The sequence below is a fragment of the Janthinobacterium woesei genome (assembly GCF_051380875.1).
GTDB lineage: Bacteria > Pseudomonadota > Gammaproteobacteria > Burkholderiales > Burkholderiaceae_D > Janthinobacterium.
Map to the genome: position 1 here is coordinate 1 of NZ_JBNYXW010000011.1, position 230,686 is coordinate 230,686.

Consider the following 230,686-nt stretch of genomic DNA (forward strand, 5'->3'; position numbering starts at 1 on the left):
GAAGTCGGCGCAGGCGCCGGCCAGCGGCAAGGCGACAACTCAGAAGGATTAACAACAACTCGCTTCACCGGCCAAGATAATTGACGCCGACCGGCCAAGATAGTTGACGCAAACCAGCCTCACCCTTCGAGGCTTGTAAGTGCCCTAACTGCAATTTCCATTACTCGATCTGGCGGCCGAGCTTCTCGGGCTTGCGGCCGAACTGCATCCGCTACAGCTTGGCGATCATCAACATCAATTGCTCGATCTCGACTTCAATCGTGGCCAGTTGTGCGGCCAGCTTGAATTGTATTTTGGTAATATTTATTTGACATTGGTAGCGACAGCAAGCTGGCCATCACTATTCGCAAGGCGCGATCTGGTCCACGTGTATCGAATGCTTGTGGGTGGCATTAATTAGTATGGGGGGGCTACTGAGTGTACGTCGTGTGCGCTGTCTGGGCGCGCAGGCAGGAGGGATACAGCTTCTTGGACTATGACGCTGTCAAGCAGCGTCATAGTCCAGGATATGGCAGAAATATTTTATAGTGAAACTTCATTTCCCTTGTTAATTTGCATGCGCTTGCGGCCTCGTTCATTCCATATCAAGTCTTCGATGCCACATTGAGGCGTGTATTCTTTGACTGCAGCCAATAATAATTCCCTCACAGTTTCAAAATTGAACTGATTACAGGCTTTGTCGAGGTCAGACAGGAACACTTGAAGCTCTGGCCAAGGAAGCTCGGATTCTTGTGCCCGCATGATCAGTGGGTGTTCTGTGCCTTCGACGTTGTCGCCAATCAATAACTCTTCATAGAGTTTTTCACCTGGACGCAAGCCGACATGCTCTATCTCTATGCCATCCGGAGCCGATTTGCTCTTTATTTCCAGGCCACTCAGGTGAATCATGCGTTCGGCCAAATCCATGATCTTGACAGGTTCGCCCATGTCCAGCACAAAGACATCACCTCCTTCCCCCATGGCGCCCGCTTGCAAGACCAGTTGAGCCGCTTCTGGAATGGTCATGAAATAACGGGTGATTTCGGGATGGGTCAGCGTAATGGGGCCTCCAGCTTCGATTTGCTTGCGGAACAGCGGGACCACCGAGCCTGACGAACCAAGCACATTTCCAAATCGCACCATGCAAAAACGGGTACGCGAGTGTTCTCGCGAGAAGGCCTGCAGAATCAACTCGGCCAGCCTTTTGGTCGTGCCCATCACGTTGGTTGGACGTACGGCCTTGTCGGTGGAGATGAGCACAAAACACTTGACGTCTGCCGCCACGGCTGCTTGTGCAATACTGAGTGTGCCAAATACGTTGTTGCGCACGCCCTCGATGGGATTATGCTCAACCAAAGGCACATGCTTGTAGGCGGCTGCATGATATAACGTTTCCACATTAAACGTGGTCAGAATACGTTTGCATTTTTCAGTATCGAGCACCGTTCCCAGGAATGGCATAAGTTCAACATCGAGATTATGCGTGCTATTGATTCCTTTTAATTCCTGCTTGATGGAGTACAGGGCAAATTCCGACATCTCGAGCAGGATTAAGCGTGACGGTTGCAACTTGATGATCTGGCGACATAATTCAGATCCAATCGAACCGCCTGCACCAGTCACCATCACTGATTTTCCAGTAATGCAACTTGATATCAAGCCCAAGTCTGGTGTCACCTGGTCGCGTCCCAACAAATCCTCGATTTCAATATCACGCACGTCCTGCATGCGCAACTCTCCGTTGACCAAACTTTCTACTGGTGGTGCGACCTTTACCTTGACCTTGTAATTTTCAACAACGTTAAGAATATGGCGTTGCTTGCTTTTGCTGATGGATGGCATAGCGAGAAGGATCTCACTGATCCGATTTTTTTCGATAGCCGGCTGCAAGCCGGCCACAGGATAAACTTTGATGCCCGAAATGGTCGAACCTTGAAGTTCTTTCATGTCATCAATAAAGGCAACAGGTCGATATTCATGGCCGGCGCGCAGCGCACTGGCTAACTGCGTGCCGGATTTTCCCGCACCATAAATAGCCACGCGGATAACTGTATTTTTTTTGCTCGGTTGCAATAGAATTCCGCGCGCAAAGAAACGACTGGCTACAACATAGGTGATTGCACTGACCCAGTAGATGCCAAAGACGCCGCGAGAGTAACCTTCCATGTGCGCAGCGAAAGCGCTCAGCGCAACCAGGAGAGCGACTGATACAGTAACGCCAAGTATCACCATGTAGACAATTTTTTGATCGATGAAGCGGATAACTGCACGGTACAGTCCCAGACGCATAAATATGGGAATTGATACCAGCGGGGTAGCGGCAATCAGCCAAAGATAATGTGAAAATAGTTCCGGAGTAACAGTGTCATATCTTAATAAGATAGATAAGTAAAAAGTAAGTGGTAAAAAAATAAGGTCAACTGATGCGGCAACCAACTTTTTCTGAAAACGGGAAAATCCAAGAAATAATTTCATTTTTATTGTGGTTACTGAGGAAGTCGAATCGACAATAATGCTCTCAAATAGATTTCGATGAATAAATATATTGAAGCGCAGGCCGAGAACTGATAATGCTCATGTTACCGAAAATAATACCCACATCTGCGGTAACTCCTCAAGGCTGCTCTTGCGCAGAAAATTTCCCACGGTGTCAAAGGTGGGCGGGCATCCGCCAACAGATGGTGGCGACTGCAGGCCTACCGGCCAGCATGCTGCGGAAATTCGGCATTTTGAAGATTTTATTGTTACGTCTCACACGGTCGGACCAGTACAGTACTGATCCGGGTGAGGCAAAGCGAACCAGTAACGCCACGATGATGACGGGAGCGACTAAAATGAGCGATGCGATCAATGCCAGTATAAGGTCAAATATTATTTTCATTGGTATTTCCTTTCGCTGCTTTTTGCAAACCTGGATCGAGAGTGCTTGGGGGCGCCATCCCAACAAGCGTTGCTTTTTTCGGAATCTACCTGCAGGGGCCACACAGACGCTGTGCCATGTCTTGCTTGCCAAGTATTGCTGCCACCAATTTCAGCCGCTTGGCTGGAACAGCCACGAGTCGTGCCGAATGACCCATGGCACGCCCCATCCGTTGCAATAGTTCGGTGGGAGACGTGCGGTGCCACCGGTAAGCAAAATCACCTTCGCCTTTAATTAGTTTCTGAAAAGCTATTTTTAAAGCAATGCGGGCAAGACACCTCATACACATATTCCGGCGCCAGCTGCTGTCGCGGCGTAACAACGGCGCGGCAGACGAAGCACTGTACGGTTTCCGTCGGCTCCAGCTTCGGGTTCAGCGCCGTGCGGTAGTCGAAGACGAAGCAGTCGCCCGTGTAGTGCTCGCCGCCGACTTCCTCGAAATATTTCAAAATGCCACCATCGAGCTGGTACACGCTGTCGTAGCCGATTTCCTTCATGTGGATGGCGGCCTTTTCGCAGCGGATGCCGCCCGTGCAAAAGGTGACGACGGTCTTGCCTGCCAGTTCTTCCTTGTGGGCGGCGGCGACGGCCGGGAATTCCGTAAACTTGTCGATACGATAATCGAGCGTGTTGTTGAACGTGCCCACGTCCACTTCGAATGCGTTGCGCGTTTCCATCATGACCACGGGTTTGCCCGCATCATCGACGCCGGCATCGAGCCAGCGCTTGAGCGTGTGCGCGTCGACGGACGGAGCGCGGCCCAGTTCCGGCTGGATCAGCGGCATGCGCATGGTGATGATTTCTTTTTTCAGCTTGACCAGCATGCGCTTGTGAGATTGCTCGTTTGATAAGCTTTCCTTCCATTCCAGATCATCCAGGCGCGCGTCGCTACGCACCCAGGCGAGGAATGTATCGATATGCTCGCGCGTGCCCGACAGAAACATATTGAGGCCTTCCGGTGTCAGCAGGATCGTGCCTTTCAGGCCCAGCGCCAAGCATTGCTCCTGATACAAGGGGCGCATGGCCTCCGTATCGGCTAACGTAATGAATTTATACGCGGCAATATTGACAAAAGTGGCAGCGGGCGTGGCGGCCAGTGGGCTGATGGTGGCGGAAACGGCGGTAGAGGCTTGCATGATGGCGATCGGGTTAGACTGAACAGCCGATATTATAAGCCCGACGGGCCAGGCGGGATACACGACAGGCGACGGCAGGCGAGGTTTTGCCACGTGCACGGCTGGAATTTCTTGCCCGCTGGCTGGAGCCGCATCGCCGGTCCGGGGCCGCGACGCGGTAGAATAGACCCCATTGAATTTTGCAGGAAACGGTACACACAGATGGAAATGGTAATGCAAGAGGCCGGCGCTCCGGCAGGTTCACAGCAAGCGACGCTGCAAGCTGCGCAAGGCCCCGCATTTGTACACTTGCGCGTGCACTCGGAGTACTCGATCGTCGATGGCCTGGTGCGTATCGACGATGTGGTCAAGGCGGCCGCCAAGGACAAGCAGGTTGCGCTGGCCGTTACCGACTTGTCGAACCTGTTTGGCATGGTCAAGTTTTACAAGGAAGCGCGCGGCAAGGGCATCAAGCCCATCGTCGGCGTCGACGTGTGGATCACGAATGACGACAACCGCGAAAAGCCGTCGCGTTTGCTGTTGCTGGCGAAGAACCGCATGGGCTATCTGCAGTTGTGCGAATTGCTGTCGACGGCCTGGCTGACGAACCAGTACAAGGGACGCGCCGAGCTGCGCATCGAGTGGCTGCAGGCGCTGGCGACGAATACCTATGCGCTGTACCCGGATGACAGCGCGGCAAATGGCTTGATTGTGCTGTCCGGCGCGCATTTCGGCGATGTCGGTACAGCTATTGAGAATGGCAATCTGGCCCTGGCCGAACGCAACGCCCAGCGCTGGGCCGAGATTTTCCCCGGGCATTTTTATGTCGAGATCCAGCGTGGCGGCCAGGCCAATCAGGAGGCACAGGTGCGCCATGCGGTGGCGCTGGCAGCCAAGCTGGGCTTGCCGGTCGTCGCCACGCATCCCGTGCAATTTATTTCCCCAGAAGAATTTATTGCCCACGAAGCCCGCACCTGTATCGCCGAAGGCGAAATGCTGGCCAACGCCAAGCGGGTGAAACGCTTCAATGACAGCCAGCGCTTCCTGTCGCAGGCGGACATGGCCGACCTGTTCGCCGACTTGCCGGCCGCGCTGGCCAATTCGGTGGAAATCGCCAGGCGCTGCAATCTGACCTTGACCCTGGGCAAGCCGCAATTGCCGAATTTCCCCACGCCGGACGGCATGACGATCGACCAGTTTCTCGTTGCCGAGTCGCAGGCCGGCCTGGAAAAGCGCTTGATCCAGCTGTATCCGGACCCGGAAAAGCGCGAAAAGGAGCGTGCGCGCTACGAGTCGCGCTTGAAGTTCGAGACGGACACGATTTGCAACATGAAATTTCCCGGCTACTTCCTGATCGTGGCCGAGTTTATCCAGTGGGCCAAGGAAAACGGCGTGCCAGTCGGCCCGGGCCGCGGTTCCGGTGCCGGTTCGCTGGTGGCGTATTCGCTGCTCATTACCGACCTCGATCCGCTGCAATACAACCTGCTGTTCGAGCGCTTCCTGAATCCCGAACGCGTCTCGATGCCCGACTTCGATATCGACTTTTGCCAGGAAGGGCGCGACCGCGTCATCCAGCACGTCAAGGATCTGTATGGCAAGGAGGCGGTCTCGCAGATCGCCACCTTCGGTACCATGGCGGCCAAGGGCGCGATCCGCGACGTGGGCCGCGTGATGGATTTCGGCTACAACTTCTGCGACGGCATTTCCAAGCTGATTCCGTTCAAGCCGGGCAAACCGGTGTCGATTGCCGATGCCATCGAGGAAGAGCCGCTGCTCAAGGAGCGCCTGGAAAACGAGGAAGAGGTCAGGCAGTTGCTGGACCTGGCGCAGCAAGTCGAAGGCATCACGCGCAATATCGGCATGCACGCGGGGGGCGTCCTGATCGCTCCGGGCAAGCTGACCGATTTCTGCCCGCTGTACACGCAGGGCGGCGATTCGGGCGTGGTGTCGCAGTACGACAAGGATGACGTGGAAGCCGTCGGCTTGGTGAAGTTCGACTTTTTGGGTTTGACGACCCTCACCATTCTCGACCGTGCCGTACGCTACATCAAGCAGCTTGATCCGGCGCAAGCCAATTTTGATCTGGCAACCTTGCCGCTGAACGACAAGCCATCGTACGACTTGTTGACCAAGGCCAAGACCGTGGCCGTGTTCCAGCTGGAGTCGCGCGGCATGCAGGGCATGCTGAAAGACGCCCGTCCCGACCGCTTCGAAGACATTATCGCGCTCGTCGCCTTGTATCGCCCGGGCCCGATGGACCTGATTCCCGACTTCTGCAAGCGCAAGCACGGCGAACGCTTCGATTATCCCGATCCGCGCACGGAAGCGATTCTGTCCGAAACCTACGGCATCATGGTGTATCAGGAGCAGGTGATGCAGATGGCGCAGATCGTCGGCGGCTACTCGCTGGGCGGCGCCGACATGCTGCGCCGCGCCATGGGCAAGAAGAAGGCCGAAGAGATGGCCGAGCACCGCGAGATTTTCCGCGCCGGTGCGGCGAAAGATGGCTTGACGGCACAGAAGGCCGACGAGATCTTCGACTTGATGGAAAAGTTCGCCGGCTACGGCTTTAACAAGTCGCACGCCGCCGCCTACGCCTTGCTGTCATACCACACGGCTTATCTGAAAGCGCACCACACGGCCGCCTTTATGGCCGCCAACTTGTCGCTGGCCATGGACGACACGGACAAGATCAAGATCCTGGTGGAGGATGCGCTGGAAATCTGCAAGTTGACCTTGTTGCCGCCAGACATCAACGAATCGGACTACCGCTTCACGCCGAGCGGCGAAGCGCCGTCCGTCAGCGGCAAGAAAGTCACGCAGATCCGTTATGGCCTGGGCGCCGTGAAGGGTTCCGGCCAGAATGCCATCGAAGCCATCATCGCCGCGCGTACGGTGGGCGGGCCATTTACCAGCCTGTTCGATTTCTGCAAGCGGGTGGATAAAAAACAGATCAACCGCCGCACTATCGAGTCCCTGATTCGCAGCGGCGCGTTTGATTGCCTGAAGGTCGACCGCGCCATCCTGCTCGCCTCCGTGGCATTCGCCATGGAATGCGCGGACCAGGCCGCCAAGGCAGCCAACCAGGTGAGCCTGTTTGGTGGCGACGACAGCGACATGGTGGCGCCGCCCGAGTATGTCAAGGTGCCCGTGTGGAGCGACAAGCAGCGCTTGACGGAAGAAAAGATCGCCCTGGGTTTCTACTTGTCGGGCCACTTGTTCGATTCGTATGCGCCCGAGGCGCGCCGTTTTGCGCGCACGAAATTGTCCGAGTTGTCGCCGTCGCGCGAGCCGCGCATGATGGCTGGCGTCATCACGGGCCTGCGCACGCAGATGACGCAGCGCGGCAAGATTCTCATCGTCACGCTCGATGACAAGAGCGGCACGGTGGAAGTGACGGTGTACGGCGAATTGTTCGATGCCAACAGGAAAATCTTCAAGGAAGACGAATTCCTCGCCGTGGTGGGCAAGGTGTCGGAAGACCGCTTCTCGGGTGGCTTGCGTATTACGGCCGAGAGCGCCTTCGACATCATCGCCGCGCGCGTGCAGTATGGCCGCCAGCTGGGCCTGGTATTGCCAGCCACCCTGGACGCCAAGCGCATCCGCGACGTGATCATGCCGCACCGCACCGAGACGGGCTTGCCGATTGCTGCGCGCGTCAGCCCGCAAGGCATCAGTTGCGTATTGCAGTTTGGCGAAGAATGGAAGGTGGCGCCTTCGGATGAGTTGCAGACGGCCCTCGAGCAGCTGTTGGGCGCGCAAGAGGTGGCGGTCGAATACTGACCGGTAGCGGCGCGCTGCATCGAACAAAGCCAAACCAGGGACATTCAGGTTTGGCTTTTTTTACATTTACATATCTTTCAGGCTGGTGATCGCATAGCCCTTGGCGGCGATTTGCTGGTGCGGCTGTGCGATATGGTAGTCGGGCAAGGCCTGGGCATCGTCGGCCACCTCGCTGGCGCGCACATCGAGTTGCCAGTCGGTATTGGTAACTTCTTCAGGAATGATCTTTCCTTCCGGCACGGCGAGGTAGGAAAAAATGCCGTCGTGCTCGGCCCGGCGGTAGATGTCTACGCGCATGACTTGCCTCCTAGTAAGCGTTGGGGGACGGGCGCACCTGAAGTGCAGTCCGATAGTGCTAGCGTAACAGGATTGTGCGGCAGGCGGGTTTTACGCGTGTGCTTTGGGGACAGAGGAGGGCTGTGGAACTGGCTGCAGGCAATGACGCGGGGGCGGGGCGTCGTGCGATGGCCTGGAGATATCAGGCGACGGCAGAAGCGTAGTCGTCGCCTTGGTCGATGGACTGGCGTGTAGCGTTGGCCGCTGGCGTGGTATTGGCCATGGCGGCCTGGGCAGGGTTGCGATGGGCGTCGAAGCCGCTACGCAGGCTGGCGATCATCGCCAATGTCAGTTCGTGGCGCTTGCGCGCTTCCGAACGTTTTTTCGAGGGAATGTCTTCCATGGCGGGAAAGGGCAGGTTGTTGCATGGCAATTCAAAGTCCCCATCCTTGCGCGCTTGTGCGCCCAGTTCTTGCCATAGTGCATTGTAGTCGGCGAACAGACGGCCTTTCTTTGCCGAGTGATGCACGGTGCGGTTCGCATTGCCTACCAGAATCATGTTGCGGCAGCCATGCTCATGCCCCAGTTGGCGCACCAGGCGCACCATCAGGGCCTTGGGGCGCATGCCATGCAGATCGCGCGTTGCCTCGCGCACGCGGCGCAAGCCTTCCGCGCCACGCGGACCCTGGAGGCAGCCGATGCCCACGCCCATGCCCGAGCGCGTGCGGCAACCGAAGAAGGTGAAAGCCACCGAGTAGATCACGTCATCGCCATGCGCCAGTTGCAAGACCATCTCGCCTTCGCGGTCCATCGGCTGCAGCGAACACAGTTGCAGATGGTAAGGCGCGCCCGATTTTCCCGCCACCGTACCGAGCCGCACCGGCGCGCGCGCCGCCTGCGCCATCAGTTTGCCCCAGCCCTGCTGCAGGATGAAGTGATAATGTTCGACCAGCAAGGCCACGCGCTGGCGGCAAGACAGGTTCTTGCTCAGGTAGTGGCGGTACACCTTGTGCACCAGGCGGGGATAAGCTTGCAGCAGGTCAGCGAAAATGGGGTGGGAATTGAGCAATTGCAGCCAGATGCGCGTCTGCCGTTGCTGCAGGCGCGCGCGTAATTGCAGCTTGAGCATCTCGCGCACGCGGGAGAAGCCGGGGGACATGTTGGCGAGGCCAGCATGCAGGGTGATTGCTTGTGTCATCAGGCACTTTCCATGGTGAATGAGGAGAGGGTAGGCGCTGGCAGGCGGTGCCGGCGGTAACAGTTCAGGCCGGCGGCGGTCCGCTCATGCCGTCGGTGTCGGCCAGCAACACGGTGGCGCAGCGCGTGGCGCGCGCCAGCTTGCGCGCCAGGGTGCCGGAAAAGCGGCGCTGCCACGGGCTGTGCCTGAGGGCCGGCAAGACGATTTCATGGCAACCCAGCAGTTCAGCCATGTCGAGTATCGTGAAGAGGAGCTCACCGGCGAAAATATGGGTGCTGAAGGCGATATGCGAACGGCTCAGGTACAGGCCCGCTTCGTGCATCATGTGCTGCGTTGCCAGGTCCAGCGTGTGGCCATCGCCAGCGCTCTGCGGTACGCCATCGGCCTGCTGCAGCGGCGCAGGCGTCACATGCAGCACGCTGACGCTGACCTTGATGCCCCATTCCTGCAGCCGCTTGGCGTAGCGCGCGCCGTAGATGATGTCGCTGGCGCGCTTGACGGGCAAGAGCAGTAGCAAGGTATCCTGGCCCGCCTTGCCGCAGTCGAGCGCAGCACTGTCTGGAGTGCGCTCAAGGCGTTGCGGGGCAAGGGGCGATACATGCATGGCAGAACTGGCAGTGGGAGGAAACCGTCCCATCTTATCTACGCCACCAGCCCGTGTAAATTGGCGAAACAGCGTACGGGTTACCCTTATGCCAGCCGTTGATTCGACGTACTTAGTAGCGGTAGGTAATATATACCGCGCCGATCGGCGACGTCTTGCGTTGCACGATGGGGCTTTTGGCCGCGTCGCCCATGCGGTGCTCGACGCCGAGCAGGGTATTGACGCCCCAGCGCGCATCGATGCGGTGTTCCCAGTTCACGGTGGCCTGCGCTTCATAGAAGCCGCCCTTGGGCGTGTATTGCTTGAAAGAACTATTCGCCGCCTGCGTCGCCGTTACGCCATACATGGTCTGCACGTACTTGCGCTCGCCCCAGCCCAGCTGTCCGCCGACGGTCACGCTGTCTTGCTGCACGCCCTTGGTATCAGCCCTGCCATACACTTGGCCGCTGGCGCCGACATGCACATTCGCGCCATTTTCGCGGTTGGACAGGGGTATGTCGCTCGATAGGCTCAGCGCCAGTCCCGGCAGGGGTGCATAGCCCGCGCTCAGTAGCGCGCTGGCATTGCCCTTGACTTCGCCCATGCCTTTCAGGTAATCGCTGCCGCCCCAGCCGTTGATGCCCTTGCGCTTGTGGTCTTCGCGGTTGCCGCGGTAGCCCAGCGCGGCGCTGTAGCTGAAGGGACCGGCCTGGCTGCCGTAGCCGATGCCGCGCGAGGTGCTGATGAACAGGCCGTTGGCCATGGCATAGTCGAGAATGATCAGCGGCGAAGCGGACATCTTGTCGGCGCCGGAATAGCTGGAAATGGCAGCGACCCCGCCGCCGATGGTGAAGACGTTTTCCGCGGCGGGTTCGGCTGCGGCTGCGGCCAGCGGGTTCAGGGTCAGGCTGCTGGCGAGTGCCAGCGAGGTCAGCAGGGCTGTAGGTGCGTGCATAGGAGGTCCGTCAGGTGGCGAACCGAGTCCGGAATGGCTCGGTTAACAGCGCCTAGTATCGGCTTGCGTCATGAAGGAAAAATGAGCCCTTCATGAAGATTGCATGAAGGTGGCTTCTTTACCCATTCTTCAGCTTGCGGTGGTTTAATAGCGTGCATGAAAATATTGCTGATAGAAGACGACATGGACCTGGGCAACGGCGTGCGGATTGCCTTGCGCGACCAGGGCATGCAAGTGGTCTGGGTGCGCAGCCTGGAAGACGCGGCGCGCAGTATCGAGCACGACAGTTGCGAACTGGTGCTGCTGGACCTTGGCTTGCCCGATGGCGATGGCCTCGACCTCCTGGCCCGCTTGCGTGCGGCGCGCCTGCCGGTGCTGATCCTCAGCGCCCGCGATACACTGGAGCAGCGCCTGCGCGGCCTGGACGGCGGCGCCGATGATTATCTGGTCAAGCCGTTCGTGCTGGCCGAGCTGCTCTCGCGCGTGCGCGCCCTGGCGCGCCGCAGCTACGGCTTCGATGGCGATACCATCGAGCTGCGCGGCTTGCTGCTGCAAGTGCCCACGCGCCGCGTCAGCGTGCACGGCCGGCCGGTCGAGCTGACGGCCAGTGAATATGCGTTGCTGAAAACCCTGCTGATGCGCGCCAACCGCGTCATCACGCGCCGCGTGCTGGAAGAACATATCTTGCCGGGCGGCCTGGCCAATGCCAGCAATACCTTGGACGTGCATATGGGCAACTTGCGCCGCAAGATAGGCGAAGGCTATATCCGCACCGTGCGCGGCGTCGGCTATGTCATCGACCAGCAAAACGATAATATGGCCGCCGCGCCAGGCGCTGGCGCATGATGGGGCGTTTCTGGGCCATGCTGCGCCAGCCCACTCTGGTGCGGCGCTTGATGATGGCGCAGATGCTGATGCTGACCGTGCTATGGAGCCTGGCGGTGGCGTATGTACTGTTCGAGGGCACGGGCGAAGCGAGCAATGTGAACCGTGGGGTGTTGCGCGCCATCATCAGCGTGGCCGATAACCTGGCCGAACAGCCTGAAAGGCAACAAGAAAGCCTGCGCATCATCGATGAAGCCTTGCGCGAAGAGTTTGAAACGGGCGATGTGCCGGAACTGGCGCCGCGCATCCTGCTCTGGCGCGAGGGCAAGCTGGTCTACAAGTCGCCCGATGCGCCCAGCGGCATCCGCAGCGCCGGTCCCGAGCAGATGGAAGTGGTGTACATCAAGGGCCAGGCCTGGCGCAGCCGCAGCCTGGCCAAGGGGAGCACGCGCGTGACCGTACTGGAAGTGGGGGGCGCCTGGCAATTCTTCATCACGATCAATTCACGCGGCTATTACTTGCTGCCGCTGCTGATCAGTCTGCCATTTTTGCTGTTGCCGGCGTGGCTGTCGATCCGCCTGGCCATGCGGCCGTGGCGCAAGGTGGCGCAGGAGGTGGCGTCGCGGGGGCCGCAGGATTTGCGCCCGCTGGCGTTCAAGCCGCCGCACGGCGAACTGGCGGCGCTGGTCGACAATATCAATGCGCTGTTGCAGCGGGTCGATACCAGCGCCGCGCGCGAGCGCAGCTTCATCGCCGATGCCACGCATGAGCTGCGCACGCCGCTGGCGGCCATGCGCGTGAATGTCGAGGCCTTGCAGGGACAGGCCAGCGATCCACGGCAGCAGGAGTTGCTGGACGGCATCTTGAACAGCGGCAATCGTGCCGCGCGGCTGGTGGGGCAGTTGTTGCAACTGACACGCAACGAGGTGCAGGCGGAGGCGGGCGAGCGCCAGCCGCAGGTGCTCGATGTCCTGTTGCAAGACCGGCTGGCCGCCCTGTCCGGCCTGGCGCAGGCGGGCGATATCGAACTGGAGCTGCAGGCCAGCGTGTCGCTGCGCGTGCCGGGCCAGCGCGAGAGCCTGGTATCGCTGATCGATAACCTGGTGGAAAACGCCATCAAGTACAGTCCGCGCGGCAGCAGCGTGACGGTGTCGCTGCATGCCGAACGCAGCCAGGCGGTACTGCACGTGGCCGACCAGGGGCCGGGCATCGCGCCGGCGTTGTATCAGCGTGTCTTCGACCGTTTTTTCCGCGCGCCCCAGCAGGGGCAGCCCGGCAGCGGCCTGGGCTTGTCCATCGTTGCCTCGGTAGTGCGCCAGCATGGCGGCTCGATTCAGTTGCACCGGGGCAATGGTGGCATCGGCTTGCTGGTGGAGGTGCGGTTGCCGCTGGCAGCCGATCACTAGCGCAGGGTGTTGTATGAAAACTATCGGATGTGCCTATGACGCAATACGTCATGGCGTGGTGCGCGCCTGCGATGCATAATGCGGGACAGTCAGAAAACACCGTTCATGCATCCATCCCTGTCCCGCTACCTGCAGTATCCCGCCTTCGTCGGCCTGTATGTCCTGTTCGACTGGGTCACGTATATCGATCCGATGTATGGGCTGAACATCACGCCGTGGAATCCCGATCCTGCGCTGGGACTGGTATTTTGGCTGATCCATGGCCGCAAGGCCGCGTTGCCTTGGTTCATCGCCCTGCTGGCCGGTGAAGTGCTGGTGCGCGGCATGCCGGCGGGTCTGCCGTTGACCTTGCTGTGTTCGGCCTGGCTGGTGCTCGGCTATGGCGGCATCGGCGCGGCCCTGCGGCGCAGTTTCAGCAGCAGCGATATCTTCGATAACCGCCGCCGCCTGAGCACCTGGGTCGCCATCGTGCTGCTTGGCAGCATATTCAATGCGCTTGGCTATGTTTCGCTGCTGTCGCTGACGGGGCGCATCCCGGCCGGCGAGTGGGCGACGGCCGTGTTGCGTTTCGGCATAGGCGATATGGTCGGTATCGTGGTATCGATGCCGCTGATCTGGGTGCTGGTCAGCGAGCGGGGGCGCGAACGCCTGCGCGCTGCCGTCTGGCGCTGGGAAACCTTGGCCTATCTGGCCCTGGCCAGCTTCGTGTTGTGGAGCGTCTTCGGTTCCATCGTGCGCTCCGAATACAAGCATTTCTACTTTCTGTTTCTCCCCGTGATCTGGGCCGCGTCGCGCCAGGGATTGCATGGTGCCGTGCTGGCCGTGTTTGTACTGCAACTATGCATCATTACCCTGGTGAAATGGTCGCATGCGGTCAATATCCAGTTTTATGAATTGCAGATGCTCGACGCCGTGCTGGCGCTGGTGGGCTTTTTTATTGGCATCGTCGTCGATGAAATGCGCCAGGTCGCCGATGAGCTCAAGCATACGATGCGCCTGGCGGCAGCCGGCGAGATGGCAGCTGCCCTGGCGCATGAGCTGAACCAGCCCCTGACGGCCCTGTCGACCTATGGCAAGGCATGCGAATACCTGCTGGAGCGGGGCGAGAACGGTGCCTTGCTGCAAAGCGCCGTCGGCCATATGATCGTTGAATCGGGGCGGGCCGCGGAAGTGGTGCGCCGCTTGCGCGATTTCTTCCGCACGGGGGCGATGCAGCTTGAAGCGGTGGAGGCGAGCTCCTTGATCGAAGGCATGGCACGCCAGTTTACGCCGTTGTTCCATGAGCATGGCATCGAGCTGGTGCTGGCGCCGCCGTCGCCACTGGCCGTCAACGCCGACCGCTTGCAGATCGAATTGGTGCTGCGTAACTTGCTGGCCAATGCGCAGGATGCGGTGCTGGGCCAGCCGCGTGGCCAGCGCCGCATTACGGTGTCTGCCGAGCAACTCGAAGGAGGGCGGCTGCGGCTGTCCGTGGAAGATAGCGGGCCGGGTATTTCGAATAGCCTGGCGGCGCGCCTGTTTGAACCATTCGTGTCGTCCAAGGCCAGCGGCCTGGGACTGGGCCTGGTGCTCAGCCGTGCCATTGTCGAAGCGCATGGCGGCCAGCTATGGGCCGAAGTGGGCAAGCATGGTATTTTTCGTTTTGTCTTGCCCCTGGCGCGCGCCAGTGCGGCCGCTACAGGAGAGTATGGTGACAAGTAATTTGACCGTGTTTATCGTCGACGACGATCCGGCCGTGCGCGATGCGCTGGGTTTGCTGTTGGGCGTGCGCGGCTACCGCACGGCCCTGTTTTCCTGTGGCGAGGATTTCCTGCAGGGCTGGCGCCGCGAGTGGGCCGGCTGCCTGCTGATCGATATCCGCATGTCGGGCATGGATGGGCTGACTCTGCAATCGCGCCTGCTGGAGCTGGAATGCCTGTTGCCAGTGATTATCATCACGGGCCACGGCGACGTGGCGCTGGCGCGTCAGGCGTTCAAGGCGCAGGCCAGCGATTTCCTGGAAAAACCGTTCGACCATGACAAGTTGCTGGCGGCCATCGAAGAAGCGTTTTCGCGCGAGGCGCACGCCCGCAGTCAGTTGTTGCGCCAGGTGGAGGGGCAGGCTTTGCTGCGCGCGTTGACGCCGCGCGAGCGGGAAGTGATGCAATTGGTGGTGACGGGCCAGCACAACCGTGATATCGCGCCAACGCTGGGCATTTCCGTGCGCACCGTCGAAGTGCACAAGGCCCGGCTAATGGACAAGCTGGGCGTCGATAATGTGGCAGATCTGGTGCGCATCAGCATGCTGGGCAGCGCTTAGCCCTTGGGAGGCATGGCTAGGCAATCGCCTTCAATACTTGCTCGACTGAAATTGCCTTGACCCAGTCGCTGCGCCGCGCCACCGTGATGACGGTGCTGTTGTCGCTGTCGAATGGCGCCCATTCCGGGTTCTTTTTGCGCATCAGCGCGACCACGGGTACATGCACGGCATTCGCCAGGTGCATGATCGACGTTTCCACCGAAATGATCAGATCGCATTGCGCCAGCATGGCAGGCAGCTGGAAAAAGTTGTCGACGGCGCTGAAAGCCTGCGTGCGCGGCAACTTGTGTGCCTGCACCACGGCATTGACCTTGGCCAGTTCCTGCGGCATGGCATTGATCAGGAAGCAGGCATTTTCCCATTTCGGCATCTTTTGCATGCGTGCGATCAACTCGGCAATGCGTTCCAGCGGCCAGCCGCGCTTATGCGACTTGGCAAACGGGTTCAACAGGACGAGAGGACCTTGGCGCAGGGCAAAATCCCAGGCGGCCAATTGCTCCTGCGCCTGCTGCAACGCGTGTGCGGGAATATCCACGAACGGGTAGCGTTCGGCGACAGGAATGTCGAGCCCCGTCAATTGATGGAACCAGTCCGCATACACGCTGCTGATATGGTGCTCGCCCGCATCCTGACCCGCATAGGATGCCAGCACGGCGTCAATCTTGCGGTAGGCCAGGTAATGCCAGGGGCGCAGCGGGCTGAAAGGCTTGCGGGTGCCGATCACCAGCCCGGTTGGGCTGATCGCACGGGCAAGGTCCGCATACTGCTGCGGCCGCACGTGGGCCAGCGACACGACGACAGGATAGTGCTCTTCCTTGGCCTCGCGCAGTGATTCTTCGTAGAGCGCCGGGCTGTAGGTCTTGCGGTAAACCTTGGCGAACAGGCCCGACTGCTCGACCCAGTCGTACAGCGAATAGGTGCGCAAGCCTTCCCACTGCTTTGCGTCGGACGTGCGCCGCACTTCATCGACCCACAGGTGGATCTGAATATGGGGGTAGGCCGCGGCAAAGGCGCGAAAGCCATTTTGCAGATAGGTGAAGTCGCCCAGCGCCAGATGGGCGATGAACAGAATTTTGTCCGACTTTTGCAGAAGTTCGGCGGGAATCAAAGGCGTCATGTATCAGTACGATTTCAGGTATTTATTCGAGGGTGTCAAACCACTGGCTGGGAAAATTGCAGGCGATGCAGATTGGCATACGCGCCGTTGGCATCGAGCAATTGCTGGTGACTGCCGGTTTCCATTATTTTCCCATGCGACAATACCACGATACGCTCCGCACGTTCAATTGTTGATAGCCGATGAGCAATAACTAATGTCGTTCTGCCTTGCATCAGGTGCTCCAGCGCCGCTTGCACGGCGCGTTCCGCCTCCGTGTCCAGTGCCGAGGTCGCTTCATCGAGGATCAGGATGGGCGCATCCTTGTAAATGGCGCGGGCGATGGCCACGCGCTGGCGCTGGCCGCCGGACAGGCGCGAGCCGTTGTCGCCCAAACGCGTTTCCAGGCCGTCGGGCAAGCCGTCGATGACACCCGAGAGGAAAGCGGCCGCGGCGGCCGCTTCGATGCGCTGCCGGTCTGGCGCCGCATCGCCATACGCGATATTGGCGGCCAGCGTATCGTCGAACAGCACCACGTTCTGGCTGACCATGGCGATCTGGCTGCGCAGGCTGCTCAGGGCGATGTCATCGATATTTTGTCCATCGAGCAAAATCTGGCCGCTGCTGGCCGAGTAAAAGCCCGGCAACAGGCTGACCAACGTCGATTTTCCGCCGCCGGACATGCCGACAAAGGCCACCGTCTGGCCCGGGGTGATGTTCAGGTTGATGTGTTGCAAAGCCGGTTCCTGCTGGCCAGGATAGGCAAAGCTGACATCCTGGAAGTCGATGCGGCCGCTGCAGCGGCCAGCCAGCGGCTTGCCGCCCGTGCGCTCCGGCGTCTTGTCGATCAGCAGGAAGACTTCTTCCGCGGCGGCCATGCCGCGCTGCAGGGGCCCGTTGACTTCGGCCAGCTGTTTCAAGGGTGTCAGCAGCATCAGCATGGCCGTGATGAAGGAAACGAAGCCGCCCACCGTGATCTGCCCCTGCTCCGACTGGAACAGGGCCATGACGATGACCAGGGCCACGGCCGCAGCCGTGATGACCTGGGTGATGGGCACGGTAGCGGAAAAGGTGGTGGTCATGCGCATGCTGTAGCGGCGCAATTGCTCGGCGCGCTGCTCGAAGCGCGACTTCTCGTAGTCCTGGCCACCGAAGATCTTGATCACTTGCTGGGCGCGCGTGGTTTCCTCGATGACCTGGGTCAGCTCGGCGTTGACGGCCAGCGAGTCGCGGTTGAGTTTTTTCAGGCGCTTGCCCGTGGTGCGCACAACGATGGTCAGCACGGGCAGCAGCACCAGGGTGACCAGGGTCAGTGCCCAGTTCAGGTACAGCAGCCATGCCAGCAGGCCCAGCACGGTCAGCGAGGAGCGCACGATCGAGGTAAATACCTTGGTCACCATCTCGATGATCTGTTGTACCTCGAACATGATGGAGTTGATGACTTTACCCACCGTATGCGTGTTGTAAAAGTCGATGGGCAAGTTCAGCATGCTGGCAAACATCCTGCGCCGCAGTTCGTTGAGGATGTGCGTGGAGACATAGCTCATCAGGTAGCTGCTGGCAAACGTCGAGGCGCCACGGATGGCAAAGATGCCGATCACGATCAAAGGCACCAGCCAGAAGGAGAAATTGACCTTGCCGCCGAAGCCATTGTCGAGCAGTAACTTGAGCGCATACGGCAGCAGCGGCTCCGTGGCTGCCGTGACGACCATCGCCAGCAGGGCCAGGGCCAGGTGTTTCTTATACGGCGCGTGCAGCGCGGTGAGGCGCTTCAGGTCGGGCGTGAGCATCAGTAGATTCCTGGCAGGCAAGGCAAAAACGGTCAGGTGATAAGCGAACTCAGGCTATGCGCTCTTGCTGGCGCAGCATGGCCCACAGGATCACCATCGGGAAGACCAGCATGATGATGCCGATATTTAAGGTGAGTGAGCTCGTCGTCAGGCCGAAAATCATATAGCAGCTGCACAGTATCACGCCGGCCAGCGCATATGGCCGCGCTGGGGCGGCACTGAGGCGCAGGGCGCGGAAAAACAGGGTCAGCGGCACCAGGAATAGCACCAGCAAGGCCAATGCGCCGATGATGCCGCGTTTGACCAGTGCATCGAGGTAATCGTTATGGGCGTTGGTGTAGTCTTTAATGATTTTATCCATTTTTCCTTCGTTTGCCAGTTGTTGCTTCGCAGCTAAATAGCCGCTGCGCCCCATGCCGAGCCAGATATCGTTACTCGACAAGGACCATGCGGTGCGCCACATTTCCATGCGCTGGCCTATAGACGTTGTCACATTTTCTGTGTCCTGAAATTGTTGGATGTCATCAATCGCCACCGCAACGCGTTGAGGTACGCGGGAATTGGGAAGCGTGTAGGCAAGCATGGACACCGCCAAGAGTGCACCCAGACCCAGCAGGACGGCCAGATAGCGTGGGCCGCGGCCGTTCGAAAAATAGTATGAAAAAAGGCAGCCGCCGACGGGTAATACCAGCCAACCGCCACGACTGCCGCTGATGATGGATCCCAGAATGCCGGCCAAGCCACCTGCCAGCAGTAAAATACTCCATGCCATGCGGTGGTTCTGCGCACGCGTCCAGCCTAGGCCACACAGGGATAACATGCCAAGCAGCATGCTGACATTGCCATAGTGAATGGCATTGCTGGTCGCCGCTTGCGGGCGGTACATCTCGAGCGCGAGGAGTTGCCAGGAAGCCAGAGCGGCACCGCTGATGGCACCAATGGCCAAGCCGCTCCACCATGCGGCGGGGCGCGGCGGATAGGCCAGCAGCAGCAGTAACACGGGTACGGCCAGCAACGCGCGCAGGGGCATGTCGAGTTCGCGCGCTGGATCCGCGTGGTACAGCATATTGGCGGTGAAAATGCCGAAATACAGCAGCAAGGTGCCTAGCAGCAGATAATCGCGCCGTTGCAGGTTCAGGCGGGGGCGTTTCCATAACAGATAGGTGCTGGCGAGCAGGAGGGCGACGGCACCGAATGAATATCCGCTGGTGACAGCCAGCGCCAATGCCGAAAAAAGAAACACACAAACTGAAGTCAGACCGAGCATGAATATCCTTGGTAACGCACATCATCGCCACTGTGGCAACGGTAGTAACATATAGTAGGCGTCATTCTAATCGAAGGTTCATGCAAAACTGGCTTTGCGGAATTTACTAATTAACAACCGATTGTGCGCTCCCAGGGGCAAAAACGAAAAAACCATGGTTTTTAATCATGGTTTTTTTGTAAGCAATGGTAACTTGTTGTACATTTGCTAATGTATGCAGATCCTACTTATGCGCATCAGATGGTCACTGGCACGCGCGTCGCCACGCCAGTGGCAATCGCTGCTTGCGACACGGCAGGTGCGACCCAGCTGCGCAGGCGCTCGTCGAATGGTGACGGAATCAGCTGCAACGGCGTCAGGGCGCTGGTGGTGTGGCCTGGCAGAGGTTCTTTCGCCAGTGCGGCGATGGCGCGCACGCAGGCCAGTTTCATCTCTTCATTGATGGTGGTGGCGCCCACGTCGAGCGCGCCGCGGAAAATGTACGGGAAGCACAGCACGTTGTTGATCTGGTTCGGGTAATCCGAGCGACCCGTTGCAACGATAGCGTCGTCGCGCACGGCGTGCACTTTCTCGGGGGCAATTTCTGGATGCGGATTGGCCAGGGCAAAGATCAGTGGCTTGGCGGCCATCGATTCGACCATTTGCGCGCTGACGACGCCGCCCTTGGAGACGCCGATGAAAATGTCGGCGCCGACCATGGCATCGGCCAGGTTGCGGTCGCTGGTGTCATTCGCGTAGCGTGCCTTGTTTTCTTCCATGTTGGCATCGCGGCCCGGGTAGATCACGCCTTGGCTGTCGCATACTTTCAGCAGCGACTTGTTCAGGCCCAGCGAGACCAGCAGGTCCAGGCAGGCGATCGAAGCCGCACCGGCGCCCGAGACGGCCACTTTGACGTTGCCGATATCCTTGCCTACCAGTTCCAGGCCATTCAGGATGCCGGCCGCGACGATGATGGCCGTGCCATGCTGGTCGTCGTGGAAGACGGGAATGTTCATGCGCTTGCGCAATTGCTGTTCGATATAAAAGCAGTCGGGCGCCTTGATGTCTTCCAGGTTGATGCCGCCGAAGGTCGGTTCCATGCGCACCACCGTGTCGATGAACAGGTCGGGATCGTTCTCGGCCAGTTCGATGTCGAACACGTCGACGTCGGCAAATTGCTTGAACAGGCAGGCCTTGCCTTCCATGACGGGCTTGCTGGCCAGCGGGCCGATGTCGCCCAGGCCCAGCACGGCAGTGCCATTGGTGATCACGGCCACCAGGTTGCTGCGCGAGGTGTAGATGCCGGCCGTGCGCGGATCTTCCACGATGGCTTCACAGGCAAACGCCACGCCGGGCGAGTACGCCAGGGTCAGGGCGCGGGCGTCGCCCAGCGGTTTTGTTGGCATCACGGAAATCTTGCCTGCGCGCGGTTCGGCGTGATAGGCGAGGGCGGCTTCTTTCAGGTTGAAGGTTTCGCCGTCTTGTTCGGCGTGCTTGCTGTGGGAAGTAGACATAAGAATTCTGGGAAGGGCATGCAGGCCCGAGTGGTAAGTCCGAGCCATGTTATGCAAGCGTTTGCACGCTGTCAAGGCTCGTTTGATGGGAAGCGTATCAAAACCGCTTTGAACAATGGCATTCTTTCAATGCAAGCGTTTGCTCGGTTTTTGACGAGCAAGGGGATTTCTGCGATAAAATCCGGGTATTGCGATCCGGGAAGCTCATGACAAACAAGAACCCCACCTTAAGCGACGTTGCGCGCGCCAGCGGCGTGCATTTTTCCACGGTCTCGCGCGTGATGAATCCGGAAACGCGGCAAATGGTCAGCGCCGAGGTGGCCGCGCGCGTGCTGGCCGAAGCGGGCCGGCTCGGCTACCGCCCCAACCGCGCCGCCTCCACCCTGGTCACGCGCAAGTCGCGCATCATCGGCGTGGTCTTGCCCGACATTACCAACGCCGTCTTTCCACCCATTTTGCTGGGCATCGAGGAAGGCTTGCGCAAGCACGGCTACCTGGCCATCGTCGCCAATGTCGGCGCCGACGAGGAAGAGCAGCTGTTCGTCATCAACCGCTTGCTGGGGCAGCAGGTGGATGGCCTGATCCTGGCCACGGCGCGGCGCCACGATCCCATCATCAAGATGTGCATCGACCAGAATGTGCCGCTGGTGATGGTCAACCGCAGCGACGATACGGGCGGCGCTTCCTGCGTCGTCAGTGACGATATGGTGGGCATGCGCCTGGCCGTCGAGCATTTGTTGCTGCAGGGCCACCGGCATATCGCGCACATTGCCGGCCCGGAAAATCTGTCCACCGGCCACATGCGCCGCCTGGGTTTCCTGGCCGCCATCCGGGGCAGTGAACTGGACCCGTCGCAAGCCTTCGTCTTCGAGAGCAGCGGTTATTCGCGCGAGTGCGGCAAGGCGGCGCTGCTGGAACTGCTGCGCCAGTCGCCGCAGACGACGGCCGTGGTGGCAGGCAGCGACCTGATGGCCATCGGCTGTTATGACGCCATCAAGGAGCTGGGTTTGAGTTGCCCTGAAGATATTTCAGTCGTCGGGCATAACGACATGCCCTACATGGACATGATGCGTCCGCCTTTGACCACCATCCGCATCCGCCACCATGGCATCGGCACCGAGGCGGCCCGGCTGATCTTGCAAGCCATCGAGTCGCCCGACGCCGCCGTACTCGACGTGCGCCTGAGGCCGGAACTGGTCGAGCGTGAATCGACCGCCCCGCCGCGCACCGAATTATTTACGCCGTAATGCGCACCGTGGAGCGCCAGATGTGGCCGAACCGCCGCAGAGCCGGGATCAAGCGGCCGCAAGGTGGTACACTGGCGCCCCTCATTGTTTCTCTTGCCCTCTATCGCCATGACTAAAACCACCACGCCTAAGACCAAACGCCGCGAAGAGGGCGTCGCCAAGCTGACCACCAATCCCTTCCTCGACGCCGAGTTTTATGCGCGCATGCGCGACTACACTGAACGCGACGCGGCCATCATCAAGGAACTCAAGGCGATTGCCGAGATCCGTGCCGGTAACAAGCAGCCCGATCCCCGTTTGGCGCCATCGCTGGCCGCCCTGCGCAGCACCGTCAAGAAAGGCTTGAATCTTGGCGACATGCTCGACCGCATGGCAGCCGGCAAGGAAAAAGGCTTGTGGGAAGCGTGGATGACGACCTTCGGCATTGAAATCCGCGCCATCAGTTACGCGCCCACCGGCCCGCGCAATGCATGCCTGGTGCTGGACCTGGCCGCCAATGCACCTGCGCATGCCATGTTTGCCAAGGCTGGCATCCAGAACTGGCGCAGCCTGGCCGCCGACGACTGCTCCGTCGTGCGTTCGGAAAAGGCCACGGAAACGTCGCCTTTGAAGGTGTATGCCGTGTTTTACCTCGATCCTGCTGCTGACTGATCTGCCCACACTCCAGCGCTGCTGCAGAACAACTTCAGCAGCAGCGCCCCTGCATTCCCCGCCAGAACTCCTCTTTGCCTCCACGCTACATCGGCCGCTTGCGCAGAAATTTGACGTTGATGAAGCGATTTTAAAATTTCGCAACACTCAATTGTGCGCGCAAAAACAGTGCTAGACTAAATCCAATTGTTAATTTTCCCACATTAATCGCATAACATCATGCGCGATATTGGCATGCGCATGGCTGATCGGTAGCCCGGTTTCACCAGGCCTTGTCATCCGCTTCAACGCTGCAAGAGCATACTTTTCCTTTGGAGAGTGTACCCCATGCCTCATGTCGCAAAATCCCTGGCAGGCGTATTACTGCTTTTTTGTGCGGCGTATGCGGGCGCGCAACCGAAGCAGCCGGTCGATGCCATCCCTGCGTTCAGCAAGCTCGATTCCATCGAGGCCCGCGTCCAGGGCTGCGTGACTTGCCATGGCCAGCAGGGACAGGGCACGGCGAACGGTTATTTCCCGCGGATTGCGGGCAAACCCGCCGGCTACCTGTATAACCAGTTGGTCGGGTTCCGCGACGGCACGCGCAGCTATCCGCCCATGAATTATCTGGTGGCCTATCTGCCCGACGCCTATCTCAAGGAAATGGCGCAGCACTTTGCGGCCCAGCGCCCGGCTTTCCAGCCACCTGAAAAACCGGTGGCGCATGCGGCCATGGCCGAACGGGGGCGCCTGCTGGCCACCGCCGGCGATAGCGCCAAAGGCGTGCCGGCCTGTATCGCCTGTCATGGCAAAAGCCTGACGGGCATGGAGCCGGGCATTCCTGGCCTGGCGGGCCTGCGTTCCACCTACATCGTGGCTCAGCTCACGCGATGGCGGGTGGGGGAACGGCGCGCCGCCGAACCCGACTGCATGAAACGCATCGCCACGCGCCTGTCCGACGCCGACATCTCGGCAGTCGCGGCCTGGCTGGCCCAGCAAACCCCGCCGGCCGATGCCTCCCCGGAACCGTCCAACCTCGTGCGCATGCCAGTTGCTTGCGGCAGCCAACGGTAGGGAAACTCCATGCGTAAAAGTCTCCAAATCCTGTTTGCATTGCTGATCCTGGCGCTCGTCGCGGCTGCCGCGCTATACTTTCTCAGCCCCGGCCAGTTGCCCAATCAGAAAAAATCGGAACAGAGCGCCTCCACGCAACTGATCAACAAGGGCGAGTACCTGGCGCGTGCGGGCGACTGCGTGGCCTGCCACACCGTGCCCAACGGCCCCGTGTTTGCCGGTGGGCGGGCCATGGCCACCCCGTTTGGCAACCTGTACGTGCCCAATATTACCCCCGACGACGACACCGGCATCGGCCTGTGGACGCCGGACGAGTTCTACCGGATGATGCACACGGGCGTGTCGCGCGACGGTACGCTGCTGTACCCGGCCATGCCGTTTGCCTCCTACACGCAAGTGACGCGCGCCGACTCGGACGCCATCTTTTCCTATCTGATGTCGGTGCCGCCCATCAAGCAGAAGAACCGCGAACACGAACTGCGCTTTCCCTTCAATAACCGCGAGTTGCTGATCGGCTGGCGCACCCTGTATTTCAAGCAGGGCGAGTTCCGGCCCGACCCCGCGCAAACGCTGGAGTGGAACAGGGGGGCGTACTTGGTCAAGGGGCTGGGGCATTGCGCCATGTGCCACACGGCGGTCAACGCCCTCGGTGGGTCGAGCGAATCGAAGGCGTTCGAAGGCGGCATGATTCCGAACCAAAATTGGTATGCGCCCTCGCTGACCTCGAACCGTGAAGCTGGCCTTGGGGATTGGGAAATCTCGGAAATTGCCGACCTGCTGCAAGTGGGCGTGTCGCACCGGGGCACCGTGTATGGCCCGATGGCCGAAGTGGTCTACAACAGCCTGCAATACATGACGGATGAAGACGCGAAAGCGATGGCCGTATATCTGAAGGCATTGCCGCAGAAAGACGACACGCCGCCGCCCACCAGCCAGGCGCGGCTGGTCGATCCGGAAGTGATGGAAACGGGCCGCAAGGTGTATGTGGCGCAGTGCTCGATGTGTCACGGCACGGAAGGCCGTGGCCAGCCGCCTTCGTTCCCCATCCTGGCGGGTAATCGTTCCATCACCATGGCCACGCCCGTCAATCCGATCCGCATGGTGCTCAATGGCGGCTACCCGCCGGGCACGCAAAAAAATTCGCGGCCGCACGGCATGCCGCCGTTCTCGCACATCCTGAACGACGATGAAGTCGCCGCCGTCGTCACCTATATCCGTGTCGCTTGGGGTAATAGCGGCACGCCCGTCACATCCACCCAAGTCAATGATTTGCGCAAATTACTGCCCGAGTAGAGGAGCCGCATGCATACGCCTGGTCAAGATGAGCCTGATGAGCTCGATAAACGCATCGATGAGATAGTCAGCCGTGGGCCCTCGGGCACCTTCGCGGTGGCGGGCATTGCGACTTTTATCGTCGTCGCCATCTTTTTCCTGTTTTACTGGCTCGTCTACCTGCCACGAGGGACCGTGCAATGACCGAACCTCATTCCTCCACAGACCTGCACCATGCGTCCGAGGTGGTTGCCGTGGCAGCCGAGCGGCGCTGGGTCTATATCGTGGTCGCCATCATCGCGCTGCTGCTGGCGATGATGATCTTTACGGGCCTGCACTGGGCTGCGATGCCGCCGTCGCGCGTCGAGACCATCGACATCAAGACGTTGCATCTCAAGGGCGAATTCGTCGAGAGCAACCTGGGCACGGCGGTGGAGAAAGACGGCCGCGTGGTGGTGCGGCTGATCGGACAGCAGTATTCGTTTGCGCCGCAATGCATCGTGGTGCCGGCCGGCGTGCCCGTCACGTTTCGCGGCACCAGCACCGACGCCATCCACGGTTTCGTAGTCGGCAGGACCAACGCCAACACCATGCTGATCCCTGGTTTTATCTCGACCTTCACCACCACCTTTCCCAAAGCCGGCGAGCAGCTGATGCCCTGCCATGAATACTGCGGCACCGGGCACGAGGCCATGTGGGCCAAATTCCAGGTGATTCCATCCGAAGAATTTTTCGCCAAAGCGAAAGCGGCAGAAAGGCTCAGCTGTGTACCTGGCTAAAAAACTCGTGCTGGCGCACTTTTGGGTGGCGTTTGTCGCCTTCTTCGCTGCCATCTTGCTGGGCGAATGGCAGATGTTCGTGCGCAGCCCCTTATCTCCATGGGTCAACAACCCTGAACACTATTACCGGTCCGTGACGGCCCATGGCACGGTGATGGCCTATGTGCTGCCGACCCTGGTGGCCATGGGCTTCGGCTACGCCATCACGGAACTGGCCCTGAAACGTCCCCTGATCGGCCTGCGCTGGGCATGGGCCGGTTTCTGGCTGGTGATCGCGGGCACCCTGATGGCCGCGCTGACCACGGCGGCAGGCAAGTCGTCGGTGCTGTATACCTTTTACCCGCCCATGATCGGCAGCACCTTCTATTATCTTGGCATCGTGCTGGTGGTGGTGGGTTCGTGGATCTGGGTGGCGCTGATGTTCATCAATTTGCGAGCGTGGAAAAAAGCCAACCCCGGCGCCGCGATACCGCTGGCCATGTTCGGCAATGTGGCAGGCGCTTATCTATGGGCGTGGACGTCCGTTGGCGCGGCTGTGGAAATCCTGGTGCTGATTCTGCCCGCGTCGACGGGTTTTACCGACACCATCAACGTGGGTCTGGCGCGGGTGCTGTTTTCGTGGACCCTGCACGCCATCGTGTATTTCTGGCTGATGCCGGCCTATATCGCGTTCTACACGCTGTTCCCCCGGGCCATCGGCGGGCGGCTGTACAGCGACACCATGGGCCGCGTGGCATTCGCCCTGTTCCTGGTGTTCTCGATGCCGATCGGCATCCACCACCTGTTTGCGGACCCGCAGGTGGGCGCGGGCTTCAAGTTCGTGCATGCCGTCATGACGGCCATGGTGTCCATCCCGACATTGCTCACCGTGTTTACCATTGTCGCCTCGGCCGAGATCGTGGGCCGGCTGCGCGGGGGGAAAGGGCCTGTGGGCTGGGTAAAAGCATTGCCGTGGAGTAACCCATGGATGCTGGCCGTGACGCTGGCGTTCATCATGCTGGGCTTCGGCGGCGCGGGCGGCCTCATCAACATGAGTTATCAGTTGAATGAATCGATCCACAACACGCAATGGGTTACCGGCCACTTCCACCTGATTTTTGCCGGCGCCATCGTCATCATGTACTTCATGGTGGCGTATGAACTGTGGCCCCAGTTGCGCGCCTGCCGGCCGCTGTCGCCGCGCCTGATGAAAACGCAGTTGTGGACCTGGTTTATCGGCATGATGATACTGACCATGCCGTGGCATCTGGTGGGCCTGTTGGGCGCGCCGCGCCGCATGGCCTATTATGACTACACGCACCCGCTGCTGGCGCCGCAGGCCATCACGGTCACGATGTCGACCTTTGGCGGCCTGATACTGGTGATCTCGGCCGCGCTGTTCATCTACATCCTGGCGACGCCGAAGCGGCAGGATGCGCCAGCGCCGGCATTCTCGTTCAGCCAGGCCGTCCATCCCCACGCCAGGGTGCCGGCCGCCCTGAACGGCTTTACGTTATGGGTCTCCATGATGATCGCCCTGACGGTCGTCAATTACGGCTACCCCATCCTGCAGCTGGCGCTGACGCCGGAGGCCATCGTCCCCATTGTTCCGATTGGAGCGCGATAATGCGAGAGCACGGATTTTTCTCCAAAACCAATCGCGTGGGATGGGTCAGCACTGTGGGCCTGATCCTGCTCACCATTGTGGCGGCCATCGTCGCTTTTGTCTGGCTGCCCTCGGCGCAGGCGGATTTCCGCGCCCAGGGCCTGTGGGACAGCATCTGCCGCGCCGCCGGCGTGCCCAGCAAGTGGATAGCCGGCACTGAGCGCGGTCAAGATGCGCCGACCGTGTCCACCAATGTAGTTTTGCTGCCGGCGATGGCCAAGCCAGCGTCATCGGCGTCGGTCGGGCGCGGCGCCACGCTGGCGCTGAACTGTACCATGTGCCACGGCGCCCTCGGCATGAGCCGCTCCGACGCACCGAACCTGGCCGGACAGTATCCCGAAGTGATCAAGAAGCAGATGCTCGACTACCAGAGCGGCAAGCGGCAAAGTTCGATCATGGCGGCGCTGGCCATGAGTCTCACCGAAGAGAACATCGCGGACCTGGCGGCTTACTACGCCAGCTTGCCCAAGGCACGCACCGCACCGACCACCTACGACGAAGCGTTGCCTGCGCTGGTGCGTGTCGGCGACCCCATGCGCAACATCGCACCCTGTATTTCCTGCCATGGCGGCGTCGACCAGAAACTGGGCGCGCCCTGGCTGGAAGGCATGCCGAAACCCTATCTGGTGCAGCAGTTGGAAGACTTCAAACACGGTCGGCGAAAAAACGACGGGCAACAGCAAATGCGCAATGTGGCGCGGCCGATGACGGACGAGGAAATCGACAGCGTAGCGACCTTTTATGCGAGAAAAGCGCTGCCAGGACACGAGTAGCAGCAGGAAGGGCGGCAAGCATCAATCTGCTTGCACATCGACCACATCGTTCCTCAGGCATCATGCCAAGTCAACTTTTGCCGTGCTCACGCGCTGTTGCTGAGTATCATCTTGGCCAGATTCACCAGCAGCGCCGCCGCCAGCAAGATCAGCATGACGCCGGACAGCCGTTCCAGCGTCGGCAGCGCGCGCGCAAAGCGCTGCCGCAGCGCGGCGTTGCCAATGGCCAGCGCCACCGCCAAATCCCACGCCAGCACGGCACACACCATCCACGCGCCGTACACCAGCACCCAGCCGCTGCTGGTATGCCGGCTGGCGACCACGGATGCCAGGCTGACATAGAACAGCGCATTCTTCGGATTCAGGATGGCGGAGATAAAGCCCATGCCCAGGCCTGTGTGCCAGCTTGCCGCGCCGTGCGTGGTAGCGCCGGGCACATCCTGGCTGCTGCACCCTGCATGGCGCAGGAACAGCCAGCCCAGGTACAGCAGATAGGCGCAGCCGGCTAATTGCACTATTGTAAACAGGGTGCTGCCCGGGCGCAGCACGGCCACGCCAGCAAAGGCCGCCGCGATGAACACGCCATTGGCTAGCGCGATGCCGATACAGGCAGCGCTCGCGTGGCGCCAGCCATGCGCGAGCGCGCTGCGGGCGACGAGGAAAAAGTCGGGGCCTGGAGACAGCAGCGCCAGGAAGTGGGCGGCGGCGATGAAGAGAAAATCCTGCATGAAACACGGCTCCGGCAATGGCGATGCGCGAGTATGCAAGGGGGAGCAGCGGCGTGTATTGAAGAAAATTGCAGGCTCCTAAGCGCGATAGCGCCCAGGCGTGATGCCCGTATGCGCCTTGAAGACGCGCTGCAGGTGGCTTTGATCGGCAAAACCCAGCGCGTAGGCGATATCGGCTACGGCGCTGCTCGTGTGCAAGCCCTCGCGTGCGCGGTTGACGTTCAGGTTGAGTTGATACGCATGCGGTGTCATGCCGGTGGCGGTGCGGAAGGCGCGGATCAGCTGGAAGCGGCTCATGCCGACCAGTTGCGCCAAGTGCTCCAGGCTGGCCAGCGGCTGTGCCTGCAGGGCTGCCAGGGCCGGGCGTAGGTGCGTGGGAATGATGGCCGCTGTGGAAGGAAGGCAAGTCGCCCCGCTGGCGCTGGCGCTGGCGCTGGCGCAAGCATGCAGGAATGCCAGCAGCGCCGCCTGCTTGTCGGCCGCGGGTGCAGGCGAGAACAGCAGCGCATTCATGGCGCAGAACTGGGCGTACAGGGCAGGCGCGTGCAGCACGCTGGCGTTGTTTGCGCACAGCTGCGGCACCTGGGTTTGCAGCCACTGCGCATCGAGATGCAGCATCTGGTAGCTCCAGGGTGCGCCGGGCAATGGATTGCAGGCGTGCACGCAGCCGGCCGGCACCAGCACCAGGCTGCCGTTACTGAGTGGCACCTTGCCGTCCTTGCTGCCCGTAAAGATGCTGCCACCGGCATCGACGGCGCCGATGGAATACGTGGGATGGCTGTGTGGCTTGTAGCAGGCGCGGCTGTGACAGGCGCGTCGGCTCTCCACATGGGGCAGGGCCGGGTCGCGCCAGAAGGCGGTGGTGCCTGGCATGGCTACATCAGGATGACGTCGTATTGTATTTTTAGTGTCTGTCGACATCTATTGATGTCTAATGATTTTGCATAAGTCATTGATTTTACTGATTTAATATCCATATTTGTCTATTGACGTCTATTAATGTTGTCACTATTATGTGTAGCTAATTGTGTAGCTACGTTCGATGGGCAGAAATATGACAACAAAAATCAAGAACAGAGACCGACTTGATGCCATGCAATTACAGCACTGGCTGAGGGCTGTAGAAAATGGCTTCGCACCCACTATACGCGATCCATTAACAGATGAGGTAACTGTGCTTCCGGTGCCGCTGGCAAGGTCTGACGGGGATGGCCTGACGTTTACTATATCCATGAGGGGTACCGCATCCTGGATATTGCGATATCGGTATGGAGGCCGTGTCCGAGAGCTTACCCTTGGAAACTACCCAGACTTAGGCCTGGCTGCTGCAAGAAAGACGGCTCGGGAAAAACGGGTGGAAATAGATCAAGGGGGCGATCCGGCGGCAGAAAAGCGGCGTATGGTCTCCTTGGCATTGAAAGATTGGACGGTCCGCCGGCTGATCGAGGACTACCGCGAGAAGATATTAGTAGACCTTTCTGTGAGTAGTCAAAAGGGGTATGGGCGCAGTCTTGTTCGCATCGAAAATCGGCTAGGCGGATTGACGGTCTCTCAGGTGTCGTCGATGGATATCGTTGAGCTGATCGAGTTTGTCGATGCCCCCTGGAGTGAATCGCGGACACTGCTTTCAACTGCGCGGATGTTGTTCAGGCATGCCGCTGGCAGGAAGCTGGTAGCGGCCAACCCTTGTGTCGGCATCGAGCTTACTGCATTGCTTGGTCGGCGTCCTCCTGTACGTCTCAGGTTGATGCTGTCTGAGGCTGAGTTACGGATCGTTCTTAGAGCGAAAATGAACCGGGAGAATGCCTTGGCTGTTCGTTTGCTACTAGGAACTGCCGTAAGGTCTGACGAACTCCGCAATGCTCGCTGGGAACAGTTTGATTTTGAATCCGCAGTGTGGAGCGTGCCTTCTACGAAAACGGGGCCAGGTATGCAAATCCCATTGTCAGGCCCGGTCTTGGAATGGTTGACGGAGTTGAAGACCCTGAGCGGTGATTCTGCCTTTATCTTGCCTAGCAGAGCAGAGCAACGAAAGAGGAAGTTTGGTGGTGATGCGCCTATCAATCCCAATACCATCGGAGCCGCTATTGAGTTCTGGCTCACGGAATATTCGCCTTCTGTCAGGCGATTTACTCCTCATGACCTGCGCTCCACGGCGAAAAGTCATATGCGTGCATTAGGTATTCCGCGCGATATCACAGAAATGTGCCTGAATCATAAGCTTCCTGGGATTGAAGGCATTTACGATGTTCATACATATTTTCCGGAACGTAGCGAAGCGTTGGCAACCTGGGGAGCCTATCTACAGCGCCTCGAATATGCCGCTAACTAGGACTTGCAAATCCCGCGTTGTACGGCGTTTGGCATCATCGGCGCTGTCAAGTGTCGTGTCACGTGCATTACGAGCTTGTCTGGCCGTTTTATGGCGTTCTCTGGCATTGCGAGCACGTATTGCTTAGTGAGCATGCGCCGACATACAAGGGGAAGCCCTCCTGAATGCTGGAGAAACGCTGAAAATTGCAAAGTTATTTGCTCTTATTGAAACATTGTCGTTATGGTAAAATATTGATATCGAGTTCAAGCTACGCATCGTTCATGGTGCCGAACTCGATTCATCGCGCAGTGCCGCAAGTCTGTTCAGGTCGCCTCCGAGACAAGGACGGTAGATCGATGCTTCAGCAATCCCCGAATGCCATTACAGCCCGATCTTGGTTGCCGCTCGTTCGGCTGGCATTGCTGCGCGCTTCTTTTATCATTTCAAGGAATAAACATGAGCACCTTACCTACACTTCCTAGCGTAGTTACTTCCAACACCGCAGGATTTCAACCGGCATTCAAGCATGTCGGAACCAAGGATCGCCACGCATATGCATTCGCATCGATTGCGATCATTGCCTCTACCACGATCGAAGATGTCTTTAAAAAGGCAGAGGAGCTTGGTATGCCAGCTATCGGCCCGTACAGCCACTGGATCGATGCCGAATTTCTTGCAAGTATCTTTGCCAAATATGGCTGGGTGGCGACCGTGTGGAAGGAATGCACGGGTACGGCCACATTGCCGGACCTCTGCATGGCGCTGGTCGACTACGACACTGACTGGGAAATGGGGCGCTTTGTTGTAATCCATAAGGCTAAGGCGAGTCACGACGCAAAAATCGTGACCTACGCAATTGATCCTGCCGCAGCAGATGTGAAGTTGCAGGTCCGTACTGACCTTGATGTGTTGCAGCCTGCCTGGTACATCGGAGTACATCCGATGGGAAAGATCGCTTCATCGACGAAGAAGTGACAGGGCGTTCGTCTATCTAGCTGGGTAAAGCGTCCGGCTTTAGCTACTCCTGCGGCGGTGGGGGAGACAGCAACTCTGCCATGGACACACCCAGGGCGCGTGCGATGCGCTCGATATTGCAGATTGAAATGTTTCTCTCACCGCGTTCAACGGATGAGATGTAATTCTTGTGGAGTTCGGCATACTCGGCGACCTTCTCTTGAGTCAGAGATTTGGCGAGGCGTATGCGTCTCATATTGGCAGCGAAGAGGAGCTGCGCGTCACATTTTTTTGGTTGGATGCTTGTCACACGGCGAAGCATCCATTTTTTTGATACGCAACTCCACCCACTTTGAGTTTGCTTAAGATAATTTCCGTGAGACAATTATCAAACTCAAAGTGTTATTTCATGATTTGATTATTCTTGTGCTCTTCATTAGGGAGATTCAATTGGCAGCAAAAAAGAAAGACGATAGTGATGCGTATATCGCATTTGGAGTGATCCTCTTCATCCCGTTCCTTATCTTTGCATGGAGACACTACAGTCGGCTAAAAAGGGTTTTCGCCGCAAACGCTTCATCGCAGCGGATTTTCGATACTGCAAGCCTTTGGTATCCGCTGGGTGTTGGGGGCGGTATCACCATTGTGTCGGCATACCTGATCTTTTGGTTTGCACATTGGCAGTGGTACTTCAGCATTGTCTTGGTGCCGTGCATTGGTCTCCTTTGCCTCTACTTAGGGCATCAGGTTGCTCGCTGGCTCGCAGCAACCTATTTCGGCGTTCTTGTAGATCCCTTGCAAGACCGGGTGCTGCTCCCATGCGACATGGCCAGCTACGGCGTTGCTGACTACCTGAGTTTTCGCTTCCTACAGGATATGGGAACCGTAGACAGCATTCCATTGTCCGGGATTACAAAGATCACCCGTGAAGCTGGCAAGAGCCTGTATGTACATGGCGCATTTGGTTCGCGGGCAATGACATTCACAAACAAGCAAAAACGGGACGAATGCATCGCGGCTATCGAATCAGCCTCCCGCAGATCCATCAGGGCGGGCGGGTTTGAATAGGATCGAAGGCCAATTCGCCAGCCGTTTTTTCAACGTTATCTATGAGGAGCATCATGCAACTGAACACGACGAAGGGCCGGATGGACTGTCGAAAACTTCCATTTTTACTTGGAATGAATAAAGTCATGGAGGGAGCGATTATGCTCGGCTCGATCTGCATACTTTCTGCATGTGTCCAGTCGAAGCCGGGTGCATCGGATATAGAGCCGTATGTAATGGCTGAGCTTTCGAACTGCCCATTATGGTCAGTAAGTGATGTCCGCAAGGTGGACGGAATTGCAACTGAGGATTCGTACCAAGTAGATTTTTCAGCTAAATTAACTCTAAGGGCTACGCCAGAGCAAACACTGCGCAGGTATGTGGATCATGGAAAAGAAGCAGCCTATCTCGGCTGCCATTTCGTCATTGCGCAATTATCAGATGCGCGTATTCGTGGCTTACCAACGAAAAAGTATGATATCTCGGGTGCTGGTGAGCTAGTCAAATCAGAAAGCGGCTGGCGGTTAAGGGGAGAGTTGGGGCAGCTAGCATTTATGCGTGATGCCAATGAGTGGGCCTCAATTCGCGAGGAAACCAATCATCAGGAATCTGCATCTTCTACTGTTGCAGTAAGACCGCCAGCAGCAAGTGAAGAGGAAGTCAAAGGTCAAAACGCCTCACCTAACTTGTCACCTTGCGTCGAAACGAAACTGATGGCTTGGGAGAAGCAGCATTCCAATGAAGTTGAACAGGCTGCAGCAAGTGCCCGAGCCGCTGGTGAAGAATTTCGTTCCAGCTCTGGAATGGAGGAGCTGATGCGGCAAGAGGCCTTGGCCACAGCCACCTCTGAGTGCAAGTAATCCCACTTCGCTTACCTATAGTGGATCCACGATTTGAGACAGCAGTTTAAGCTATGGTCCTCAACGGAGGATGGCAGCGAATGACGGAAGCAAAGAAGCGGAAAGTGCACAGCGCGGAGTTCAAGGCGAAGGTCGGACTTGAGGCCGTGCGCGGGGTCAAGACGGTCAATGAGATTGCCCAACTGCACGGCGTTCATCCGGTGATGGTGAGCCAGTGGAAGAAGGAAATTCTTGCCCGCGCCGGGACCTTGTTCGAGGGCAAGCGGGGCCCCAAGGTAGACGCGGCGCACGAGGACGAGGACCGGCTCTACGGCGAGATCGGGCGCCTGAAGATGGAACTGGACTGGCTTAAAAAAAAGTCCGGCCTGTAAGCGGCGCGGTGCGGCTGGGATGGATTGAGCGGGAAGGCAAGCTTTCCCTGCTGCGCCAATGTGAGCTGGTCGGCGTGTCGAGGGCGACGGTGTATCGGCCGCGTCAGGCGCCGGGAAGCGACGAAGGCGACCTGACGCTGTGCGCGTTGATTGACGAAGAGTACACCCGGCATCCGTTCTATGGCAGTCGGCGGATGGTGGTGATCCTGTTGCGGCTGGGGTGGCTGGTCAACCGCAAGCGCGTACAGCGCCTGATGCGCATGATCGGCCTGGCGGGGATGGCGCCGGGTCCGGGCACGACGGTGCGCCATCCAGGGCACAAGGTGTATCCGTACCTGCTGCGCGGAATGGCGGTCGTCCGGCCTAACCACGTCTGGAGTACCGACATCACGTACATCAGGCTGGCGCGCGGCTTTGCATACTTGGTGGCGGTCATCGACTGGTACTCGCGGCGCGTACTGTCCTGGCGCATCAGCAACAGCATGGACGCATCATTCTGCGTGGACTGTCTGGAAGAGGCGCTGATCGGTCACGGCAAGCCCGCTATCTTCAACACCGACCAGGGCGTCCAGTTCACGAGCCTGGCGTTCACCGGAGTCTTGATCCGGGAAGGAGTTGCCATCAGCATGGACGGCCGGGGCCGCGCCTTGGACAACATCTTCGTCGAGCGGCTGTGGCGCAACGTCAAGCACGAAGACGTGTACCTAAACGGATACGCGACGATGGGGGATCTGACTGTCGGGCTGACGCGGTACTTTACCTTCTACAACGAGGAGCGGCCGCACCAGTCGTTGAACTATCAGACGCCGGATGTGGTGTACGCAAGCGGCAAGGGTGGCGGCGCGATGATCGTCGACAAATACGGCGGCGCGTCCGTCAAAACAGCGGCGCAAGCCGCACCAGTGGCAAGTGTAAGCAGTGCTGGGGAGCATGGGGCTCCGCCCCAAAACCCGCCCTGCAGGGAGCCCGCCGCGATCACCGCCACTGTCGTGGGAGTCGAAAATTAAGCAAGACAGGGCAGCGCTGTTCCGCTGCAAGCAGGGTCATGACCATAGCTTAAACTCGGGAAATAATTGTCTTGACGGTTGGATCCACTTTAACCAATTCCTACAATCCCTTTCGCCTAACGGCATCTTTGCTTAAATCGATGCCTGCAACCAAGTTGCAAGCAGGTTGGAAAACACTCTGACCTGCTGTATTTCACACCTCCAAATTCAGCGACCACGTGAACCTCTTTTTCTGTTGAGGTTGGTGTACGCACGTTCGTAACTTCTTACCATTAAAGGATGATATGAAAATTTGTTGCAGTAGACGCCTTCCACCGCACAACACGGAGCAGACAGTCACACATCGCTCTCCTCTCTTTGCTCTGGGTGCGACGGTAGCTACACCTGGGGCATTAGATCTACTTGACCGAGCAGGTGCGAATGCTTCCACTTATTTAGCTCGGCATCAGTCGGGGGATTTTGGATCGATATGTTCGGAGGATGAGCAAGCAAATCGTGTCGCGATTCTTCATGGATTCCGGATATTGTCAGCATACAAAATCTCTGACGAAAAGCTCTGGGTTATCACGGAGGCCGACCGCTCTGTGACAACGTTACTTCTACCCTCAGAGTATTAAAACAATGCCTAGGGCTTGATCCCTCGTGCAGTGCTTAATAGGTAAATTTTGTGGATGCGTACTGTCGCACTCCACATTACGTAACGGCACCCTCTGCGGTGCCGTTTTTTGTTCCTGCAACTATCGCTAACGCGTTACTGTCTCTACCGAAAGCAAACATGAAAACTTTAACGAAGCCCTTTCCAAAACTTCTCACGACAATGAAGGCAGGGAAGTCACTTAAAACGCCGAAGGCGACGCCATCGGCGCTTGTGGTTAGCTATTCAGCGGCGGCACAGTCGAGCGCCACCACGCGGTCATACGACGCGGACATTCGTCATTTCATGCAGCATGGTGGCGCCATACCCGCAAGTGCTGCAATGGTCGCCGAATATCTGGCGAGCTTTGCCGGTATTTTAGCAGTCGCCACTCTGCAACATCGCCTTATCGCTATCCACAGGGCGCATGCCGATCAAGGGCAGGACTCGCCGATGAAGGATCATCTGGTCAAGCGGACCATGCAGGGAATTCGTCGAACATTAGGCACCAAGCAGCGCCGCGTGACAGCCCTAGTTAAGGACGATCTGCTAGAAATGATGGTCCATATCGATCAGCAGGCGCCAATGAAGGCTGCGCGTGACAAGGCGCTTCTGCTTATTGGATTTGCCGGTGCGTTCCGGCGTTCTGAACTTGTTGCTCTGCAATACGAAGAAATGACGCAATTCGAAGAGGGAGTAGAGTTGTTGATTCGACGGTCGAAGACAGACCAAGAGGGCGTAGGACGAACCGTATTCATCCCGTATGCAAGAGGTAGTCGCTGTCCGGTGATGGTGCTGAAGAATTGGCTTGAGCTGGCTGGGATTGTCGCTGGCCCAATGTTCAGGCCAATTAACCGGCACGATCAGATCGTGGGTAGCAAGGCGCTGACGCCGCAGTCTGTTGGTTTGGTAGTTAAGACATCTGTGCGAATGATGGCTGGCGACGGAGCTGCGAAGATGGTTGCGGGACATAGCCTACGGGCTGGCTATTGTACTGAGGCCGCGATGGTCGGACTACAGCCATATCAAATCCGGGAACAAACTGGACATCGGTCGGACGTAACCTTGGCGCGGTATATTAGACCGGTTGCGAAGAGGAAGATTCCGAGCTTGCTGTGAAATGACAGTTACTCTCGTGGGCGGCTTCAGTCCAATCAAATCTCAATTCTCGCGTGCCACGGGGGAGGGTGTTGTAGTGTTTGAAGCCCTGTTTAATAAGCATTCTGTATGCATGAGTTGACTTCGGATAACAGCGTGCGTAGAGACGATGCCCCGCTGTTGTAGATCGAGTATCGTCAACGAGCCTTGTTGCGACAAGTTGACGCTTGTATTGCGCGCAGGTCGCCATCTGATAAAGCTCAATTTCCTTACTTCCGGGTTCACGCTCTGCGTTTAAGAGGAAGCCAGCTGGATTGCCTTCAATTTCAGCAACGCGGATCCACGCTTTAATGGTCTCGTTGTAGGTCTTCCTCTTGCGATCAACCTGCCGACAAATTGTGCCACGGTGGATTACTTGACGAATCATCAGAAAGATAATTTGACTTGGTTGCGGCGCGAAGTGTCCGTTGGCCATGCCATCTTCATACAGCCTGATTATCCATATAGCGTCTAACGCAGAAGCATCTCGGATGCAAAAGGGGGGCGGAAGGGCATTTTCGATTGATGTGGCATGTGATGGCTTTCCATTTATCAGACCAAGTATGCGTATGTTGAGAAGGTGTTTGATCGAGGCTACGACAGTTTTCCACATTCGTTCTAATTCCAGTTAGCTTGAGATTGTTGGTAAGACAAAGAAGAAGATTTAACTCCCTAAGCTGGAGCGTCGCAATGGGCTTTTTCTACAAGACTCAGGCTACCGAGACATGTTCACATGCCGCAAGCAGTTGATCGATCGACTTGCGACACTGACAGTCACGCCGGCTGGGTACGGGCCGAAAGGGAAGTTCTACACATAGCCGGAATGCTAAAGCATTCAGGTAATGGTTAAGACGGAATGGCCGCGACTTGATCTGACACAAACTGTCAGATGAGTTAAAGTCCTCATGGTCCGCCTCCCGGCCAGAAACGGCCATTAAACAACTTAGATGAGCCCCCCGCGTCTCTAATCAAATCATTCGTTCTGCGCCCCGCCCATCTGTTGCTCGAAAGACTGCCGGACCAGTCCCAATACGTATGGCAGTTCGTCTGTATGGCTCAAACCGACTTCAACGTCGCCATTGCCCCATCGGCCAATGTTGGAGATATCGCGGCACAGGCCCTTGGGGTCTTCGATCTCCGTGATGCCGAGGTTGAGCACCAGCAGCAGGCGCTTGGCCTGGGGGACGACGTCAACGAAGTTCGTCTCTGCCTTGTAGGCCACGTAGAGCTTAAGGAACTCTTCATTGATGCATGGATCTAGCGTCAAAATAGACTTTCGCAGCGCCTCGAACAATTCGTGGATGGGGCCTGAAGACAAGAACGGATGGTCAGCCATGCTGTATGACTGGCCAGGTTTGGCTGAGGTCGGCTGGTAGGCGGTGAGCACATCTTCTGCCAGTTGCGGCGATATCCAGACGTGCGCGGCATCACGGGACAGGCGATCGGCGCGGGCCATGATGGCTGCCTCATCCCACGCATGCACTTTGCCGAGCCCAATGTTCAGCTTCAGTGGACTGTACGCAAATCCGACCGGATTGCCATTCTTATCGATGACTTGATCGCGCTTGTAAGCGAAAGAACGATCGCTGTACTCGCTGTTGTAACCCGTAAGGGTCAGGTTGCCCAGGCTATGAACCCATTGCTGCTGAACGCGCTGCCAATCATGACCAAGCTCTGTTTGCCACTCTTTGGACAGGTCCGCGTTCTGGGGCAGGATGTGCTCTATGGTGTAGTCTTCAACCACGACGCGCTCTTTGCGCCCGTAGTTTTCCAGCCGGCGCAGCCAGTAGCTACGGCTGCGGAAATTGTAGAGGTCACGTACCTTGACGTCCCGCTGGAACTCGTCGTCGCCTGGGAAGCGGCGGTACGACGGCAACATCAGGAATGCGGCCTGAACGCTTTCAAGGTAACGGTCTTTTTTCAGCATTCGACTCAGGCCTGCGAACGTTTTGTTCATTGAATTGGTGGGAATGGCGCAGATGGCGCGCCGGAACACATAACTCTCGACCAAGTGAACAATCCGCAGTGCTTCCTCTGTATTCAGACGCCCTTGCTTATAGTCGTGGTACACGTCCAACAGGAAAGGGTACGCCACGTCGACCTTTAGTTCGCGCAGATCGTGAAAAGCTTGCCTGAGCCCGGTATCGGTCTCCGTATCCAAGGCCATGGCGCAGTAATAGGACGCATAAACGTAGATGTCGGCCACGAGATCACAAATGTCGCCCTTGAAGCTACGTGCAAACGCCTTGAACGCGTGGTATACGTCACGGACGTTAGGGATGTCCCCCGTCTTCGCCGTGAGGTAGTGGCGCATGAAGCCGTCAAAGTGCACCACGTAGGCAGCTTGGCCGAAGGCCTTTTCCATTGGCCGCCAGTAAGCTTTGTAGAGATCGGTTTGCAGCTTCGGCTCAAGCCCCATCAGGATGTAGTTGCGGATCAGATCCGCCTGGCTAAGTTCCAACCCTGTAGAGTTCATGCTCTCAAAGATCATCTGCGGATTGTCCTGAGCGCGATCAAGCGCCACATCAACTATCACAAGCTTGGCTAGGCCCTGGCAAATGGCTTCCAGCTCCGACTGGTTTGCCGTAATCAATTCCTGGAACAGGGCGTAGTTCTCTGTGATGCGGCTGCTGGCCTCTGCCGGTAGCGGAGCGCCTTGCAGTAGAGCGAGCAGGGTCTCTTTGTCGGTCTCTGATAGAATCAGCTTAAAATGACGCTCGCCTTCTTCGTCTGGGTTGAGCAGGTAATAGTTGCGAAGCTTCTTGTTCGAAAATGCTTCGAGTACTTCTCCCAGCCCGTGTGTCTCGAAGTGCTTAGCTAAGGCCGCAATGAGTAAGGTACTGGTGGTTAGACGCTGTTGGCCGTCGATGACCAGCAATGCTTCCTGACTGGTGACTGATGACAGACCGCGCTCCACGTAGACGATAGAACCGATGAAATGCGCGCTCACCTCCGGATCGCGGCCAGCGCGCATCAGATCGCCCCACAACTGACGGCACTGCGCAGCTGTCCATGCATAGTTTCGTTGGTAGATCGGGATGATGAACTGGGGAGATTTGCGTAGAAATTTGAGCAGATTTGCTTCGGTGGCTTTCACTTCGGTCCTCGAAAAGTTTTTTGTGATCAATGCGCCGAGACGTTCAATTTTTGTTGTGCATGGTACGGCATGTTCGAACGCGCTGGCGAGTGAATCGTTTTCGTTAGTGGACTCGACCTGACTCACAGAGTCCACAAACTGCAAAATGCGTGCTTAGACAGTAGAGCTTATTCGGGCATATGAACGTCCGGTGCGAATGGTGCCGGTCGTCGGACGTCGTGTGTCAGGCCAAGTCTGAGCTAGTACAGATCAAGGCGTGGCCGCTACACCTATTGCGTCTTTTAGTGCGACATTCATCGCGATTTCAGCTCTCAAGCGTAACGTACGCCCGTAACGGCTCATCCCTTCCCAGTCCACGACTTGTTCCCCGTTGACGTCGGTCGTCACTGGCACCATGATTCGGGTTGCCCTAAGTCGCTCCAAAGATGCTCCGTTGCCCCATTGGAACTTGCTCATCTGCTCGCGAAGAAGCGAGACGAGAATCGGTCCATTGTCCGCAGAAAGTTGACGGTGCCGGAGAACCTGGATCTCTTTGCTTGTATAGAAGGGTACTGGCTGATAGAACACAGTCGAAGTTGAAACTCCGATCGTAACGGCGTTCCCTGCGTTGGGTGGGTCAAATCCTTGATGTGGCAGGAGTGCTCCGATTCCGTTTCCACCGCCTGAACGCGCAACATACGGTACTGATGGATTGCCAGACGAGATCGCTTTACTAAGATCGAACCACTTGCCAGCCGCACGCATTGACTCAAATACATCTGTGATGAGCATCGGCACATACGTCAACTCCGGTTCTGCCATTTTCTCAGTTTGAGTCAGTTGCCGAACAGCCCGCATTCGCAGCTTCGCATCGTTCACCAATTCTTTGCCGAGGCGGGTTAAACTATCCCAGTCTACAACCTGCTCGCCATCGACATTGGACGTCACGGGAGCCATGATCTTCTGGCGACCAAGGCGATGCAACGTTAGCTTGTAGCCAAAACCGAACTTCGGGACACATTGGTGCGTGAGCATGCTCGCGATCAATAGCAAGGCGTGCTCTGTGGCTTGGCTGGACAGCGGTTGGAGGGCGATGACGTCGTCCGACGCGCTGAATGGAGCTGGTTGGTACTTAGCGTGCCCAGTTCCGCCGTCGCCGTTGTAGATCAAGGTCACCCAGCCACCCGGAAACAGCACAGGAGTATCAGCAAAATCAGTAATACTATTGTTCACTCTCGACGCGCCGACAAACGGGGTTGTTCCAAGTTTTCTATGCGCGGAGATCAAACGTCTCCCTTTGTGAGCGCGGAACAGACCAGCCTGACGCCCCTCGATGTCGGTCACATATACTGGGGCGAAGGTCAGCTTATCAAATGTGTTCACGTGCCGTCTCCCACGCATCGCAGTTTTTCCTCTTTAGGTGTAATGAGTCCGCCGTGGCCGTGGGCGTGCATATCCACCTGCCACGTGAGGTAGTCGGCAACTGTCGCCATGAAGTCCTCGACAGTGGGGGGCTGGTCATTGAAGTAGAAGTACGAGTGCTGCCACTCATCCAGCGCCGTGATCTCAGAACGTACGATAAACCGGGTGTCGTCAACCGCATCACCTCGCAGCACTTCAAGCAGGTGTTTGCGTCGCGAAGCTGCAGTGCCATCGTCCGTGAGTCCTCGGTGCATCTGCACCTTGTACCCGTCGTGTTGGAAGTTAACGAACTTCACCTTTGCATCTAGCGGATGCGGCCGCCCTGCGGTAAATAGTACGATCACAGGATGCACTCCTACACCCGAGTCGGCAAAGGTCTCGCCGTTCAAAGTGATAACTGTGTCGAGCGTGTGCTTCTTCAACAGTGACACCTTTCGGTCTTTGTCTTCTTTCGTCTTTCCAACCATTGTGGACTGCGGAACGATCGCTGCAAGACGCCCCCCAGGGTTCAGAAACTCTAGTGCTCTCGCGATGAAGGCCAGCTCGGATAAGTGCCGCGTTGTTTTGTCCTTTGCCTGCGAGTACGGTGGGTTCAGCAGTGCCTTCGTGAAGCCGTGACCTGGGATCCAGCTATCTCCTGTACTGCGCTTATCGCCACGCATCTCATGCAACGGAGCTTCAAAGATCGAGTCGCGGCGGAAGTTCGCCTTGCCATCGCCGCGTAGGATCATATTCGTGGCACCGATGGCGAACAGCTTGTCCTGGAGCTCGATGCCGTGGAGCCGGTTCTTGCGAATATCTTCCTTAACTATCTCGTCATCACCTGCGTCTTTGAACATCCGGTGCATCGCAGCGATGAGGAACGACGCGGTACCCGCCGTAGGGTCGAGGACCCAGTCGCCAGCGCCAACATCGATGAGCTCGGTCATGAGCGCTGTGATGTGCTCTGGAGTAAGCACAATGCCAAGTGTGTTGCCGTCACCGCCGCCGTATGAGATGAACTCGTGGTAGAAGTTCCCTAGCACGTCGAATGAACTCATCGAGGGATCTGTGACGACTTTCTGCACGTCCGACTTTAGAATCTGCGCAAACCACTTAAGCGGTGTCATCCCCAGCTCTTTGTGCACGCGGTTCAGCGCGGGTGATTTTTCGATGAACGCGAACTGGTCGAGCAACGTGCCGATCTTCTGCTGCGGCCCGAAGCCCTTAGATACCATGTAGGCATGGGCTGCCTTGTAGATTTTCGCGCCGTCCCAATCGTCGGGCAGACTCTGGTCGTAAGAGCCTTTCAACTCTTCGATTTCAAAGCCGGGCTTCTCCAGGGCCAGCAGGATCGCCGACACTAGCGGTGCCTTGCGGTCATTCTCGACAGAGCCGAAGTTACGCATCCCCTCATGTAGACGCGAAGCAGCCGCCTTCACGGTGTCTAGCTGAATCTCCGACTGCGGCTTGTTCCCTCGCACTGCGACTGAGTAATACTCTCCGATAGATTCCGCTCCAAAGACATCAAGGTTATCGAGGTCGTCGAGTAATTTGATTTGGCCAGGCCCCACGTACGCCACAGCGATCTCATGGTGGTGCTCTTCACCACCGATGCCGACAGCGAAGATCCCCTTGTCGTGCGGCACTCCATTACGCAGCATCGCGCTCGCATAGTGGACCGCGCCGTTGAACGCATAGTCCTGCCTATACGGAAACGTAGTGTTCACCAGACCATCTTCTAAGAACCGCGTGAAGCGTGCTTCCTTCTTGTCCTCGATAATCACAATGAAGTCATCGACGACAAACACGAATTCGGGTTTGCCTTCGCCCTTTCCTGGCTTTGACTTGGAACCACCCGCGAGTGCGTTACGCTTCCACTTTGGGCCGCCGTCCTGCTCCCATGGTCTTGTGACTCCAATATCCCTAAGGAGGTCGCGTACGAACTGATCGGTGGCCTTCTCATTGCCCATCTAAATTCCATTCTCTGTTAAAGCGCTACGTAGATCTTGTAAAAAACATTTTTAGACGCTAATAGGTTACTCGCTCAATCGCACCGTTTTAACGCTTAATGCAGCCATGCACTGAGCAAAGAATGCAAAGCTGAAAGTGCCGCGATTAATCTTCGCCGCGAGTCCCTGATATGTTTCATGCACACCAATAGCATCCAATCGGCTCACAAGCTCTTCATAGCCGACGCCTGAGCGAGCGAGCTCTGCTTTTAGCAGATTGCATGCGTAGCGGCTCCATTCGTCAGTAGTCATCATTGGCGGTTGTTATTGACATCTAGCAATGCTACACGAGCGTAGGGCATTCTACAAATATATCGATTTTTTTACACATAGGCATGCTTAAAATGAGGTTTGTCAGTATGGGCAAATATTTGTAGGCTTTACTCGACGCGAACACGGTTTGGATGCCAGCTAATGAAGTATTGGCCGGTGAGAGACAAGCAGACCTTGCGAAAACAGGAAGCTCTGCTATCAATAATGCATGAATGCTCGGTTCGTCAGATTCTTGCGCGTGACATTTCGTGAATTTTTCATCTAAGCAAGATGTTATGCTTATATTTTTTCTATGTGCGGCTAGGTGTAGCCGCTCATGACGCTTTGGCCAATATAAGAACTGACAGCGTGCCATATTGGTTTCCGTTGCCCTATGACCGTCGCGACCATTAGAAATCACTGACCTTAGTGGTCATTCCCTAAAAGAAAAGCGAGAATTATGCACATCGAGACAGTCTGGATTCGCAACTTCAGGCGTCTTAAGGACGCCCGCATCGACTTGGCATCAGACATTTCCATTTTCGTGGGAGCCAATAATAGCGGTAAGACTTCAGCGGCACACGCTCTGCAGTTGTTCACCTCAGCGTCTAAGAGCCGATTTTCGCTTCATGATTTTAGTTCTGAATGTTGGGAAGCCATTAACTCCTTTGGGGAGGGCACAGCGGGCGTTGAACTGCCAACTATTTCCATCGACATCTGGTTTGGCGTCAGCCCTGCCGATCTTCATCGAGTTGTAGATCTGTTGCCAAGTTTGGCGTGGCAAGGAGCCCGGGTCGGTATCCGAGTCGAGCTCGTCGCGTCAGACGCGCCAGCGCTTAGAACCAGTTTCCAAGAGACGCGAACCCGCGCTAGGCTCGCTAATGCGCCCCCCGCAGAACAAACTGAAGTGCCAGCCCTGGCGGAGCCAGCACATGCTCAAAACAATGGTGAATACAACCCACAGCCACGTACGCTTTGCGACTTTCTCTCAGATGCCACGGTTGATCGCCTGTGGCGAGATTTCGAGTTACGCTACTACGTTCTTGATCGTGCCCAGTTCGACGATAATCTGCATGCCGGGGACGCTTACACTCCCCTGCGTCTGTTGCCAGACAAAGGTCGCAGCGGCAGGGATGTCTTGGCCAGCCTTGTCATGGTGGACTGCCTGCATGCCCAACGTCACCTGTCGGACTCCAATGGAGGCTCCCGAGCCGAAGATCTTTCCCGTTGTCTGAGTCGCTTCTACGAGAGAAATCTTGAGAAACGCGGCGAAGACCACGAGGCCCAGCGTGCGCTGTACCAATCCGAGACCTTACTGAACGCTCACCTTGAGCGCGTCTTTGGTCCCACGCTCGAACAGTTAGCTCACCTTGGTTATCCCGGCGTCAATAACCCACGACTGCTGATAAAGACCGCCCTGAACCCGGCTACGATTCTCAGCAGCCACGAAGGTGCTCGCGTCCACTATGCCGTGGGTGCGTTGGGCGGGGTGGAGGGCTCAGCCACCCTGCCAGATCGGTATAACGGCCTTGGCTTTAAAAACCTAATCTATATGGTTGTCGAACTGCTCGATGTTCATGCTAGATGGCTTGACATCGAGGAGAATCGCCCGCCTCTGCACTTGATCTTCATTGAGGAGCCGGAAGCACATCTGCATGCTCAGCTACAGCAGGTCTTTATCCGTAAGGTGCTGGACATCCTCTCCGTACCCGAGGAGGATGCACCTTTTTGCACCAGCCAGCTTGTCGTCTCGACCCATTCACCGCACGTGCTCTTCGAGCGCGGCTTTCGACCTATTCGGTATTTTCGCCGCGCTACTGATGTGGGCGTGCAACGGTCTCAGGTCCTTAGCATGGCAGCATTCTACGAGGCAGCGAACGACCCTGCTGATCCAGCCGATAACACCAGGGATTTCCTTGAGCGCTATCTGAGGCTCACGCATTGCGATATATTCTTCGCTGATGCCGCCATTCTTGTGGAAGGCAATGTCGAGCGCATTCTGATGCCTCAGATGATCGCGAAAGTGGCGCCGCAGCTACAGTCGACTTACCTAAGCATTCTGGAGATCGGCGGCGCGTTCGGCCATAGGTTCAAAGGCCTCATCGACTTTCTAGGCCTAACTTCTTTGATCGTGACTGATATCGATAGCGTATTTCCTTCAGATGTCGACGCTCCTCCGCAGCCAGGAGATGCACCTGTCGATGATGATGCCGGCGATGCAGATCCTGACACAACCGAAGAAGCTGAAGAGGCTGAAACGGTTCGACGCGGACGTAAGGCTTGCATGGTTCATGAAGTTGGAGCGCTCACGTCGAATCAGACACTGGTCAAGTGGCTTCCAGGCTGCCGCACTATCACCGAGTTGCTCGCTGCGACTGTCGATCAGCGTACCCAACCAAGGGCTGAAGGTGGGGATGCGCTCGTGCGCGTCTCTTACCAAACGACGGTTGAGGTAACTTGGCAAGAGACAACAGGGAACAGAACTGGCAGGACGCTGGAGGAGGCCTTTGCCTTGCAAAACCTGGCGTGGTGTCAAAATGTCGACCGCAAAGACCTTGGTTTGCGGATCAAAGGTTGCAACAAGCTTGACCTCGATGGCATCGCAGAAAGTTTATATCGAAAGGTTAAGAACGCGAACTTCCATAAGACCGATTTTGCGCTCGCGCTATTGGCCCATGATCCCGCTGCATGGCAAGTACCGAGCTATATCTCAGAAGGCCTGCGATGGCTTGAGGGCCAAGTTGCACCCTCGCTATCTCTCCCCGCAGGGGAACAGGCAGGCGATGTGGAAGCGGCACCATGACTCGGCGCGTCGGACAGCCTGATACGCAGGCAGATCTGGATTTGCGTGCTTGTTTGGACGAACGGCCACAACGCAGCTTCGTGATGGTCGCCGGCGCTGGTTCCGGGAAGACGACATCCCTGGTAAAGGCACTCGACCACTTGGGGCGGACGCGAAGAAAAGAGCTCAAAACGCATGGCCAACGGATTGCCTGCATCACGTATACGGAGGTTGCGGTTAAAGAAATCTGGGGCGATGTCGGAAACGACCCACTATTCCATGTATCAACGATTCACAGCTTTTTGTGGGCGGTGGTGCGGCCATTCCAGAACGACCTGAAAACCTGGGTAATCTCACGCATTCACGAAAAAATTGCCGACGCACAGGAGCATCACGATAAGCCTAGGACACGTGCGGCGACGCGCGAGGCCCTGGTCAGAGATATCGCCCGCTATCGGAACCACCTTGAGGCCGTAGAGTCCCGAACACACTTCAGGTATGGTGCGGGCAGCGACTTTGGTCGGGGCATCCTTGGCCACACTGACGTCATTTCAGCAGCGGTTAAGCTAATCGACCAGAGCCAGCTACTCCGCGACATCATCGCGAGTCGCTATCCCGTTCTGTTCGTCGACGAGAGCCAAGACACACGGCCGGATATCGTAGCTGCCTTTCGCGGCATAGCCGAGACCACCCCGGTCGAGTTCTGTCTAGGTTTCTTCGGTGACCCGATGCAAAAGATTTACACCGACGGTGCGGGTGCGATTGATGTCCCCGACCACTGGCGTCAGATCACTAAGCCGGAAAATTTTAGATGCCCGCAGCGTGTACTCAGCGTCGTTAACGCAGTTCGTCAGCCAGGCGATGGATTAGTTCAGACGCGCGGTCGAATTCAGACGGTCAACGGAGTTCAGCTCCCCATGGAAGGCTCTGCGAGAATATTTTTGCTTTCGGCCGACGAGCATCGCTCGGTGAAGTTGGCAAAAGTTCGGGAGTGGCTTCGACGAGCGAACAACGATGAGCACTGGGTGAGCGAGAATCGAGCCGCAGACGTCCGGGCATTGGTAGTCGTACACCGTATGGCCGCGACTAGGCTCGGCTTCCCCAACCTATATGCAGCGTTGAACGACAATGCACCTTCTAGTATTAAGGAGGGTCTAAAGGATGGCACCACATGGCCGTTGAGACCTTTCCTGACATACTTGTTGCCTTTGGCAATGGCGGTGATCGCGCACCGTGGTTTCGAGGTGATGAACTTGCTGCGTGCTGAGTGCCCGCGACTGAGCTCTGCTGGCCTAGTAGGAGAAAACGCTCCTGATGTTTTGAGGATGCTGCAAACCGCGACAGAGGAAATCGCTCGTCTCATGGTGTCGACTGACGTAGCATTTCGGGAGGTGCTTGTCTTTGCGCAGGATGCCGGGTTATTGCATCTCGACGAGGCGTGGACCAAATATTTCGATGGTGATCCTGCCATCCTCGCAGTTGACGATGACCCTGAAGTGCCGGCCGTGACGGCATTTCTAAACTGCCGTGTCGGCGAATTGACTGCTTACCATCATTACCTTGAGGATCTGTCGCCATTTGCCACCCAGCAAGGCGTAAAAGGAGCCGAGTTTGAGCGGGTGCTTGTGTTGATAGATGACGAGGAGGGACAAACCCAGCGGCAGTTCTCCTACGGGAAATACTTCGGCATGACGGCATTGTCAGATACGGATAATGACAACATCGCTGGTGGTGTCGACAACGTGGTGGACCGCACGAGACGCCTCTTCTATGTGTGCTGCTCACGTGCCACGCGCGATCTCGCCGTAGTTATGTTCATACACAACATCGCATTAGCCCGTGCAAGCGTTGAGGAGGCCAATCTCTTTGCGCCAGAGGATATTGTGGATGAAGTCTCTCTTGAGGCAGCACTGGCTTTAGATTAGCATTCGACCAACCAAAAATTCTTGGACGCTCAGCTGATGCCGCTTCGGGACTCACTGAATTTTAATGTCGGCTGACTATCGATAATGGTGGCTTTTCGATAGTTGGCGCTTAGATCCGTGCAAGCGACCAAGCAATCCCTAATTGTTCATTATGCCCGTGCAAATGCTGTGCGCTCGATTGTCATGGAATAGGCTCTCGTAGTGTCAGTATTATGATTAACTGGCAATCGCTAATTAATTCCGGTGTTACTAAGGCGGGCGGAGAATTCCAAGCCTTATAATAGACTTGGATTTTTTGGCTTGGAATAGAGATATTAAAATGCAAGTACTTTCCGAACTGCTGAAGAAAATGAGTGATCGTGAAAAGATCATTCTCAATGATTATCCGATTAAACATGCACCAACTATCGGGAAAATGTATGAAGGTCTCACCAAGAGGCTTTTGAACGAAAGTATGCTTGACAAGTATGGCGTCAAGGTCGTTTCAGGGTTTATCCAAGTGAGTGACGAACGCTCCGGCCAGATTGACTGCATGGTTGTAATTGGCGATGGAAGTCGTATTCCACATACCGATGACTTTGTTTATCCGATTTGCCAAGTCCTTGCAGTTATAGAAGTTAAAAAAAATCTCTTTGCCACTGAAATTGCAGAGGCCTATCATCATCTCAATGACACACTACGGTTGTCTAAATTGGCGCTTAAGCTCCAAGAAGATGAAAAAACTCTCGAATTCAGTACGGCTCGCCCTGCATTGGAATATCTGTACTTGTTTGGCGAGTTGGCACCACGCTACGAAGAAAACCATGTTCTACCTTTTCATAAACGCGTGATATATCACACGCTAGTCCGTGATAGTCTGACACCATTGAGAATTGCTATCGGATACAATGGTTATAAGAGTGAACTGGGTTTCCGAAGAGGTTTTGGTAGGCTGTATGATAATAAATCCAATGTGCTAGGTTATGGTGTGATCAACATGCCTAATCTAATGATCAGTGATGGCTTTTCCATTGTCAAAACGACTGGTTTGCCGTATCGCGGTTTCTGGGATGAGAAAGCTGGTTGGGGCTGGCTGTCATCCAGCGGTAGCAATCCGCTTCTTTTAATTTTGGAGCTTTTATACGCCAGAATTGAGCTAGTGCTGAAGGTAGCGGTTGATTATGGTTCGGACTTGGAAGATGAAGTTCTTTATCCACTCATGCTCGGCAGGCCCGTCCAAGTGAATAGTCAAGCCGGGTGGAACTATACATTCATAAATGCACCATTGCCAAAAGGTAAACCTCGAAGCCAAGAATGGACTCCGTTAGAAGTTTCTGAATATCAAAAAGAAGTTCTCGATTTATTGCATGCAGAGGGGGAATTATCTGGCGATGATCAAAAACTTGCGAGATTTAAGGATAAATATTCTATCGATGACGTTTATGAACTCGTTCAACCCTTGTTAGATGCTCGTCTGATGATAAATAGCAAGGGAATATTATCGATTGCTCCTGCTAAGGTTTTAATAGCGAAGGTAGCTGAGAAATGGTATTGCGGTAGCGAAGCAGATGGACGGTTTCAGCAATGGTTGGCACGTTAACTCGTCTTGGCAGCTATCCCATGACATCTCGCTCCATTTATTTTTCGGGGAGTCTCAGCATGACTGCTAGCTGGTATGTTTTTCTGAAGTGTTTTGAGCGGGACAAAGTGTTGGCTGCGTATCCGCGCCTTGACGTACATCGACCGTCCTGACCGACATACACATTCGTATTGATATTTGCTCAATACTGATGTATATCTAGTGTTTCTTTCAGGAATGGAGATGAGATGGCGCACGAAGTAACCCTCAGTATTAATAGTAAATTTGTCTTACATAAAGATGTAGAAATCGAGGTAAAGACAGACGGTTCAAAGCTCGGCACCTTACTGGTTAGCAAGGGTAACATTGAGTGGCTGCCGTCTGGAAACTCGGTGAACAAGCATCGGATGACGTGGAAGAAATTTGCGGCGCTGATGGAGAATCAAGGAACGCCTGCCAAGGTGGCGGGGAAGTAGGTGTCTAGAGTTGGGTGATCATGTCCCGACTCGCAGCTTGCCCTACTTCAAAGCCAGGCGCCTGTTGAGTACACTGTTAATTCCTGTCACCCCATCGCCAGCGCCATGACCCAAGCCCTTCACAGCCAAGCCCGCACCACCCACCTGATTCGGGAAGAAATCCGCAACTCGACACTTTCCCAACAGGAACTGGCCGAACGTTATAACGTGAGCCGCCTGACGATCCGCAAATGGCAGAATCGCGACAGCCCGCAAGACCGCTCGCACCGGCCGCACACGATGCACACAACGCTCACGCCCACCCAGGAGCTGATCGTCGTGGCCTTACGCACTACACTGCTCTTGCCCACCGACGACTTGCTGGCAGTCGCGCGCGAGTTCGTCAATCCGGCGCTTTCGCGTGGTGCCCTGGGACGCTGCTTGCGGCGCCATGGTGTCTCCAGTCTGCTCGAACTGGCCGCACGCGAAGGCGACAAGCCGGTCACCAAAAAGTCGTTCAAGGATTACGAGCCCGGCTTTTTACATATGGATATCAAGTACTTGCCGCAGATGCCTGATGAAACCGAACGCCGTTACCTGTTCGTCGCCATCGACCGCGCCACGCGCTGGGTCTTCATGGAAATCTATGCCAACCAGTCCGACAGCAGCAGCACCGACTTTCTGATCAAACTGAAAAATGCTTGCCCAGTCACCATCGTCAAGCTGCTCACCGACAACGGCAGCCAGTTTACCGACCGCTTTACCAGCAAGCAGAAAGACCCCGTGAGCGGCGACCGTATCCCCAGCGGCAAGCATGTCTTTGACGTGCTGTGCAAGCAGCTGGTGATCGAACATCGATTGATTCCGCCTCGCCATCCGCAAACCAATGGCATGGTCGAGCGTTTCAATGGCCGCATCAGCGAGATCGTAAACCAGACCCGTTTTGGCTCTCGGGACGAACTGGAATCGACGTTGCGCAATTACCTGAAAATCTATAACCACAACATTCCTCAGCGCGCCCTGAATAATGAAACACCGATCCAGGCAATGAAAAAATGGCAGCAGACCAAGCCGGAATTATTCGTTAAACGCGTCTATAACCAGGCGGGTCTTGACAAGTAGGTACTCGTCACATTATCCCGAGGCAATGAGCATGGCAGCCGGTGCCTCAATCGCTCCGGCCTCAGGTAACGGCATGACGCCGATGACTACGTCATCATGTAGACCTGCCGCAGCTCGGCCAGCAGTTCAGGCCAGCTTGCCTTGCAAAAGCACGAAGCTGCGTCTTTTTCAGTTTGGCGGAGGTCGCCTGGGTACACGAGCGCCTCCACCAATGCAGGCGGGCGATAGTGCCGGTTGATGCTCCAAGGCCTAATCATGTCGATGCCCGTTGCGCTCAAAATAAATGGACGGAAGCGGCGCCACGCCTTCAACTGGGATGCCTGCATGTTGCCCGCCATCATAGGTAGGGCCGCCGATTGTTTCTCGTCCTTTCCGGCAATATAGTCGCGTATTACCTGTTTCTTCCGTTCTGCCAACAGGTCAAGGGCTGCTCGGCCTGGCTCAGAATGTGTGGGCGGCTTTCCATCTAACTGTAACATGGTGCGCATGGTCATGTTGAAGATCGTCTTGTAGCGGTCTTCGGCGTACGCATTTCGCCAGCTATCGAAGTTTTCCCAGTCGTGAGAGCGCAGGAAGGCTTTGTTCAGCGTGACATCGAATCGGGCAACAGTCGGGTTGGCCCAGAACTCAGCGCTGATCGTCACTCCATCAAGTGTTCGATTCGGGGTGCCCGTCGCACTGGGTGCGTTCGTACGTGCGCCGGGCTGGCACGCTGAATAAGAGGTACGGCTATCGGCAGGATGATGCTGAATGGTGAGGCCCAGCAGACGCGAATATTCGCTCAGTTGCTTCTTTAGTGCGGCGGAAATACTAGGTTTGTCGAGCCGGATCAGATAGGTGATTGCAGTCGTTTGGACGGATATGTGTTCGGTGCTAAGCGCGTCGAGTGCCTGCTTGGGCAGTCCTGCGCGAGCCAGTTCTATGCGCGCCAGCTCTAAGCCTAGGCGACCGACCGCATAGACGCTGGTCCCGTGAGGGAATTGAGGAAGTTTCGTGGCGTTTGAGAGCACTACCTCGACATCGATGGCTGTTGCCAGCCGCGTCCCTTGCTTGTAGCCCCACAGCGTTTTAATCGAGGTCCGTGCCAGCGTGGATATTGGTACCGCATCGTCCGCTTCATTAAAATGAGGGACAGCCTTACGTACATCATCGGGCAGATGCTTGAGGTTTATGCGGATGTGAACGGATTTTGTCATGATGGACTCTGGTATAAATCGTTTATCTAGTTTTTTGCGACATAGAGTTGGTGCGCATGGCGTCACGCTGATCGCCGGGGCGAGGTGTGGCGGCTAGCCATAGCTCTACGCTTATGAATCCAATTTTTCTGCGTTTGCGGTCGGTAGATCATCATCCAGTTTGTAGGGATCGAGGTAGACAGACGAGACACTGGTGATGCCTTGCTGGCGGCAGTAGTTTCGCCATTCTGTCTGCATGTCACGCGCGTAGAACAGCGACTGGTCTGCGCGGATTTCAGCCGGTACGGGCAAAAAATTCTCGGCGCGAAGAACATCGCCAAGCTCCATCGTCACGTCGACTGCGCCCGGATGCGGTAGCAGGATATCGATGCCATATTCCGCTTTGATGATGCGGCGATGGCTCTTAAGCAAACCTTCATCGTTGCCGAAGAATGACGTCATCTCTTCACCCCGCTGCCACAGCGCCACCGTGGTCCGGTATACAGGGCGGATCTTCTGTAATTCCGCCCTTCCAAGGCAGCTACGAAGAGTGCCTCGCAGGTTATACTTTTCCAGCAGCTCCATGAGCATTCGAGCAAGCACCTTGGGCGACAACATTGAAGGCAGCGGAACTTTGCCTTCAAAGCGGCGGGTCAAGCTCTTGAGCCGATAAACTGCCTCAAGCCGAACAGCGTCCTTAGTCAACAGTTGTAGGGATGCGGCGTTCTCGCTGGGCGGGAACTCAAATTTATGCTTGGCCTGTGTCATTTCAGCGGCCTTATCGTAGGCTTTCAACGATTGGAGCTGGGAGTGCTGATCGAAGTACACGGTCTCGCGTGGAAACAGCGTGGTGACAAGCCCAGAACGTATGCCCGCCAATGCGAGGGCGTTGACGACGGCGCCGACAGATACGCCAGCGGGAGTTTTCAACATGAACGGAATGTCGATTCGCGTAACCTCAATGCCATCACCCTTCATAAACTCCCACGGGCGCATCTTATCCTTGAGTTGCAGTGGGTAAGTCTGCCGAACGGCATCAAGCATCGAGTAGGCGGTCATGACAGCATCACCCGACGACACGATATTATGGCCCTGATAGTGGATCGCGTTGCTGCCCTCGACCAGCAGTTGGCTCTTGGATTTGACTGTACTTACCCGGAGCGACTGGCCTTTTTTGCTTGATTCAGACTTCAGGCTACCCTTTGCCCACCCCGTATTGGCAGCAATATCGTCGCCATCACTAATCTGTGAAAACGCCCTCGACAGCTTGGCGTTGGGTACGTTGGGAACGCGCAGTCCCATCGTGTCGATCATAATGCAGTCCATCAGGTGTTGCAGATTCTTGTCGGCTGTGTTCATTTCAATTCCTTTAGTATTGGTTGGTACCATGATTCGTGAAAGCTGCCATGGTTGCCTGGGTATCAATGTGCCCATGGCTGCATCGTGGTGCCTAGGCCGACAATCGATATAAGCAGTGATAGCGGTTACCCAAGGTCACAGTGGGCAATGCGCATCATGTGTCTATCACGTCGATTAGCTGATGATGGTGGTTGTCCTTCACATTGCAAACCGTAGGCCTAACTTGTGCATTTGTTGTCGTGTTGTACGGTATTACGGTGTCACTGCACTGGCGCCCGACCTCAATATTTAAGTAGGGATGTATCCCCCTTACCGAACTGTTGCAGTGTTGCAGGCGTATAGCGCGTGCAACGATGCAACGACATCTCTCTTAAGAATCGACTACTAATGTTCGTTCGCGCAGCTTTTTGAGCGTTCGGCTGACCGTTGATTTCGATATCCCGAGTTCGAGTCCGATTTCGTCCATGGAGAGGCCGTCTTCGTGCATCCTAAGCATAGCGATTTCATGCTGTGATGGATTAAAGCCGGCCGGCGTTACCTCGAAGTCTAGAGATTCATCTTCGGTCCAAATAGAGCACTCATATTTCTGCCGCAGTTCAGGGAGGTGGTCTCGTAGCTTCGTGTGCTCGATACCAAACCGTGTGTCCTGACGCTTCGCGTCACTTTGCAGTGGACTGAGCAAAATCGAATAGTCCAATAAATCTTCGTGCACACTTGATCCACGCTGCTGGCCATTTTTACCGGTGTGGTGGATTAGAAGTACCGCGATCCCAAATAATCGCTTCTTGATGAGCCAGTTTTTTATGACAGCCCAAGAGCCGCTGTCTTCGCGACCGCCGCTCGTCCATGCAGAAAGATTATCTATGATGATTAACCTTACGTTATCAGGGATTAATTCGTCGATCTGTTGCTGTCCTTCCAGCGTATCGATGGAACCGATAGGGTCTCCAACGTAGTCTCTGCTTATGATGTGAATGTTTTCCTTCGCGAGTATCTGAGATTGTTCGTTAGTATTTTTTGCGTGCAGCAGACCAAAGCGTTCTTTAATGCCTGTCGCACGCATCTCCCCATCTAGGTACGCCACAGGCGCGCAACTCCCGACGCCCCATGGGTTCACAGGCTTGCCAGCTGCGATCGCATACGCGAATATCATTGCGCACCAAGATTTTCCGCCACCTCTTGGGCCAGCGATTAGACCAATAGATTTTTCAAGAATCATTGGGCCAAGTAGCTCCCTCTCGGTAGAAAGGGGTGTATCCAGAAACGCCCCCAGTTGAATAGCGCCTCGACGGCGATGTCGCACCAGATTATTCATTTGAATTACCTCATCATGTTGCGGATTCGTTGGATTGCTGACGTGGTCGTACTAACTGCGAAACAAACAGTTCGATTGCAATTGGTTTGTTTGTCCGGCTAGCTAAGGCGCGTGCCTCCAGGATGGCGTCCAGTTCTACAGCCAGCCAGCCAACAGATCGTTTACCCAAGCGGATTGGGGGCGGAGCTATGCCGTTTTTGACGTCTTGCCAAAACGTTGAGTTTGCTCGTCCCATCTTCTTTGCGCTGTCTGGTAGACGTAGAACGCGGAGGTCTTTAGTCTCATGCGCACTTTGAATTAAGGTCAGGTAAGCCGGCGCAAGCGGCTGGTTGGTATATGCTGTCGGGCACCCCTTTGTTGCCGATGCCGGCGAGAGAGGCTTAGCATTTTTTTGATGTTTGTTGTGGTGTTTGGTGTCTTGGGGTTTCAGTCGCATTTCGATCTCCTATTAAGCATTAGATAGATGCCGATAGAAGAATTTTCGTCTTTCAATGAGTTTCTGAGGCGGAAATGTAGGGGGTATCCAGCTGCGGAAATTTGTCGAAATTCCGATAAGAGGTTGTACCTACTTGCGTAAATTTGATACTCTGAGTTACCCTACGTGTAAGCAACTTACTAAGGGGGAAGCATGAATTATCTGCGTCCAGATTGGAAAAATAGCGAGAGCTATAAATTTAATCCTAAAACGCTGTCATATAGGGGGTACGCTTGGGAGTTCTTGCGACGGAATCCAAAATTTCAGGAGGAGGGGACTCGTGCGCTTGCGTCCGGTTCAGGTCGTGAGCGCGAACAGGTAGCGAGCAAGTTTGGTTTGCGCGACTTGGTGTCATATTGCGATGAATATGTGCCAGGAAAGCCGGAACTTGTTTGGCTTGCAGAGGCTCTATGCGAGCCTCCAGTGGTGCATAGAAGAGGCAAGGCAAACCCAATTCAGACTTATCAATTGGGGCAGGTAGCACTTATTTTTGACTTGGATGCGACTGTGACCTCTGGGCCAGCTGCCATTGATGCATATCTTTGGGATGCGCGGCGAACGTTAATGGAGGAGCGCAACCGCTACATTTCGACGTTATCTTCGAGTGATGAGCGGGTTGTGCGTGCCAAGTCACCGAGTATCCGAAAGGCAAAGCTGTTTACTTGGCTAAGAACCTACGATGCTATCGAATGCATGGGTGCCTCTCAGAAAGAGGCGGCAAAGATTTTGTATCCGGAGGATTTCGTGCCGGAGCCATTCACGAAAAAAACAAAAGAGCTTGCAGCGCAAAAAAGGGTCTCTGACGATAGGCGACGAGCAATGAGCCTCGTCGACAACGAATACCTTTCATTGGTTCCACTGGACTACCTACAAGATAAGTCTAAGAGATGATTTTACTCGGCGCTCTTAGGGAGTCAAGTGACATTAAAGCCCTTTAGTTCTGCCTAGTGTAATAAATACTTTTTGTGTAGCTAGTTGTGTAGTCAGGGCACAATTTTTATCTTGATGGGGTATAACATATTGATTATTAATTGAATTTTCTTTACATCAAAATGACGTCGTATTGTTCCTGGTGGTAGGCATTTTCTACCTGCAGCGAGATTTTCTTGCCGATGAAGTCGCCCAGCATGGCCAGGTGCTGCGATTCTTCCTCTAAAAACAGGTCCACCACCTCCTGCGAAGCGAGGATGCGGAATTCGCGCGGGTTAAATTGCTTTGCTTCCCGCAGCAGTTCGCGCAGGATTTCATAGCAGATCGTGCGCGAGGTCTTGACCTGGCCCTTGCCGGCGCAGGCGGGGCATGGTTCGCACAGGATGTGCGCCAGGGACTCGCGCGTGCGCTTGCGTGTCAATTCCACCAGGCCCAGTGGCGAGAAGTTACTCACCGAGACCTTGGTGCGGTCGCGCGACAAGGTGCGTTTCAGCTCGGCCAGCACGGCGTTGCGGTGCTCGGCATTGTCCATGTCGATGAAGTCGAGGATGATGATACCGCCCAGGTTGCGCAGGCGCAACTGGCGCGCGATGGCGTGCGCCGCTTCCAGGTTGGTCTTGAAGATGGTGTCGGCGAAGTTGCGTCCGCCCACGAAACCGCCCGTGTTGACGTCGATGGTGGTCATCGCCTCCGTCTGGTCGACGATCAGGTAACCGCCCGATTTCAGGTCGACGCGGCGGCCCAGCGCGCGCAGGATCTCTTCTTCCACGCCATACAGGTCGAACAGCGGGCGTTCGCCCGTGTAGTGCTGCAAGCGTGTCAGTTCGCTGGGTGTATAGATTTCCGCGAATTCGCGCAATTTTACATAGTTTTCGCGCGAATCGACCTGGATGGTGGCCGTTTCATCGCCGACGAAGTCGCGCAGCACGCGCTGCGCCAGGTTCAAGTCCTGGTGCAGCAGGCTGGTGGCGGGGCGCGTGCGCGCGCCGTGCACGATGGTGCCCCAGGTTTTTCTCAGATAGTCGACGTCCGCCTTCAAGTCCGCGTCGGACGCGTCTTCGGCCATGGTGCGTACGATGTAGCCGCCTTTTTCATCGGATGGCAGCAGGCTTTGCAGGCGTACGCGCAGTTGTTCGCGTTCCGCCTCCTTTTCGATTTTCTGCGAGATGCCGATGTGTTTATCCTGCGGCAGGTAGACCAGCATGCGCCCGGCGATCGAGACCTGCGTCGACAAGCGCGCGCCTTTCGTGCCGATCGGGTCCTTGATCACCTGCACCGTCAGCACCTGGCCGTCGAACAGGATTTTTTCGATTGGCGCCGGCGTGGCGTTCTGGCCATCATGGCCGCGCGCTTCCCAGATGTCGGCCACGTGCAAAAAGGCGGCGCGTTCCAGGCCGATGTCGATGAAAGCGGACTGCATGCCCGGCAATACCCGCACCACTTTGCCGGAGTACACATTGCCGGCCAGGCCGCGCGTGAGCGTGCGCTCGATGTGCAATTCCTGCACGGCGCCCTGCAAGATGAGGGCGACGCGCGTTTCTTGCGGCGTGATATTGATCAGGATGTCTTCGTTCATGTAGGCGCGGGAGTGGAGGCAACGAATGACATCATACCCGGGATCAGGGCAAGGGCAAACCTGCTAGCCTTAGCAACTGTGCAGTTTCGTACAGGGGCAGGCCCATGATGCCGGAATGGCTGCCTTCGATATGCTCGACGAACAGCGCGGCGCTGCCCTGGATGCCGTAGCCGCCGGCCTTGTCGTAGGGTTCCGGCGTGGCGCAATAGGCGGCGATCGAGGCTGGCGAGAGCACGCCGAAACGCACCTGCGAAATCTGCGTGCGCTGTTCGGCGAAATCCTTGCAATGCACGGCGATCGAGGTCAGTACCTGGTGCGTGCGGCCCGACAGCAGCTGCAGCATGGCCACGGCCTCAAAGCGGTCCGCCGGCTTGCCGAGGATGACGCCGTCGATGGTGACGGTGGTGTCGGCCGCCAGCACGGGGCGCGGGGTCAGATGGCGCCGGCGCACCAAGTCCCAGGCAAAGGCGGCTTTTTCATTCGCCACGCGCGCCACATAGTCGAGCGCAGACTCGCCAGCGAGGACTTCCTCGGTAACGTCGGCGCCGCGCGGGCCGTCGCTGCGCAGCAGCAGTAATTCGAAATCGATGCCGATCTGGCGCAGCAGTTCGCGCCGGCGCGGGCTTTTGGAGGCGAGATAGATCTTGTTATCAGCCGGTTTCATGGAGAGGTCAGACGCGGTGATAAGGATGGTTTTGCGTGATCGACCAGGCGCGGTACAGCTGCTCGGCAAGGATCACGCGCACCACGCCGTGCGGCAGGGTCATGCTGGAGATGCGCAGCATGCCTTCGGCACGCGCCTTGAGTTGCGGGTCGAGGCCATCGGCACCGCCGATCAGGAAGGCCGTGTCGCGGCCATCTTGCTGCCACGCCATCAACTGCTGCGACAGGCCGACACTGGTCAGGTCCTTGCCGCGTTCGTCGAGGGCGATGATACGCACGCCCTTGGGCAGGACGGCTTCGATGCGTTCGCGTTCCAGCGCCATCGCCGTGGCGGCGGTTTTGCTGCCGGAACGTTCCACCGGCTTGATTTCTTTCAGCACGATGCGCAATTCCGGCGGCATGCGCTTCGCGTATTCCGCGAAGCCCGTCTCTATCCAGGCCGGCATTTTATGGCCGACTGCAGCGATGATGAGCTGCATCGAGGCTTACTCTTCGACTTTTTTGATACGCTTGATCACGGTTTTCGCCGGTGCTGCATCGGCTGCCGGTTTGGCCGCGCGTGGGGTGCGCACTCTTTTTTCCGGCAGGGCTTTCAAGGCCTTGACGGCGGCCGCTTCGGTCTTGGTCGGCGCGATTTTCACGGTCTTGCCGACGGCTTTCGAGGCGGCTTTTTTCGCCGGGGCTTTCTTGGCGGCGGTCGTGGTGGCTTTCTTGGCCGGCGTCTTTTTCTCGATCACGGGCGAGGCTTCGACCTTGGCCTTGCTTGCTGCCAGATGGCCGCTGACCTTCTTCGGTTCGTCGTCGCCGGCTTTCTTTGGCGCGCGCTTGGCGGCGCCCAGCTTGATTGGCGTGTCGCCCCAGATTTCTTCCAGGCGGTAGTAGGCGCGGATAGGTGCTTGCATGATGTGGACGATCATGTCGCCCAGATCGACCAGCACCCATTCACCGGTGTCCTCGCCTTCCATGCCGATGATGTCGCCGCCGGCTTCCTTGACTTTGTCGCGCACCGAGGCGGCCAGCGCCTTGGTTTGACGGTTCGAGGTACCCGAGACGATCGCGATGCGGTCGAACAGGCTGGTCAGGTGACTCGTTTCGAAGACGGCGATGTCTTGGCCTTTGACGTCTTCAAGGGCGTCAATGACGAGGGTTTGCAGTTTTTTGATGTCCATTTAGCTTTTGTATAAATTATGTTGTTCAATATAGTCTAGCACTAGCGGGGACACAAGCGAGTTCGCCCGATTCCCCCGTTGTAATGCCGCACGTATTTCGGTGGCGGAGATATCCACCGCGAAGTCCTGTGCCAGATAAGTCAGACCGTGCGGCGTGTTGCGGATGCTTTCCAGCGACCCCAGGCGGCGCGAAAACTCGTCGGCGACCACTTGCGGTACTGCTGTGTCATTCAGCGCGAAGCCGGGGCGGGCCGCGACGCAGATATGCGCGTATTCAAATAATTGCTGCCATTCACGCCAGGTCGCGAGCCGCTGCAACTGGTCGGCGCCCATCAGGAAAACGATGGAAGCACGCGGACCCAGTTCGCCGCGTATCTGGCGCAAGGTATCAATGGTGTAGCTGGCCTGGCCATGTTCGCTGCGCTCGATTTCCTGGCGGTCGATCACAACGGGCACGGGCAGACCGGCAAATGCCAGGCTGGCCATCTCGGCGCGCTGCAGGCCGCTGGCGCCAAGATGGCCTTTTTGCCAGGGTGTGCCGGCCGGTATCACGCGCAGTTCATCGGCGTGCAGCAGGCTGGAAAAATGCGTTCCCAGCGCGACATGGCCGATATGCACCGGATCGTAGCTGCCTCCCAGCAGCGCGACGCATGCCATACTGCCCGCCGTGCTACTTGTAGTGCTACTTTCCGTCACGCCTGCAGCCAGTCTCTATGCACAAGGAAGTCAGTATACAACGCCGCTTCGGGACTGCCCGCTTCCGGGTGCCAGTCGTAACGCCACTTGACCACGGGCGGCATCGACATCAGGATCGCTTCCGTGCGGCCACCCGACTGCAGGCCGAACAGGGTGCCGCGGTCGAACACCAGGTTGAACTCGACATAGCGTCCGCGCCGGTAGCACTGGAAATCGCGTTCGCGTTCGCCGTATGGCGTGTCCTTGCGCCGCGCCAGGATCGGCACGTAGGCATCGACAAAGGCGTTGCCGGCGCTGCGCATCATCGCAAAGCTGTCGTCAAAGCCCAGGGCATTGAAATCGTCGAAGAAGATGCCGCCTGCGCCGCGTGCTTCGCGCCGGTGCTTCAGGTAGAAATAATCGTCGCACCACTGCTTGAATTTCGGATGCAGTTCCTCGCCAAATGGCGCCAGCGCATCATGGCACACCTGGTGAAAGTGCCTGACATCGCCCGCGTCGCCATAATACGGCGTCAGATCCATGCCGCCGCCGAACCACCATACGGGTTCGCCTGCAGCATTCACGGTGCTAAAGAAGCGTACATTCATGTGCACCGTGGGTGCATACGGGTTGCGCGGATGCAGCACCAGCGACACGCCCATCGCTTCCCACGCCTTGCCACCCAGTTCAGGGCGCGCGGCCGCTGCCGATGGCGGCAGTGCTGCGCCGGTGACGTGCGAAAAATTCACGCCGCCCCGCTCGAACACATTGCCTTCCTCGATCAGGCGCGAAATGCCACCGCCGCCCTCGGGGCGCTGCCAGGTATCGGTCAGGAACGGCATGCCGTCCTGCGCTTCGAGCGCCTGCACGATACGGCTTTGCAAATCGAGCAAATAGGCCTTGACGGCTGAAGGAGAGGGAATTGACGACATCGCGTGGGCCGACGAGGCCAAAATAAAAAAGTGAGGATGGATTGTACCCTGTTGCGGGTTTTTGTGATAGGGCGGGGCTTGGGCTGTGGCGAAACGAGGATAAGCAAGAGGGGCGTGCCTGGCAGCACACCCCTTGCTGTCTTAATGTTTCAGGCCGCGCCAGCCGATATCGCGGCGGTACTGCGCACCGTCGAAATGGATTTTTTCCACCGTTTCATACGCTTGCTTCTGCGCCATCTTGATGCTGTCGCCCAGACCCACCACGCATAGCACGCGGCCACCGTTGGTGACCAGGCGCTCGCCCTCGATGCGGGTACCCGCATGGAAGGTGATGGCGTCCGGCGTTTCGGCCGGGATGTCGCCGATAGCCGTGCCCTTGACGGGATCGTCCGGGTAGCCTGCGGCTGCCATCACCACGCCGACGGCCGTGCGGCGGTCCCATTCCAGTTCCACCGCGTCCAGGGTGCCATTGACGGCGTGTTCCATCACGCTCACCAGGTCCGTCTTCAGGCGCGCCATGATCGGCTGCGTTTCCGGGTCGCCCATGCGGCAGTTGAATTCCAGCGTCTTCGGCGTGCCCTTGTCGTCGATCATCAGGCCGGCGTACAAAAAGCCCGTAAACGTGATGCCATCCTTGGCCATGCCTTGAATGGTCGGCACGATGATTTCGCGCATGACGCGTGCATGCATGGCCGGCGTGACGATCGGCGCTGGCGAATAGGCGCCCATGCCGCCCGTGTTCGGGCCCTGGTCGTGGTCTTTCAGGCGTTTATGATCCTGGCTGGTGGCCAGCGGCAGGATGTTCTTGCCGTCGCACATGACGATGAAGCTCGCTTCTTCGCCGGCCAGGAATTGCTCGATGACGATACGCGCGCCGGCGTCGCCGAACTGGTTATCGGCCAGCATCATGTCGACTGCCTGATGGGCTTCTTCCAGAGTCATGGCAACGACGACGCCCTTGCCGGCGGCCAGGCCATCGGCCTTGATGACGATGGGCGCGCCCATGGCGTCGATGTACGCATGCGCCGGGGCGAGGTCGGAAAACGTCTGGTAGGCAGCCGTCGGGATGCCGTGGCGCTGCATGAAGGCCTTGGCGAAGTCTTTCGACGATTCCAGTTGCGCCGCCTCTTTGGTCGGGCCAAAGATTTTCAGGCCGCGCGAGCGGAACAGGTTGACGATGCCCGCTGCCAGCGGCACTTCCGGACCGACCACGGTCAGGCTGATGTGTTCCTGCTGAACGAAGTCGGCCAGCAATTGCGGGTCGCTGATGTCGAGATTGACCAGGCGCGCATCGCGCGCGGTGCCGCCATTGCCCGGCGCGACATACACCATCTGTATGCGTTCGGACTGGGCCAGTTTCCAGGCCAGGGCGTGTTCGCGGCCGCCAGAGCCGACTACCAGAATTTTCATAGGGACCGTTCGTTCAGTGTGGGTTGCAGGGCAGGCGTGCTGCCCTTGTGTGCAGAGTGATTAATTCTCTATTAAGGCGTTCGTGAAAACTTCCTGGACATCGTCCAGCAGTTCCAGCGCATCGATCAGCTTTTGCATCTTGATGGCGTCGTCGCCCGTATAAACAGTTTCCGTCGCCGGTTTCATGATGACTTCGGCCACTTCGGCCTTGAATCCGGCCGCTTCCAGCGCTTCCTTGACGGTGGCGAAATCATGCACGGGGGTCAGCACTTCGAAGCCGCCTTCTTCGTCGGCGATGACGTCGTCGGCGCCAGCTTCCAGGGCCGCTTCCATCAGTTTGTCTTCATCGGTGCCCGGTGCGAACAGCAATTGGCCGCAATGCTGGAACATGAAGGCGACCGAGCCTTCGTTGCCCATGTTGCCGCCGTTCTTGTTGAAGGCGTTGCGCACCTCGGCCACGGTGCGTACCTTGTTGTCGGTCATGCATTCGACGACGACGGCCGCGCCGCCCACGCCGTAGCCCTCGTAGCGCACTTCTTCGTAGTTGGCACCGTCGACACCGCCGCTGCCGCGGTTGATCGCGCGCTGGACGTTGTCTTTGGGCATGTTCGCGTCGGCCGCCTTGTCGACCGCCAGGCGCAGGCGTGGATTGGCCGCGATATCGGCGCCGCCCAGGCGGGCCGCAACCGTGATTTCCTTGATCAGGCGAGTCCAGATTTTGCCGCGCTTGGCATCCGTGGCAGCCTTTTTATGCTTGATGTTGGCCCATTTGCTATGTCCTGCCATGTCGAATCTTCCTTAGACGGGTGTTCAATTGTGGCCGACATTTTAGCATATCGGCCCCCTGCAAAGCAGCATGGCCGCGTCATCAAGCTGACACAATCTGTTGCTAAAGTGACGCGCTTTCACCATAGTTGAGGGCGCGACATCATGGCAAATCAAATGGACAGGCGGCAATTTCTGAAATTCGGTGGTTTTATTACCGTCTCGGTTGCCACGGCAGGGCTCACCGCCTGCGGCAGCACCGATTACAGCGATCATGGTGTGCCGCTGGCTACCGGCGGCGACTGGAAATTCCCGCAAAGCGTCGCTGCCGGCGACCCGCGTCCGGACAGCGTCATGCTGTGGACGCGCGTCGTGCCTGCCAGTTTTGACGCCGTCGCGCCCGCCGTGGCCGGCAAGGAAGAGGTCGCCGTGCGCCTGATCGTCAGCGCGCTTGACAATACGGGCGCCCTGGGCAGCAACACGGCTTTGGCCGGCACGCCCATCGTCGATGCGAAGTTGCCATTGAAAGCCGATTTCGACAATACCTTGCGCCACAAGGTGACGGGCTTGCAGCCGGGGCAAGTGTATTTCTATCAGTTCATCGCCGGCGACGTGCGCTCGAACGTGGGCCGCTTCAAGACGGCGCCTGCCGCCACGGCCGACGTGTCTCAGCTGCAATTTGCCTACCTGACGTGCCAGGACTGGAGCATCAACCACTGGGGCGCGCTGGCGCACATCGCGGCCAACGAGGCGCTCGACTTCATCGTCCACCTCGGCGATTACATCTATGAAACGGTGGGTGAAGCGTTCCAGAGCGGCGCCGTGGAAAGCCGCCACGACCAGCTGAAACTGCCGGATGGCACGTTTAAAAGCGGCACTGCGGGCGCCAAATACGCCTCCACGGTGGCCGACTACCGCTACCTGTACAAGAAATACCGCACCGATACGCGCTTGCAAGCCGTGCACGAGCGCTTCGCCTTCATCGCTATCTGGGATGACCACGAATTCACGGATGACGCCTGGCAAGACGCTTCCACCTATGAAGGCATCGTCGCAGCTGATGGCGGCGATTTGCACCAGCCATCGCGCCGCCGCAGCGCCAACCAGGCCTGGTTCGAATACATGCCGGCCGACGTCACGTTCGACGCCGCCGCGACGACCTTCCAGAATATCCAGATCTACCGCGATTTCCAGTTCGGCAAGTTAATGCAACTGGTGATGACGGATGAGCGCCTATACCGCGCCGACCATGCGATTGCCGAATCGACCATCAACCCGGCCACCGGCAAGCCGCTGGGCAGCATCGGCAGCCGCTACCTGGTGCCGCAGCAGCTGTTCGACAGCGTGGAAGGGCAAAAGATGGCTGCCGCCACCAAGGCGGGCGCTGACCCGCTGGCGGCAGTTGGCATGCTGGGCAGCACCCAGCGCGACTGGTGGAAGAGCAAGATGAAGGCGGCAACTTCCACCTGGAAGCTGTGGGGCAATGAAGTGTCCCTGCTGCGCATGGGCTTGAATGGCACGGACGCGATTGCCACCCTGGTGGCTCTCAGTGCCATGTCGACCGTGGGCAAGGCCATCGCCAGCACCCTGCCTTTGGTGGGCGGCAGCGTGCCGCTGGCGTCCGCCATCGTGGCCGCCTCGACGGCTGGCGCTTCGCAGAGCGTTGCGCAAACGGCGGCCATGGCTATCGCAGGGGCGGCGGCCAATGCCAGCGCGCAGGGAGCGGCAGCCGTGGGCGCCGGTTTGAGCGCGGCCCAGGCCGGTCTCACGGTGGCGGCCTACAACAGCGCCACGCCGGCGGCAGCGGCGCAAGTGATCGCCTTTGGCTGGATCAAGCCCGACGTGCTGGCCAACAAGGCGGCGTCCAGCTTTGTCGCAGCTTCGGGGCAGCAGGCGGCGCTGGCGCCGTTCTTCACGCGCTTTTTGCTCAATTGCGACCAGTGGGATGGCTACAACAGCGAGCGCAAGCACTTGATGGCGCACCTGAAAACGAATGCCATCGGCAACGTGGTGGCCATCACGGGCGATATCCATTCCTTCTTCGCCGGCACGGTCAGCGACGATTTTGACGCGGCAGGGGGCGGCACGCCCGTCATGGTGGATCTGGTGTCGGCGGGCGTGAGTTCGGACTCCTTCTTCAGTTATCTGAAGGCAGCGGCCGGCACGATGGGCGATATCGGCACGCTCGTCAGCTATCCGCTGGCCATTCCCGTCACGGGCCTGGGCACGGTGAACATCGACGTCAACTTGCTTGACTACACCATGGGTAAGGCCGCGCCCACCGTGGACAGCCTGCTCGAACAGCTGCGCGTGCAGCTGCGCGGCGCGCTGGCCGCCAAGGGCGTGCCGGAAGTGCAGCTCGACGCTACGGTAGTAGCCGTGCAGGCTGGCTTGAAAGCGAGCACTGACTTCAATACGTCCCTGCTGGGCCTGGCGCAGCAACTGTCCGGCCTGGGCAACAACCCGTGGATCAAGCATCTGAACACGGATGCGCAGGGCTACACGGTGGTGACGTTGACGCCGGGCAAGCTGGTGGCGCAATTCAAGCAAGTCAACAAGCTGGTCGGTGGCAGTGCGCCGGCAACGGTCATCGCACGGGTGACGACGGCGACGGTGACGGCGGGAGCTGCGGCGGTGGTGGTTTCTTAAGGGGAGCAATGCGCCTCACTGAGGCGCATTGCCCCGCAGCACTCAGCTTCCTTTCGCTTTTGCCATTACAATCCTGGGATGAGCTCCAGTTCCCCGCAAGCATCCCCCACTTCGATTCCCCGTTCCGTCTACCTCGGTGGCCTGACCATCGCCGTGGGCGGGGCGGTGCTGTTTTCCACCAAGGCCATCGTTGCCAAGCTGCTGTACCGCTACCAGATCGATGCTGTCACCCTGATCGCCTTCAGGATGATCTTTTCGCTCCCCGTGTTTGCTGTCATCGCCTGGTGGCAGATGCGCACGGAGCCGCCGCTGTCGAATAGCGACCGTTGGCGACTGGTCGGCCTGGGGCTGGTCGGCTATTACCTGTCCAGCTATCTGGACTTCCTGGGGCTGCAATACATTTCCGTGGGGTTGGAACGGCTGATCCTGTTCCTCACGCCCACGTTCGTGCTCTTGATTACCACCGTGTACTTCAAGCAGAGCATCAGCCGCGTGCAGTGGTTGGCTCTGTTGACTTCGTATTGCGGCATCGTGCTGGTCTTCGTGCACGATTTGCAAGCCGGCGCCAGCAATGTGGCGCTCGGTTCCACCCTGGTGCTGGGTTCTGCGTGCGCGTATGCCGTGTATCTACTCGGTTCGGGCGAACTGGTCAAACGTATCGGCTCGATGCGCCTGGTCAGCTACGCCATGTGCGTGGCCAGCTTTGCCTGCATTGCCCAGTTCTTCATCCTGCGCCCCGTCGAACTGCTGATCCAGCCCATGCCCGTGTATGGTTTGTCTTTGTTAAATGGCATTTTTTGCACGGTGATGCCCGTCTTCATGACGATGATCGCCGTCGAACGCATCGGTGCGCCCGTCGCCTCGCAGGCCGGCATGATCGGCCCCGTATCGACCCTGTTTTTGGGCGCCATGATTCTCGATGAACCGATCACCAATTGGCAGTTGGCCGGCACCAGCCTGGTATTGGCCGGTATTTACTTGCTGTCGAAAAAGAAATAATTCCTCCCACCCACTGAAATGACCCCACCATGAAAACACGCATCGCCCTGATTGCCCACGATAAGAAAAAAGATGACATGATTACCCTGGCGGGCGAGTACCTGGATTTTCTCAAGGGCTGCGAATTGTCGGCCACGGGCACCACGGGCGGCCGCCTGATCAATGAGCTGGGCTTGACGGTCGAGCGCAAGCATTCCGGCCCGTTTGGCGGCGACTTGCAGATCGGCGCCCTGCTGGTGGAAGGCTTGATCGATTGCGTGATCTTCCTGCGCGACCCGATGACGCCACAGCCGCACGAGCCGGACATCAACGCCCTGGTGCGCGCGTGCGACGTGCACAACGTGGCGTGCGCGACGAACCTGTCATCGGCGCACCTGGTGCTGTCGCGGCTGCAAGCGCTGGCCACAACGGCCGCCTGACGTTTCCCCCCATTCTTCCCAAGGAGCATATTGTGAGCGCAACGAGTATGGAAAAGATGAGCACCAAGGCCATTCGCGTACAGCGCGTCGGCGGGCCGGAAGTGATGGAATATGTGGATGTGGAACTGCCGCCGCCGGGGCCTGGCGAGGCGCGGGTGAAACATGAGGCCATCGGCCTTAATTTTATCGACGTGTATTTCCGCACGGGCTTGTATCCGCAGCCGTTGCCGGCGGGCCTCGGCGTCGAGGGGGCGGGCATCGTCGAGGCGGTGGGCGAGGGCGTGACAGAAGTCAAGGTGGGCGACAGGGTGGCGTATGCGGCGCGCATCAACGGCGCGTATGCGCAGCAGCGTAATCTTCCAGCGGCCTTGCTGCTGGTGCTGCCCGAGCGTATCGGCTTCGATACGGCGGCCGCCATGATGCTGCAAGGCTTGACGGTGCAGTACCTGTTCCACCGCACGGTGGCCTTGAAGGCGGGCGACACGGTGCTGTTCCATGCAGCCGCAGGCGGCGTTGGCCTCATCGCTTGCCAATGGGCCAAGGTGCTGGGCGTGAATTTGATCGGCACGGCCGGTTCCGATGAAAAAGTGGCCCTGGCCAAGGCCCATGGCGCGGCCCATGTCATCAACTACAACACGGAAAACTTCGTCGAGCGCGTCAGGGAAATCACGGGCGGCAAGGGCGTCTCGGTGGTGTACGATTCGATCGGCAAGGATACCTTTACGGGGTCGTTGGACTGCCTGGCGCCGCTGGGCATGATGGTCAGCTTCGGCAACGCATCCGGCCCCGTGCCGGCATTTACCCTTTCCGAACTGGCGTCGCGCGGCTCGCTGTTCATCACGCGTCCGGCCCTGTTCAGCTATGCCTCCAACCGCACGAACCTGGAAGAGATGGCTACCTCGCTGTTTGGCGTCGTCAGCAGCGGCGAAGTGAAGATCGAGATCAACCAGCGCTACAGCCTGGCCAATATCGCCCAGGCGCACGCCGACCTGGAAGGGCGCAAGACCACTGGCTCGACCATTATCGTGCCATGAGCGGCGACAGCGGGAACGATGGCTCGCCGAAATTTGGCCGGCTGCTGATCGTGCTGCTGTTGGCCGTTTCATTGATCGGCGTCATTACGCTTTCAGCGGAAGCATATTATTCCTGAGTAAAAAAACCGGCTTGCGCATTGCTGCACAAGCCGGTTTTTTGACTATGAGCACCTACGCGACGCCTGATTACTCCACCTTGACTTCAACCTTGCGTGGCACGCCGCTTTGGCCAGGGAAGTCGGCAAAGGCGCTGGCCACCATGGCAGGCATCACTTGCGACGTGGCGCGCTTGTTGCTGGTCGATTGCACGGTCACGTCATACAATTTCTTGCCGCTGCGGTCGTTGATTGTCACGCGCAGTTCGCGTTCGTATTTGTGACGCACGCTTTCTTCCACGTCCATCGGGCCATACCAGTAGGGGTTATAGCCAAAGCGGCCATAGCCTGGCCACGCGCCGTAGCGGTAGCCGTAGCGGCCAGGCCAGTAGCCGGGGCCATACCAGAATGGGTCGCTGGCCTGGATCACGCGCTCAGGATAGTCGACCGTCGAAAAATCCATCGCCACGCGTAAATTGGCTGCCGCAGGGCCGGATGCTTCGCCGAAGCCGTGCTTGGCCAGTTCCTTGCGTACCAGATTCTGGTAGTTGCGGTATTCCAGCGTGTCGCTTTCAGCCACTGGCGCTTCGAAGGCATACGATTTGTCCTGCAATTGTGCGGGCCATTCATGGAAGGCCGTCACATCGCTGCGAATGGTAGTGGCGCATCCGGTGAGCAACACGGTCAATGCGGCCATCATCATGGTGAGATATCGTTTCATTGCATGATCTCCTTGGATTAGACGCAATTCATCGTCTGGTATTATAAGAATAGTTCTAATAGTTTCCATTTATTATTACAGATTGTTACCTGGGATGTCGGCGAGTAAGGGAATGCAACATTCCTGATCTGAATCGGCGTCATTGGCCGGTGAATCGCTACTATCCGGGGCTGGTGTTGGTAAAATAGGCTTTTGCCTCCGCTCCCACCCACATCCCTATGCGCACAGACAGCCCTCAGACGATTTACCGCAAAGATTACACGCCGCCCAGCTTCCTGGTCGACAGCGTCGAACTTGGTTTCGATCTCGATCCCGCCCGCACAGTGGTGGCGAGCCGGATCCGCATGCGCCACAACCCGCAAAGCACCAGCCGCAGCATCGAGTTGCACGGCGAACATATTGAACTGGTGCAAGTACGCCTGAATGGCAAGGTATTAAAGCCGTCGCAGTACAAGCTGACGGCCAGCATGCTGACCATTCCGAAGGCGCCCGACGAGGTGCAACTGGATATCGAAACGCTGCTGGCGCCACAGGACAATACTTCGTTGTCCGGCCTGTACGTGTCGAACCATAATTTTTTCACGCAATGTGAGGCCGAGGGCTTCCGCCGCATCACCTTCTTCCCGGACCGCCCGGACGTGATGGCCAAGTACACGGTCATGCTGCGCGCCGACAAGGACAAGTATCCGGTGCTGCTGTCGAATGGCAACCTGATCGAAGAGGGCGACCTCGGTGATGGCCGTCATTACGCCAAGTGGGAAGACCCGTTCAAGAAGCCATCCTACCTGTTCGCCTTGGTGGCGGCACGCCTGGTGTGCCAGGAAGAACGCTACACCTTGCAGTCGGGCCGCGAAGTGCTGCTGCAAGTGTGGGTGGAAGAAGGCAACCTGGATAAAACCGATTACGCCATGCAGTCGTTGAAAAACTCCATCCGCTGGGACGAGGAGCGCTTCGGACTGGAACTGGACCTGGACCGCTTCATGATCGTGGCCGTGGGTGACTTCAACATGGGCGCCATGGAAAACAAGGGCCTGAACATCTTCAATACCAAGTATGTGCTGGCCAATCCACGCGTGGCAACCGACGTCGATTACGCGGGTATCGAAGCGGTAGTGGGCCACGAATACTTCCATAACTGGACCGGCAACCGCGTCACCTGCCGTGACTGGTTCCAACTATCGCTGAAAGAAGGCTTGACGGTCTTCCGTGACCAGGAATTCTCGGCCGACATGATCGGCACGGACACGGGCCGGGCCGTCACGCGCATCGACCAGGTGCGCACCTTGCGCCAGGCGCAATTCCCCGAAGACGCGGGGCCGATGGCGCACCCGGTGCGTCCTGATTCCTTTGTCGAGATCAATAATTTTTATACGGTCACCATCTACGAAAAGGGCGCCGAAGTAGTGCGCATGGTTCAGACCCTGGTGGGCCGTGATGGCTTTCGCAAGGGCATGGACCTCTACTTTGAACGCCATGATGGCCAGGCCGTGCAGTGCGACGACTTCCGCGCCGCCATGGCGGACGCGAACGGCCGCGACTTTAGCCAGTTCGAGCGCTGGTACAGCCAGGCCGGCACGCCCATCGTCAAGGCCTCCACGCGTTACGATGCCGCCAGCCGGACGTTCGAGCTGACCCTGGCGCAAAGCTGTCCCGCCACGCCAGGCCAGCCGGAAAAACTGCCGTTCCACATTCCCTTCAGCGTGGGTTTGCTGGGCGCTGACGGCCGCGACTTGCCGCTGCATGTCGATGGCGTGGCGTCGAACGGCGCCACCAGCGTCGTGCTGGAATTGACCGAAGCATCGCAGACCTTCCGCTTCACGAATGTGCTTGAGGTGCCCGTGCCGTCGCTGCTGCGCGATTTTTCCGCCCCCGTGGTGCTGGAGTACGGCTACAGCGATGCCGAACTGCTGCATTTGTTCCGGCATGACAGCGACCCCGTGAACCGCTGGGAAGCCGGCCAGCGCCTGGCCATGGAGCGCTTGCTCAGGCTGACCGGCGCCGTCGCCGCTGGCGAGACGCTGGCACTGGACGACACCTTCATCGCAGCGCAGCGTGCCTTGCTGGCCGATGCTACGCTGGATGCGGCCTTCCGCGAACTGGCTCTGATCCTGCCATCGGAAACCATCATCGCCGAACGCATGGCGCAAGTCGATCCGCAAGCGATCCATGCGGCGCGCCAGTTCATGCGCCGCACCATCGCGGCTGCCCTGAAGCCTGAATTGCTGGCGCAATACCACGCCAACCAGACGCCGGGAGACTACAGCCCCGATGCCCTGTCGGCCGGCAAGCGCGCGCTGAAAAACCTGGCCCTGTCCTACCTGCTGATTGCCCCGGGCGCGCAAGAGCTGGCCCTGGCGCAGCAGCAGTTCGACAGCGCCGGCAACATGACGGACCGTGCTAGCGCGCTGGCGGCCCTGATCCATTCCGGTTCGCAGCCGCATGCGCAGGCGGCGCTGGCCAGCTTTTATGCCGATTTTGAAAATGAAGCGTTGGTGGTTGACAAGTGGTTCGCCATGCAGGCCGCCGCGCCCACATGCGCCGTGCAGGCGGTGCGCCAACTGATGATGCATCCGGCTTTTACCTTAAAAAATCCGAACCGCGCACGCAGCCTGATCTTCAACTTCACCAATGGCAATCCATCGCAGTTCCATGCGGCAGACGGCAGCGGCTACGCGTTCTGGGCCGAGCAAGTCATCGCGCTCGACGCCCTGAACCCGCAAGTGGCCGCCCGCCTGGCGCGCTCCATGGACCGCTGGCGCCGTTATGTGCCTGCGCTGCAAAGCCATATGCGTGCAGCACTGGGAAAAGTGGCCGGCCAGGCCGGCCTGTCGAACGATGTGATGGAAGTCATTTCCAAAGCGTTGGCCAATTAAACAATTATTACTAAAACAGAGAGCATTCATGAAACGCATCAGTCTTACGCAATACCTGGTTGAAGAGCAGCGCTCGAACAACAGCATTCCGGCCGAGCTGCGCCTGCTGATTGAAGTCGTCGCGCGTGCCTGCAAGACCATTAGCCACGCCGTCAGCAAGGGCGCCCTGGGCGAAGTGCTGGGGACGGCTGACACGGAAAACGTGCAAGGCGAAGTGCAGAAAAAGCTCGACATCATCTCCAACGAGATCCTGCTCGAAGCGAATGAATGGGGCGGCCATCTGGCAGCGATGGCGTCGGAAGAGATGGAATCGATCCACCCGATCCCAAACCGCTATCCAAAAGGCGAATACATGCTGTTGTTCGACCCATTGGATGGCTCGTCGAACATCGACGTCAACGTCTCGATCGGCACCATCTTCTCCGTGCTGAAGGCGCCGGAAGGCATGGGCGAACCAACCGAGCAGGACTTCATGCAGGCGGGCGTCAAGCAAGTGGCGGCCGGCTACGCCGTGTATGGCCCGCAAACCATGCTGGTGCTGACCTTTGGCAATGGCGTCAATTGCTTCACCCTGGACCGCGAGATGGGTTCTTGGGTACTCACGCAAAGCAATATGCAGATTCCCGCCACTACCCGCGAATTTGCCATCAATATGTCGAATGCGCGCCACTGGCATCCGCCCGTCAAGCGCTATGTCGACGAACTGCTGGCCGGCGACACAGGCCCGCGTGGCACCAATTTCAACATGCGCTGGATCGCTTCGATGGTGGCCGACGTGCACCGCATCCTGAGCCGCGGCGGCGTCTTCATGTACCCTGCTGACCTGCGCGATACATCGATGCCCGGCAAGCTGCGTTTGATGTATGAAGCGAACCCGATGGCGTTCATCGTCGAGCAAGCCGGTGGCGCCGCCACCGACGGCCAGCAGCGCATCATGGACATCGTCCCGCACAAGCTGCACCAGCGCGTGCCCGTCTTCCTCGGCTCGAAAGACGAAGTGGCCCGCGTCACGGCTTATCACGCGGAGTAAAGACGGCACTTTTCAACGTTTTTCAGCGGCCCTGACCAGGGCCGCTGAAAAAAATGAAAAAAGATCGCGTTGACACTAGCAAATTTTGTGCATTGTTTGTAGAATGTGGGTCTTCGCCGTTGTAGCTCAGTTGGTAGAGCAGCACATTCGTAATGTGAAGGTCGCCAGTTCGATTCCGGCCAACGGCACCAAGTATTCGCAGTAAAATCAAAGGGTTACACGCTTCGGCTTGTAGCCCTTTGTCGTTTTCGGCACTCGTTGAAAACTCATGTAACCGCTGTGTAACCCAAATGGACAAATGCGGCGCGGCTTATGGAGTCGCCGTTATCGTATCGCTGGCAAGTGCGGGCTTGCGATTTCAGCCTGGCCGAGCATGTTGCCGAGCCGGTGCAACCAAGAGCGGACGATTGTTCGGCAACCAATGTGTGACCGTGGCCAATGGCTTTTCATAAAAAAACATGGATCAGATACGACTGAAGCAGTGCGCAGAGCAGATTAATATTCTATTAATGAAATATGCGACTGATAATGAAGATGCTGCAAGATTGCAGGCTGCCTTGGTCGCATTAATCAGCGATGTGCGCTCACGAACGATTGCCAAGTACGAAGTCTCCGACCAAAGGTGCCGAAGTGCTCGCCCAGCACTTTGACATTAGCCTTGAGGTCGTAAGAAATGAACTGGAGTATGGAATTCGCCTTGGGCGATATGTGTTCGCCACCGCACATGCGGTTGAGGATGGGCCCCGAGGGAGCAGAAATAGACATGAACATCAGCAAAAAAGCGGCATGCGTATTCTTGGGTTGCACCGGGATAGATTTTGCTGAATGCGATAGGGGGTATCTGGAATGCGGGAAGGTCGTGGCGATGACCACCGATCAGGCCGCCTTAACGAAGTGCGGGGCGCATGTAGGTTTTGGCGTCGGTTCAGCCGAAGTTTAGTGGAGTCCTCCGCTTAGAGGTATATTTTTTTCAAAAGCCGGAGCAATGTCTTACGTTCCGCCACAGTCAGGCGCGAAGACGCGACAAATTCAAGTTCCGATGCCGCGCTCTCGGCGGCGCGCATCAACGCGGCACCCTCAGGCGTTGGATGCAAACCGGAAGCCCGGCCATCATTCGGGTGCGGGCGCCGGGTGATTAGGCGACGCTTTTCAAGCGTATTGACCAAGCTGACCAAGTTCGGCGGGAGCATCCCCAGCGCGCTGCATAACTGGCGCGACGTGATGCCGGGATTATGCAGGATCAGCGATGCCACTGAAAAATCAACTACCCGCAGGTCATACTCGGCCATGCGTTCCATGAAAACTCCGATCACCGCCAATGCCGCGCGGCGGGCATTGTAGCCGACCAGGGTTTCAAGGTAACGCGTGTCGACCTCATCGACACTGGGGGTGGGTTTTGGATTTTCGGTTGGCATGGGTAGACTGGTTCAAGATGCGTTTTCAACCAGGGGCACCTGCTCCACGGCGGCTGCAATTATAGCAAACCGCATCGTCAGTTCCGGCATCACCCAGCGTTCAAGCGCCTGCGCCGGCACGGACCAGCGCGGCATCGCGGGCGCGGCCGCACGGCCGATTTGCGCCCATGCCCAATCGAGCAATACCAATGCCACAGCGCGCAAGTAATCATCGGCGACCCAATGCGCCAGGGTATTGTCGTGCGCGGCAGCGCGCAACAGTTGGCCGGTGTGCACTTCGAGTGCCGCCAGCCGGTCCAATACCCGCGCCTCATTTGGCCGGGCCGCATCGAGGTCTGCGCGTAGCGCGTCGAGCCAGAGTGCCAATGCCTGGCCGCCATCGGGTAGTACTTTGCGCACCAGGAAATCAATCGCCTGGATTTCGTTGGTGCCTTCATAGATCATGGCAACCCGTGCATCGCGCACGTTTTGCTCGATGCCCCACTCACGCACATAACCATGGCCACCAAACACCTGCAGGCACTCGCTCCCGCCATAAAACGCCTGTTGCGTGAACGCCGCCTTGAGCACCGGCGTGACCAGGCTGCACCAGCGCTGCGCGGCATCGCGTCGCGCGGCCTCCGGGTGGTATTTGGCCAGATCCAGTTCCAGGGCCGTACGATAGGCCAGTACCCGGCCGGCGTCGATCCAGGCGCGCTGCGTATCGAGAATGCGGCGCATGGCCGGGTGCTCGCTGATCAGATCGGCTTCCGCGACCGATTTGGCGCGCCCCGGCGCGCGCATCTGGCGCCGCTCACGCGAATAGGCATCGGCCTTCTGCCAGGCAGCGTCGAGCAGACCGATGCCCTGCAGCGCCACATGCAGGCGCGCCGCATTCATCATCACAAACATCGCGTTCAAGCCGCGGCCGGGCTCGCCGATGATCCAAGCGGTCGCCTGATCGAAGCGGATCACGCAGGTCGGGCTGCCGTGCAATCCCATCTTTTCTTCGATGCGCTCGCAATGCACGGCATTCCTGGCGCCATCCGGCATGAATTTGGGAGCGAGAAACAGCGACAAACCTTTCGGTCCGGGTGGCGCGTCGGGCAGGCGCGCCAACACCAGATGCACGATATTGTCGGTCATGTCGTGCTCGCCGCCCGAGATGAAAATCTTGGTGCCGTCGAGCTGATAGCTGCCATCGGCCTGCGGCAATGCCTTGGTGCGCGCCAAGCCCAGATCGCTGCCTGCCTGGGGCTCGGTCAGGCACATCGTGGCCAGCCATTCGCCGGTGGCTAGCTTCTCGAGATAACGTTCCTTCAGCGCATCGGCGGCGTGGTGCTTGATGCACTCGTAGGCGCCATGCAGCAGACCCGGCGCCATCGTCCAGCCATGGTTTGCCGCGCTCAGCATTTCGTACAGCATCGCTTCCAGGACCGCCGGCAAACCTTGTCCGCCGTCTTCCGGTGCAGCTGCCAGCGCTGGCCAGCCAGACTGCCAGAAAGATTGATAGGCGTCGCGAAACCCGGGCGGCATGGTGACCTCGCCCGCGCTGAACCGGGCACCGATTTCATCGCCGCTTCGGTTGAGCGGCGCGACCACGGCCGCGACAAATTTTCCGGCCTCTTCGACCACCTGCCGCATCAGTTCCGCGTCGACCTCGCTGTAGGCAGGCAGCGCCCGTAAATGGTCCTCGGTCTTCAAGACCCGGGACAGCAGGAACAGCATGTCATCGGTGGAAGGTTGGTAATCATTCATGTTGCTGCCTTTCGCGCCGCGCCCAGATACGATTCAATGACCCTCGGATCTTGCGCCAGATCGGCGGCGGGACCCGTCAGGCTGATCGCCCCCATTTCCAATACGTAGCCATGATCGGCCACGGCCAGTGCGGCGCGCGCATTCTGCTCGATCAGCAAAATCGTGACGCCCGTCTGACGCAATTCGGTAATGATGTTGAAAATCTCGCGCACAACCAGCGGCGCCAGGCCAAGGCTCGGTTCATCCAGCATCAGCAGGCTCGGGCGTGACATCATGGCGCGGCCCACTGCCAGCATCTGGCGCTCGCCGCCGGACAAGGTACCGGCCAGTTGCAGCCGCCTTTCCTTAAGGCGGGGAAACAGGTCGTAGACATCGGCAATCCGGTCGCGCCAGGTCGCATTCCCCAAGCGCATTTGCCGGAACCCGCCCAGTATCAGATTGTCTTCCACCGGCATGCTGCCGAACAGTTCGCGCCGCTCGGGTACCAGCGCAATGCCCAGCATGACGCGTTCTTCCAGGGTCAGCTCGGCAATCGATTCACCTTTGAACTCAATACCGCCTTGTCCCGGCAAAATACCCATCAAAGTATTGAGCAGCGTGGATTTTCCGGCCCCGTTAGGACCGAGGACGGTAATCACGTGGCCGGTGTCGGCATGCAGGTCGATGCCATGCAAGACTTCGGCCCGGCCGTAACCGGCGCGCAGATTGTGAACACGCAGAAGAGGATGGGTCATATCAGTAATCCTTAAAAATCGGTACCAAGGTAGGCGGCGCGCACTTTGGGGCTCTGCTGAATCTGCTCAGGCGTGCCATCCGTCAAGCGCGCGCCAAACTCCATGACGACGAGGTGATCGCACACATCCATGACCAGATCCATGTCGTGCTCTACCAGCAAGATGCTCATCCCTTCGGCGCGCAGCTGGCGCAGTACGTCGGCAAGGGCTTGCTTTTCCTTGTGGCGCAGGCCTGCGGCAGGCTCGTCGAGCAGGAGCAATGCAGGATCGCTGCACAGGGCGCGCGCAATTTCCATCAGACGCTGCGGTCCCATCGCCAGATTGCCGGCTTGCTCATGCAGGTAAGCCCCCATGCCGATCCGTTCAAGCTGGCGCTGCGCCTCGCGGAACAGCTGTTTCTCTTCCTCGCGATTGAAGCGCAGCATGGCTGACGCCATGCCTTTGCTACCGCGCAGATGGCTGCCGAGCGCGACGTTTTCCAGGACGGTCATTTCCGGAATCATCTTGACGTGCTGGAAGGTGCGCGACATACCACGCGCAGCGATATCGCGCGAACGCAGCCCGCCTATCTCTTTCCCGCGGAACAGCACGCTCCCGCTGCTGAGGGACAGCACGCCGGTGATCAGATTGAAGGTGGTGGACTTGCCCGCCCCATTCGGCCCGATCAAGCCGACGATTTGACCGGCGCGAATCTGGAAGTCGATGTCATTGACCGCGACCAGGCCGCCGAATTGCTTGCGCAGCTTGCGCACATCGAGAACCAGTTCGTCGCGCGCCGGCTTGACACGCTCGGCCAACGGAGCAGCCACGCTCCAGTCCACTTTGCGGTCCGGCCGCGGCAGGCGCTTTTCAACGAAGGACCAAAGGCCGTCGGGCAGGTACTTCAGCATCAGCACCAGGATGAGGCCAAACACGATAATCTCATAGCTGCCGCTGGTGCCCAGCAGCTGTGGCAACAACACTTGCAGCTGGTCTTCGAGCAACTTGGTCAGCAACGCGCCGGCAAGCGCACCCCAGACATAGCCGACGCCGCCCACGACGCTCATGAACAGGTATTCGATACCCATCTTCAGACCGAATGGCGAGGGATTAACCGAGCGCTGCAAGTGCGCGAACAGCCACCCCGACACCGATGCCAGTATGGCCGCGAGCAGGAAGATCATGATCTTGTAGCGCAGCGTGTTGACGCCCATGGCCTCGGCCATATGCGTGCCATTGCGCAGGGAGCGCATGGCACGCCCCGCGCGCGAATCGAGCAGATGAGTGATGGCCAGTGCCGCCGCCAAGACCACGGCCCAGGTCAGCGCATAAAAGCCGCGCCCCTGGCCAACTTCCCAGCCGAACAGCGTCAGGCCCTCGACGCCGAGCAAACCATCGTATTTGCCGAGCGCATCCAGATTGCCCATCAAGTAATACAAGGACAGGCCCCACGCCATCGTCGCCAGCGGCAGGTAATGACCCGACATCCTCAGCGTCAGCCATGCAAGCAACAGGGCGCACAGCGTCGTCAAGCCGATACCGATGAGCAGCGTGATCCACGGCGACAAGCCCGTATTGAGTGTCAGCCAGGCGGTGCTGTACGCGCCGATGCCGACGAAAGCGGCCTGGCCAAACGATGTCAGCCCCGCGACGCCGGTCAGCAGCACCAGCCCTAGGCAAACAAGGCTGTAAAGACCAATGTAATTAAGCTGGGTAATCCAGAAATCCGGCAGCGGCAATACCGCCACCAGGATCAGCACTACAACCAGTACCCATATGCCATAACGCCGTGCCAGCATGTCAGTGTTCCTCTGTAGAATGGCCATCCCGCAGCGAGCGCCACAGCAGCACCGGCAGGATGATTGTAAATACGATGACTTCCTTGAATGCACTGGCCCAGAAAGCGCCGAATGCTTCGACGATGCCGACGAACAGGGCCCCGAACAATGCACCGGGGTAGCTTGAAAGACCAGCCACGACCGCGGCCACGAAGCCCTTCAGGCCAATCAGGAAACCGGAGTCATAAAACACCGTGGTGGTCGGTCCGATCAGCATCCCGGACAGGGCGCCTATCAATGCCGCCATGGCAAAGGTCAGCTGTCCGGCCGACTGCGAGGAGATCCCCATCAAGCGCGCGCCGAGACGGTTGACGGCCGTCGCGCGCAGCGCCTTGCCATAGATCGAACGCTCGAAAAATAACCACAACATCACGATCAGTGCGACCGAGACGGCAGCGATGATGATGGTCTGTCCGCTGAGATTGACCGGGCCGAGCGCGAGCCGCATATCCCAGAACGACGGATTGCGGTATCCTTCGGCGCCAAAAAACAGCAGACCGAGACCGGTCATGGCGAAATGCACGCCGACTGAAACGATGAGCAGAACCAGCGAGGTGGCATCGGCCAGCGACTGGTACGCCAGGCGGTAGACCAGCGGGCCGAACGCAGCGACGACACCAATGCTGAGCAGCGCTTGCACGAGCAAGGGCAGCTGCAGCGGCGCGGCCCAGACGGTCACGCCGGCGATTACCACCGGGATTGCCAGCGTCCTGAGCGCCGATTTCAGCGCGGCGGCAGGTTTGCGGTAGCGCTGCCAAGCGGCAAAGCCATCCAATGCTGCGGCGATCAGCGCCATGATCAGGAGTAACCAGACGGTTCCCGGAATTTTTCCGGTCTGGAGGATGGCCAATGTCAAAGCGCCATAGGCAACGAACTCACCTTGCGGAATGAAAATGATCCGCGTGACGGTGAATACCAGCACGGTAGCCAAGCCTAGCAACGCATAGATAGCGCCATTGGTCAGGCCGTCCAGCATCAAAATGCTAGCGATCGAAAAGTCCATGAGAATGCCTTGCAGTGAGCAAAAAAGTTTTTTTGTCGCGCGCAGCGGGGCCGACCAGCCTCGCTGCGTGCGCCGGTACTAACTGGGTGTTATTCGACTTTCCAGTCGCCGTTGACGACCTTCAGCATCACGCCGGTTTCAGGCGTATAACCCCAATGATCGGCCGCGGTCCAGTTGACCACGCCATGCGATACGACGGTGCGGCCCATGGTTTGCAGTGCGTCGCGCAGCGCAGCGCGAAATTCCTTGGTGCCAGGCCTGGCCTTTTTGAGGGCGATGGGAATGGCTTTTTCCAGTACCAGCACGGTGTCATAGCTATGGCCGGCAAACTGATTGCGCGAGCCCGGGCCGTACGTTTTTTCGAACTGCTGGACGAAGTCAATCGCTATTTTTTTGGATGGATGGTTGTCAGGCAGCTGTTCCGCGATCACTGCGGGGCCGGACACGACATACGCACCTTCCACGCTCTTGCCGCCGACGCGCATCAGGTCGCGCGAGGCGGCGGCATGCGTCTGGTAAATCTTGCCCTTGTAGCCACGCTCGACGACCGCCATGTGCGGCATCGCCGCACCGCTGCCGGACGCCACGATCAAGATCGCATCGGGATTGGCGGACACCAGTTTCAGTACCTGGCCGGTCACGCTGGTATCGGCGCGCGAGAAGCGCTCTGCCGCCACGACCTTGATGCCATGTTTATTGGCCTCGGCCGTAAAATCCTTCAGCCAGCTTTCGCCATACACGTCGGTGTAGCCAAGGAAGCCGACCGTCTTGACGCCCTGTTTCGTCATCAAGCCGACGATAGCGTGCGACATGACCGCGTTCGATTGCGGCATGCGGAAGGTCCAGCCATCCTTGCCTGGCGGCAGAACGACCGGCGACAGCGACAGTTGCACCGTGCCCGAATCGGCCGCTACCGCGGCAATCGTCGTCGCGGGCGGCGTGGCGACCGAACCGATAATGATGTCGACCTTGTCGTCGGTCACGAAGCGGCTAGCGTTTTTCGCGCCGTTGGTCGGGTCGGTCGCATCATCGAGAATGATGAGCTTGACTTTTTCGCCGCCGATCGTTGCCGGCCACAGCTTCATCTGTTGATTGACCGGTATGCCCAGGCCGGAAGCAGGACCGGTCAATGGCAGGCTCACGCCGATCGTGATGTCGGCCAGTGCGGAACCGGATACGAGCAAAGCGATGGCGACGCAGGCCGCATTTTTTTTCAGTCTCATGAATGTCTCCTTTAATTTTTTTAGTAATGCCCAGGATGAATCACCTACCAACCACAACTGCCAAACTCAACTGCATTTCATCTTGATATCTTCTGGTACGGCGATCGCCTTGATACGCTCCGGGTTGTCCGGCAGGCGGACACAAAAGGCGCGCACTTCGGTCCCTTCGCACAGCACCTCGTCGCCGCGCTTGACGATGTGGCGATGGACGAATACCTTGTCGCGCCATTCCTCGACGCTGGTGTGGATCTGCAGTGTCTCGCCATACGTGGCCGGCCGCATGAACTTGGTATTGATTTCCAGCAGAGGTGTGCCAATGATGTTGCTCGTCTTCACCAGTTCGCGCCAGGGCGGGACCCCGCATTGCACGAAGAAATTGAGCGACGAAGCGTCCATCCATTTCAAAAAGTTTGGGAAGAAGACGATGCCTGCCGGGTCACAATCGCCAAACATGACGTTGACCTCATACACAATGGTTTTGCTCATCTTGTGCTTTCAGCGGGGCGCCATGCGCAATGCGCCGTCAAGGCGGATCACCTCGCCGTTCAGGTGCACGTTGGTGACGATGTGCGCGGCAAGCCGGGCAAACTCTTCCGGTTTGCCCAGGCGCTGCGGAAAGGGAATGCTGGCAGCGAGCGACACTTGCACCGCTTCCGGCAGCGTCTGCATCAGCGGGGTGGAGAACAGGCCAGGCGCGATCGTGCACACGCGGATACCCGATTGCGCCAGGTCGCGCGCCATCGGCAGCGTCATGCTGACCAGCCCACCCTTGGATGCGCTGTAGGCTTGCTGGCCAACCTGCCCGTCGAACGCGGCCACCGAGGCGGTAAACAGGATGACGCCACGTTCCCCGTCTTCCAGCGGTTCGAGGCGCGCGCAGGCAGCGGCAAACAGCCGGCTCGCGTTGTACGTGCCGAGCAGGTTAACGTTGATGACCTTGCTGAAGTCCTCCAGCGGCGCCGGACTGCCATCCCTGCCGACGACCCGTTTGGCACTGCCGATGCCGGCAATGTTCATCAGGATCCGGGCCGGGCCCAGCGCCTGCGCAGCCGCATCCAGGGCCGCTTGCAGACTGTCGGTCTGCGTAATGTCGCATTGCACCGCGAAGGCCGTGCCCGCTCCCTGCGCGGCATTGATGTCGGCCGCCACTTTTTCTGCATGCGCCCCATTCAGGTCCAGCACGGCGACCCTGGCGCCAAGGCGGGCCAGTTCGCGCGCAGTTGCTTCGCCCAGGCCCGAACCGCCGCCCGTGACCAACGCCGATGTTCCTTGAATATTCATGCGGTCTACCCTTTCTGTTCTCGTTTTCAGTATCGGTTCAAGCGATTGCGCTCACAGCGCTTCCGGATTTTCCAGCAACAGCGCGATGCCCTGCCCACCCCCAATGCAAGCACTGGCAATACCCCAGCGCACGCCGGATCGTTTCATTTCCCGCGCCAGCGTGATGGTCAGGCGCACGCCCGTCGCGGCCAGCGGATGGCCCAAGGCGATCGCGCCGCCATTCACGTTCAGCCGGTTCAAGTCGAGTCCAAGCTCGCGCGCCACGGCCAGGGTTTGCGCCCCTTGCGCTTCGTTGATCTCGAACCGGCCAATCTGCTCCAGCGTCAAACCGGCGCGTTCCAGCAGCAGGCGGATCGCCGGGGCCGGGCCGATCCCCATGATTTCGGGCGGCACGCCAACGACGGCGGCAGCGGCCACGCGGGCCAGCGGCTGCTTGCCATTCTCGCTGCCCCAAGCGCGGGCGTAGCTACCCGAAGCGACCACTGCCGCGGCGGCGGCATCGACCAGGGCGGCGCTATTGCCGCCGGTCTGCACACCGTCCGGCAACACCGGCTTGAGCTTGCCCAACACATCGGCTGGAGAAATACGTGCATGGGTATCGTGGGCGACTTCCGTGATCTTTCCTTGCAGGCGGATCGCGCGCGTTTGATAGCCGGGCAGTTCGAATTGCTCGCTGATGACGGCGACGATCTCGCCGGCATGAAAGCCATCCTCCTGGGCCGCGACCGCCTTGGCAAACGATGCCGAGGCAAATGCATCGACCTCTTCACGGGTAATCGCGTATTTTTTCGCCAGGTTTTCCGCCGTTTCGATCATGTTGATCCCGGCCGCCGGATCCTTCAGCGCCTCCCACATGTAATCCTTGAAGGCGACCGGCGCACCCAGTTTGAAACCGGTGCGGTGATCAAACGCGGCAATCGGGTTGCGCGTCATGCTCTCGGTGCCGACCACCAGCGCGGTGTCGCACGCGCCGGCCTGGATCTGCTCACCTGCCTGGCGGAACAATTCAAATCCTGTGCCGCAGATGCGCTGCGCCATCAGCGCCGGCACCTCGACCGGTACGCCGGCGTAGAGACCGATATGGCGCGGCAAGAAAAACTGGTCGAAGTCGCCTGGCGCCATATTGCCGGCGATTACCGAGCCAATCTGTGCGCCTGCGACGCCGCTGCGCTTGAGCGCCTCGCGCGCCGCCTTGATTCCCAGATCGGTCGGCGAAATGTGGCCGAGTGCGCCGCAATAATCGACCATCGGGGTCCGTACGCCGTCGAGCATCCATACATCGTCAAACTTGCTGAATAAACCTTTGGTTGCCATATTTAATATCCTCATGAAGCGTCAATCGTTGACGCGGTTAGCTGGAACGGGGTTGCAGAGGGTTGGGCAAGGCGCCACTATGCAGCGCCTCGACTGTCTCGGCACGTCGCGTCAGTACCGCACGCTGATTGATGGAGCCTTTATCGGTCAGCTCGCCGCTGTCTATCGTTGGCGGATCCGCCAACAGGCAGAGCCGGGCAATCCGGGTAGCGCTGCCGGTGGCGGTAGCGGCCAAACTGTCGAGCACCGCCTGGAAATACGCGAGCACTGGCGCGCTCGACAGCACCTCATTGACAAGAGCATCGGGGGCCAATCCGCTCACTGCACGGCAGGCGCCTATATTCGGGAACACCATCGCGCCCACTTCATGCTTGTCCAGGCCTGTGATGACGACATCCTGGACCAGCGGGGTGCCGGCCACGATGATCGTCGAGCGGAGCGTCCCCACGCTGACAAAGGTGCCGGTGAGCAGCTTGAAGTCTTCGGCAATGCGGCCGTCGAAGCGCAAGCCCTGGTGAACATCCTGTTCGTCGATCCATTTCAGGGCGTCGCCGGTGCAGAAGAAGCCTTCCTCGTCCACATGCCTGGCGGTTTCCTCCGCTGCGCGCCAGTAGCCGGGAGTGATGTTGGGCCCGCGGTAACGCGCCTCGGTCTTGCCGTTGTTCGGCACCAGCTTGAGTTCCATGCCTGGCGTTGGCAGCCCGAGGTCGCCGGCCTTGACGTTGGCGCTGGTGACAAACAGGCCGAATGGACTCGATTCGGTCATACCCAGGCCACTGGCCATCACAATGCGCTGACCCAGTTCGGCTTCCTCGCTTTCGAACAGGCTATCCCAGACCGGCTGGGCCAGTGAGGCGCCGGCATAAAAGCACATGCTGACGCGCGAGAGGAAATTTTTCCGCAACACAAGGTCAGTCTTCATCGCATTCGCGATCGCCTCGAATCCGGTCGGGACATTGAAGTAGAGCGTCGGCGCGATTTCGCGCAGGTTGCGCAGCGTTTCGCCGATCAGCGCCGGTACCGGCTTGCCCTCGTCGATGTACAGCGTGCCGCCGTTATAGAGCACCATGCCGAAGTTATGATTCCCGCCAAACGTATGATTCCAGGGCAACCAATCCACCAGCACCGGCGGCGTTTCAGTCAGCACCGGCATGGACTGGCGCATCTGCTGTTGATTTGCGCACCACATGCGTTGGGTATTGATCACAGCCTTGGGCAGCTTGGTCGAACCGCTGGTAAACAGGAATTTGACGATGGTTTCCGGTCCGGTCGCCGCGATCGCAGCATCGACCGCCGGGGTCGCCGGGGTCGCCAATAGCGCGGCGAAATTGGTGCAAGGTCGGTTCTCCAGGCTTCCTTGGGTAAACACCACTTCGACGTCGGGCGCAATGGTTGCCAGTACCGCCTTGCCGTAGCGACCTGCATTGCTGGCGAACACCAGGCCGGGCGTCAGGGTCGTGACTGCATGACGCAGCTTGGAATAATCGGTGCTGATGGTCGAGTAAGGCGGCGATAGCGCGCACCAGGGAATGCCGGCCAACATGCAAGCCATCGAGAGCAAGGCATGGTTGAGATCGTTTTCGCTCAAGATCAATACCGGGCGCTCCGCACTCAGGCCGCGTTCCAGCAAGGCCTGAGCAATATCGCGCGCAGAGGCGAGCGCCTCCCCATAAGTAATATGGCGCCAATCGCCCGTGCTGCCATCGGCGTTGCGGACGCGTTGAGCCAGCCAGATGCGATCAGGGCAAGTATTGGCCCACTCCACCAGCCGGTCGGTCATGCGCGCGGCGAATGGCGTGAGCGTTTGCTCAGCTTTAAAATAGCTTATGCCATTGGCGCCTTCACTGAGCACGCCACGGGTCACCCCGAAGTGCAAAGTGCGGTATTGTTCGGTCATTTTTTTCATTTTTTGTCTCCTCCATGAGGGTCATGCTTTTTGAACTTTTGCGGCGCGTCCTTCGAGGAAGTCACGTACCCGTTCTTTTGCTTCCGGTGCGCTTTGGGCGATGGCTGCCATCATGGCTTCGGTGAACAAGCCTTGATCCGCCGGCTGCTCGGCAATCCGGGGCAAGGCATGCATCAAGGCGTAATTGGTCAGCGGTGCGTTTTTGGCGATGCGCTCGGCCAGTTCAAATGCTCGGGCAAAGGCACTTCCCGTTGGCACCAGATACTGCGCGAGACCGATACGCTCGCCGTCTTGCGCGTTGTAGACGCGACCGGTAAACATCATGTCGGCCATGCGTGCAGCGCCGATCAGTCGCGGAATGCGCACTGCGCCACCGCCGCCGACAAAGATGCCGCGCGAGCCCTCGGGCAAGGCGTAGAAGGTCGACTCATCGGCGACGCGGATGTGACAAGCGCTGGCCAGCTCCAAGCCGCCGCCCACCACCGCACCATGCAGCGCGGCAATGACTGGCACCGGGCCGAATTGCACGCGCTCGAGCGCGGCGTGCCACATGCGGGAATGCTGCATGCCCTGGCCGGCGTCACGCTCCTGGAGTTCGGAAAGGTCCAGGCCTGCGCAAAAATGCTCGCCCTCGCCTTCGATCACTGCTGCGCGCACCGTGGCAGGGAGGTTGTCAAACAGATTCCGGATCGCCAGTATCAAGCCGTCGTTGAGCGCGTTGCGCTTTTTCTGGCGTGTCAGGCGGATCACGGCTATCTCATTGTGGGCACCACAGATCTCTAGTTGAATATCTTCGGAGGACATAAGGGATTCTTTCATTTTTGGCGACAATTTGATTATATCCAATAACTAAAATTAGTCCATATAAAGTTATTTGAGATAACTAAATAAAAATGGCAAGTCTGGATGTGATGTGGTCGAAGCGGTCGTTGCAATGACAGGAATGGAGGCTGCACGAGTGCCCTCGGCCAGGCGAGATGAAGCCAACATCAAGATGGCGACAATATCTGGAACGCAGTTGAGCGCCTCTCGCGACGCACTGATCTGGCGCGCCCGAGGCGGCATCCCGCTCAATCTGCCCACAGAGCGCGCAGTCCCGGCTGGCCTCGGCTTCTTCGCGGCCGTCGCGGCCGAAGTACTTGCGCAGCAGGTTGACCATCGCTATAAGTGGCGGCCTCCTTCGACGTTAATCTGGAATAGGTTGCGCAGGTCATAGTTGGTTGGCGCGGTGCTCGCCCGGAACTTCGTTGATGCGGTCGGCGCTAAGGGCGATTTCGAGCAGCGTGCCGGCGAAGCAGGAGCCCTCGTCTATCAGCGTGAACGGCGAGCGCGACGACACATCGATCCACGCTCGCGAACGCGAAGATCCGGTCCATCGTCTGACTACTGGCAGCTGACGCTGGCCGCTACCTTTATATTTAGCGACCTTCGGATAGGCGCACGGTGGCCGGGCGCGTGGCTGCATGCGTACATGTGCACGCGGCGCTTTGGGGCTGCGTGCGGTCCTGCTGGCTGGTGGGGTGAAAGGCTGTTCTTGGCGGTCCAGGTGCCGAATGGCTCGGTCATCTGCTGCATCGTCATGCCGGTGCGGAGCATGTACGGGGACTTCGCAGTGATGCCGGTAGTGACCGCGTTCATGACGATCATCGGTATTTTGGCCTGGGTGGCGATCGGTGCAACCGCGAGCGCGCTTGGCGTCAGCGAGAAACCGATCAAAAAGCTCACCTTCTCGCGTGCGATCAGTTCCTGCGCGGCGCGCTTGGACATCTCGGCGTTGATGCCGCCGTCGTCGCGGTAGATGATTTCAATCTTCTTGCCGGCTACCTGGTCGCCGTGCTGCTGCATGAAGGTCTTGATACCGTCCTCGAACGGCTTGCCGATGTTGGTGAACGGACCGCTGAGTGCGGCGATGACGCCGATGCGGATCGTGTCTTGTGCATAGGCGAGCTTAGGCAAGACAGCGGCTACTGCCACGCAGGCGAGGGTCTTCAGTTTCATATCGTCTCCTTTATAGTTATGCTGGTTAGCCCAGTTGTGCTGCGAATATCGGTTGAGCCTCCGTGCCGTCGTACATGCGCTCGACCACCGCAGCGCGCCGCGTCAGCACGGCAGCTTGATTAACGGAGCCTTTGTCGGTCAGCTCGCGCTGGTCGATGCGCATCGCCGGTGCAGTAGTAGCCATCCGCGTCGAACGCTTCAGACGTCAGGGCAGGCGCGCGCCAGTACCAGACGGGGCCGCCGCCGGCTTCGGCGACGCCGCGCGCGACGAATTCGGCGCGATGGCTTTCCATCACGTCCGCCGCCTTCTGCAACAGCGCACGGCGGGCGCCAGGCAACATTGCTGCCCATGCCGGAAACGCCTGTTGCGCGGCCGCGATTGCCTGGTCGACGTCGTCCAGTTGGGCGGCTGCACGGGTGGCGCCGTGCGGGCTGACGGTGGCGCAGTACACGGCGCTGTCGGTGTTCCGCACGTTGGGCTCGCTGTCGAATGCGCAGCTGGCGGTGCGCACGATGATTTCGCCGCAGTCGGCAAATGAGATGGTGAAGGCAATGGAGGCGAGAGGCTGGATCGAGCGCAAGCCAGATCCGTCGCATGGCCGTATCATCCAGATCAGCCTGACCGAAGAGGGGCAGGCGATTTTGCGTGATTGTGACGCCAGGGTGAGGGAGGTGGAGCAGATCATGTTCCCCGACCTGCGCGATGAGGAGCTGGCCCAGTTGCACGCGCAGCTGCGAGCTGCAGTGCGCGCGGTGAGTCTCGAGGGAATTTGAGCCTACCATCGTGGCATGTGGCTTTACGCTTACGGATAGATGTGGCGGCTGGATGCTTACGCTGTAAATATGTCACGTACCCTTTTCTTTGATGGGAACATATCCGTAAATTTTGAAGTCAAATGCCGGAGAGTGAGACGTGAAAAGTTGCTTAAAAAGTTCCTTCAGGAACCGAACTGGCGAAGACGAGCCCGGATGTTGGTGCTTTTGATGGTGTTTTTGGATGTTGCCTGATTTCTCATCGCTGTATTCGATTCCGGCCAACGCACCAAGTATTCGCAGTAAATAAAAGGGTTATATGCTTCGGCTTGTAGCCCTTTTTCGTTTACGTCGCTCGTTGAAAATCCCTGTCGCTGCTGTGCAACCCGAATTGCTCAATACTTGCACCTCTGTTGTAGAGGGGGGGACACACACTATCGGTGTGCAAGCGTCATTTCCCATGATTGGCAGCCCTGCGTGCAGTGCCGAAATCGGGTGCCTGGATTGCTGATTCATGCGCGCCGCCAGCGATCACTTGAAGGCATTGGGCCTGCAGCGGCTAGCCTTTCCGAATCGCCCAACTGCTGCCACTGCGCGGCAGCTTCACGCACCACAGGCCCGCGTTCATGGGGCGAATCAGCTAGTTGACTGAGCTGGCTGTATGGCGCCAAAGCATCAGCTCTTGTATGGCCTCTACTCGGCCCTTCGCATCTGGGGAGACGTCGGATTCCTGTGTAGTTATTGCAATATGGAAACTATCTTGCTTCTGCGGTAAGCTTATCGAAGCGGGTCCAGCAATGCGAATCAAAGAAAGAGGCCACCTTAAACAAGAAAATTCTTTTAAGAATGTTTCTTGCTATTATTTGATGAGTAATTAAAAAACGAACACTTTTCGTCGGGCGACACCCGAATAGCAATTTCGTACTGATAATGTTCCTTGGCTAGGCTTTTTGCATTACCTTCTCTGGACACTACATTGCTTGAATTTCTACATCTTGTCGTTGCGGCCCCCGACAGCAGCCTGCTCTATACAGGCCTGTACGACCCGGTACTCGTCACGCTGTCGCTCGTCGTCGCCATGTTCGCATCCTACGCCGCGCTGCTCGTTTCCCGCCACGTTGTGGCAACAAAGAGTCACCGGCGCTTGTGGCTAGTCGTCGGAGGCCTGTGCCTGGGCCTGGGTATCTGGGCGATGCATTTTGTCGGCATGCTGGCCTTCACATTGCCCTGCACCAGGAGTTATGACTACCGGCTCACCTTCTTCTCCACCATTCCAGCCATGCTGGCCTGCACGCTGGCGTTGAACGTGATCAGCCACCGCCAGATCAGTCCATTGCGCCTGGGCGTGGGCGCCCTCCTGCTAGGTGCAGGCATCGGCGCCATGCACTATTCTGGCATGGCCGCCATGAACCTCGATGGCATCATTCGCTACGATTTGAAGCTATTCCTGCTGTCGATCGTGGTGGCGGTGCTGCTGGCAGCGCTCGCCCTGTGGATGAAATTCCGGCTGCAGGCCTGGCCGGCGCTATGCGCCGGCGTGATGGGATTGGCAGTGGCCGGCATGCACTACACGGCCATGGCGGCCGCCTACTTCGTGCGCGACGGCGACAGCAAGATGGTCGACTCGCAGATCAGTCCGACCTTTCTTGCCGCCATCGTCCTGACCGCTACCAGCGTCATTATCATCGGTACCATTGTCGCGACCTATGTCGGCAAACATAAATTGTTTTCCTTTCAGCGCTCGTACCGGCTGATTGGCCTGCTCATTGTGTTGTGGGCCGTGATTGCAACCATCAGTGTCGATTATTTCCACCGCCGGCTCGCCGACGATATCGTGCAGCAGGAAACACAACTAGCCCGCCAGCAGGCTGAGGGCATCGCAGCAAATATCGAGGATAGCCTGCAATTGCTCAAGGGCATCCCGAAGGTGATGGTGCACGACGGCACGACGCGCCGCATCCTGCGCCGCTTTGGCCCCGACGCCACCGCGTCGGCACTCGCGCCAGCCGAACGCAAGCAGGTGTGGACGCGCGACCGCGAACTCGATGAGCTTAACAGCGCGCTGGCGTTCGCCGCCTCCAGTTTCAATGCAGACGCGATCTGGGTTGTCAATGCCGCTGGGGACAGCATCGCCGCCAGCAATGCTGGCAAGCCCGAGAGTTTCGTCGGCATCAACTATGCTGACCGCGATTACTTTCTGCAGGCGCGCGCTGGTGGGCCTGGCCATCAATATGCGGTAGGGCGCGTCAGCAAGGTCGCCGGCTTGTTCTATGCGTATCCTTTGATCGAACAGGGCCGCTTCCTGGGTGCAGCCGTGGTCAAGCGCAATCTGCAGACCTTGTCGCCCTGGACCCGCCAAACCACGGCCTTCCTGGTGGACGCCAACGGTGTCATCGTGTTTTCGCCGGACAAGCGCTACGCATTTCGCACCCTCCCGGGGGCCACGGTCGCCGCCATGACTATCGAGAGCCGCGTGCGGCACTACTTGCGCAGCAGCTTCGAGCCGCTGGCTATCACCCCCTGGGGCGAACGGGAGCTACCCGGTGCGATGCGGCTGGGAGCCGATGATATGCCAGTCGTTCTGGGCACCAAGGACCTCGCGGGCGACGCCATCAGCGTGTACGTGCCGCGTCCGCTCGACGACCTGACGCGTCTGCACACGCAACGTCTCTGGCTGTTCGTCCTGGTCGCAGTGATGGGAGGCACCTTGATCGTTGCTGCATTCGCGGTCGTGCTGTACTTGCGCGAAACCAAGCGGGTCGAAGCCGATTTGCGCGTGGCTGCGGCTGCCTTTGAATCGCAGGAGGGCATGGTGATCACGGATGCCGCGCACCTGGTCTTGCGCAGCAACCGTGCCTTCACCGACATTACCGGCTTTGCCGCCAGGGATGTGGCCGGCCGCGAGTTGCTGCTGCTCGACCCGTCCCGCCACAACGCGACATTTAGTGCCGCGATCTGGCAGACGATCGAGGAGGAGGGGAGCTGGCACGGCGAAATCTGGAACCGCCGCAAGAATGGCGAGTCTTATCCGGAATCGCTGGTGGTCACAGCCGTCAGAAACGCGAACGGCAACGTCTCGCACTATGTGTGTGCGCTGACCGATATTACCGCGCGCAAGGCAGCGGAAGAGGAAATCCGCAACCTCGCCTTGTATGACTTCCTGACCGGCTTGCCAAACCGGCGTTGCCTGATGGAACGTCTGCAGCATGCGCTTGCCGCATCGATGCGCACGGGCTTGCACGGCGCCTTATTGTTCATCGACCTGGATAACTTCAAGGATCTTAACGATACGCTCGGCCACAATATGGGCGACCTGCTGCTGCAGCAGGCGGCGCAGCGCTTTTGCACCTGCGTACGCGAGAGCGACACGGTAGCCCGCCTGGGTGGTGATGAATTTATCGTCATGCTCGAAGGGATGGACAACGACCCGTTCGCGGCGGCCAAACATGCCCGGCTGGTGGGCGAGAAAATCCTCGAGCAGATGATGCTGCCGTATGTGCTCGATCAGTTCCAGCACGCCTGTACTGCGAGCATCGGCATCACTTTGTTCCTTGGACAAGGCGAAGACGTGGAAGCCCTGCTTAAGCAGACCGACCTTGCCATGTATCAGTCCAAGGCGGCTGGCCGCAATACCCTGTGCTTTTTCGACCCTACCATGCAGGCCGTGGTATCGGCTCGCACCAACCTCGATAATGATCTGCGCATTGCTTTGCAGCAGGGCCAGTTTCAGCTCTATTATCAGCCCCAGGTCGACGGCGCCAGTTGCCTGGTGGGCGCCGAAGCGCTGCTACGTTGGCACCACCCGCAGCGCGGAATGGTGCCGCCGGTCGAATTCATTGCGGCCACGGAAGAGTCTGGCCTGATCCTGCCACTGGGCCACTGGGTGCTGGAAACGGCCTGCGCCCAGCTTGTTGCGTGGGCGGCGCGGCCGGCGACGGCGTCTTTTTGTCTCGCCATCAACGTCAGCCCGCGCCAATTCCGCCAGGTGGACTTTGTCGAGCGCGTGCTCGCCGTGCTGGCAGCGAGCGGTGCTGATCCGCGCAAGCTCAAGCTGGAACTGACCGAGAGCCTGCTGCTCGACGACGTCGTCCAGACCATCGCCAAGATGGAAGCGCTCAAGGCCAAGGGCGTGGGCATCTCGCTCGACGACTTTGGCACCGGCTATTCCTCGTTGACCTATCTCAAGCGCTTGCCCATTTGCGAGTTGAAGATCGACCGCTCCTTCGTGCGCGACATCCTGACCAGCCCGGATGATGCCGCAATCATCAAGACCATCCTCACGCTGGCACGCAATATGGGGATCGAGGCGATCGCCGAAGGCGTCGAATCGGATGCGCAACGCGCCTACCTGTTCAGCCTGGGCTGCAAGGCCTTCCAGGGTTACCTGTTTGGGCATCCTGTGCCACTGGTCGAGTTCGATCTGTTCGCCGAGCTCGCTTATGCTGACGCCAAGTGGGCCCTCGCGCCGCTTAGCGGCGCCTGAATCTGCTGGACTTGCCGATGGCTGCGCTCACTTGCCGTTTGCGCCAACGCCCTTCGTGGCGGCAGTCGCGCCTAGTTCGGCAGAGATATCCATGGCCGCCTGCTTGACGGTCTCAATCAACGATTGCATGCGCTTGAGCGACATGTAGGGTACGGTACTGGAAACGCTGACCGCAGCCACAAGGGTTTGACCGGCATCGTATATTGGCGCCGATACGCAGCGAATCGACGGCTCATTGTCTTCCAGGTCGAATGCATAGCCACCCTGCGCATATTGACGCATCCGGTCGCGAAACTCGGTCCAGCTATGCTTTGGCACCAGCTTGGCAGTGCCAGCGCTCGTTGCCGCATTGGCCTTCTGGTAAAAATACTCCCAATCAGTCTCTGGCATTTCCAGCATCAATGCCTTGCCGACGCCGGTGGTTGCGAGCGGCATCCGATGACCGACTCTTGAACGCATTTCCAGGCCTCTTTTTCCTGGAATCTTGTCCAGGTAAAGCACATCGTCCGTATCGCGCAAGGCCAAATGAATGGTGTCTCCCGACTGCTCTGCCAATTGCTTCAGGTAGGGGCGTGCAGCGACCACCAGCGAGACCTCTTCGCGCGCCTGAAAACCCAGCTCAATCAACTTCGGCCCCAGCACATAGCCGGCATTTGGCGTAAAGCGCAGATAGCGCTCCTGCACCAGGCAACTCGCCAGCCGGTGCGTCGTGCTGCGCGTGGTGCCGACTGCCCGCGAAATATCCATTAGCTCACGCGCACCGCCAGCGACCGCTTGCAGTACCGCCAACCCGCGCGTCAGTGTCTGTGTGCCAGTAGGGGCAGCATTATTTTGATGCGCGGCAGTCGAGTTGGGGGGCTTGGGCATCATGAGAATCCATATGGGGAAATCGGCATAGGATACCCGTTTCAACGCGAATCGGCGAAAAAGTAGCTAATTTATGTTAAAAAATCCCATATATTGGTATTCAATATCATATATTGACAGTCCCTGTAGCTTCACCTAGACTACGTCAAAATCCTTCCTGCGGAAACCTTTCCGAACATGCCCATGAATCAGATGCAGTGTCAAACACAGCTAATCGCACTCGACTGGGGGACCTCGTCGTTGCGGGCTTATCGCCTCGGCGTGGATGGTCAGGTATTGGAATTGCGTTCCTTGCCATGGGGCATAATGCGCCTGCCAGACGTCGCGCCGGCGAAAGAGTCCGGTGCCGATGGTGCCGACGGTGCCGATGACAAGACGGGCTTTGAGCTTGCCTTTGAACAGGCTTGCGGTGATTGGCTGCGTGCCGCGCCGGACGCCCCCGTGATCGCGGCCGGCATGGTCGGCAGCCGAGAGGGCTGGCGTGAAACACCCTATCTGTCGATACCGATTACGCTCGGCCAGATTGGCAGCACGCTCAACACGGTACGCACCCGCACTGGGAAAATCGTGCATATCGTGCCTGGACTGATCCAGAACTCCGCACTGCCCAATGTGATGCGTGGCGAAGAAACGCAAGTGATCGGTGCGCTTAGCATGTTCGATACCGATCAGGACAGCTCGCGCACGGAACTGGACGAGGTCCTGATCGGCCTGCCTGGCACCCATTCAAAATGGGTAGGGATACGCAGGCAGGACAGTGACATGCAGAGCCACATTACGCATTTCAGCACCTTCATGACTGGCGAACTGTATGCCTTGTTATGCGCGCACTCCATTCTTGGGCGCGGCATGCAAGCGGGCGATAGCGGCAGTGATGATCATTTCGCATTCGACCGTGGCGTCCTGGTGGCGCAAACACCGGCCGGACATGCTGGCGTGCTGTCGACCATCTTCAGCACACGCACGCTGGGCTTGACCGGCGTACTCGATGGCGCTGGCCAGCGCGAATATCTGTCAGGGCTGTTGATCGGCCATGAAATTGCAGCTTTGAAAGCCTTGCAGCTGGGGCAAGGCCAACAGTTTCCGCGCGTCATACTGATTGGTGATGCCGCCTTGTGCGAGCGTTACATGCGTGCCCTCAGAGCCTATGGCATTGAACAGATCGAAGTGGCGGCGCAAGCGACCGAACGCGGCTTGTGGCAGCTGGCGCTGGCGGCCGGTCTGCTGACGCGTGTTGCCGATATGAATGCCGAGTAATAGAAGTTAAGCAGAAATCATGCAAAATGGTGCGGCATTGAGCCGACGTCACGACCAAGGAGAACGCAGCAATGAAGATCACCAAGTTGACAACTTACATCGTGCCCCCGCGCTGGTGTTTTTTGAAGATAGAGACCGATGAAGGTGTGGTTGGCTGGGGAGAGCCTGTCGTCGAAGGCCGCGCCCACACCGTCGCTGCAGCCGTTGAAGAGCTGGCCGACTATCTGATCGGCAAGGATCCGCGCAATATCGAAGACCACTGGACGGTGTTGTACCGCGGCGGCTTTTATCGCGGCGGCGCCATCCACATGAGTGCCTTGGCTGGCATCGACCAGGCGCTGTGGGATATCAAGGGCAAGGCACTGGGCGTCTCGGTCAGCCAGTTGCTGGGCGGCCCGGTACGCGACAGTATCCGCATGTATTCCTGGATCGGCGGCGATCGCCCAGCCGATACGGCTGCGGCGGCCAAGGATGCCGTGGCGCGCGGCTTTAGCGCAGTAAAAATGAACGGTACCGAGGAACTGCAGTTCGTCGATTCTTATGCAAAAGTGGAAGCGACATTGGCCAACGTCGCTGCGGTGCGTGAAGCCGTCGGCCCGCATGTCGGCATCGGCGTCGATTTTCACGGCCGGGTGCACAAGCCGATGGCAAAGATCCTGATCAAGGAACTGGAACAGTACAAGCTGATGTTCATCGAAGAACCGGTGCTCAGCGAAAACTATGAAGCGTTGAAGGAGCTGGCCTCGCTGAGCACCACGCCACTCGCACTGGGCGAACGGCTGTATTCGCGCTGGGATTTCAAGCGTATCCTGAGCGAAGGTTATATCGACATCATCCAGCCCGACGTTTCCCACGCCGGCGGCATTACCGAAACCCGCAAGATCGCCACCATGGCAGAAGCCTATGACGTGGCGGTGGCATTGCATTGCCCGCTGGGGCCGATTGCCCTGGCTGCCTGCCTGCAAGTGGACGCGGTGTCGTATAACGCTTTCATCCAGGAGCAAAGCCTGGGTATCCACTACAACGAGAGCAACGACTTGCTCGACTATGTGAAAAATCCGGAGGTATTTGCCTACGACAAGGGCTACGTGACCATCCCGCAGGGACCGGGCCTGGGCATCGAAATCAACGAAGAGTATGTCAAGGAACGCGCCGCTGTCGGCCACCGCTGGCGCAATCCGGTCTGGCGACACAAGGATGGCAGTTTCGCTGAGTGGTAGAAACGCTGGCCTCGGGCCAGCCACGCTGCGCTGGTGGCTGGTTCCATACGCGCCTTGCTGATGTGTGCGGCTTGCCCGAGGTGCGCTTCGGCAGCCACGTTTGACTACTTCAAAGAACGGAAATCCCATGTTGAAACACGCAATTTTTCAAGGTATCCTTGAGCGACGTATGGTGGCGATTGTCCGCGCCGGCACGGCTGACGCGGCATTGCAAATGGCCGAAGCGTGTATTGCCGGCGGCATCACGGCGCTGGAGGTGGCATTCACCACGCCCGATACGCTCGACGTGATCAGGACGCTGCGCCAACGGCATGGTGCCGAAGTGATGCTCGGTGCCGGCACCGTGCTCGACCCCGAAACGGCGCGCCAGGCGATCCTGGCAGGTGCCCAGTTCATTATTTCGCCCAGTGTCAATGTGGACACCATTCGCCTGTGCCAGCGCTACCAGGTATTGTCGATGCCCGGCGTGATGACGCCGACCGAGATCGTCACGGCGCTAGAAGCGGGGGCGGACATCATCAAGGTCTTCCCGGCAGAAGTGTTCGGGCCTGCGTATATCAAGGCGCTGCGTGCGCCGCTGCCGCAGGCGCCATTGATGCCGACTGGGGGCGTCAGCGTGGATAACCTGGCCGCCTGGTTCGAAAATGGCGCGCTGGCGGTCGGCATCGGCAGTAGTCTGACCGGTCCGGCGGCAAACGGCGACTACCAGGCAGTGACGCAGCGTGCAAGGGCCTTCGTCGAGCAGATGGCGTTGATCAAACAGCGCTGGCCAGGAAATTAACTGTGCCTGCTGGCGCACCATCATGTATCGATTGGCAGAGAGAAAATGATGCGTGCAGCCAGCCCTGCTTTGCGGCGATCTTCGGCGCCCTCAGATGAGCATGGTCGTGTGTTAATTCACTGCAAAACGCAGGCAGAATCGAGTCGTATCAATTTTTGAAATAATGCGTTGACCTTCATTTTTTTGTACGGTATATTTATAAAACCATGTGAGCAGGCTTTAAGCTGCCGATTTGCTAGCGCTCCACGCAGGCAGTGTTGTGGAGAAAACCACTCCTTGCCGGCATGATTTCGGTGACGTTAGGCCTTGCAGTCACACTGTTGTGTGGTCAGGATATGAAAGATGCCGTATCGAGATGGTATTTTTTAGCGGTACAGATTGTACGTTAAATATAATAATCAATATAAAAACCGTGGTAGGAGACAGCTAATGATGAAAAGTGTCGTATGTGATACGCCCGGCACGCTGCGCATGGAGCAGCGGCCGATTCCCGTGCCGGAGGCTGGCGAGGTGCTGGTACGCATCCGCCGCATCGGCATTTGCGGCACCGACATGCACATCTTTCGCGGCACCCAGCCTTTTCTCAGCTATCCACGCGTGATGGGTCATGAACTGTCTGGCCAGGTGGTATCGGCCCCGGATGGATCGGCGCTGGCCGCCGGTGACCAGGTGTACGTGATGCCCTATCTGTCCTGCGGCACCTGCATCGCCTGCCGCAAGGGCAAGACCAATTGCTGTACCCGAATCGAGGTGCTGGGCGTGCACCGCGACGGCGGCATGTGCGAGTACCTGGCGCTGCCGGAGCGTTTCGTGTTCAAGACCGAGGGCATTTCGCTGGACGACGCGGCGATGATCGAATTTCTCGCCATCGGCGCCCATGCGGTCACGCGTGGCTCAGTTCAAGCCGGAGACAATGTGCTGGTGGTGGGAGCCGGTCCGATCGGCATGGCGGTCATGCTGTTTGCCAAACTGAAAGGCGCCAGGGTGACGGTGCTCGATGCCCGCCAGGATCGGCTGCAATTCTGCCGCGACGCCTTCGGCATCGAGCGCACGGTGCAAACCGGCCCGCAGGACAAGGACCAGCTGGCCGCCTACAGCGACGACGAGTTCTTCGACATCGTGTTCGACGCTACCGGCAATATCAAGGCCATGGAGCGCGGCCTGGAATTTGTCGCCCACGGCGGCACCTACGTGCTGGTGTCGATCGTGCGCGATACCCTGTCGTTCTCCGACCCTGAATTCCACAAGCGCGAAACCAGCCTGCTCGGCAGCCGCAACGCCACTGCAGCCGATTTCGAGGAAGTGGTGGCGGCAATGAAGGCCGGCCTGGTGCCGACCGCGCTACTCAATACCCACCGCACCACGCTGGATGAATTCACGACGGTGCTGCCGCTGTGGATGGAGCCGTCGGCCGGCGTGATCAAGGCGATTGTCGAGCTCTGACGCATGCTCAATCCCGTGCTCAACCCCATCCTCCAATTTGGCACCAGCCGCTTCCTGCAAGCGCATGCCGACCTGTTTATCAGCGAGGCGCTGGAAAGCGGTACCGCCCTGGGTACGGTCACGATCGTGCAAAACACGGACAACCCTCAGAGCGCGCGCCGGATCGATGCTTTCAGGCAGCCGGGTGGTTTTCCTGTACGTATCCGGGGATGGCAGGACGGCGCCGCGGTTGACCAGGAGCGGCGCGTGGTGTCGGTGACGCAGGCCTTGCAAACGAACCGCGACTGGCCGCGCATCCGGGCCGAGGTCGCCAGCGGCGTACAGGTGATCTTGTCGAACACCGGTGACGCCGGCTATGCCTTGTCGCCAGAAGACCATGCGGGGCTGCTCGATGGCGACGTCGCGCCGCAAAGCTTCCCGGCCAAGCTGCTGGTGCTGCTGCATGGCCGCTTCCTGTGCGGTGCTGCGCCGATCTCGATCTTCCCGTGCGAGCTGGTGGCCAACAATGGCACGGTGCTGCGCGAACTGGTACTGCAACTGGCGCGCGCCTGGAAACTGGCGTCCGCGTTCGTGGCATGGCTGGCCGAGGGCTGCGTGTGGGTCAATTCGCTGGTCGACCGCATCGTTTCCGAACCACTCGATCCGATCGGTGCGGTCGCCGAACCCTATGCCTTGTGGGCCATCGAGGCGCAGCCGGGCATGCTGCTGCCATGCCGCCATCCGCAACTGGTGGTGACCGACAGCCTCGAACTTTACGAGCGGCGCAAGCTGTTCTTGCTCAACCTCGGCCATACCTTCCTGGCCGAGCAATGGCTGGCAGCAGGTGGACCCGATGACCTGACGGTGCTGCAGGCGATGGCCGATCCCTCCATGCGGGAACCGCTGGAATCGGTGTGGGCGGAAGAGGTGCTGCCGCTGTTCGCCGCCCTGGGCGAGGCACAGGCCAGCTGCGACTATCTGCAGCAGGTGCGCGACCGTTTCAACAATCCCTTCCTGGCGCATCGCCTGGCTGATATTGCGCAGAATCACGGGCAGAAGAAGCAACGCCGTTTTGGCCCGCTGCTCGCTCTCGCCGAACAACTGGGACTGGGCCTGCCACAACGCCGTCTGCGGGCCGCCATGGAAGGAGTGGCTGCATGAACCACGATATGCAATTCTGGTCGATCGGTGAATGCATGCTGGAGCTGCGCCAGGGCGGCGAGAACGTCCTTCACACGAGCGCCGCCGGCGACACCTATAACACGGCCGTCTACCTGAAACGCCTGCTACCGGCGCTGACGGTGGCCTATGTCAGCGCGCTTGGCGACGACGCCATGAGCGGCAGTATCCGTGCCCAGATGCGCGGCCACGGCATCGACGATCGCTTGCTTGATACCTTGCCCGGCCAGTTGCCCGGCCTGTACCTGATCGAGACCGATGAGGGCGGCGAGCGCCGTTTTCGCTACTGGCGCGAGCAGTCTGCGGCGCGCTCGATGCTGGGCGCGGTGCACCTGGAGCGCTTGTACGCAGCACTGCCCACCTGCGGCGCGCTGCTGCTGACCGGAATTACGCTGGCGATCCTTGATGACCCGCGCCGCGCCGCCCTGCTGGAACTGGCCGCCAGGGTGCGGGCGCAGGGCGGCTGGGTGGTACTGGACAGCAATTACCGCCCGGCGTTGTGGCAGGCCGATGTCGCCCGCCATTGGCTGGCGCAAGCTCTGAAGATTAGCAGCCATGCCCTGCTCAGCGCCGACGACGAGGCGCTGCTGCACGGCGATGCCGACCCGGCGGCCACGCTGGCCAGGGTGCTGCGCGCTGGTGAGGCTGAAGTGGTGATCAAGATGGGCGCGCAGGGCTGCCTGCTGGGCGGGGCTGGCTTGCCGGTGCTGGAGGTGGCGGCGACGCCGGTGACGGCGGTCGACACGACGGCGGCAGGTGACAGTTTCAACGCCGGCTACCTGGCCGCACGCTGGGTTGGTCACGCGCCAGAGGCGGCGGCAAAGCTCGGCGGGGGGCTGGCGGCGGCGGTGGTGGCCCATGCCGGCGCCATCGTCCCGCAATCGGCCATGGCACAAACTCTGATGGATATTCAGCTTTGATATCGACTAAAATGACAACTCGACTAACACTCCCTTGCGCTTCTTTTACAGCGGCTGCCGAACCCCATGTCCAAACCAGCGACCGTATTCAAGCGGTGCACCAATCTGCTGCTGCAATTCCTGGCCGAGAATGTGGCGGTGGGAGAGATGCTGCCCACGGAGCAGTATCTGACCACGATCTGCCAGGGCAGCCGCACCGCCGTCCGCAGCGCGATCGCCTACCTGAACACGCGGCGCCTGATCGCCAGCCTGGCCGAGCGGCGCCTGCTCAGGAAGCCGATTCCCGGCGACTACTTCGACATAGCCGAACTGCAGTCCGGTGCGGAACGGATCCAGCAGGTGCTGATGGAGCGCGTGTACCAGCGCGACATGCCACCCGGGGCCGAGTTCTCGGAGGCGGAACTGGCGCGCGAGGCCGGTGCCAGTACCGTCAGCGTGCGCGAGTTCCTGATCGGCTTTTCGCGCTTCGGCCTGATCGAAAAGAAGCCGCGCGGCGGCTGGCGGCTGTGCGCCTTCGACCGCTCGTTCGCGACCGAGCTGGCCGATATGCGGCGCATGTTCGAACTGGCTGCGGTGGAGCAGTTTGCGACGCTGCCGCACAACGATCCGGCCTACAAGGAACTGGCCCGGCTGATCGTCCAGCACGAGAAGCTGGAAGCGAAGATCGATACCCGCCACAGCGCATTTCCTGCGCTGGACCGCGAATTTCATACCTTCCTGATCGGCCTGTTGAACAACCGCTTCGCGCAGGGCTTCTACGACATCGTTTCTTTCGTCTTCCACTATCACTACCAGTGGGACAAGGGCGAGGAAATGGGGCGCAACAAGTATGCGCTGCAGGAGCATCTGGCGATTTTGCGCGCACTCGCCGCGCACGATGTGCCCAAGGCGCTGGCTTGCATGCAGGAGCATCTCACTTCATCGCGCCGCACCATGCTGCAATCGATCGGCGTGCGCGAAAAGGCGCAGGCCCAGGGCTGAAGCCCTCTGCCGCCTTCCATCGGGAGGGGGCGCCATGCTGAACATCCAGGTTTCAGACGTGTTGCTGATGTCCGCCGAGGACAATTGCGTGATCGCCCGCACCGCCCTGAAAAAAGGCGAACGGGTGCTGATCGACGAGGTTCCCATCTTGCTGTTGCAGGACATCGCCATCGGCCACAAGCTGGCGCGCTATCGGCTGGCCGTGGGCGACAAGGTGCTGCGCTATGGCGCCATTATCGGCAGCGTCACGCAGCCAATCGCCATCGGCGAACATATCCACACCCACAACCTCGAAAGCGACTACATCCCGACTTTCACCCTGGGCCAGGACGGCCAGCATTTCCTGGAAAAGGACGGCGCCAAATGAACGCTCCCGATACATTCCCGCAGCTTTCCGGCTACCTGCGCGCCGATGGCCGCAAGGGCATCCGCAACATCGTGGTGGTGGCCTATATGGTCGAATGCGCGCACCACGTGGCGCGCCAGATGGTCAACGCCTTCCCTGGGCAGGCCGTGCACCTGATCGGCTTTACGGGCTGCTTCCCGAATGAATATGCGGACCAGGTGATGCGCCGCCTGCTGACGCATCCGAACGTCGGTGCCGTGCTACTGGTGTCGCTGGGTTGCGAAGGTTTCAATAAATACGGCTTGAGCACGGCGGTGGCCGATAGCGACCGCCCCGTGCATACCATCACGATCCAGGAAAACAGCGGCACGCGCCCCAGTGTGAAGAGCGGCGTCGAATGGATAGGCTGGGCGCTGGAGCACCTGGCGCAGCAGGTGCGCGTGCCGATGGCGCTGGGCGAACTGGTGATTGCCACCATCTGCGGCGGCTCCGACAGCACCAGCGGGATTACCGCCAATCCGGCCGTCGGCGTGGCCTTCGACACCTTGATCGACGCCGGCTGCCCCTGCATCTTCGAAGAGACCGGGGAACTCGTGGGCTGTGAGTACCACATGCAGCGGCGCGCCATCAGCCCCGGCCTGGGCGACGCCATCGTCGAAACCGTGGCCAAGGCCGCCAGGTATTACACCATCATGGGACACGGCAGCTTCTCGCCGGGGAACGCCGACGGCGGCCTGACCACGCAGGAAGAAAAGTCGCTTGGCGCCTACGCCAAGAGCGGATCGTCGCCGATCGTCGGCATTCTGAAGCCGGGCGACCAGCCGGCTGGCGGCGGCCTGTATCTGCTCGACGTGGTGCCAGATGGCGAGCCGCGCTTCGGCTTTCCAAACGTATCGGACAATGCGGAAATTGTCGAACTCATTTCCTGCGGTGCCCATATCACCTTGTTTACCACCGGCCGCGGCTCGGTGGTCGGCTCTGCCATCTCGCCGGTGATCAAGGTGTGCGCCAATCCGCAAACCTTTGAACGCCTGGCTGACGACATGGACATCAACGCCGGCAAGATACTCACCGGCGAGGCCAGCCTGGAAGAGGTGGGCGCCGAGATTGTCGACGCCGTGCTGCGCGTGGCAAACGGTGAATTGAGCCGCTCGGAAGACCTGGGACACCAGGAATTCGTGCTGACGTATAAACAATTTGACGCGCTCGGGCCGGGCTGTTTCCCACTGCGCGCAGCCTGAGCGGAGAAGATGCGATGAACGTGACCGACACCGCGCCGCTGCCGCGCAGCGGCCTGCCGCTGACCCGGCTGGGCATGGGCTGCGCGCCGATCGGCGGCCTGTATCAAGCCTGCAGCGCGGCAGACGCGCGGGCCGCTATCGATGGCGCATGGGAGCTTGGCCTGCGCTATTTTGACACCGCGCCGTTCTATGGCTACAGCCTGTCCGAGCACCGGCTTGGGGAGGCGCTGCGCGACCGGCCGCGCGCGCAGTTCGTCATCAGCAGCAAGGTCGGACGCCTGATGCAAGCCGACGCCAGCGTGCAGCCCGACGATGATGGATGGGCTGCGCCGCTGCCGTTCCGGCCGCATTTCGACTACAGCTTTGACGCCATCATGCGTTCGCACCAGGATAGTCTGCAGCGTCTCGGCCTGGCGTATATCGACATCCTGCTCGTACACGATATCGGCCGCGCCACGCACGGCAATCTGCATGAGCACTACTGGCAGCAATTGACCAAGGGTGGCGGCTTTCGCGCGCTGGACGAGTTGCGCCGCAGCGGCCAGGTGAAAGCCATTGGATTAGGCGTCAACGAGGCACAGGTGGTGTACGAAGCGATGCAGGAATGCGACCTCGACTGCACCCTGCTGGCCGGGCGCTACACCTTGCTTGAGCAGGCATCGTTATCGCCGTTGCTGGAGGCCTGCGAGCGGCAGGGCCATGCGATTGTAATCGGCGGACCCTTTAATTCCGGCGTCCTGGCCGGCAATGGCAAGTTCAATTATGCCGATGCACCACAGGAAATCATGCAGCGCGTTGGCCAGTTGCAGCAGGCCTGCGCAGAATTTGGCGTGCCGCTGCAGGCGGCGGCCCTGCAGTTCCCGATGGCGCATCCGGCCGTGGTGTCGTGCATACCCGGTGGCCAGGACCTGGCGCAGCTGCGCCAGAACGCGGCGTGGTTTGAGCAGCCGATTCCGGCCGAATTGTGGCAGGCGCTCAAGCTGCGCGGCCTGGTCGATGAACGCGCTCCGGTGCCGTCTCCATGAAGCGCATCGACGCCCATCAGCATTTCTGGCGTCTGGCCGAACGCGCCGGCAGCTGGCCGCCTGCGGAATTGACAGCGATATACCGTGATTTCCTGCCGCAAGACCTGGTGCCGCAGTTGGCCGCGCATGGCATCGACGGCACGGTTCTGGTGCAGTCAATGCCCAGTGTGGCCGATACCGAATTTCTGCTTCATGCAGCGAAGGCATCGCCGTTTGTGCTGGGCGTGGTTGGCTGGGTGGATCTGAAGGCGGCCGACGCCGCGTGGCAGATCGCATCGTTGGCGGAAGATTCGAAGTTGAAGGGATTGCGGCCGATGCTGCAGGATCTCGACGACGAGCGCTGGATCGACGATCCGGCACTGAAGCCGGCAATTGAGGCGATGCTGCTCTGCGGCCTTTCTTTTGATGCACTGGTGTTGCCGCGCCATTTGCCGGCTTTGCTGGCTTTTGCGCAGCGCTATCCTGCGCTGCGGATCGTGATTGATCACGCCGCAAAACCGCCGATCGCGAGCGGAGAGCATGCGTCCTGGGCGGCGGATCTGCGGCAACTGGCGGCGCTGCCGCAGGTGTATTGCAAGCTGTCGGGCATGGTCACCGAGGCAGGGCTGGGATGGACGCTGGCCGATTTGCAGCCGTATGCCAGTGTCGTGCTGGAGGCGTTTGGACCAGGGCGGGTGATCTGGGGCAGTGACTGGCCGGTGGTCAATCTGGCGAGTGATTATGCCGGCTGGATCGAGGCGAGCGCGCGCCTGATCGGTGGCTTGAGCGAGCAGGAACGGGCGCAGGTCCTTGGCTTGAATGCGATACGTTTTTACCATCTCGACTGAATCAAAACGGAGCGGCAATGCAAAGAATGGGCATGGTGATCGGTATCGAACCTACGCATATCGAAGAATACAAGGCGCTGCACGCCGCGGTCTGGCCGCAGGTGCTGGAACGGCTGCATCAGGCGCAGGTGCGCAACTATACGATTTTCCTGCGCGAGCCGGAAAACCTGCTATTTGGCTATTGGGAGTATCACGGCCAGGACTTCGCCGCCGACATGGCACTGATCGCGGCCGATCCCGAGACGCAGCGCTGGTGGCGTGTTTGCGTGCCGTGCCAACGGCCATTCGAATCGCGCCAGGCCGGCGAGCACTGGGCAATGATGGAAAACGTGTTTCATATGGATTGAACTGTCATTCGGCAGCGCAAAAAATAAGCGGCGCGCCCACACTGGAGGAGGCGAATATGACGGACAGATTAAAAGGCAAGACAGCGCTGGTGACGGCGGCCGGGCAGGGCATAGGCCGCGCTACCGTGGAGGCCTTCCTGCGCGAAGGCGCGCGCGTGATCGCCACCGATATCAACGGGGCCCAGCTGGCGCAATTGGCCGCGCTGGAAAACTGCCGCACCAGCCGGCTCGATGTCACCGATGCCGCAGCGATCCTGGCCCTGGCCGGCAGCATCGGCCCGATCGACGTGCTGTTCAACTGCGCCGGTTATGTCGATGGCGGCACCATCCTCGAATGCGACGAGGCTGCATGGGAATCGTCCTTCAACTTGAACGCCCGCTCGATGTACCGCATGATGCGCGCCTTCCTGCCCGGCATGCTGGGCAAGGGCGGCGGCTCGATCATCAACATGTCCTCGGTCGCCTCCAGCATCAAGGGCGCACCGAACCGCTTTGTCTACGGTGCCTCGAAAGCAGCGGTGATTGGCATGACGAAGTCGGTCGCGGCCGATTTTGTCACGCGTGGCATTCGCTGCAACGCGATCTGTCCCGGCACCATCGAGTCGCCCTCTCTCAAGCAGCGCATCGAGGCACAGGCGCGCGACAGCGGCAGCAGCGTAGCTGCCGTCGAAGCAGCCTTCGTGGCCCGCCAGCCGATGGGCCGCGTCGGCCGCGCCGAAGAAATCGCCGCACTGGCTGTGTACCTGGCCTCGGACGAATCCGGTTTTACTACCGGGATGGCGCATGTGATCGACGGCGGCTGGACCACCTGAAGCGCTCAACTCAATTCAACCTCACAACAAGAAAGAGACAACATGAAACTGATGCGCCATGGAGCCAAAGGCTCGGAAAAACCTGCCCTGATCGACGCTGACGGCCAATTGCGCGACCTGTCTGGCGTGCTGCCTGATATCAGCGCCGCCACGCTGGGCCGCGATGGCCTGGCGACGCTGGCCGCGCTCGACATCAACAGCCTGCCGGTCGTGGCGCGGCCGGGGCGCATCGCGCCACCGTATGCCGGCATCGGAAAATTCATTTGCGTCGGCCTCAATTACGCCGACCACGCGGCCGAATCGGGCATGCCGGTGCCACCGGAGCCGGTGCTGTTCATGAAGGCCATCAGCGCCGTGATCGGCGCCGAGGACGCAGTGGTGCTGCCGAAGGATTCGCGCAAGAGCGACTGGGAAGTCGAACTGGGCGTGGTGATCGGTACCCGGGCGCGTTATGTGCCGGAAGCCGAGGCGCTCGATTACGTGGCTGGCTATTGCGTGGTAAACGACCTGTCCGAGCGCGAGTACCAGCTTGAGCGCGGCGGCACGTGGGACAAGGGCAAGGGCTGCGATACGTTCGGGCCGATCGGCCCATGGCTGGTGACGGCTGACGAGGTGCCGGACCCGCAGAACCTGAAGCTGTGGCTGGAGGTGAATGGCCGCCGGGTACAGGATGGCAGCACCAGCACCATGGTGTTCGGCGTGGCGAACCTGGTCAGCTATATCAGCCGCTTCATGACGCTGAACCCGGGCGACATCATCAGCACCGGCACGCCGCCGGGCGTCGGCATGGGGCAGAAGCCGGGGCCGGTTTACTTGAAGCCGGGCGACACCATGCGGCTGGGCATCAGTGGCCTGGGCGAACAGCGCCAGACGGTGCACGCCTGGAGCGCGGAGTTGATTGATGGTTGAATCAGCGGCCTCACTGGCTGTACTTTATTTATCTTAAGCTGATTGTCACACGCCGGTGACATCACGATGCACAGACATCGCCGCCGGCAGATCAGTTACCCAGTTCTTGGAGGAGACATATGCAGAGCGTTAGCGTTCTCGACACCGGCGGCCGCCTTGCAAATGGCCCGCCGCCGGAAATACTCACATTGAACAATGTAAGCAAACGCTTTCCGGGCGTGCTGGCACTGGACCGCGTCAGCTTCAGCTTGCGCCGCGGCGAGGCCCACGCGCTGTGCGGCGAAAACGGCGCGGGGAAATCGACGCTGATGAAGGTGATGAGCGGCGTCTACCAGGCCGACGAGGGCGAGGTCATCTACAAGGGCAAGCCTTGCCGCTTCATCAGCAGTGTCGATGCGGAGGCGGCCGGCATCGCCATCATCCACCAGGAACTGAACCTGGTGCCGCACCTGACGGTGGCGGAGAATATTTTCCTGGCGCGCGAGCCCAAGCGCGGTATCTTCGTGCATCGCACGAAAATGCGCGCCGACGCGCAGGCACTGCTGGACAGGCTGAAGCTGCGCATCGATCCGAACCAGCTGGTCAAGTCCCTGTCGTGCGCCCAGCAGCAGATGGTGGAAATCGCCAAGGCCCTGTCGCTGAACACCGAAGTGCTGATCATGGACGAGCCGACGTCATCGCTGACCGAGAGCGAAACCTCGCAGCTGTTCGAGATCATCAATGACCTCAAGCGCAATGGCGTCAGCGTGGTGTACATCTCGCACCGGCTCGACGAATTGAAGCACATCATCGATCGCGTGACCGTCATGCGCGACGGGAAGTTCGTCTGTACCGACGACTTTGCCAATATTTCGCTCGATACCATCGTGGCGAAAATGGTGGGCCGCACGCTCGATGAAAAATTCCCGGAGCGCACCTCGGTGCCGACCACGGAGGCGTTGCTGACGGTGAAGGAGCTGGTGCGTCCGGGCGTCTTCGGGCCAGTCAGCTTCGACCTGCGGCGCGGCGAGATCCTCGGCTTTTCGGGCTTGATGGGGGCCGGCCGCACCGAGGTGGCACGCGCCATTTTCGGCGCCGATCCGGTTGCCGGTGGTGCCATTTTCCTGGGCCGCGAGGAGGTCAGCATCAAGTCGCCCATCGACGCCATCGGCCACGGCATCGCCTACCTGTCGGAGGACCGCAAGCAGCACGGGCTGGCGATCCGCATGTCGGTTGCGGCCAACCTGACCCTGACCAATATGGCGGCGGTGTCGAACCGCTTCGGCTTCATCGACTTCGCGCGTGAAGAAGCGGTATCGAAGCGCTACATCGAGGCGCTCGGCATCAAGACGCCATCGTCGAAGCAGGTCGCCAAGAACCTCTCGGGCGGCAACCAGCAAAAGATCGTCATCAGCAAATGGCTGTTCCGCGATTCGAAGATCATCTTTTTCGACGAACCCACGCGGGGCATCGACGTCGGCGCCAAGTTCGCCATTTACCAGTTGATGGACAAGCTGGCCTCGGAAGGCATCGGGGTGGTGCTGATCACCTCCGAGCTGCCCGAGATCATGGGCATGACCGACCGCGTCGCCGTGTTCCACGGCGGGAAAATCACCGGCATCGTCAATACGCGCGATACCACTCAAGAACAAATCATGCACCTGGCCTCTGGCAGCGGTGCGGGGAGCATAGTATGAACGGACCACTCGATATGACCGCCGGCAGCCAGAGCGTGGCGAACAGCCAGTCGCCGCTGCCGCCGGCCGGCGCCGCCACTGCCGGCAAGCCACGCTTGCGCATGAACAAGGACATGATCCAGAAGTTCGCGGCGCTGGGCAGCCTGTCGATCCTGCTGCTGGTGTTTTCGCTCACCAGCAGCGCCTTCTTCTCTGTCAGCAACGGCATGAGCGTGGCGCTGCAGGTGACTTCGATCGGCATCCTCGGTATCGCCGCCACCTGCGTCATCATCACCGGCGGCATCGACCTCAGCTCCGGCTCGGTGCTGGCCCTGTCCGGCGTGGCCGCAGCGCTGCTGGTGAAGGCCGGCGTGCCAGTGGCGCCGGCAATGCTGGGCGGGGTATTGACCGGCGCCATCTGCGGCGCCATCAATGGCTTTTGCATCACCCATTTACGGCTGCCACCGTTCATCGCCACGCTGGGCATGATGCTGATTGCGCGTGGGGTGGCGCTGCAGATCACCGGCGCGCGCGCCATCTCTGGCCTGGGCGAAGACTTCGGCGTGTTGGGCAACGGTGTGCTGTTCCGCATCGAGGCCGACAACGGCGGCACTTTCCCCGAAGTGATCTTCCCCGGTATTCCGTATCCGGTGGTGCTGATGTTCGTGCTGGCGATCGTGGTCTCGGTGATGCTGAGCCGGACCACCTTTGGCCGCCACATCTACGCAGTCGGCTCGAACGCCGAGGCGGCGCGCCTGTCCGGCGTGAAGGTGAATCGCGTGACGCTGATGGTGTATGTGATCTCGGGTGCGCTGTCTGGCCTGACGGGCTGCGTGCTGATGTCGCGCCTGGTGACGGCGCAGCCGAACGAAGGCGTGATGTACGAGCTCGATGCGATCGCCAGCGCGGTGATCGGCGGCACCTCGCTGATCGGCGGCATCGGCAGTATTTCCGGCACGGTGATCGGCTCGTTCGTGATCGGCATCTTGCGCAATGGCCTGAACATGAACGGTGTATCGAGCTTCATCCAGCAAATTATTATCGGACTGGTCATCCTGATGACCGTCTGGATCGATCAGAAGCGCAACCGCAACTGAAGTAGCAAGGCAAAAGTAGTCCAGGCAGCTCCCGTTTTATCCAACCCTATAATTAATAAAAGAGGATGACAATGAAAACCATCAAAACCATGTCGCTCGGCCTGCTGGCAACGGCGCTTGCCCTGTCGACGGGCGCTGCGCTGGCTGCGCCCGAGATCGCGGTGATCGTCAAGACTACCAATTCGAATTACTGGCAAAACGTGCAGAAAGGCGCCGCCGCCAGCGCCGCCGACGCCAAGGGCTATAGCATGACTTTCCAGGGCCCGGCCTCGGAGTCGGCCATTGCCGACCAGGTCAGCATGGTGGAGAACGCAGTCACCCGCAAGGTGGCCGGCATCGTGCTGGCGGCCTCCGACCCGGACGCACTGGTGCCGGCGCTGAAGAAGGCATGGGAAGCCAAGATCCCCGTGGTGCTGATCGATTCGATGGTGTCGGACAGCGGCAAGAAGTACTACCAGTCCTTCCTGTCGACCGATAACGAGGCTGCGGGCGAGGCAAGCGCCAAGGCGCTGATCGGCAAGATTGGCACCACTGGCAAGATCGCCGTGATGTCCTACGTGGCTGGCGCCGGTTCAGAGACCGGGCGCGTGGGCGGCTTCAAGAAATACATCGCCAAGAATTCGCAGTTGCAGATCGTCGGCACCTATTATTCGCAGTCGCAGATGGCCACGGCACTGAACCAGACCACCGACGTGCTGGCCTCCAACCCCGACCTGAAGGGCATCTTCGGCGCCAACGAGCCGACGGCCGTGGGCATGGGCCGCGCGCTGGCGCAGTCCGGCAAGTCGGGCAAGGTGGTCGGCGTCGGTTTTGATGGCAACGAGGATCTGAAGAACTTCGTCAAGGACGGCACCCTGTACGCGACTGCGGTGCAGGGTTCCTATTCGATGGGCGCACTGGGCGTGAAGACGCTGATCAGCGTCATCGAGGGCAAGAAGGTGGCACCGTTCGTCAACACCGGCGTGGTCCTGGTGACCAAGGCCAACGTCGATTTGCCGGAGGCAAAGAACGTTTTGTATTGAGGCTGGAATCGATACGCAGGAGGTGTCTTGTTCCTTGAGCCGACAAGCGGCGATCGCGTCCAGCGCGCCGCTCGCCCATTGACGTGACATGCCGCACCAGGTGAGCTTGCACGGCCTGGACGGTATCGTGCTCCGTCGCCTGCTGGAGAAGCAAGGCGCTTGATGCCAGGCTGCCGTTGCGTAGTGAACCCTATCCCCGCCCGCCCCATCAGGCCGGCGGGGATTGTTATTTCCGACAGGAATTTAAGTCTGCTTTTCAAGGTGCGGCAGCGCACGGTGGCGCGTGGCCTACGGGGTTAAGGTGGTGACAACAGCTTGCTGCTGATCCAACGTTTGATATGGCTCAGTCCGGCAGCGTTTAGCCGCTTCTTTTTCCCGGAAGCGAGGAGAGTCATGATTCGGTCACGCTATCGAACATGCTTGGATTTTATTCACTATTAAAGGAAACCATCATGAACGCTTTTGAAAAAGCCAGCTCCGACGTGAACGGCACGGCTCAGGATACCCGCACAGATTTTCACAGCTCCATCGACAGGGTCGCTGACCAGGCACAGCCGATGGTCGACAAGGTGGCAATGCGCGCCCACGATGGCGTGGACCAGGTGGGCGATCGCGTCGACCAGGTCAGCGATACCGTGGCGAAAGCGTCCGAACGCCTGATGGTGCGCGGCAAGCAATTGGGCGCCGCCTGCCAGCGCGCCGGCGAAACGGGCCGTGGCTATGTGCGGGAACGCCCGGCCGTATCTTTGCTGGTGGCAGTGGCGGCTGGTTATGGCTTGTCGAAACTGCTGGGCTCGCGCAAATAAGTTTGACGCATTCCTGTCGCGGTGTTGTCTTGGGCGCTGGCCCGGCTCGTCATTGTGGCGGGCTGGCGCAGTGCCCACGCGCACAAGCTAGCAAGGCGCGGCGGTGATGCGCTCGATTTTGTCGTGCTTGACCGGTGTACCTATCCCAGCATTATTTTGATTGCCCTGTTCGTGCGCTGAACGCGGCTGTGTAGCGTTACGCCCCTCCCCGCGGCAAACTACTCACAGGAGATGTCATGGCTAGTAACAAGAAAACGCCGTCTACGGATGGTGCGGGTTCGGTATTGAGCAGCATGTCAAGCCCATCCGAGACAGACCCGCCGCACAGCCTGGGCAGCAGCAACCCCAGTGCAGCGGCTTTGCTGAGCAAGGCGGCCGCCGGCCAGGCGCTATCGGCTGCCATGCCCGATAATCCCAAGGAGGCCGGCCAGTACGGCGAAGCAGCGCGCGCAGCGGCGCCGGCAGAGGGCGTGCATGTGGCATCCGCCGAGCCGCTCGCCACGGCCAGCACGGCTGGCGAAACAATTCCTTCGCCAAAAGTGGGTGAAGGAGCTCCGGCCCTAGGTGACAACGCCGCGAATGCATCGCTGGACCGCGCCCGCAGCGATGACAGCGCCTGCATGCTGACGACGAATCAGGGCGTGCCCGTAGGCGACAACCAGAATTCCCTGAAGGCGGGCTTGCGTGGTGCCACCCTGATGGAAGATTTTATTTTGCGTGAAAAAATCACGCACTTCGACCATGAGCGCATCACCGAGCGCGTCGTGCATGCGCGCGGTTCGGCCGCCCACGGCTACTTTGAATGCTACAAGGAGCAGAGCAAGCTGACGCGCGCCACGCCATTCGCCAAGGCGGGCAAGCGTACGCCCGTCTTCGTGCGCTTTTCTACGGTGGCCGGCGAACGCGGTTCGACCGACACGGCACGCGATGCGCGCGGTTTTGCCGTGAAGTTTTATACGGATGAAGGCAACTGGGACCTGGTCGGTAATAACATCCCCGTCTTCTTCATCCAGGATGCGATGAAGTTCCCCGACCTGGTGCACGCCGTCAAGCCCGAGCCGCACAACGGCATGCCGCAGGCGGCCAGCGCACACGACACGTTCTGGGATTTCGCTTCGCTGTCGCCGGAAATCACGCACATGCTGATGTGGGTCATGTCGGACCGGGCCATCCCCCGCAGCTACCGCATGATGCAGGGCTTTGGCGTGCACACGTTTCGGCTGGTGAACGCGAAGGGCCAGTCCGTTTTCTGTAAGTTCCACTGGTCGCCCATGGCCGGCACGCATTCGCTGGTGTGGGATGAGGCCGTCAAGATCAGCGGTGCCGACTCTGACTTCCACCGGCGCGACTTGTGGGAGGCCATTGAATGCGGCGAGTATCCCGAGTACGAATTGTCTTTCCAGGTCTTCACGGAAGAACAGGCAGAAGGCTTCCCCTTCGACGTGCTCGACGCGACAAAATTAGTGCCAGAAGAGCTCGTGCCGCTGATTCCGGTTGGAAAAATAGTGCTGAACCGCAACCCGGATAATTTCTTTGCCGAGACGGAACAGGTGGCCTTTTGCACGGCGCATATCGTGCCCGGCATCGATTTCTCCAACGATCCCCTGCTGCAGGGCCGCATCCACTCGTATGTGGACACGCAGATTACGCGCCTGGGCGGCGCCAATTTCCATGAAATCCCTATCAATTCGCCGCTGGCACCCCTGCACAACAACCAGCGCGACGGCATCCACCGCCAGGCCATCAACCGGGGCCGGGTGGCGTATGAACCCAATTCGCTGGCGGGCGGCTGCCCTTTCCAGGCGGGCAGCAAGGGTTTCAACAGTTTTCCCGCTCCCGTCGATGGCGACAAGGTACGCGGCAAGCCCGAGAAATTCGCCGAGCATTACGCGCAGGGGCGGCTGTTCTGGATCAGCCAGACGGCCGTCGAGCAAGACCATATCGTGCATGCGTTTCGCTTCGAATTGAGCAAGGTGCAGACAGTGGCCATCCGCCAGCGCATCGTTTCCATGCTGCGCAATGTCGATGAAGCCCTGGCGCAGCGCCTGGCCGATGGCCTTGGCCTGGCCTTGCCGCCCGCCATGCCGCGCGCTTCCATGCTGCCTATGCCCAGCTATCCGCCGTCGCCGGAGTTATCGCTCACTTTCCGTCCCGGCAAGACGGGTATCCACACCCTGCGCGTGGCGATCCTGGTGGGGCCGGGCAGCGATGGCGCGCAAGTGCGCAGCATTTACGCGTCGCTACTGGCCGATGGCGCCGTGCCGCGCCTGGTGGGCAGCCAGCTGGGCCGTGTCGACACGAGCGGCGGTGCGCCGCTGGCTGTTGAAATTTCGCTGGAAGCGGGGCCGTCCGTGCTATTTGACGCCGTCGTGATTCCGGATGGACAGGGCGGCGTGCAGCAACTGGGTGGCGATGCCAACGCGCTCGATTTCCTGCGCCTGCAATACCGCCACTGCAAGCCGATGCTCGCCATCGGCGCGGGCAAGGGCTTGCCGGACAAGGCCGGCGTGCCGCTGACCCTGCCCGATGGCAAGCCTGATCCCGCCATCATCGTCGTGCCGTCTGGCGAAGTGGTCAAGGGCGTGGCTGCCTTCAATAAGGCGTTGGCAGCGCACCGGGCATTTGCGCGCGAGACGGACCCGCCGCGGGTGTGAGAGCCGCAAAAGCCCAGCGAAGGCTCACCTCCGCTGGCGCAGTGGCAAGCTTGTTTGTCCTGCGCCGGCAACAGCTGCCAACAATGAACACAATGAAAACGTCCTGCGATGATATGCTGCGCACCAGAACTGCTTATTTGCAACTGTTTTCATAACAGCAGCAAACAGTCACAACTGGCAGTTGATGCAAACCTGATCGCGATTGCCGCATGGACAAGTACACACCACGAACCTGGGGGCCGGGCGAGCGCCCGACCTTGCCCGGGTCGCCATCGATGCCGGAACACTCGACGCCCAAGCGCGTCGCGTATTTTATCGTCGGCCTGATCGTCGCACTGACGGGGGGGCTAGGCAACGGCCTGGTGACGGCCAACCTGCTGAACCTGCAAGGTGCGCTGGGCGCCTACGCGGCCCAGATGCAGTGGTTGCCGGCTGCCTACGTGATGACCATCGTTTCCATGAATCTGCTGCTGGTGAAGTTCCGCCAGCAGTTCGGCCTGCGTCTGTTTACTGAGGCATTCCTGGTGCTGTACGCCTTGGTGACGTTCGCCCATCTGTATGCCAACAGCCTGTCGTCGGCGATCGCCGTGCGCGCCGCGCATGGCATGGTGGGCGGCGCGCTGGGGGTGCTGGGCCTGTATTACGTCTTGCAAGCCTTCCCCGCGCGGCACCGCCTGAAGGGCGTGGTGCTGGGCTTAGGCTTTGCCCAATTGGCGTTGCCGCTGGCGCGCATCTTCACCTCCGAATTGCTGCAGCTTGGCGAGTGGCATGGCCTGTACCTGTTCGAGCTGGGGCTGGCCTTGCTGGCGCTCGGTTGCGTGCTGGCCTTGAAGCTGCCGCCCGGCGACCGCATGCAAACCTTCGAGCCGCTCGACTTCCTTACCTTCATTCTGTTCGCGCCCGGCGTGGCCCTGCTATGCGCCGTGCTGGCGCAGGGGCGCACGGCATGGTGGCTGGAAGCGGAGTGGGTGGGGGTGTGCCTGGCCTGCTCGATCGTGCTGATCATGGCGGCACTGGCCATTGAGCATAACCGTGCGCGCCCGCTGCTCAATACGCGCTGGCTCACCACGGGCAAGATCGCCAAGCTGTTTTTATCGGTGCTGCTGTTCCGCATCGTGCTGTCCGAGTCGACCGGCGCGGTGGGCTTCTTGCAGGCGCTGGGCTTGAATACGGACCAGATGCAGAACCTGTTCATCGTCGTCTTGCTGGGCAGCGTGGCAGGCCTGGTGGTCAGTGCGCTGACGATCAACCCGGCCACCATCCACCGCTCGCTGATGTTCGCGCTGCTGCTGATCGCCTTTGGTGCCCTGATCGACGCGCATGCCACCAGCCAGACGCGCCCCGTCAACATGTATGTCAGCCAGTTCCTGCTGGCCTTTGGCGGCACGTATTTCCTCGGCCCCACCATGGTCGCCGGCATGGGGGCGGTGATTGCCGAACCGCGCAACCTGATCAGCTTTTCCGTGATGTTTACCATGACGCAGAACCTGGGCGGCTTGCTTGGCTCGGCCATCGTCGGCACCATCCAGACGGCGCGCGAAAAGTACCATTCCAGCTACCTGGTCGAACACTTGAGCATGCTCGACCCGCAGGTGGCCGCGCGCGTGCAGTCGGGCGCAGCAAGCTACAGTGGCGTGTTGACGGATCCGACCTTGCGCAGTGCCGAGGGCGTGGCGCGCCTCGGTGCCATCGCCACGCGCGAAGCCAATGTGCTGGCCTATAACGATGTTTTTTTGATGATCGCCGGCGTTGCCATCGCGACCCTGGCGTGGATGCTGGTCGGCCAGTCCTGGACCCGCATCACCACTGGCGCGCGGCGCCTGGTCGGCCCCGTGGGCGACGCGCAAACCGCGATGGCCATCGTCCCCATTACCAATTCGGAACCGAACAATGACAGAAAATAAGAATCCACCGCCTGCACCGACACCTGCACCCGCGCCTGCATCAGCACCCGTCACCCAGACGCCGCCGCAGCCGGACCGGCGCCACCAGTGGATTTCGGCACTGGCCTTTGCCGCCGTGGCGCTGGTGGGCGTGCTGATTGTGCTGTATGCGTGGCGGCTGCCACCGTTCACCAGCCCCATCGTGACGACGGAAAACGCCACCGTGCGGGGGCAGGTGACGATCATCGGCACGCAGTTGTCCGGCTATGTAGTGGAAGTGACGGTGCAGGACTTCATGGACGTGAAGGAAGGCCAGCTGCTGGTGCGCATCGATGACCGCATCTATCAGCAGCGCTACGAGCAGGCGCAGGCCCAGCTGGCCGCGCAGCAGGCGGCGCTGTCGAACTGGGCGCAGCAAAAGGCCAGTGCGGAGGCGGGCATCGCCGTCAGCCAGGCGGCGCTGGCGAATGCGCAAGCGCAGGCGCGCAAGGCCAGCGCCGATTTGAACAGGGTGGAGCAATTGGTGGCCGATGGCTCGCTGTCGCAGCGCGAACACGACCAGTCGCGCGCCACGCAGGTGCAGATGGCGGCGGCGCTGGCGCAGGCGCGGGCCAATCTCGACATCGCCCAGCAAGGCGTGCATTCCGTGGTGGTCAACAGGCTGGCGCTGGAAGCTGCCGTGGCAAATGCACAGGCGGCAGTCAAGGCGGCAAAGATCGACCTCGATAACACGCGCATCGTGGCGCCATCCGATGGCCAGCTGGGCCAGGTCACGGTGCGCCAGGGCGCATACGTCAATTCCGGTGCGCAGCTGATGGCGCTGGTGCCGCGCCAGATGTGGGTGATCGCCAATTTCAAGGAAACGCAGATGAACGGCGTGCAGGAAGGACAGAGCGCCACCTTCCACGTCGATGCCCTCGACGGCGCCGTGCTGACGGGGCAGGTGGAGCGGATATCGCCGGCCACGGGTTCCGAATTTTCCGTGCTGCCGGCCGATAACGCGACGGGTAACTACCTGAAGATCGCCCAGCGCATCCCCGTGCGCATCCGCATCGATCCGGGCCAGGCGAATGCGCGCCGGCTGGTGCCGGGCATGTCGGTAGTCGTCAGCGTCGACACCTCCGCTGTGCTGAACGACTCGGCGGACAATCCCGCGCCGCCGCCAGCGCCGCCGAAAAAGGCGCCCGCGAAGGCCAAGCCATGAAACGCCGCCTGCTCATCGCCGGCGCGCTGGCGCTGGCCGGCTGCGCCGCCACGGCGCCGCCGCAGCCGCCATCGAGCTTGCAACTGCCGTCCGGCTGGCGCGCGCAGGCCGCTGGCGCACCTGTTGCGAATGCCGCCCATGTCGAGCAGCTGTGGTGGCAGGCTTTTGGCGACCCCGTTTTGAGCGACCTGGTGGGTGAGGCACTGGCACGCAACGGCGACTTGCGCGTAGCGCGCGCCCGGGTACTGGAATACCGTGCGCGCCTGGCGCAGGCCGATGCCAATCGTGCGCCGAACCTGGCCTTCGACGGCTCGCCCACGCGCACGCGCACCCTGGCTTATAACGGCGTGCCGTACGTGACGAATGTCTTCCAGGCCGAACTGCAGGCCAGCTATGAAATCGATGTATGGGGGCGTTTGGCCAAGCTGAGCGACGCGGCCGGCGAAAGCTACCGCGCCGAGCAGGCCAGCCTCGATGCGGTGGCCCTGTCGATCGCCGCCAGCGTGGCGACCGCTTACCTGAATTTGTGCGGGCTCGATGCGCAGCTGGCGCTGACACAATCGACCTTGCAGCTGCGCGAACAATCGCGCGAGCTGGCACGCAAGCAATTCGAGGTGGGCTACAGTTCGCGCCTGGAATGGCTGCAGGCGCAATCGGAATACCATGCGGCGGCCGAGCAGGTACCGCAGTTGCAGCGCCAGATCTTTGAACAGGAAAATGCGCTGGCCGTGCTCGTCGGCGGCAATCCCGGCCCCATCGCACGCGGCTTGCCGCTGGCCGAGCTGGCGGCGCCTGGCGTGCCGGCTGGCCTGCCATCCGAATTGCTGCGGCGCCGGCCCGACATCGCGCGTGCGGAACATAACCTGGCGGCGGCCAACGCCAGCCTTGCGGCGACGCGCGACCAGTTGCTGCCCTCGTTCAAGCTGACGGCGGTGGGCGGCGGCCAGGCGACGACGCTTACCGATTTTCTGCATGCGCCCACGGCCCTGTGGCGCTTGACGGCGCTGGCGGCCGGTCCGCTGTTCGATGGCGGACGGGTACAGGCGCAGACCGATGCCGCTGGCGCGCAGCGCGACCAGCTGGTGTACACATATGAAAACGTGGTGAGGACTGCCTTCGCCGAAACGGAAAACAGCCTGGGCGCGATCTACCGGCTGCAGCAGCAGGCCGTGGAAAACGACGCGCGGCGCGCCACGGCAGCCAATACGCTGCGCATCGCGCACAACCGCTACCGCAACGGCTACGCCTCCTACCTGGAAGAACTCGATGCCCAGCGCACCCTGTACAGCGCCGACGTGGGGCTGCTGCAGCTGAAAACGCGCATCCTCGTCGCCTCGGTCGACCTGTACCGCGCCATGGGCGGCGGCTGGTCGGCAAGTGAGCAATAGCGCAGGCCTATCCCGCGCTGAGCATTCCACTTGCCGGTGTAAGATTGTGCCCGGGAAGGCGGCGGCACGGTGCCAGCTGCTCCCATCACGAACGAGGTAGTAGCATGGAGTTTTTTGGCATAGGCATCCACATATTGATCGCATTGTTTTTTGCTATCCATGTGGTGCGCAACGGGCAGCAGCTGTACTGGCTGCTGATACTGTTCATGTTCCCGCTGCTTGGCAGCGTGGTGTATTTCTTCGCCATCTACCTGCCCAATTCGCGCCTGCCGCAAGGCGCGCGCAAGGTGGCGTCGGTGGCCGTGCAGGTGCTCGACCCGAACCGGGAATTGCGCGAAGCGCGCGCCGCCTTCGAGTACACGCCGACGGCGCAAAACCAGATGCGCCTTGCCAGCGCGCTGCTCGAAGCGGGCAATCCGCAAGAGGCGGCATCGACCTATGAAGCCTGCCTGCAGGGCGCATTTTCATCGGACCTGGAAATACGCCTGGGCGCGGCGCGTGCCTACCTGGAATGCGAACGGGGCGCCGAGGCATTGACGCACCTGGAATTCATCCGCCGCAGCGACATCCACTTCCGTCCCGAAATGGTGGCCTTGCTGACGGCGCGCGCGCTGGCGCAGGCCGGACGCCAGCCAGAGGCGAAGGCGGAATTTGACGATGCGCTAACCCGCTACGGCAGCTTCGAGTGCCGCGCCGAATACGCGGTCTGGGCGCTGCAGCAGGGCGACAAGGTCCTGGCCGAGCGCCTGTGCGCGGATATCGACAGCGCCATGGCCCGCTGGAGCAGCCATACACGTTCGATGTATGCGCCGCTGCTGGCGCGCCTGGAGGCGGCGCGTCGCTAGCGGCACCACGGTACGAGGCTTACACGCCAGGTACCATGTTTTTTCCATCAACTAATTTATAACCCTTGCCATCGAAGGCATAGCGCGCGTGGCCGTTCAACGGTGTGGCAATGCGCGGCGGATCCTGGTCCGGCTTGAGCGTGACGCCCGCCTTGATTTTCTCGGATGCGCCCGTAAAATCGATCAGCAAGTCATCATAGGCACTGCCATCGCGCGCGGTCGCGAAGCGCCAGCGTCCTTCGACCATCCAGCATTCATCCATCTCCGGCGTGCAGGCGCCCATATTGTCCGAGTACAGGTCGATAGCGCCATCGAGCGCGGTGACTTTGCCGTCACCGATTTCAAACAGGGCCAGCTGCGTGATCGTGTATCCCTGGCCGGTATAGCCGTGGCGGATCGCCAGCCCCGGCTTGTTCGCGCCCAGCGTAACCCAGTGGACTTCACCGAGCTGCCCTGACGAACCGAGGGCGGCGATGTTTTCCAGCCGTTTCACGACTCGCCACTGGCCGTCTTGCGGCTGGCCCTTGGGCGCCAGGAAAAAGACATTCAACAGTCCCGACGAGGCGTGCGCCGATTCGGCCGTGCCTTCCGTGTTGGCCGTTTCTGCATTTGCCACCAGGATGGCGCGGCCATCGGGCAACAGCTTGTGGCTGACGGCACTGACCACATAACTGAGTTTGTCGACGTGATTGTCTGGATCGGGCAGGTCGGCTAGCGCATCGTCGCTGTCGTCGCGGTACTCCTTGCCGAACACGGCGCGCATCATGCCCGCTTCGCGTTCGCGTGCCTGGGACGTGTTCATTTCTTCCGTCTTGGGTGCGGTGGCGGCCGGCGGCGCGATAGTGGCCGGTGCAGTATCGGCAGTATCGGTAGCAGCGGCAGCAGTGCCGGCTGGCGCGTCGGCCACGTCGACCACGTCAGCACTGGCGGGAGCGGTTTTGTCCGAACAGGCGCCGAGCAGCGAACATGCCAGTAGCAGGGCTAGCGGGGTGGGGTAATTCATAGGCAGGGCAGATTGCGTTCATTGAGAATGGGCGCAGTATGCCAGATAGAAGGAAGCGAGGGAGCGCGGCCTGCCGGCCGGTCCTTCGCTTCCTTGCCCGCGGGGGGCGATTTTACAATCAGCTACAACGCTTATTTTTCCAGCGCCACCTTGTCATCGCGCCGCGGCGGCGCCTTGTGGCGGCGCAGTTTCGCCATGCCGCGCTTGAGCAGGTGCTCCAGGTCATCGATGTAAGTGAACACGGCCGGCACCACCAGCAGGCTCAATAAAGTCGACGTGATCAGGCCGCCGATGACGGTGATGGCCATCGGCGAACGGAAGCTGGGATCGGCGCCCCAGCCCAGCGCCAGCGGCATCATGCCGGCGCCCATGGCAATCGTCGTCATCAGGATGGGCCGGCTGCGCTTATGGCAGGCGTCGACCAGCGCATCGAAGCGGTTCATGCCCGCCTGGCGCGCCAGGATCGCATAGTCGACCAGCAGGATCGAGTTCTTGGTAACGATCCCCATCAGCATGATCAGGCCGATCATTGACGGCATCGACAGCGCGCTGCCAGTGATCAGCAAGGCTACGAAAGCGCCGCCGATCGACAGGGGTAGCGCCGCCAGGATGGTGATCGGCTGCATGAAGTCCTTGAACAGCAGTACCAGCACGCAGTAGATGCACAGCACGCCGATCAGCATGGCCAGGCCGAAGCTGGCGAACAGCGACGCCATCTCCTGTGCGTCGCCCAGTTCGGCGATTTTCACGGCAGGCGGCAGGTTCTTCATCGATGGCAGGGCGCGCGCTTCCGTGTTCAATTCGCCCAGGGTACGCGAACCGAGTTCCACGTCGAGCGTGACGTTGCGGCTGCGGTTCAGGCGGTCGATCTGCGCCGGGCCGCTCTCCATGGTCACGGTGGCGACATTGGCCAGGCGTACCGGGCCATTTTTTCCGGGCACGGTCAGGCGCTCGATGGCGGCCAGGTCGGCGCGCACGCTGTCTGGCAGCTTGACGCGGATCGGCACTTGCCGCTCCGGCAGGTTCATTTTCGTCAGGTCCGTATCGTAGTCGCCGGCCGTGGCCACGCGCACTGTTTCGCCGATGGCCGCCGCCGTCACGCCCAGATCTGCCGCCTTGGCAAAATCGGGCCGCACGATGATTTCCGGGCGTACCAGCGAGGCGCTGGAATTGACGTTGCCGATGCCTTTCAAGCCGCGCAGTTCGCGCTCGACCTTTTGTGCCGCCGCCATGAGCGCTACCGGGTCTTCCGAGCGCAGCACCAACTGCATCTTGACGCCGGTATCGGGCGGGCCGACCGTGAAGCGGGCGCCAGGAATACTATCGAGCTTGTGGCGCAGCTGCGTTTCCAGCCCGGCCATCGACTCCTTGCGCTCGGTGCGGTGCACCGTGGTCAGGGTCAGCACGGCGCGGCGCGCTTCGGCCGCTGCACCGGGGGCGAACGCGTCGCCGCTGGAGCCACCGCCTACCGAACTGAAGACGCCTTTGATGCCGGGGATCTGCATGGCGGCGTCGCGCGCCATGGCTGCCACGGCCTGCGTTTCCGCCAGCGTGGAGCCGGGCGGCAGTTCCAGGTTGATCTGCGTCTGCGCGCGGTCGGCGGCTGGCACGAAGCCCGTCGGCAGCAGTGGCACGAGCGCGATGGAGCCGGCAAAGAACAGGGCCGAGGCGATGGCCGTGATGCCGCGGTGGTTCAGGCACCAGCGCATCACGCGCAGGTAGCGCATCATCAGCCAGCCATCCTGTTCTTCCCCGTGTGGCAGCGGTTTTAACAGGTAGGCGGCCATCATCGGCGTCAGCAGCCGTGCCACTACCAGCGACGCCAGTACGGCCAGCACGGCGGTCCAGCCGAATTGCTTGAAGAACAGGCCGGGAATGCCGCTCATGAAGGCCGTCGGCAGGAACACGGCGACCAGCGCAAAGGTGGTGGCGATGACCGCCATGCCGATTTCGTCGGCCGCTTCCATGGCCGCCTCCATGGGCGACTTGCCCATGCGCAGATGGCGCGAGATATTTTCGATTTCCACGATGGCGTCATCGACCAGCACGCCGACCACCAGCGCCAGGGACAGCAGGGTGACGGTGTTGAGCGTGTAGCCGAACCAGTAGATGCCGAGGAAAGCGGGCATCACGGACAGGGGCAGGGCGGCGGCGGCCACCAGGGTGGCGCGCCAGTCGCGCAAGAACCACCACACCACCAGCACGGCCAGCAGCGCGCCTTCGTACAGCAGCTCCATCGAGCCTTCGAAGTTTTCCTCGACGGGGAAGGCATTGTCGATCGACTGCTGCAGCACGACGCTGGGGTTTTCCTTCTGCAGTTCGTCGATGGCGGCCCGCGCGCCCTTGGCCACGGCCACTTCGCTGGCGCCCTTGGTGCGGAACACCTCAAAGGCGACGACCGTCTTGCCATCCTGCTCGGCCAGCGCGCGCGGCTCGGCGATGGTGTCGCGCACCGTGGCGACTTGCTCCAGGCGCACGTGGCGCCCGTCTGGAAGGGGAATGTCCACCTTCGACAGTTCATCGGCCGTCTTCACGGTGGCGATGGTGCGCACCGATTGCTCGGCGCCGCTGACATCGCCCCGGCCACCGGGCGCTTCGCGCTGCACCAGGCGCAGCTGGCGCGATACGTCGAGGGCCGACACTTTCAGTGCCGCCATGCGCGCTTCATCGAGCTCCACCTGGATCTCGCGGTAGACGCCGCCCACGCGGGTCACGGCGCCCACGCCGGGCACTGTCAACAGGCGCTTGGCCACCGTATTGTCGACAAACCAGGACAAGTCCGGCGCATCGAGCGGATTGTCGACACCCGGTTTCGCCGTGGCGATGAAGGTCAGCACCACCCGCCCGGCAGTGGAAGCCTTGGTGACGGTAGGGTCGCGCAGCTCGGCCGGCATGTCCGCCTTGACGCGGGCAACGGCATCGCGTACATCGTTGACGGCTTCGGCGATCTGCTTTTCCAGGATGAATTCGACGGTCACCGTGACCACGCCATCGAGCACCTTGGTATAGATGTTCTTGACGCCTTGCAAGGTGGCGACGGAATCCTCGATCTTGCGCGCCACTTCCGTTTCCAGCTGGGCCGGCGCGGCGCCTGGCAGCACCGCGCTGACGGTGACGATGGGCAGTTCGATGTCGGGAAAATCCTGCACCGGGTTGGCCTTGTAGGCCAGCAAGCCGGCCAGCGTCAGCAGTACGAACAGCATGATGGCCGGGATCGGGTTTTTGATCGAGAGGGAGGAAAAATTCATGGCCTCTCCTTATTTTTTCACTGCCACAGGAACTGGTGCCGCTACATTGCGCACCAGATCGCCGTCATTGAGGAAGCCGGCGCCGCTGATGACGATGGTGGTATCGGCCGTGATGCCAGCCAGGATTTCAATGCGATCCGTCAGGCGCCGGCCCGGTTGTACCTTGATCTGGCTGACGCGCTGGTCGGGATTGAGGCGGAAGACATAGCTGAAGCCATCGCGCACGGCGATTGCCTGCTGCGGCACCGTCAGTGCGCTCGAGGTACCCAGTTCAAATTCGCCGCTGGCGTACATGCCGGCCTTGAACGGCGCGTTCGTGCCGGTGCTTGCCGGCAGGTCGACATACACGAGGGCAGAGCGGGTTTGTGGATCGACGGTGGGGGCGATCATGCGCACCTTGCCTGTCAGGATGCTGCCATTGGCCGCCTTTACCTGCGCCAGGGTGCCCTGTTTCAGATTCAGCAGTTCGGTGGCCGTCACTTCGGCGCGCCATTCAAGGCGGCCCTGGCGGATCATGCGGAACAATTCCGTGCCGGCGCCCACCACCGAACCGACGGTGGCCGAACGCGACGAAATGATGCCGCTGTCGGGCGCTGCCACCTGCGTGTATTTCAGGCGCAGCTGCTGCGCTGCCAGCTGCGCCTTGGCCGATGCGATGCGAGCATTGGCCGTCTGTTCGGCCGTCAGGTATTGGCTGATCTGCTGCGCGCTGATGGCGCCTGTGCTTTGCAGCGAGCGGGCGCGCTGCGCATTGGCGGCTGCTTCGGCAGCATTCGCTTGCGCTTCCAGCACGGCCGCTTTCGCCTGCGCTACATCGGCGTTCACCGTGTCGTTGGAGAACACAGCCAGCACCTGGCCGGCGCGCACGACATCGCCCACGTTGACCCTCACTTCTGTCAGGCGTAAGCCGTTCGACTCGCTGCCGATAATGGCTTCCTGCCAGGCGGCCACGTTGCCGTTGGCGCTCAGCTTGATGGGCAGGCTGGCGGTCTGCGGCTTGGCCGTGGTGACGGTCAGGGCGGGTTTTTGTACGGCGTTCCTGTCTTTGGCGTCGCCGGCGGCGGTGGAGGTGGGCGAATACAGGGCAACGCCGGCGCCTAGCGCCACGAAGAGGGTGGCGAGCGCGAATCCGATGGGTTTCAAGGTCATTTTTTTCATGTTGTTGTATCCGTCAGGGGGCGTTGTTGGCGATGGAGGCGCTGCTGTTCCAGCCGCCACCGGCGGCGCGGTACAGCGCCACCCAGGCGGCGCTGCGTTCACGCTCCAGGTTGACCAGCGTGTTTTCGGCGGCCAGGCGCGTGCGGCGTGCGTCTTCCAGTTCTATCAGGCTGGCCAGGCCATTCTTGTAGCGGTCTTCGGTAGCGACAAACGCGATGCGGTAGCCTTCCAACGCCGTTTTCGCGTGGCCGCTGCGTTCGTCCGTGCTGGCCAGGTTGACCAGTGCCTCTTCCACTTCGCGCACGGCCTGGCGTACGCCGGCACGGTATTTCAGCACTGCCTCGTCGTAGCGCGCCGTGGCCGCATCGATCTGGGCGCGGCGGGTGCCGCCGTCGAAGATGGGCAGGCTGACGGCCAGCGGGCCGATGCTCCAGGTGCTGGCTGTCATGCTGCTGCCACCGCTGCGAATATTGCCCTTGCCGATGGCGCCGGCAAGGCTCAGGCGCGGATAGCGCTGCGCTTGCGCGCCGCGCACTTCAAAGCTGGCTGCTGCCACTTCGCGTTCGGCGCTGTAGATGTCGGGCCGCTGGGCCAGGGTTTGCGCCGGCAGTGCTGCAATTGCCACGGGCGAGGGCAGGACGGCAGGGCTGGCGGCCAGCTTCTGGCGCAGGGCGTCTTCGGGCATGGCCGACAGGGCCACCATGGCCTTGATATCCACGTCGCAGGCGGCGCGCTGTTCGATGGCGCGGCTGGCGCCTTCGGCGGCGCTGGCGCGCGCCAGTGCCGCATTGGCGGGCGGCTGGAAACCGGCGCCGGCGCTCAGCTGCGTCAGGCGCGCCGAATCGCGGCGCGAGACGGCATCCTGCTCGGCCACCGCCTGCAATTGCTGGCATGTGCGCAAGGCGTAATATTGGTTCGCCACTTCGGCCGCCACGGATACGCGCGCGTCGTGCCACTGCGCCCGCGCACTGTCGTAGCGCTCCTGCGCCGCGTCGCGCGTGGCACGGTTGGCGCCGAAGACGTCGATTTCCCACGACGCCTGCAGCGCCGCCTGCGACGTGGTGCCGCTCGGTTGCAGCGATTGCTGGCTGGTGCGCACCACGCTGCCCGTGGCGTCCAGGGTGGGCGCCAGCGCGGCGCCGCTGGCCACGCGGTCCGCGCGCGACTGCACGATGCGCGTGCGTGCGGCAGCGATGGTCGGACTCACTTGCTGGGCGTCGGTGATCAGTGTCACCAGCAGGGCGTCGCCCTGATGCTGCCACCAGCTGGCCAGGTCCGTCAGGCTGCCGTTGTGCGGCAGGGGCGCTTGCCATTGCGCTGGCGTGCTGGCGGCCACCGCGATGGGCGGCCCCTGCAAGGCGCAGCCGCCCAGTGCCAGCAGCATGCTGGCGGCCAGGGTGTGTTGAACGGCACATCGAATAGTCGTCATGCTTGTCCTTGTCATTATGCTTGTCGTTAAGCGGTATCGGTTGATGAAGGGCGGGCGAGGCGCTGGCGTTCCACCTCGGCCATGGCCAGCGCGTAATCGGTCATGCGCGCCAGCCAGGTATTGATGGCGTGCGGCGTTTCCAGCAATTGGGGACGCAGTGTCTGCAGCACCTCGGCGCCGACCATGTGCTGCAAGGCCAGCGAGGCGATGGAGAACGCCAGGCGGTGCATGTCGTCGCTATTGTCGGGCGCCCCCAAGTGGCGCGCCAGCACACGCGTGAGCGCTTCGTGCTCTGGGCGGCTGTTCTGGTCGATCTCGCGTGCCCACAGTCCCGTCGGTTCGAGCATTTCGCGGCACCACAGGCGCATGCAGTCGCGTGCGATCTCTCCCTGCTGTATGGGGGCGAGCAGTTGCGCATAAAAACCGTCCAGGCTTTGGCGCAGACTGAAATGGGGCTGGTCGTACAGGGCGATATTGTCTTGCGGGTTCGACGATTGCTGGGCGAAGGCGGCGCGGTACAGGCCCGCCTTGTCGCCAAAATAATAGCGGATGGCAGCCGCATTCGTGCCGGCCGCCTGCGCCAATTCGCGCGTGGACGTCTTGGCGTAGCCTTGTTCGGCAAACAGGCGGATGGCGCTATGGAGCAGGCGCTCGCGCGACTGCTCGCCATCCGAGCGGGGCTTGCGCCCATCGTCGGCCGGGGCGGTTGGGGGAGATGTTTTTTCAATCATGCCGGAGATTTAAACACATATCTCAAGCGTTTGATATAACTCAATCGTTTGATTTAGTTATTGAAGGGGAGATATTTTGGTGCAAGTTTGCTCAGGCGCCACCAGACAAAAAAAAGCCCGCATACCTTGCGGCGCGGGCTGAATCCAATGTTCGGAGAACGAATTGGAGGAGACAGTTCTACTATAGCGCGAAAAATGGTGCAGTGCAATACAGTAGAACTACGGTGTCGATTTATTCGGGATGTGAAAATGACATGCTGCGCTGCATAGCGGCTCAGGATTTGCTGCGCAGGGCTAGCGTAAACGTGCTGCCGGAGCCGTAGTCGCTGTTGAAGTACAAGGTGCCGCCGATGGCGTTGGCCAGGTTTTGGCACAGGTACAGGCCCAGTCCCGCGCCCTCCACGTGGCGCGTGGAAGTGGAATCGAGCTGCGAGAAGGCCTGGAACAGCTTGGCCTGGTCTTCTTCCTTGATGCCTGCGCCGCTGTCGGCGATGCTCATTTCCGTCACCTGCACGTTGCCTTCGCCGCGCTGGGCCAGGCCGATGCGCACCGTGCCCTGTTCCGTGAACTTGATGGCATTGTTGAGCAGGTTGATCAGGATTTGCGTGAGCGCACGGCGGTCCGTGTTGATCACCACGGGCGCCTGGCCCGGTTTTCCCAGTTCGCCCAGTTCTATTTCCAGTGCCAGGCCTTTTTGCTGGGCCAGGGGACGCAGGGTATCGGCCACTTCCGCCATCAGCTCCTGGCAGTGCACGGCTTCGATCGACAGGGTCAGCTTGCCCGCCTCGATCTTGGCCACGTCGAGGATGTCGTTGATCAATGAGAGCAGATGGCGCGCGCTGGCGCGGATGGTATTGAGTTGCTTGTCCTGCTCGGCCGTCAGCGGGCCGGGCAGTTTCATCAGCAGCGCGCCGGTAAACCCGATGATGGCGTTCAGCGGCGTGCGCAGTTCATGCGACATGTTGGCGATGAAGGCCGACTTCATGCGGCTCGCCTCGGCCAGTTCCAGGTTTTTCAGGGCGATTTCGCGGTTGATGGTTTCCAGTTCGGCCGCGTGGTGCGCCAGGCGCATGTTCAGCTCGATCACCTGGCGTTCGCGCGCCTGCAGTTCGCCGTTGACCTGTACCGCCTGTTCATAGGTGGAGATCAGCAAATCGAGGATTTGCTGGCGTTCCGCATTGATGAAATGCTTCTGGTCGCCCAGGTACAGCGCGATGCCGATTTCCACATTCTGGTTCTTGCGCAGCTTCTGGTTCATCAGCATGTGGCTGATGCGGTTGAGCAGATAGTCTTCCGCATACGGCTTGCGGATGAAATTATCGGCGCCGCATTCGATGCCGCGGATGATGTCCTTCGGGTCGTTGAGCGAGGTGACCAGGATCACGGGAATGTCGCGCAGCGTCGGGTCGGACTTGATGGCGCGGCACAGGTCGTAACCATTCATTTCCGGCATGACGATATCGGATAGCACCAGGTGCGGCTTGCGTTCGCGGATGGCAGCCAGGGCCAGTTGGCCATTCGCTGCCACGCGCGCGTTGTAGTGCAGGGACTGGATCAGGCGCCGCAAGCGTTCCGCCTGGGTCGGGCTATCCTCGACGATCAGGATCTCGATTTCGTCAGGCTTGATTTGATTGATGGAGTCCACAGACCTCTCCTAGAATTTCATTGTGGTGATGCTGGGCACAGCGGGCGCGCAATATCGACATCCTATGACTATATCGGATTTAGGTCTGTAAAAGTAACTTCCAAGTAACTATTTTGGCCACAGGGAATGCTGTGGCCGCCTGTTAATTTTCGCCCTGGAATTGACCGGCACGGTAGGTCAGCACCAGCGTGTCGCGGTGCCCATGCGCGCCGACGGGCTGGATCGGCGTCGACTCGTGGATCACGGTCGCATCGTCGAGCAGCAGCAGCGACCACGGCTCGGTCAGCGTAAAACGCTTGCCGTTGGGACCGTCTGCCTCGAAGATGCGCGTCTCGCCGCCCTTGATCTGCTCGCGCCCTATCAGCAGCACGGCGACGAAATCGACGCCATCGCGGTGCGCGCCTTCCGGCGTGGGGCGGCCGATGCCATCGGTGGTGTCGATGCGGAACTGGTGCGCCTCGATGAACCATGGCTGTTGTCCCTTCACCGCAGAACAGGCGTCGCCCAGCGCGCGAATCAACTGCTGCCAGGCCGCTTGCGCCACGATGGCCGGCTCGATCGGCTCGAACAGGCGATGCATGCCGCCGTGCAGGGCGTTGTATTCGACCGGCTGCCAATGGGGGCGGTGCGCCGTCTGCGTCAGGCTGGTGCCATCCTGTACGAAGCAGGAGTGGCGCCGGCGGCGATAGCGGCCGCCATCCTTCAGGTAATTGTCGAGCGCCAGCGTGTTCCAGCTGCCTTCGAGCGCGCGCAACGCCGCCAAAGGGCAGCCGGCCAGCGTGGCCACGTCCTGCGGGCGCAAGACGGCATAGCCGTCGTCGCGCAAGGCGTGCTTGACGCGGGACGGGTCGGTAAAGATCGGTGCGGAAGTGCTCATGGCGGTCCGGCCGGTATGCGGCCTGTATCAGTTTATCCAGCCTGGCATTCTACGACTTCGCGGCGATTCCTGTGTTGTGTCTGATAGGAATTCTTCTTGTCGGGTCCAAATCCTTGCTTTACCTGATCGGCAGTTCCGCATTCCTGCTGTCAAAAAACAGCGTCTGGATCTTGCCGCCGTCCTGCACGTTGAGGGTATTTCTCTGGCTGGGCAGGAAGTCGATCAGCAACTGGTTGTGGATGCGCGTGGCGGGAGCCAGGCGCGTGCGTTCGATCTCCTGGAAGATCACCACGTTATCGGCGTTGACCTTCATGCCGACCCAGTTCAGGCGCAAGCGCTTGCCGGCTGGCCCCACGATGTAAAACTGTTTGTCGACGTAGCGGCGCAAGGCCGCTTCGCTGCTTTCCTGGCCCAGGTCGAACTGGCGCTGGTACAGCTGCGTCAGCAGCGCCTCGACGTCGTGGCCCGTGTAGGTGTGCACCACTTCCGTGCTGCCGCTGGCAGCGTTATAGCTGATGTCGGCGATGCCCATGTGGAAATTGTGCGCACTGGCCGCCATGCTGGCGCATGTCAGCAGGCTTGCCGCGAGCGAGCGCCAGGGCGTCACGCTTGCTCATCCCTGGCTGGCGTGCCGCCCTTGCCCTTCAGGGGCGTATTGAAATCGTGCATCAGGTTATCCTTGGTCGACTTCTCGCTCTTGAACAGTTCCAGGCGCGACGGCGTGATCTTGCGCGGCCAGGCGTTGTTGCTGGTGTCGATGTCGGCCGTCTCCCAGTACGGGTCCTGCACCAGGCCCACCATCGGTTCATCCGTAATGACGACCTTGGTGATTTTCTTCGGCGAGTAGCGCCATACTTCGGCCGGCACGCGCTCGACGTATTTCTTGCCGCTCTTGAGTTCGATTTCGAGGATCAGGGGCATCACCATGCCGCCCACATTCGACAGGTCGACCAGGTACAGATGCTTGCCCTGTTTCAGCAAGTCTTTCTCCCACGGCTCCAGGCCGGCCAGTGCTTCGGCGTAGCTGTTGCGATCCTTGTTGGTCACCGTGAAATCGTCGTGCTGGTTGTAGAAATCCTTCAGCTCCGGGTGCGCATCGACACGGCGCGGCATGCCCTTGTTGGCGCGGTCCGTGACGGACTCCGGCTGGGCGCTTTTCTGGGCTTTTTTCCAGGATTTTTCCGTTTCCGGGTTCTTGCTGCTCACGCCATATTCGGTGATGCCGTCGATGCTGATGTCAACCGGGTCGGTGGTATAAAACCAGCCGCGCCAGAACCAGTCCAGGTCCGTGCCGGAAGCGTCTTCCATGGTGCGGAAAAAGTCCGCCGGCGTGGGGCGCTTGAACTTCCAGCGCTGCGCATATTGCTTGAAGGCGTAGTCGAACAGCTCGCGCCCGAGGATGGTCTCGCGCAGGATGTTCAGGCCCGCCGCCGGCTTGGCGTAGGCGTTGTTACCGAACTGCAGCAAGGACTCGGAATTGGTCATGATGGGTACCTGGTCGCCGCTACGCATGTAGTCGACGATGTCGCGTGGTTCGCCGCGCGAGGCCGGGTAGTTTTCTTCCCACGCCTGCTGCGCCAGGTATTGCACGAAGGTGTTCAGGCCTTCGTCCATCCAGGTCCACTGGCGCTCGTCCGAGTTGATGATCATCGGGTAGTAGTTATGTCCCACCTCGTGGATGATGACGCCGATCAAGCCATACTTGGTGCGCTTGGAATAGGTCAGCGCGCCCGTCTTCTTGTCTTTTACCGGGCGCGGGCCATTGAAGGAGATCATCGGATACTCCATGCCGCCCACGGGGCCGTTGACGGAAATGGCCGTCGGATACGGGTAGTCGATGCTGTACTTGTTGTACTGCTCGATGGTGTGCACGATGGCTTGCGTGCTGTATTTTTCCCACAGCGGATTGCCTTCCTTCGGGTAGTAGGACATGGCCATCAGCTTGCTGCCGCCCTTGCTGTAGCCCTGCGCATCCCAGATGAATTTGCGGCTCGAAGCCCAGGCAAAGTCGCGCACATTGGTGGCCTTGAAGTGCCAGGTCTTTTGCGCGCGGCTGACCGATTTTTCGGCCGCTTCGGCCTCTTTTTGCGTGACGATGATGACTGGCTTGTCGCTGCTGCGGGCTTTTTCCAGGCGCTCGCGCTGTGCGGCCGTCAGCACGTCTTGCGGGTTTTGCAGTTCGCCCGTGGCGGCGATGATATGGTCGGCCGGCACCGTCAGCTGCACGTCGTAGTCGCCGAACTCTAGCGTGAATTCGCCCGAGCCGAGGAACTGCTTGTGCTGCCAGCCGGCGGCGTCGTAATAGGCGGCCATGCGCGGGAACCACTGCGCCACTTCGAACAGGGCGTTCTTGTCCTCTTCGAAATACTCGTAGCCGGCGCGCCCGCCCAGTACCTTCTGTTCGTTGATGCGGTAATCCCAGTCGATCTGGAAAACAAAGTCCTGGCCAGGTTTCAATGGCTGCGGCAGGTCGATGCGCATCATGGTGCGGTTGATAACGTATTTCAGGGGCTGGCCATCCGCACTTTTCAATGCGCGAATATTGAAGCCGCCTTGGAAGTCGCCGCGCGCCAGCATGCCGCGCAAGCCTTCGAACTTCATGCTGTCTTCGCCCGTCTTGGCCCAGGCCTGGCGCGACGGCGCCGTGGTCATGCGGCGCGCGTCGGAATCGGGCTTGTAGATGTTCTGGTCCAGCTGCACCCACAGGTAGCCCAGGGTGTCGGGCGACTGGTTATGGTAGGTGATGGTGCCGCTGCCATCGATCTCGCGTCTGGCTTCGTCCAGCGTGGCGCGGATCGTGTAGTCGGCACGCTGCTGCCAGTAGGCGTGGCCCGGCGCGCCGGAAGCGGTGCGGTAGGTATTCGGGGTGGGCAGCAATTCTTCGAGCTGGCGGAACTTGTCGTCGAATGGTTCGGCGGCGAAGGCCGACACGGTAAAGCAGAGAGCCAACGAGGCTACGGAGCCGAAAGATATGCGCATGGTCACCCAAATATTGTTGTAAGGAAATAGTGGCAACTATTCTATACGCAGGGTGGCAGCGTCTATGTATCGATTTGTAATAAAGAAAGGCGGATTTTGTACCTGCATTTGCCAGCGGTAGCTGAAGCGCTGATCTGCCTTATTTTGCTCGGCAAAACGAAGGTTTTACTCACTTTTCATCAGGCTGTCGCGCAACTGGTTCAGCTGTTGTTTCATGTCCACAACCTGTTCCACGCTGCAGTGGCTGGCCCTCAGTATGGCCTCCGGCAACAGGGCTGCTTCATGGCGCAACTGGTCGCCCTGTTGCGTGAGGGAAATGATTACCTGGCGCTCGTCGCTGGCGGAGCGCGTGCGCGTCAACAAGCCCGATTGCTCCATGCGCTTGAGCAAGGGGGTCAGCGTGGCCGAGTCGAGGAACAGGCGCTCGCCCACTTCCGACACCGTCAGGCCGTCGCGCTCCCACAGCACCATCATCACCAGGTATTGCGAATACGTCAGGGCCAGCTTGCGCAGGAGCTTGCGGTACAGCTTGTTCATGGCGAGCGAGGTCGAGTACAGGGCAAAGCATAGCTGGCTGTCCAGGCGCGGCACCTGGTGCAGCGGGTTGGGAGAGGTGGTGGTATCCATGGTGAGAGTATATATAGCGCGCTACTCAATTACAACTCAATTACAAGTGCTGGCGCCGGCTTGCCAGACCGGCGCTGCCCGGTCAGTCCTGGTAGCGCGCGCGCAGCAGCTGCAGCATGGCGACGTTCTGCTCCCACGCATCGCTCACGGGCTGCTGCGTGTAGGGCAGGGTTTGCGTGTAGGGCGCGGGGCCGAATTCCGGCGTAAATGTCATGCGTTCGGCACCCGCGGCTCGGCGCAGTTCGACGATGGCATCCCACCACGCCAGGTGGGCATCGAGCGCGGCCTTCGCTTCCGGCGCGCGGAAGTCGGCCACCTGCGGCCCTTGCGCATGGCCGACGCGGGCGTGCACATGACGCACCAGCGGCAGCACTTGCGCCAGCGTGTGCGGCTGGTCATCGAGCAAGGATTCGCAGGCGCAGCACCAGTGCGACAGGTCGGCCGTCAGCGGCAGTTGCGGATGCTGCGCCAGGTAGGGCAAGAGCAGCATCGGGTGGCCGCTGAAGCGGCTGCGGTGGATTTCATGCACGATGGGTACGCCGTGCCTGGCCGAGATGGCGGCGGCCAGGGCGATCAGCTCGCCGTTTTGCGCCTGGGTATAGTAATCCTTGCCCGTGTGCGTGTTGACCAGCACGGGGCGCGCCAGGCAGGCGTTTTCCAGCAGTTCGGCCAGGGCGGCGCGGTGCAGGTCGAAATCGCTGTGGAAGACGGTTTCCCACTGCGCGGCGATCAGCGCCAGGCCCGCCTTGGCGATGCGCTCCGTCCATTCCTGGCGCAGGGCAGCGTCCAGCGGCAGCGACATCTCGATACCGTCAAAGCCGGCCGCCAGCACCTTGTCGATGAAGACGTCGGGCGCCAGCGCGTTATTGCCCCAATGGGCGGCGAAAACCTGGATGCGCATCAGACGAAGCCCCGCACCGGCAAGGTGGCGTCGCGCTGGATCCAGTTGTGCGCTGCATACTCGGTCTGGCCGTCGGTGGCGTGCAGGGTGTAGGCATGGCGCGAGACGGGCGAGCGGTTCGGCGCGCTGTAGTGGGGCAGCAAGCCGTGGAAGCAGACCAGGGCGCCGGCCTTGACTTCCAAAGGCACGGCCGTGCTGTCGTCAGGCCACGGCATGGCGTCGAGTTTTTCCACGCGCACGGCGTCGCCGTTGCGGATGAAGCGTTCGCGCAGGGGGCCGCGGTGGCCGCCCGGTTCCGCCCACAGGCAGCCGTTGTCCAGGGTGGCGTCTTCCAGCGCGAACCAGAAGGTGGTCACGCTGATGGGCGTGGTTTCAAAATACGTGGCGTCCTGGTGCCAGCGTACTTCGCCGCCGATGCCGGGCTGCTTGAAAATGTACATCGATTGCCACACCTGTGCGTCTGCCAGGCCCAAGTCGCGCGCCACTTCGGCCAGTTTCGGATCGGCCGAAAAAGCACGGAAGACGGGGTCCAGGTCATGCATGGCGTGGCCGATCTTGTTGATCGACAGGGACTTGGCCTGTTTCAGCTGGCCATCCGCGCCAAATGCTTCTTCTTCAAAAAAGCAGCGGATGGTGTTGTCGGAGGCAAGGAAATAATCGTTGGTGTTCTTCGCCTGGTCGCGCGTGGTGAAGATGGATTGACTCTGGCTGGGATCGAATTCGTTGACAATCTGCTCGGCGCGCGCGCGCAGGACAGCGATTTCGTCCGCACCCTTGAAGCCGGGCAGGATGATGTAGCCGTCGCGTTGGTACTGTTCTTGTTGTGATTTATTTAGCATGGCGGCGGCTCCAGAGTAAGGTAGAAGGTGCCATTGTAGGACGGGGGCGGCGGGCAAACAATCGCCCGGCGGTTGACAGATTGTCGTCAAAACGAAGACAATCTTTGACATGGATCAATTGAAAGCGATGGAAATTTTTGTCGAGGTGGCCCGCCAGCGCAGTTTTACTGCCGCTGGCCAGCGCCTGGGCCTGACGCGCGCCATGGTCAGCAAGACCATCATGCAGCTCGAAGAGCGCTTGAACGCGCGCCTGCTGCACCGCTCCACGCGCGAAGTGAGCCTGACGGACGCGGGCCGTGCCTACCTGGCGCCGTGCATGGCCACCGTCAGCCAGGCGCAGGAAGCTGCGCGCATGGTGGCGCACGTGGCGCAGGCCGGTAGCGGATTGGCCGGGCCGCTGCGCATCCAGGCGCCATCGAGTTTTGGCAGCGCCTGGCTGGCCGATGCCGTCGCCCGTTTCAGCTTGCTGCACCGCGAGGTGCAGGCCGAACTGTTTGTCGACGATGCCTTGCTCGACCCGATACGCCACGGTTTTGACTTGACCATCCGCGTGGGCGGCATTCCGGACAGCAGCGCGCTGGCCATGCGCCCGCTGGCGCCGTGCCGCGCCGTGCTATGCGCCAGTCCCGCCTATCTGGCGCAATGGGGCATGCCGCAGACGCCGCAGGAGTTATTGCAGCACCAGTGTCTGCATTTCAGCCACCTGACCGATGGCACGAACTGGCATTTCCAGCGGGGCGAAGGAGAAGGGCGGGAAGAAATGAGCGTGCGCGTGCAGGCGGGTTTTACGGCGAATAATGGCCTGGTGCTGCACCAGGCGGCGCAGCGGGGGCTGGGCATCGTCTACAGCACCACGTTTCTCGCCTGGCGCAATCTGCTCGATGGCAGCTTGCTGCCGGTGCTGTCCGACTGGGACCTGCCGCTCAATCATTTGAGCGCCCTGTATCCGGCCAGCCGCCAGCCATCGCCCAAGGTGCGCGCGCTGATCGATTTCCTGGTGGCCGAATACCAGCCCGTGCCGCCGTGGGACCGCGAGCTGGCGGCGGCGGGCTTTTTTAGTTGAAGGCGACCGGTTCCACTGTCCACGCGCCATCCGCATACACGCGCTCGTCGTCCAGGTAGACGGCTTCGGTGACGGCAAAGATATCGACGTGGTAGCGCGCATCCTTGCGCTTGAACTGGGGCTTGGTGTAGACGCCGTGCTTGGCGCCCAGCGACAGATGGATGCCGCACATGCGTTCATACGTGCCGATGTCGTTGACCAGCTGTTCGCGCGAAAAGGCGCGGTTCATGCCGAAGCCCAGTTCGCGCACCCACACTTCGCCTTCGTGGGCGCGGATGATCTCCAGCATGGCTGAAAATTCCGGCGTGGCGTGCTCGGTGCCCGTCACGCGTCCCTTTTCGATGATCAGGGTGATCGGCGTGTCGGGACGGTTGACCATGAAGTGCGTATCGCCGAAAACAAAGATGCGCACGCGGCCATTCACCGCTTCGAGATCCTGCGCTTCCGTAAACACTTCGCCCAGCGGAAACTGGCCGCCGATATTGTTCATGCCGCTGTAGTCGCCGATATTCAGCTTGGCCGCCTCAAACGGCGAGGCGAACACCAGTTGCTCGCCGCCGCTGTCGACCATGCCGTGGCGGGCGCCGTCGATGCGCGCCTTCAGCGCATGGCCGACGCCCCGGTAGTAGGCCGGGTCGTAGGCCAGCGAGGCGATGTAGTGTAGCCCTTGCACGCCCGGCATGCGCGACAAATGCACGTGTTCGATCACTTTCAGGCCCCGCTTGAACAGCTCGATGCGGATGCGGAATGCTTCCAGGCGGAAGCTGGTGGATTGGATCAGCACGACCAGGCTGCCGGTCGGCATCTCGGCAAACGCGGCCAGCACGGCGTCCGGCGTGACCTCGTCGAAATCGATGAAGGTGGCGTCCGGCAAGGCATGGCGATAGGCTTGCGTCAGCACGACATTGAGCCAGCTGCGCTTGTCGCAAACGATCAGCGACGGTTCGTCGGGCCGGTGGCAGATGGCCATGGCCAGCAGGTCAGCCACGTTTTGCGCGGCCACTTCGGTGGCGGCGGCGCTGATGGCGTCGAGACGGCTGGTGTCATTTTCGGGAAGCGTCATGGTGCGAAGGTGTTGGGCGTGTAGTAAACGCAGCATTATAAAGCGCTTGCCACAGGTGCCACCATTTCCCTGCTGTTCCCCTGCTGGCGTAGGGCCGGCTGCCCTGATTATCTTGTGTAGTGCTGTACGGCAATGTATTATTTGATAAACAGCTTGAAAGCGAGGCTGGAAGCGGCCATGCGGTTCCGGTCGCTCCGGTCGCATAGATAACTCGCATATATAACAACAGCAGGCCAACAGCCGATGACAAAGAGCGTGACGCGATGAGCATAATTGGACAAGATATTCCCATGGAACGGCCTGATACGGATGGGCGTGCCGCCGTGTTCGTTCCCGCTACGGACATCAAGGACGATGTCTTGCTCGCCATACGCAAAGGCGCAGCCGTCGTCGGCTTTGCCAACCACGACCGCAGCATCACCGTGTATTTTGAAAGCAACCGTTTCGAGGACCCCGTGCTGGCCAAGTGGGAGCACAAGGCGCGCAAGGCGTATGACCGCCTGGTCGACAATGCGCCCACGGTATCGAAATTGACCACCAGCCCTGCCAATTTCGAGCAGATCGGCTACATCAATGGCAAGGGCATCACCATTCGTCGCATGGACAGCCTGCAGCGCTGGCTGGCGTATTCGGATGCAATGGGCTCGTGCCCGGAAACGGACATCGTGCCGCGCACTGTGATCGCCAAGGTTGACGCTGTCAAGGTTTAAGAGCGGCTGATAGCTTCCCGTGGCGTTGTTGCCAAGCCCGCCGTTACCTCAGCAGGGGGCAGACCCGCCGGGTCTGACCCCATACCATCACACGACAAGAATATTCGCCTGCGCCTTGAGCGGGCAAGGCAGGCTGTCGTCGAAGGTGATCTCAATGGCGCTGGCGACGAACATGCCGCCGATGTGCTGGGCGGCGATTTCCGGCGGCGTGCCTGGCTTGGTCAGGTTGACGTCTTGCGCGAAGACAAACACGCGCCAGGTGCCGTAGACCTTCTGTCCGTATTGCAGCAGCGTGCGGTAAGCCCGTTTCAAGTCCAGGCTGCCTGCATAGATGCCGTCATTTGCGCCCGGATCGAAGCCCAGGCCGTCGTCGGTCAGCGATTCCACGAAATACAGGCCCTGCGGCGCCTGGAACAGCACGAAGGCATACAGTTCCGTGCCGCGAAACACATTGCCATTGTCGCGCTTGAAGCTGGCGCGCAGCCACAGTGGCTCGTAAGCCTGCACGATGGCCGGCGTATCTGTTTCCACCGGCCCCGCCACATGGATGTTGACCTGCGTTTCGCTCACGGCGTGCTGGTAGGTGGCGCCCGTGGTAAAACGCTCATACTGCCAGCTGATGTCGGCCGTGTAGGGCAAGCCAGCATTGGGTGCTTCGGGCAAGACCCATCGTGCCACCACGCGCTCGGCCAGGGTCAGTTCGCCGGCAGCCGGTGGTGTTGCTTCCTGGCCACGCCAGAATGGGTCGGCCACGTCGGAACAGGCGACGGCGATGGCGCCCGATGCGATGGCCGAAGCCACGCCCGCCACCGTGAATTCGGGTTGGCCCGAGCCTGCCCCTTCCAGCGAGCAGCAGTCGACGCTGGGATCGGTTTCCTCGAAGCTGCCGCCTGCGCTGAAACTGGCCTTGCCGGAACCGAGCGCGGCGGCAATGATGGCCACCAGCGCGGCGATGATGGCGATGATGATGGCGAGAATTTTCCACCACGGATCGGAAAATGGCAGTTCGCCATGCGTTCCTGCATAGGCAGGATTCGGCGTCCACACCAAGGTCATGCCGGTCGGCACGATCGGCCCCAGGCCAGGCGGGCAGCGGCACGCATTGTCCCCACCTTGACTGCCACCGCCCGTGCTGCCCCAGCGTTTGCCGGGCAGGTGGCCCTGCGGCTTGGACAGCGCCAAAGTGCCTTCCTCCACCGTGCAGGTGTACGTATTGGTGGCGCTGTCAAAGCGCGTCTGTGAAACGAAGATTTGCTGGATCGAGCGGCGCGGCGTGTGGCCGTCGGCCTTGGCAACGAAGCTGACCAGGCGCTTGCCGGGCGCCGCATGCTGGAAGTCGGCGTCCCACATCACCAGCATGGCCGCGCCGGCAGGGACGCTGGCAAAGAAGAAGGTGCGGGCCACGGGCACGATGCCGGGGTCGCCCACGCTTTCCAGGTACACCGTGACATTCGTCAGCGCGCTGCTCGACATGTTCGTGACGTGGGCGGCGATGCGCAAACCATAGATGGCATTGTCGAAGATGCCGTCTGGCAGCATGATATTGGTGACGGGTTCGATCGCGAATGGCCGCGTCAACACTTGCATGGGCGTGTCGCTCATGATGCTTGCTCCTCGGGGCTATGCTGCTTCTGTTCTCTATCTTTCTCTTGATCCTGATCAATGACGACATACGTGACGCCGCCCAGTACCTTGCCATCGCACGTTTCCAGCACGCGCAGCAGCGCATAGTGGCGTGCTGGCAAGGCATCGGCGCGCAGGCTCAGGTACACGGCCTGCGCCTGGCCACGCGGCACGTCCAGTGCCAGCTTTTGCTCACCGGGAGCATCGCCGTCACAATGGGACGTACGCGCCAGGCCCGCTTGCAGCCGCACCTCTTTTGCCGGCTGCCATTTGTCCAGACCCAATGTGGCCAGCAAGCGGGCCGGCAGCTCGCCGCCGTAATCGAGTTGTACTTCAACCTTGCTTGCTGTGCGAGGCAGGGCCGCGACCGTGATGGCCAGCAATTGCGCGCGCCGTGCCGCCAGTACCACGGTGACATTGCGCTGGGCAATCTGCTCGTGCTGCAGGGGCTGGAAGGGGAAACCGTTCGGCAGGGGATCGGGTAGCGGGTTGATATCGCCAGCACCGTGGGCCACTGCCAGCAGGCATTCATGGCCGCCATTGACGATGACGGGCACCCAGGGAACCAGGCATAGCACTTCCTGCGTGGCGCCCGGCGCCAGGTCGGCAAATGCGGAGCCGATGGCCGTAGCGGCGCCGACGGCGATCTGGCCCGAGGGATCGGCCCAGTAGAAATCCACGCGCACGCCGTTCGCTGCGCTGCGCCCTGTATTGTGCACGCGGCCCCACAGATAGTTGCTGGTGCCGGCGATGGGCGCACCCGGCGCGCCGTTCGGATCGTTGCCTGGCACGATCCAGATATCGGCGCTGTCCCACCACCAGGGCTGGCCGTCTTCGATGATGAGATGGGCTGACATGGCACTCTCCTTGTCTGTTGCCTGTGTCTCCAGCTTAGGCCGTGATGGCGGATGCCTTTTGATCGGTATCAAGGGGGCCGATGACAGCGCGGGCGCGCCGTGGCTGCTGCGGCGTAGGGTAATATTGCGGCAGAATGCAGCAGAGTGAATCCAGGAAAAGGTTGGAACGTGCTTGAAACAGTGAATGAAGTTTGTCTCAACGCCGCTTGCGGCCGGTTCTTGCCGCTGCGCGTGGCGCATTGCCCGTTTTGCGGCGCGCGCCAGGTGGCTGAATCAATTGTTTTGCAGAAAGTAGTGCCGCCACAGGTCGTTACGCCACAGCCTGCGCCGGTGCCGCGCATGCCGCCACCCACACCTGCTCCCGCAGCCAAGCCAGCGCCAGTCCTCCAGCCAGCACTTGTAGCACCTGTAGCACCTGCTCCTCCACCGCCACCAGCGAAGGCGCCGCCGGCCAAGCCCGTGGCCAGGGGCTCGGTGCCGCCGCCGCGTCCGCCCGTGCGCCTGCGCACCTGGATCGCGGCGGTAGTCGTGTTGACCGGCATCTGGTTCTTCAACAAGCCCCACGACAAGCCGGCCAGCGTGGCCGAACAGGTCGAGGCCGCCACTGCGCTGGCGGCCCAGTGCGACCTCGATGCGGCGCGCAGCGCGCTGGCGGTGTTGAAAAGTGCCAAGGCACCGGCGGCGCAACTCAAGCGCTTGCAGGCGAGCATTAGCAAGTCAGCGGCGGCCTGCGACAAGCAACAACAGCGGGAGCAAGCCTGGGGCGCAGCGCAGGCAGGCGTCAATCAGGCGCTCGATGCGCGCACGCCCGATGTGGCCGCCACGCGCCTTGCCGCGTATGTGAAGCGCTGGGGCGATGATGCCGATAGCCTGGAACTCGATGCCAGGGTGAAAGTGGCGCAGGCCAGTGCCCAGCTCGACATGGCCGACGCCTGCCTGGCCAGGTCGGAGCGGGTCTGCCTGGAAAGCAGTCTGATCGCCGCCGAGCGCTACAAGCGGCCGGAACTGGCGGCGCGCACGCAGGTGCTGCGCGCGTCGCTGTCGCAATTGCTCGAGCGTTCGCTGCTGGACGCTGCCCCGGTCCCGGTCCCGGTGCCAAACCAGTAGCGCAGATAAAAACGCCCGCTGCGGCCAAGCCGGGCGGGCGTCGTGTTGCCATCTTAATCGACGGCTACTCTTGCGGCACCAGCGCCAGCGCCGCGCTGAAGTCGCCCATGGCCTTGCCGCCATTGGCCACCAGTGCCTTGTCGCGCAGCGTCAAGCCGTCCAGCACGGGCAGCGAGAAGCGGTGCGTGATGGCGCGCAGGATCGAGGCCGAATCGTATTGCGTATGATCAACCAAGCCCTTTTTCACGTAGGGCGAGACGAGGATCGCCGGCACGCGCGTGCCAGGACCCCAGCGGTCGCCCTTGGGCGGCGCGGCATGATCGTAAAAGCCGCCGTTCTCATCGTAGGTGACGATGACCAGCATGTTCTTCCATTGCGGGCTCTTTTTCAGCTGGGCGATGACGCTGGCGATATGCGCGTCGCCATCGGCCACGCTGGCATAGCCCGCGTGCTGGTTCAAATTACCCTGCGGCTTGTAGAAGGTCACTGCGGGCAGCTTGCCGGCGCTGGCGTCGCTCATGAACTGGCTGTCGAAGTCGCGCAGGTGGGCGGCGCGGTAGGCGGGCGACTTCACCGGGTCCATGCTGGCAAAGTAATTGAACGGCTGGTGGTGGAACTGGAAGTTCGGCGGGCTGGGGAAACTGCTGGCGCGCGCGCTGGCCGTGGCCAGGGCCGTCGTATCTTTCCAGGCGCCCGCATACCATGCCCAGTCGATGTTCTTGCTTGAGAGTAAGTCGCCGATATTCGTTTGCGTTTGCTGCGGCAAGGTGGAGGCCTTGCTGGTGTCGGCATACTGCTTGCTGGCGTCGCTGGCGGCCGGGGCATTGCTGCTAGGCTGGAATGGCGGCTGCATGGTGTTGACGGCGTAGAACATGCCCGTGCTGTCGGCTGGCGTCAGCGCGCCATCATTGGCGTAGGCGGGCGCGCCATTCAATACCGTGTTTGGTGCCGTGGCGGACGGCGTCAGGCGCACGAAGTTGCCCTTGGCATCGACGTCGATCTTGGCGATGGAAGCCTTGGCTACCGAGGTGTCGGCGTTCGGGTAGGTGGGTGCGCAGGCGCAGATCAGGTACTGGTGCGTCAGGAAGGAGCCGCCGAAGGCGCCGATGAACAGGTTGTCGGCCAGCGCATATTGCTTGGCGATGTCCCACAACTGCATCTTGCTGCCGTCGTAATAGCCCATGGCCAGGCCGCCGGCATCGGAATAGGCCGCGAACCTGTCGTTGGCGCCGCCATTGATCTGCATCTGGTTGTTATAGAAACGGTGCACCAGGTCGCGCGTGATGACCGATTGCGGCATGTACAGAGGGCTGTTAGCGTCGTCGATCTGGAACGGCTTGTTCGGCAGATTGGCCGATTGCGCCTGGGTGATGACGGTGCTCTGGCCGGCCGCCGCCATGCCGCCCCAGGTGGGTGGCAAGACGGGCAGGGTGCTGCCGTCGAAGTCTTTTTGCGGCACGTAGGCCGCGCTGGAGGTGGGATTGACGCCCGGCACGCCGTTGGCGCCCGGGAACAGGCCGTACAGATTGTCGAAGCCGCGGTTTTCCGCGTAGATGACGACGATGGTCTGGATGTTGTTCAGCGCCAGGGCGTTGTTCAGGGCGGCCAGGGCATCGTTTGGTGCCGCCTGTGCGCTGGCGCTGGCGATCAGCGCCGTGACGCTGGCATTTTCCGCCTTCAGTTTCGCCAGCTCATCGCCGCTGGACTTGTTGAAGTCGGACGCCAGGCTCGCTTCGGACACGCCGATGCGCGCGGCCAGCTTGCTGCTGGCGGCGGCAAAGTCGCCGCCATTGCTCTCCATGACCTGCACTAATTCTGTCGACAGGGCGCTGACAAAGGCGCTGTGTCCGCTTGGTGCGCGCAGCAGCAGTTTTTGCGTGACTTTGCTGCCTGCGTCGCCGATGGCTTCGTGGCCGATGGCGTCCGTGCCCACCGTCACCAGCACGGCGCCCTGGCCGTCCAGGCTGTAGCTGCCATCGGCAGCCGTGCGCACGGGGCTTGAAGCGCTGTCGCACGTCAGCTTGGCGGTGCTGCTTTCCAGGCAGACCTGGGCATTTTCATAGTAGCTGCCGATCACCTGGCCGGTGGTGCTGGGCGTGATGGCGTAGTTGCTGCCGCAGGCTGCCAGGCCCAGCGACAATAACAACGGTAAGGGACGTAAAGCGGTTCTGGCTTGCGGTTTCATTTTCATGCCTTCTGGGTGGAAAACGTCGCATGCTAGGCATCGAATATGTCAGCTGTGTGACATCTCAGGCCCTGTTACATGACGTAATGTACGGATTTGATACATGAGTTTTCACAGGGTTTTGTCACGCAGCGGTCATATGGTGTTGCTACGCTGCCACCCCATGATGAAATTGACGCTCTCCTTGCCGCTCGCGGCCATAACAGCTGCCTGCTTGCTGGCCGCCTGCCAACCTGCACCGTCGAAAGAAGCCGTTGCCGGGCCGGCCTATCTGGCAGGCGCCTATGCGCCGACCCTGAAACGCCAGCCTTCGGTGGCCCAGATGACGGCGATGGGGCGCGCCATGTTTTTTGAACCCAGCCTGTCCGTGTCGGGGAAAATGTCGTGTGCCAGCTGCCACAGCCCCGAGCACGCGTACGGCCCGCCGAACGCGCTGGCGGTACAGCTGGGCGGCCCGGAGCTGAAGGATGCGGGCACGCGCGCTGCACCATCGCTGCGCTATATCCAGAATGCGCCCGCCTTTAGCGAGCATTATCACGATGACGATGGCGACGATAGCGTCGACGCAGGGCCGACGGGCGGGCGCAATTGGGATGGCCGCGCTCAGTCCGGCCACGAACAGGCGCTGGCGCCGCTGTTGGCAGCGCGCGAGATGGGCAATCGCGATGCAGCTGCGGTGGTCGCCAAATTGCAGGCTGGACCGCTGGCGGCGCAGTTTCGCCAGACGTATGGCGAAGACATCTTCGAGCAGCCCGGCCAGGCGCTGCGCTGGGCGCTGATGTCGCTGGAAGTGTTCCAGGAAAGCCCGGCCGATTTCTATCCCTACACGAGCAAATACGACGCCGTCTTGCGCAAGCAGGCCATCTTGAGTCAGCAGGAAGCGCGCGGCCTGGCCCTGTTCAACGATGAAAACAAGGGCAATTGCGCTTCCTGCCATATCAGCCAGGTGACGTCCGGCGGCGCCTTTCCGCAATTTACCGACTACGGTTTGATCAATATCGGCGTGCCGCGCAACGGCAAGCTGCCGGCCAATGCCGATCCGGCGTTTTTCGACCTGGGGCTGTGCGGCCCGGAGCGGACCGATTTGACGCAGCACAGGCAATACTGCGGCAGCTTCAAGACGCCGTCCTTGCGCAACGTCGCGCTGCGCAAGGTGTTTTTCCATAACGGCAGCTTTACCAGCCTGGAGCAGGTGCTGCGTTTTTACGTGCAGCGCGACACGGCACCGCAAAAATGGTATCCGAAAGACAAGAATGGCAAGGTGAAAAAATACGACGATCTGCCGCCCGGCCTGCAGGCGAACGTGAATGTGGCGGCGCCGTTCGACCGCCGGCCGGGCCAGGCGCCTGCGCTGAACGAAGGGGAAATCGCCGATGTGATCGTCTTCCTGCACACGTTGACGGATGGCTACCAGCTGCCTGCCACCCGGGCGGCGCATTAAAACATATCAAGATATTATTGCTTGCAAATGCGCTACGGAGCGTGTTTTTATGTGCGTTAGCGAACACTAGAAATTTTTATCCAGGTGTATATTGCGAACTGATCTGTGTCTTTTGATAATAATGAAAGGGAATATCATGAAAGTAAGCAAAAATCTGATGACATTGTGCGCCGCCGGAATGATCGTTGTGGCGCTGGCCGCTTGCCAGAAGAAGGAAGATGTTGCTGCCGGTCCTGCCGAGCAAGCGGGCCAGCAAATCGATGCCGCCGCCGCCAAGGCAGAAGCCGACATCAAGGCCGCCGCTGGGAAAGCCGATGCTGCTGTCAGCCAAGCCGCTTCCGAAACGGGTGCCAAGATCGATCAGATTGCTGCCGACGCCGACAAGAAGATGACCGAAGCGGCCGATGCCGTCGGCCAGAAAGTGGAAAAAGCCGGCGAAAAGATCCAGGACGCCGCACACAAATAATCACATGACAGGCCGGTGCTACCGGCCTGGCCCCGGCAGCGGCGGTCAGCTGGTGGCCGCTGTCCCGAAGTCGTTGCTGGCGCCAGCATGACTGCCACGCGCCGCCATCCCTGTTCCAGCACTGTCCGTCTCGTCCGCTCCCCCCAATACCACGCTCAAATCGACAAAGCCGTCGCGCCACGCGCGTTCCAGGTCCTGTTCCACCGCTTCCAGCGTCGTGCGTTCCACGTTCTGAAAACCGCGCAAGCCATACGCCCGGTTGCGTCCGTGCGCCTTGGCCAGGTACAGCGCCATGTCGATCAGGTTGACGCTGCGTTCCCAGTTCAACGGTTGGCCCAGCGGCGCCAGCGGATACGGCGCGAAGCCTACGGACACCTGCACCTTGATGGTTTTTCCCTGGTAGTCGATGGCCTGCGCGGCGACGCCATGCAGGATGCGCCGCGCGATATCGTCGAGACTATCGCGTGTGACGGCGGGCAGGAAGGCGAGGAATTCTTCACCGCCCCAGCGCACGATCATGTCCGTTTCGCGCAGCACCTCGTGCAGGGTTTCGGCGATACAGGTGAGTACCAGGTCGCCCGCCGCATGGCCATGGCGGTCGTTGATGTGCTTGAAATGGTCGACATCGAGCAGGAACAGCGCGCCGACCACCTCGGCGCCGGCGTATGCCTGCAGTGGCTTGCCGGCATGGCTGCGCATGAATTCCTGGAAGTGGCGGCGGTTGTACAGGGCCGTCAGCGGGTCGCGCGAGCTCTGGCGCTTGAGTTCCTGGTTCTTCACTTTCAGCTGCACGTTCGCATGGTGCGCCTTGCGGTACAGCAAGCCGACGATGACGGAAGCCATGGCCAGCACCAGCGCCAGCAGCCACCACACGCGCTGTTGCAGGCGGCGGTTGTCGATTTCCGCGCTCTTGATCTGGTTTTCGCGGCTGAGCAGCTCGATCTGGCGCTGTTTCTTTTCCGCCGCATATTTTTCTTGCAATTCGTACACGGCTTTTTGCCGCTGTTTCTCGAACAGCTGGTTGGAAATGCTCCGCTCGCGGTGATACGCCGTCACGGCGCCGCGCATGTCGCCCGCCTTTTCCAGCGCCATGCCGTATTCCAGCCAGAACGCCTGCATGTCCGGCTGGTTGGCCGTGCGCTCGTAGTAGGCCAGCCCCGTCGCCACGCTTTGCTTGCCTTCCAGCAGGCGCCCCTGGCCGATCAGCGCCTGGCCGATGTTCAGGCGTGCCGTTGCCTCCACCTGTTCGTTGTTGAGCAGGCGCGCCGCCGTGATGGCTTCATTGGCGTAGCGCAAGGTGCGCGCGTAGTCGTTTTCCTTCAGATAACTGTCCGACAGGTTGACGAGGGTGACGGCCAGCATGCCTTTCGCGCCCAGCTGGCGTTCCAGCGCCAGGGCCGCCAGCAGCGCGCGCTGGCCCCGCTGCGGCTGCTGCGCGTCGAGCGCCAGCCCGTATTCCGTATTCTTCGCCTGTGCCATGCGCCCCGGTGACGCCATGGTGCTTGATACGGCCAGCAATTCATCGAGCACCTGGAACCCTTTGTCGTACTCGCGCATCTGTGTGTACAGCAAGGTGAGGGCATTCAGGGCGGCGGCCAGGCTGGAAGGGGAATCGCTCTGGCGCGCCAGGTCGACGGCGGCCTGCAATTTGGCCAGCGCGAACGGGAAGTTGCCTTCCTCGGCCCACGACTGGCCCGCGCTGATGGTCGCCTGCACGCGCACGGGCAAGTTCTGCGTGCGGTTGGCGATGCGTTCCGCTTCAAAGGCCAGCAGGTGCGAGGCGCGGCGCTCGTTCAGGGCAAACGTGATGTAGGCCTTGCTGAGCATGCCATTGGCCAGCGCCACGTCGTTGCTGTGCTGGCGCGCGTCGGCGATCAGTTCTTCGGCCAGCTGCATGGCGATGTCGTGTTGTCCCAGGCGCATGCGGGCGTTGCTCAGCTGGGTGAGGAATTCGGCGCGCACGGGCAAGGGCGCGCTGCGCGCCTGCGCCTCCACCTCTTGCAGGCGCAGCAGGGCGCGCTCGGGCATGAAACGGCCATCTTCGCGCACGGCGTCGATGTGCTGCTGCACAGACACCTCTTGCGCGCTGGCGGCGGGCGGCAGCGCGCAGGCCAGTGCCAGCAGCCAGTGCGCCTTTCGCCATGATGTCCGTTTCTCTCTGCCTGCCAACTTCCCGCCCCCGCCATGACCTACTATCTGAAAAGATTATATTCTGTTGCAATCAAGAAATATCACGCGGGACGCAGAAATTTGCGGAAATGCACACATCATTGCGCCAGTTGCTGCAGCAGATACAGCCGCTGATACAAGCCGCCGTCGATCTGCATCAGTGCATCGTGCGGACCGGCTTCCGTGATGCGGCCATGGTTGAGCACGATGATCTGGTCGGCGTCGCGGATGGTCGACAAGCGGTGCGCGATGGCGATGATGGTGACCTTGCCGCGCAATTCCTTGAGCGCCATCTGCACGATCTGCTCCGTCTGGCTATCGATGCGCGAGGTCGCTTCGTCGAGCAGCAAGATGCGCGGCTGGCCGGCCAGCGCGCGGGCGATGGCGATCAGCTGCTTCTGCCCCGACGACAAACGCGAGCCGCCTTCGCCCAGCGGCGTGTCGTAGCCGTATTCCAGCGCGGCAATGAAGTCGTGCGCATGCGCGGCGCGCGCGGCCGTCTCAATCTGCGCCTGCGTGTAGCCGCGGCCCATGTCGATGTTTTCGCGTGCCGAAGCGGCCAGCAGGAACGGGTCTTGCGGCACCAGGCCCACGTCGGCGCGGAAGTGCTCATTGTCGATGCTGTCGAGGGCGATGCCATTGATGGCGATGCTGCCCTGCGAGACGGGATAAAAGCGCAGCAGCAGGGACAGCAAGGTCGATTTGCCGCTGCCCGTATGGCCGACGATGCCGAAGAAGGCGCCCTGGGGAATGGTCAGAGACAGGTCGTGCAGCACGGGCTGGTTTTCCACGTAAGCGAAGGTCAGGTGCGCAATGTCCACGGCGGGCGTGGCGCCATCATCAACACCATGGCGCTTTGCCGACGCGGCCTTGCCTGGCGCGTGCTCCAGCGCCTGGGCTTCGTCCAGCAGGGCCGAGACGCGGGCCGTCGCCACCACCGATTGCTGCAGCTGGCTGAACTGCATGGTGATCTGGATCAACGGTTCGATCACGCGCGCGATGTAGCTGATGAAGGCGTACAGCACGCCTACTTCCAAGGCGCCCATGTCGCGCCGGCCAAAACTGAAGATGACCACGGCCAGCAGCACGATATTGAGCATATCGAGCGCGGGGCGCAGCAGCCAGGCGTTGGCGCGCAACTCGTGCATGCGCGCCGTGTAGTGGTCCTGGTTGATGCCTGCGAAGCGCGCGCCGAAGCGCTTTTCCGCGTTATTCGCCTGCAGCACGCTCATGCCGCCGATCGATTCGGCGATCTGGCCATTGATCTCGCTGCGCAGCGCGCGTGCGCGCGTGACGGCCGGTGCGCTCCAGCGCTGGTACAGGAAGACGATCACCAGCACGGCCGGCAGCAGGGCCAGCACGATCAGCATCAATCGCCAGTCGAGGAAGGCCATGGCGGCCATGGTGCCGATCAGGACGATGGAGCTGTCGAGGATGACGAACAGCACCTGCACGTACAGCGACTTGACGGCTTCCGTGTCGTTGGTGACGCGGCTGACCAGTTGCCCGGTGATGGCGCGGTCGAAGAATGCCATCGGCAGGCGCAGCACGTGCTGGTAGACGGTTTCGCGCAGGCGCTGCACCGAGCGCATGGCCAGGCCGGACAGGCGCACCAGCTGCAGGTAGCGCAGGCCGGAAGCGACCCAGCCCGTCAGCAGGCAGCCGCCCAGTAGCAGCGACATGCGCGTCCAGTCCAGGTTGCGCGGCAGCAAATGCTGGTCGATCAGGGCCTTGCCCAGGATCGGCCCCGTTACTTCCAGCGCGGCAGCGAGGATCAGCCAGAAGGTGGCCCAGTGCAGGTGGCGCAGGTCGGGCGCGGCGGCGCGGCGCAGCAGGCCGATGGCTTGCATGGCCTGGCTGCGCACGCTCGCTGGCGTGGTTTGCTTGGTATCAGATGGCATCGAGGCTGGCCTCCAGTTGTTGATAGCGCCACGCGCTGGCATACCAGCCATCGCGCTGCATCAGCGCGTCGTGGTTGCCCGTTTCCGTCACGTGGCCATCGCGCAGCACCAGAATCAGGTCGGCGTTGACGACGGCGCTCAGGCGGTGGCTGGCAATGATGGCGCTGCGCTCGGGGCGCCGCAAGCGCAGTTCTTCCAGATGCTGCAGGATGCGCGTTTCCGTGCCCGTGTCGACAGCCGACAGGGCATCATCGAGCAGCAGCAAGCCGTTGTCGGCCAAGAGAGCCCGGGCGATGGCCACGCGCTGGCGCTGGCCGCCCGACAGGGTGATGCCTTTTTCGCCCACGTGGGTGGCATAGCCTTCGGGGAATTGCAGGATATCGGCATGGATGTCGGCCAGCTGCGCCGCCCGTTCCACTTCCTCGCGCGTGGCGCCGGGGCGGGCCAGCGCGATATTGTCGGCGATGGTGGCCGAGAACAGGAACGACTCTTGCGGCACCCAGCTGATGGCCGCGCGCAGCGCATGCAAGGTGTAGGCATCGAGCGGCTGGCCGTGCCACGTGGCCGTACCCGATTGCGGCGTGACCTGGCGCAGCAGCACGCGCAGCAGGGTCGATTTGCCGCTGCCCGTCGGGCCCACCAGGCCCAGGGTCTGGCCCGGTTCCAATCGCAACGAGATATGCGCCAGGGCCGGCGCCGTCTGGCCCGCGTAGGCAAAGCCTATGTCCTGCAATTGCAAAGGACCGGGCGTTAAGGATGCAATCGTGCCATGGTCATCGATGGCCAGCGGCGCGTCGAGCATGGGCTGCAAACGCTGCCAGGCGGCGCGGCCCCGTTCGATCAATGACAATACCCAGCCGGCGGCGAACATCGGCCAGATCAGCTGCCCCAAATACATGGAAAAACTGGTCAGCGCGCCGATGGTCAGTTGATCCTGCCACACCAGGTAGCCGCCCAGGCCCAGGGTCAGCGCGGTGGCGGCCGTCAGGGTCAGGCCGACAGCCGGTTCATATGCCGCTTCCCAGCGCTGCGCCGTCAGGCTGGCGTTGGCCGCGTGGCCGGCCAGGGTGGAAAACTGCGCGCTGCTGCGCTGTTCCAGGCCCAGCGCGCGCAGGGTGCGCACGCCCGACAGCGATTCCTGCACATGGTCGTTCAGCGCGGAAAAACGCTTGAGCGAATCGGTGGACGCCGTATGGATATGGCTGGAAATGCGCCAGAAGGCCAGTCCCATCAAGGGAAACGGCAAGAGGGCGATGCAGGCCAGGCGCCAGTCCACGCCCAGTAGCATGATGCCCAGCACCATCAGCAAGGTCAATGTGCCGTCGAAACCGGCCAGCATGGCTTCGCCGGCAGCCATTTCGATGGCGTCGATATCATTCGTTGCCAGCGCCATCAGGTCGCCCGTGCGCTGGTTCTGGTAAAACGCCGCGCCCTGTTGCGACATGCGCGTGTAGAAGCGCGTGCGCAGCATCACGCCCAGCTGGTAGGCGGCCTTGAACAGAGTGATGCGCCAGCCCACACGCAGGAAATAGATGACCACGCCCACGGCGAGCAGGGTCAGCAGCTCCAGCCAGAGTTCGGATGCGCTCATGCGGTGTGCGGCCAGCGCGTCGATGATGGCGCCCACGCGGCGCGGGATCCAGACGGTCAGTGTTGCCACGCCTGTCAGCATGACGGCAGCGGCGGCATACGCTGGCCAATGCTGACGCACGAAGCCGGCGATAAGCCTCGATAAACTCATGGTTACCTTTTTGGTTGGGGTGTCGCGGGGCAGAAGGAGGGCACGCGGACGGAAAGTACGCGTAGGATACAACAAGGCGGAAAAATTCGCTGCGGAAAGGGACGCAAAAAACGGGCCGTAGCCCGTTGTATTGCTGTGCGACTGGACTACGCGCTGCTTACTTGCGGCCGCTGCCTTTGCTGCCTCGCAGCATGTCGAGCTGTTTCGATGGCACACCCTTGGCGGCAGGCTTGAGCGCAACTTTGGCCACGGGTTTGCTCGATGGGAATGGTTGAGCGGCCGGTTTTACTGGTGCGGGCGCCGGTGTGGCGGCCTTTGCCGGTGCTGCCGTTGGCGCCAGTGTCAGCTTCGTGGCTTCAGGCTTGGCCGCTGGCCGGCTTTCCACGACGGCGGCTTTAACGGGCGGCTTTTCGGCGGCCTTGGCGGCAGCGGCCGGAGCAAGCTTGGCTACTGGCGTTGCCACAGGCGCGGGCGTTGCCTTGACGACGGGCTGGGCCGCTTCGACCACCTTCGCTGGCGCGGGCTTGGCCACGACAGGAGCTGGCGCTGGCGCTGGCGCGGCGGCTGGCGCCGGCGCTGCGGCCGGCTTGGGCTGGGGCGCGATGAAGGCCAGCGCGGGCTTGGCCGCTGCAGGGGCAGGTGCGGCAGCAGCTGGGGCTGGAGCAGGAGCGGCGGCATCGAGGCGGGCCTTGGCCGAAGCCAGCAATTGCGCCTGGGTGCTCGAGGCGATGCCGAACAGTTGGCGGCTGTAGGCCAGCAAGCTCTCGATATTCGGCTGCGCCTGGCTGGTACTGTAGCTGAAGAAGTCGCGCGGATCTTGCGTTTCCAGCAAATGCTGCGCCGTTTCCGCCGTGTGCGACAAGGCGGCCTTGCCCGCATTCAGGTTCAAGACGACGATTTTTTCGGCGCTTTCAAACACTTTGCTGGTCAGGGTGCTGAAAATTTGCAGCTGGCTTTCCAGTTGCGATTTCGCGGCGCTGGAAAATTGTTCAGGAATTGGAAACATATTTACTCCTTTATACGGATTAAAATGCTGGCAAAACGCTCTGCAAAATCCCGAAAACCAGAGTTGGCCGCGTTTTGTAAAGTGGATAGCGTGCAGGTACAGGCACTTAATAGCTGATCATAAGCCAATTTGATGCAACGCAATATGAATATTCTAGCGGTGATTCGAGTTGGTTGAAAGATATTTTTCTTAATCGCATGCGCGATGTTGGCTGTATTCATCAGCCTGGCAGCGATTGCACGAAGTTTGCGCGTGCGCAAGGTGGCCAATGCGAATTGATGGCTATGCTTTTGCTAGTCATCATATTCTTGCACTGCAACATTTGCAATAAAATGATTAAAGTGGCAATTAAATAAGGCGCCACGCCACATAATCCACTGGAGGAGTTCCCGCATGGACCTTGTCATCCGCAATGCCAGCCTGCCCGACGGGCGCCGCGCCATCGATATCGCCATCGCGGGCGGGCGCATCGCCGCCGTCGGCCCAGTCTTGCCCGTGACGGGCGCGCAGGAGATCGACGCCGCCGGCGACCTGGTCACGCCGCCGTTTGTCGATGCCCACTTCCACATGGACGCCACGCTCAGCTACGGCTTGCCGCGCGTGAACGCCTCCGGCACCTTGCTGGAAGGCATCGCGCTGTGGGGCGAGCTGAAACCGCAACTGACGCAAGACGCGCTGGTTGAACGGGCCTTGCAGTATTGCGACTGGGCCGTGGCGCGCGGCTTGCTGGCCATCCGCTCGCACGTGGATATCTGCGACCCGCGCCTGCTGGCCGTGGAAGCGCTGCTCGACGTCAAGCGGCAAGTGGCGCCGTATCTCGACTTGCAGCTGGTGGCCTTCCCGCAGGATGGCATCCTGCGCAGCGCGAACGCCTTCGATAATCTGAAGCGCGCCATCGCCATGGGCGTCGACGTAGTGGGCGGCATTCCGCATTTCGAGCGCAGCATGGCCGACGGTGCCGAATCGGTGCGCCTGCTGTGCGAATTTGCCTGCGAGCGCGGCCTGATGGTGGACATGCATTGCGACGAGTCGGACGACCCGCTGTCGCGCCACATCGAGACGCTGGCCTTCCACAGCCAGCGCCTTGGCATGCAGGGCAGGGTGACGGGGTCGCACCTGACGTCCATGCATTCGATGGACAATTATTATGTGAGCAAATTGCTGCCCCTGATCCGCGAGGCGGGCGTGGCGGCGATTGCCAACCCCCTCATCAACATCACCTTGCAGGGCCGCCACGATACGTATCCGAAGCGGCGCGGCATGACGCGCGTGCCCGAGATGCTGGCCGCCGGCATCCCCGTCGCCTTCGGCCACGACTGCGTGATGGATCCGTGGTACAGCCTGGGCTCGGGCGACATGCTGGAAGTGGCGCACATGGGACTGCACGTGGCGCAGATGACGGGCCAGCAAGCCATGCACGACTGCTTCCTGGCCGTCACCGAGACGCCAGCGGCCATCCTGGGCCTGGACGGCTACGGCATTGCGCCGGGCTGCCACGCCGACCTGGTGATCCTCGATTGCAGTTCCACGGTGGAAGCGCTGCGCCTGCGCGCCGCGCGGCGCCTGGTGCTGCGGCGTGGGAAGGTGCTCAGCGAAGCGCCCCGCGCGGCGTCGCGCCTGCACCTGCCGGGGCGGCCGGACAGCGTGAATTTCCGCCTGAGGCGCTGATACAATCACGGTAACTTGTCTTTGGGAGCAGCACCTTGAAAGAAATTGACATCCGTCCCGCCCAGGAATCCGACTTCGACGCCATGTGGCCGATCTTCCATACGCTGGTCGCCGGCGGCGACACCTTCCCCTTTCCCTTTGACGCCACCCGCGAAGAGTGCCACAGCTACTGGTTCGGCCCTGGCGTGCAAAGCTTTGTCGCCGTGATGGGCAGCGAGCGCCTGCTGGGCATGTACAAGCTGGTGGCCAACCAGGTAGGCCATGGATCGCACGTGGCCAATGCCTCGTTCATGGTCGATCCGGCCGCGCAGGGCGTGGGCGTGGGCCGCATGCTGGGCGTGCACTGCATGGAGCAGGCGCGCCGCGCGGGCTACCTGGCGATGCAGTTCAACTTCGTCGTCAGTACCAACCTGGCCGCCGTCACCTTGTGGAAAAAGCTGGGTTTTTCCATCATCGGCACCCTGCCGCTGGCCTACCGCCACGCGCACCTGGGCTATGTCGACGCCTACGTGATGTACCAGTTGCTCAGCGATCCGATGCAGTGGCCGGCATGAGCGCCACCGTCACCGTCATCGAGACGCCCCGTCTGCGCCTGCGCACCGTCACGCCCGACGACGCGGCGTTCTACATGGAGTTGGTCAACGACCCCTCGTGGATCGTCAACATAGGCCAACGCAACATCCACACGCTGGAGGCGGCCCGCGCCGCGCTGGAGGCCGGACCCATGGCGCAATTTCAGGCGCATGGCTATTGCCTTTACATCATCGAACGCCACAGCGACGGCGCTGCCATCGGCATGGGTGGCCTGATCCTGCGCGACAGCCTGCCCGGCCCTGACATCGGCTATGCCATACGCCCCGCTTACTGGGGCCAGGGCTATGCCTACGAGGCGATGGCCGCAGTGGTAAAGCATGCGCGCCAGGTGCTGCGCCTTCCGACGCTGTACGGTATCACGTCGCTGCAGAACCAGGCATCGATCAACCTACTCAACAAACTGGGGCTGCGCTTCGAGCGTTTTACGCGCCTGCCGCCTGCGGCCAGGGATACGAATGTCTACCGCAAGGATTTTCGCCAGGATTAGTGGACAATGCGTATCGGAAAACTGAAAAATAGTATTTGAAAACTGGCCGCTTTTGCAGTGGTGGCGCGCAGTCTTTGTTTTTATAGTTGGCATACCGGTGGAAAACCGCCGGACTATAAAAATGGAGACTCGTTATGAAAATCGTTACTGCTATTGCATGGGGCGCCGTCACGTCCGCCGCGTGCATGTCGATGTCGGCCGCATCGGCGCAAAGCTGCTCGGTGCCCGTGCTCAAGGTGCTGGCGCAAAAAAGTCTGGGCCTGACGGTGATGGAAAAGACCCTGGCCGAGTATGAGAAGAAAAACGGCACCAAGGTGCAAATTAGCTATTTCGGCGAAAACGACCGCCGCTCCAAGGCCCGCCTCGATGCCTCCACCAAGGCCGGTTCCTATCAGATCTACTACATCGACGAAGCCAACGTGGCCGAATTTGCCACCGCCGGCTGGGTCGTGCCGCTGCTCAAATACCTGCCCAAGGATGCCGACTACGACGACTTCCTGCCCGGCCGCCGCGCTGTCGCTTCGTACAAGGGCGTGGCCTACTTTGCCCCCCTGATCGGCGGCAGCGACTTCCTGTTCTACCGCCGCGACTTGCTGGAAAAGGCCGGCATCGCTGTGCCCAGGACGCTCGATGAACTGGTCGCCGCCGTGAAGAAGCTGAATAGCCCGCCGAACGTCTATGGCTGGGCGGCGCGCGGCCAGCGCGGCTCGGGCATGAATGTCTGGCGCTGGGCGCCGTTCATGCTGGCTTCCGGCGGCAAGTGGGAAAAGGATGGCATGCCGACCTTCAATTCGCCGCAGGCCGTCAAGGCCACCACCCTGTACCGCGACCTGTTCAAGTATTCGCCGCCGGGCGGCGCCACCTACGACTGGAGCAATGCGCTCGAAGCGTTCAGGTCGGGCAAAGTGGCTTTCATGATCGAGTCGACGCCATTTGCCGACTGGATGGAAGACCCGAAAAAATCCTCGGTGGTCGACAAGGTGGGCTATGTGCGCCCACCCGCACCGCTGGCGTCGGCCGCGTATGGCCACGGCCTGGCCATTTCCGCCACTGGCGCGAAGGATGAATGCACGCGCCAGGCAGCCGGCAAGTTCATCGCCTGGGCCACGGGCAAGGAGCAGGAACAGGCGCGCCTGAAGGACAACGTCTTCAGCGACTACAACCGCAGCAGCACCATCGCCAGCGATTACTTCCGCAAGCACGTCAAGCCGCAGATCCAGGCTGGCCTGACGGACACCACGCCCGTCAGCCGCGTCACCATCTGGCCTAGCCCCGAGTGGCCGGACATCGGCGACAACCTTGGCGTGGTGCTCGAAGAAGTGTTTACTGGCACGCGCGGCGACGTGCAGAGCGCCCTCGACGAAGCCAACGAGTACGCCACGGAAGTGGTGCAGCGTGCGCTAAAGCGAAAGTAAGCTGACCATTCGCATGCCGTTTTGCTGCCGCCCGTGCGGGCGGCAGCCTGCTTCCCTGTGCTTGAAAGCTGATCCTTATGTCGCACTCCATCCGTAAAAAACGCCATACCTGGCTACCGGCGGTGTTCCTCACCTTGCCGCTGCTGGTCCTGCTGATACTGGGCCTGGTGCCCAGCATCGCCGCCATCAACCTGGCCCTGCAAAACCGCGTGCTGCGCTACAGCGACAGCGAGTACGTGGGTTTCGCCAATTTCCTGCGCCTGTTTGGCGACCGCCGCTTCGTCAATGCCGTGCAGGTATCTGCGATATGGGAAGTGGTCACCGTGGCCGGTTCGCTGATCGTCGGCGTGCTGCTGGCCGTGTTCCTGTTCGAGAAGGTCAAGGGCCGTACGCGCGATCTTCTCGCGCTGCTGCTGATCGTGCCGGTGTTGCTGCCGCGCGTTTCGGCCGCCTTCATCTGGAAGTTCATGTATTCGCCGCTGATGGGCATCCTCAACTGGCTGCTCGAATGCGTGGGGCTGGGCGGCAGCGCCTTGCTGTCCGACCCTGCCACGGCCCTGTACGCGGTAGCGCTGGTCGACATCTGGCAGTGGGGCCTGTTCTTCGGCGCCGTCATCCTGAAACTGCTGGAAACCCTGCCGACCGAACCGCTGGAAGCGGCGCGCCTCGATTACGCCAGCACGCTGCAGGTGTATGCGTATATCGCGCTGCCCATGCTCAAGGTGCCCATCATGAGCCTGGTGTTCATCAAGATGGTCGAGTCGCTGCGCTCGTTCGACCTGATTTACGTGATGACCAAGGGCGGCCCCGGCATCGCCACCGAAACGCTGGACATGTACGCCTATGCGCAAGGCATCGGCCTGATGGGCAAGGTGTCGTATGCGTCCAGCATGGCCGTGCTGATGATGCTGGCCACTACCGTGATCTTTACTCTGCTCTGGAAGCGAGTCGCCAAATGGGAAAACTAAGCAAGAACACCTTAACCAAACCTGCTGCGCAGCGCGATTTGCGGCCTCCGACGCTCACCGTGCATTTGCACAGCTCCGCTTCTCAGCCACAACGCACATCCGCTCGCTACGGTTTTGTTCGGTGTCTCAAGGCGCTGAGCGCCCTGCGCGGTGCCATCACCACCACCGCCATCACTACCGCCATCGTGCTGGTGGCGCTGTTTCCCATCCTGTGGGCCGTACTCAATTCCTTCAAGGAGCTGATGGATATCGTCACGCCCGTGCCGCGCTTTTTCTTCAGCCCGACACTGGCCAACTACAAGCAGGTGCTGGCCAGCCCGGAAGTGCTGACGGGCCTGGGCAACAGTGTGGCCATCGTCGGCTTGGCTGTGCTGCTGGGCGCCGTGCTGGGCGTGCCGGCTGCGTATGCGATCGCCCGCTATCCCATCCCGGCCAAGAAAGACATCCAGTTTTTCCTGCTGTCGCTGCGCTTTCTGCCGCCGGTGGCCGTTGCCATTCCGCTGATCTCGATCTGGATCGACCTGGGCCTGTACGACTCGCGCCTGTCGATGGTAGTGACGTATCTGCTGGTGACCTTGTCAACCATCATCTGGCTGTCGATTCCCGCCTTTGCCCGCATCCCGAAGGAGATCGAGGAGGCGGCTGCGCTGGACGGCTACGGCCCCTATCAGGTGTTCTGGTACGTAGCCCTGCCGGTGGCATCGAAGACCCTGATGGGCGGCATCGTCTTCAGCTTCGTGCTGGTCTGGAATGAACTGATGATCGCGCTGGCGCTGACCTCGTCGAAGAGCATGACCCTGCCCGTGGTGGCGTCGGCGTTTACCTCGATGGGCCAGGAAGTGCCGTGGGGCGTGGTGAACGCCTCCACCGTGCTGCTGGCGCTGCCGCCGCTGCTGTTCGTCGGCATCCTGGGACGCCTGCTCAACTCCATGCTCAAACATAAATAAATATAAATAAATAAGGAAACCATCATGCAAGCACTCGTTTTGGAACAGGCGGAAAAAATCACCTTGCGCGACATCGACATGCCGCTCGTCGTCGGCCCGCGCGACGTGAAAATCAAGATCCACACGGTGGGCATCTGTGGCAGCGACGTGCACTACTTCAAGCACGGCAAGATCGGCCCCTTCGCAGTCGAGCAGCCGATGGTGCTGGGCCACGAGGCCTCCGGCGTGGTGGCCGAGGTGGGCGAGGAAGTCACGCACCTGAAAGTGGGCGACCGCGTCTGCATGGAGCCGGGCGTGCCGCAGTTCGATTCGCCGGCCACCATGCGCGGCCTGTACAACCTGGACCCGGCCGTGCGCTTTTGGGCCACGCCGCCCATCCACGGTTGCCTCACCCCGTACGTGGTGCACCCGGCCTCGTTTACCTTCAAGCTGCCCGATAATGTCAGTTTCGGTGAAGGCGCCATCGTCGAACCGCTGGCCATCGGCTTGCAGGCGGCAAAAAAGGCCGCTATCAAGCCGGGCGACGTGGCAGTGGTGATCGGCGCCGGCACCATCGGCGCGATGAACGCGCTGGCCGCGCTGGCGGGCGGCTGCTCGCGCGTGATCCTGGCCGACCTGGTGCCAGAAAAACTGGCCCTGTTCGCCGAGAATCGCGCCGTGGTGACGGTCGACGTGCGCCAGGTCAATCTGGCTGACACCGTGCGCGAACTGACGCAGGGCTGGGGTGCCGACATCGTCTTCGAGGCCAGCGGCAGCATGCGCGCCTACGACAACATCGTCGACCTGTTGTGCCCCAACGGCTGCCTGGTGCTGGTCGGCATGCCGCCCGAGAACGTGCCCTTCGATATCGTCGCCATCCAGGCCAAGGAGGTGCGCATCGAGTCGGTGTTCCGCTACGCGAACATCTTTCCGCGCGCCATTGCGCTGCTGGCCTCGGGCAAGATCGACGTGAAACCCTTCATTTCGCGCACCTTCGGCTTTGCCGACGGCGTGCAGGCGTTCGAGGAAGCGGCCAAGGGCCATCCGCGCGACGTCAAGATTCAGATCGAGCTGGCTTGAGCCGGCCATTACGGACACTGGAGACAAGACCATGGCAAATATCGCATGCAGGCAGCTGCACAAGACCTATGACCAGAAGACGGCCGTGCTGCAGCCGTTCGACCTGGAGATCGACGACGGCGAATTCATTGTCCTGCTGGGGCCATCGGGCTGCGGCAAATCGACCCTGCTGCGCATGATCGCGGGCCTGGAAGATATCAGCGGCGGCGAGCTGCACATCGGCGGCGCCGTCGTCAACGACCTGCCGCCGCGCGCGCGCAATGTGGCGATGGTGTTCCAGAACTATGCGCTGTATCCGCACATGACGGTGTACGACAATATCGCCTTCGGCCTGCGCCGCCTGAAGGTGCCGACCGACGAGATCGAGCGCCGCGTGCGCGAAGTGGCAGCCATCCTCAGCCTGGATGGCTTGCTGGAGCGCAAGCCGCGCGCCATGTCGGGCGGCCAGCAGCAGCGCACGGCCATCGCCCGCGCCATGATCAAGACGCCGCAGGTATTCCTGTTCGACGAGCCGCTGTCGAACCTGGACGCCAAGCTGCGCGCGCAGCTGCGCGCCGACATCAAGCGCTTGCATCGCCGCCTGCGCACCACCACCCTGTACGTCACCCACGACCAGCTCGAAGCGATGACACTGGCCGACCGGGTGGTGCTGATGAAGGGCGGGCATATCGAGCAGATCGGCACGCCGGCGGAACTCTACAACCATCCGCGCACCTTGTTTGCGGCCGGCTTCATCGGCACGCCGGCCATGAATTTCATCGATGGCGTCATCGAGAAAGAGGGCGGACAAACCTTGCTCGTGTGCGCTGGCTACCGCTGGCCCTTGCTGTCGCCCCGCTTCACGCCACTGCACGCTGGCACGTGCGTGGTGTTCGGCCTGCGCCCGAATCACTTGCGCGCGGCGCTGCAGCAAGAGCGGGCCGGCAGCCATGGCCTGGCATGCGTGATCGACCTGGTGGAGCTGCTGGGGGCGGAGGCGCTGATCAGCGTCCAGTGTGGCGCCTTGAACCTGTCTGCCCTGCTGCCGGCAAATGCCGCCAACAGTGCGGCGCAGGTGGGGCAGACCCTGGCGTTGGCCTTCGACGAGGAACACATGCACCTGTTCGACGCCGATACGGGGCTGGCGCTGGCGGTAAGTGGGTAGAATAAGCAGCACCGAGACCGTGCAAGGGAACTGCCGTGACGCCTGACCTGGAACTGATCCACAAACCGATCCACGAATCGTTTCGCGCGTGGGCGCACGGCTATCCGCACGTGGTGGCGAAATGGCATTTTCATCCCGAGTACGAGCTGCACATCATCACCACCTCGACGGGCAAGTTTTTTGTCGGCGACCATATAGGCAGTTACGCGCCGGGCAACCTGGTGCTGACGGGCCCCAATTTGCCGCACAACTGGGTCAGCGAACTGGCCGAAGGCGTGCAGCTGCCCGCGCGCGACCTGGTGCTGCAGTTTTCCAGCGAGTTCATCGACCGCTGCGCGCTGCTGTTCCCGGAGATGGCGCCCCTGAAAACCCTGCTGGGCGAGGCGGGCAGGGGCTTGCAATTTCCCGATGCGCTGGGCCTGCGCCTGGCGCCGTTGATGTTTGAGCTGACGACGGCGCAGGGGCCGCGCCGGGTGGAACTGTTTGCCCGCCTGTTCGGCGACCTGTGCGACTGCCGCGAGCGGCGTGCCCTGGCCAGCGTCACCTACCTGGCGCAGGCGGGGCGCTATATGTCCTCGACCATCAACCTGGTGCTGGCGTATATCAAGCAGAACATCACGCTCGATTTTTGCGAGCAGGACGTGGCCGACGTGGCGGAAATGAATACGCTCAAGTTCACGCGCTTCTTTCGCAAGCATACGGGAACGTCTTTCATCCATTACGTCAACCAGGAGCGCCTTGCGCTGGCCTGCGAGCTGCTGATGAACACCGACATGAAGGTCACCGATATCTGCTACCGCACGGGTTTTAACAATCTGTCCAATTTCAACCGCCAGTTCCTGGCCCACAAGCAGATGTCGCCGTCGAAATTTCGCTCCTGCCTGCACATGAACATGCCCGAGTCGTTTTCCTGACGACCGGCTCTTAACTTTTTTATGGAATCATTGTGACTTATCTCGGTATCGATATCGGCACTTCCGAAGTCAAGGCCATCCTCACCGATGACGCGCAAACCATCCTCGCCAGCAGTGGCGTGACCCTGCGCGTCTCCAGCCCCCATCCCGGCTGGTCGGAGCAGAATCCCGAGGATTGGTGGCACGCCACCCTGGACGTGATCGCGGCCATCCGCCAGGCGCAGCCGGTGGCGTTTTCCGGCTTGCGCGGCATCGCCCTGTCCGGCCAGATGCATGGCGCCACCCTGCTCGACAAGCAGCAGCACGTGCTGCGCGCCGCTATTTTGTGGAACGACACGCGCGCCTTCGCCGAATGTGTGGAACTGGAAGCGCTGGTGCCCGAGTCGCGCGCCATCACGGGCAACCAGGCCATGCCTGGCTTCACGGCGCCCAAGCTGCTGTGGCTGCAAAAATACGAACCTTCGCTGTTCCGCGCCACAGCCACCGTGCTGCTGCCCAAGGATTACGTGGCGCTGCGCCTGACGGGCGAGTGCGTCTCCGACATGTCCGACGCTTCCGGCACGCTGTGGCTAGACGTGGCCAAACGCGACTGGTCCGAGCGCATGCTGGCGGCCACTGGCCTGGGCCGCGAGCACATGCCGCGCCTGGTCGAAGGCAGCGCCGCCGCCGCGCAGGTGCGCCCATCCCTGTGCCAGGAGTGGGGCATCGCGCATGCGGTCATACTGGCCGGTGGCGCGGGCGATAATGCGGCCGCCGCCGTGGGCCTGGGCGTGGTGGAGCCGGGCGCCGGCCTGCTGTCGCTGGGCACTTCGGGCGTGCTGTTTGCGGGCAGCGATGGCTTTGCGCCCAATCCGGGCCAGGGCGTGCATGCCTTCTGCCATTGCCTGCCAGAGCGCTGGCACCAGATGAGCGTGATCCTCAGCGCCGCATCTAGTCTGAGCTGGGTGGCGCAGCTGACCCAGTCGCCCGATATTGGCGCATTGGTGAAGCTGGCCGAAGGCGTCGATGCACGCAGCGCACCGTTGTTCCTGCCCTACCTGAGCGGCGAACGCACGCCGCACAACGACGCTTCTGCGCGCGGCGTGTTTTTCGGCCTGGCGACGGAACACGGGCGCGCCGAACTGGCCTACAGCGTGATGGAAGGCGTGGCCTTTGCCATGGCCGACGGCAATGAAGCCCTGCGCAGCGCCGGTACGCAGCTGGCGCAGGCTTCGTTCGTGGGCGGCGGCTCGCGCAGCCGCTTCTGGGCGCAGCTGTGCGCGAATGCTTCGGGCTTGCAGGTGCTGCGCCACGACCATGGCGTGGCCGGCGGCACCATGGGGGCAGCGCGCTTGGCGCAGATGGCGGTGACGGGCTTGTTGCCCGCGCAAGTGTGTACGCGTCCGCCCGTGCAGGAAACGGTCGCGCCGCAGGCCAGCGCCATGCTCGAAGAGCGGCTGGCACGCTACCGGCGCTTGTATCGGCTGTTGCGCGAGGAGTTTGCCGGCGCGGCGCGTGACGGCCTTGCTAGTTAGTCAATATCACAGTGTAATTCGTTGTTTCTTTGTTGAAAAGTGTTTCTCTGGAGTAGCGCCGCTTGGTTTTTGACGGGGGGCGCGGCATGATTCCGCCATCTGGTGAGAATCGGATAGTTTTGGCCACTCTTTTTGTTGCCATCCTGTTCTTGCCGCCTGGAGAAACACATGCAACTCGCGAATCTGAAAATCTCCGTCCGCCTGGGTCTGATGGGCGCCTTCTTTTTTCTTGCCCTGGTGCTCGTCGGCGTGCGCGGCTGGAGTGCGCTCGACGCGGCCAGTGCGCGCAGCAGCGAGGCCATACAGCGCTCCGTCGCGCTGACGGAAGCAGTCGATGCGGCGCGTAGCGCGCAGGTGGAATTCAAGATCCAGGTGCAGGAATGGAAAAATATCCTGCTGCGCGGCGGCGATGCGGCCGCCTTCCAGCGCTACCGCGAGGCGTTCGTCGCCAGCGGCGCGCAGACGCGCAAGGAGTTGGCCGGCTTGCAAGGCATGATGGCCGCCCTCAAGCTGGAGACGGCGCCTGTGGCGCAAGCCATGCAGGCGCATGATGCGCTGGGCGTGCGCTACCTGGCGGCGCTGCAGCAGTATGATGGCGCGCAAGCTGGCAGCGCGCAGGCCGTCGATGCGCTGGTCAAGGGCATGGACCGCGAACCGACGCGCCAGATTGACGCCATCGTCGCCACCATCGGCCAGCAGTCGCACAATTTGATGGCGCAGATAAAGGAGCAGGACGCGGCCGCGCACCGCAGCGCCAGCATTGCCATGCTGGCCACCGTGCTGCTGACGCTGGTCGTCGGCAGCGTCACCGTGTGGTGGCTGGTCCGCAGCATCACGCGCCCATTGAGCGCGGCCGTCGGCATCGCCCAGCAGGTGGCGGCGGGCGACTTGCGCGCCGTGGTGGCCGACAGCAGCCGCGATGAAATTGGCGACTTGCTGCGCGCCTTGAAGGCCATGAGCGGTAACCTGGCCGCTATCGTGGGACGGGTGCGCGCCGGCACGGATGCTATCGCCACGGCGTCCGGCGAAATCGCCAGCGGGAATATGGATCTGTCTTCGCGCACGGAGGAGCAAGCCAGTTCGCTGGAAGAGACGGCCGCCTCGATGATCGAGCTGACCTCCACGGTGCGGCAAAATAACGATAATGCGGAGCAGGCGCGCCAACTGGCTGGTGGCGCGTCCGAGGTGGCGCAGCGCGGTGGAGAAGCCGTGGCGCAGGTGGTGCAGACCATGCGCCATATCAATGCCTCGTCAAAGCGCATCGTCGACATCATCGGCGTCATCGACAGCATCGCCTTCCAGACGAATATCCTGGCGCTGAATGCGGCCGTGGAAGCGGCGCGCGCGGGCGAGCAGGGGCGCGGCTTCGCCGTGGTGGCCACCGAAGTGCGCAACCTGGCGCACAGGTCCAGCGAGGCGGCGCGCGAAATCAAGCAGTTGATCGGCGAATCCGTGCGCACGGTGGAAGAAGGCAGTGCGCTGGCCGGCCAGGCGGGGCGCACGATGGATGAAGTGGTGGGCAGCGTACAGAGGGTCAACGCCATCATCGGCGAAATCGCCGTGGCCAGCGTCGAGCAGCGTGAGGGCATCGAGCAAATCAGCATCGCCATCAGCCAGATGGATGGCGTGACGCAGCAGAATGCGGCCCTGGTGGAACAGGCCGCCGCTGCCGCCGACGCCCTGCAACAGCAGGCAGCCAGCCTGGCCGACGCCGTCAGCATCTTCAAACTGCACGCTGTTCCTGTTCCTGTGCCTGTACCTGTGTTTGCGCGGTCGTTGTCGCTGGGCTGAGCCATTCCGGCTGCGCGCCGCTTAATGCCAGTCAAGTGGCGCCCGATCTGGCAAAAAATCCGCCGCAATTCTTATATTATTTCCTTTCAGCCGGTACCTGCGCCTCGCCGCATGGCGCGCGTTGCAAAGGAAAACCATGTTCTTCACTTTCCGCCTGCCAGGTGATGCATGACGGCGCTGCTGCTGGCGCTGTGCCTGGCCGTGCTGCTCGGCGTGCTGCTGGCTTGCCAGTGGCATGCGGCGCGCGCCTGGCGCATGCGCCACCTCGATGGCAAGCGCATCGACGTGCAATACAGCTGCGCACCGCTGGCGCAGGGCGGTGCAGTGCTGCTGCTGCACGACGTGTCGGCCCGCCGGCGCGCCGAGCATCAGCTTGAATTCATCGCCCACCACGACGGCTTGACGGGCTTGCCGAACCGCCTGCACTTCCAGATCTGCTTCGAGCACGGCATCGCCTATGCGCGCCGGCACCAGAGCTTGCTGGCGGTGCTGTTCGTCGACATCGACCGCTTCAAATCCATCAACGACAGCCTGGGACACGACGTGGGTGACCAGGTGCTGACGCAGTTCGCGCGCCGCGTGCAGCAGTGCGTGCGCAAGGTCGACACGGTGGCGCGCCAGGGCGGCGACGCATTCATCATCTTGCTGGCGCAAGACGCCGAGCGGGTGGCCGGGAAAATCCTCAGCGCCATCGCCGCGCCCTTCGTCATCGGAAAATACTGCCTGAGCGTGGCGGCCAGCGTGGGCGTGGCCCTGTACCCGGACGACGACGGCGACGTTAATGCGCTGATTGAAAAGGCCGACCTGGCCATGTATGCGGCCAAGCGCCACGCTCCTGGCACCTGCCTGCGCTATGCGGCGCGCATGCAGACGCAATCGTATTCGCGCACCATCGTCGGGACGGCGCTGCGCCATGCGCTCGAACGCAATGAATTCGTGCTGTACTACCAGCCGTGCATGGATTTGAAGAAGCGCAGCATCACCGGCGTAAAGGCGCTGCTGCGCTGGAAGCACCCGGAACTGGGCTTGATGATGCCGCTCGATTTTTTACACGTGCTGGAGGAAATCGCGCTGATCCTGCCGGTGGGGGCCTGGGTGCTGGCCACGGCCGTGGAGCAGGCGCGCAGCTGGATGGCCCCGCGCGACATCGTGCGCAACTTTGCCGCCGCGCTGGAGGCGGCCGGCGTACCGGGCCACTGCATCGAGCTGGACATCGCGGCCGCCATCCTGATCGACCGCAACCAGAACTGTGAACTGATCTTGCGCCAGTTCCGCCAGTTGGGCATTGCCATTGCCATCAGCGATTGCGGTACGGGCGACGCTTCGCTCAATTACCTGCAGCGTTTCCCCACGGATGCCGTGAAGATCGCAAAGTGCTTCGTCGACGATTTGGGCAAACCGGGGGGCGACGGTGCCATGGTGCGCGCCATCGTGGCCATGGCGCACACGCTCAAGTTGCGCACCATCGCCGGCGGGGTGGAAAATAGCGAGCAGCTCGAACTGCTGGCCGAGATGGGTTGTGACGAGGTGTTTGGCTACCTTATTGGCCGCGCCATGGCGCCCGATGGCATCGAAACGCTGCTCAAGCCAGCTACCTTGGTGTAGCTCACAACGTGGCCAGCAGCACGGCGGCCAGCGCGGCCGCGCCGCCGATGAGGCGTGCCAGGCGCATGGCCTGGTGGGGCGCGTAGGGCAGCAGCCAGATCAGCAGCAAGGCGCAGCCCGTAAGGCTGCCGACCCAGTAGACCAGGCCGTAGCCTCCGCCGGCGATGTGCATGGCCCAGGCCAGGCTGGCTGCCAGTGCCAGCGAGCCCGTCCACTGCAGGCGGCGGCGTAGCGGCACGGGCGGTTCGGCGCCGCGCCCGTGCAGGTCGGCGTAATGGCGGTCCATGGCCAGGCACAGCGAGGACAGGCCTGCATAGCACAGCGCAAAGACGAGGAAATTGGCTAACAGGTCCATCATGCGGTCTCCATCGTCGTCGGCGCCGGCTTGGCTGCAGGCGTTGGCTTGGGCGCCTTCACGGGCAGCGGTTTCAATTTGAATGCCGCATATGCCAGGCCCAGCCCCAGCACCAGCACCACCAGGTCGAAGGCGGCCACCGCCACGGGGCCGTGCCCCAGGAACAGGGTCACGCCCAGGTGCGACTCGGTGGTGAAGACGTTCAGCACCGGCAGGGCGCACAGCAGGAAGGCGCCGATGGCCAGCTGTATGCGCCACATGGCGCGCGAGGGACGCAGCTGGGCGATGATGGCGGCCAGCGCCCAGGCGCCGAAGAAGCAGGCGATTTCCTCTTTCGGGCGCTCTTCCATGGCGACCGGCAGCAGGCGGTTAGCCCAGAAATAGGCGCCGAAGGCAATCGGGATGCCGGCGATGGCGCCGATGTTGAGCGCCTCCACCAGACGCAGGCCGACGCTGGCGCGCTTGCCGGCAGCGAGCGCCTTGGCCTGTTTCTGGCGCGTCTTGACGGCCCACAGCAAGGCGCCGGTGGCGACCATGGCGCAGCCGGCCAGGCCGGACAGGAAGAACAGCGCACGCAGCAGCGGTCCGCCGAAATGGGCGATGTGCAAGCCAACCATCACGCCGTGCGTGGCGGCAGCGCTGGGCAGTGCGTCGCCGTCCGTCGACAGCAGCTTGCCGCTGACGCCATCGAATTCCATCGACGGCTGTTTCGACGACATGCTGCGTCCGGCTGCGCGCGACAGCGAAATGGTGGCGTTGGCGTCGCCTGGATGATTGACGGAGATGCGCCCGACCTTGCCGCCCCACTGCTGCTCGGCCTGGCGTACCAGGGGCGCCAGCGCAGTCAGGGGCGCGGCCACGCCGGCTGGCTTGCTATCGCCCGAGCGGCCCGGGAAGGCTTCGGCGAAGAAGGCGTCCTGGTCGCCCTTGTAGGCGGCCGTGGCACCGGATGGCATGTACAGGAACATCAGGCTGACCAGGCCCGTGTAGGTGATCATCAGGTGGTAGGGCAAGGCCAGCACGGCCGTCACGTTGTGCGCGTCGAGCCACGAGCGCTGGCCCTTCTTCGGCCGGAAGGTAAACAAATCCTTGAAGATGCGCTTGTGCGTGACGATGCCGCTGATGATGGAGACGAACATGAACATGGCGCAAAAGCCCACGATCCAGCGGCCCCAGATGGCTGGCATGTAGTGCAGGTCGAAGTGCAGGCGGTAGAGGAATTCGCCGCCCCGCGTCTCGCGCGGCTTGGACAGCACCTCTCCCGTGGCCGGGTCGGCCGCTTCGCTATGGAAGTTGCCGCGCCGTCCGCGTTTCTTTTCGCCCGGTTTCGCGGGCTTGCTCCAGCCCAGCTGCGTGGCGGGGCTGCGCTCGCCGGGCAGGCTGATGAACCAGCGCGTGGCGCCGCCGGCCCGTTCTTGCATCGCCTGCTGGGCCACGCTGGCCGCGATTTCGCTCGTTACCTTGCTGGCGGCGGCGCCGTGCAGCTCGGGCTGCATCCACAGGGTGATTTCTTCGCGGTAATAGCTGGCCGTGCCGGCGCAAAACACCAGCAATAAAATCCAGCAGACGAGCAGGCCGGACCAGGTGTGCAGCCATGCCATCGACTGGCGGAAACCTTCTTTCATGCGAGACTCCAGGATAAGGCGCCCATCGACTGCAGGATGGCGGCGATGAGGGCAGCCGGCAGCAACAGGCCCAGCCAGGCGCGCAGGGCGCTGCCGGTGGCGAAGACCCATAGGACGGCGCAGGTGTAGATGGCAAACGACAGCAGGGTGGCCGTCATGACGGCTTCGGCGCGGGCCATGGGCAGGCTCACCGACAGCAGCATGGTGATCAGCGCCGCCAGCAGGTAGCCGCCAAGGATGGCCGCCACGCTGCGCGAGGCGACGCCGAGGCGGTACACGGCCCCGGCGGACAGCCGCAGGCGCGCGATTTTGGGGGGGATGGCAGGCGCTTGCATGGTGAGCATCAGTATTGGTAGCGCAGGTTCAGCGCCACGCTGCGCGGCTCGCCGTAATAACCGCCGTTATAGAAGCCGACACGGCGGAAATACGTCTTGTCGAATAGATTGTTGAGATTCAGGCTGGCGGCCAGCCTGGGGCTGATCTGGTAGCGCGCCATCAGGTTGGCCAGCGCGTAGCTGCCCTGGCTGACCCGGGTTTTCGTCTTGTTCGGCAAGGTGGCCGTCGTGTAGATCTCATTTTGCCAGTTCAAGCCGCCGCCGATGGTGAGGTTTTGCAGCGCGCCCGGCAGGCGGTAGGTGGTCGAGACGCGCAGCATGTTGCTTGGCTGGATGGTGTTGGTCAGCACGCCCTTGCCCGTTCTCGAGGTGCCGTGGGTGAAGCCGGCAAACAGCTGCCAGCCCGTCGATGGGCTGCCCGACACTTCCACTTCGTAGCCGCGGCTTTTCGTGCCCTTGCCCGTCGATACATACGGACGGCTGCCGTCGGGCAGCAAGAAGGTCAGCGGCACGGACGCATCTTCCTCGCCCAGGTTGTCCTGCTCGGCCTGGTACACGGCGAACGAGGCATTCACGGCGCCGTTGAAGAATTCGCTTTTTACCCCCGCCTCCAGGTTGCTGCCCGTGATCGGGTCGAGGAAGGCATTGTTCTTGTCCTTCAGGTTTTGCGGCTTGAACAGGTCCGTGTAGCTGGCGTACAGCGAGGTGCTCTTGCTGACATCGAACACCACGCCCGCGTATGGCGTGACGACATCGTCCGTCTTGTAGGCCGCGCTGCGCTTGACAAACGTGTTGCCGGCATCGTAACGGTCGTTATACGTTTCCCATTTGGAGATGCGCGCGCCGGCCAGCACCTTGAAGCTGTCCGCGACATGGATGCGCGTGGCGATGAAGGCGCCCGACTGCTTGGTGGTGGTGACATCGCGCGCACCGCTGCGCGCGAGGTCTGGTTCAGGAACGTCGCCGGTCCAGTTGCGGAAGTCGGGAATGCTGGTCGAGAACGGCAGCGGTTCCTTGAACGCGGTTTCATTCGTCGTGCCCACGCGCTTCCAGCCGTTTGCGCCCAGCACCAGGTCGTGCTGGCGGCCGAACAGGGGGAAGGTGCCGTTGGCCGACAGGTCAAAGTTGTCCTGTTTCTCATCATAGGGGAAGGCGCTGCTCCACACGGACAGGCCCGAGCCGTCGCGGTTAGGATAGCCGCTGCCGCCGTAGAACAGCTTGCCATTCGACGAGCTGTCCAGGCGGCCATAGGCAGCCTTGATCTTCCAGTCGTTGGCGAAGCGGTGCTCGAGGTAGACGTATTTGTTTTCAAATGCGCGCTCCCAGCTGCTCCACTTGGCCGCCATGTTGAACGAGCGGGGCAGGTTGGCCAGCGTGCCATCCGAGAAGAACAGGGGCGTGGTACCCCAGCTCGTGCCTTTCGGCGTGTTTTTCTGATAGTCGATGCCGGCCGTCAGCAACGTTGCAGGCGTCAGGTCCGCTTCGACGATGACGGCGCCCACCAGCTTGCGTTCCTTGTACAGGTCGAGGTGGGAATGGCGGTTCTGGCCGGCCACCACGATGCGCCCGCGGATGTTGCCGTCGGCATTCAGTGGCGAGCTGATGTCGCCTTCCAGCCGGTATTTGCTCCAGGAGCCCAGCGTCAGGCCGGCCGAGGCGGCGAACTCCTTGCCGGGACGCTTGTGCAGCATATTGATGGTGGCAGACGGGTCGCCATTGCCGCTGACCAGGCCCGTGGCGCCGCGCACGATTTCGATACGGTCATAGATGGCCGTATCGAACAGCGCATTGGCCCCTGAATTGACGGCCACGCCATCGATCTGGTAATTGCCGATGGAAAAGCCGCGCGCCGAGAAACTGGTGCGTTCGCTATCGTTTTCCTGCACCGTCACGCCCGTCGACTGCACCAGTACCTCGGCCAGGCTGTTCAGGCCCATGTCGTCCATGCGCTGGCGCGTCACCACCGAGATCGATTGCGGCGTTTCGCGGATCGACAGGCCCATGCGCGTGGCCGTGCCCATCTGTTTTGTCGTGTACGAGCCGGTGTTCTCGGTCGATGCCTTGTCTTGCTGGCTCAGCACCTTGATCTCGCTCAAGGTGGCTACCTCGGGCTTGGCCGGATCTTCCGCGGCCAGGGCCATGCCTGCGCCCAGCGCTGCCGCTAATAAGGCCGAACGCACGGCGGTGGCCAGCGGGCGTGCAGGCAATGGTGGAATTGTGGCGGCCAAAGTGCCGGCCAGCGAACGTGTTCGCGCCATGAAAAATTCCTTTTTCTCGATGCCCGCCGTCTTGCGGCAAGCCGTGTATTGGTATGGGGGGCTTGCTTGGCGGTGGTGCCTGGCTGGCGCAGCGTGTCATCCAGCGCGTGCCAGCCAGGCGGCGCATCGTCGATGGGCGGCAGGCGGCAGAGGCGAGGTGCGGACCTCTTCGAGGCCTAAATGTGAATGAGAACTATTCTTATTATAATGCGAGGTTGTGAGACATGCAAGAGTGCGATGTTGCAAAGATGTATGACCGCCGCGTGGGTGCCTTCCGTGGTCAAGCACACCATGGTGGGGATACAACGCTTTCAAGGTTGCTGCGCATGCGTTAACATGGCTCGTTAATATGGAGGCAACATGACTATTCAAGTAATTAATACGGCGCCGATTGCCGGCCAGCAGCCGGGTACCTCAGGCTTGCGCAAGAAGGTGGCCGTATTCAGCCAGCCGCAGTACCTGGAAAATTTCGTGCAAAGCGTGTTCGACACCGTCGGCGATTGCCGCGGCCAGACCCTGGTGCTGGGCGGCGATGGGCGCTATTACAACCGCCCTGCGATCCAGACGGTGCTGCGCATGGCGGCCGCGCACGGTTACGCGCGCGTGCTGCTGGGCCAGGGTGGCATCCTGTCGACACCGGCCGTCAGCTGCGTGATCCGCAAGCATGGTGCCAGCGGCGGCATTATTCTGTCGGCCAGCCACAACCCGGGCGGTCCCGACGGCGATTTCGGCATCAAGTACAACATCGCCAATGGCGGTCCGGCGCCCGAGAAGGTTACCGAAGCCATGTTTGCGCGCACGCAAGGCATCGCCGAATACCGCATCAGCGACGCGGCCGACATCGACCTCGATGCGCTGGGATTGGCGCGCATCGAGCAGATGACCGTTGAGGTGATTGACTCGGTCGCCGATTACGCGCAGCTGATGCAGCAGCTGTTTGATTTCGACGCCATTCGCGCCCTGTTCGCGGGCGGCCTGCGCATCTGCTTTGACGGCATGCATGCCGTCTCCGGCCCGTACGCCACGGCCATCCTGGAAGGCATGCTGGGTGCTGCCACGGGCAGCGTCATCAACGGCGTGCCCCTGGAAGACTTCGGCGGCGGCCATCCCGATCCGAATCCCGTCAACGCGCATGAGCTGATCGCCATCATGGCGGCCCAGGATGCGCCGGACTTCGGCGCCGCATCGGACGGCGACGGCGACCGCAACATGATCGTCGGGCGCCGCTTCGACGTCACGCCGTCGGACAGCCTGGCGATCCTGGCCGCCAACGCCACGCTGGCGCCCGGCTACCGCGCCGGCTTGAAGGGCATCGCCCGCTCCATGCCCACCTCGGGCGCGGCCGACCGCGTCGCCGCCGCGCTGGGCATCCCGTGTTTCGAGACGCCGACAGGCTGGAAGTTCTTCGGCAACCTGCTCGACGCCGGCATGGCCACCCTGTGCGGCGAAGAAAGCTACGGCACGGGCTCGGACCATGTGCGCGAAAAGGATGGCCTGTGGGCCGTCTTGTTCTGGCTCAACTTGCTGGCGGCGAAAAAACAGCCGGTGGAAGACATCGTGCGCGCCCACTGGGCCACGTACGGCCGCAACTACTATTCGCGCCACGATTACGAAGAGATCGACGGCGCCGTCGCGGCGCAGCTGATGGAAGCCGTGCGCGCCCAGCTGGCCAGCTTGCCGGGACAGGTATTCGATGGCTACACGGTGGCGCTGGCCGACGATTTCAGCTATACCGATCCCGTCGATGGCTCGGTGGCGAGCCAGCAGGGCGTGCGCATCATCATGACGGACGGCGCGCGCATCGTGCTGCGCCTGTCTGGCACGGGCACGCAGGGTGCCACCCTGCGCCTGTACCTTGAGCGATATGAAGCCGATATCGCCCAGCATAATATTCCGACGCAGGAAGCGCTTGCCGGACTGATCGCCATCGCGGAAACGCTGGCACAGATACGCACGCGCACGGGGCGCGATGCGCCGACGGTGACCACATAAAAAAAGGGCGCACACTGTGCGCCCTTCGTCATTGCGGCAGATTAAGCCGGCATCAAGCCTTGGCCGGTATCGCCTGGCGGTAGTTGTCGACCATCTTGTAGCGTTTCGCATACAGGCCGAAGGCCATCATGGCAACGGCGGCAAAGGCGGCAAAGAAGAACATCTGGAAGGCCGTCACGCTGATGCCGCTCTCGGCAATCTTGCCGATCACGCCCTCGTTCATGACGCTGCGGTTGACGATCAGTACCCACAGGTTGCCCACCGTGGTCGACAGGTTCCAGAAGCTCATGATGGCGCCCTTCATCGAGACGGGCGCCTGGCTGTACGCAAACTCCAGGCCGGTGGCCGAAACCAGCACTTCGCCAAACGTCAGCAGCGCATATGGCAGGATCTGCCACATGATGGAGACGGCATTGCCGCTGTCGAGGGCCAGTTGCAAGAGGCCGATGACGATCCACGCCAGCGAGGAAAAGCCGATACCGGCCGTCATGCGGCGCAGCGCCGTCGCTTCCAGGCCGAAGCGGTTCAGCATCGGGTACAGCACCAGGTTGTTGAACGGGATCAGGAGCATCACCAGCATCGGGTTCAGCGCCTGCATCTGCGCCGGCAGGAACCAGCTTGGTTTTTCCATGGTATTGGCCTGCACGATCCAGGTCGAGGCTTTCTGGTCGAACAGCGAGAAGAAGGGGGTGACCAGGGCGAAGATGACGAGGATGCGCAAGACGGCGCGCACGCCTTCGACGGCATCGTCAGGGTGGATGCCGCGTGCGCGTTCGAGCTGCATGGCCGTGCCGATGCTGCCGAAGGCCAGCAGCAATACCAGCGCGGTACACGCCGAAATCACGAAGCCCCATTCGGGAATGCTGTAGAACGCGTACAGGGCACCGATCACGCCAACGTAGGCAATATACAGGCCAGGGCGCGAACCGCCGTCGACACGCGCCAGCAGGGCGGTGCGGGCCACGCGGGTGAACGAATCAGGGTTAGGCGGTGCTGGCGGCACGTGCACGTATTTCTTGGCGCCCATCCAGAAGACGATGGTGGCGGCCAGCATCATGATGCCGGGAATGCCGAAGGCGACCGATGGGCCGTAGTCGCGCAGGAAGACCGGCATCAGCAGCGAAGCGAAGAAGGAGCCGAAGTTGATGATCCAGTAAAACAGGTCGAATACCAGCTTGGCCTTGTGCTTGTTGGTCTGGTCGAACTGGTCGCCGACAAACGAGGCCACCAGCGGCTTGATGCCCCCGGAGCCGAAGGCGATCAGGAACAGGCCGAAATAGAAGCCGTTGATACTGTCTTCAAAGATGGCAAGGCAGGCATGGCCGGCGCAATACACGAGGCTGAGCCAGAAGATAGTGTTGTACTTGCCAAAGAAGCGGTCGGCCAGCCAGCCGCCCAGCAGCGGGAAGAAATACACGCCGATGACGAAGGTGTGGAAGACGTGCTTGGCTTCCCCCGTACGCTGGTCGATCGGTACCATCAGCAGCAAGGTGCTGATGAGGAATGGCGTCAGGATGTTGCGCATGCCATAAAAGCTGAAGCGTTCGCAGCCTTCGTTGGCAATGATGTACGGTATTTGCCGCGGCATTTTTCCCGTGGCGGTTTGTGTCTCGGCCGATGACATTGGCTCTCCCCAAGTATTTTTTGTAAGCCGCGATGCTAAGGCCTGTTGCGTTTGCTTGCAACAGAAAAAACGGCCCCTTGGCTATTTCGCAAGGATTTGTAAGGTATTGATGTTCATAAAGACATCACCTTTTGACCCCGCGATAGCCGGGCGTGGCAGGGTTAATTGCATTGGCAGCATGTCGCCCGATGCCGCCTCGTCTGCCAGGACAAAACCGCAGCCCAGGTACAGGGCCAGCGCCGCGTGGTTGTCGTGCGCCACGGCCAGCCGCACGCGGGCCAGCTGGGGGACGCCGCAGGCATGCGCGATGGCAGCGCGTACCAGTTGCCGTCCCGCCCCCGTGCCACGCGCCAGCGGCGCCACATAGACGCCCCACAGGCTGGCCTTGTCGTGCACGACGGCGATCGGTTCGCGGCGCAGGCCGGCAATGGCGATCAGTTGTGTAGCATCAAAAGTGCCAAATATTATTTGGTGCGGGGTGGCGCGCAGGCGCTGGGCGATCTGTGCCAGCGGCAAGGCGCTTTCCGCCGCATGCGTGGTGCAGAAAGCCATGGGCAGTTCGGCGATGCCGGCCAGGCGCAGCGCGCGGTAGGCGGGGGCATCATCTTGCGTGAGGGAGCGGACAGTGTAGGCAGGCATGCTGGCGAGTATCGGGCTTCGATGCCAGAAAGTAAACCTTGTGCTGCAGTGTTTTCAATCATAAGATATATCTTATTGCGATATATCTTAAGGATTGCCATGCTTCATTTTCTTCGCCACCATCGCCAGTTGCGGGCCGCCAGTCGCGGTTTGGGCGACACGTCGGGCACCGTTGCCAGCAATGCCAGCAATGCCAGCCATGCTCCCGCCCCGCGCGGGCCGAAAATGTTTGATGCGGGCACCTTGCGCTACCTGGTGCTGCAATTGATCGCCGACAAGCCGCGCCATGGCTACGACATCATCAAGGCCATCGAGCAACGCGCCGGCGGCGCGTATGCGCCGAGTCCCGGCGCCATCTATCCGCTGATGCATGGCCTGGTGGGGCACGGCTATGTGGCAGTTAGCCTGGATGGCAACAAAAAACTGCACAGCATCACGCCCGAAGGGCTGGCCTTCCTGGCTGCCAACCGCGCGTATGTCGACGCCATCGCTGCCCGCGTGGGTGCGCCGGCAGGCGCGCAGGATGATCTGCGCCATTTGATGCATGAGTTGAAGGCGGCTGTGCTGGCGCGTGCGCATGCGGGCGAAGCCGATGCCGTGCGCCTGGACGCCATCCGCGCCATCCTGCGCCAGGCGCGCGCCGACATCGAGGCGCTCGCATGATGGCCGCCTCGAAGCCCGCGCCTGTGTCCAACCCCGTGCTGACGCCCCCGCGCGAACGCGCGATGCTGTGGCTGCTGGCGCTGACGCAATTTACCGTCATCATGGATTTCATGGTGATGATGCCGTTGGCGCCCCAATTGATGCAGGCGTTTTCCATCGGCCCGGCGGCCGTCTCCGGCGCCGTCTCGGCCTATGCCTGGTGCGCGGGCCTGTCCGGCTTGCTGGCAGCGACGTATATCGACCGTTTCGACCGCAAGAAGCTGCTGTTGACGATGTTTTGTCTGTTTACCGTGTCGAACCTGGCTTGCGCGCTGGCGCCGAACTTCCATGTGCTGCTATGGTCGCGCGCCTTTGCGGGGCTGACGGGCGGCGTGCTGGGCGCCATTGTCATGGCCATCATCGGCGACGTGATTCCTGCCGAGCGGCGCGGCGCGGCCACCGGCGTCGTCATGACCTCGTTTGCCATGGCGGCCGTGGGCGGCGTGCCGATCGGCGTGGTGCTGGCCGCGCACTTTGGCTGGGCTTCGCCGTTTTACCTGCTGGTTGTGCTGTCGCTGCTGATCTGGCTGGCTGCGGCGCGCGTGCTGCCATCGCTGACGGCGCACATGGGCGCGGCACCCACGCCGCTGCGCCAGGTAATGCCGAACCTGCTGGCGCTGTTCAAGGAACGGCGCCACCTGGAAGCGTTTGCCTTGTCCATTGTCAACATGACGGCGGGCATGCTGGTGATTCCCTTCGTTTCGCCGGTGCTGGTGGGCAATCTTGGGCTGGCGCCGGCCGACGTCACCTGGGTCTACCTGGCAGGCGGCTGCGCCACCCTGTTTTCGGCGCGCCTGATTGGCCGCTGGGCGGACCGGGCCGGCAAGCAGCAGGTGTACCGCTGGGTCTCCTTGCTGTCGATCGCGCCGCTGCTGTTCGTGACGCATTTGCCCCAATTGCCGCTGCTGGCGCTGATGCTGGTGTTTCCTTTCTTCATGGCCCTTGTATCGGGCCGCACGATTCCGCTGCAGGCGCTGTTGACGACCATTCCGGAAGGGCAGAAGCGGGGCGCCTTCCTCAGCGCCAATTCGGCACTGCAAAGCTTTGGCAGCGGCCTGGGCGCCTGGCTGGGCGGACTGAGCCTGCAGACGGATGCTGCTGGCCACATCAGCGGCTATGGCTGGAATGGCTGGCTGGCGGCGCTCTTGTCGCTGTGGACGGTGTGGTGGGTGGCGCGCGTGCGCGGCGCCGCGCCGCAAGGGGCGCGGGCGTAAGGGGCGTTACTGGGTGGTGATGCGCTGCATGGGGGCGCTGTCCTTGCGCCATTGCTCCAAGCTCAGCAGTTCGCCGCTGACGACATCGTCGACGAGGATGCGCTTGCCGTCTGCCGAGACGACGAAACTTTCCCAGCGGTGGGCCGCGTCCGGCGTGCTTTCAAAAAAGCTCAACTGGTAGTAGAGCTGGCCCTCGACGAGGCGCGTTTCCGGCGTCGTTTCCATCACGGCGCCATGCGCCCGTCCGCCTGAAGCCTTTTCAATATGCGCCGACCAGGCTTTGACTTCGGGCAATGCCATCAGCGCATCGACGGCGCGCGCGTTTTGCTCTTCGCCAGCCGTGCGGCTGCTCGCGGCCGGGGCCTTGCTGCCGTGCGGCGAGGGCTGCTGGTGGAGGTAAAAGGCGGCCAGGGCGGCGGCCAGCAAACCGGCCAGGATGCCGGCAACGATGGCCGTTTTGGAGGAGGAAGCGCGTGGCGGCATGGTGGCGTGGGGGTAATAAAGAGGAATGATGGCGGCCATGCTAAAGCAAAACGCAGGCGGGGGCAATTGCCGGGATGGCCAAAGCGACAGGCGAAAAAAAAGCTACCTTCCGTAGAAGATAGCTTTTCGGGGCTGCCGGGGAAGCGCAAGCAGCTTTTGGACTGCCTGTCCTACCCCGGCGTACGCGTCGCCGCATGCCGTCGCCTGCGCGCGGCGACGCAGGACATTACATCATGCCGTCCATGCCGCCCATGCCGCCCATACCACCCATGCCGCCGCCCATGCCGCCTGCTTTGTCGTCAGCGATTTCGCAGACCATGCAGTCGGTTGTCAGCATCAGGGATGCGATCGAAGCGGCGTTTTGCAGCGCCGAACGGGTCACTTTGGCTGGGTCCAGGACGCCCATTTCAACCATGTCGCCATACGTGCCGTTGGCAGCGTTGTAGCCGTAGTTGCCCGTGCCAGCCAGTACGGCTGCCACGACGACCGAAGCTTCTTCGCCAGCGTTTTGCACGATCATGCGCAGTGGCTCTTCCATTGCGCGCAGGACGATCTTGATACCAGCATCTTGATCAGGATTGTCGCCCTTGACCTTGATGTTGGCGCGTGCGCGCAGCAGGGCTACGCCGCCGCCAGGAACGATGCCTTCTTCCACGGCAGCGCGGGTAGCGTGCAGTGCATCTTCAACGCGGGCTTTCTTTTCTTTCATTTCGACTTCGGTGGCTGCGCCAACCTTGATCACGGCAACGCCGCCAGCCAGTTTGGCTACGCGCTCTTGCAGTTTTTCACGGTCGTAGTCCGAGGTCGCTTCTTCGATCTGTACACGCACTTGTTTCACGCGTGCTTCGATCGAGGCAGCTTCGCCGGCGCCATCGATGACGATGGTGTTTTCTTTGCCGATTTCGATGCGCTTGGCTTGGCCCAGCTCTTCGAGCGTGACTTTTTCCAGCGTCAGGCCGACTTCTTCAGCGATGACCTGGCCGCCCGTCAAGACAGCGATGTCTTCCAGCATGGCTTTGCGGCGGTCGCCGAAGCCAGGAGCTTTCACTGCGCAGGTTTTCAGGATGCCGCGGATGTTGTTCACAACCAGGGTAGCCAGCGCTTCGCCTTCGATGTCTTCTGCGATGATCAGCAGTGGACGGCCAGCTTTTGCAACTTGTTCCAGTACCGGCAGCAGGTCACGGATGTTCGAGATTTTTTTGTCGCACAGCAGGACGAATGGGTTGTCCAGTACGGCAACTTGCTTCTCTGGGTTGTTGATGAAGTATGGCGACAGGTAGCCGCGGTCGAACTGCATACCTTCAACGATGTCCAGCTCGTCGTTCAGCGATTTGCCGTCTTCAACGGTGATCACGCCTTCTTTGCCGACTTTTTCCATCGCTTCAGCGATACGCTCGCCGATCGAGTAGTCCGAGTTCGCCGAGATCGCGCCAACTTGGGCGATTTCTTTGGTCGTGGTGCAAGGACGGGCGATTTTCGCCAGTTCTTCGACGGTCGCTGCAACAGCTTTGTCGATACCGCGCTTCAGGTCCATCGGGTTCATGCCGGCGGCAACGAACTTCATGCCTTCGCGCACGATGGCTTGTGCCAGCACGGTGGCGGTGGTGGTGCCGTCGCCGGCGTTGTCGCTGGTGCGGGAAGCAACTTCCTTGACCATTTGCGCGCCCATGTTCATGAGCTTGTCTTTGAGTTCAATTTCTTTCGCAACCGACACACCATCCTTGGTGACGGTTGGGGCGCCGAACGAGCGCTCCAAGACCACGTTGCGGCCTTTTGGGCCCAGGGTCACTTTAACTGCGTTGGCGAGGATGTTGACGCCTTCGACCATTTTGGCGCGCGCTGCGTCGCCGAATACTACTTCTTTAGCTGCCATGTTCAATTCTCCAGAAATTTCGAGATGTATTTATCTAAAACGTGGAAACACTTACTTGACGACGATCGCCATGATGTCTTCTTCGCGCATGACCATCAGCTCTTCGCCGTCAACTTTGACGGTTTGGCCGGCGTACTTGCCGAACAGGACGCGGTCGCCCACTTTGACATCCAGAGGACGGACTTTGCCGTCGTCGAGAATCTTGCCATTGCCTACGGCAAGGACTTCGCCTTGATCCGGTTTTTCAGCAGCTGCATCAGGAATGATGAGGCCGGACGCAGTTTTGGTTTCCTGGTCGAGGCGTTTGACGATGACGCGATCGTTCAATGGGCGCAGATTCATACAAAACTCCTTAAAGTTCAATGGATAAGTGTTGCTTAATGAATACATGTCCGGCACAGCGCCAGACCGGCTTTCACTGGCCGCCGTTGAAAGCAGCCCGCAACGGTCAAGCAAACCCCCTGTCATCGTGTGCCTGCTGGCTGTGGCAATCGTGCATCGCGGTGTCGCCCACCGCGTAGCATCGCCTGCTGTTGCCTGACAAGCACCATCATTTCCTGAGGATTGCTACGAAAGAGTTTGTTAGCACTCTCTACTAACGAGTGCTAATTATAGGGACGGTAGGGGGCATATTCAAGAGCTTATTCGCGGGAAAGATAAGCTTAGATGATCTGCGCAGCCTGCATTTGCACAGGGGTTGCGCTGGGACAAGCCCTGTCCCCGGGCGTCAGCAGCAAACCTGACTCTAGCATGCATGCCGTCACGGGGCTGTTCCTGTACGTGTAGGAAACAGAGTTTGACTATGAAATTTGATAAGATGATTGCAATTGCATATCAAACATCGCCCTAGCCGCTAGAAAGAACACTATGTCATTGACCATTTCCCGTCCCGCGCTGCACCTGTTCGCCGCCAGCGTCATCGGTCTCGGCTGCCTGGGCACTGCCGCCGCGCAAACATCGACCATTCTTGACGAGATCACCGTGTCGACCCTGACGCCGCTGGAAAAGGAAATGCTGCTGAATGACTTGTTCAACGATTTGAACAAGGACGACGACGACCAGCAAGCGCATGTGTGGGATAACGGCAGCGACAATGGCGTGCTGGTCAAGGTAACGTACAACTTCAGCAACTCCGGCATGACCGAACAAAGCTTCAAGGCGCACATCTGCCGCGACCTGAAATTCGTCGTTACGGCGGCCGGCAAGTCGCAAGACCTGAGCCGCCGTACTTGTTCGCAGAACAGCGGCCGCTGGGATGTCCAGGGCAAGGACCCGGCACCCGTCGTGTATCGACCGTTCCTGTCGGACATTACTGTCGCCAAACTGAATGCCAAGGAGACGCAATCGCTGCTGAAAGCGGCCGAGAACACCTTGCGCGACAATGAAGAAAACGTGGCCAGCGCCTGGAGCAACAAGGGCCTGGGCAATCCCGTGCCCCTGAAAGCGACGCTGGCGCCATCGGAAACGGGCACCAAGCCCGGCGGCTACAATGTCTGCCGCGACTTGACGATGGTGCTGGAGGGCAAGGGCGGCACGCAGACCCTGAAGCGCCGTTCATGCGAAGGGCGCACCTTGACCTTCGACATTGTTCCAGGTCATGAAAACGGCGAATAACATGGCGCATCAGAAGTAAGCGGTGGCTTACCGACAGCGAAAGCGTGGCGGCGGCCATCGTGCCAGCGCCAGCGTTTGAAAGTTGTCTTTTCGTACAACTGCGCTGCATTGATGTAAATATGTGTGACAGCGGCGTGATTCGATTGACGCCCATGGAGCGTCCGCCCTATAGTGGCGGGATGATTTCCGAATTCAACGAATTATCCGAAAAAATAGGCCTGCTGGCCGAAATGACCCATGCGCTGCGTCGTGAAAACGCGCAACTGCGCAAGGACAATGCCGCCCTGTCCGCCGAAAACGCCATGTATGTACAACGCATGCGCGAGGCGCAGGAGCGCGTGGAAGCCTTGCTGGAAAAAATACCGGAACTGGTGCAGGCTGGCCTGGAGCAAGCTGTCTCGGAAGCGGCCTCTGTCACCGATGATCAACTTGCCGAGAACGAGAAGGAAGCGTAATGCCGCGTGTCGATGTCAATATCATGGGCCAGGCCTACAGCATGGTGTGCCGCGACGGCGAAGATCGCGCGCTGCGCGAGGCGGCGATCTACCTGGACAGCAAGATGAAAGCCATCCGCGACGCGGGCAAGGTCAAGGGCAATGACCGCATCGCCGTGCTGGCCGCCTTGGGCGTGGCCGCCGAATTTCTTTCCGTCAAGTCGCCGCAAGGCCCCTTGTCGGAACTGACAATACTGGAAGTGAAGCAAAAGATCTCCGCCATGCACAGCGTCCTCGATAGTGCGCTGACGCCCCAGGAAAACCTTTTTTAAGCCGACTCGCTACGAATTGTCTTTGCGATGCGCGGGCAAAGGAGTAAACTTCGATCTACCCTGCAGTGTTCGCGATTGCCATATATTCCTTGAACCATTTATGCGCATCGGTTGCGAATTTTGTTTGATGGGAGTGAGCGTCGCTCGTTCGACGAACCCGAAATTGAACTAACGTGACCACCTTGAACCGTTTGGTTCGGGATGCCGGCATAGCGGCACAGGCGGGGCCCAATTTGAAATAAAACTGAAAACGGTTGCAGCATATTGATGCGCAACCGTTTTTTTACGTCTGATGCTTTCCACGGGAGTCTTGATGCAACAATATTGGCTGATGAAATCGGAACCAAATGAAGTGAGCATCGACGACCTGATGGCGGCGCCGAAACACACTTTGCCGTGGTTTGGCGTGCGCAACTACCAGGCGCGCAACTTCATGCGCGATGGCATGCAAGTAGGCGATGGCGTGCTGTTCTATCATTCCAGCTGTCCGCAGCCGGGCGTGGCGGGCGTGGCCGAAGTAGCCAGTACGGCGTATCCCGATCACAGCCAGTTTGAAGAAGGTGGAAAATATTTCGATCCGAAGGCCACGCTCGAACAGCCGCGCTGGATCAGCGTCGATGTGCGGGGCTTGAAGAAGACGGCGCTGCTGCCCTTGTCCGAGATGCGCCAGATGCCGGAGCTGGAAGACATGCTGTTATTGAAGAAGGGCAGCCGCCTGTCCATCACGCCGGTGACGCCGGCGCAATGGAAGGTGATTACGGGTAAGTTGAAGGGCTGATACCGCCGCTCAGGCTGCCGCGCGCGCCTTGGTGGGCGGCGTGCCCATTACCTGGCTTTTGTAGGCCCACACCAGCAGGCCGATAGCAACGACGATCATCGGCAGTGACAGCATCTGGCCCGAGGTGATCGGCACGCCCAGCCACACGACTTCCCAGTCTGGCGTGCGGAAGTATTCCGTAAAGAAGCGCGCGCAGCCGTACAGCAGGGTGAACATGGCGCCAACAGCCATGCGCGGCCGCTGCTTGCGTGCATACAGCCACAGGATGATGAACACTAAAATGCCGTCGACCAGCATCTGGTAGAGCGGCGACGGGTGCACCGGGTAGGGGATGCCCGGCCATTGCATGGCCCACGGCAAGGTTTCTGGCGCGATGCGGCCAGGCAGCTCGGCATTGATGAAGTTGCCTAGGCGGCCGGCGGCGTAACCGAGCGGCACCAGCGGGGCGATGAAATCGAGCACGTCGAACAGGTTGCGGCCCGCCTTGCGGCTCCACAGGTACATGGCGGCGATCACGCCCAGAAATCCCCCGTGGAAGGACATGCCGCCATGCCAGACCATAAAGATCTCCAACGGGTTGTGCAGGAAGTATTCGGGGCGGTAGAACAGCACTTCGCCCAGGCGCCCGCCGATCACCACGCCCAGCATGCCGTAGAACAACATGTCGTCGAGATCTTCCTTCTTCCAGCCCAGCGCGGCGATATGCGGCTGCTTGATGCGCACCCGGCCTAGGATAATGAACAGGGCAAAGGCCAGCACATACATCAGGCCGTACCAGTGCACGGCGAGCGGGCCGATCTGGATGGCAATCGGGTCGGGCATCGGGTGTGTCAGCATGGGGTTTCTTTCTTTATTTAAAGCCAAGGTTGCGTAGTATGGCCGCGCTAGCGGTTTTTTGCCTTAGCGGCCACTTAACGTGCTTACTTTTAAGTTGCTTACTCGTTAGGAATCAGTATTTAATAGTTGCCGGCGCAATAACGCCAGGAAACCTTGCAGCACGGCAGAAGGATTGTCGCGGCGCCAGGCCAGGCCCGTTTCCACCTGCGGCGTGGCATCTTGCAGCGGCCTGTATTCTACGCCGGGGCGCATCAAATTCGATACCGATTGTGGCACAAGCGCGATGCCCATGCCAGCCGAGACGAGGCTGACGATGGTTTGCATCTGGATCGCTTCCTGGCCGATCTGCGGCGTGATGCCGGCGGCGCGGAAGACGCCCAGGATGGCGTCGTGCAGGGCTGGCGAGATGGTGCGCGGAAAGATGATCAGCGGCAACGGTGGCACGTCCTGCAGGCGCACGGGACCTGGCATGCTCAATATGTCGAGGCCGGACGGCGCCGCCAGCACCAGCGGCTCGGCCAGCACGGGCAGGTAATCGAGCGCCCCTTTCGCCTTGTCGGGCAAGGGCGGAATCAACAGGCCCGCGTCCGTGCGGCCAGCCAGCAGTTCCTCCAGTTGCAGGTCGGAGGTCGCTTCCTGCAACTGGATCTGTACCTGCGGATAGGCGGCGCGGTAGGCGCGCAGCAAGGGTGGTAGCACGCTATAGTCGGCCGACGAGACGAATGCCAGATTCAAACGGCCCGCTGCGCCCTGCGCGGCCCGTTGCACCAGCGCTGGCAAGTCCTGCGCCTGGGCCAGCAGCCGGCGCGCCTCGGGCAGCAGGGCCGTGCCGGCTGGCGTCAGCCGCACCTCGCGGCGCGTGCGCACGAACAGGGGCGCGCCCAGCAATTGCTCCAGGGCCATGATGGTTTGCGACAGGGGCGGCTGCGTCATGTGCAGGCGCAGCGCGGCGCGGCCGAAGTGCAACTCTTCGGCCACGGTGACAAAATAGCGCAGCTGGCGTAGCTCCAGGTTCATGATTGATATGTATTTCCATGTGGAATAAATCCTGTGATATTAAATGCGACTCACAGACACGTGCATCATATATTTGACAGGGGCGCGCGCGCAAGGCAATCTGGCGTACCCACTGTGCGCTTTGGTCTTGCTACCCAGGCCCGCGCAGTCAGGCAATACCACTTTAGGAAGGTCCATCATGCCGCAATACCGCTCCCGCACCACCACCCACGGCCGCAACATGGCTGGCGCCCGCGCCCTGTGGCGCGCCACAGGCATGAAGGATGGCGATTTCGACAAACCGATCATCGCCGTCGTCAACTCGTTTACCCAGTTCGTGCCCGGTCACGTGCATTTGAAAGACCTGGGGCAAATGGTGGCGCGCGAGATCGAAGCGGCTGGCGGCGTGGCCAAGGAATTCAACACCATCGCCGTCGATGACGGCATCGCCATGGGCCACGGCGGCATGCTGTATTCGCTGCCCTCGCGCGACCTGATCGCCGATTCCGTCGAATACATGGTCAACGCCCACTGCGCCGACGCCATGGTGTGCATCTCGAATTGCGACAAGATCACGCCAGGCATGCTGATGGCCGCCATGCGCATCAATATCCCCGTGGTCTTCATTTCCGGCGGCCCGATGGAAGCGGGCAAGGTCATCAAGGTGGTCAATGGCACGCAGAAGATCATCAAGCTCGACCTGGTCGACGCCATGATCAAGGCGGGCGACAGCAGCGTGTCCGACGCCGACGTGGCCGAAATCGAGCGTGCGGCCTGTCCCACTTGCGGTTCGTGCTCCGGCATGTTTACCGCCAACTCGATGAATTGCCTGACCGAGGCGCTGGGCCTGGCTCTGCCCGGCAATGGCACGATTTTGGCCACGCACTCGGACCGCCAGCAACTGTTCCTGCGCGCCGGCCGGCTGATCGTGGAACTGGCCAAGCGCCATTACGAGCAGGACGATTACTCGGTGCTGCCCCGTTCCATCGCCACCAAGGCCGCGTTCGAGAACGCCATGGCGCTCGACGTCTCCATGGGCGGCTCGACCAACACCGTGCTGCACTTGCTGGCCGCCGCGCACGAGGCGGAAGTGGAGTTCACCATGGCCGACATCGACCGCATCTCGCGCAAGGTGCCTTGCCTGTGCAAGGTGGCGCCGATGACGGACAAATACCATATCGAAGACGTGCACCGCGCCGGCGGCATCGTGGGCATCCTGGGCGAACTGGCGCGCGCCGGCCTGCTCAACACCACCTTGCCGACCATCCACGCGCCGACCCTGGCCGACGCCATCGCGCAAAACGACATCATGTGCACCGATGACCCTGCCGTGCATGCGCTGTTCCGCGCCGCGCCCGGTGGCGTGCCGACGCAGACGGCGTTCTCGCAGTCCGAGCGCTTCGCTGCCGTCGACATGGACCGCAGCACGGGTTGCATCCGCGACAAGGCCCACGCGTATTCGCAGGATGGCGGCCTGGCCGTGCTGTACGGTAACCTGGCCGAAAAGGGCTGCATCGTCAAGACGGCCGGCGTCGATGAAAGCATCTTGAAATTCTCGGGCAAGGCGCGCGTGTTTGAAAGCCAGGATGCCGCCGTGGCGGCGATCCTCGAAGATACGGTGCATGAAGGCGATGTCGTCATCATCCGCTATGAAGGCCCGAAAGGCGGCCCCGGCATGCAGGAAATGCTGTATCCGACCTCGTACATCAAGTCCAAGGGCCTGGGCAAGGCTTGCGCGCTGTTCACGGATGGGCGCTTCTCGGGCGGTTCCTCGGGCCTGGTGATCGGCCACGCGTCGCCGGAAGCGGCCGAAGGGGGCGCCATCGGCCTGGTGGAAGAGGGCGACTTCATCGACATCGACATTCCCGAGCGCAGCATCAACCTGCGCGTGACGGATGTGCAACTGGCTGCGCGCCGCGCCGCCATGGAAGCGAAGGGCGACGCGGCCTGGCTGCCCGTCAACCGCGAGCGTTACGTGTCGCAGGCGCTGCAGGCGTACGCGGCGCTGACGACGTCGGCCGACCGCGGCGCCGTGCGCGACCTGTCGCAGCTGAAAAAGCGCTGATCTGTTGCGTAACTGCGACTGCCGGCCCCCGATCGACTGCACGGGGCCGGTTGTCGTTACATCACCTTACAAACAACATGGTCATGCGCGCGCAGATGGGGCAGAATATGAATGCCCAATCGTTACTACATAGAAACGCTTGATCTGGGCTCGTGGTGCATCTGCGGAAACACAGTAAAATGCCGCAGGAAGTAACTTTGGAGAAAAGACAATGAAACGTTTTATGTTGGTGAGTGTATTGGCCGTTTCGGCTCTGGCATCGCAAGCAGCGTTGGCCAATCCGGACCTGGCGAAAGCAAAGAATTGCATGGCTTGCCACGCAGTGAGCACGAAACTGGTGGGCCCGGCGTTCAAAGACGTGGCTGCCAAGTACGCCGGTCAAAAAGACGCGGAAGCCAAGCTCGTGGCGAAAGTCATGAAGGGCGGTTCCGGCACCTGGGGCGCGATCCCGATGCCAGCGAACCCGCAAGTGAGCGATGCGGAAGCCCACACCCTGATCAAATGGGTGCTGGCACAGAAATAATCTGTGCCCTCAGACCCCGCAGTACAGCAATCAGCGCGCCGGCAATCCCGGCGCGTTTTTTTCGCCTGCTGAAAAGTGAAACAAGGCCTGGCCACGGCGCAGTGCAGCGCCCGGGCCAGGCGTTCAGTTTTAGTAGGGCAATTACTTGATCACTTCCAGCTTGGTTTTCTTGCCATCGCGATAGGTGAACAAGGTCAGCGCACCATCCTTGATGTCGCCGTTGGCGTCAAACGAGATCGGCCCCGTCACGCCCTGGTAGTGCACCTTGGCCAGGAAGGGCAGATACACGGATGGCTTCGACGATTTGGCGTCGGCCATGGCGGTGGCCATGGTCATCACGGCGTCGTACACATACGGCGCGTACAGCTGCACTTCCATATTGTATTTCTGCTTGTAGCGGGCGCGGAATTCGTCCATGCCTTTTTGCTGGGCGCCCGTGACGCCGCCCGCTTCCGCGCACGTGACCATGTTTTCGCCGACGGCGTCGCCCGCCAGCTTGCCCAGCGGTTCCGTGCAGACGCCGTCGCCGCCCATGAACTTGGCCTTGATGCCCAGCGCCTTCATCTGGCGCAGCATTGGGCCACCCACGGAATCCATGCCACCGAAGAAGATCAGGTCAGGGCTTTTCGATTTGATGCTGGTGAGAATGGCGTTGAAGTCGGTCGCGTTGGCATTGGTAAATTCCTTGCCGACGATTTGCACGCCCGGCAGGGCTTTCTTGGCGCCCTTGACGAACTGTTCCGCCACGCCCTGGCCGTACGCCGTGCGGTCATCGATGACGGCGATTTTCTTCGCCTGCAGCTTGACCACGGCATACGCGCCCAGGGTGCCGCCCAGTTTGTTGTCATTGGCCACCACGCGGAATGCCGTATTGAACTTTTGCTGGGTGTAGGTGGGGTTGGTGGCGGCTGGCGAAATCTGCGGAATGCCGGCATTGAAGTAAATGCGCGAGGCGGGAATCGTCGTGCCCGAATTCAAGTGACCCACCACGCCGTTGACCTTGGCGTCGACCAGCTTTTGCGCCACAGCCGTACCCTGCTTGGGATCGGCCGCGTCATCTTCGGGCACCAGCACGAATTTAACGGCTTTGCCGTCGATCTTGAAGCCTTTGGCGTTTAAATCCTCGATGGCCATCTTGGCTGCGTTTTCATTATCCTTGCCCAGGTGGGAGCTGGCGCCAGAGACCGGGGCGACGTGGCCTATCTTGATGATTTCCTGCGCACCGGCATGGCCGGCAAAGGCGAGGGCGAGGGCGAGCGGAAGGACTTTGGTCTTGAGCAACATAAACATTCTCCAATGGATAAAGATACGGCGGCGTCTCGTGAAACCCGCTTCAAGGGGCGGTACGTGTGAAGAAAGGTACAACAAAAAACAGGCGGCGCAAAGCCGCATTTCGGGCTTTTTGCATTTTGTCGCAACAATCACCAAAGTGAGGCGCGATGCACCGATTGCATGGGCGTGAGTGCACCAAAGTATGGCGTTTTGAGTGGGAAGGGTGTAGGTGAAATATTGATTCCGCTTGGTCATTTACCAATGATATGGAGGGACGCCAAATGGCATTGGCGCTCAATTCGTCAACCCGGCCTACTTCCGCTCTTGGGGCCGGAATTGACAAAGCCTCTCAGTAATTCGTTGAATGTTAACGATTTTCCAGTCGGCGCGGGACCCTGCTCACGAGTTGTGAAAAATTCATCTTAACGTGATTATTGTCAACCTCCTTATTTCATGCCGGAGCATACTAAGTCCATGTTCGATTGCACAGATTGAGCGTAGGGTAATTTCTTAACATAACTTTGGAGCTAAAAAATGGAAATTTTGTCCGCATCTGAGATTGATCAGGTATCTGGCTCTGGTTTGGCTCAGATAATTTCTACTGCCGGTACTACGGCTGGCTTTGCTGCAATTGGATTTTCGGTAGGGGGACCAATTGGTGGCGTTGCTGGTGCAATGTTTGGTGCCGGTGTCAGTTACGGTTATTTCAAATTTATGATGCGATAGATTTTCAAAAAAAAGCATGACACCAGAGTTGCGGTGTCATGCCATTTAAAATGTCAATTGCGGAGCATAACATGAATAAATTTCAAGAATCTAGAATGGAAAAAATAAGGAGTAGTGTTACTGATATTTTTTTCCCCCTAGAAAAATGGCGTTACTTTGTTCTTTTTCAATCAAAATCCCAAGCGTTGTCTTGGATTGTTACATTGCTTGCATGTATGGTTATAATAAGTTATCTGGTTTCTTTAGATGGGGATGCTAATATCCCTCTTGATGGGATATTGTTTGGAGCAGCAATAGGTTCTTCTTTTTCCTTAGTGGCTGTATTGCCTGCAAAATTCATAGTTGCAGATAATGGTTTAGGTATGCTGAGTGAAATTGAAGTTCGTCTTTTAAAAATGAATTATGTTGATGAGAAAAGGATTAATGGAATATATATATATAGACAAAATTTGCCGAGATTACTTCGATGGGATGAGGGAAATATAAAGATAAGTGACGATGGAGACACTTTATCTGTAAGTGGTGGATATTTTTCATTGAGAAAACTGCGCAGCAGTCTTTTAAAGGATTTTTTTTAGATAAAATTTCTCCGATGCTCACCCACGCCGACTAAAATGGATTTTTGGTGTGCGGGGGGTAAGAATTGAAATTGGTTTTGGAAAACGTCGGATTGTTAATATTTTTAATTGCATTTATTTTTTAAATTTTATTTTAATATTAATGCAGTATGAATTGATGCTAACTGCCAAAAAAAATAGATAAGAATTTTTATATTGTTTAGATTTATTTTATTGGCGTAAAATTTATTAAAATTAAATTTTGTAAAAAATAACCATTTCACTTTTTTATTGCTGCCATTGTAATGGCATGCAATATGTGGAATATTTTTATTTTTTAAAGAAAAATTGAGAAGAAAAGTTCTGATGTTTTTTGTTGGATGTTGTTGATGTGCTAATGTAATTATTATTTTTCATTTCTTTTAATTGTGATTTATAGAATTGGATTTTTCATTGGCCAGGATTGGTGCATGTGTTTTGTGAAATTTCGTGCTGTGAAAAATAATTCTTTGCGTGGTGTCACTGGTATTTGAGGTAATCCATAAGGAATTTATCGTGGATTATTTGTCTTGTGAGTTTCTTGAAAAAGTGAATTATCTTGGATAATCAATTCTATATCCCTGGCATCGCAGCGAACTCGACTGCACGCGTCAAACCACTATTCCGCCAGCAGGCCGTGGACTTTCTTAGCATCAAACAATACGGTACCGTCATTCTTGCGCATCCGGTGAGTCATGTATTCCTTACTTGGGTGTGCTTGGGCATCGCACTGATCATCGTCGCTTTCTTCATCTTCTTCAGCACCACCCGCAAGGCGCAGTCGCAGGGCGTGCTGCTGCCGACCAGCGGCGTGATCCGCGTCATGCCGGGTCAGGCCGGCGTCATCGCCGGGGTGCGCGTCAAGGAGGGGCAGGCGGTACGCGCGGGCGAGGTGCTGTTCGTGCTGTCGGGCGAACGTAGCAGCGCCAATGCGGGTGCGCCCCAGCAAGTCGTATCAAGCCTGCTGAAAAGCCGGCGCGACAGCTATGACGCGGAATTGCAGCAGTCGCGCCTGCAATCGCGCCAGCGCGTGGCGGCGGGACAGCGCCGCACCAGCGATCTGGTGGCGGAAATCGGCCGCATGGACGGCCAGATCGCGCTGCAGCAGCGCCGCATTACCCTGGCCGAGCAGTCCTACAAGCGCTACAGCGATCTGCACGCCACCAATTACATCTCTTCTGCCCAGCTGCAGGACAAGCAGGCCGAGTTGCTGGACCAGCACCAGCGGCTGGCCGAGCTGCAGCGCATCAAGTCGGCCAGCCAGCGCGACCTGGCAACTGCCGAGGCCGACGTGCGCGACTTGCAGGTGCAGGCGCAGCGCGATACGGAAGGCTTGCAGCGCAATGTCTCCGCCATCGAGCAGGACCTGACGGAAAACGAGGCACGCCGCGAAATCCTGGTGCGCACGGCGCAGGACGGCATGGTCACGGCCATCACCACCGAGCTGGGTCAGACCGTGGCGGCCAACAGCGTGCTCGCCTCCGTGCTGCCGCAAGGTGCCCAGCTGGAGGCGGAAATCTATGCGCCGTCGCGCTCGGTCGGTTTCATCAAGCCGGGCATGCAGGTGCTGCTGCGCTACCAGGCATACCCTTACCAGAAATTCGGCCAGTATCCGGCGCAGGTGCGCGAAGTGGCCAGCACCTCGCTGCGCCCGGAAGACCTTGCCGTGCCAGGTGCCGTCAGCGGCACCAATGGCGAGCCTTTGTACCGCATCCGCCTGACCTTGCAGCGCCAGAGCGTACAGGCCTATGGCGAAACGCTCCCTTTGAAGTCGGGCATGCTGGTCGATGCCAGCGTGCTGCTGGAGCAACGTCGCCTGTATGAGTGGGTGCTGGAACCCCTGTTCAGCATTTCCGGGCGCCTGTAACGCTTCCCTTTTTCCCTCTTTTTTGGCTGCGCCTGATGCAATTTCCTGCTCTAACCCACTTGTCCTTCTGGCGCCGCAAGCGCCTGCCCGTGCTGCTGCAAACGGAAGCGGCCGAATGCGGCCTGGCCAGCCTGTGCATGGTGGCCAGTTACTGGGGCCACCAGTTCGATATTTCCAGCATGCGCCGGCGCTTTTCGGTGTCGTTGAAAGGCGTGACCCTGAAAGGCCTGATGGCGATGGCGCAGGGCCTGGCGCTGCACACGCGGCCACTGAAACTCGACATGCAGCATTTGCCGGAACTGAAGCTGCCAGCCATCTTGCACTGGGACCTGAACCATTTCGTGGTGCTTCAATCGGTGTCCGGCAGCCATGTGGTGATCCACGATCCGGCCGTCGGCGAACGGCGCCTGCCACTGGCCGAAGTGGCAAAGCATTTTACGGGCGTGGCGCTGGAACTGACGCCGACCGCCGAATTCAAGAAGGTCGAGGAAAAGCAGCAGTTTTCGCTGCTGTCGCTGATGGGCCGGGTGGTGGGCCTGAAGCGCGGGCTGTTGCAATTGCTGGTGCTGGGCCTGGCATTACAGGTATGCGCATTGGTGGCGCCGTTTTACATGCAATGGTTGGTCGATGAAGCGCTGCTGGCTGCCGACCGCGACTTGATCACTGTGCTGGGCTGTGGCTTTTTGCTGCTGGTGCTGATACAGACGGCGATTGGCGCCGTGCGCTCCTGGATCACCACCGTGCTGGCCACCAGTTTGAACCTGCAATGGCTGGGCAATGCGTTTGCACATTTGCTGAAGCTGCCACTGCCGTATTTCGAAAAGCGCCATACGGGCGACATCGTTTCTCGCTTCAATTCGATCCAGACCATGCAGCATAGCCTGACGACGCAATTTGTCGAAGGCGCGATCGACGGCGTGCTGGTGCTGGCCACCTTGGGCATGATGCTCATTTACAGTCCGTTGCTGGCCGGCGTGGCCTGCATCGCGGTGCTGCTGTATGTGCTGCTGCGCTGGGCCATCTTCAAGGCCATGCGAGAAGCGACCGCCGAGCAGATCATTCACGCCGCCAGGCAACAGACGCACTTCCTGGAATCGGTGCGCGGCATCCAGAGCATCCGCCTGTTCGGCCGCAATGAAGAGCGTCGCGCCAGCTGGATGAATGCGCTGGCCGATCAGTTCAATGCCGACCTGCGCATCGCCAGATTATCCGTGTCCTACCAGTCCGCCAATACCCTGCTGTTCAGCGTCGAGCGCGTGATCGTCATCTGGATGGCCGCGCTGGCGGTGCTGGATAACCGTTTTTCGGTGGGCATGCTGTTTGCGTTTATCAGCTACAAGGACCAGTTCAGCCAGCGCATGGCCAGCCTGGTCGACAAATTATTTGAGCTGCGCATGTTGCGCCTGCATGGCGAACGGGTGGCTGACATCGTCTTGACCAAGGCAGAAGAGGATAGCAATGATGTGGAAATCGACGTCGAACATATTACGCCGTCGATTGAAATCCGCAAGCTGACATTCCGCTATGCCGACAGCGAACCGAATGTGTTGAGCGGATTGAACCTGAGCATTCCAGCTGGCCAGTGCATCGCCGTGACTGGTCCTTCCGGCTGTGGCAAGACGACGCTGATGAAATTACTATTGGGCTTGTTGGAGCCGACCGAGGGCGAGATCCTGATCGGCGGCGTGACGCTGGCGAACCTGGGCATGCGCAATTACCGGCAACTGCTGGGCACGGTAATGCAGGAAGACAGCCTGTTTGCCGGCTCAATCGCCGACAACATCAGCTTCTTTGCGCCTTCACCGAACCAGCAGCAAGTGCAGGCCTGTGCCCATCTGGCGGCCGTGCACGCCGAAATCGCCGCCATGCCGATGGGGTTCAATACCCTGGTGGGCGATATCGGCAGCGGCCTGTCCGGCGGGCAGAAGCAGCGTATCTTGCTGGCGCGCGCCCTGTACTGCAATCCGAAACTGCTGGTGCTGGACGAGGCGACCAGCCACCTGGATGTGTGGAATGAACAAGCCGTGAATGCGGCGATTCAAAAGATCCAGCTGACGCGCGTGATCGTCGCGCATCGCCCGGAAACCATCGCCATGGCGCAACGGGTAGTGGTCCTGCATCAGGGCAAGGTGATGCAGGATGTGATGCAGGAGGTAGAAGAGGCTGCGTAGGCTGGTCAGTGCTGCTGCGGATGCAAATGCCCCAGCTCATGGCTGACGGCGTGCGCCACGATCTGTTCCAGCGACTGCTGCAAATCTTCGCGCAGCGCGCCGCGCATGCCGATCAGGGCATTTTGCAGGGCAGTTTGCAAGACGTGGGCGATGCGCTCTTCCAGCAGATGGTCGATCTTGCCTTGGACTTGGTGCAGGATACGCTGCGTTAGCCGCTGTTCGATGGCGTCCCAGTCCGGCTGCATCACGCTGGGCGGCAGGGCTGGCGTTTCCTCGGCAGCATGCGCAGCCGTGGCTGGCGCCGGTGTTGCCTGTGCCTGCTGCGGCACATCCGGCCCCAGCAGCACTTCCGTCAGCAGGGGAATGCCCTGGTCAAACGGCGCCTGGCTCATGGTTTGCCCACTGAGTTGCCGGCCACAAAGTGCGTCGGCTGCACGTTTTCTTTCCGGTAGTGCAAAAAGCGCTGGCGGCCCGCCTGCGCATCCTGTTCATCCATGGAAACGATTTCAAAGACGCGCTGGAATTGCGCGTAATTGGCGGGCGGCAACTGCGACAGGTTGACCAGGATGTCGTGGTGCGGCAACTCTGCCGCCTCATCATCGGTCAGGATGATGGGCGTTTGCGCCGCCAGCGGATCGCCGGCCAGCACATGCGGCAGGAAATCCGTGGCGGAAAACGTCCACATGGCCGTATTCAGGGCATCGAGCTGGGCGCTATCTGCCGCCAGCACGACGACCTTGTTGCCTGCCATGTAAGCCTTGCGCGCCAGACGGCAGGCATAGGCCAGCTTGTCTGGCACGTTGCTGTGAAAATCGACTCGGCTCATGGTACGGCTCAGGCAGCCATGCCGCTGTGGCGCAGCAGGGCATCGATGGAGGGTGCGCGGCCCCGGAAGGCGGTGAACGATTCCAGCGCGGGGCGCGAGCCGCCGACAGCCAGGATTTCTTGCTGGAAACGCTTGCCCGTTTCTGCGGAGATGACGCCGCCCGTCAGCGCCGCCGCTTCCTCGAAGGCGGCATAGGCGTCGGCGGACAATACTTCTGCCCACTTGTAGCTGTAGTAGCCGGCCGCGTAGCCACCGGCAAAGATGTGGCCGAAGGCATTCTGGAAGCGGTTGTAGGCAGGCGGTATCAGCACGGCAAACTTGCTGCGCACCGTGTCGATCACGTCCTGCACCGTCTGCGTGCCGAACGGCGCGTAGTCGTAATGCAAATGCATGTCGTGCAGCGAGAATTCCACGTGGCGCAGGGTTTGCATGCCGGACTGGAAATTCTTTGCCGCCAGCATCTTGTCATATAGGGCACGCGGCAAGGGTTCGCCCGTCGTCACGTGGGCCGTCATGTGCTGCAGCACATCCCATTCCCAGCAGAAATTTTCCATGAATTGCGATGGCAGTTCCACGGCATCCCATTCCACGCCGGAAATGCCGGACACGCTGATCTCGTCCACTTGCGTGAGCATGTGGTGCAAGCCGTGGCCAAATTCGTGGAACAAGGTGATGACTTCATCGTGCGTGAACAGTGAGGGCTGAAGCACGCCGTCGACCAGAGCCGGTTCCGTGAAGTTGCAGGTCAGGTAGGCGACCGGTGTTTGCAGCTTGCCGTTGTGCAAGCGGCGGCCACGCGCGTCATCCATCCAGGCGCCGCCACCCTTGCCGGCGCGCGCATACAGGTCCAGGTAGAACTGGCCCACCAGTTCGCCGTCGCGCTCGATGCGGTAAAAGCGCACGGATGGATGCCAGGCGCTGGCCGTGTCGGCCACGATATTGACGGAAAACAAGGTCTGGACGAGGCGGAACAGGCCGTCGACGACTTTGTGTTCAGGGAAATATTGTTTGACTTCCTGCGCCGAGAACGCATAGCGGCGCTCTTGCAGCTTTTCCGAGGCGTACGGCACGTCCCAGGCGTTCAATTCATCCAGGCCCAGCTCTTCCTTGCCGAAGCTGCGCAGTTCTGCCAGGTCTTGCTGCGCATAGGGACGCGCACGGCGGGCCAGGTCTTCCAGGAAGGAAATGACCTGTTCCGGGCTTTGCGCCATCTTCGGCACCAGCGACACTTCGGCGAAATTTTTATAACCGAGCATCTTGGCTTCTTCGTCGCGCAGTTTCAGCAAGGTGACGATATTCGGGCCATTATCCCACTCTTCCTTCTTGCTGAAGTCATCGCCCAGCTCGGACGCCTTGGTGACGTTGGCTTGGTAAATCGTCTCGCGCAGGCTGCGCTTGTCGGCAAATTGCAAGATCGGGTAGAACGAAGGGAAGTGCAGGGTGAACTGGTAGCCGCTCTTGTCCTCCTTCTCGGCAGCCGTACGGGCCGCCTGTTTGACGTCGTCGGGCAGCCCGACAAGCTCAAGCTCGTCGGCGACATGCAACTTGTAGTCATTGGTGGCGTCGAGCACGTTTTCGGAAAAGCGCGTGGAAACGGCCGCGTGCTCTTCCTGGATGTCGCCGAAGCGCTCTTTCTTGTCTTGCGGCAACTCAGCGCCGCCCAAGCGGAAGCCGCGAATCGCGTGCTCGACGATGGTCTTGCGTGCCGGCGACAGGGCCGCGAACTCGGCGCTGGCTTGCAATTGCTTGAATTTGCCGAACAGCGCTTCGTTCTGGCCCAGTTCGGTCCAGAATTCCGTCACTTTTGGCTGGCTGGCATTGAAGGCGGCGCGCAGTTCGGGCGTATCGACGACATTGCTCAGGTGGCTGACGATGCCCCAGGCACGGCCCAGGGTTTCACTGATGTCGTCTTGCGGTGCAACAAAACTGTCCCAGCTGACGGCCGTCCCGGCGGACGCCAGCTGCGCCACGGTGGCGCGCGCCTGGGCCAGCAAGGTATCGATGGCCGGTTCGACGTGCTCGGCGGTAATCGCATCGAAGCGGGGCAGTCCGGAAAAGTCCAGCAAGGGGTTGTCGGTTGTCATCAGCTATTCCTGTATATATATGTTCAGGCGGCCTGGCCGCCCCGGGTGATTCTTAGATTCTTTCCGCCGCTTCCACCGTGTTCATCAAGAGCATGGTAATGGTCATCGGACCCACGCCACCCGGTACCGGGGTGATGTGCGAGGCGATTTCCTGCACGCCGGCAAAATCCACGTCGCCGCACAGCTTGCCGTTGTCGTCGCGGTTCATGCCCACGTCAATCACGATGGCGCCCGGCTTGACCATGTCGGCCGTCAGGGTGTTGCGGCGGCCGACGGCAGCTACGACCACGTCCGCCTGGCGCGTGTACAGGCCCAGGTCCGGCGTCGCACTATGGCAGATGGTGACGGTAGCATTCGCTTGCAAGAGCAGCAGGGCCATCGGTTTGCCGACGGTGTTGCTGCGGCCGATGACGACGGCGTGCTTGCCGCGCAGGTCCACGCCCGTGCTTTCGATCAGTTTCATGCAGCCATACGGCGTGCATGGGCGAAAGCCCGGCAAACCCGTCATCAGTTCGCCGGCGCTCAGGACGGAATAACCATCGACGTCTTTCGTCGTGGCGATCGCCTCGATGACCTTGTGCGGGTTGATGTGCTTGGGCAAAGGCATTTGCACGAGGATGCCGTGGATGGCCGGGTCGGCATTCAGGCTGGCGATGCGCGCGAGCAAGTCCGCTTCGGGCAGGTCCGCTTCATATTTTTCCAGCACCGAGTGAAAACCCACGTCGCCGCACGCCTTGACCTTGTTGCGGACATACACCTGGCTGGCGGGGTCTTCGCCGACGAGAATCACGGCCAGGCCGGGTTGGGTGCCCTTGGCGGTGAGGGCGGCGGCGCGCGTGGCGATCTCGCTGCGCAGTTTTTGGGAAAGGGCGATTCCGTCGATCAGTTGTGCTGGCATAGTAGGGGGCTGAGAGCTGGTGGGAGGGAAAAGACAGATTATAAAGCCGCTGGCTGCCTGCCGGCGCTTTTGCCGCCGCTTTACTGCTTTGTTGACTGCTTTCATCACACTAATTACCGCCTGGAATTTGCGGCAGTGCAGCATAAATTCCACAGGATGATTTCATAATGCGAAATGCCATATCGTAATTTGAAAAATACTAAATACGCTGTTAGAATCCCCACACTAATCCAACTTAATAGTAAATAATCAGCGAAATACCGTCCGACAGCGATCCGGAAAATCGGGGTGGGGCGATCACAAAGGAGACTCAACAGATGTCAGCTCAACTGAACCAGGTAACGACACAGATCGGCACCGACCCGGATATGCAGGAAACCAAGGAGTGGCTGGACGCGCTCGAAGCCGTGCTGGAAAACGAAGGTCCAGAACGCGCGCATTACCTGATGGAACGCCTGGTTGACCTGGCCCGCCGCCGTGGCGCCCAGATCCCGTTCTCCAGCACCACCGCTTACGTCAATACCATTCCCACCAAGCAAGAAGCACACTGCCCAGGCAACCTGGAATACGAAGAGCGCCTGCGCTCGTGGATGCGCTGGAACGCCATGGCCATGGTGGTCAAGGCCAACCGCGCCGATGGCGACCTGGGTGGCCACTTGTCCTCGTTCGCCTCGCTGGCGAACATGCTGGGGATTGGGTTTAATCACTTCTGGCACGCGCCAACGGCCGACCACGGCGGCGACTTGCTGTACATCCAGGGCCACTCCTCGCCTGGCGTCTACGCGCGCGCTTTCCTGGAAGGCCGCCTGACGGAAGAGCAAATGCTGAACTTCCGCAAGGAAGTCGACGGCAAGGGCCTGTCGTCGTACCCGCATCCTAAACTGATGCCTGACTTCTGGCAGTTCCCGACCGTGTCGATGGGCCTGGGCCCGCACATGGCCATCTATCAGGCGCGTTTCCTGAAATACCTGCACGCACGCGGCATCGCCAAGACCGACAACCGTAAAGTATGGGCCTTCTGCGGCGATGGCGAGATGGACGAGCCAGAGTCCTTGGGCGCGATCGGCCTGGCCGCACGCGACATGCTCGACAACCTGGTCATCGTGGTCAACTGCAACCTGCAGCGCCTCGATGGCCCGGTACGCGGCAACACCAAGATCATCCAGGAACTGGAAGGCGAATTCCGTGGCGCCGGCTGGAACGTCGTCAAGGTCATCTGGGGCCCGGGCTGGGACGCCCTGCTGGCACAAGACAAGGAAGGCATCCTGCAGCGCGTGATGATGGAAACCGTCGACGGCGAATACCAGAACTACAAGGCAAAAGATGGCGCCTACGTGCGCAAGCACTTCTTCGGCAAGCATCCGAAGCTGCTGGAAATGGTTGCCAACATGACCGACGACGATATCTGGCGCCTGACCCGTGGCGGCCACGATCCGCACAAGATCTACGCTGCATTCAAGATCGCCCAGGAACACAAGGGCCAGCCTACCGTCCTGCTGGTAAAAACCGTCAAGGGCTACGGCATGGGCAAGTCCGGCGAAGCGCGCAACACGGCGCACCAGACGAAAAAACTCGACGACGAAGCCATCCGCGAAATGCGCGACCGCTTCTCGCTGCCGATTCCTGACGATCAACTGGCCGACATTCCCTTCTTCAAGCCAGCCGACGACGCGCCGGAAATGGTCTACCTGCACGAGCGCCGCAAGGCTCTGGGTGGCTATTTGCCGCAGCGCCGCCAGAAAGCGGAAGAAACCCTGCCAGTACCTGGCCTCGACGCATTCAAGAACGTGCTGGACGCTACGCCTGAAGGCCGCGAAATCTCGACCACGCAAGCCTTCGTGCGCGTCATTTCGACCCTGCTGAAAGACCCGAACCTGGGCCAGCGCGTGGTGCCTATCCTGGTCGATGAATCGCGTACCTTCGGCATGGAAGGGCTGTTCCGCCAGATCGGCATCTACAACCCGAAAGGCCAGTTGTACGAGCCAGTCGACAAAGACCAGGTCATGTACTACCGCGAAGACAAGGCTGGCCAGATCCTGCAAGAGGGCATCAACGAAGCGGGCGGCATGAGCTCGTGGATCGCCGCGGCGACGTCGTATTCGACCAACGACCGCATCATGATCCCGTTCTACACCTTCTACTCGATGTTCGGCTTCCAGCGCATCGGCGACCAGGTATGGGCTTCGGCCGACATGCGCGCCCGTGGCTTCCTGATGGGCGGCACGGCCGGCCGTACGACCCTGAACGGCGAAGGCTTGCAGCACGAAGATGGCCACAGCCATATCTTCGCCGCGACCATCCCGACCTGCATGCCGTACGATCCGACCTTCAGCCATGAAGTCGCCGTCATCATCCAGGACGGCCTGCGCCGCATGATCGCCAACCAGGAAGATGTGTTTTACTACATCACGATCATGAACGAGAACTACGCCCAGCCAGGCATCAAGCCAGGCCAGGAAGAAGGCATCCTGAAAGGCATGTACAAGCTGCAGGAAGGCAATGCGGACGCCAAGCTGCGCGTACAACTGATCGGTTGCGGCACCATCCTGCGCGAATCGATCTTCGCCGCCGAATTGCTGGCCAACGACTGGGGCGTCGCTGCAGACGTCTGGTCGGCACCGTCGCTGACCCTGGTGGCCCGCGATGGACAGGATGCCGAGCGCTGGAACATGGTCAACCCGTCGAAAGAGCAGCGCGTGCCATACGTGACGTCGCTGTTGCAAGGCACCGACGGCCCGATCGTCGCCACGACCGACTACATGCGTGCCTTTGCAGAGCAGATCCGCGCCTTCATGCCGAAGGGCCGCACCTACAAGGTGCTGGGTACCGATGGCTTTGGCCGCTCGGACAGCCGCGCCAAACTGCGCGAGTTCTTCGAAGTGAACCGTTATTATGTCACCGTGGCCGCGCTCAAATCGCTGGCTGACGAAGGCAAGATCGACGTGTCGGTGGTGGAGCAGGCGATCGCCAAGTACGGCATCGACGCCAACAAACCGAATCCGGTGACCCAGTAATCGTTGAGCGGACCTGCTAACGCCAAGGCGGTGCGAAAGTACCGCCTTGGCGTGTCTGCGAGTCCATCTGACAAATAAAATAACGGAGCAAGCTATGAGCATTGTGGAAGTCAAAGTCCCGGATATCGGCGATTTCAAGGAAGTCGAAATCATTGAACTGATGGTCAAGCCAGGCGATACGGTCAAGGTGGACCAGTCCCTGATCACGGTCGAATCGGACAAGGCCAGCATGGAAATTCCATCGAGCCACGCCGGTGTCGTCAAGGAATTGAAAGTCAACGTGGGCGAAAAGATCGCCGAAGGTTCGCTGGTCCTGCTGCTGGAAGTGGCGGACGACGTGGCCGCTACGGCCCCGGCCGCTGCAGCACCTGCTGCTGCAGCCACTGCGCCGGCGGCTGCACCTGCCGCCGCGCCCGCGCCTGCCGCTTCCGGCGCGCCGGCCCTGTTGGAAGTGAACGTGCCCGATATCGGCGACTTCAAGGAAGTCGAAGTCATCGAGTTGATGGTCAAGGTAGGCGACACGATCAAGGTTGACCAGTCGCTGCTGACGGTCGAATCGGACAAGGCCAGCATGGAAATTCCATCGAGCCATGCAGGCATCGTCAAGGAATTGAAAGTCAAGGTTGGCGACAAAGTTGCCAAGGGCAGCCTGGTGCTGGTCGTCGAGACCACGGCCGCCGCCGCTCCTGCCGCCGCCGTTGCTCCAGCGACGGCTGCTCCTGCACCCGTCGCGCAAGCTGCCGCCGCACCAGCGGCCGCCGTCGCTTCGGCGCCGGTCGCAGCCGAAGCCGCGCCTGCAGCTACGCCCGTCATCAATGGCAAGCTGGCGCATGCATCACCATCGATCCGCAAGTTCGCACGCGAACTGGGCGTGGACCTGGCCCGCGTGGGCGGTTCCGGTCCGAAAGGCCGCATCACCCAGGAAGACGTGCAGAACTTCGTCAAGGGTGTGATGTCGGGCGCTGTGGCCGCGCCGAACGCCGCTCCTGCCGCTGCAGGCAAAGGCGTGGGCATGGACTTGCTGCCATGGCCGTCGCTCGATTTTGCCAAATTCGGCGCCATCGAATTGCTGCCGCTGTCGCGCATCAAGAAAATCTCGGGTCCGAACCTGCACCGCAACTGGGTCATGATCCCGCACGTCACGCAGTTCGACGAAGCGGACGTGACGGACCTGGAAGCGTTCCGCGTCGACACCAACGCCGCCAATGCGAAAAACAAGGATGCGGCCAAGCTGACCATGCTGGCTTTCGTTATCAAGGCCTGCGTCGCCGCGCTGAAGAAATTCCCTGCGTTTAACGCTTCGCTGGACGCCAAGGGCGAGAACCTGATCCTCAAGCAGTACTACAACATCGGTTTTGCTGCCGATACGCCGAATGGCCTGGTGGTGCCTGTTATCAAGGGCGCGGACCAGAAATCGGTCTCGCAAATCGCCCGCGAAATGACGGAACTCTCCTTGCAGGCGCGCGAAGGCAAGCTCAAACCTGCCGACATGCAGGGCGCCAGCTTCACGATTTCGTCCCTGGGCGGCATCGGCGGCACGCACTTCACGCCTATCGTCAATGCGCCGGAAGTGGCCATCCTGGGCCTGTCGAAAGCCTCGATCAAGCCGGTATGGGATGGCAAGGCCTTTCAGCCACGCCTGATGATGGGCACCTCGCTGTCCTACGACCACCGCGTGGTCGATGGCGCGATGGGCGCGCGATTCTCCGTGTACCTCGGCGAAGTCCTGGCCGACATGCGCAAAATTCTGCTGTAAGGAGCGATTGATGAGCACAGTAGAGGTAAAAGTACCGAATATCGGCGACTTCAAGGAAGTCGAAGTCATCGAATTGATGGTCAAGGTAGGCGACACCATCAAGGTGGACCAGTCGCTGATCACGGTCGAATCGGACAAGGCCAGCATGGAGATTCCATCGACCCACGCCGGCGTCGTCAAGGAAATCAAGGTCAAGGTAGGCGACAAGATCGCTGAAGGCAGCGCGCTGCTGGTGGTGGAAGCATCTGAAGGTGCGGCCGCTCCTGCCGCCGTCGTGGCCGCTCCGGCGCCTGCGGCAGCAGCTCCAGCGGCACCAGCTGCTGCGGCCATCCCGGCCGGCAATTACAGCGGCCAGGTTGACATCGATGTCGACATGATGGTGCTGGGCGGTGGTCCTGGTGGCTATTCTGCGGCCTTTCGCGCGGCCGACCTGGGGCTGAGCACCGTCATCGTCGAGCGCTATGCCACCCTGGGCGGCGTGTGCCTGAACGTGGGCTGCATCCCGTCGAAGGCGCTGCTGCATGTCGCTTCCGTGATCGACGAGACGGCGCACATGTCCAACACGGGCGTGACGTTTGCCAAGCCGACGATCGATATCGACCAGGTACGCAAGTACAAGGAAGGCGTGATCTCGAACATGACCGGCGGCCTGGCTGGCATGGCCCGCGCACGCAAGACGCAAGTGGTGACGGGCGTGGGCCAGTTCTTGAGCGCCAATCACATCGAAGTGACGGCAGCCGACGGTTCGACGAAAGTCGTGCAGTTCAAGCAAGCCATCATCGCCGCCGGTTCGTCCGTGGTGAAACTGCCATTCGTGCCGGAAGACCCGCGCATCGTCGATTCGACGGGCGCTTTGGAACTGCGCCAGATCCCGAAACGTATGCTGGTCATCGGCGGCGGCATCATCGGCCTGGAAATGGCCACCGTGTATTCGACCTTCGGTGCGCGCATCGACGTGGTGGAAATGCTCGATGGCCTGATGCAGGGCGCTGACCGCGATGCGGTCAAGGTGTGGCAGAAGTTCAATGAAAAACGCTTCGACAACATCATGACCAAGACCAAGACGGTTGCCGTTGAGGCGTTGCCGGAAGGCATCAAGGTCACGTTCGAAGCAGCAGAAGCGGGTGCCACGGCGCCGGCACCGCAAGTCTACGACCTGGTGCTGGTCGCCGTGGGCCGCAGCCCTAACGGCAAGAAGCTGGCCGCCGACAAGGCTGGCGTCACGGTCACCGACCGTGGCTTCATCACCGTCGACAGCCAGATGCGCACCAACGTGCCGAACATCTTCGCCATCGGCGATTTGGTCGGCCAGCCGATGCTGGCGCACAAGGCCGTGCATGAAGCCCACGTGGCAGCAGAAGCGGCTGCCGGCCAGAAGTCGCACTTCGACGTCAAGGTGATTCCATCGGTCGCCTACACGGATCCGGAAGTGGCATGGGCCGGCATCACGGAAGACGAAGCGAAAGCCAAGGGCATCAAGGTCGAGAAGGGCCACTTCCCTTGGGCAGCAAGCGGGCGCGCCGTGGCCAATGGCCGCGCCGAAGGCTTCACCAAGCTGCTGTTTGATGCGGAAACGCACCGCATCATCGGCGGTACCATCGTCGGCACGCATGCGGGCGACATGATCGGTGAAATCGCGCTGGCCATCGAAATGGGCTGCGACGGCACGGACATCGGCAAGACCATCCACCCGCATCCAACCCTGGGCGAGTCGATTGGTATGGCTGCCGAAGTGTATGAAGGCGTGTGCACGGACTTGCCGCCGCCGCGCAAGCGCTGATTGTCTGGCGTTGTACTAGTAAACTAAAAACCCCGCAAGCGATTGCGGGGTTTTTTATTGTTTGAACATGGTAAAACGTGACATATAGCCGTTATGTGAAAATAGGTGAGTATTGCCGTATGGAAAAAGTGGCACAATGGCGGACTATCACTGTGTTTCGCCCGCGCTTATCCAGGGGCGTGTGATTTTTCCCTGAACGTTGCCAGTGTCCGGTCAAGTTTGGCTGTGCTGAGAAAGTTTTGCAACAATGAAAAAATTTACCGCCCTGCATATTTCCGATGTCCACCTGCGCCGAGCTGATGAGCAAGAGCAGGCAGTGATGCTGCATGCCCTGTATCAGGACGTGGCTGCCATTCTGGCGGCGGGAAAGCAGATCGATGCCATTTTTTTCACAGGCCAGCTGGTGGCGCCTGACGCCAGTGCCGACACGACGCCTGTGTATGTCTACGAATACTTCCTGCGCCCGCTGCTGCAGGCGGCCAGCTTGCCCGGTGCGCGTTACTACCTGGTGCCGGGCAGCCGCGTGCAGGGCGTCGCGGCTGCGGCGCTGGGTAATGCCGGTTTCAGTTTTTTTGCCGCCGATGAACACGCCAGTGCCGAACAGCGTGCGCGCTACAAGAATATCCATGCCGTCTTCCATGGCCACCAGCATATGGGCGACGCCAGTTCGTTGATGAAATCGCTAGAAATCTTGTTCAAGAGTAATCCTGGCAGCCTGTACGGTGCACACGGCCAGATGGCGGCGTTCGCCGTGCTGGAGTTCGGTGGCGGGACGGCCGGGAGTGGCGTTGCGCCGGCCTCGCAATGGACGGTAGCGCTGCGCGAGTTCGATGAAGTGAGCAAGCGCTTCGCCCTGTCGGTGCTGTACACGCCGAATGGCCAGGAAACGGGGCAGATGGATGCCGAATATGTATTTGCCACCTTGCTGCCGCAACTGGCGGATGAACGCAGCTATGTCGATGGCTTGCTGGGCCGGGCCGGCATGCCGCAGCGCGTGCTGTCGGACGATGCGCTGGCCGCGCGCGAATTTCTGATCGAGCTGGCGTTCGTGATGTTCGAGGCCAAGAGCCTGTTCCTGGGGCAGGCTGAGCTGGAACGCTTTGCCAGCGATTATTGTGGCGTGAAGGGCTGGAGCATGGCCGCCGGGGATTGGCTGGCACCGCTGTATGCACATGGCCTGCTGTTGCGCGCCGATGGCCAGGTGGCGTTTGCCTTTGATTACTTCCGCACCTATTTCCTGGCGCAGCGCTTTGAAACGTCGTTCGACCTGATGCGCTACGGTCCAGAGCGTTACGATGGCAGTGAGTCCTCACTCAGTGTTGATGGCGCATCGGCGGCCCAGCCCTTCCTGCACGCGCTGGGCCTGGGCGGCGAACGCATCGAGGCCGCCCCTGCGCAGGCCTGCATGCAGGAAGACTGCAGCCGCCCTGGCTGAATCCGGCCTCAGGCCGCTGGCGGCTGGCGCAAGGTGCCGTGCAGGAACAGGTCGAGACTGAGCGCCACCTTGGCGCGCAATTGCGCCACGTCCGGTTGCGTCTGCGGTGGAAACAGCAGGCGCGACATCTGGTCGCCCAGCAGGCAATTAAGCAGGTGCAAGGCCAGCGTGGATGCCGTCAGTTCCTCGCGAAACAGCGGCGCCATATCGGCGCGGCTGAAAAACCTGGTCAGCATCTCGCGTGACTGCCCCGGGCCTACCTTGTAAAACGTTTCCGCCAATTCCGGGTGCGTGGCCGCTTCAGCCACCACCATGCGATTGAGGCGGATGGCCGCCGGCATCGTCACCAGTTGCACAAATAGCAAGCTGAACTCGCCCAGGATGGTAAGCAGGGGGCGCATGTCCGTTTCCAGCGCCGGCATGGTGGAAAAATAGGCGGCGCGGCGACGTTCCACCACGGCATTGAACAGGCCCGACTTGCCACCAAATTTCACATAAATCGTGCGCACGGCCACATGGGCTTCGCGCGCGATCATTTCCAGACTGACTTTTCCATAGCCTTTTTCCAGGAACAGGCAGCCAGCCGTGTGCAGCAGGTTTTCCATGCGCGCCTCCATGTCGGCGGCGCGTGGGCGCCCGGCTGCATTGCCGTAGCAGGATAAATGCTGGGCGGCGCTGTCGGATTCTTTGTCGGTAGGCATGGTATCGCTGAGGCCGGGATCAGGCATGGTCGGGGTCTCTTGGAAGGTGGGTGATGGCTCACACTGTAGTGCAAATTAAAATGAAATGCAATCGTTTCATTTCTTGACATTGGCTTTTCTTTGTCCAATAATGAATAGATATCATTTCATTTTCGGAGCGCAGTATGTCCAACCAGCCTGGTCAAGCAGAACAAAAAGTGCTTAGTGCCGTCCCACCCGCGGCGCCGGCCGCACCGTCCACGCCCGCCGCACCTGCCAGCTCCGCCGCACCCAATCATCGCGTGAAAATCATCGCCGGCCTGATCGTCCTGGTCGCACTGGGCGCCGGTGCGCGCATGTGGTACCGCAGCCATTATTTCGTCGAAACGGAAAACGCCTATGTTTCCGGCCACGTGCACCCTGTCTCGGCGCGCATTTCCGGTGTCGTCACCAAGGTCTTCATTGACGATAATCAATTCGTGAAAGAGGGCGACGTGATCGCCGAACTCGATCCCTTCGACCAGCATGTGAAAGCCGAACAGATCGCCGCGCAAATCGGCAGCGCCGAGCAGCAAGTGCTGCAGGCGGACGCGCAGGTCGCGCAAGTGCAGGCGCAAGCGAGCGCGGCCCAGGCGCAGGTGGCCCAGGCTGACGCGCAGCTGCTGCGCGCCAAACAGGATGCCGAGCGCTATGGCCAGCTGTACACGAGCCAGATGAAAGCCGTCTCGAAAGCGGAACTGGACGCAGCCAACGCGGCCCGCTCCAGCGCCGTGGCCGACCTGGCCGCCCGCCGCGACAGCGCCGTGGCCGCCAAGGCGCAGATCGGCGCCGCCCAGGCCGCGCGCGACGTCGCCAAGGCTCAGGTGGCCGTGCTGCGCGTGCAACTGAAGGACGCGCAGCAGCAACTGCAATACAACCGCATCCTGGCGCCTGTTGCCGGCCGCATCGGCAAGCGCAACGTGGAAACGGGCATGCGCGTGCAGCCTGGCCAGCAATTGACGGCCATCGTGCAAGACAACGTCTGGGTCACCGCCAACTTCAAGGAAACCCAACTGGCCGATTTGCACCGCGGCCAGAGCGTGCACGTGGCCATCGACGCCATGCCGGGCAAGAAACTGGTAGGCACGGTCGACAGCTTCGCACCGGCCTCGGGCGCGCAATTCGCCCTGCTGCCAGCCGATAACGCCACCGGCAACTTCACCAAGATCGTGCAGCGCGTGCCCGTAAAAATTGTCTTCCAGCCGGCAGATATCAAGGCCATGAATGGCCGCCTAGTGCCGGGCATGTCGGTGATTGCCGAAGTGGAAATCAACCAGCCCAATTCGGCCCAGGACCAGGCCCCGCGCCACGCCGCCGCGCCAGCTGCTCCAGCCGCGCAGACCATCGCCCGCTAAGCTTTCATGAGCAGCCCTTCCACCACACCGGCGACATCGCCGGCGTTTCCCGTGATCAGCGAGAAAGTCTCCGGGCGCACCTGGCTGGCGGTCGCCGCCGGCATGCTGGGCGCCTTCATGGCGGTGCTCGACATCCAGATCACCAATTCCTCGCTCAAGGATATCCTTGGCTCACTGTCGGCCACCCAGGAAGAAGGCTCGTGGATTTCCACGGCCTACCTGGTGGCGGAAATTATCGTCATTCCCCTCACCGCGCTGCTGGCGCGCGTGTTTGGACTGCGTACCTACATGATCGGCACCACCGCTCTCTTCCTGCTGTTCTCCACCCTGTGCGGTACGGCCTGGAACCTGGAAAGCATGATCGTCTTCCGCATGCTGCAAGGGTTTACCGGCGGCGCGCTGATCCCCATGGCGTTCACCCTCGTCATGCTCAAGCTGCCGCCCTCGAAGCGCGCCGTCGGCATGGCCATCTTCGGTTTGACGGCCACCCTGGCGCCAGCCATGGGCCCGACCCTGGGCGGCTACCTTTCCGAGCTGTATGGCTGGCCCTCGATCTTTTACATCAACTGGGTGCCCGGCGTGCTGCTGATCGCCGGCATGGTCTATGGCCTGGACCGCGAACCGATGAAGCTGGAAATGTTCTGGAAGGCGGACTGGCTGGGCATCTTCTTCATGGCCATGGGCCTCGGTTGCCTGACCATCTTCCTGGAAGAGGGTAATTCGAAGGACTGGTTCGATTCGGGCTTCATCATCGCCTTCGCCGCGCTGGCCCTGACGGGCATCCTGGGCTGGGTCGTCACCAGCGCCACGCGCGCCGAGCCCTTCGTCAACCTGTCCCTGTACGGCCAGCGCAACTTCCTGGTCGCCACCGTGCTGTCGGCCGTGACGGGCATGGGCTTGTATGGCTCGGCCTTTTTGCTGCCGCTGTTCCTGGGCCAGATCGCCGGCTATTCGCCGATGCAGATCGGTGAAGTCATCATGTGGGTGGGCTTGCCGCAGCTGTTCATCATGCCGTTTGTTGCCAAGCTGTCGTCGACGGTGGACAACCGCATCCTGTGCTCGATCGGCCTGTTGCTGTTCGGCGGCTCGTGCATGATGAATGCGTACATGGACGCTTCCACCGGCTACGACCAGCTGCTGTGGTCGCAAGTGGTGCGCGCGCTGGGCCAGCCCTTCGTCATGCTGACCCTGTCGAACTTCGCCATGAAGGGCATCGCGCCGAAGGACATGCCGTCGGCCTCGAGCCTGTTCAACATGACGCGCAACCTGGGGGGCTCGATCGGCATCGCCCTGCTGGCAACGGCGCTGAGCACCCGCGAGCACTTCCATTCGCAGCGCCTGGGCGAGGCGATCACCGCGTTTTCCAGCGCCACGCAGCTGCGCATCGACCAGTTGACGTCCGCGTTCATGGCCAAGGGTGTTGACTCCGTCACGGCCGGCAACCAGGCCTTGCAGGCGATCGACGGCATCGTGCGCCGCGAAGCGTATGTGATGGCCTACAACGATGGCTTCTTCCTGATTGGCGCCATCCTGCTGGCCTGCATCGTGCCCCTGTGGCTGGCCGACAAACTCAAAGCCCCCGGTGGCGGTGGCGGCGGTCATTGACCGCCCATTCAAGAATAACAAGGTAATCACCATGCAAACTGCATCTATGAACATCACGAAAATCGCGCTGGCCGCGTCCCTTGCCGTGGCACTTTCCGCCTGCGGTACCGTGGGCCAGGATTTCAAGGCCCCAGGCAATGTGGCCGGCATCGACAACGGCGCTTTCCGCCACGGCGCCAGCATAGCGGACGCTGCGCAGCTGCCGACAGACTGGTGGAGTATTTATGGCGACAGCACCCTGAACCGCCTTGAGCAAAGCGCGCTGCAGGATAACCCCAGCGTCAAGGCGGCCGGCCAGCGCCTGTTGCAGGCGCTGGCGCAAAGCGGCACGGCACGTGCCAACCAGGGCCCTGGCGTCAACCTCAGCACGGGCATCTCGAACTCGCGCACCTCGGCTAACACTTCGCAGGGCCTGGCGCTGGGCAACCGCTCTATCAGCGGCAATAACTTCTCCGTCGGCGGCTCGCTGTCGTATGAAGTCGACCTGCTGGGCCGCGTGAAACGCATGCTCGAAGCGGCTGACTCGCAGGCGCTGGCGGCGCATGCCGACCGCGACGGCGTGCTGCTGATGCTGTCGGCGCAAGTGGCCAGCAACTACTGGCAGCTGCGCGGGCTGGACGCGGAAATGGCCATCTTGAATGGCGCGTTGGGCACGCGCCGTGAATCGGCCGAACTGGTCGAGGCGCGCTTCAATGCGGGCCTGACCAATGAGCTGGACCTGGCGCGCGCGAAAGTGGAACTGTCGAACGCGCAGGCGGACCTGCATGAAGTCAAGCGCCAGCGCAACCAGCTGGAAAACAGCCTGGCCACCCTGACGGGCAAGCCGCCGTCGGCGCTGCAATTGCCGGTGGCGGCCGATCCGTCCATCTTGCCGCTGCCGCCCGCCATTCCCGTCGGCTTGCCCGCCAGCCTGCTGGCGCACCGCCCGGACCTCGTTTCCAGTGTCGCCAATTTGCGCGCTTTTAACGCCCAGGTGGGCGTGGCCGAAGCTGCGTTTTATCCGTCGCTGCAACTGACGGGCAATTTCGGCTACGCCTCGGAAAAGCTGCGTGAACTGGCGCAGGGCGGTTCGCGCCAGTTCAGCGTCGGCCCGCTGGCCCTGTCGCTGCCGATCTTTGACGGTGGCCGCAACCAGGCCAACCTCGACCTCTCGAAGGCGCGTTATGCGGAGGCCCTGGCGAACCATGAAACGAAGCTCTTGACGGCCTTGCGTGAAGTGGAAGACGCCTTGTCCGACGTGGAGCAGCGCCAGTTGCAGGGCGACGCGCAAGCCTTGTCGCAAGCGGCGGCCGCGCGTGCCTATCTGGTGGCGCGTACGCGCTACGAGCGCGGCATCTCGACCTATCTGGATGTGACCGATGCCCAGCGCAGCTCGCTGGCCGCCGACCGCGCCGCCGCGCAGATCAAGACCCAGCGTTTGCTGGCAAGCGTGGCCGTAGCCCGGTCGCTGGGCGCCGGCTGGCAGCGGCAAGGCGAGCTGGCCAGGCTGGCGGCAGCTCGGGCGAACGTGAAAGCCCACTAGACATCATGTATTGACCTGCAGGACCTCAAACAACGCGGACTAAGCTAAGGTAAGGCGGTCACCGACCGCCTGCCGTGCCGCCATGTCGGGTTAATTGCCTTTCAACGTAAAAGACATTTCCGCGTAACCGCGATCAAACTGCAGCACCTCATTATGGGCCTGCATCGAGTTCAGATAGGTCTGCCAGTAGCTCGATGTTGCAAACCACAGCGACACAGAGCCAGACACGTCCAAAGACAAGTCGACCTGGGTAAATTTGCGGGTACGGCGCAGGCGTCCCATGCACGCCAGGTCATTGCTATCGCACATGGCCACTGCAGGCAACTGGTCGAGACTCACCTTGACAGGCACCAGCCGCAACCCGTCAATCACCGACAGCAACTTGTCGGTTGTAAATTTTGGCAGGCGCACATCAAACCTGCGGACCAAGAACTGCCCGGTCAGCTCGATACTGGAACCGTTGACCTTGTAGCCAACCTGGCTGACATCTGGCACGGCAATACTGGCGTCGCGTTCGGGATTTTCAAGCTGCCATCGATTCACAACGTAGCCTTGTGCTTCGGCAATCGTGAAGGACGTGAGCGCGACAAAGTACTTGTCGAAGTGCTGCTCGTATTCATCCATGTAGAACTGCGCGAGTTCACTCCCCAGATTGGCCAGCGTGACATCGGCCTGCTCTTCCTTGGCAGCCGTCTGCTCCGGCGTCAGGCTGCCCGCCCAGTTTGCGACCTCTGCGCGAAACTGCTCCGGCGTGTACATCGCGGCACGGCATTCTTGCGAATTATTCCCGTAGCCGAAACATAAACGATTGCTTTCGATTAACCTCCCAACCGCCGAGCCATTATTAAGGAAATCTAATGGGGGAAAATCGTAATACGCCCCGATCATAAAAATAGGGGAAAAAAGAAAGTTCAACACCTCCGTGTTTGTCATGCGTTCAGCCACCGGGTATTTCAGCCAGGCAGTAAGCCCGTCCTCCAAGTCCACAAGCAGGGGCGTGAGCGCCGGACGATATGGAGCGGGTTGATAGGCGGCCACCAGCTCACGCAGGCGACTGGCGTTCTTCTCGACGATAGGGCAGGAATTGGTCCGGCTGCCGTCCTCGAACGACCGGGGCAGGATGCGGTTGACGGCGGTACTCTTGATGGAGCTGCCCGAAAACGACAAGAACGATGCCGCATCTTCGGTAGGCGTCGCTACCCCGGGTTTCATGCTCAGCTTGAGCTCTTGATAGGAATACGTCAGATCGGACAGATCGGCGACATTGATGCTGCTGCAAATCTTGGTGTTCAAATTGTGCCAGGTGTTATCATCCCATGTTCGTAGGATCGCGATTACCTGCGTCGCAGGCCCGCTCAGGCTGGTGGTGGCATCCATCCCTTTCAGGGCTGCCAGCAATTTACCCTGTACGCGCGCCCGGCGCTCGGGCGGCGGCAAACGTTCCGACTGGTACTTCCAGCCACCGCCTGGACCGCCAACCCCGGCCAGTTCATCGGCGCGCGTTTCAATATCCAGGCTGCGTGCCGATTCCAGCCCGATGAACGAAGTCAACAGCCACGACTGGGCGACATTGGCGCCGGCCAGGCAGGATGGACGGCTCAGGCCGTCGTCGAGCATGATGCCATAACCCTCGCCCGAGCAGCCGAAATTGATCTGGTTGTCGACAATCGCATTGAGCAGCGTCCCGATAGCGGAAAGGATGTCTCCGCTGACCAGTTTTTGATAGGTGGAGCTGAGATCCACCGGCACCAGACTTGGTGAAGTTGGATCGTCAAGCAACGCGGCTGGCAGGCCTGCCTGGGCCAGCGTTTGCTTGACCGCTGCCTGCGCCGCACTCACCAGACCGGGCGCCAACGCATCGCCAATGGTGGTGCCCGCTTTGCCCAAGTTGACATACGCCGCCTCGGCGCGTTGTGCCGTCAGGCGATTGACCACCAGTGTCGTGGCGGGCGTAACGTGGGCAACGCCCGCAGTATTGCTCACTGCATATAGCAGCACGGGCGTATCCAACCCTTTGGCCGGGTCGATCTTTACGGGAACGATAGCGGGCGACAATACGCCCGTCTGCACGGTCTCCGTACCGAGCGTGGCGCCATTGCCGATTTCCCAGCGGCGGCCGACACCCTCCGCACGCACCAGCAACGGCGGCTTGATCTTGGTATCGGTCGGGAGTTCAATCCGGTACTTCCCTTCAGCGTCGGTCTCGGCGCTCCAGCTCTGCCCTTCGGCATCGCGCACGCTGACTTTGGCCTTCGCCACGGGCGCATCGTAAATGACTTGTCCCGACAAGACCGTGCCACTGGACTGGACAACTGGCGCTACCTCACTGCCACCACCCCCACCGCAAGCCTGCAGCAGCGATACAAGTATGGCCAGCGCATGACGGCACGGGCGCCATTCCACAATATGATGCGTTTCCATGATCGAATCCCTTGCAGGTGGATAATTTTTGCATCCAGGATGTTCTGACCATGGAAATGGTAGTTTTTTTAATTTTATCTGTCCATGATGCATTTGCATCATGGCAAAGTGAAACGATGATCTAAACCAAAGCGCATCCAGCCAATGGTATGATCAAGCTGACGCAGGCATCGTATAATTCAAAAATTATATATTAAGCAATTTTCATCCAGTTTCCCTGAAGACGTTCATTACGATTGCATCGAGGAACGCATGGACCTGTATTGCACTTTGCTGCTGGAGATATATCATGCTGCGCGGACCTTGCCTGCGGATGCTTTCCCGGATAGCGCCATGAAACTGTTGCGCGCGGTGGTGAACTTCGATTCCGCCCGGCTGCTGAGTGTGGACTTCGCCAGCGGCACTGCGCTCATCCAAGGCAGCATCATGTACAACATCCCGGAAAACAATGTGCTTGACTGGGAGAATATCCATCGTAATGACCTGGTGCTGCAACAAGTCATGGCACACCCAAACCGGCCCCTTTCCTTCCATTCCCCAACCCTGTTCGCAGCGCCTCAACATGCGATCATGCGCGACTATGCTAATCGCTACGACCATCAGAACGGCCTGGTTATGGTGCTCCACGACCGCGACACTGGTTTTTCCGACGGCCTGTCGTTTTACCGTGCATGCGACGAAGCGCATTTTGGTCGATACGAACAGCGTCTGATTCGCGCCGTTATGCCGCACCTGCAGGAAGCTCTCAAACTGAACCGCCAACTCGCGATCCCGTCTGCTTCCGTACCGGCACAAGGCGCCTTGCTGATTGCCCAGATCGACGGCAATATCCAACACTGCGAGCAGCAAGCTAGTGGCTTGATGCAAACCGAATGGAGTGACTGGCGCGGCGCTCGCCTGCCTGCGGCGCTGATAACAGCGTTGAGCGCGCCAGGCTCAACCGGCTACGCAGGCAAGCGCATCGTGGTGACATGCAGTCGAATCAACACCCTGCTATTCCTGCGCATCATGCCACGCTCGCCGCTCACGCGTCTGACCCAGCGTGAGCTCGAGGTAGCCTGCCTGTACGGCAAAGGGCACCCGACGAAAGCGATCGCCGCGCAACTCGGGATTTCTCCAGTCACTGTGCGCAACCTGCTGCAAAATAGCTACCTGAAACTCGACGTCCATGATAAAGCCACCCTTGCCAACTTGATCGGCGGTCGGCTTTCCTGACAACAGCGAGCATCAGGGCTTATCAGTGCTGGGTGCTCTCAAAGACCAAGTGCAACACTCTTTACTGTGTTTTAAGATAATTCACATTTTATTATTTTATACAAAATTCAGGCGGTTACGTGAGTGTGGCCGGTAGCCACCGTACTGCCGGCCCGTAGCGTTCCGGCAGAAAGTAGGTGAAGGTCATCAGCTTTTGCGTGAGCTGGCGATCGCGCGAATACACCAGATACATGGGGTGGGCAGGTCATCGCGCACGGCGCAGCTTCTACAAACTGTGGCTTAATAATCCTGCAACTCTGGCGTATGCATTCCTTTCCTAATGCGGCGCATACTGGCTGCATCGCTACTTCACCAGACAGGGATGCATCATGAAAATCGTCATCATCGGCGCCAGCGGCACCATCGGCAAGGCCGTCTCGGTGCAACTGGCGCAGCGCCATGAAATCATCGAAGTGGGCAGCCGCACGGGCGCGCACCAGGCCGACATGGGTGACATCGTGCAAGTGCGCGCCTTGTTCAAGCGCATCGGCAAGATCGACGCCGTCATCGTGACGGCCGGCAAGCTGCATTTCGGCCCCCTGGCCGACTTTACTCCCGAGCAATTCCAGCTGGGCCTGGACAGCAAATTGATGGGCCAGGTCAACGTGGCGCTGGTGGCGCAGGAATACCTGAACGATGGCGGCTCGATCACGCTCACCAGCGGCATCGTGGCCGAGCAGCCGATCCGCTTCGGCACGGCCGCCAGCATGACGAATGCGGCCGTGGAAGGCTTCGTGCGGGGCGCTGCCATCGAACTGGCGCGCGGCGTGCGCATCAATGTCGTCAGCCCCACGGTGCTGGAAGAGTCGCTGGACGCGTACGGCCCGTTCTTCCACGGCTTCGAGCCGGCCGCCGCCAGCCGCGTGGCGCTGGCCTACAGCCGCAGCGTGGAGGGCGCGCAGACGGGGCAGGTGTACAAGGTCTGGTAAGTTCGCTTGCCATGCCTGTGGGGCAGGTCGATTACAATCGCAGTCCGAGCACGGAAGCGGCCGCGCCGTGATGGCGCGGGGCGCTTTCTTGCTGCGAACTATCTCACCGAGGCCCCATGAAAAACATCCTGATTCCCCTGCTGATGGCCGCCGCCGTTGGCAGCGCCTGCGCCGCAACGCCAACCGCAGCCACCACCCCCGCCACGGCCGTGCAACTGACGGCCATGAGTGCGCGTTACGCGCCCGTCGCGCTGACAGCCGATACCGCGCATCTGTCTTCTGGTGACCGCCTGGCGATTGCCAGGCTGGTCGAGGCGGCCAAGCTGGTTGACGTGCTGCAACTGCGCCAGCGCTGGTCTGGCAATGAAGCCCTGTGGGCGGCATTAAAGAAAGACAAGTCAGTCCTGGGCCAGGCCCGCCTGAATTATTTCTGGATCAATAAAGGTCCATGGTCGGTGCTCGACGCGCATGCTTCCTTCATGCCGGCCAACTATGCCGGCATCGCCATTCCCGCGCACAAGCCGGAAGCGGGCAATTTCTATCCGCAGGGCGCCACCAAGGCCAGCCTGGAGGCGTGGATGAATGGCTTGTCGCTTGACGACAAGCAGCAGGCGCAATGGTTCTTCACGACGATACGCGCGGGCAAGGATGGGGCATATCAGACCGTCAAGTATTCGGATGAATACAAGGTGGAGCTGAAGCAACTGGCGAAACTGCTCGATGAAGCGGCGGCGGCCACGGACAATGCTTCCCTGAAGAAATTTTTGACCCTGCGTGCCAAGGCTTTCCTCGACAACGATTACCTGCCGTCCGACTTCGCCTGGATGGACCTCGATTCGCCCGTCGATATCACCATCGGCCCCTACGAAACGTATAACGACGAGTTGTTTGGCTACAAGGCCGCCTTCGAAGCGTATGTGAATATTCGCGACCAGGCCGAAACGCAGAAGCTGAGTTTCTTCGCCAGCCACATGCAGGAACTGGAAGACAACTTGCCGCTCGACGCCCAGTACCGCAACCCGAAAGTGGGCGCGCTGGCGCCCATGGTCGTGGTCAACCAGGTGTATGGCGCCGGTGACGGCAACATGGCCGTGCAGACGGCTGCCTATAACTTGCCCAATGACGAGCGCATCATCAGCGCGCGCGGCTCCAAGCGCGTGATGCTGAAAAACGTGCAGGAAGCCAAGTTCAAGGCCACCCTGACGCCGATTTCCAAGCTGGTGCTCACCTCCGAAGCGCAGCAGGATGTGGACTTCAATTCTTTCTTCACGCACATCCTTGCGCATGAAATCATGCACGGCCTGGGCCCGCACGCAACCGTCGTCGACGGCAAGGCTTCCACGCCGCGCCAGGACTTGAAGGAAACCTATTCCACCATCGAAGAAGCCAAGGCCGATATCACGGGATTGTTTGCGCTGCGCTACATGATGGACAAGGGGCAGCTGAATGACACCCTGGGCCAGGGCGATGTGGCCGAGCGTAAGCTGTACAACACCTTCCTCGCCTCGGGTTTCCGCACCCTGCATTTCGGCCTCACCGATTCGCACGCGCGCGGCATGGCCATCCAGATGAATTACATCCTCGACAAGGGCGGCTTTGTCTCGCTGGGCGACGGCAAGTTCGGCGTCGATTTTGGCAAGATCAAGCAGGCAGTGATCGACCTGGACCGCGAATTTCTGACCATCGAGGCGACGGGCGATTATGCGCGTGCGAAAGCGCTGATGAGCAAGTACGTGGTGATCCGCCCTGAAGTGCAGGTGGCGCTCGACAAGATGAAGGCCGTGCCGAACGATATCCGTCCGGAATTTGTCACGGCGCGCGCCCTCGATAAAGCGCAGGTAGTCAAAAAATAAACATTGCGGCGGGCAACTATTGCCGCTTCAGGAAGCCGGTGCCACGCACCGGTTTTTTTTCGGTTTTTTTCAAAAAAGTTGCCAGTTTTTCCTTGTGGAAATATTTTCACCGCTTACTCTGCAGTAGTTGCTTCCATCCCTGCCTGTTGCGTCCATGTTGAAACTGTTCTCGCTGTTGAGTTTGCTCATCGTTTTGTCCCCTGTGCCCGCCGTGGTTGCCGCCAACCTTACCGATCTGGAAACACGCTGGCTGCAGGCGGGCCAGCCCGTCATTGTGTTTGCGCGCGCGCAAGGTTTGCCCATCGATATCATTGTCCAGCCACAGGATGCGCCCGGTGCCGCGCCGCTGGCGCTGGGTTTTGAAGCAGGGCGCTGCAAGCTGGTGCTGTCGCTGCGCGGCAATGCACAAGCGGAGAGCGCCTTGCGCGGCGTGCCGACTGCGCGCCAGGGTGCGATGATTGAAGCGATGACGGCGCATGAGATCGGCCATTGCCAGCGCTACGCACAGGGCGACTGGCATGCCTTGCCGCGCGGCTTTGTCGAAACGCAAGGTTCACAGCGCCAGTTGGCGCAGGAAGTGCGCGAGACGCGCCGCGAAGAAGGCTATGCGGATCTGGTGGCGCTGGCGTGGATGCACGCGCGCCACCCTGAGCAATTCCCAGCTGTGCTGGCCTGGATGCGCGGCGTGCGCGCCAGCGGCGAGGCGGCCGGTGGTACGCATGCCACGCAGGCATGGCTGGCGCTGGCGGACGGTGAGAGCGCATTTGATGCGTCTGCTTCACCATTTGCACAGGCGCAAGTATTGTGGCAGAAGGGCTTGGGCGGCGACAAATGAGGGCGTTTTTTTGCGCCGATAGGCTGTCAACGTGTGCTGTCGCACGGAGCCTGGCGCGCAGCAGGAGTCTAATCTGTGCATCAACCAACCAGAGAGGACCCATCATGAACAAAATGATCGCACTCGTACTGGCCGCCAGCGCCAGTGCCCTGCTTGCCGCCGCGCCGGCCTATGCGCAGGACAGCTCGTACAAGAGTCTGACGGACAAGGCAACAAATGACTACAAGCAAGCCAAGGATGCGTGCTCCAGCCAGAGCGGCAACGCGAAAAAAGTCTGCGTGGAAGAAGCCAAGGTGGTGCGTGCCAAGGCCGACTCGGATGCCGTGGCGCAACACCGCAATACCCCACGCGAACTGGGCAAGGCACGCAAGGACGTCGCCAATGCCGAGTATGACCTGGCCAAGACCAAGTGCGGCGAGCGCACGGGCGCCAATAAAACGTCGTGCATGAACGATGCCAAGGCAAGCAAGACTGCCGCCTTGGCCGACGCGAACACGGGCGCCAGGGATGGCGCCAACATGGCGCAAAATCCACCGGCCGTGACGAAGGAAAATTGCGACGCCATGGATGCAACGGCCAAGGCTGCCTGCATGACGCGCAACGCGGCCGGCAGCACCAAGATGGCGGTGACAGACTCCGTCATCACCACCAAGATCAAGGCGGACCTCGTCAAGGATAACGACTTGAAAGCGCTCGAGGTGCACGTGGAAACGGTCAATGGCGTCGTCATGCTCAGCGGTTTCGTGCCTTCCCAGGCACAAGTGCAAAAAGCTGCCGACCTGGCCCGTGGCGTGGAAGGCGTGACGGATGTGAAGAATGGCTTGAAGGTGAAGTAAGCTGCACTTTGCAGCAAGTCTTGAGGCAAGGACTGGCGCCGCGCACATGGTGCGGCTTCAGTTTTTTTTGATTGTATAAATTACGATCGTAATATAACATGGGAAAAAGCGCGTCAGTAGGCGGTGCCGTTTTACTTTCTCATGAGGACAGCATGCTTTCCCTTCCTTTTTCGCAGTGGCTGGAGCGGGGCGGCATGCATTTCGCCTGGGTCATCGTCGCCATTACTTTCCTAACGGCACTGACTTCGTCCGCTGCGCTGGGGCTGCCCGGGGCACTGATGCAGCCTTTGAGCGGCGAGTTTGGCTGGGATGCCGAACAGATTTCCTCGGCGCTGGCCGTGCGCTTCGTGCTGTTTGGCCTGATGGGGCCGTTTGCCGCCATCCTGATGGAGCGCTTCGGCTTGCGCAATGTCATCTGCGTCGCGCTGGGCCTGATCGCTTGCGCCATGTTGCTGGCCACGCGCATGACGCAGTTCTGGCAACTGGTGGCCATGTGGGGCGTCTTGCTGGGGCTGGGCTCGGGCATGACGGCGCTGGTCTCGAGCGCCGTGGTGGCCAACCGCTGGTTCGAGACGCACCGGGGCCTGGTGGTGGGCGTGCTGACGGCCAGCTCGGCCACGGGCCAGCTGTTGTTCCTGCCCGTGGGCGCCTGGCTGATCGAGCACTTCGGCTGGCACACGGCCGTCATGCCCGGGTTTGCCAGCTGCGCCATCGTTGTCGTGCTGGCCTTCTTCTGCATGCGCAACCGGCCGCAAGACCTGGCCTTGCGGCCGTATGGCGCCGACCCTGCCACGCCATTGATGGCATCGCCAGCGGCAAGACTGACGTTTGCCACGCCCTTTTTGATCTTGCGCAGTGTTGCCGCCAATCGTACCTTCTGGATACTCTTTGGCACCTTTTTCATCTGCGGCCTGAGCACGAATGGCTTGATCCAGACCCACTTCATCTCGCTGTGCGGCGACTCGGGCCTGTCCGCCGTGCCGGCCGCGTCCGTGCTGGCCATGATGGGCGCCTTTGACCTGTTCGGCACGATATTGTCGGGCTGGCTGTCGGACCGCTATGACAACCGCAAATTGCTGTTCTGGTACTACGGCTTGCGCGGTTTGTCGCTGTTCTGGTTGCCGTATTCGGAATTTACCCTGTACGGCCTGTCGCTGTTCGCGATGTTCTACGGCCTGGACTGGATCGCCACCGTGCCGCCGACGGTGAAACTGGTGGGCGCCACCTTCGGCAAGGAGCGGGCGGGCATGGTGTTTGGCTGGATCTTCGCCGGCCACCAGCTGGGCGCGGCCGTGGCCGCGTATGGCGCGGGCCGCATCCGTACCTTGATGCTGACCTACAACCCGGCCTTGTTTGCGGCCGGCGCCGCCTGCCTGGTGGCGGCATTGCTGGTGCTGGCCATCGAGCGCCAGAAGGCGGCCGCGCCCGTTGCCCAGCCAGCATGAAAAAAGCCAGGCCCGCGTGCGCGGTGCCTGGCTTTTCAAGAAGAGCGCAGCGGGATTACTGCAAATACTTCGCCAGCCAGCCCTCAACTTCACTATAGAAGAAGCGGCTGTTCTCGCCCTTCAAGATCCAGTGGTTTTCGTCCGGGAAAACCAGCAGCTTGGCCGGCACGTTCAGGCGTTGCTGGACGGCAAAGTTCATCAGGGCATTGTTGGCGGGCACGCGATAGTCGAGCTCGCCCACGGTGATCAGGATCGGCGTCGTAAAGCCCGCCCCTTTTTCGTGGTTGCCCGCTTGCATGATGGGGCTTTGATCGCGCCACACGGGCAGGTTCGACCAGACGGGGCCGCCCGCATTGGTTTCACGGCCGAAGCCGCCATCGCTGGTGCCCCACTGCATGATCAAGTCCATCTCGCCCGCATGCGAGACGATGGCCTTGTAGCGCGTAGTGGTCGCCTGCAGCCAGTTGGCCAGGTGGCCGCCATAGCTGGCGCCGCCGGCGGCCAGTTTCGTGCTGTCGATGAATGGATATTTCTTGATGGCTTCATCGACGCCCTGGTTGACTTCGTCGCCCGGGCCCTTCAATGGGTCGAATTGAATCGAGCGCGAGAATTCCTCGCCATAGCCGGTGGAACCCTTGTAGTCCGTCAGCAGCACGACATAGCCCGGCTTGGCCAGCAAGTGGTAGTTCCAGCGCAGCACGAACTGGTCGCGCCACATGCTGGCAGCGCCGCCGTGGATGACGGTAAACAGCGGGTATTTCTTGTTCGGGTCAAAGTTCGCCGGTTTGACGAGCATATTGTGGATCTGGCGGCCGTCGGCCGTGGTGAACCAGAAGTGCTCGGGCGCCTGCCAGTCGATCTTGGCGGCCTTGTCCATGTTGAACGCCGTCAGCCGCTTCGGCTGCTTGCCGTTGAAGGCATAGATTTCCGGCGGATTGATGGCCGACTCCCACACGCCGACGAGGGCCTTGCCGCCGCTGCTCAGCGAATTGATGGTGCCGGTCGGCAAGGACGCTTCCTCGCGCACCTCGCCGCCCTTGGCGTCGATCGAGTACAGCTTTTCCAGGCCCGCATGTTCATAGCTGAAGATCACGCGCTTGCCGCCGTCGGGCAGCACGTAACGGGAAATCGAACGATCCAGCTTGGCCGTCAACATCGTCGGTTCCGGTTTGACCAGCGGCCAGGCGAAGCTGGCCAGGCGTTTTACGTCATACACCTTGCCCGGCGTTTGCGCGTCGCTGAGCGCAAACAGGGTCTTGCCGTCGGCCGCGAATTTCAAGGAACCGTAGCTGTGGTTGTCCTGCGTCAAACGCTGCGCTTCACCGCCAGCCACGGGCAGCAGGTACAGTTGCGAAACCACGGCTTCGCGCTGGGCCGCGTCGCGGTTGGTGGCCGCGTTGAAGACGACGCCCTTGCCGTCCGGCGTCCAGACGGCGTCCAAGGATTGCCCTTCATCGCCCTGGCCGCCGCCAAAGCCTGGCAGCGTGGCCAGTTGCGTGCCTGACAGGATGTCGCGCGGCGTCGCTTCCGCTTGGGCGTCGATGATGAACAAACGCACCTGCTTGTCGGTCAGCCATTTGTCGAAATAGCGGGGCGCCGTCGTTTCATATGAGCGGGCGCTGTATTTGCGTTCCTTGCGCTCTTTCGCGCTTTGCTTGACGTCGCTTTCCGTCTTGTTGCCTGGATAGATGTCGCTGATGAACAGCAGTTGCTTGCCGTCCGGGCTCCATTTCGGCATGCGCGCACCCAGTGTCAGCGAGGTCAGGCGCTGGGCCTCACCACCGTTGGCCACGTCGAGGCGGTAAATCTGGCCCGCGTCATCGCCGTCGCGCTTGGTAATAAACACCAGCTGGCGGCTGTCCGGCGACCAGGCCACGGCGCCTTCGCCGCCCTTGGAAAAGGTCAGGCGGCGCGCGGCGCTGTCGTCAAGCAGCGACTTGATCCACAGATCCGACCATTGATCCTTGTTGTCGTAGGCGCTGTCGACCACGGAAAACACGGCCCAGCGCCCATCGGGGCTGGCGACAGGCGCGCCGACGCGTTTCATCAGCCACACGTCTTCATGCGTGATGGCGTGTTTGGCATTCGTTTGCGTGGCGGCAACTGGCATGGCAGCCGTGGTATCGGCGGCGTGGGCAAGCGAGGCGCAGGCCGCTGCGATCAGCAGGGAGCCGATGGAACGGCGAAGACGGGGTAAGGTCATGGGCGTGGTCCGGTGAGTTGAAAAAAGTACAGTGGGCAACATTATTGCCCATCGATTCCTTCGCTGCCAAGGCTGTGTACCGTTACTTACCAGGCGAGCGGCCGCGTAGTGGGTGGGCGCTGCCTGGACGATCAGTTAAACTTGCCGTTTTACTGATGCTGGCGCTGTTTGATCATGAAAATTTGTCTACCCTTATTGAAAACGGTATTGCTGGGAGCTAGCTGCGTGCTTGCCGGGTCCGGCATTGCCGCCGCGGCCGCACCGTACCCGAATACCAGCGCCATGGGCGTGGGCCACGCGGAAAGCACGGCCTGGTATGCCGGCTGCCTGAAGGTGAAGGATGCCGCTCCGCCGCCGGCCCACTTGCCGGCGCCGTCCGCCGTTGCATCCTTGCAGCAATGCCAGGCAAGCGACCTGTATTACGATACCAAGAGTATGTCCTCGCCCAAGCCCGCCGATTGGCGTCCCGTGCGCCATTGCGCGCTGGCAACCCAAAACAGTGGCGTATTGATGATGTTGTACCAGAACGGGCAAGGCGTGCAGAAAGAGCCGTTGCTGGCGCTCAAGTATGCGTGCAGCATCGATGCGGCACCGGCAGAGATGCTGGGCCGCATCGAGCACTTGCAGCAGATCAATGCCAGCGGTCGCGGCATGATCGACCTGTGCGACGACATCACCAGTGGCTACATGATGGGCGTGTGCGGCGCCATCGATGCGCGGCAAAAGCAGCGCGTGCGCGTGCAAACGGCAGGCAAGTTCAGCGACGGCTGGCCTGCCGTGGCGCAAGCCTCGCTGCAAAAACTGCAGGCGGCGGCGGGCAAGTTTGCCGATGCCCGTGCGGCCAATGAAACGGACTTGAGCGGCACGGCGCGCGCCGCCATGAGCATCGCTGCCCGCACGGCCGAGCTCGATCTGCTGGCGCAGGACTTGCGCGAGTATGAGGCGGGGAAATTGCCTGTGAGTATATCGAATGCGCAGGCGGCGGCGCTCGACAAGGAACTCAATGCCATCTACGCCAGGCTGATGAAAAAGCCCGTGGAAACCTATGCGGGCGCCGTGGGCAAGGATGGCATCCGCGCCACGCAGCGCCTGTGGCTGGCGTACCGCGATGCCTGGATGAATTTTGGCGCCGTACGCTTTCCCGCAGTGAGCAGCGAAACCTGGGTAGCCAGGCTGACGGCGCGGCGCAATGCGCAACTGCAAGAATTGCTGGGGCATTAAAACATGCGGAACGCGTCATCACGAAGACGACTATTGCCAGAGTGAGCTGTGCACCGCAGCGCCTGCCTACGGCCACGCGCAGGCGCTGTTCGGCATGGGCTTTGATGTCAAAGCTGGTGAAGTGGTGACTCTGCTTGGCCGCAATGGCATGGGACGCTCTACCAGGATCAAATGCCTGTTTGGGATGCTGCCGGTGAAATCGGGCGCCATTACCTTCGGCGGCAAATCGCTGACGTCGATGTCAGCGCACGGCATTGCGCGGCTCGGTCTCGGGCTGGTGCCGGAGGGGCGGCAAATTTTTCCCAGCTTGTCGGTCGAAGAGAACCTGATCGCCACCGCGCGCGTGCCACGCCATGGCCAGGTCAGCCTGAAGCCGTGGGACGTGGACCGGGTGTATCGATTCTTCACACGCCTGAAGGAAAGGCGCGGCAACCATGGCTGGCAGCTATCGGGCGCCGATCATCCGTGCCGAGATCTGGGCCGCGCTGGCCGTGTTGAAACAGGAAGGATTGGCGCAGATCGTGATCAACAAGAATGTCGGGGGCATTGCTCAAGCTGGCGACCGTCACTTCGTCATGGAAAAGGGCAGGGTGGTGTGGCAGGGAGACTCTGCCCAGCTTCATCGCGAGCCCGCAATTGTTCAACAATACACGGGGGTTTCATGAGCCATTCACAATTGGTGCTGCACAATTATTTTCGCAGTTCCTCAGCATACCGCGTGCGCATCACACTGCATCTCAAATCCGCTCAATAATTTCCGCGTCCTGAAGTATTTGAGCGGACCGCTTGCGGTAGACGAGGCTGCGAAGGTTGCGTGGATCAATCATTGGCACGTGACCGGCCTGACCGCGCTGGAGCTCGAGCTGGCGCGCGATCAGCGGTGCGGCCGTTTCTGCGTTGGCGATACGCCGACCATGGCGGACTGTTGCCTTGTACCGCAATTGTTCTCCGTCAGCCGCTTTGGCCTGGACCTGGCGCCATTCCCCACCTTGCGCGCCATCGACACCGCATGCCAGGAGCTGCCAGCCTTCCAGCGCGCGCACCCGGCGCGACAGCCTGACAGCGAACAAGCCCGCGTTCCTGAAGCAGGATCTGGGTATGTTCAATCTTGAAAATGGTCGTGTGCAAAGCCTCGAAACAGCTTCAAAGGGGGAGGCTCGCTGCGTCCCGCCATGCTGACCAGCGCATACCGCCCCAGGCGCGCAACGTTGGGCTGGACCTCGATGACCTGCAGCTTGCCTGCGGCGATCCTTGCCTTGGCGGTCGCGAACATGCCGAAAAAAATAGCGTCGGTGGCTTCGACGACGTCCAGCATGCCGTTGATATCTTCGCTGTTAATCGTCATCATCCGATTCGGATGCGCCTCGGCGCCCAGTTCGGTGGCCAGATTGCGCGAAATTTCATCGCTCAAAGGCGTCGACATCACGGGATATTGACGCAACATGGTGAGATCAATCTGCTGCTGGAGCCGCAGCGGATGGCCGGCGCGACCAATAAAGCCGCCCGCCAGCGGAGTCAGTGGCTCGATGCGTAAATCGTCGAAGGCGGTCAATGCTCTCAGGTCAATTGCAATGATATCAACCGTCTCATTGCGCAATGCCTGGGTGAGCAGGCTGACCGATCCCCGCGAAATATGCACCTGCACTTTTGGATTATGTGTTGCCATCTGAATCAGAAACGGCGCCATCAGAATTGCGGCCGGCGTGGGGCCGAAACCGATGCTGATGCTGCCCAGCGCCCCTTCTTTCAACAACATGACGCCGCGTTGCAATTCATTGGCCTCGAAAATAATTCGCCGTGCGCTCGCCACGACTTGCTCGCCGTAGACGGTCAGCGTATTGCGTTTCGCGTCCCTGTCGATCAGTTTTACATTCAATGATTCTTCGAGCGCCTGAAGGCTACGGCTGAGCGCAGGCTGCGTCAGGCACAGCGCAGCTGCAGCTTTACGGAAGGACTGATGTTCGGCCAAGGCAAGCAGATGACGCAGATGGTTTAGATTCATCGATTACATTTCGTTATTGAATACGACAAACAAATGCATTGGACGTATGCATTTCCGGATTGTACATTAGCTAACCGACGCGGAAAGCATGACTGACCAGCGCGGCCAAAAAATATAACGGAGACGAGCAATGATGTTAAAGAAGCAGGCAGTTGTACTGGGATGCATGTTGGCGGGTGCCGCGTCAGTCGCCCGCGCGGTTGAGCCGGCGACATTGGCGGCCATCGACCTGCACGTAAGCGCCATCGAAAGCAAGATGATCGGTTGGCGACGTGACATCCATCAGCACCCGGAACTTTCGAACCAGGAATATCGCACGGCCGCTTTGGTGGCCGCGCACTTGCGCAAGCTCGGCCTGGAAGTTACGACAGGAGTCGGCGGCACCGGCGTGGTCGGCGTCCTCAAAGGTAAAACACCGGGCAAGGTGGTCGCCTTGCGTGCCGACATGGATGCCTTGCCGGTGAAGGAAATGGTCGACTTGCCATTCGCCTCCAAGGCAAAAGGCAAACATATGGGCAAGGAAATCGACGTGATGCACGCGTGTGGCCACGACGGGCACACTGCTATCCTGATGGCCACCGCCGAAGTGCTGGCCGGCATGCGAGACCAGATCCACGGCACCGTCAAATTTATTTTCCAGCCGGCGGAAGAGGGCCGATCCGAGGTGCCACACAGCGAAGATGAACACATCGGCGCGCGCGCCATGATAGACGCAGGGGTGTTGGACAATCCAAAAGTGGACGCGGTGTTCGGCTTGCATCTCATTCCGGGGTATTCCGTGGGCACGATCGGCTACCGGCCAGGCGCGATCCTCGCGTCGGGCGACACCTTTGCGATCAAGGTGAGCGGCAAGCAGACGCATGGCGGCTTCCCATGGAATGGCATCGATCCGATCGTCAGTGCCGCACAGATCGTGATGGGCCTGCAGACCGTGGTTAGCCGTCAATTGAACTTGACGAAGGAGGCCGCTGTTATTTCCATCGGTTCGATCCACGGCGGAAATCGCGAGAATATCATTCCCGAGAACGTCGAATTGCTTGGAACGGTGCGCACCTTTGATAATCAGATGCGCGACGACACGCTCAGACGGATGCGCATCACGGCCGAATCCATTGCGCAAGCAAGCGGCGCGAAGGCGGAGGTCCATTTCTTGAAACCGTCTTACCTGGCCACGGTCAATGATGCGAACTTGAGCGACCAGATGCTGCCGACGATGAAGCAAATTGCCGGGCAAAAAGCCATCCTGGTGCCGAAATCGAGTGCCTCGGAAGACTTTTCCGAGTTCCAGCAAAAAGTGCCGGGCCTGTTCTTTTTCCTCGGCGCGACCGATCCTAAAAAGGATGCGGCAACAGCTGCGCCCAACCATTCGCCCAAGTTTGAAATCGATGAGGCGTCGCTGGCCATCGGCACCCGGGCGATGACCGCACTGGCGCTCGACTTCCTGTCGCTGCCGTAATTCCGGCCGGTTCTACGTGCGCGATCGGGCGTATGCCAAGCCGCTGTAAGCGGCGTTCGACTTCTCAATGCAACTGGATCGGGGCGCCGCAGGCCTCCCCGGCGAGCCGGGCCGCGCGCAGTCGGTTCGCCGGGGCAGCGGTCCGGCATCGGATGCATGTTCATTATCGGCAGAATTTATAGAGGAGGAAATTCCAGCGCACCGCATAAGAAAAAATGCAATAGACAATTCCTTGACAATAGAGTGGACACATAAAAAAATGAAAAGAACTACGATTAGCATTGCCTGTGCACTGTGCAGCACATTCTGCGCAAGCTCGGCCATCGCGCAGAGCCAGGTCACCATCTACGGCCTCGTCGATACGGGTCTGGTGTGGACCAACAACGCCAATAGCAATGGCGACTCGGTGATCAAAATGCCTAGCCTGACGGGCACCTTCCCGTCGCGTCTCGGGTTTCGCGGCGCGGAAGATCTCGGTGGCGGCACCCAGGCGATCTTCGCGCTCGAGACCGGGTTTGCCCCCGATACTGGTGTCATGGGCACCGGCAATCGCCTGTTTGGTCGTCAATCTTACGTCGGCCTGAAAAACGCTACTTATGGCACATTGACCCTGGGCCGCCAAGTCAACATGACCCTCGTGGCCATGCTCAAGTCCGATGTGCTGGGGCCGAACCTGTTCAGTATCTCCGGCCTCGACCTGTACATCCCGAATGCGCGTAGCGACAATTCGATCGCCTACCTCGGCAGCTTCAACAATTTCAGCGTTGGCGCCACCTACAGTTTCGGGCGCGACACCTCGGCAGCCGGTGGCCCGGCCGCCACCGGCTGCGCAGGCGAGGTTGCCGGCAATGCCAAGGCATGCCGCCAGTGGACCGCCTTGCTCGGCTACGACAACAAGTCATTCGGCGTGACGGCGTCATACGACATCATGTACGGCAACGTGGGTGCGGCTGGCGGCTTGACTACCAGCGACAGCTCTGACCGCCGCGCAACCCTGAATGGCTACGCATTGGTCGGCCCAGTCAAGATCGGCGGTGGCGTGCTCGATCGCAAGAAGCAGGCAGCGACCGCGGCCAACAGCGTCGAATCGGACCTGTACTACCTCGGCGCGAGCTATCCAATCGCGCCGACACTGGATATTGATGCCCAGGTTGCGCGCCTGGACATCAAGAACAGCCGCGACGATACGACCTTCGCGGCCGTTCGTCTCACCCACTACCTGTCGAAACGTACCGCTGTGTACGGCATGCTCGGCTATATGAAAAATTCGGGTAACGCCGCAGTGGCCCTCGACGCCGGCGGCACCGTTGGGGTCGGCAAGAACCAGTCCGGCGTCATGACCGGCCTGCGCCACACGTTCTGATGTATCACGGGACCGAGGCGCCCCACGGCGCACACGGTCCCCGCTGGCCGCTGGCTCGTTCGCGGCCGTCATTGTCGTTGGCAGCAAACGCTCAGTACATCGCCATGGCTGTGTCCGGGTCCGGACCAGTCCATGACGAAAAAAATTCAATCTGATCAATTGACGGTGTTCACAACATTGCTGCTGGCCGCACCGTACACGCTCGCGGGCGCTGCCGCCTAGGTGGCAGCGTTCATCAAGGTCGGCCTGATGCTAGCGATAATCGGACCGTTGATGCGCAGGGCCTGTTTTCTTCGATCGGCAGCGCCTCCATATCGGCCCGGATGCCATCGCCGCGCCGCATTTGGCCCACCAGGCCTGCGCCGTCCGAGCAGCTTCAGTAAAAAACTTGCGAAGATTAGGCGTGCAGGAGCCGGATCGGTTAGACGTTACTGCCCAGGTAAGCCCTACACAGTCTTGTCGCGCCCCTCAGGCAGCGCGATCATTGCCAGGACCGTAATGGCGCTGGTGAATGCCACATACCATGCCGGCGATGCCGCGTTGCCGGTCGCGTCAATCAGCCACGTGATGACGAACTGGGTCGTGCCACCGAACAGCGCCACCCCGACGGCGTAGGCAAGCGACATGCCTGTGGCGCGTATGCTGCGCGGCAGCAGTTCCGGGATCGCCACCAGCGACGCTGCACCACTGACTGCTGTCAACGCCGCCAGCAATGCAGTAACCCCGAACAGGGCGATGATGGTCTTTTGCTCGACCAGCAACATGAAGGCCGGGTAAGTGAGCAACGTGGCCAATATGCGTGGGATCAGCATCACAGGCTTACGACCGAAGCGATCGCAGAGCCAACCGCCCAACAGCGCAAAAATCAATGTGGTGAAGCCGGATACCACTGTGGCAGCCATGGCAACCGTCGGCGCAAACTTCAGTGTCATGATGGCATAAGTGGTCATGTACATGCCCACATAAGTCGATACGGTGCCACCGAGCACGACCAGTGCCGCGAGCATGATCAGGCGGCTGTGCTGGCGCAGT

At 60.5% G+C, this 230,686-nt stretch carries 189 protein-coding genes, 1 tRNA gene, 1 other RNA gene and 3 pseudogenes (1 of these 194 cut by a window edge); 107 read left to right on the plus strand and 87 right to left on the minus strand.

All coding sequences use genetic code 11. From position 1 onward, the window contains the following. Positions 1 to 522: 522 nt before the first annotated feature. From ACQ4W6_RS14035 to ACQ4W6_RS14045, 3 genes are all read right to left on the minus strand, one after another. Positions 523 to 2,454 carry a polysaccharide biosynthesis protein gene (locus ACQ4W6_RS14035; protein ID WP_436567794.1) on the minus strand — a complete coding sequence of 644 codons (1,932 nt, stop codon included), beginning with the start codon at positions 2,452 to 2,454 and terminating at the stop codon, positions 523 to 525. A 175-nt stretch (positions 2,455 to 2,629) separates the two neighbouring features. After that, the gene (locus ACQ4W6_RS14040; protein ID WP_436567795.1) at positions 2,630 to 2,860 is read right to left on the minus strand and encodes a sugar transferase; all 231 of its coding nucleotides are present in this window, start codon (positions 2,858 to 2,860) and stop codon (positions 2,630 to 2,632) included. 269 nt (positions 2,861 to 3,129) lie between these two features. Further along, the gene (locus tag ACQ4W6_RS14045; RefSeq protein ID WP_436567796.1) at positions 3,130 to 4,035 is read right to left on the minus strand and encodes a sulfurtransferase; all 906 of its coding nucleotides are present in this window, start codon (positions 4,033 to 4,035) and stop codon (positions 3,130 to 3,132) included. Between the two features lie 213 nt (positions 4,036 to 4,248). Between ACQ4W6_RS14045 and dnaE the strand changes: the two genes are divergently transcribed. Next, positions 4,249 to 7,797 (plus strand): DNA polymerase III subunit alpha, encoded by a 3,549-nt coding sequence (gene dnaE, locus ACQ4W6_RS14050; protein ID WP_436567797.1) that lies wholly within the window; start codon positions 4,249 to 4,251, stop codon positions 7,795 to 7,797. Positions 7,798 to 7,863: 66 nt separating this feature from the next. Here dnaE and ACQ4W6_RS14055 read toward each other — a convergent pair whose 3' ends face one another. The 4 genes from ACQ4W6_RS14055 to ACQ4W6_RS14070 form a co-directional block, all read right to left on the minus strand. Continuing rightward, entirely contained in the window at positions 7,864 to 8,094 is a 231-nt protein-coding gene (locus ACQ4W6_RS14055) for a DUF6139 family protein (protein WP_436567798.1), read from the minus strand. A 181-nt stretch (positions 8,095 to 8,275) separates the two neighbouring features. Further along, positions 8,276 to 9,271 carry a VirK/YbjX family protein gene (locus ACQ4W6_RS14060; RefSeq protein ID WP_436567799.1) on the minus strand — a complete coding sequence of 332 codons (996 nt, stop codon included), beginning with the start codon at positions 9,269 to 9,271 and terminating at the stop codon, positions 8,276 to 8,278. A gap of 64 nt (positions 9,272 to 9,335) precedes the next feature. After that, positions 9,336 to 9,875, minus strand: coding sequence for a universal stress protein (locus ACQ4W6_RS14065; RefSeq protein ID WP_436567800.1), 540 nt, complete (start codon positions 9,873 to 9,875; stop codon positions 9,336 to 9,338). 112 nt (positions 9,876 to 9,987) lie between these two features. After that, the gene (locus ACQ4W6_RS14070) at positions 9,988 to 10,809 is read right to left on the minus strand and encodes a MipA/OmpV family protein (protein ID WP_436567801.1); all 822 of its coding nucleotides are present in this window, start codon (positions 10,807 to 10,809) and stop codon (positions 9,988 to 9,990) included. A 156-nt stretch (positions 10,810 to 10,965) separates the two neighbouring features. Here ACQ4W6_RS14070 and ACQ4W6_RS14075 point away from each other — a divergent pair, with 156 nt between their 5' ends. The 4 genes from ACQ4W6_RS14075 to ACQ4W6_RS14090 all read left to right on the plus strand — a co-directional run bounded on the left by ACQ4W6_RS14075 (position 10,966) and on the right by ACQ4W6_RS14090 (position 15,339). Next, positions 10,966 to 11,655, plus strand: coding sequence for a response regulator (locus ACQ4W6_RS14075; RefSeq protein ID WP_436567802.1), 690 nt, complete (start codon positions 10,966 to 10,968; stop codon positions 11,653 to 11,655). Beyond that, the gene (locus ACQ4W6_RS14080; protein WP_436567803.1) at positions 11,652 to 13,040 is read left to right on the plus strand and encodes an ATP-binding protein; all 1,389 of its coding nucleotides are present in this window, start codon (positions 11,652 to 11,654) and stop codon (positions 13,038 to 13,040) included. Before ACQ4W6_RS14075 ends, ACQ4W6_RS14080 begins: the two co-directional genes overlap by 4 nt. A 105-nt stretch (positions 13,041 to 13,145) precedes the next feature. Beyond that, positions 13,146 to 14,741, plus strand: a complete 1,596-nt coding sequence (locus ACQ4W6_RS14085) for an ATP-binding protein (protein ID WP_436567804.1) — start codon at positions 13,146 to 13,148, stop codon at positions 14,739 to 14,741. Further along, positions 14,728 to 15,339 carry a response regulator transcription factor gene (locus ACQ4W6_RS14090; RefSeq protein WP_436567805.1) on the plus strand — a complete coding sequence of 204 codons (612 nt, stop codon included), beginning with the start codon at positions 14,728 to 14,730 and terminating at the stop codon, positions 15,337 to 15,339. Before ACQ4W6_RS14085 ends, ACQ4W6_RS14090 begins: the two co-directional genes overlap by 14 nt. Before the next feature lie 16 nt (positions 15,340 to 15,355). Here ACQ4W6_RS14090 and ACQ4W6_RS14095 read toward each other — a convergent pair whose 3' ends face one another. From ACQ4W6_RS14095 to ACQ4W6_RS14110, 4 genes and pseudogenes are all read right to left on the minus strand, one after another. Further along, on the minus strand, positions 15,356 to 16,456 hold the full coding sequence (locus tag ACQ4W6_RS14095) for a glycosyltransferase family 9 protein (RefSeq protein ID WP_436567806.1): 1,101 nt from the start codon (positions 16,454 to 16,456) through the stop codon (positions 15,356 to 15,358). Between the two features lie 35 nt (positions 16,457 to 16,491). Continuing rightward, positions 16,492 to 18,225, minus strand: coding sequence for a lipid A export permease/ATP-binding protein MsbA (gene msbA / locus ACQ4W6_RS14100; RefSeq protein WP_436567807.1), 1,734 nt, complete (start codon positions 18,223 to 18,225; stop codon positions 16,492 to 16,494). A 49-nt stretch (positions 18,226 to 18,274) separates the two neighbouring features. Further along, positions 18,275 to 19,492: an O-antigen ligase family protein gene (locus ACQ4W6_RS14105; protein WP_436567808.1), complete on the minus strand. Its 1,218-nt coding sequence runs from the start codon at positions 19,490 to 19,492 to the stop codon at positions 18,275 to 18,277. Between the two features lie 254 nt (positions 19,493 to 19,746). Further along, positions 19,747 to 20,985: pseudogene (locus ACQ4W6_RS14110) on the minus strand (malic enzyme-like NAD(P)-binding protein); the annotation flags it as partial. A gap of 206 nt (positions 20,986 to 21,191) precedes the next feature. Here ACQ4W6_RS14110 and ACQ4W6_RS14115 point away from each other — a divergent pair. The 8 genes from ACQ4W6_RS14115 to ACQ4W6_RS14150 all read left to right on the plus strand — a co-directional run bounded on the left by ACQ4W6_RS14115 (position 21,192) and on the right by ACQ4W6_RS14150 (position 28,405). Further along, a complete protein-coding gene (locus ACQ4W6_RS14115) occupies positions 21,192 to 22,232 on the plus strand; it encodes a LacI family DNA-binding transcriptional regulator (protein WP_436567809.1) in 1,041 nt (346 codons plus the stop codon). A 108-nt stretch (positions 22,233 to 22,340) separates the two neighbouring features. Next, positions 22,341 to 22,883, plus strand: a complete 543-nt coding sequence (locus ACQ4W6_RS14120; RefSeq protein ID WP_436567810.1) for a hypothetical protein — start codon at positions 22,341 to 22,343, stop codon at positions 22,881 to 22,883. 327 nt (positions 22,884 to 23,210) lie between these two features. Next, on the plus strand, positions 23,211 to 23,936 hold the full coding sequence (locus tag ACQ4W6_RS14125) for a c-type cytochrome (protein ID WP_436567811.1): 726 nt from the start codon (positions 23,211 to 23,213) through the stop codon (positions 23,934 to 23,936). 9 nt (positions 23,937 to 23,945) lie between these two features. Then, a complete protein-coding gene (locus tag ACQ4W6_RS14130) occupies positions 23,946 to 25,229 on the plus strand; it encodes a c-type cytochrome (protein WP_436567812.1) in 1,284 nt (427 codons plus the stop codon). 9 nt (positions 25,230 to 25,238) lie between these two features. Beyond that, positions 25,239 to 25,412 carry a hypothetical protein gene (locus ACQ4W6_RS14135; protein ID WP_436567813.1) on the plus strand — a complete coding sequence of 58 codons (174 nt, stop codon included), beginning with the start codon at positions 25,239 to 25,241 and terminating at the stop codon, positions 25,410 to 25,412. Next, the gene (locus ACQ4W6_RS14140) at positions 25,409 to 25,987 is read left to right on the plus strand and encodes a cupredoxin domain-containing protein (RefSeq protein WP_436567814.1); all 579 of its coding nucleotides are present in this window, start codon (positions 25,409 to 25,411) and stop codon (positions 25,985 to 25,987) included. Before ACQ4W6_RS14135 ends, ACQ4W6_RS14140 begins: the two co-directional genes overlap by 4 nt. Continuing rightward, the gene (locus ACQ4W6_RS14145) at positions 25,974 to 27,593 is read left to right on the plus strand and encodes a b(o/a)3-type cytochrome-c oxidase subunit 1 (protein ID WP_436567815.1); all 1,620 of its coding nucleotides are present in this window, start codon (positions 25,974 to 25,976) and stop codon (positions 27,591 to 27,593) included. The genes ACQ4W6_RS14140 and ACQ4W6_RS14145 overlap by 14 nt, the downstream gene beginning before the upstream one ends. After that, positions 27,593 to 28,405 (plus strand): c-type cytochrome, encoded by an 813-nt coding sequence (locus ACQ4W6_RS14150; protein ID WP_436567816.1) that lies wholly within the window; start codon positions 27,593 to 27,595, stop codon positions 28,403 to 28,405. The genes ACQ4W6_RS14145 and ACQ4W6_RS14150 overlap by 1 nt, the downstream gene beginning before the upstream one ends. 86 nt (positions 28,406 to 28,491) lie before the next feature. On the opposite strand, the gene ACQ4W6_RS14155 is transcribed toward ACQ4W6_RS14150, so the two are convergent. Both ACQ4W6_RS14155 and ACQ4W6_RS14160 read right to left on the minus strand, forming a co-directional pair. After that, positions 28,492 to 29,133, minus strand: a complete 642-nt coding sequence (locus ACQ4W6_RS14155; RefSeq protein WP_436567817.1) for a LysE family translocator — start codon at positions 29,131 to 29,133, stop codon at positions 28,492 to 28,494. Between the two features lie 78 nt (positions 29,134 to 29,211). Beyond that, the gene (locus ACQ4W6_RS14160; protein ID WP_436567818.1) at positions 29,212 to 30,006 is read right to left on the minus strand and encodes a helix-turn-helix transcriptional regulator; all 795 of its coding nucleotides are present in this window, start codon (positions 30,004 to 30,006) and stop codon (positions 29,212 to 29,214) included. Between the two features lie 181 nt (positions 30,007 to 30,187). Here ACQ4W6_RS14160 and ACQ4W6_RS14165 point away from each other — a divergent pair, with 181 nt between their 5' ends. Together ACQ4W6_RS14165 and ACQ4W6_RS14170 are read left to right on the plus strand one after the other, a co-directional pair. Further along, a complete protein-coding gene (locus ACQ4W6_RS14165; RefSeq protein WP_436567819.1) occupies positions 30,188 to 31,465 on the plus strand; it encodes a tyrosine-type recombinase/integrase in 1,278 nt (425 codons plus the stop codon). 438 nt (positions 31,466 to 31,903) lie between these two features. Further along, the gene (locus tag ACQ4W6_RS14170; RefSeq protein ID WP_436567820.1) at positions 31,904 to 32,422 is read left to right on the plus strand and encodes a hypothetical protein; all 519 of its coding nucleotides are present in this window, start codon (positions 31,904 to 31,906) and stop codon (positions 32,420 to 32,422) included. A gap of 43 nt (positions 32,423 to 32,465) precedes the next feature. Here ACQ4W6_RS14170 and ACQ4W6_RS14175 read toward each other — a convergent pair whose 3' ends face one another. Continuing rightward, positions 32,466 to 32,723 carry a helix-turn-helix domain-containing protein gene (locus ACQ4W6_RS14175; protein ID WP_436567821.1) on the minus strand — a complete coding sequence of 86 codons (258 nt, stop codon included), beginning with the start codon at positions 32,721 to 32,723 and terminating at the stop codon, positions 32,466 to 32,468. Between the two features lie 128 nt (positions 32,724 to 32,851). On the opposite strand from ACQ4W6_RS14175, the gene ACQ4W6_RS14180 reads away from it, so the two are divergent. The 4 genes and pseudogenes from ACQ4W6_RS14180 to ACQ4W6_RS14195 all read left to right on the plus strand — a co-directional run bounded on the left by ACQ4W6_RS14180 (position 32,852) and on the right by ACQ4W6_RS14195 (position 37,439). Beyond that, a complete protein-coding gene (locus ACQ4W6_RS14180; protein ID WP_436567822.1) occupies positions 32,852 to 33,469 on the plus strand; it encodes a hypothetical protein in 618 nt (205 codons plus the stop codon). 53 nt (positions 33,470 to 33,522) lie between these two features. Continuing rightward, positions 33,523 to 34,308 carry a hypothetical protein gene (locus ACQ4W6_RS14185; RefSeq protein WP_436567823.1) on the plus strand — a complete coding sequence of 262 codons (786 nt, stop codon included), beginning with the start codon at positions 33,523 to 33,525 and terminating at the stop codon, positions 34,306 to 34,308. Between the two features lie 80 nt (positions 34,309 to 34,388). After that, positions 34,389 to 35,551, plus strand: a pseudogene (locus tag ACQ4W6_RS14190) (IS3 family transposase); the annotation flags it as partial. A 910-nt stretch (positions 35,552 to 36,461) separates the two neighbouring features. Beyond that, positions 36,462 to 37,439, plus strand: coding sequence for a site-specific integrase (locus tag ACQ4W6_RS14195; protein ID WP_436567824.1), 978 nt, complete (start codon positions 36,462 to 36,464; stop codon positions 37,437 to 37,439). Here the strand turns inward: ACQ4W6_RS14195 and ACQ4W6_RS14200 are convergent. The 5 genes from ACQ4W6_RS14200 to ACQ4W6_RS14220 all read right to left on the minus strand — a co-directional run bounded on the left by ACQ4W6_RS14200 (position 37,399) and on the right by ACQ4W6_RS14220 (position 44,201). Then, positions 37,399 to 37,893, minus strand: a complete 495-nt coding sequence (locus ACQ4W6_RS14200) for a hypothetical protein (protein ID WP_436567825.1) — start codon at positions 37,891 to 37,893, stop codon at positions 37,399 to 37,401. The genes ACQ4W6_RS14195 and ACQ4W6_RS14200 overlap by 41 nt on opposite strands. Before the next feature lie 537 nt (positions 37,894 to 38,430). After that, positions 38,431 to 40,554, minus strand: coding sequence for a GmrSD restriction endonuclease domain-containing protein (locus tag ACQ4W6_RS14205; protein ID WP_436567826.1), 2,124 nt, complete (start codon positions 40,552 to 40,554; stop codon positions 38,431 to 38,433). A gap of 249 nt (positions 40,555 to 40,803) precedes the next feature. After that, a complete protein-coding gene (locus ACQ4W6_RS14210) occupies positions 40,804 to 41,916 on the minus strand; it encodes a restriction endonuclease subunit S (RefSeq protein WP_436567827.1) in 1,113 nt (370 codons plus the stop codon). Next, positions 41,913 to 43,907 (minus strand): HsdM family class I SAM-dependent methyltransferase, encoded by a 1,995-nt coding sequence (locus ACQ4W6_RS14215; protein WP_436567828.1) that lies wholly within the window; start codon positions 43,905 to 43,907, stop codon positions 41,913 to 41,915. The genes ACQ4W6_RS14210 and ACQ4W6_RS14215 overlap by 4 nt, the downstream gene beginning before the upstream one ends. Before the next feature lie 66 nt (positions 43,908 to 43,973). Next, complete coding sequence (locus tag ACQ4W6_RS14220; RefSeq protein ID WP_436567829.1) at positions 43,974 to 44,201, minus strand: DUF6471 domain-containing protein; 228 nt, start codon at positions 44,199 to 44,201, stop codon at positions 43,974 to 43,976. Positions 44,202 to 44,658: 457 nt separating this feature from the next. On the opposite strand from ACQ4W6_RS14220, the gene ACQ4W6_RS14225 reads away from it, so the two are divergent. From ACQ4W6_RS14225 to ACQ4W6_RS14245, 5 genes are all read left to right on the plus strand, one after another. Beyond that, complete coding sequence (locus ACQ4W6_RS14225; RefSeq protein WP_436567830.1) at positions 44,659 to 47,001, plus strand: ATP-dependent nuclease; 2,343 nt, start codon at positions 44,659 to 44,661, stop codon at positions 46,999 to 47,001. Continuing rightward, on the plus strand, positions 46,998 to 48,905 hold the full coding sequence (locus ACQ4W6_RS14230) for a UvrD-helicase domain-containing protein (protein WP_436567831.1): 1,908 nt from the start codon (positions 46,998 to 47,000) through the stop codon (positions 48,903 to 48,905). Before ACQ4W6_RS14225 ends, ACQ4W6_RS14230 begins: the two co-directional genes overlap by 4 nt. Before the next feature lie 319 nt (positions 48,906 to 49,224). Further along, positions 49,225 to 50,484 (plus strand): DUF6602 domain-containing protein, encoded by a 1,260-nt coding sequence (locus ACQ4W6_RS14235; protein WP_436567832.1) that lies wholly within the window; start codon positions 49,225 to 49,227, stop codon positions 50,482 to 50,484. A 227-nt stretch (positions 50,485 to 50,711) separates the two neighbouring features. Then, positions 50,712 to 50,939: a hypothetical protein gene (locus ACQ4W6_RS14240; protein WP_307779013.1), complete on the plus strand. Its 228-nt coding sequence runs from the start codon at positions 50,712 to 50,714 to the stop codon at positions 50,937 to 50,939. Between the two features lie 105 nt (positions 50,940 to 51,044). After that, positions 51,045 to 52,040 (plus strand): IS481 family transposase, encoded by a 996-nt coding sequence (locus ACQ4W6_RS14245; protein WP_436567833.1) that lies wholly within the window; start codon positions 51,045 to 51,047, stop codon positions 52,038 to 52,040. A gap of 86 nt (positions 52,041 to 52,126) precedes the next feature. Here ACQ4W6_RS14245 and ACQ4W6_RS14250 read toward each other — a convergent pair whose 3' ends face one another. From ACQ4W6_RS14250 to ACQ4W6_RS14265, 4 genes are all read right to left on the minus strand, one after another. Continuing rightward, positions 52,127 to 53,236 carry a hypothetical protein gene (locus ACQ4W6_RS14250; RefSeq protein ID WP_436567834.1) on the minus strand — a complete coding sequence of 370 codons (1,110 nt, stop codon included), beginning with the start codon at positions 53,234 to 53,236 and terminating at the stop codon, positions 52,127 to 52,129. Positions 53,237 to 53,347: 111 nt separating this feature from the next. After that, a complete protein-coding gene (locus ACQ4W6_RS14255; protein ID WP_436567835.1) occupies positions 53,348 to 54,574 on the minus strand; it encodes a phage/plasmid replication protein, II/X family in 1,227 nt (408 codons plus the stop codon). A gap of 370 nt (positions 54,575 to 54,944) precedes the next feature. Continuing rightward, positions 54,945 to 55,889 (minus strand): AAA family ATPase, encoded by a 945-nt coding sequence (locus tag ACQ4W6_RS14260; protein ID WP_436567836.1) that lies wholly within the window; start codon positions 55,887 to 55,889, stop codon positions 54,945 to 54,947. Between the two features lie 13 nt (positions 55,890 to 55,902). After that, on the minus strand, positions 55,903 to 56,325 hold the full coding sequence (locus ACQ4W6_RS14265; protein ID WP_436567837.1) for a helix-turn-helix transcriptional regulator: 423 nt from the start codon (positions 56,323 to 56,325) through the stop codon (positions 55,903 to 55,905). 192 nt (positions 56,326 to 56,517) lie between these two features. Here ACQ4W6_RS14265 and ACQ4W6_RS14270 point away from each other — a divergent pair, with 192 nt between their 5' ends. Beyond that, positions 56,518 to 57,255 (plus strand): transcriptional regulator domain-containing protein, encoded by a 738-nt coding sequence (locus tag ACQ4W6_RS14270; RefSeq protein WP_436567838.1) that lies wholly within the window; start codon positions 56,518 to 56,520, stop codon positions 57,253 to 57,255. 151 nt (positions 57,256 to 57,406) lie between these two features. On the opposite strand, the gene rng is transcribed toward ACQ4W6_RS14270, so the two are convergent. The 8 genes from rng to ACQ4W6_RS14310 form a co-directional block, all read right to left on the minus strand. Next, the gene (gene rng / locus ACQ4W6_RS14275) at positions 57,407 to 58,870 is read right to left on the minus strand and encodes a ribonuclease G (protein WP_436567839.1); all 1,464 of its coding nucleotides are present in this window, start codon (positions 58,868 to 58,870) and stop codon (positions 57,407 to 57,409) included. Positions 58,871 to 58,913: 43 nt separating this feature from the next. Next, positions 58,914 to 59,534 carry a Maf family protein gene (locus ACQ4W6_RS14280; RefSeq protein WP_436567840.1) on the minus strand — a complete coding sequence of 207 codons (621 nt, stop codon included), beginning with the start codon at positions 59,532 to 59,534 and terminating at the stop codon, positions 58,914 to 58,916. Between the two features lie 7 nt (positions 59,535 to 59,541). After that, positions 59,542 to 60,012: a 23S rRNA (pseudouridine(1915)-N(3))-methyltransferase RlmH gene (gene rlmH / locus ACQ4W6_RS14285; protein ID WP_034747108.1), complete on the minus strand. Its 471-nt coding sequence runs from the start codon at positions 60,010 to 60,012 to the stop codon at positions 59,542 to 59,544. 6 nt (positions 60,013 to 60,018) lie between these two features. Then, positions 60,019 to 60,702, minus strand: coding sequence for a ribosome silencing factor (rsfS, locus tag ACQ4W6_RS14290; protein WP_436567841.1), 684 nt, complete (start codon positions 60,700 to 60,702; stop codon positions 60,019 to 60,021). Further along, the gene (locus tag ACQ4W6_RS14295; protein ID WP_436567842.1) at positions 60,703 to 61,398 is read right to left on the minus strand and encodes a nicotinate-nucleotide adenylyltransferase; all 696 of its coding nucleotides are present in this window, start codon (positions 61,396 to 61,398) and stop codon (positions 60,703 to 60,705) included. Beyond that, entirely contained in the window at positions 61,395 to 62,309 is a 915-nt protein-coding gene (gene hemF, locus ACQ4W6_RS14300) for an oxygen-dependent coproporphyrinogen oxidase (protein ID WP_436567843.1), read from the minus strand. The genes ACQ4W6_RS14295 and hemF overlap by 4 nt, the downstream gene beginning before the upstream one ends. A gap of 141 nt (positions 62,310 to 62,450) precedes the next feature. Continuing rightward, positions 62,451 to 63,719 (minus strand): phosphoribosylamine--glycine ligase, encoded by a 1,269-nt coding sequence (purD, locus tag ACQ4W6_RS14305; RefSeq protein ID WP_436567844.1) that lies wholly within the window; start codon positions 63,717 to 63,719, stop codon positions 62,451 to 62,453. Between the two features lie 60 nt (positions 63,720 to 63,779). Continuing rightward, a complete protein-coding gene (locus ACQ4W6_RS14310) occupies positions 63,780 to 64,505 on the minus strand; it encodes a YebC/PmpR family DNA-binding transcriptional regulator (RefSeq protein ID WP_436567845.1) in 726 nt (241 codons plus the stop codon). A 144-nt stretch (positions 64,506 to 64,649) separates the two neighbouring features. Here ACQ4W6_RS14310 and ACQ4W6_RS14315 point away from each other — a divergent pair, with 144 nt between their 5' ends. The 4 genes from ACQ4W6_RS14315 to ACQ4W6_RS14330 all read left to right on the plus strand — a co-directional run bounded on the left by ACQ4W6_RS14315 (position 64,650) and on the right by ACQ4W6_RS14330 (position 69,585). After that, positions 64,650 to 67,133, plus strand: coding sequence for an alkaline phosphatase D family protein (locus ACQ4W6_RS14315; RefSeq protein ID WP_436567846.1), 2,484 nt, complete (start codon positions 64,650 to 64,652; stop codon positions 67,131 to 67,133). Positions 67,134 to 67,211: 78 nt separating this feature from the next. Beyond that, positions 67,212 to 68,132, plus strand: coding sequence for a DMT family transporter (locus ACQ4W6_RS14320; RefSeq protein WP_436567847.1), 921 nt, complete (start codon positions 67,212 to 67,214; stop codon positions 68,130 to 68,132). A gap of 29 nt (positions 68,133 to 68,161) precedes the next feature. Beyond that, a complete protein-coding gene (locus ACQ4W6_RS14325) occupies positions 68,162 to 68,551 on the plus strand; it encodes a methylglyoxal synthase (RefSeq protein ID WP_436567848.1) in 390 nt (129 codons plus the stop codon). Between the two features lie 56 nt (positions 68,552 to 68,607). Continuing rightward, entirely contained in the window at positions 68,608 to 69,585 is a 978-nt protein-coding gene (locus tag ACQ4W6_RS14330) for a quinone oxidoreductase family protein (RefSeq protein WP_436567990.1), read from the plus strand. A gap of 186 nt (positions 69,586 to 69,771) precedes the next feature. On the opposite strand, the gene ACQ4W6_RS14335 is transcribed toward ACQ4W6_RS14330, so the two are convergent. Continuing rightward, entirely contained in the window at positions 69,772 to 70,401 is a 630-nt protein-coding gene (locus ACQ4W6_RS14335; RefSeq protein WP_436567849.1) for a DUF4136 domain-containing protein, read from the minus strand. A 218-nt stretch (positions 70,402 to 70,619) separates the two neighbouring features. On the opposite strand from ACQ4W6_RS14335, the gene pepN reads away from it, so the two are divergent. The 4 genes from pepN to ACQ4W6_RS14355 all read left to right on the plus strand — a co-directional run bounded on the left by pepN (position 70,620) and on the right by ACQ4W6_RS14355 (position 75,244). Beyond that, entirely contained in the window at positions 70,620 to 73,274 is a 2,655-nt protein-coding gene (pepN, locus tag ACQ4W6_RS14340) for an aminopeptidase N (RefSeq protein WP_436567850.1), read from the plus strand. 28 nt (positions 73,275 to 73,302) lie between these two features. Beyond that, entirely contained in the window at positions 73,303 to 74,304 is a 1,002-nt protein-coding gene (locus tag ACQ4W6_RS14345; protein ID WP_436567851.1) for a class 1 fructose-bisphosphatase, read from the plus strand. 115 nt (positions 74,305 to 74,419) lie between these two features. Further along, positions 74,420 to 74,495: transfer RNA gene (locus ACQ4W6_RS14350), tRNA-Thr, on the plus strand. A gap of 572 nt (positions 74,496 to 75,067) precedes the next feature. Then, positions 75,068 to 75,244, plus strand: coding sequence for a hypothetical protein (locus tag ACQ4W6_RS14355; protein ID WP_436567852.1), 177 nt, complete (start codon positions 75,068 to 75,070; stop codon positions 75,242 to 75,244). Between the two features lie 13 nt (positions 75,245 to 75,257). Here the strand turns inward: ACQ4W6_RS14355 and ACQ4W6_RS14360 are convergent, their stop codons facing one another. The 13 genes from ACQ4W6_RS14360 to ACQ4W6_RS14420 all read right to left on the minus strand — a co-directional run bounded on the left by ACQ4W6_RS14360 (position 75,258) and on the right by ACQ4W6_RS14420 (position 89,205). Beyond that, complete coding sequence (locus ACQ4W6_RS14360; RefSeq protein WP_436567853.1) at positions 75,258 to 75,719, minus strand: MarR family winged helix-turn-helix transcriptional regulator; 462 nt, start codon at positions 75,717 to 75,719, stop codon at positions 75,258 to 75,260. A gap of 12 nt (positions 75,720 to 75,731) precedes the next feature. After that, entirely contained in the window at positions 75,732 to 77,456 is a 1,725-nt protein-coding gene (locus ACQ4W6_RS14365; RefSeq protein WP_436567854.1) for an acyl-CoA dehydrogenase family protein, read from the minus strand. Then, positions 77,453 to 78,190: an ABC transporter ATP-binding protein gene (locus ACQ4W6_RS14370; RefSeq protein ID WP_436567855.1), complete on the minus strand. Its 738-nt coding sequence runs from the start codon at positions 78,188 to 78,190 to the stop codon at positions 77,453 to 77,455. Before ACQ4W6_RS14370 ends, ACQ4W6_RS14365 begins: the two co-directional genes overlap by 4 nt. Before the next feature lie 11 nt (positions 78,191 to 78,201). Further along, positions 78,202 to 79,968, minus strand: coding sequence for a branched-chain amino acid ABC transporter ATP-binding protein/permease (locus ACQ4W6_RS14375; RefSeq protein ID WP_436567856.1), 1,767 nt, complete (start codon positions 79,966 to 79,968; stop codon positions 78,202 to 78,204). A 1-nt stretch (position 79,969) separates the two neighbouring features. Beyond that, positions 79,970 to 81,010, minus strand: coding sequence for a branched-chain amino acid ABC transporter permease (locus ACQ4W6_RS14380; RefSeq protein WP_436567857.1), 1,041 nt, complete (start codon positions 81,008 to 81,010; stop codon positions 79,970 to 79,972). Positions 81,011 to 81,099: 89 nt separating this feature from the next. Further along, a complete protein-coding gene (locus tag ACQ4W6_RS14385) occupies positions 81,100 to 82,233 on the minus strand; it encodes an ABC transporter substrate-binding protein (protein ID WP_436567858.1) in 1,134 nt (377 codons plus the stop codon). Between the two features lie 66 nt (positions 82,234 to 82,299). After that, positions 82,300 to 82,719: an acyl-CoA thioesterase gene (locus tag ACQ4W6_RS14390; protein WP_436567859.1), complete on the minus strand. Its 420-nt coding sequence runs from the start codon at positions 82,717 to 82,719 to the stop codon at positions 82,300 to 82,302. A gap of 9 nt (positions 82,720 to 82,728) precedes the next feature. Further along, the gene (locus ACQ4W6_RS14395) at positions 82,729 to 83,514 is read right to left on the minus strand and encodes an SDR family NAD(P)-dependent oxidoreductase (protein ID WP_436567860.1); all 786 of its coding nucleotides are present in this window, start codon (positions 83,512 to 83,514) and stop codon (positions 82,729 to 82,731) included. 51 nt (positions 83,515 to 83,565) lie between these two features. Then, entirely contained in the window at positions 83,566 to 84,828 is a 1,263-nt protein-coding gene (locus ACQ4W6_RS14400; protein ID WP_436567861.1) for a thiolase family protein, read from the minus strand. A gap of 37 nt (positions 84,829 to 84,865) precedes the next feature. Continuing rightward, a complete protein-coding gene (locus ACQ4W6_RS14405; RefSeq protein ID WP_436567862.1) occupies positions 84,866 to 86,734 on the minus strand; it encodes a feruloyl-CoA synthase in 1,869 nt (622 codons plus the stop codon). Positions 86,735 to 86,755: 21 nt separating this feature from the next. After that, positions 86,756 to 87,538: a crotonase/enoyl-CoA hydratase family protein gene (locus ACQ4W6_RS14410; RefSeq protein WP_436567863.1), complete on the minus strand. Its 783-nt coding sequence runs from the start codon at positions 87,536 to 87,538 to the stop codon at positions 86,756 to 86,758. Positions 87,539 to 88,117: 579 nt separating this feature from the next. Further along, a complete protein-coding gene (locus ACQ4W6_RS14415) occupies positions 88,118 to 88,732 on the minus strand; it encodes an ABC transporter substrate-binding protein (RefSeq protein WP_436567864.1) in 615 nt (204 codons plus the stop codon). A 119-nt stretch (positions 88,733 to 88,851) separates the two neighbouring features. After that, the gene (locus tag ACQ4W6_RS14420) at positions 88,852 to 89,205 is read right to left on the minus strand and encodes an aldehyde dehydrogenase family protein (protein WP_436567865.1); all 354 of its coding nucleotides are present in this window, start codon (positions 89,203 to 89,205) and stop codon (positions 88,852 to 88,854) included. Here ACQ4W6_RS14420 and ACQ4W6_RS14425 point away from each other — a divergent pair. Further along, positions 89,195 to 89,506, plus strand: a complete 312-nt coding sequence (locus tag ACQ4W6_RS14425; protein WP_436567866.1) for a MarR family winged helix-turn-helix transcriptional regulator — start codon at positions 89,195 to 89,197, stop codon at positions 89,504 to 89,506. The two genes, ACQ4W6_RS14420 and ACQ4W6_RS14425, sit on opposite strands and share 11 nt — an antisense overlap. A gap of 955 nt (positions 89,507 to 90,461) precedes the next feature. Continuing rightward, positions 90,462 to 93,968: a bifunctional diguanylate cyclase/phosphodiesterase gene (locus ACQ4W6_RS14430; protein WP_436567867.1), complete on the plus strand. Its 3,507-nt coding sequence runs from the start codon at positions 90,462 to 90,464 to the stop codon at positions 93,966 to 93,968. A 27-nt stretch (positions 93,969 to 93,995) separates the two neighbouring features. Here ACQ4W6_RS14430 and ACQ4W6_RS14435 read toward each other — a convergent pair whose 3' ends face one another. Beyond that, complete coding sequence (locus ACQ4W6_RS14435; RefSeq protein ID WP_436567868.1) at positions 93,996 to 94,838, minus strand: IclR family transcriptional regulator; 843 nt, start codon at positions 94,836 to 94,838, stop codon at positions 93,996 to 93,998. 180 nt (positions 94,839 to 95,018) lie between these two features. On the opposite strand from ACQ4W6_RS14435, the gene ACQ4W6_RS14440 reads away from it, so the two are divergent. From ACQ4W6_RS14440 to ACQ4W6_RS14550, 23 genes are all read left to right on the plus strand, one after another. Continuing rightward, positions 95,019 to 96,092, plus strand: a complete 1,074-nt coding sequence (locus ACQ4W6_RS14440) for a 2-dehydro-3-deoxygalactonokinase (RefSeq protein ID WP_436567869.1) — start codon at positions 95,019 to 95,021, stop codon at positions 96,090 to 96,092. A 71-nt stretch (positions 96,093 to 96,163) separates the two neighbouring features. After that, positions 96,164 to 97,312 carry a galactonate dehydratase gene (dgoD, locus tag ACQ4W6_RS14445; protein WP_436567870.1) on the plus strand — a complete coding sequence of 383 codons (1,149 nt, stop codon included), beginning with the start codon at positions 96,164 to 96,166 and terminating at the stop codon, positions 97,310 to 97,312. A gap of 127 nt (positions 97,313 to 97,439) precedes the next feature. Further along, the gene (locus tag ACQ4W6_RS14450) at positions 97,440 to 98,093 is read left to right on the plus strand and encodes a bifunctional 2-keto-4-hydroxyglutarate aldolase/2-keto-3-deoxy-6-phosphogluconate aldolase (RefSeq protein WP_436567871.1); all 654 of its coding nucleotides are present in this window, start codon (positions 97,440 to 97,442) and stop codon (positions 98,091 to 98,093) included. A 432-nt stretch (positions 98,094 to 98,525) separates the two neighbouring features. Next, positions 98,526 to 99,536, plus strand: a complete 1,011-nt coding sequence (locus ACQ4W6_RS14455) for a zinc-binding alcohol dehydrogenase family protein (protein ID WP_436567991.1) — start codon at positions 98,526 to 98,528, stop codon at positions 99,534 to 99,536. Positions 99,537 to 99,539: 3 nt separating this feature from the next. Further along, the gene (locus ACQ4W6_RS14460; RefSeq protein WP_436567872.1) at positions 99,540 to 100,676 is read left to right on the plus strand and encodes a mannitol dehydrogenase family protein; all 1,137 of its coding nucleotides are present in this window, start codon (positions 99,540 to 99,542) and stop codon (positions 100,674 to 100,676) included. Beyond that, on the plus strand, positions 100,673 to 101,614 hold the full coding sequence (locus ACQ4W6_RS14465) for a sugar kinase (RefSeq protein WP_436567873.1): 942 nt from the start codon (positions 100,673 to 100,675) through the stop codon (positions 101,612 to 101,614). Before ACQ4W6_RS14460 ends, ACQ4W6_RS14465 begins: the two co-directional genes overlap by 4 nt. Before the next feature lie 66 nt (positions 101,615 to 101,680). Next, positions 101,681 to 102,595 (plus strand): GntR family transcriptional regulator, encoded by a 915-nt coding sequence (locus ACQ4W6_RS14470; RefSeq protein ID WP_436567874.1) that lies wholly within the window; start codon positions 101,681 to 101,683, stop codon positions 102,593 to 102,595. A gap of 34 nt (positions 102,596 to 102,629) precedes the next feature. Further along, positions 102,630 to 102,962 carry a UxaA family hydrolase gene (locus ACQ4W6_RS14475; protein WP_436567875.1) on the plus strand — a complete coding sequence of 111 codons (333 nt, stop codon included), beginning with the start codon at positions 102,630 to 102,632 and terminating at the stop codon, positions 102,960 to 102,962. Then, positions 102,959 to 104,182, plus strand: coding sequence for a UxaA family hydrolase (locus ACQ4W6_RS14480; RefSeq protein WP_436567876.1), 1,224 nt, complete (start codon positions 102,959 to 102,961; stop codon positions 104,180 to 104,182). The genes ACQ4W6_RS14475 and ACQ4W6_RS14480 overlap by 4 nt, the downstream gene beginning before the upstream one ends. A gap of 14 nt (positions 104,183 to 104,196) precedes the next feature. Continuing rightward, a complete protein-coding gene (locus tag ACQ4W6_RS14485; protein WP_436567877.1) occupies positions 104,197 to 105,207 on the plus strand; it encodes an aldo/keto reductase in 1,011 nt (336 codons plus the stop codon). Then, on the plus strand, positions 105,204 to 106,034 hold the full coding sequence (locus ACQ4W6_RS14490) for an amidohydrolase family protein (RefSeq protein WP_436567878.1): 831 nt from the start codon (positions 105,204 to 105,206) through the stop codon (positions 106,032 to 106,034). The genes ACQ4W6_RS14485 and ACQ4W6_RS14490 overlap by 4 nt, the downstream gene beginning before the upstream one ends. A 17-nt stretch (positions 106,035 to 106,051) precedes the next feature. Continuing rightward, entirely contained in the window at positions 106,052 to 106,381 is a 330-nt protein-coding gene (locus ACQ4W6_RS14495) for an L-rhamnose mutarotase (protein WP_436567879.1), read from the plus strand. A 56-nt stretch (positions 106,382 to 106,437) separates the two neighbouring features. Continuing rightward, positions 106,438 to 107,193, plus strand: a complete 756-nt coding sequence (locus tag ACQ4W6_RS14500; protein WP_436567880.1) for an SDR family oxidoreductase — start codon at positions 106,438 to 106,440, stop codon at positions 107,191 to 107,193. A gap of 42 nt (positions 107,194 to 107,235) precedes the next feature. Then, positions 107,236 to 108,102: a fumarylacetoacetate hydrolase family protein gene (locus tag ACQ4W6_RS14505; RefSeq protein ID WP_436567881.1), complete on the plus strand. Its 867-nt coding sequence runs from the start codon at positions 107,236 to 107,238 to the stop codon at positions 108,100 to 108,102. A gap of 119 nt (positions 108,103 to 108,221) precedes the next feature. Next, on the plus strand, positions 108,222 to 109,778 hold the full coding sequence (locus ACQ4W6_RS14510) for a sugar ABC transporter ATP-binding protein (protein ID WP_436567882.1): 1,557 nt from the start codon (positions 108,222 to 108,224) through the stop codon (positions 109,776 to 109,778). A 101-nt stretch (positions 109,779 to 109,879) separates the two neighbouring features. After that, entirely contained in the window at positions 109,880 to 110,854 is a 975-nt protein-coding gene (locus tag ACQ4W6_RS14515) for an ABC transporter permease (RefSeq protein WP_436567992.1), read from the plus strand. Between the two features lie 89 nt (positions 110,855 to 110,943). After that, the gene (locus ACQ4W6_RS14520) at positions 110,944 to 111,876 is read left to right on the plus strand and encodes an ABC transporter substrate-binding protein (protein WP_436567993.1); all 933 of its coding nucleotides are present in this window, start codon (positions 110,944 to 110,946) and stop codon (positions 111,874 to 111,876) included. A 452-nt stretch (positions 111,877 to 112,328) separates the two neighbouring features. Further along, positions 112,329 to 112,682, plus strand: a complete 354-nt coding sequence (locus ACQ4W6_RS14525; protein ID WP_436567883.1) for a hypothetical protein — start codon at positions 112,329 to 112,331, stop codon at positions 112,680 to 112,682. A 236-nt stretch (positions 112,683 to 112,918) separates the two neighbouring features. Next, positions 112,919 to 115,336, plus strand: coding sequence for a catalase (locus ACQ4W6_RS14530; protein ID WP_436567884.1), 2,418 nt, complete (start codon positions 112,919 to 112,921; stop codon positions 115,334 to 115,336). A gap of 209 nt (positions 115,337 to 115,545) precedes the next feature. Beyond that, complete coding sequence (locus ACQ4W6_RS14535; protein ID WP_436567885.1) at positions 115,546 to 117,240, plus strand: MFS transporter; 1,695 nt, start codon at positions 115,546 to 115,548, stop codon at positions 117,238 to 117,240. Then, positions 117,227 to 118,423, plus strand: a complete 1,197-nt coding sequence (locus ACQ4W6_RS14540) for an HlyD family secretion protein (RefSeq protein WP_436567886.1) — start codon at positions 117,227 to 117,229, stop codon at positions 118,421 to 118,423. Before ACQ4W6_RS14535 ends, ACQ4W6_RS14540 begins: the two co-directional genes overlap by 14 nt. Then, entirely contained in the window at positions 118,420 to 119,811 is a 1,392-nt protein-coding gene (locus tag ACQ4W6_RS14545; RefSeq protein ID WP_436567887.1) for an efflux transporter outer membrane subunit, read from the plus strand. The genes ACQ4W6_RS14540 and ACQ4W6_RS14545 overlap by 4 nt, the downstream gene beginning before the upstream one ends. Positions 119,812 to 119,954: 143 nt before the next feature. Further along, a complete protein-coding gene (locus ACQ4W6_RS14550; protein ID WP_436567888.1) occupies positions 119,955 to 120,656 on the plus strand; it encodes a tetratricopeptide repeat protein in 702 nt (233 codons plus the stop codon). A gap of 19 nt (positions 120,657 to 120,675) precedes the next feature. On the opposite strand, the gene ACQ4W6_RS14555 is transcribed toward ACQ4W6_RS14550, so the two are convergent. The 12 genes from ACQ4W6_RS14555 to ACQ4W6_RS14610 all read right to left on the minus strand — a co-directional run bounded on the left by ACQ4W6_RS14555 (position 120,676) and on the right by ACQ4W6_RS14610 (position 136,093). After that, the gene (locus ACQ4W6_RS14555) at positions 120,676 to 121,659 is read right to left on the minus strand and encodes a hypothetical protein (RefSeq protein WP_436567889.1); all 984 of its coding nucleotides are present in this window, start codon (positions 121,657 to 121,659) and stop codon (positions 120,676 to 120,678) included. Between the two features lie 131 nt (positions 121,660 to 121,790). Then, positions 121,791 to 124,907 carry an efflux RND transporter permease subunit gene (locus tag ACQ4W6_RS14560; protein WP_436567890.1) on the minus strand — a complete coding sequence of 1,039 codons (3,117 nt, stop codon included), beginning with the start codon at positions 124,905 to 124,907 and terminating at the stop codon, positions 121,791 to 121,793. Positions 124,908 to 124,916: 9 nt separating this feature from the next. Then, positions 124,917 to 126,065, minus strand: coding sequence for an efflux RND transporter periplasmic adaptor subunit (locus ACQ4W6_RS14565; protein ID WP_436567891.1), 1,149 nt, complete (start codon positions 126,063 to 126,065; stop codon positions 124,917 to 124,919). A gap of 13 nt (positions 126,066 to 126,078) precedes the next feature. Then, on the minus strand, positions 126,079 to 127,494 hold the full coding sequence (locus ACQ4W6_RS14570) for an efflux transporter outer membrane subunit (RefSeq protein ID WP_436567892.1): 1,416 nt from the start codon (positions 127,492 to 127,494) through the stop codon (positions 126,079 to 126,081). Positions 127,495 to 127,520: 26 nt separating this feature from the next. Beyond that, positions 127,521 to 128,225: a CerR family C-terminal domain-containing protein gene (locus ACQ4W6_RS14575; RefSeq protein WP_436567893.1), complete on the minus strand. Its 705-nt coding sequence runs from the start codon at positions 128,223 to 128,225 to the stop codon at positions 127,521 to 127,523. Positions 128,226 to 128,499: 274 nt separating this feature from the next. After that, positions 128,500 to 129,870, minus strand: a complete 1,371-nt coding sequence (locus tag ACQ4W6_RS14580; RefSeq protein WP_436567894.1) for a hybrid sensor histidine kinase/response regulator — start codon at positions 129,868 to 129,870, stop codon at positions 128,500 to 128,502. Positions 129,871 to 130,012: 142 nt separating this feature from the next. Further along, entirely contained in the window at positions 130,013 to 130,747 is a 735-nt protein-coding gene (locus tag ACQ4W6_RS14585; protein ID WP_436567895.1) for a 2OG-Fe dioxygenase family protein, read from the minus strand. Between the two features lie 118 nt (positions 130,748 to 130,865). Further along, positions 130,866 to 131,354 carry a DUF6702 family protein gene (locus tag ACQ4W6_RS14590; protein ID WP_436567896.1) on the minus strand — a complete coding sequence of 163 codons (489 nt, stop codon included), beginning with the start codon at positions 131,352 to 131,354 and terminating at the stop codon, positions 130,866 to 130,868. Beyond that, positions 131,351 to 133,726 (minus strand): M1 family metallopeptidase, encoded by a 2,376-nt coding sequence (locus tag ACQ4W6_RS14595; protein WP_436567897.1) that lies wholly within the window; start codon positions 133,724 to 133,726, stop codon positions 131,351 to 131,353. Before ACQ4W6_RS14595 ends, ACQ4W6_RS14590 begins: the two co-directional genes overlap by 4 nt. 165 nt (positions 133,727 to 133,891) lie before the next feature. Beyond that, complete coding sequence (locus tag ACQ4W6_RS14600; protein WP_436567898.1) at positions 133,892 to 134,353, minus strand: MarR family winged helix-turn-helix transcriptional regulator; 462 nt, start codon at positions 134,351 to 134,353, stop codon at positions 133,892 to 133,894. Between the two features lie 82 nt (positions 134,354 to 134,435). After that, a complete protein-coding gene (locus tag ACQ4W6_RS14605) occupies positions 134,436 to 135,254 on the minus strand; it encodes a sugar phosphate isomerase/epimerase family protein (protein WP_436567899.1) in 819 nt (272 codons plus the stop codon). After that, complete coding sequence (locus ACQ4W6_RS14610; protein ID WP_436567900.1) at positions 135,254 to 136,093, minus strand: phytanoyl-CoA dioxygenase family protein; 840 nt, start codon at positions 136,091 to 136,093, stop codon at positions 135,254 to 135,256. The genes ACQ4W6_RS14605 and ACQ4W6_RS14610 overlap by 1 nt, the downstream gene beginning before the upstream one ends. A gap of 109 nt (positions 136,094 to 136,202) precedes the next feature. Here ACQ4W6_RS14610 and ACQ4W6_RS14615 point away from each other — a divergent pair, with 109 nt between their 5' ends. Next, entirely contained in the window at positions 136,203 to 137,156 is a 954-nt protein-coding gene (locus tag ACQ4W6_RS14615) for a LysR family transcriptional regulator (RefSeq protein ID WP_436567901.1), read from the plus strand. Here the strand turns inward: ACQ4W6_RS14615 and ACQ4W6_RS14620 are convergent. Then, entirely contained in the window at positions 137,149 to 138,219 is a 1,071-nt protein-coding gene (locus ACQ4W6_RS14620) for a M29 family metallopeptidase (RefSeq protein ID WP_436567902.1), read from the minus strand. The genes ACQ4W6_RS14615 and ACQ4W6_RS14620 overlap by 8 nt on opposite strands. 290 nt (positions 138,220 to 138,509) lie before the next feature. On the opposite strand from ACQ4W6_RS14620, the gene ACQ4W6_RS14625 reads away from it, so the two are divergent. Then, positions 138,510 to 138,929, plus strand: a complete 420-nt coding sequence (locus ACQ4W6_RS14625) for a hypothetical protein (protein ID WP_436567903.1) — start codon at positions 138,510 to 138,512, stop codon at positions 138,927 to 138,929. An 87-nt stretch (positions 138,930 to 139,016) separates the two neighbouring features. Here the strand turns inward: ACQ4W6_RS14625 and ACQ4W6_RS14630 are convergent, their stop codons facing one another. Together ACQ4W6_RS14630 and ACQ4W6_RS14635 are read right to left on the minus strand one after the other, a co-directional pair. Further along, positions 139,017 to 140,531 (minus strand): hypothetical protein, encoded by a 1,515-nt coding sequence (locus ACQ4W6_RS14630; protein WP_436567904.1) that lies wholly within the window; start codon positions 140,529 to 140,531, stop codon positions 139,017 to 139,019. Then, entirely contained in the window at positions 140,528 to 141,409 is an 882-nt protein-coding gene (locus ACQ4W6_RS14635; RefSeq protein ID WP_436567905.1) for a hypothetical protein, read from the minus strand. Before ACQ4W6_RS14635 ends, ACQ4W6_RS14630 begins: the two co-directional genes overlap by 4 nt. Before the next feature lie 339 nt (positions 141,410 to 141,748). On the opposite strand from ACQ4W6_RS14635, the gene ACQ4W6_RS14640 reads away from it, so the two are divergent. Then, a complete protein-coding gene (locus ACQ4W6_RS14640) occupies positions 141,749 to 142,516 on the plus strand; it encodes a hypothetical protein (protein ID WP_436567906.1) in 768 nt (255 codons plus the stop codon). A 64-nt stretch (positions 142,517 to 142,580) separates the two neighbouring features. On the opposite strand, the gene acpA is transcribed toward ACQ4W6_RS14640, so the two are convergent. Further along, positions 142,581 to 144,701, minus strand: a complete 2,121-nt coding sequence (gene acpA / locus ACQ4W6_RS14645) for an acid phosphatase (RefSeq protein WP_436567907.1) — start codon at positions 144,699 to 144,701, stop codon at positions 142,581 to 142,583. Positions 144,702 to 144,864: 163 nt separating this feature from the next. Here acpA and ACQ4W6_RS14650 point away from each other — a divergent pair, with 163 nt between their 5' ends. Both ACQ4W6_RS14650 and ACQ4W6_RS14655 read left to right on the plus strand, forming a co-directional pair. After that, a complete protein-coding gene (locus ACQ4W6_RS14650; RefSeq protein WP_436567908.1) occupies positions 144,865 to 146,142 on the plus strand; it encodes a cytochrome-c peroxidase in 1,278 nt (425 codons plus the stop codon). 136 nt (positions 146,143 to 146,278) lie between these two features. Next, complete coding sequence (locus ACQ4W6_RS14655) at positions 146,279 to 146,608, plus strand: hypothetical protein (protein ID WP_436567909.1); 330 nt, start codon at positions 146,279 to 146,281, stop codon at positions 146,606 to 146,608. A 45-nt stretch (positions 146,609 to 146,653) separates the two neighbouring features. Here ACQ4W6_RS14655 and ACQ4W6_RS14660 read toward each other — a convergent pair whose 3' ends face one another. From ACQ4W6_RS14660 to ACQ4W6_RS14675, 4 genes are all read right to left on the minus strand, one after another. Then, positions 146,654 to 148,678, minus strand: a complete 2,025-nt coding sequence (locus ACQ4W6_RS14660; protein ID WP_436567910.1) for a GGDEF domain-containing protein — start codon at positions 148,676 to 148,678, stop codon at positions 146,654 to 146,656. 197 nt (positions 148,679 to 148,875) lie between these two features. After that, a complete protein-coding gene (locus ACQ4W6_RS14665) occupies positions 148,876 to 150,678 on the minus strand; it encodes an ABC transporter ATP-binding protein (RefSeq protein ID WP_436567911.1) in 1,803 nt (600 codons plus the stop codon). Further along, positions 150,668 to 152,419: an ATP-binding cassette domain-containing protein gene (locus ACQ4W6_RS14670; protein ID WP_436567912.1), complete on the minus strand. Its 1,752-nt coding sequence runs from the start codon at positions 152,417 to 152,419 to the stop codon at positions 150,668 to 150,670. The genes ACQ4W6_RS14665 and ACQ4W6_RS14670 overlap by 11 nt, the downstream gene beginning before the upstream one ends. Before the next feature lie 157 nt (positions 152,420 to 152,576). Next, a complete protein-coding gene (locus tag ACQ4W6_RS14675) occupies positions 152,577 to 153,425 on the minus strand; it encodes a phasin family protein (RefSeq protein ID WP_436567913.1) in 849 nt (282 codons plus the stop codon). A gap of 393 nt (positions 153,426 to 153,818) precedes the next feature. Here ACQ4W6_RS14675 and ACQ4W6_RS14680 point away from each other — a divergent pair, with 393 nt between their 5' ends. The 12 genes and pseudogenes from ACQ4W6_RS14680 to ACQ4W6_RS14735 all read left to right on the plus strand — a co-directional run bounded on the left by ACQ4W6_RS14680 (position 153,819) and on the right by ACQ4W6_RS14735 (position 167,531). Next, on the plus strand, positions 153,819 to 155,093 hold the full coding sequence (locus ACQ4W6_RS14680; RefSeq protein ID WP_436567914.1) for an amidohydrolase family protein: 1,275 nt from the start codon (positions 153,819 to 153,821) through the stop codon (positions 155,091 to 155,093). A 35-nt stretch (positions 155,094 to 155,128) separates the two neighbouring features. Further along, positions 155,129 to 155,647: a GNAT family N-acetyltransferase gene (locus ACQ4W6_RS14685; protein WP_436567915.1), complete on the plus strand. Its 519-nt coding sequence runs from the start codon at positions 155,129 to 155,131 to the stop codon at positions 155,645 to 155,647. Next, positions 155,644 to 156,174, plus strand: coding sequence for a GNAT family N-acetyltransferase (locus ACQ4W6_RS14690; protein WP_436567916.1), 531 nt, complete (start codon positions 155,644 to 155,646; stop codon positions 156,172 to 156,174). The genes ACQ4W6_RS14685 and ACQ4W6_RS14690 overlap by 4 nt, the downstream gene beginning before the upstream one ends. A 185-nt stretch (positions 156,175 to 156,359) precedes the next feature. Next, complete coding sequence (locus tag ACQ4W6_RS14695) at positions 156,360 to 157,589, plus strand: ABC transporter substrate-binding protein (protein ID WP_436567994.1); 1,230 nt, start codon at positions 156,360 to 156,362, stop codon at positions 157,587 to 157,589. A 77-nt stretch (positions 157,590 to 157,666) separates the two neighbouring features. Continuing rightward, positions 157,667 to 158,557 (plus strand): carbohydrate ABC transporter permease, encoded by an 891-nt coding sequence (locus tag ACQ4W6_RS14700; protein ID WP_436567917.1) that lies wholly within the window; start codon positions 157,667 to 157,669, stop codon positions 158,555 to 158,557. Positions 158,558 to 158,691: 134 nt separating this feature from the next. Next, positions 158,692 to 159,504, plus strand: coding sequence for a carbohydrate ABC transporter permease (locus ACQ4W6_RS14705; RefSeq protein WP_436567995.1), 813 nt, complete (start codon positions 158,692 to 158,694; stop codon positions 159,502 to 159,504). A gap of 24 nt (positions 159,505 to 159,528) precedes the next feature. Next, entirely contained in the window at positions 159,529 to 160,563 is a 1,035-nt protein-coding gene (locus ACQ4W6_RS14710) for an NAD(P)-dependent alcohol dehydrogenase (protein ID WP_436567918.1), read from the plus strand. Between the two features lie 31 nt (positions 160,564 to 160,594). Beyond that, a pseudogene (locus ACQ4W6_RS14715) lies at positions 160,595 to 161,683 on the plus strand (ABC transporter ATP-binding protein); the annotation flags it as partial. Between the two features lie 59 nt (positions 161,684 to 161,742). Beyond that, on the plus strand, positions 161,743 to 162,621 hold the full coding sequence (locus ACQ4W6_RS14720; protein ID WP_436567919.1) for an AraC family transcriptional regulator: 879 nt from the start codon (positions 161,743 to 161,745) through the stop codon (positions 162,619 to 162,621). A gap of 32 nt (positions 162,622 to 162,653) precedes the next feature. After that, positions 162,654 to 164,135 carry a xylulokinase gene (gene xylB, locus ACQ4W6_RS14725; RefSeq protein WP_436567920.1) on the plus strand — a complete coding sequence of 494 codons (1,482 nt, stop codon included), beginning with the start codon at positions 162,654 to 162,656 and terminating at the stop codon, positions 164,133 to 164,135. A gap of 168 nt (positions 164,136 to 164,303) precedes the next feature. Further along, entirely contained in the window at positions 164,304 to 165,926 is a 1,623-nt protein-coding gene (locus ACQ4W6_RS14730; RefSeq protein WP_436567921.1) for a methyl-accepting chemotaxis protein, read from the plus strand. Positions 165,927 to 166,094: 168 nt separating this feature from the next. After that, entirely contained in the window at positions 166,095 to 167,531 is a 1,437-nt protein-coding gene (locus tag ACQ4W6_RS14735; RefSeq protein ID WP_436567922.1) for a putative bifunctional diguanylate cyclase/phosphodiesterase, read from the plus strand. 1 nt (position 167,532) lies between these two features. On the opposite strand, the gene ACQ4W6_RS14740 is transcribed toward ACQ4W6_RS14735, so the two are convergent. Genes ACQ4W6_RS14740 through ACQ4W6_RS14755 form a run of 4 tightly spaced genes read right to left on the minus strand, consistent with a single transcriptional unit; the run spans position 167,533 to position 172,104 of the window. Then, entirely contained in the window at positions 167,533 to 167,889 is a 357-nt protein-coding gene (locus tag ACQ4W6_RS14740) for a DUF3325 domain-containing protein (RefSeq protein ID WP_436567923.1), read from the minus strand. Further along, positions 167,886 to 169,511: a PepSY-associated TM helix domain-containing protein gene (locus tag ACQ4W6_RS14745; protein ID WP_436567924.1), complete on the minus strand. Its 1,626-nt coding sequence runs from the start codon at positions 169,509 to 169,511 to the stop codon at positions 167,886 to 167,888. The genes ACQ4W6_RS14740 and ACQ4W6_RS14745 overlap by 4 nt, the downstream gene beginning before the upstream one ends. Then, positions 169,508 to 169,846, minus strand: coding sequence for a DUF3649 domain-containing protein (locus ACQ4W6_RS14750; protein ID WP_436567996.1), 339 nt, complete (start codon positions 169,844 to 169,846; stop codon positions 169,508 to 169,510). Before ACQ4W6_RS14750 ends, ACQ4W6_RS14745 begins: the two co-directional genes overlap by 4 nt. An 8-nt stretch (positions 169,847 to 169,854) precedes the next feature. Then, positions 169,855 to 172,104, minus strand: a complete 2,250-nt coding sequence (locus tag ACQ4W6_RS14755; protein WP_436567925.1) for a TonB-dependent siderophore receptor — start codon at positions 172,102 to 172,104, stop codon at positions 169,855 to 169,857. A 360-nt stretch (positions 172,105 to 172,464) separates the two neighbouring features. On the opposite strand from ACQ4W6_RS14755, the gene ACQ4W6_RS14760 reads away from it, so the two are divergent. Continuing rightward, positions 172,465 to 174,096 carry an alpha-D-glucose phosphate-specific phosphoglucomutase gene (locus ACQ4W6_RS14760; protein WP_436567926.1) on the plus strand — a complete coding sequence of 544 codons (1,632 nt, stop codon included), beginning with the start codon at positions 172,465 to 172,467 and terminating at the stop codon, positions 174,094 to 174,096. 52 nt (positions 174,097 to 174,148) lie between these two features. Here the strand turns inward: ACQ4W6_RS14760 and ACQ4W6_RS14765 are convergent, their stop codons facing one another. Both ACQ4W6_RS14765 and ACQ4W6_RS14770 read right to left on the minus strand, forming a co-directional pair. After that, a complete protein-coding gene (locus tag ACQ4W6_RS14765) occupies positions 174,149 to 175,684 on the minus strand; it encodes a POT-type proton-dependent oligopeptide transporter (RefSeq protein WP_436567927.1) in 1,536 nt (511 codons plus the stop codon). 117 nt (positions 175,685 to 175,801) lie between these two features. Next, positions 175,802 to 176,359, minus strand: a complete 558-nt coding sequence (locus tag ACQ4W6_RS14770; protein WP_436567928.1) for a GNAT family N-acetyltransferase — start codon at positions 176,357 to 176,359, stop codon at positions 175,802 to 175,804. Between the two features lie 99 nt (positions 176,360 to 176,458). Here ACQ4W6_RS14770 and ACQ4W6_RS14775 point away from each other — a divergent pair, with 99 nt between their 5' ends. Further along, positions 176,459 to 177,022 carry a PadR family transcriptional regulator gene (locus ACQ4W6_RS14775; RefSeq protein WP_436567929.1) on the plus strand — a complete coding sequence of 188 codons (564 nt, stop codon included), beginning with the start codon at positions 176,459 to 176,461 and terminating at the stop codon, positions 177,020 to 177,022. Beyond that, positions 177,019 to 178,275: an MFS transporter gene (locus ACQ4W6_RS14780; protein WP_436567930.1), complete on the plus strand. Its 1,257-nt coding sequence runs from the start codon at positions 177,019 to 177,021 to the stop codon at positions 178,273 to 178,275. Before ACQ4W6_RS14775 ends, ACQ4W6_RS14780 begins: the two co-directional genes overlap by 4 nt. Positions 178,276 to 178,281: 6 nt before the next feature. Here the strand turns inward: ACQ4W6_RS14780 and ACQ4W6_RS14785 are convergent, their stop codons facing one another. The 3 genes from ACQ4W6_RS14785 to groES all read right to left on the minus strand — a co-directional run bounded on the left by ACQ4W6_RS14785 (position 178,282) and on the right by groES (position 180,973). Then, positions 178,282 to 178,797, minus strand: coding sequence for a hypothetical protein (locus ACQ4W6_RS14785; protein WP_436567931.1), 516 nt, complete (start codon positions 178,795 to 178,797; stop codon positions 178,282 to 178,284). Between the two features lie 187 nt (positions 178,798 to 178,984). Continuing rightward, complete coding sequence (gene groL, locus ACQ4W6_RS14790) at positions 178,985 to 180,631, minus strand: chaperonin GroEL (RefSeq protein WP_436567932.1); 1,647 nt, start codon at positions 180,629 to 180,631, stop codon at positions 178,985 to 178,987. 51 nt (positions 180,632 to 180,682) lie between these two features. After that, complete coding sequence (gene groES / locus ACQ4W6_RS14795) at positions 180,683 to 180,973, minus strand: co-chaperone GroES (protein ID WP_314628612.1); 291 nt, start codon at positions 180,971 to 180,973, stop codon at positions 180,683 to 180,685. 525 nt (positions 180,974 to 181,498) lie between these two features. On the opposite strand from groES, the gene ACQ4W6_RS14800 reads away from it, so the two are divergent. The 5 genes from ACQ4W6_RS14800 to ACQ4W6_RS14820 all read left to right on the plus strand — a co-directional run bounded on the left by ACQ4W6_RS14800 (position 181,499) and on the right by ACQ4W6_RS14820 (position 183,789). After that, positions 181,499 to 182,245, plus strand: coding sequence for a hypothetical protein (locus ACQ4W6_RS14800; RefSeq protein ID WP_436567933.1), 747 nt, complete (start codon positions 181,499 to 181,501; stop codon positions 182,243 to 182,245). A 152-nt stretch (positions 182,246 to 182,397) separates the two neighbouring features. Beyond that, on the plus strand, positions 182,398 to 182,700 hold the full coding sequence (locus tag ACQ4W6_RS14805) for a DUF904 domain-containing protein (RefSeq protein ID WP_436567934.1): 303 nt from the start codon (positions 182,398 to 182,400) through the stop codon (positions 182,698 to 182,700). After that, positions 182,700 to 183,011 carry a cell division protein ZapA gene (locus ACQ4W6_RS14810; RefSeq protein ID WP_436567935.1) on the plus strand — a complete coding sequence of 104 codons (312 nt, stop codon included), beginning with the start codon at positions 182,700 to 182,702 and terminating at the stop codon, positions 183,009 to 183,011. The genes ACQ4W6_RS14805 and ACQ4W6_RS14810 overlap by 1 nt, the downstream gene beginning before the upstream one ends. A 54-nt stretch (positions 183,012 to 183,065) precedes the next feature. After that, positions 183,066 to 183,243: non-coding RNA, 6S RNA (ssrS, locus tag ACQ4W6_RS14815), on the plus strand. Positions 183,244 to 183,324: 81 nt separating this feature from the next. Beyond that, a complete protein-coding gene (locus tag ACQ4W6_RS14820) occupies positions 183,325 to 183,789 on the plus strand; it encodes an EVE domain-containing protein (RefSeq protein WP_436567936.1) in 465 nt (154 codons plus the stop codon). 9 nt (positions 183,790 to 183,798) lie between these two features. Here ACQ4W6_RS14820 and lgt read toward each other — a convergent pair whose 3' ends face one another. Both lgt and ACQ4W6_RS14830 read right to left on the minus strand, forming a co-directional pair. Continuing rightward, complete coding sequence (gene lgt / locus ACQ4W6_RS14825) at positions 183,799 to 184,626, minus strand: prolipoprotein diacylglyceryl transferase (protein ID WP_436567937.1); 828 nt, start codon at positions 184,624 to 184,626, stop codon at positions 183,799 to 183,801. A 105-nt stretch (positions 184,627 to 184,731) separates the two neighbouring features. Beyond that, on the minus strand, positions 184,732 to 185,643 hold the full coding sequence (locus tag ACQ4W6_RS14830; RefSeq protein WP_436567938.1) for a LysR family transcriptional regulator: 912 nt from the start codon (positions 185,641 to 185,643) through the stop codon (positions 184,732 to 184,734). Between the two features lie 178 nt (positions 185,644 to 185,821). Here ACQ4W6_RS14830 and ilvD point away from each other — a divergent pair, with 178 nt between their 5' ends. Both ilvD and ACQ4W6_RS14840 read left to right on the plus strand, forming a co-directional pair. Continuing rightward, positions 185,822 to 187,687 (plus strand): dihydroxy-acid dehydratase, encoded by a 1,866-nt coding sequence (gene ilvD / locus ACQ4W6_RS14835; protein ID WP_436567939.1) that lies wholly within the window; start codon positions 185,822 to 185,824, stop codon positions 187,685 to 187,687. Between the two features lie 211 nt (positions 187,688 to 187,898). Beyond that, positions 187,899 to 188,210 carry a c-type cytochrome gene (locus ACQ4W6_RS14840; RefSeq protein ID WP_071322265.1) on the plus strand — a complete coding sequence of 104 codons (312 nt, stop codon included), beginning with the start codon at positions 187,899 to 187,901 and terminating at the stop codon, positions 188,208 to 188,210. A 141-nt stretch (positions 188,211 to 188,351) separates the two neighbouring features. Here the strand turns inward: ACQ4W6_RS14840 and ACQ4W6_RS14845 are convergent, their stop codons facing one another. Next, positions 188,352 to 189,494, minus strand: coding sequence for a branched-chain amino acid ABC transporter substrate-binding protein (locus ACQ4W6_RS14845; protein ID WP_436567940.1), 1,143 nt, complete (start codon positions 189,492 to 189,494; stop codon positions 188,352 to 188,354). 522 nt (positions 189,495 to 190,016) lie between these two features. Here ACQ4W6_RS14845 and ACQ4W6_RS14850 point away from each other — a divergent pair. The 4 genes from ACQ4W6_RS14850 to ACQ4W6_RS14865 all read left to right on the plus strand — a co-directional run bounded on the left by ACQ4W6_RS14850 (position 190,017) and on the right by ACQ4W6_RS14865 (position 194,842). After that, positions 190,017 to 190,208 carry a hypothetical protein gene (locus ACQ4W6_RS14850; RefSeq protein WP_436567941.1) on the plus strand — a complete coding sequence of 64 codons (192 nt, stop codon included), beginning with the start codon at positions 190,017 to 190,019 and terminating at the stop codon, positions 190,206 to 190,208. Between the two features lie 71 nt (positions 190,209 to 190,279). After that, on the plus strand, positions 190,280 to 190,786 hold the full coding sequence (locus tag ACQ4W6_RS14855) for a hypothetical protein (protein ID WP_436567942.1): 507 nt from the start codon (positions 190,280 to 190,282) through the stop codon (positions 190,784 to 190,786). Between the two features lie 730 nt (positions 190,787 to 191,516). Continuing rightward, on the plus strand, positions 191,517 to 192,671 hold the full coding sequence (locus tag ACQ4W6_RS14860) for an HlyD family secretion protein (RefSeq protein WP_436567997.1): 1,155 nt from the start codon (positions 191,517 to 191,519) through the stop codon (positions 192,669 to 192,671). 35 nt (positions 192,672 to 192,706) lie between these two features. Further along, complete coding sequence (locus tag ACQ4W6_RS14865) at positions 192,707 to 194,842, plus strand: peptidase domain-containing ABC transporter (protein WP_436567943.1); 2,136 nt, start codon at positions 192,707 to 192,709, stop codon at positions 194,840 to 194,842. A 5-nt stretch (positions 194,843 to 194,847) separates the two neighbouring features. Here ACQ4W6_RS14865 and ACQ4W6_RS14870 read toward each other — a convergent pair whose 3' ends face one another. Genes ACQ4W6_RS14870 through folD form a run of 4 tightly spaced genes read right to left on the minus strand, consistent with a single transcriptional unit; the run spans position 194,848 to position 198,650 of the window. Then, positions 194,848 to 195,234, minus strand: coding sequence for a DUF2486 family protein (locus ACQ4W6_RS14870; protein WP_436567944.1), 387 nt, complete (start codon positions 195,232 to 195,234; stop codon positions 194,848 to 194,850). Next, positions 195,231 to 195,668, minus strand: a complete 438-nt coding sequence (locus tag ACQ4W6_RS14875; RefSeq protein WP_436567945.1) for a DNA polymerase III subunit chi — start codon at positions 195,666 to 195,668, stop codon at positions 195,231 to 195,233. The genes ACQ4W6_RS14870 and ACQ4W6_RS14875 overlap by 4 nt, the downstream gene beginning before the upstream one ends. 8 nt (positions 195,669 to 195,676) lie before the next feature. Further along, complete coding sequence (locus tag ACQ4W6_RS14880) at positions 195,677 to 197,752, minus strand: M3 family metallopeptidase (RefSeq protein WP_436567946.1); 2,076 nt, start codon at positions 197,750 to 197,752, stop codon at positions 195,677 to 195,679. Positions 197,753 to 197,804: 52 nt separating this feature from the next. Beyond that, the gene (gene folD / locus ACQ4W6_RS14885; protein WP_436567947.1) at positions 197,805 to 198,650 is read right to left on the minus strand and encodes a bifunctional methylenetetrahydrofolate dehydrogenase/methenyltetrahydrofolate cyclohydrolase FolD; all 846 of its coding nucleotides are present in this window, start codon (positions 198,648 to 198,650) and stop codon (positions 197,805 to 197,807) included. Positions 198,651 to 198,967: 317 nt separating this feature from the next. Here folD and aceE point away from each other — a divergent pair, with 317 nt between their 5' ends. The 4 genes from aceE to ACQ4W6_RS14905 all read left to right on the plus strand — a co-directional run bounded on the left by aceE (position 198,968) and on the right by ACQ4W6_RS14905 (position 206,635). Continuing rightward, positions 198,968 to 201,664 (plus strand): pyruvate dehydrogenase (acetyl-transferring), homodimeric type, encoded by a 2,697-nt coding sequence (gene aceE, locus ACQ4W6_RS14890; protein WP_436567948.1) that lies wholly within the window; start codon positions 198,968 to 198,970, stop codon positions 201,662 to 201,664. A 94-nt stretch (positions 201,665 to 201,758) separates the two neighbouring features. Beyond that, a complete protein-coding gene (gene aceF / locus ACQ4W6_RS14895; RefSeq protein ID WP_436567949.1) occupies positions 201,759 to 203,420 on the plus strand; it encodes a dihydrolipoyllysine-residue acetyltransferase in 1,662 nt (553 codons plus the stop codon). 10 nt (positions 203,421 to 203,430) lie between these two features. Further along, positions 203,431 to 205,200, plus strand: a complete 1,770-nt coding sequence (gene lpdA, locus ACQ4W6_RS14900) for a dihydrolipoyl dehydrogenase (RefSeq protein WP_436567950.1) — start codon at positions 203,431 to 203,433, stop codon at positions 205,198 to 205,200. Positions 205,201 to 205,447: 247 nt separating this feature from the next. Next, complete coding sequence (locus ACQ4W6_RS14905) at positions 205,448 to 206,635, plus strand: metallophosphoesterase family protein (RefSeq protein ID WP_436567951.1); 1,188 nt, start codon at positions 205,448 to 205,450, stop codon at positions 206,633 to 206,635. A gap of 8 nt (positions 206,636 to 206,643) precedes the next feature. Here ACQ4W6_RS14905 and ACQ4W6_RS14910 read toward each other — a convergent pair whose 3' ends face one another. Beyond that, on the minus strand, positions 206,644 to 207,363 hold the full coding sequence (locus ACQ4W6_RS14910) for a TetR/AcrR family transcriptional regulator (RefSeq protein ID WP_436567952.1): 720 nt from the start codon (positions 207,361 to 207,363) through the stop codon (positions 206,644 to 206,646). Positions 207,364 to 207,500: 137 nt separating this feature from the next. Here ACQ4W6_RS14910 and ACQ4W6_RS14915 point away from each other — a divergent pair, with 137 nt between their 5' ends. From ACQ4W6_RS14915 to ACQ4W6_RS14925, 3 genes are read left to right on the plus strand one after another with little or no spacing between them, the layout of a single operon-like run. Then, a complete protein-coding gene (locus ACQ4W6_RS14915) occupies positions 207,501 to 208,709 on the plus strand; it encodes an HlyD family secretion protein (RefSeq protein ID WP_436567953.1) in 1,209 nt (402 codons plus the stop codon). 6 nt (positions 208,710 to 208,715) lie between these two features. Next, positions 208,716 to 210,314 (plus strand): DHA2 family efflux MFS transporter permease subunit, encoded by a 1,599-nt coding sequence (locus ACQ4W6_RS14920; protein ID WP_436567954.1) that lies wholly within the window; start codon positions 208,716 to 208,718, stop codon positions 210,312 to 210,314. A 31-nt stretch (positions 210,315 to 210,345) separates the two neighbouring features. Beyond that, positions 210,346 to 211,836 (plus strand): efflux transporter outer membrane subunit, encoded by a 1,491-nt coding sequence (locus tag ACQ4W6_RS14925; protein WP_436567955.1) that lies wholly within the window; start codon positions 210,346 to 210,348, stop codon positions 211,834 to 211,836. A gap of 90 nt (positions 211,837 to 211,926) precedes the next feature. Here the strand turns inward: ACQ4W6_RS14925 and ACQ4W6_RS14930 are convergent, their stop codons facing one another. Then, positions 211,927 to 214,257, minus strand: a complete 2,331-nt coding sequence (locus ACQ4W6_RS14930) for a carboxypeptidase-like regulatory domain-containing protein (protein WP_436567956.1) — start codon at positions 214,255 to 214,257, stop codon at positions 211,927 to 211,929. Positions 214,258 to 214,590: 333 nt separating this feature from the next. Here ACQ4W6_RS14930 and ACQ4W6_RS14935 point away from each other — a divergent pair, with 333 nt between their 5' ends. The 6 genes from ACQ4W6_RS14935 to ACQ4W6_RS14960 all read left to right on the plus strand — a co-directional run bounded on the left by ACQ4W6_RS14935 (position 214,591) and on the right by ACQ4W6_RS14960 (position 221,409). After that, the gene (locus ACQ4W6_RS14935; protein ID WP_436567957.1) at positions 214,591 to 215,472 is read left to right on the plus strand and encodes a helix-turn-helix transcriptional regulator; all 882 of its coding nucleotides are present in this window, start codon (positions 214,591 to 214,593) and stop codon (positions 215,470 to 215,472) included. Between the two features lie 368 nt (positions 215,473 to 215,840). Next, positions 215,841 to 216,440 carry a short chain dehydrogenase gene (locus ACQ4W6_RS14940; RefSeq protein ID WP_436567958.1) on the plus strand — a complete coding sequence of 200 codons (600 nt, stop codon included), beginning with the start codon at positions 215,841 to 215,843 and terminating at the stop codon, positions 216,438 to 216,440. 116 nt (positions 216,441 to 216,556) lie between these two features. After that, on the plus strand, positions 216,557 to 218,293 hold the full coding sequence (locus ACQ4W6_RS14945) for a dipeptidyl-peptidase 3 family protein (RefSeq protein WP_436567959.1): 1,737 nt from the start codon (positions 216,557 to 216,559) through the stop codon (positions 218,291 to 218,293). Positions 218,294 to 218,447: 154 nt separating this feature from the next. Beyond that, on the plus strand, positions 218,448 to 219,128 hold the full coding sequence (locus ACQ4W6_RS14950; protein ID WP_436567960.1) for a hypothetical protein: 681 nt from the start codon (positions 218,448 to 218,450) through the stop codon (positions 219,126 to 219,128). Positions 219,129 to 219,232: 104 nt separating this feature from the next. Further along, positions 219,233 to 219,964, plus strand: a complete 732-nt coding sequence (locus ACQ4W6_RS14955; RefSeq protein ID WP_436567961.1) for a BON domain-containing protein — start codon at positions 219,233 to 219,235, stop codon at positions 219,962 to 219,964. Between the two features lie 152 nt (positions 219,965 to 220,116). Beyond that, a complete protein-coding gene (locus ACQ4W6_RS14960; RefSeq protein WP_436567962.1) occupies positions 220,117 to 221,409 on the plus strand; it encodes an MFS transporter in 1,293 nt (430 codons plus the stop codon). A 55-nt stretch (positions 221,410 to 221,464) separates the two neighbouring features. Here the strand turns inward: ACQ4W6_RS14960 and ACQ4W6_RS14965 are convergent, their stop codons facing one another. Next, positions 221,465 to 223,612: a prolyl oligopeptidase family serine peptidase gene (locus ACQ4W6_RS14965; RefSeq protein WP_436567963.1), complete on the minus strand. Its 2,148-nt coding sequence runs from the start codon at positions 223,610 to 223,612 to the stop codon at positions 221,465 to 221,467. A gap of 174 nt (positions 223,613 to 223,786) precedes the next feature. Here ACQ4W6_RS14965 and ACQ4W6_RS14970 point away from each other — a divergent pair, with 174 nt between their 5' ends. The 3 genes from ACQ4W6_RS14970 (at position 223,787) to ACQ4W6_RS14980 (ending at position 225,945) form a co-directional block, all read left to right on the plus strand. Further along, positions 223,787 to 224,833, plus strand: a complete 1,047-nt coding sequence (locus tag ACQ4W6_RS14970; protein ID WP_436567964.1) for a lysozyme inhibitor LprI family protein — start codon at positions 223,787 to 223,789, stop codon at positions 224,831 to 224,833. Beyond that, positions 224,802 to 225,587, plus strand: coding sequence for an ATP-binding cassette domain-containing protein (locus ACQ4W6_RS14975; RefSeq protein ID WP_436567965.1), 786 nt, complete (start codon positions 224,802 to 224,804; stop codon positions 225,585 to 225,587). Before ACQ4W6_RS14970 ends, ACQ4W6_RS14975 begins: the two co-directional genes overlap by 32 nt. A gap of 79 nt (positions 225,588 to 225,666) precedes the next feature. Further along, entirely contained in the window at positions 225,667 to 225,945 is a 279-nt protein-coding gene (locus ACQ4W6_RS14980) for a glutathione S-transferase C-terminal domain-containing protein (RefSeq protein ID WP_436567966.1), read from the plus strand. Here ACQ4W6_RS14980 and ACQ4W6_RS14985 read toward each other — a convergent pair. Further along, positions 225,936 to 226,835, minus strand: a complete 900-nt coding sequence (locus tag ACQ4W6_RS14985; RefSeq protein ID WP_436567967.1) for a LysR family transcriptional regulator — start codon at positions 226,833 to 226,835, stop codon at positions 225,936 to 225,938. The two genes, ACQ4W6_RS14980 and ACQ4W6_RS14985, sit on opposite strands and share 10 nt — an antisense overlap. 130 nt (positions 226,836 to 226,965) lie before the next feature. Here ACQ4W6_RS14985 and ACQ4W6_RS14990 point away from each other — a divergent pair, with 130 nt between their 5' ends. Together ACQ4W6_RS14990 and ACQ4W6_RS14995 are read left to right on the plus strand one after the other, a co-directional pair. Further along, the gene (locus ACQ4W6_RS14990; RefSeq protein ID WP_436567968.1) at positions 226,966 to 228,291 is read left to right on the plus strand and encodes an amidohydrolase; all 1,326 of its coding nucleotides are present in this window, start codon (positions 226,966 to 226,968) and stop codon (positions 228,289 to 228,291) included. A gap of 259 nt (positions 228,292 to 228,550) precedes the next feature. Further along, the gene (locus tag ACQ4W6_RS14995) at positions 228,551 to 229,654 is read left to right on the plus strand and encodes a porin (RefSeq protein WP_436567969.1); all 1,104 of its coding nucleotides are present in this window, start codon (positions 228,551 to 228,553) and stop codon (positions 229,652 to 229,654) included. 446 nt (positions 229,655 to 230,100) lie between these two features. Here the strand turns inward: ACQ4W6_RS14995 and ACQ4W6_RS15000 are convergent, their stop codons facing one another. Further along, positions 230,101 to 230,686 carry the 3' end of an MFS transporter gene (locus ACQ4W6_RS15000; RefSeq protein ID WP_436567970.1) on the minus strand. 677 nt of this gene lie beyond the right edge of the window, so the window shows 586 of its 1,263 coding nt (coding positions 678-1,263); the start codon falls outside the window, past its right edge; its stop codon occupies positions 230,101 to 230,103.

Excerpts from the sequence above, each read along its gene's own strand:
- ACQ4W6_RS14605 (WP_436567899.1), bottom strand. The coding sequence starts at position 135,254 with ATGCGCATCCAGGTTTTCGCCGCCCATTGGGGCAATAACGCGCTGGCG.
- ACQ4W6_RS14165 (WP_436567819.1), top strand. The coding sequence starts at position 30,188 with ATGACAACAAAAATCAAGAACAGAGACCGACTTGATGCCATGCAATTA.
- ACQ4W6_RS14640 (WP_436567906.1), top strand. The coding sequence starts at position 141,749 with ATGCCGCCACCCACACCTGCTCCCGCAGCCAAGCCAGCGCCAGTCCTC.
- ACQ4W6_RS14510 (WP_436567882.1), top strand. The coding sequence starts at position 108,222 with ATGCAGAGCGTTAGCGTTCTCGACACCGGCGGCCGCCTTGCAAATGGC.
- ACQ4W6_RS14670 (WP_436567912.1), bottom strand. The coding sequence starts at position 152,419 with ATGAGTTTATCGAGGCTTATCGCCGGCTTCGTGCGTCAGCATTGGCCA.
- ACQ4W6_RS14810 (WP_436567935.1), top strand. The coding sequence starts at position 182,700 with ATGCCGCGTGTCGATGTCAATATCATGGGCCAGGCCTACAGCATGGTG.
- ACQ4W6_RS14735 (WP_436567922.1), top strand. The coding sequence starts at position 166,095 with ATGACGGCGCTGCTGCTGGCGCTGTGCCTGGCCGTGCTGCTCGGCGTG.
- lpdA (WP_436567950.1), top strand. The coding sequence starts at position 203,431 with ATGAGCACAGTAGAGGTAAAAGTACCGAATATCGGCGACTTCAAGGAA.
- ACQ4W6_RS14315 (WP_436567846.1), top strand. The coding sequence starts at position 64,650 with ATGGCAAATCAAATGGACAGGCGGCAATTTCTGAAATTCGGTGGTTTT.
- ACQ4W6_RS14150 (WP_436567816.1), top strand. The coding sequence starts at position 27,593 with ATGCGAGAGCACGGATTTTTCTCCAAAACCAATCGCGTGGGATGGGTC.
- ACQ4W6_RS14945 (WP_436567959.1), top strand. The coding sequence starts at position 216,557 with ATGAAAAACATCCTGATTCCCCTGCTGATGGCCGCCGCCGTTGGCAGC.
- ACQ4W6_RS14920 (WP_436567954.1), top strand. The coding sequence starts at position 208,716 with ATGAGCAGCCCTTCCACCACACCGGCGACATCGCCGGCGTTTCCCGTG.
- ACQ4W6_RS14130 (WP_436567812.1), top strand. The coding sequence starts at position 23,946 with ATGCGTAAAAGTCTCCAAATCCTGTTTGCATTGCTGATCCTGGCGCTC.
- ACQ4W6_RS14240 (WP_307779013.1), top strand. The coding sequence starts at position 50,712 with ATGGCGCACGAAGTAACCCTCAGTATTAATAGTAAATTTGTCTTACAT.
- ACQ4W6_RS14560 (WP_436567890.1), bottom strand. The coding sequence starts at position 124,907 with ATGAATTTTTCCTCCCTCTCGATCAAAAACCCGATCCCGGCCATCATG.
- ACQ4W6_RS14280 (WP_436567840.1), bottom strand. The coding sequence starts at position 59,534 with ATGAAACCGGCTGATAACAAGATCTATCTCGCCTCCAAAAGCCCGCGC.
- ACQ4W6_RS14950 (WP_436567960.1), top strand. The coding sequence starts at position 218,448 with ATGTTGAAACTGTTCTCGCTGTTGAGTTTGCTCATCGTTTTGTCCCCT.
- groL (WP_436567932.1), bottom strand. The coding sequence starts at position 180,631 with ATGGCAGCTAAAGAAGTAGTATTCGGCGACGCAGCGCGCGCCAAAATG.
- ACQ4W6_RS14870 (WP_436567944.1), bottom strand. The coding sequence starts at position 195,234 with ATGAGCCAGGCGCCGTTTGACCAGGGCATTCCCCTGCTGACGGAAGTG.
- ACQ4W6_RS14505 (WP_436567881.1), top strand. The coding sequence starts at position 107,236 with ATGAAACTGATGCGCCATGGAGCCAAAGGCTCGGAAAAACCTGCCCTG.
- ACQ4W6_RS14375 (WP_436567856.1), bottom strand. The coding sequence starts at position 79,968 with ATGCTGGCACGGCGTTATGGCATATGGGTACTGGTTGTAGTGCTGATC.
- ACQ4W6_RS14535 (WP_436567885.1), top strand. The coding sequence starts at position 115,546 with ATGGACAAGTACACACCACGAACCTGGGGGCCGGGCGAGCGCCCGACC.
- ACQ4W6_RS14465 (WP_436567873.1), top strand. The coding sequence starts at position 100,673 with ATGAACCACGATATGCAATTCTGGTCGATCGGTGAATGCATGCTGGAG.
- ACQ4W6_RS14905 (WP_436567951.1), top strand. The coding sequence starts at position 205,448 with ATGAAAAAATTTACCGCCCTGCATATTTCCGATGTCCACCTGCGCCGA.
- ACQ4W6_RS14750 (WP_436567996.1), bottom strand. The coding sequence starts at position 169,846 with ATGCAAGCGCCTGCCATCCCCCCCAAAATCGCGCGCCTGCGGCTGTCC.
- ACQ4W6_RS14840 (WP_071322265.1), top strand. The coding sequence starts at position 187,899 with ATGAAACGTTTTATGTTGGTGAGTGTATTGGCCGTTTCGGCTCTGGCA.
- ACQ4W6_RS14820 (WP_436567936.1), top strand. The coding sequence starts at position 183,325 with ATGCAACAATATTGGCTGATGAAATCGGAACCAAATGAAGTGAGCATC.
- ACQ4W6_RS14800 (WP_436567933.1), top strand. The coding sequence starts at position 181,499 with ATGTCATTGACCATTTCCCGTCCCGCGCTGCACCTGTTCGCCGCCAGC.
- ACQ4W6_RS14385 (WP_436567858.1), bottom strand. The coding sequence starts at position 82,233 with ATGAGACTGAAAAAAAATGCGGCCTGCGTCGCCATCGCTTTGCTCGTA.
- ACQ4W6_RS14345 (WP_436567851.1), top strand. The coding sequence starts at position 73,303 with ATGAAACGCATCAGTCTTACGCAATACCTGGTTGAAGAGCAGCGCTCG.
- ACQ4W6_RS14040 (WP_436567795.1), bottom strand. The coding sequence starts at position 2,860 with ATGAAAATAATATTTGACCTTATACTGGCATTGATCGCATCGCTCATT.
- ACQ4W6_RS14080 (WP_436567803.1), top strand. The coding sequence starts at position 11,652 with ATGATGGGGCGTTTCTGGGCCATGCTGCGCCAGCCCACTCTGGTGCGG.
- ACQ4W6_RS14785 (WP_436567931.1), bottom strand. The coding sequence starts at position 178,797 with ATGGCCGCCATCATTCCTCTTTATTACCCCCACGCCACCATGCCGCCA.
- rsfS (WP_436567841.1), bottom strand. The coding sequence starts at position 60,702 with ATGGACATCAAAAAACTGCAAACCCTCGTCATTGACGCCCTTGAAGAC.
- ACQ4W6_RS14500 (WP_436567880.1), top strand. The coding sequence starts at position 106,438 with ATGACGGACAGATTAAAAGGCAAGACAGCGCTGGTGACGGCGGCCGGG.
- ACQ4W6_RS14260 (WP_436567836.1), bottom strand. The coding sequence starts at position 55,889 with ATGAATAATCTGGTGCGACATCGCCGTCGAGGCGCTATTCAACTGGGG.
- ACQ4W6_RS14370 (WP_436567855.1), bottom strand. The coding sequence starts at position 78,190 with ATGACCCATCCTCTTCTGCGTGTTCACAATCTGCGCGCCGGTTACGGC.
- groES (WP_314628612.1), bottom strand. The coding sequence starts at position 180,973 with ATGAATCTGCGCCCATTGAACGATCGCGTCATCGTCAAACGCCTCGAC.
- ACQ4W6_RS14495 (WP_436567879.1), top strand. The coding sequence starts at position 106,052 with ATGCAAAGAATGGGCATGGTGATCGGTATCGAACCTACGCATATCGAA.
- dnaE (WP_436567797.1), top strand. The coding sequence starts at position 4,249 with ATGCAAGAGGCCGGCGCTCCGGCAGGTTCACAGCAAGCGACGCTGCAA.
- ACQ4W6_RS14475 (WP_436567875.1), top strand. The coding sequence starts at position 102,630 with ATGCTGAACATCCAGGTTTCAGACGTGTTGCTGATGTCCGCCGAGGAC.
- ACQ4W6_RS14995 (WP_436567969.1), top strand. The coding sequence starts at position 228,551 with ATGAAAAGAACTACGATTAGCATTGCCTGTGCACTGTGCAGCACATTC.
- acpA (WP_436567907.1), bottom strand. The coding sequence starts at position 144,701 with ATGAAACCGCAAGCCAGAACCGCTTTACGTCCCTTACCGTTGTTATTG.
- ACQ4W6_RS14970 (WP_436567964.1), top strand. The coding sequence starts at position 223,787 with ATGAAAATTTGTCTACCCTTATTGAAAACGGTATTGCTGGGAGCTAGC.
- hemF (WP_436567843.1), bottom strand. The coding sequence starts at position 62,309 with ATGTCGTCAATTCCCTCTCCTTCAGCCGTCAAGGCCTATTTGCTCGAT.
- ACQ4W6_RS14395 (WP_436567860.1), bottom strand. The coding sequence starts at position 83,514 with ATGAATATTCAAGGAACATCGGCGTTGGTCACGGGCGGCGGTTCGGGC.
- ACQ4W6_RS14975 (WP_436567965.1), top strand. The coding sequence starts at position 224,802 with ATGCGCAACTGCAAGAATTGCTGGGGCATTAAAACATGCGGAACGCGT.
- ACQ4W6_RS14935 (WP_436567957.1), top strand. The coding sequence starts at position 214,591 with ATGAAACTGTTGCGCGCGGTGGTGAACTTCGATTCCGCCCGGCTGCTG.
- ACQ4W6_RS14195 (WP_436567824.1), top strand. The coding sequence starts at position 36,462 with ATGAAAACTTTAACGAAGCCCTTTCCAAAACTTCTCACGACAATGAAG.
- ACQ4W6_RS14060 (WP_436567799.1), bottom strand. The coding sequence starts at position 9,271 with ATGACACAAGCAATCACCCTGCATGCTGGCCTCGCCAACATGTCCCCC.
- ACQ4W6_RS14170 (WP_436567820.1), top strand. The coding sequence starts at position 31,904 with ATGAGCACCTTACCTACACTTCCTAGCGTAGTTACTTCCAACACCGCA.
- ACQ4W6_RS14765 (WP_436567927.1), bottom strand. The coding sequence starts at position 175,684 with ATGCCGCGGCAAATACCGTACATCATTGCCAACGAAGGCTGCGAACGC.
- ACQ4W6_RS14965 (WP_436567963.1), bottom strand. The coding sequence starts at position 223,612 with ATGACCTTACCCCGTCTTCGCCGTTCCATCGGCTCCCTGCTGATCGCA.
- ACQ4W6_RS14770 (WP_436567928.1), bottom strand. The coding sequence starts at position 176,359 with ATGCCTGCCTACACTGTCCGCTCCCTCACGCAAGATGATGCCCCCGCC.
- ACQ4W6_RS14730 (WP_436567921.1), top strand. The coding sequence starts at position 164,304 with ATGCAACTCGCGAATCTGAAAATCTCCGTCCGCCTGGGTCTGATGGGC.
- ACQ4W6_RS14255 (WP_436567835.1), bottom strand. The coding sequence starts at position 54,574 with ATGAACACAGCCGACAAGAATCTGCAACACCTGATGGACTGCATTATG.
- aceE (WP_436567948.1), top strand. The coding sequence starts at position 198,968 with ATGTCAGCTCAACTGAACCAGGTAACGACACAGATCGGCACCGACCCG.
- ACQ4W6_RS14215 (WP_436567828.1), bottom strand. The coding sequence starts at position 43,907 with ATGGGCAATGAGAAGGCCACCGATCAGTTCGTACGCGACCTCCTTAGG.
- rng (WP_436567839.1), bottom strand. The coding sequence starts at position 58,870 with ATGAACGAAGACATCCTGATCAATATCACGCCGCAAGAAACGCGCGTC.
- ACQ4W6_RS14120 (WP_436567810.1), top strand. The coding sequence starts at position 22,341 with ATGACTAAAACCACCACGCCTAAGACCAAACGCCGCGAAGAGGGCGTC.
- ACQ4W6_RS14330 (WP_436567990.1), top strand. The coding sequence starts at position 68,608 with ATGAGCACCAAGGCCATTCGCGTACAGCGCGTCGGCGGGCCGGAAGTG.
- ACQ4W6_RS14695 (WP_436567994.1), top strand. The coding sequence starts at position 156,360 with ATGTCGATGTCGGCCGCATCGGCGCAAAGCTGCTCGGTGCCCGTGCTC.
- ACQ4W6_RS14530 (WP_436567884.1), top strand. The coding sequence starts at position 112,919 with ATGGCTAGTAACAAGAAAACGCCGTCTACGGATGGTGCGGGTTCGGTA.
- ACQ4W6_RS14650 (WP_436567908.1), top strand. The coding sequence starts at position 144,865 with ATGATGAAATTGACGCTCTCCTTGCCGCTCGCGGCCATAACAGCTGCC.
- ACQ4W6_RS14515 (WP_436567992.1), top strand. The coding sequence starts at position 109,880 with ATGAACAAGGACATGATCCAGAAGTTCGCGGCGCTGGGCAGCCTGTCG.
- ACQ4W6_RS14225 (WP_436567830.1), top strand. The coding sequence starts at position 44,659 with ATGCACATCGAGACAGTCTGGATTCGCAACTTCAGGCGTCTTAAGGAC.
- ACQ4W6_RS14960 (WP_436567962.1), top strand. The coding sequence starts at position 220,117 with ATGCTTTCCCTTCCTTTTTCGCAGTGGCTGGAGCGGGGCGGCATGCAT.
- ACQ4W6_RS14595 (WP_436567897.1), bottom strand. The coding sequence starts at position 133,726 with ATGCGCATATCTTTCGGCTCCGTAGCCTCGTTGGCTCTCTGCTTTACC.
- ACQ4W6_RS14570 (WP_436567892.1), bottom strand. The coding sequence starts at position 127,494 with ATGACGACTATTCGATGTGCCGTTCAACACACCCTGGCCGCCAGCATG.
- ACQ4W6_RS14610 (WP_436567900.1), bottom strand. The coding sequence starts at position 136,093 with ATGCTAAATAAATCACAACAAGAACAGTACCAACGCGACGGCTACATC.
- ACQ4W6_RS14415 (WP_436567864.1), bottom strand. The coding sequence starts at position 88,732 with ATGAAACTGAAGACCCTCGCCTGCGTGGCAGTAGCCGCTGTCTTGCCT.
- ACQ4W6_RS14045 (WP_436567796.1), bottom strand. The coding sequence starts at position 4,035 with ATGCAAGCCTCTACCGCCGTTTCCGCCACCATCAGCCCACTGGCCGCC.
- ACQ4W6_RS14450 (WP_436567871.1), top strand. The coding sequence starts at position 97,440 with ATGTTGAAACACGCAATTTTTCAAGGTATCCTTGAGCGACGTATGGTG.
- ACQ4W6_RS14160 (WP_436567818.1), bottom strand. The coding sequence starts at position 30,006 with ATGCCAGGCACCACCGCCTTCTGGCGCGACCCGGCCCTGCCCCATGTG.
- ACQ4W6_RS14390 (WP_436567859.1), bottom strand. The coding sequence starts at position 82,719 with ATGAGCAAAACCATTGTGTATGAGGTCAACGTCATGTTTGGCGATTGT.
- ACQ4W6_RS14175 (WP_436567821.1), bottom strand. The coding sequence starts at position 32,723 with ATGCTTCGCCGTGTGACAAGCATCCAACCAAAAAAATGTGACGCGCAG.
- ACQ4W6_RS14250 (WP_436567834.1), bottom strand. The coding sequence starts at position 53,236 with ATGACAAAATCCGTTCACATCCGCATAAACCTCAAGCATCTGCCCGAT.
- ACQ4W6_RS14355 (WP_436567852.1), top strand. The coding sequence starts at position 75,068 with ATGAACATCAGCAAAAAAGCGGCATGCGTATTCTTGGGTTGCACCGGG.
- ACQ4W6_RS14760 (WP_436567926.1), top strand. The coding sequence starts at position 172,465 with ATGACTATTCAAGTAATTAATACGGCGCCGATTGCCGGCCAGCAGCCG.
- ACQ4W6_RS14915 (WP_436567953.1), top strand. The coding sequence starts at position 207,501 with ATGTCCAACCAGCCTGGTCAAGCAGAACAAAAAGTGCTTAGTGCCGTC.
- dgoD (WP_436567870.1), top strand. The coding sequence starts at position 96,164 with ATGAAGATCACCAAGTTGACAACTTACATCGTGCCCCCGCGCTGGTGT.
- ACQ4W6_RS14865 (WP_436567943.1), top strand. The coding sequence starts at position 192,707 with ATGCAATTTCCTGCTCTAACCCACTTGTCCTTCTGGCGCCGCAAGCGC.
- ACQ4W6_RS14620 (WP_436567902.1), bottom strand. The coding sequence starts at position 138,219 with ATGACGCTTCCCGAAAATGACACCAGCCGTCTCGACGCCATCAGCGCC.
- ACQ4W6_RS14455 (WP_436567991.1), top strand. The coding sequence starts at position 98,526 with ATGAAAAGTGTCGTATGTGATACGCCCGGCACGCTGCGCATGGAGCAG.
- ACQ4W6_RS14320 (WP_436567847.1), top strand. The coding sequence starts at position 67,212 with ATGAGCTCCAGTTCCCCGCAAGCATCCCCCACTTCGATTCCCCGTTCC.
- ACQ4W6_RS14955 (WP_436567961.1), top strand. The coding sequence starts at position 219,233 with ATGAACAAAATGATCGCACTCGTACTGGCCGCCAGCGCCAGTGCCCTG.
- purD (WP_436567844.1), bottom strand. The coding sequence starts at position 63,719 with ATGAAAATTCTGGTAGTCGGCTCTGGCGGCCGCGAACACGCCCTGGCC.
- ACQ4W6_RS14200 (WP_436567825.1), bottom strand. The coding sequence starts at position 37,893 with ATGGCCAACGGACACTTCGCGCCGCAACCAAGTCAAATTATCTTTCTG.
- ACQ4W6_RS14125 (WP_436567811.1), top strand. The coding sequence starts at position 23,211 with ATGCCTCATGTCGCAAAATCCCTGGCAGGCGTATTACTGCTTTTTTGT.
- ACQ4W6_RS14405 (WP_436567862.1), bottom strand. The coding sequence starts at position 86,734 with ATGAAAAAAATGACCGAACAATACCGCACTTTGCACTTCGGGGTGACC.
- ACQ4W6_RS14875 (WP_436567945.1), bottom strand. The coding sequence starts at position 195,668 with ATGAGCCGAGTCGATTTTCACAGCAACGTGCCAGACAAGCTGGCCTAT.
- ACQ4W6_RS14245 (WP_436567833.1), top strand. The coding sequence starts at position 51,045 with ATGACCCAAGCCCTTCACAGCCAAGCCCGCACCACCCACCTGATTCGG.
- ACQ4W6_RS14105 (WP_436567808.1), bottom strand. The coding sequence starts at position 19,492 with ATGCTCGGTCTGACTTCAGTTTGTGTGTTTCTTTTTTCGGCATTGGCG.
- ACQ4W6_RS14035 (WP_436567794.1), bottom strand. The coding sequence starts at position 2,454 with ATGAAATTATTTCTTGGATTTTCCCGTTTTCAGAAAAAGTTGGTTGCC.
- ACQ4W6_RS14065 (WP_436567800.1), bottom strand. The coding sequence starts at position 9,875 with ATGCATGTATCGCCCCTTGCCCCGCAACGCCTTGAGCGCACTCCAGAC.
- ACQ4W6_RS14485 (WP_436567877.1), top strand. The coding sequence starts at position 104,197 with ATGAACGTGACCGACACCGCGCCGCTGCCGCGCAGCGGCCTGCCGCTG.
- ACQ4W6_RS14600 (WP_436567898.1), bottom strand. The coding sequence starts at position 134,353 with ATGGATACCACCACCTCTCCCAACCCGCTGCACCAGGTGCCGCGCCTG.
- ACQ4W6_RS14090 (WP_436567805.1), top strand. The coding sequence starts at position 14,728 with ATGGTGACAAGTAATTTGACCGTGTTTATCGTCGACGACGATCCGGCC.
- ACQ4W6_RS14335 (WP_436567849.1), bottom strand. The coding sequence starts at position 70,401 with ATGAAACGATATCTCACCATGATGATGGCCGCATTGACCGTGTTGCTC.
- ACQ4W6_RS14565 (WP_436567891.1), bottom strand. The coding sequence starts at position 126,065 with ATGAAAAAAATGACCTTGAAACCCATCGGATTCGCGCTCGCCACCCTC.
- pepN (WP_436567850.1), top strand. The coding sequence starts at position 70,620 with ATGCGCACAGACAGCCCTCAGACGATTTACCGCAAAGATTACACGCCG.
- ACQ4W6_RS14740 (WP_436567923.1), bottom strand. The coding sequence starts at position 167,889 with ATGATGGACCTGTTAGCCAATTTCCTCGTCTTTGCGCTGTGCTATGCA.
- ACQ4W6_RS14380 (WP_436567857.1), bottom strand. The coding sequence starts at position 81,010 with ATGGACTTTTCGATCGCTAGCATTTTGATGCTGGACGGCCTGACCAAT.
- ilvD (WP_436567939.1), top strand. The coding sequence starts at position 185,822 with ATGCCGCAATACCGCTCCCGCACCACCACCCACGGCCGCAACATGGCT.
- ACQ4W6_RS14490 (WP_436567878.1), top strand. The coding sequence starts at position 105,204 with ATGAAGCGCATCGACGCCCATCAGCATTTCTGGCGTCTGGCCGAACGC.
- ACQ4W6_RS14930 (WP_436567956.1), bottom strand. The coding sequence starts at position 214,257 with ATGGAAACGCATCATATTGTGGAATGGCGCCCGTGCCGTCATGCGCTG.
- ACQ4W6_RS14615 (WP_436567901.1), top strand. The coding sequence starts at position 136,203 with ATGGATCAATTGAAAGCGATGGAAATTTTTGTCGAGGTGGCCCGCCAG.
- ACQ4W6_RS14855 (WP_436567942.1), top strand. The coding sequence starts at position 190,280 with ATGAATAAATTTCAAGAATCTAGAATGGAAAAAATAAGGAGTAGTGTT.
- ACQ4W6_RS14235 (WP_436567832.1), top strand. The coding sequence starts at position 49,225 with ATGCAAGTACTTTCCGAACTGCTGAAGAAAATGAGTGATCGTGAAAAG.
- ACQ4W6_RS14655 (WP_436567909.1), top strand. The coding sequence starts at position 146,279 with ATGAAAGTAAGCAAAAATCTGATGACATTGTGCGCCGCCGGAATGATC.
- ACQ4W6_RS14675 (WP_436567913.1), bottom strand. The coding sequence starts at position 153,425 with ATGTTTCCAATTCCTGAACAATTTTCCAGCGCCGCGAAATCGCAACTG.
- ACQ4W6_RS14850 (WP_436567941.1), top strand. The coding sequence starts at position 190,017 with ATGGAAATTTTGTCCGCATCTGAGATTGATCAGGTATCTGGCTCTGGT.
- ACQ4W6_RS14440 (WP_436567869.1), top strand. The coding sequence starts at position 95,019 with ATGAATCAGATGCAGTGTCAAACACAGCTAATCGCACTCGACTGGGGG.
- ACQ4W6_RS14910 (WP_436567952.1), bottom strand. The coding sequence starts at position 207,363 with ATGCCTGATCCCGGCCTCAGCGATACCATGCCTACCGACAAAGAATCC.
- ACQ4W6_RS14480 (WP_436567876.1), top strand. The coding sequence starts at position 102,959 with ATGAACGCTCCCGATACATTCCCGCAGCTTTCCGGCTACCTGCGCGCC.
- ACQ4W6_RS14220 (WP_436567829.1), bottom strand. The coding sequence starts at position 44,201 with ATGATGACTACTGACGAATGGAGCCGCTACGCATGCAATCTGCTAAAA.
- ACQ4W6_RS14140 (WP_436567814.1), top strand. The coding sequence starts at position 25,409 with ATGACCGAACCTCATTCCTCCACAGACCTGCACCATGCGTCCGAGGTG.
- ACQ4W6_RS14625 (WP_436567903.1), top strand. The coding sequence starts at position 138,510 with ATGGAACGGCCTGATACGGATGGGCGTGCCGCCGTGTTCGTTCCCGCT.
- ACQ4W6_RS14775 (WP_436567929.1), top strand. The coding sequence starts at position 176,459 with ATGCTTCATTTTCTTCGCCACCATCGCCAGTTGCGGGCCGCCAGTCGC.
- ACQ4W6_RS14940 (WP_436567958.1), top strand. The coding sequence starts at position 215,841 with ATGAAAATCGTCATCATCGGCGCCAGCGGCACCATCGGCAAGGCCGTC.
- ACQ4W6_RS14545 (WP_436567887.1), top strand. The coding sequence starts at position 118,420 with ATGAAACGCCGCCTGCTCATCGCCGGCGCGCTGGCGCTGGCCGGCTGC.
- ACQ4W6_RS14630 (WP_436567904.1), bottom strand. The coding sequence starts at position 140,531 with ATGAGCGACACGCCCATGCAAGTGTTGACGCGGCCATTCGCGATCGAA.
- folD (WP_436567947.1), bottom strand. The coding sequence starts at position 198,650 with ATGCCAGCACAACTGATCGACGGAATCGCCCTTTCCCAAAAACTGCGC.
- ACQ4W6_RS14435 (WP_436567868.1), bottom strand. The coding sequence starts at position 94,838 with ATGATGCCCAAGCCCCCCAACTCGACTGCCGCGCATCAAAATAATGCT.
- ACQ4W6_RS14680 (WP_436567914.1), top strand. The coding sequence starts at position 153,819 with ATGGACCTTGTCATCCGCAATGCCAGCCTGCCCGACGGGCGCCGCGCC.
- ACQ4W6_RS14075 (WP_436567802.1), top strand. The coding sequence starts at position 10,966 with ATGAAAATATTGCTGATAGAAGACGACATGGACCTGGGCAACGGCGTG.
- ACQ4W6_RS14525 (WP_436567883.1), top strand. The coding sequence starts at position 112,329 with ATGAACGCTTTTGAAAAAGCCAGCTCCGACGTGAACGGCACGGCTCAG.
- ACQ4W6_RS14690 (WP_436567916.1), top strand. The coding sequence starts at position 155,644 with ATGAGCGCCACCGTCACCGTCATCGAGACGCCCCGTCTGCGCCTGCGC.
- ACQ4W6_RS14070 (WP_436567801.1), bottom strand. The coding sequence starts at position 10,809 with ATGCACGCACCTACAGCCCTGCTGACCTCGCTGGCACTCGCCAGCAGC.
- ACQ4W6_RS14230 (WP_436567831.1), top strand. The coding sequence starts at position 46,998 with ATGACTCGGCGCGTCGGACAGCCTGATACGCAGGCAGATCTGGATTTG.
- ACQ4W6_RS14155 (WP_436567817.1), bottom strand. The coding sequence starts at position 29,133 with ATGCAGGATTTTCTCTTCATCGCCGCCGCCCACTTCCTGGCGCTGCTG.
- ACQ4W6_RS14540 (WP_436567886.1), top strand. The coding sequence starts at position 117,227 with ATGACAGAAAATAAGAATCCACCGCCTGCACCGACACCTGCACCCGCG.
- ACQ4W6_RS14365 (WP_436567854.1), bottom strand. The coding sequence starts at position 77,456 with ATGAATGATTACCAACCTTCCACCGATGACATGCTGTTCCTGCTGTCC.
- ACQ4W6_RS14410 (WP_436567863.1), bottom strand. The coding sequence starts at position 87,538 with ATGTCCTCCGAAGATATTCAACTAGAGATCTGTGGTGCCCACAATGAG.
- ACQ4W6_RS14635 (WP_436567905.1), bottom strand. The coding sequence starts at position 141,409 with ATGTCAGCCCATCTCATCATCGAAGACGGCCAGCCCTGGTGGTGGGAC.
- ACQ4W6_RS14555 (WP_436567889.1), bottom strand. The coding sequence starts at position 121,659 with ATGAATTACCCCACCCCGCTAGCCCTGCTACTGGCATGTTCGCTGCTC.
- lgt (WP_436567937.1), bottom strand. The coding sequence starts at position 184,626 with ATGCTGACACACCCGATGCCCGACCCGATTGCCATCCAGATCGGCCCG.
- ACQ4W6_RS14830 (WP_436567938.1), bottom strand. The coding sequence starts at position 185,643 with ATGAACCTGGAGCTACGCCAGCTGCGCTATTTTGTCACCGTGGCCGAA.
- ACQ4W6_RS14585 (WP_436567895.1), bottom strand. The coding sequence starts at position 130,747 with ATGAGCACTTCCGCACCGATCTTTACCGACCCGTCCCGCGTCAAGCAC.
- ACQ4W6_RS14460 (WP_436567872.1), top strand. The coding sequence starts at position 99,540 with ATGCTCAATCCCGTGCTCAACCCCATCCTCCAATTTGGCACCAGCCGC.
- ACQ4W6_RS14400 (WP_436567861.1), bottom strand. The coding sequence starts at position 84,828 with ATGGCAACCAAAGGTTTATTCAGCAAGTTTGACGATGTATGGATGCTC.
- ACQ4W6_RS14185 (WP_436567823.1), top strand. The coding sequence starts at position 33,523 with ATGCAACTGAACACGACGAAGGGCCGGATGGACTGTCGAAAACTTCCA.
- ACQ4W6_RS14805 (WP_436567934.1), top strand. The coding sequence starts at position 182,398 with ATGGAGCGTCCGCCCTATAGTGGCGGGATGATTTCCGAATTCAACGAA.
- ACQ4W6_RS14845 (WP_436567940.1), bottom strand. The coding sequence starts at position 189,494 with ATGTTGCTCAAGACCAAAGTCCTTCCGCTCGCCCTCGCCCTCGCCTTT.
- ACQ4W6_RS14270 (WP_436567838.1), top strand. The coding sequence starts at position 56,518 with ATGAATTATCTGCGTCCAGATTGGAAAAATAGCGAGAGCTATAAATTT.
- ACQ4W6_RS14265 (WP_436567837.1), bottom strand. The coding sequence starts at position 56,325 with ATGCGACTGAAACCCCAAGACACCAAACACCACAACAAACATCAAAAA.
- ACQ4W6_RS14985 (WP_436567967.1), bottom strand. The coding sequence starts at position 226,835 with ATGAATCTAAACCATCTGCGTCATCTGCTTGCCTTGGCCGAACATCAG.
- rlmH (WP_034747108.1), bottom strand. The coding sequence starts at position 60,012 with ATGCAGCTCATCATCGCTGCAGTCGGCCATAAAATGCCGGCCTGGATA.
- ACQ4W6_RS14880 (WP_436567946.1), bottom strand. The coding sequence starts at position 197,752 with ATGACAACCGACAACCCCTTGCTGGACTTTTCCGGACTGCCCCGCTTC.
- ACQ4W6_RS14710 (WP_436567918.1), top strand. The coding sequence starts at position 159,529 with ATGCAAGCACTCGTTTTGGAACAGGCGGAAAAAATCACCTTGCGCGAC.
- ACQ4W6_RS14755 (WP_436567925.1), bottom strand. The coding sequence starts at position 172,104 with ATGGCGCGAACACGTTCGCTGGCCGGCACTTTGGCCGCCACAATTCCA.
- ACQ4W6_RS14055 (WP_436567798.1), bottom strand. The coding sequence starts at position 8,094 with ATGCGCGTAGACATCTACCGCCGGGCCGAGCACGACGGCATTTTTTCC.
- ACQ4W6_RS14665 (WP_436567911.1), bottom strand. The coding sequence starts at position 150,678 with ATGCCATCTGATACCAAGCAAACCACGCCAGCGAGCGTGCGCAGCCAG.
- ACQ4W6_RS14325 (WP_436567848.1), top strand. The coding sequence starts at position 68,162 with ATGAAAACACGCATCGCCCTGATTGCCCACGATAAGAAAAAAGATGAC.
- ACQ4W6_RS14745 (WP_436567924.1), bottom strand. The coding sequence starts at position 169,511 with ATGAAAGAAGGTTTCCGCCAGTCGATGGCATGGCTGCACACCTGGTCC.
- aceF (WP_436567949.1), top strand. The coding sequence starts at position 201,759 with ATGAGCATTGTGGAAGTCAAAGTCCCGGATATCGGCGATTTCAAGGAA.
- ACQ4W6_RS14085 (WP_436567804.1), top strand. The coding sequence starts at position 13,146 with ATGCATCCATCCCTGTCCCGCTACCTGCAGTATCCCGCCTTCGTCGGC.
- ACQ4W6_RS14115 (WP_436567809.1), top strand. The coding sequence starts at position 21,192 with ATGACAAACAAGAACCCCACCTTAAGCGACGTTGCGCGCGCCAGCGGC.
- ACQ4W6_RS14135 (WP_436567813.1), top strand. The coding sequence starts at position 25,239 with ATGCATACGCCTGGTCAAGATGAGCCTGATGAGCTCGATAAACGCATC.
- ACQ4W6_RS14520 (WP_436567993.1), top strand. The coding sequence starts at position 110,944 with ATGTCGCTCGGCCTGCTGGCAACGGCGCTTGCCCTGTCGACGGGCGCT.
- ACQ4W6_RS14575 (WP_436567893.1), bottom strand. The coding sequence starts at position 128,225 with ATGATTGAAAAAACATCTCCCCCAACCGCCCCGGCCGACGATGGGCGC.
- ACQ4W6_RS14700 (WP_436567917.1), top strand. The coding sequence starts at position 157,667 with ATGTCGCACTCCATCCGTAAAAAACGCCATACCTGGCTACCGGCGGTG.
- msbA (WP_436567807.1), bottom strand. The coding sequence starts at position 18,225 with ATGCTCACGCCCGACCTGAAGCGCCTCACCGCGCTGCACGCGCCGTAT.
- ACQ4W6_RS14470 (WP_436567874.1), top strand. The coding sequence starts at position 101,681 with ATGTCCAAACCAGCGACCGTATTCAAGCGGTGCACCAATCTGCTGCTG.
- ACQ4W6_RS14780 (WP_436567930.1), top strand. The coding sequence starts at position 177,019 with ATGATGGCCGCCTCGAAGCCCGCGCCTGTGTCCAACCCCGTGCTGACG.
- ACQ4W6_RS14095 (WP_436567806.1), bottom strand. The coding sequence starts at position 16,456 with ATGACGCCTTTGATTCCCGCCGAACTTCTGCAAAAGTCGGACAAAATT.
- ACQ4W6_RS14990 (WP_436567968.1), top strand. The coding sequence starts at position 226,966 with ATGATGTTAAAGAAGCAGGCAGTTGTACTGGGATGCATGTTGGCGGGT.
- ACQ4W6_RS14310 (WP_436567845.1), bottom strand. The coding sequence starts at position 64,505 with ATGGCAGGACATAGCAAATGGGCCAACATCAAGCATAAAAAGGCTGCC.
- ACQ4W6_RS14360 (WP_436567853.1), bottom strand. The coding sequence starts at position 75,719 with ATGCCAACCGAAAATCCAAAACCCACCCCCAGTGTCGATGAGGTCGAC.
- ACQ4W6_RS14925 (WP_436567955.1), top strand. The coding sequence starts at position 210,346 with ATGCAAACTGCATCTATGAACATCACGAAAATCGCGCTGGCCGCGTCC.